Genomic DNA, 228275 nt, shown 5'->3' on the forward strand with positions numbered 1-228275 from the left:
CGAAGGTGGTGGCCGCGATGAAGGAGATCTTCGCGCCGACGGCCTCGTGCAGCCCGACCGGCCGTCCCCACTGCTCGCGTACGCCGGACCATTCGCGGGCGATCTTCAGGCACCACTTCCCCGCACCCACGCACATGGCGGGCAGCGACAGCCGGCCGGTGTTCAGCGTGGTCAGCGCGATCTTCAGGCCGGCGCCCTCGGCGCCGATGCGCTGGGCGGCGGGGACCCTGACCCGGTGGAAGCGGGTCACGCCGTTCTCCAGGCCGCGCAGGCCCATGAAGGCGTTGCGGTGCTCGACGGTGATGCCCGGCGAGTCGGCCTCGACGACGAAGGCGGTGATCCCGCCGCGGTGGTTCTCGCTCTTGGGGACCCGGGCCATGACGACGAGCAGGTCGGCGACGACCCCGTTGGTGGTCCAGAGCTTCACGCCGTCCAGGACGTACGCGTCCTCCCCGTCCGGGACCGCCGTGGTGGCCAGGCGCGCCGGGTCGGAGCCGACGTCCGGCTCGGTGAGGAGGAAGGCGCTGATGGCGGTGGTCGCGCAGCGCGGCAGGTAGGCGTCCTTCTGCTCCTGGGTGCCGAACATCTTCAGCGGCTGGGGTACGCCGATCGACTGGTGGGCTGAGAGCAGGGCTCCGATGGCCGGGCTGACGGAGCCGACGAGGGCGAGCGCCTTGTTGTAGTACACCTGGGTGAGGCCGAGGCCCCCGTACTTCGGGTCGATCTTCATGCCGAGCGCGCCGAGCTCCTTGAGCCCGCGCACGGTCTCGTCGGGGATCTTCGCCTCGCGCTCGATGCGCGCTCCGTCGATCGAGGTCTCGCAGAACTCCCGCATCCGGGCCAGGAAGGCCTCCCCGCGCCGGACGTCCTCCTCGGCGGGGAGCGGGTGCGGGTGGATCAGGTCCAGCCGGAACCGTCCGAGGAACAGCTCCTTGGCGAAGCTCGGCCGCTGCCAGTTCTGTTCCCGGGCCGCTTCCGCGACCTGCCGTGCCTCGCGCTCGGTCACCTTGGGCGGTACGGGCTGTGCGGGCGGAACGGGCTGTGCGGGCTGTGTTGCGGACATGAGGGGGCTCACCTCGCCGCCGAGAGAGGGGGTGCTTACCGGTGGGTGCTACCAGTGAGTCGTACCCGTTTCGGGCGGCGGGGAAGCGGCGGTAAAAGGGGGACGCGCGCTCAGGCGCCGTGGCCGGCCACGGCCAGCCGGGCGACCTGTTCCGCGTGGGGGACGAGGTAGAAGTGGTCGCCCTCGAAGACGTGGGCCGCGAAGGCGCCCGTGGTGACCGTCGACCATGCCCGCGCGGCCGGCGGGGTGACGCGGGGATCGCGGTCACCCGTGAGGGCCATGACGTCGGCGCGCAGCGGCGGAGCGTCCTCGCGGCGCCGGTAGCCGTCGATCAGGCGGAAGTCGTTGCGGATGACCGGCAGGAACAGCTCGCGCAGGTCCGGGTTGTTCCAGACCGCCACGTGGGGACCGCCCAGCGAGGTGACGGCCGCGATCAGGTCTTCGTCAGTGCGCGGGGAGACCACGGCGGCGGGCGCGGCGAGTCCGCGGCCCGAGACGCACAGCCGCGTGACGTGGTCCGCGCCCGCGGCTTCGAGGCGCAGGAGGCTCTCGTACGCCACGGCCGCGCCCATGCTGTGACCGAGGAGCACCGTGGGCACGCGCGTCTGCGCCAGGAGCTCCGCGGCGATCTGCGGCACCAGCGCGTCCATCGTCGGGATCAGCGCTTCGCCGATGCGGGTTTCGCGTCCCGGGTACCGCACCGCCACGACGTCGACCGAAGGGTCCAGGTGCCGGGGCCAGTCGCGGAAGAAGTTCGCGCCGCCTCCGGCGTGCGGGAAGCACACCAGGCGCAGGGCGGGGTCTGCGACGGGGCGGTGGCGGACCAGGTAGGACACGTGCGACTCGATTCGTCGGCCGGGAATCGTCTCGCCCGGCGACGCGGGACCGCACGGACGGGCGCTCACGACCCTGCCACACCGTGGCCGGGGCCCCGGAAGGGGCCGGGGTGACGGGCCCCGGCGGGACCGGGCCCCAAGGCAAAAGGAGACGGCCGGAGCCCCCGCACAGTAGGCTCCGGCCGTCGGCTTGGTGGCCGTACGAGTTCGGTCAGATGTCGAGGCCGCTGAGGACCAGGACCCGCTCGTAGGTGTAGTCGTCCATCGCGTAGCGCACGCCCTCGCGGCCCACACCGGACTGCTTGACGCCGCCGTACGGCATCTGGTCGGCGCGGTAGGACGGGACGTCGCCGACGATCACGCCGCCGACCTCCAGCTCGCGGTGGGCGCGGAACGCGGTCTGGATGTTCCGCGTGAAGACGCCGGCCTGCAGGCCGAACTTCGAGTCGTTGACGGCGGCGAAGGCCTCGTCGGTGTTCTCGACCCGGCGCAGGGTGAGGACCGGTCCGAAGACCTCCTCGGTGGCCAGCGTGACGCCCTCGGGCACCTCGGCGACGACGGTGGGCTCGTACGAGGCACCCTCGCGCTTGCCGCCCGTGAGCAGCTTGGCTCCGGCGGACACGGCCTCGTCGACCCAGGACTCGACCCGCTTGGCGGCGTCCTCGGAGACGAGGGGGCCGACGTCGGTGGCGGAGTCGTTCGGGTCGCCGGTGACCTGCTCGCGGACCTTGGCGACGACCTTCTCGACGAGGCGGTCGTAGACCGTCGCGTCGGCGATCACGCGCTGCACGCCGATGCAGGACTGGCCGGCCTGGTAGTTCGAGAAGGTCGCGATGCGGGTCGCGGCCCAGTCGAGGTCGGCCTCGGAGGACCAGTCCTCCAGGACCACGGCCGCGGCGTTGCCGCCGAGCTCCAGGGTGCAGTGCTTGTGGGGCACGGCCTGCTGGATGGCGTAGCCGACCTTGTCCGAACCGGTGAAGGAGATGACGGGCAGGCGCTCGTCCTTGACCAGCTCCGGCATCTTGTCGTTGGCGACGGGGAGCACGGACCAGGAACCGGCCGGCAGGTCGGTCTCGGCGAGCAGCTCGCCGAGGATCAGACCCGAGAGCGGGGTGGCCGGGGCCGGCTTCAGGATGATCGGCGCGCCGACGGCGATGGCGGGGGCCACCTTGTGGGCGCACAGGTTCAGCGGGAAGTTGAAGGGCGCGATGCCCAGGACCGGACCCTTGACGAAGCGGCGGGTCAGGGCCAGGCGGCCGACGCCGCCGGCGTCGGTGTCCAGGCGCTGGGCCTCTCCGCCGTTGAAGCGGCGGGCCTCTTCGGAGGCGAAGCGGAACACGGACACCGCACGGCCGACCTCACCGCGGGCCCACTTGATCGGCTTGCCGTTCTCGGCGGAGATCAGCAGCGCGATCTCCTCGGTGCGCTCGGCGAGCCGGCGGGCGACGTGGGCCAGGGCCTCGGCGCGTACGTGGGCCGGGGTCGCGGAGAACTCTGCCGTCACGGCGTAGGCGGCGGCTACGGCCTCTTCGACCTGGGCGTCGGTCGGGACGCTCACGGTACCGACGAGGCGGCCGTCCCACGGGGAGTGGACGTCGAAGCTGTCGTCGCCCGTGGCCTGGCGGCCGGCGAGCCAGAAGGCGTGGGTGGAAGTCATGCTGATCCCGGCCCTTCGGAGTGTGTGCGGTGGGTCCTTGTCCCCTCCACCGTAGGACTCCGGCGGGGTTTCGGCGTTTGTCCGGGGTGGAGTACGTGCGTGGCGCGGCGCGCCGCTTTGTCAGTGTCGGGGCGGTCGCCGCCCGTGCGGGGCCCCGCCGGGGGCTGTACGAGGGGCCGGGCTGCCCGGCTACGCGGGCGGCCGGCTCGGCTGCGCCGGAGGTGGGTGCGGGTGCGCCGGGGCTCCGCTGCGCGGGGCGCGGGCTGCCGCTGCGCGGGGCGGCTGTCCCCTACCCGCTACCCGCCCTTCGCCCGTTCCCCGGGCTCCGCCCGGACCCGGTCCTCGAACGCCGGACGGGCTGGATACACCCAGCCTCGCCGGCGTTTGAGGCGCGGCCTGACGGGTCAGGGCGGAGCCCGGGGAACGGTGGAAGGGCGGGTAGGGGACAGCCCCGCGCAGCGGCCCGCCCAGGCCCCGGTCGGGGCTACGTCGGGGCCGAGGTGGCCTTCAGGGCGAGCCACAGCTCCATGCGGACGTCCGGGTCGTCCAGGGAGCGGCCGAGGATCTCCTCGACCCGCCGCATCCGGTAGCGCAGGGTGTGCCGGTGGACCCCGAGGTCGGCCGCCGCCGCGTCCCACTGCCCGTGGCGGGAGAGCCAGGCCTGGAGGGAGGCCACCAGGTCGCCCCGGCCCTTCTCGTCGTGCTCGCGCAGCGCCCGCAGCGTGCCGTCCGCGAAGGCCCGTACCGCGTCGTCAGCGAGGAGGGGGAGGACCGAGCCCGCGGCGAGATCCTCGTGTTCGACCATGGGCCGGCCGCGCCGCCGGGCCACGGCCAGGGCCTGGTCGGCCTGTTTGAAGGCCGCCGCCACCCCGGAGGCCGCCGCGGGCGCCGACAGGCCGAGGACCAGCTCGTCCGGCTCCGGTTCGGCCGCTTCCCGGCCGCGCCGCGATTCCAGCGCCTCCGCGTGTTCCACGCAGGCCTGGACGGCCGAGCCCCCGTCGGTCGCCAGGACCACGAGCCGGCCGGGCTCCGGCACCACCAGCAGGGTCTCCCCCGTGCGCGCCGCCGCCGATTCCACGGCGTCGGCCAGCAGCGCCAGTCCCTCCGGCTGGGCCGTGCCCGCCAGTGCGGGTTCCGCCACGAGGATCCGGAAGGGTGCGTCGAGCAGGGCCCCGTACAGGTCCCCGGCCACGGCCTGGGCGTGCTCCGCCTGACCGGCGAGCAGCATGCGCAGCACGGCGGCGCCGAGCCGGGACTCGGCGTCGTGCAGGGAGCGGGAGCGTTCCGTGGTGAGGGTCAGCAGGGCCACCGCGGAGTGGACGGCGTACCGCTCCGCCGTGCCGAGCGGGGCCCCGGTGCCGACCGCGAGGGCTCCGCGCGCCCGCCGCCCCGTGCCCAGCGACTGGAGTTCCACCCGGTCCTCGGAGCCGCCGACCACGGCGCTGGCCGGCGCCGGCCGCTCCCGCAGCCGTTCCACGTCGGGGGTGAGCCGGGCGGCCCGGCGCGCGGCCCAGTCGGGCGCGGCCGCGACGACGGCGCCCGAGGTGTCGTACAGGGCGGCCCAGCCGTGCACGTGCGCGGCCAGCTTCGTCAGCAGTTCGGCGGGCCCGTCGGGGGACAGCGCGGCCCGGGTCAGCTCGCGCTGCGCCTCGAAGCCGGCGGTCACGGCCCGGTACTGGTCGGCGGCGAGGGCGGCGGAGACGGCCTTGCTGATGGCGAGGAACGGGGTGCGCCGGGGCACTTCCAGCAGCGGCAGGTCCTCGGCGGTGGCGGCTTCCACGAGCGCCTCGGGCACGGCGTCGTAGTTCACGCCGATGGCGAAGCCGATGCCGACGACCCCGGCCGCCGCGAGCCTGCGCACGTAGCGCCGCATCTCCTCGGGGTCCTCCGCGTCCAGCTTCATCGCGGTGATGAGGAGGAGCTCCCCGCCCTCCATGTACGGCACGGGGTCGGCGAGCTCACTGACGTGGGCCCAGCGCACGGGGGTGTCGAGGCGGCCCTCCCCGGCCCGGACGCTGAGCTTGAGCGCCGAGTGCTGGACGAGCGAGGCGAGGGTGAGCGGCATGGGTACCGGGGCGCCTTAGGGAGAGGAGGGGTTCGGCGGCGAGGTGCCGACGGAGGATTCTCGCCGTGGACCACCCCCGCGGTTTTCGCCGTGCCGTACGAACGGCTCCCCTCGATTCTGCCATCCCGTACGGTTTTGCTCCGCCCGACGCCCCTCCGGCCTCCCCGCCCCGCCCCTGGGCCCTCAGCCCTGTCCCCCAAGCCGCACGAGCAGCGGGGCGGCCCGCTCGCCGCGGACGGAGGTGAGGGAGAGCACGGCGTGGCCGGGGGGCACGGTGTTGGCGAGGGCGGAGGCCGACCAGCGCTCCCGCTCCACCTTCCGCACGGTGACCGCGTCCGTGGTGACCGCCTTGCCGGTGATCACCTTGCGCACCGCGTGCACGGCCCGGGTGAAGGGCTGGTCGGCGTAGACCGTGCGGCTCGTGACGTCCCGCGTCTCGACCAGCTCGGTCCCCCAGGCGTCGGCGAACCACTTGCCGTCCCACGTGGTGACCCCGGAGAAGGCCATCCGGCAGCCGACCGTGCCGAGGAGCGGGGTACGCAGCCCTTCGGGTACGTCGTCCAGCGTGCGCAGCGCGAGCAGAACGCCCGCATTGGCCGACCGGAGCCCCTGCATGCCGCGCACGGCCTCGGCGGTGAGGGTGTGCGCGGCGTCGTCGAGGGCCAGGAAGGCGAACAGGGAGCGGTCGCCGCGGGCGGCGGCCGCCGCGTTGAACTGGGCGAGGAGCAGCCGGGCCAGCAGCCGGGAGGCGTCCGGATGGCCGCGCTCGGGGAGGTCCACACGTACCCGGACCGGGTGTTCCAGGGCGCGGAGGGAGAAGGGCCGCCCGCCGCCGGTGGTGTCGAAGAAGCCGTGGAACGCCGGCCGGTCGAGCAGCGCCACCCTATCGGCGAGAGCCGGTCCCGGGTCGCCGTGGACGGCGTGCTGCCGCGCCCGGGCATCGAGCTCGCGCAGCATGCCCTGCCGCCCGGCCCCCTCCAGCTCGTGGCGCAGCGCCCCGAGCGCCGCGGGCAACTGTTCGAGCAGTGCGCGCAGCTCGGGCACGGTCGGGAAGCGGCCGTACGCGGCGTGGAACGGGCCGAGGATCTGGGCGAGCGCCGTTGCGGCCCGGCGTACGTCGACGCCCGGCAGGTCGCCCACGAAGGCCTCGGCGAGGAAGGAGGCCGCCTCGTCGGAGTCGCCGGTCCCGCCGTAGAGGTCGAGGTCGTGGACGGATGCCGGGTCGCCCGGGCGCACCACGATGTCGTAGGCGTCGTCGGGTCCGAGCCGGGTTCCCGCGGCACCGACGGCGATCACGGCGGCCTGCCCGGCGAGTGCCTGGAGGGCGAGCGACTCCACGACCGGCCTGACCAGTCCGTGGGTCTTGCCCGAGCCCGAGGGGCCGACGGCGAGGACCGACGTACCCAGCACGCCGGGATCGAGGGCCAGACCGGTCCCGCGGCGTTCGTGGGGGTTCGGCTCGGCGCCGGTGACCCGGCCGAGCCAGACCTGCCCGACGGTCAGGTCGTGGGAGGCGGTGCGGACGGGCAGATCACGGGCGCCCGACGGATGGCCGCAGGCGCCCGCGCCCTTGCCCCGTACGGCTTCCACGAAGGCGGGGCGCCGTGACGGGTGCGCCTTCACGGACTCCCAGGCCCGCCGGATCCGTGCGTGGTCGACGTCGTTCATCCGCCCCTGCCGGGCTTCCGCCGCGAGCCGGTCCGCGGTCTCCGCCAGCCCGGCGGCACGCAATTGCGGCCATCCGGCCGGGGAGTCCGGGCCGTCCGGGTTCACCGGCCGCGGGGCATCGGCGGGAAGGGCGGAGGACCGGAGGCCGGTCACCAAGGCGGCCCAGCCGCCGAGGCGGGCGAAGACGACGAAGACCGGCGCGTAGATCAGGACGTAGAGGACGTTGGTGACCACCGACCCGCCCGTTTCGCCGAGCTCCGCGTACGGCAGGTGCCCGAAGACCAGGGGATAGACCACCAGGGTCTGGCTCTGGATCAGCAGCACGACGGCGAAGGCTCCCGCCGCGGCGCCCAGCGCGCGGTACCAGGGGCCGCGGGCCGCGATCAGCCGGTCGAAGGAGGTCCGCCAGCCGCCCATCTTGGCGAAGCCGAGGAACAGGCCGACGGTGACCAGCAGTACGTAGACCTCGAGGGCCGCCTGGCCCCGGTGGTCGATCGGGCCGTTGGTCAGACCGCCCTCCCACCAGCTGTCGGGGGTGAAGTAGTAGAGCGGAGCTCCGAGGAAGGGGAGGTTCCCGTCGAGGAAGGCCTGCCAGCACACGAAGAAGACGAGGAAGGAGAGCACGACCCGCGTGATCAGCGACCGGCCGTTGACGTCGGGCTCCGGTGCGGCCGGGGTGTAGGCGTAGCGCCAGATGCCGGGCTTCGCCTCCGGTCGCGGGGCGCTCAGCCAGGCGGTGAAGGGGGTCGCCGCGGGGGCCGCGGTCACGCCTGGAGCAGTGCCGCCCGGGGCGTACGCGGGCGGTGGCGGGGCCGTGACCGGTCGCGGCGGCATGGGCGGCGGGCCGGCCGGCCGGGGGATGTGGGGACCGCCGGCCCCCACATCGGGCGAGCCGCCGTAGCTGCCGCGGTCCCCGCCGTGCGTGCCGTCGGTGTCCATGAAACCTCTGCCCCCTGCCCGTTGCCGCACTGCGCTGCGCGCTCAATCTAGTGGCCGTCGCCGCCCCGCGGCCCGTACCCGGTCATGATCCACAAGACAGGCGCGGATTCCTTCCTATGGCCGTCACGGACAAGGACACGCGGGCACCACTCCCGAACGGAGCATGCAGGACCCCGCCTCCCGGGCCTAGCCTGCGGACAAAGACACAAGTGCGTCCGAAAACACCCCCACCCCCCAGGAGCCCCCTATGACCGCTGTCCCGCAGGAGCGCCGCATCGTCACCGCGATCCCCGGCCCCAAGTCGCAGGAGCTGCAGGCCCGCCGTCTGTCGACGGTGGCCGGCGGCGTGGGCTCCGTGCTCCCCGTCTTCACGGCCCGCGCGGGCGGCGGCATCATCGAGGACGTCGACGGCAACCGCATGATCGACTTCGGTTCCGGCATCGCCGTGACCTCGGTCGGCGCCTCCGCCGAGGCCGTCGTGCGCCGTGCGGCCGCGCAGCTCGCCGACTTCACCCACACCTGTTTCATGGTGACCCCCTACGAGGGCTACGTGGAGGTCTGCGAGGCCCTCGCCGAGCTCACCCCGGGTGACCACGCGAAGAAGTCGGCGCTGTTCAACTCCGGCGCCGAGGCCGTCGAGAACGCCGTCAAGATCGCCCGTTCGTACACCAAGCGCCAGGCCGTCGTCGTCTTCGACCACGGCTACCACGGCCGTACGAACCTCACGATGGCCCTGACCTCGAAGAACATGCCGTACAAGCAGGGCTTCGGCCCGTTCGCCCCCGAGGTCTACCGCGTCCCGGTCGCCTACGGCTACCGCTGGCCGACCGGCGCCGAGAACTGCGGCCCCGAGGCCGCCGCCCAGGCGATCGACAACATCGTCAAGCAGATCGGCGCCGAGAACGTCGCCGCGATCATCATCGAGCCGGTCCTCGGCGAGGGCGGCTTCATCGAGCCGGCCAAGGGCTTCCTCCCGGCGATCGTGAAGTTCGCCAACGACAACGGCATCGTCTTCGTCGCCGACGAGATCCAGTCCGGCTTCTGCCGCACCGGCCAGTGGTTCGCGTGCGAGGACGAGGGCATCGTCCCCGACCTCATCACGACCGCCAAGGGCATCGCGGGCGGCCTGCCGCTCGCCGCCGTGACCGGCCGCGCCGAGATGATGGACTCCGTGCACGGCGGCGGCCTGGGCGGCACCTACGGCGGCAACCCGGTGGCCTGCGCCGGTGCGCTCGGCTCCATCGAGACCATGAAGGAGCTCGACCTCAACGCCGCGGCGAAGAAGATCGAGTCCATCATGAAGGCCCGCCTGACGGCCATCCAGGAGAAGTACGACATCGTCGGCGACATCCGCGGCCGCGGTGCCATGATCGCGATCGAGCTCGTCAAGGACCCCGCCTCCAAGACCCCGAACCCGGAGGCGGCCGCCGCGCTCGCCAAGGCCTGCCACGCCGAGGGCGTCCTCGTCCTCACCTGCGGCACCTACGGCAACGTGCTCCGCTTCCTGCCGCCGCTCGTCATCGGCGAGGACCTGCTGAACGAGGGCCTGGACGTCATCGAGGCCGCGTTCGGCACGCTCTGATCGAACGTCTGACACAGGCGCTAGAACGCGGGGACGCGATCCTCGATCACCGCGCGGTCACTACCGCGGGTAACGGTCGGGCACTGTGAAGAAGGTGTGGGGGGCCGATGGCGGGAGCGTTTTCCTGCTGTCGGTCCCCCTTTCGCTGCCGTACGGTTTCTGCAGATGAGTGAGACACCCCGCTCCCGGGAAACCGGAAGCGACACCAGTACCGGGCTTCCCCAGCGCCGCACTGGGCATGCGTTCGCGCACACTCCTCACCGATCGGACAGCCGCACGCCCCAAACCCCCCGGGGCGCCCGGCAACCCGATCCGGGCGGCCGCCCCGGAACCACCCCCCCTGTTCCGGGGCGGCCGGCCACTCTCCTCTCGGCGAGTTCCGCCGTCTCCGCGCTCTGCGTCGCGCTCTTCGCCCTGACCACCTGGCAGGTCCTCGTGTCCGGGCCCCTGCTGGTCCCGGACGCCGCCCTCAGCCGGGCGCTCGTGCGCACCGTGCCCGACGCGGTCACCCAGCGCCTCTCCGACTTCGGCAACGTCCCGGTCGCGGTCCCCGTCCTGCTCCTCGCGGTCGTCCACGCCGCCCGGCGCGGCAACCGGTGGGGCGCGGCGGCCGCGGCCCTGGCCATGGCCCTCGTGCCGGCCCTGGTCGTCCCGCTGAAGGAGTGGACCGGCCGGCCGGGCCCCCTGGAGCCCTGGGCCTCCGGCTACTACCCCTCGGGCCACACGGCCACCGCCTACGTGGCGTACGTGGGCGCGGCCCTGCTCGTGCGCCCGTACGTCCGCGGCCGCTGGCCCCTCCCCCTCGCGGCCGCCCTCACCGCCCTGACGGCCGCGGGCCTGATCCTGCGCGGCTACCACTGGCCCCTGGACGTCCTGGCCAGCTTCCTGATGTGCACCCCCCTGCTGCTCGGGGTGCGGTGGGCCGCGGGATACCGTCGCCCCGGATGAGGACCGAGGGGGCATCATGGCGCCGGAACGGCAGAAGTACTCCGTCACGCACGGTGGACGGGCGCACGAACTGACGCCGTCGGGGGGCGAGGTGCTCCTCCCGCGCAGCGGCGTCAAGATCCATCACAGCGCTTCGTGCCGTCACCTCACCGATTCCGGCGACCTCCCGAAACATCCCGATCCCGACGGGGTGCTGTGGCGCGAGCTCCTCGACGCCTCCGATCCCGCCGCGTTCTCCGCCTCCCGCAAGCTGGTCAACGGTGTGGGCAAGCCGCTCACCGGCGTGTGCTCCTGCGCGCTGCGGGCGGTCACCGACGACCACGCCGACAGCCTCCCCTACTGGCCGCTCGACGCCGCGTTCGCGGCCTTCGCCCCGGACGCGCACCGGGCCGCGGTGGCGGCCGCCGACCGCGAGGCCGCGGAGTTCCGCGAGCGGTTCCCGTGGGAAGAGTGGCCGGCCCTGTCCCTGGACCGGTACGCGCTGGGGCAACCCGGGCTCCCCGGGCCCTTCTACAGCCGGGACCTGGAGTACGGGAGCAAGCCGCTCGGCAGCATCACCGGCGGCTCGGCGTACAAGCACTTCGTCTTCCGCCGCAAGGACGGCAGCTGGTGGCACGACCCCAAGTACCCCGATGCCGCGGCGGCGTGGGAGGCGGTCCGGGCCGGCATCGTCCAGGCGGTCGAGGCGGCGCGGGCCGGCCGGGTCGCGGAGATCGACGACATCCCGGCCGTCGCCTCCGGCATCACCGTCGTCGCCAAAACGCTGCGGATCTACGCACCGGACGCCATCCTGCCGGTGTACGCGGACCACCTCACCCGGCACTACCTGTCGCTCGCGGGCGGCGACGCGTACGGCGGGCTCCGGCCGTTCGCCCGCAAGCAGGCCCTCCGTCGGCTGTTCCAGGACAAGGAGGGCTCCAAGGACTGGCCGCCGCAGCTGGTCTGGCGGTTCCTGTCCTGGTGGGCGCCGCCGCGCGTGGCCCCGCGCATCGTCCGCGTCGGGATCGAGGACAGCGCCCGGCTGTGGCCGCAGTGCCAGGAGGGCGGCTACCTGGCCGTCGGCCACGACGCGCTGGGTGACCTGCACGGCTTCGCCGGCCCGGAGGAGTTCACGGCGGCCTCCGCGGCCGAGGTCCCCGGCGGCTCCGGCGGGGACCTCGGCCTGTGGGACCTGATCGGGCTCCGCGCGGGCGACCGGGTCGTGGCGATGTCGGACCGCGACACGGTGCTCGGCGTCGGCCAGGTCACCGGCGAGGGCTACCGCTGGCGCCCCGACCTCGCCGGTCACCGGCACACCGTGGCCGTGGACTGGGCGGGCAGCTACGCCGGAGTGCTCGCTCATCCGGTCGGCGACTGGGGCCCGGGGCTCGTCGCGGACGTCCGCCCCAAGCTCTGGGGGCAGATCCAGGAGCTGCGCACCGGGAGCGCCCCGGAGGCGGTGGAGGCGGAGTCCGAGCTGCTCCCGCCCCTCGGTGCCGGGCTGCAGCGGATCTCCGACGCGCTGGAGCGGCGGGGCCAGGCCGTTCTCTACGGCCCGCCGGGCACCGGCAAGACCCGCCAGGCCCTGCGCTTCGCGGTCCGCCGGCTCGGCGAGCTGTCCGACGACCTGCCCGGCCTGCGCCCGTCCGCCGAACCCGGTGACGAGGACTTCGACCGGACGCTGCGGACCCTCACCGCCGCCGGCCGGCTGACCATGGCGACCTTCCACCCCGGCTACGGCTACGAGGACTTCATCGAGGGCCTGCGCCCGCGGCCGGGCGACACCGGCCTCTCGCTCGAAGTGACCGCCGGCCTGTTCAAAGAGGTGTGCGCCAGGGCGGCCGCCGACCCCGGCCACCCGTACCTGGTCGTCGTCGACGAGCTCAACCGGGCCGACCTCCCCAAGGTCCTCGGGGAGCTGATCACGGTGATGGAGAAGGACAAGCGCGGCATGGCCGTCACGCTCCCGCTGTCCAAGGAGTCCTTCTCCGTCCCGCGCAACGTCCAGCTGCTCGGCACCATGAACACCGCCGACCGCTCGATCCGGCAGCTCGACTCGGCCGTCCGGCGCCGCTTCGCCTTCCTGGAGCTGCTCCCCGACGCGGAACCGCTGCGCGGTTCCTCGGTGGACGACCTCGACCTCGGGGTGTTCCTGGATGCGCTCAACCACCGGATCCGGCAGTCGCTGGACCGGGAGAAGCAGATCGGCCAGGCCTTCTTCCTGCCCGGCGGCGAGCCCGTCGGTACCGCCGCGGAACTGGCCGCGGTGATCAGGGACGAGATCCTGCCCCTGCTCCAGGAGTACGCCTACGACGACTACGGGCTGCTCACGGGCTTCCTCGGCGAGGCCGTCATCGACCCCGCGTCGCACACGCTGCGGGCGCTGCCCGACGAGGAACTGGTCGCCGCGCTGTACGCGGAGTTCCAGGTCGGCGCCGATGCACCGGCTGCGTGAGTACGGCAGCGCCGTCCTGCGCGGCATCCGGCTGAGCGACGCCGACCGCCGACTGGTCGAGGAACGCACCCTGGACCCGGTGCTGCGGATCCGGGAGCTCACCGGCGACCGGCTGGAGGTCGAGGCGAAGGCGTACGTGGGAGTCGTACGGCTCGACGCGTGCGAGATCCGGATCCTGCCCAAACACCTCGGTGACGGCCTGGACGTGCTGCGGATGCTGGAGTACGCGGCGGGCGGCCGGGTCCGGGCACTGGCCTCCGACCAGGGGTTCGCGGCGGGCGACGCGAACCTGCGCGACCTCGTCGCGCTGATGGTCACCGAGCACTGCGAGCGGCTGCTGCGGTACGGGGTCCGACGGGACTACGTCACCCGCGAGGGCGATCTGGCAGCCGTCCGCGGCAGGCTGCTGGCCGACCGGCAGGTGCTGCGCCACCACGGCCGCCTGGACCGGCTGGCCTGCCGCTTCGACGAGCACGACGCGGACGTCGTCGACAACCGGCTGTGCGCCGCTGCCATGGAGCGGGCCGCGCGCACGGCCGGCTCTCCCGCGGTGCGGGCCCGGGCACGGCGGGCCGCCGCGCAGTTCGGACCGCTGGCCCCGACCCCCCTCGGCGATCTGCGCCAGGCCGTCTCCACGCTCTCCTACCACCGGCACAACGAGCACTACCGGTCCGCGCACCTGTGGGCGCGGCTGCTGCTCTCCGGCGGCGGGATCGACGGGCTGTTCACCACCGGCCCGCTGGCCTCCCGGGCCCTCCTCATCGACATGAACCGGCTGTTCGAGGACTTCGTGACGCAGCTGCTCGGGGACGGCGCGGCGGGCAGTGGGCTGACGGTGGCGGGCCAGGCGGCGCAGCGACGGGTGCTCGTGAACGAGGCTACGGAGCGGCACTACAGCGAGGTCCGGCCGGACCTCCTGGTCCGCGGGGTGCGCGGCGGGGTGCCGTTCCGGCTGCCGGTGGACGCGAAGTACAAGCTGTACGAGAAGAAGAAGCTCTCGACGCAGGACCTCTACCAGGCCTTCCTCTACGCCCACGCGCTGGGGAGCCCGGCCGAGTGCGTACTGGTCCACCCCGCCGGGCCGGGCGCCTCGGGGGCGCGGGTCGCCGTACGGGACCACGCGGGCGCCACCTCGGCGCGCGTGCGGTCCGTGCCGCTGGATCTGCGGACGGTACTGGGTGAGCTGGCCGGGCCGCGGCCCCGGGAGGCCGCGGCCCGGGTGTGGCGCGAGGTCGTCGGTCAGCCGCCGAAGTAGGTGTCGAAGTTCTTCGAGAACTCCCAGTTACCGAAGCGGTCCCAGTTGATCGACCAGGTCATCAGGCCGCGCAGGGCGGGCCAGGTGCCGTGGGTCTGGTAGGAGCCGCAGGTCGTACCCGTCTTCTTCGTCAGGCAGTCCAGCGCCTTGTTGACCTCCGCAGGGGAGGTGTGGCCGTTGCCCGCGTTGGTCGTGGCCGGCAGGCCGATGGCGACCTGGTCGGCGCGCAGCGGCGGGAAGACCCGGGCGGTGTTGCCGGCCACCGGGAAGCCCGTGAGGAGCATGTCCGTCATGGCGATGTGGAAGTCGGCTCCGCCCATGGAGTGGTACTGGTTGTCGAGGCCCATGATCGAGCCCGAGTTGTAGTCCTGGACGTGGAGCAGGGTGAGGTCGTCGCGCAGGGCGTGGATGACCGGGAGGTAGGCGCCGGCGCGCGGGTCCTGGCCGCCCCAGGGGCCGGATCCGTAGTACTGGTAGCCGAGCTGGACGAAGAAGGTCTCGGGGGCCATCGTCAGGATGAACTCGGGGCCGTACTTGGCCTTGAGGGTCTTGACGGCCGAGATCAGGTTGACGATCACCGGGGTGGTGGGGGCGCGGAAGTCGGTGTCGCCCGTGGCGAGGGAGAGGGAGTGGCCCTCGAAGTCGATGTCGAGGCCGTTGAGCCCGTACTCGTCGATGATCTTGCCGACGGAGGAGACGAAGGTGTCGCGGGCGGCCGTGGTGCCCAGCTGTACCTGGCCGTTCTGGCCGCCGATCGAGATCAGGACCTTCTTGCCCGCGGCCTGCTTGGCCTTGATGGCCGCCTTGAACTCCGCGGCGGATTCGACGGTCGGGCATTCGCTGACGGGGCAGAGCTGGAAGCGGATGTCGCCCGATGTCACCGAGGTGGGCTCGCCGAAGGCCAGGTTGATGACGTCCCACGAGGCGGGCACGTCGGCCATCCGGACGTAGCCGGAGCCGTTGGCGAAGCTGGCGTGCAGGTAGCCGACCAGGGCGTGGGCGGGCAGGCCGGGGTTGCCCGGGTTGCCGCCTCCGCTCGGGGTGGTCACGGGGACGGCCGCGCTCTTGGGGGATTCGCCGGCCGCGTTCACGGCGCTGACCTGGAAGGAGTACGTGGTGGAGGCGGTGAGGCCGGTGACCGTCGCCGATGTGGCGCTGACGGTGGTCGGGTTCGCGCCGTCCCGGTAGACCTTGTACGAGGTGGCCCCGGTCGCGGCAGCCCAGGAGAGGCCGACGGTGGTGGCGGAGGAGGCGGAGGCGGTGAGCCCGGTGGGGGCGGCCGGGACCTGGGGGCCGGGTCCGGAGCCGCCGGGGTCCGGGCCGACGAGGGTCACGTCGTCGGTGAACTGCGGCGGCTGGCCGTACCAGCCCTGCGTGTACACGGTGACCGAGGTGGTGGCCGCGCCGGTACGGAAGCTCGTGCTCAGCTGCTTCCAGGCGCCCGGGGTCTGGGTCCAGGTCTGCGGGTCCGTGGTCCCGGTGCCGGTCGCGCCGAGGTAGACGTACGCGCCCTGCACCCAGGCGCTCAGCGTGTACGCGGAGTCGGGCTTGACGGTGACGGTCTGGGAGCAGCGGGCGTTGTCCTGCCCGGCCGGGGTGCCCTTGAGGGCGGAAGTGCCGCCGTGCACGGGGGTGCTGACGGCGGCTCCGCTGCCGGCCGAGCAGCTCCAGCCGTCGAGGCCGGCTTCGAAGCCGCCGTTGCGGATGAGGTCGGCGTCGGCCGCGGCGGCCGGCTGACCGGTGGCGAGGAGGCCGGCCGCCGCGAGGGCGGCGGCGGTAAGGAGGGACAGGGCCGAGCGTATGACGGTGGGTCTGGCGGGGCGAGCAGAACGGGTGGGGCGCACAACTGCCTCCGGTACATGGGGGGATGGAGCCGGGCCGCGCGCGGGGAAGCGGTGGGGGAAGGCGCAGCGGCGCCCAAGATGGTCCAGACCAATGCCCTTGTCAAGACTTCCCGCCTCCCCGCCCCACGACGCGCGCCGCCGCCTCGTGCATCGCGAGCTCCAGCACCACCGGATCGGTGAGCGTGCCCCGCCCGTCCGGGACCACGAGCCAGCGGACCCCGCCCGTGGCCCGGCCGGGGTAGGGGACCACGATCCAGGTCCCGCGCCCGGCTCCCCGTACGCCCGTCCCGATCCAGCGGGAGGCCGTGCCCGGGGGCACGAAGAAGCCCAGCCTGGAGTCGCCGAAATCGGCGAGCACCGGGCCGGGCCGGTCGAGCAGTGCGTTCAGTACGTCGAGGGTGGTGTGCCCCAGCTCCCCCGGCAGGATCAGCACGTCCCACCGGCGGCCGGCGGGCAGCAGGGCGACCCCGAGGGGGTTGCGCTCCCACTCCCACCGGCAGGCGTCCGGGTCGGGCGCCACCGAGACCAGCCATTCCACTGCCGTCTTGTCCCCCGGGATCGTCATCGCCCGGCCTCCGCTCTCTGTGATGAGGTGAAGCGTTCTCACAGGAGAGAGCGGGGCCGGGCGCAGGTATGACGCGGGTTTCGTTACTCCATGGTAGTGAAGCAGGTCACACCGCCCGGGGTGATGTGCGCCCGGGGCGTGCGGAGGTCGCTTACCCGATCAGCGCACCGGAACGGCGCGGCGGTGCGGGGCCGTCGGGCCCCGGCCTCAGCTGTCGAAGCCGAGGCCGAAGCGGTCCAGCGTCTTCAGCCACAGGTTGCGGTGCCCGCCCAGCCGGTCCGCCCGGGCCAGCGACCACTTCGTCATCGTGATGCCGGTCCACGCGAAGGGCTCCGGCGGGAAGGGCATCGGCTTGGAGCGGACCATCTCCAGCTCGGTGCGCTCGGTCTTCTCCCCCGCCAGGAGGTCCAGCATCACGTCGGCGCCGAAGCGGGTGGCCCCGACGCCCAGTCCGGTGTAGCCGGCCGCGTAGGCCACCTTGCCCGCGTGCGCGGTGCCGAAGAAGGCGGAGAAGCGCGTGCAGGTGTCGATCGCCCCGCCCCAGGCGTGGCTGAATTTCACTCCTTCCAGCTGCGGGAAGCAGGTGAAGAAGTGCTCGGCGAGTTTGAGGTAGGTCTCGGGCCGGTGGTCGTGCTCGGCGTCGAGCTTGCCGCCGAACGGGTAGATCGCGTCGTAGCCGCCCCACAGGATCCGCCGGTCGGGGGTGATCCGGAAGTAGTGGAACTGGTTGGCGCTGTCGCCGAGTCCCTGCCGGTTCTTCCAGCCGATCGAGGCCAGCTGCTCCTCGGTGAGCTGCTCCGTCATCAGCGCGTAGTCGTAGACCGGGACGGTCAGCGGGCGCACCCGCTTGACCAGCGACGGGAAGATGTTGGTGCCCAGCGCGACCCGGCGGGCGAAGACCCGCCCGTACGGGGTGCGCACGGCCATGCCGGCTCCCGAGCCGGTCAGGTCCAGCCCGCGCGTGTTCTCGTAGATCCGCACGCCCAGCTCCAGGCAGGCGCGCTTCAGGCCCCAGGCGAGCTTCGCCGGGTTGAGCATGGCGACGCCGTCGCGGTCCCAGATCCCGCCGAGGAAGGTCGGGGAGTCGACTTCGGCGCGGATGGCGTCCGCATCCAGCCATTCGGAGCGGCCTGCGAGGCCGAGCCGCTCGGCCTCCGCGTGGAACTCACGGAGCTCCGCGACCTGGTGCGGCTCGGTGGCCACGTCGATCTCGCCGCTGCGCTCGAAGTCGCAGTCGATGCCGTAGCGGGCGACCGCCTCCTCGATGGCGTCGAGGTTGCGGGCGCCGAGGTCCTCCAGCTTGGCGAGCTCGTCCGGCCAGCGGGCCATCCCGTTCGCCAGGCCGTGGGTGAGGGAGGCGGCGCAGAAGCCGCCGTTGCGGCCCGAGGCGGCCCAGCCCGCCTCGTGGCCCTCGATGAGGACGACGTCCCGGGCGGGGTCGCGCTCCTTGGCGATCAGCGCGGTCCACAGGCCGCTGTAGCCGCCGCCGATGACGAGCAGGTCGCAGTGCTCGTCCCCGGTGAGGGCGGGCTCGGCGGCGGGCTTGCCGGGGTCGTCCAGCCAGTACGAGACCGGCTTCGCTTCGGAAAGAGATCGTGCAGCGGTGCGCATGGCGTCTGGGGCCATGTCTTCCAACTCCCTACAGGTGTTACTTGGGCTGTGCTTTCTTGCGGCGGTTGGCGACCATCTGGCCGCCCAGCACCACCAGGACCGCGATGACGAACATCGCGGTGCCGATGACGTTGATCTGTACAGGCGTACCGCGCTGGGCCGATCCCCACACGAACATGGGGAAGGTGACGGTGTTGCCCGAGTTGAAGTTGGTGATGATGAAGTCGTCGAAGGAGAGCGCGAAGGAGAGCAGCGCGCCCGCCGCGATACCGGGGGCCGCGATCGGCAGGGTGACGCGCAGGAAGGTCTGCACGGGTCCGGCGTAGAGATCGCGGGCCGCTTCCTCCAGGCGGGGGTCCATGGAGAGCACCCGGGCCTTGACGGCGGCGACGACGAAGCTGAGGCAGAACATGACGTGGGCGATCAGGATCGTCCAGAAGCCGAGCTGGATGCCCATGTTGAGGAAGAGGGCGAGCAGGGACGCCGCCATCACGATCTCGGGCATGGCCATCGGCAGGAAGATCAGCGAGTTGATCGCGCCGCGCCCCCGGAAGCGGTAGCGGACCATCGCGAAGGCGATCGCGGTGCCCAGCACCGTGGCGCCGATGGTGGCCCACAGGGCGATCTGGAGCGAGAGCGAGAGCGACTCGCACATGTCGGCGACCCCGCAGGGGTCCTTCCACGCGTCGAGGGAGAACTCCTGCCAGGCGTAGTTGAAGCGCCCGGTGGGGTTGTTGAAGGAGAAGACCGTGACGACGACGTTCGGCAGGATCAGGTACGCGAGCGTGCCGAGCCCCGCGATCACGACGAGATTGCGGCGCAGCCAGGTGGTGGCGCTCTTCATCAGACCAGGTCCTCCGTCCCCGCTCGGCGGATGTAGATGGTGACCATGACGAGCACGATGGCCATGAGGATGAAGGACAGCGCGGCCGCCGTCGGATAGTCGAGGATGCGCAGGTACTGCGACTGGATGACGTTGCCGATCATGCGGGTGTCCGTGGAGCCGAGCAGTTCGGCGTTGACGTAGTCGCCGCTCGCCGGGATGAAGGTGAGCAGGGTCCCGGAGACCACGCCCGGCATGGACAGCGGGAAGGTCACCTTGCGGAAGACCGTGGCGGGACGGGCGTACAGGTCCCCGGCCGCCTCGTGGAGGCGGGTGTCGATGCGCTCCAGCGAGGTGTAGAGCGGAAGGATCATGAAGGGGAGGAAGTTGTACGTCAGACCGCAGACGACCGCGAGCGGCGTGGCGAGGACGCGGTCGCCCTCGGTCATGCCGAGCCAGCTGGTGACGTCCAGGAAGCCGACCGTGTTGAGGACGCCGACCACGGGGCCGCCGTCGGCCAGGATCGTCTTCCAGGCGAGGGTGCGGATCAGGAAGCTGGTGAAGAACGGGGCGATGACCAGCACCAGCAGCAGATTGCGCCAGCGGCCCGCCTTGAAGGCGATCAGGTAGGCCAGCGGATAGCCCAGCAGCAGGCACAGCGCGGTCGCGGTGCCGGCGTAGAGCAGGGAGCGCAGGAACTGCGGGTAGTACTCGGTGAAGGCGTCCCAGTAGGTCTGGAAGTGCCAGGTGACCTTGAACCCCTCTTCGAGGGAGCCGGTCTGCACCGAGGTCGAGGCCTGGTAGATCATCGGCAGCACGAAGAAGACGAGCAGCCACAGGATGCCCGGGAGCAGCAGCCAGTACGGGACCAGGCGCTTCTTCAGGGACGGCTTGTGCACCGGTGGCTCGGCGGAAACGGCGACCTCGGGCAGGGTCGCGGGGGCGGTCACGCGCTCTCCTCGACCGTCTCGATGCCGGCGTCGATGTCCTGAGCGGCGTCGAGGCCGAAGGTGTGGTCGGGGTTCCAGTGCAGTATCACGTCGGCGCCGGGGACCAGGCGGGCGTCGCGCTCGATGTTCTGCACGTACACCTCCAGCTCCGGGCAGACCGGGCTGTCGATGACGAACTGCGTGGAGACCCCGATGAAGGAGGTGGCCGCGATCTTGCCGGCGATCTTGTTGCGGCCGGCCTCGACGGTGTCCTCGGCGTCCGCGTGGACCAGGGAGATCTTCTCCGGGCGCACCCCGACCAGCAGCTTGCCGCCGGCGCGGGGTGTGGTCGAACATCGCGCCGCCGGGACGCGCAGCTTCGTACCGGCCGAGGAGACGACGACGTCGGACGCGCCGGCTTCCAGGACCTCGGCCTCGATGAGGTTGGAGGTGCCGAGGAAGTTCGCCACGAAGGTCGTCTTCGGGTTCTCGTAGAGGTCGGCGGGGGCGCCGAGCTGCTCGACGCGGCCGCCGTTCATCACGGCGACCGTGTCGGCCATGGTCATGGCCTCTTCCTGGTCGTGCGTGACGTGCACGAAGGTGATGCCGACCTCGGTCTGGATCCGCTTCAGCTCCAGCTGCATCTGGCGGCGCAGCTTGAGGTCGAGGGCACCGAGGGGCTCGTCGAGGAGGAGGACCTGGGGGTGGTTGATGAGCGCGCGGGCCACGGCGACGCGCTGCTGCTGGCCGCCGGAGAGCTGGTGCGGCTTGCGCTGGGCGAACTGGCCGAGCTGGACCAGCTCCAGCATGTCGTCGACCTGCTTCTTGACCGACTTGATGCCGCGGCGGCGCAGCCCGAAGGCGATGTTCTCCGAGACGTCGAGGTGCGGGAAGAGGGCGTAGCTCTGGAAGACGGTGTTGACCGGGCGCTTGTACGGCGGCAGGTGCGTGACCTCGCGGTCTCCGAGGCTGACGGTGCCGGTGGAGGGCTCTTCCAGGCCGGCGATCATGCGCAGGGTGGTGGTCTTCCCGCAGCCCGAGGCGCCGAGCAGGGCGAAGAAGGAGCCCTGGGGGATGGTGAGATCCAGCGGGTGCACGGCGGTGAAGGATCCGTAGTGCTTGCTGATCCCGGCGAGGCGGACGTCGCCGCCTTCGGTCTTGTCAGTCATGGGCCTGGGCCTTCGGTGGTGTGTCGTGGAAGGGGCAGGTGCCGGTACGGGTGTCGCCGCCGGTGGGACGCGGCGGGACCCGTCAGGCTCCGATGAGCTTGGCGAACTTCTCCTCGTACGCCGTCTCTTCCTCGCCGGTGAGGGAGCGGAAGGCGTGCGACTTGGCGGCCATCGCCTTGTCGGGGACGATCAGGACGTTGTCCGCGAGCGCCGGGTCGATCTTGGCCAGCTCGTCCTTGACGCCCTCGACGGGGCAGACGTAGCTGATGTAGGCGGCCAGCTGCGCCGCCACCTCGGGCTCGTAGTAGTAGTCGATGAGCCGCTCCGCGTTGGCCTTGTGCCGGGCCTTCACGGGGACCAGCAGGTTGTCGCTGGAGGTGATGTAGCCGGGTGCCGGGATCGCGTACTGGATGTCCGGGTTGCCGGCCTGAAGCTGGATGACGTCGCCGGCCCAGGCCAGGCAGGCTGCGAGGTCGCCCTTGTCGAGGTCCGCGGTGTAGTCGTTGCCGGTGAAGCGGCGGATCTGCTTCTTGTCCACGCCCTTCTGGAGCCGGCCGATCGCCTCGTCGTAGTCGGCGTCGGTGAAGTTCGCCGGGTCCTTGCCCTGGTCGAGCAGGGTCATGCCGACGCTGTCGCGCATCTCGGTGAGGAAGCCGACGCGGCCCTTGAGGGTGGGGTCGTCGAGCATCTGCGTGACGGAGTCGACCTTCTTCCCGCCGGTCGCCTTGGTGTTGTAGGCGATCACGGTGTTGATGCCGGTCCAGGGGTAGCTGTACGCGCGGCCCGGGTCCCAGTCGGGGCTGCGGAACTGCGGGATCAGGTTGGCGTAGGCGTGCGGAAGGTGGGAGGGGTCCAGCTTCTGGGCCCAGCCGAGCCGGATGATCCGCGAAGCGAGCCAGTCGGTGACGACGATCAGGTCGCGGCCGGTGTCCTGGCCGGCCGCGAGCTGGGGCTTGATCTTGCCGAAGAACTCGACGTTGTCGTTGATGTCCTCGGTGTACTTGACCTTGATACCGGTCCGCTTGGTGAACTCCTCCAGCGTGGGACGGGACTTCTCGTCCTCGCTGGTGTCCATGTACTCGGTCCAGTTGGAGAAGTTGATCTCCTTCTCCTGCTCCGAGTGGTCGTCGGAGGCCGCGGCGGTGCCCTCCGCGCGCTTGGCCGGCGGAATGCCGCAGCCGGCCAGCGCGGACAGGCCGCCGAGGGTGAGCGCTCCGACTCCGGAGGCGCGCAGCACGGAGCGGCGGGTGAGGGCGCCGCGCCCGGTGGTGAGGCTGCGCCGCATGGCGGCGAGTTGCGCCGTCGAGAGGCGGTCGGGCTCGAACTGCTCCATGGGAGGTGCCCTTTCGGGATGGGTGCGGGCCGCTGGTCGGGCGGCTACTGGTTATCTGTCCCCGAAGATCGTGCGGTGCCAGTCCTTCGCCGCCACCGCGGTGTTGTCGTACATCACGTGCTTGACCTGCGTGTACTCCTCGAAGGAGTAGGTACTCATGTCCTTTCCGAAGCCACTGGCCTTGTAGCCCCCGTGCGGCATCTCGCTGATGATCGGGATGTGGTCGTTGACCCAGACGCAGCCCGCCTGGATCTCTCGGGTGGCGCGGTTCGCCCGGTACACGTCACGGCTCCAGGCGGAGGCGGCGAGACCGTACGGGGTGTCGTTGGCCAGCGCGATGCCCTCGTCGTCGGTGTCGAAGGGCAGGACCACGAGGACCGGACCGAAGATCTCGGACTGGACCACCTCGCTGTCCTGGGCAGCGCCGGAGATCAGCGTGGGCCGGTAGTACGCGCCGTCCGCGAGCTCTCCGCCCGGGATCTCGCCGCCGGTGACGACGGTGGCGTACGCGCGGGCGCGCTCGACGAAACCGGCGACCCGGTCGCGGTGCGCGTGCGAGACCAGCGGGCCGAGGTCGGTCGACGGGTCGAAGGGGTCGCCGACGCGGACGGTCTCCATCAGCTCGGCGACCCGGGCGACGAAGGCGTCGTGGAGGGGGCGCTGGACGTAGGCACGGGTGGCGGCCGTGCAGTCCTGGCCGGTGTTGATCAGGGAGGCGGCGACGGCGCCGTTGGCGGCGGCCTCCAGATCGGCGTCGTCGAAGACGAGGAAGGGGGCCTTGCCGCCCAGCTCCAGGTGGAGCCGCTTGACGGTGGCGGTGGCGATCTCGGCGACCCGCTTGCCGATGGCGGTGGACCCGGTGAAGGAGGTCATGACCACGTCCGGGTGGCCGACCAGGTGCTCGCCCGCGTCCCGGCCGGCGCCGGTGACGATGTTGACCACGCCGTCGGGCAGGCCCGCCTCCTTGGCCGCCTGGGCGAACATCAGGGAGGTCAGCGGGGTGAGCTCGGCGGGCTTGAGGACGATGGTGTTGCCCGCGGCGATGGCCGGAAGGATCTTCCAGGCGGCCATCTGCAGGGGATAGTTCCACGGCGCGATGGAGCCCACGACCCCGATCGCCTCGCGGCGCACGTACGAGGTGTGGTCCCCGGAGTACTCCCCGGCGGCCTGCCCCTGGAGGTGGCGCGCGGCGCCCGCGAAGAACGCGGTGTTGTCGATGGTCCCGGGAACGTCGAACTCCGTGGACAGCTTGACCGGCTTGCCGCACTGCAGGGACTCCGCGTACGCGAACTCCTCCGCCCGCTCGGCCAGCACCCCGGCCAGCCGGTGCAGCGCGTCGGAGCGCTCCCCCGGGGTGGCCCCGGACCAGCCCGGGAAGGCCCGCTTGGCGGCGGCGACGGCGGCGTCCACGTCGGCGGTGGAGGCCAGCTCGTAGGTGAGCACCTCCTCGCCCGTGGCGGGGTCGACCACGGTGTGTGACCGACCCGAGGTGCCGGGCCGCAGCTGCCCGTCGATGTACTGCGCGCCTTCGGCGAATCGGCCCTTGACCTGGACCTTGACCTGGAAGCGGTTGCCCATCACGCTCTCACGCTCTCCGTAGCTACAGTTCGAGCTACAGCTCGAATTGAGTGCCGATCCTGGCAGAGGTACACCCCTCGGCCAAGTGATTCCGTTGTTGCCTTTTGATTACGCGACGGAATCGGTCGACCATGTGTCGAGGCGCGCCCGAAATCCCGTACGAAGTGTCAGTGGCTCCTGCGAGACTCGCATGCATGGAGAACATCGAGGAACTGATCGGGCAGGTCAGCCGGGGTGAGCGGCTGAAGTTCCTACCGTTCTGGGGACACCGTCCGCGGCCGGACGGGACGCTCGGACCGAGCTGCCTCAGTCAGTGGTGGCCGTCCGAGTTCACCGTGGGTGACGTGCGGTACGCCACCGCCGAACACTGGATGATGGCCGGAAAGGCTCGTCTGTTCGAGGACGCCGAGGCGGAGCGCGCGGCCCTGGAGGCGAAGAGCCCGGCGGCCGCGAAGAAGGCCGGGCGGCTGGTGCGCGGCTTCGACGACGCGGTGTGGGAGCGGGAGCGGTTCGCGCTGGTGGTGGAGGGCAGCGTGCACAAGTTCGGCTCCGATCCGGCGCTGACCTCGTACCTGCTCTCGACCGGGAAGCGGGTCCTGGTGGAGGCCAGCCCGATGGACCGGATCTGGGGCATAGGCCTGGCCGCCGACGACGAGCGCGCGCTGGACCCGGCGCGCTGGCGCGGCCTGAACCTGCTGGGCTTCGCGCTGATGGAGGCGCGCGAGCGGCTGCGGGCGGAGCTTTAATCGCTCGCGGCCGCCAGGGGTGTGCGTCTAGCGTGATCCTTGTCCAGGTGCGCAGGTGAGACCTACTTCCACTGTTAATGGGGCGGCCGCGGGTTCGAGTCCCGTCACCGGCTTCGGGCCGGTGTAGCTCAGTTGGTAGAGCACCACGTGGTTTCACCGACCTCGAACTCTGGACACCCACGTTCGCACCTCCCGGTGCGCAGGCCACGGCTACTTCCTCCACGAAACAACGCCGCGGCCACTTCTTTCTCGGGAGGCACGCGTGCGGAACGCCCGGTGCGCAGGCAACGGTTACTTCTTCGGATCAGAAGGCGGCGGGTTCGAATCCCGCCCGGCTCCGGCCGGTAGCTCAGCGGATTGAGCATCTGACTAGTCCGTCGCCGACTCTTGATCTCGGGCGTTCCGCACGTCACGTCCTCCCCCAAGTCCGCTGAATTCGGGGGAATTCTCATGGCTCGTTTCAACCTGCGCCGGCCCAAGGCCGCGCCCGCGGCCGGCTCGACCGCCGCGGCCACCTCGCCCGTCCGCTCGACCGGCGCCCGGGCTCGCAACCACCACGGCAGCCTCGGCTACGTCCGCGATCAGCGGTCCGAGCTGTTCCTGCTCGCCGTCGCCAACTTCGTGACCCAGCAGACCTCTTACGAGGGCTCCGCGGCCCGCGACGACCGCTTCGCCGCGCTCGTGCGCACGCTCGCCGTCGAGGATCCGCAGTGGACCGCCGGTCTGCTCGGCTGGCTCCGCGGCGAGGGCAACATGCGGACCGCCTCGCTCATCGGCGCCGCCGAGTACGTCAAGGCGCGGCTCGACGCCGGAGCGACCGCGGGGCCGTCGAACCGGCAGGTCGTGGACTCCGTACTGCTGCGCGCGGACGAGCCCGGCGAGCTGCTCGCCTACTGGACGGCCGCGTACGGGCGGAACGTGCCCAAGCCCGTCAAGCGCGGGATCGCCGACGCCGTGCGCCGCCTCTACTCCGGCAGCTCGCTGCTGAAGTACGACACGGCCTCCCGGGGATTCCGCTTCGGCGACGTCCTCAACCTCGTGCACGCCTCCCCCGACCCCGCCAAGCCCTGGCAGGGCGAGCTGTTCCGGCACGCCCTCGACCGCCGGCACAACCCGGAGACCGCCGAGGTCCCGCCGGGCAACCGGACCCTGCTCGCGCACCGGGCCCTGATGGAGCTGCCCGTGGCGGAGCGCGGGGCCGTGGTCACCGCGGCGGACGGCCCCGAGCGGCTCGCCGCGGCGGGCATGACCTGGGAGGCGCTGGCCGGCTGGCTGCAGGGGCCGATGGACGCGGCCGCCTGGGAGGCGGTCATCCCGTCCATGGGCGCGATGGCGCTGCTGCGCAACCTGCGCAACTTCGACCAGGCCGGAGTCTCGGACGAGGTCGCCGCGCGGGTCGCGGCGAAGATCTCCGACCCGGAGACCGTCGCCCGGGCCCGGCAGTTCCCCTTCCGCTACCTCGCCGCGTACCAGCACGCGCCTTCGCTGCGCTGGGCGTACCCGCTGGAGCAGGCGCTGGGCCACTCCCTGGCCCACGTACCGGCGCTGCCCGGGCGGACCCTGGTCCTGGTGGACCGGTCCGGGTCGATGTGGTCGCCGCTGTCGGAGCGCTCGCAGCTCAACAGGGCGGACGCGGCGGCCGTCTTCGGGACGGCGCTGGCGCTGCGTGCCGAGGACGCGGACCTGGTGCAGTTCGGCTCCACCAGCAAGGCGGTCGACTACCGGCGCGGGGAATCGGTGCTGAAGGTCCTGGAGCGGTTCGAGGACCTCGGCGGCACGTACACGGCGGAGGCGGTGCGCGAGCACTACGCGGGGCACGACCGGGTCCTGATCGTCACCGACGAGCAGGCCACCTACGCCTACGGCGGCGATCCCACGGCCCTGGTGCCGGACACGGTCCCGGTGTACACGTGGAACCTCGCCGGGTACCGGGTGGGCCACGCGCCCTCCGGGTCGGCGCACCGGCACACCTTCGGCGGGCTCACCGACGCGGCCTTCCGCATGGTGTCCCTGATCGAGGACGGCCGGGACGCCAGGTGGCCCTGGGAGACCGGGCAGGCGGACACGAGCGTCTGACACGGCCTGCCGACGGCACGGCGAAGGGCCGGGCCGGGACGTACGCGTCCCCGCCCGGCCCTTCGCCGTGCCCGCCGGTCGCGGATCAACCCCGGTGGAAGACCTGCGTGTTCTCGTACGGGGACGAGAACTCCGAGTCGTAGTCGGAGCCGTCTTCGGACATGCCCGCGACGACGACGAAGAACACGATGAACGCGCAGCTGATCACGATGCCGACCGCGCCGGTGATGATGCCGGCCAGCGCCATGCCGTCGTTGTCTGCCTCGCCGCGCTTGGCCTTCCCGCGGCCCAGCACTCCGAAGATGACGGCCGGAACGCCGAACAGGAGGCCGAAGTAGCACGTGACCACCGAGAGGATCCCGAGCACGAGCGCGGTGACGCCGAAGCCGTTGCTCTTGGGCGCGTATCCCGGGTATCCGGGGTACCCCGGATACCCGGGATAGCCCGGCTGGCCGGGATAGCCCGGCTGGCCGCCGTACGACGGCTGCGGGGCGCCCTGGTGGCCGGGGTAGCCGCCGTACGGGGCCTGCGGTGCGCCCGGCTGGGCCGGGTATCCGTACCCGGCCGGATCCGGCTGCGCCGGGTAGCCGTAGGCGGGCGTCGCCCCGGGCGCCTGCCCGGGCTGGGGCGCGGGCACCGGCGCGCCCGGAGGTATGCCTCCGGCCCCCGGCATCCCCGCGACGGTCTGCTGGTCGTGCACCCCCGGCGCGCCCGGCGCACCCGTCCCACCCTGCTGTTTGCCCAGATCGACCGCGGGCTGCTCCAGCGGCGCCCAGGGGTCTCGCGACTCGGGGCTCTGATCGGTCATACGGCGCCCCCCTCTCGTACGGCCATGCTAAGCGCTCCCTCCGACAGGCCCCTTCGACGGTGCGGATCCTGCCTACGATGAAGGCCGTTCCATCCGCACGCGCCCTTCGGAGGCACCCTCATGCCCGACCTGCATCCCTTCATCGCGGGGCTGCCCAAGGCCGAACTGCACGTCCATCACGTCGGCTCGGCCTCCCCCCGCATCGTCGCCGAACTCGCCTCCCGGCACCCCGACTCCAAGGTCCCCACGGACCCGGAGGCCATCGCCGACTACTTCACCTTCACCGACTTCGCGCACTTCATCGAGGTCTACCTCTCCGTCGTCGACCTGGTCCGCACCCCCGACGACGTGCGCCACCTCACCTTCGAGATCGCCCGCGACATGGCCCGGCAGAACATCCGCTACGCCGAGCTCACGATCACCCCGTACTCCTCCACCCGCCGCGGGATCGACGAGAAGGCCTTCATGGAGGCCATCGAGGACGCCCGCAAGGCCGCCGAGACCGAGCTCGGCGTGATCCTTCGCTGGTGCTTCGACATCCCCGGCGAAGCCGGCGAGGAAGCCGCGGCGGAGACCGCACGCCTCGCCCTGGACCTGCGCCCCGAGGGCCTGGTCTCCTTCGGCCTGGGCGGCCCGGAGGTCGGGGTTCCGCGCCCGCAGTTCAAGCCGTACTTCGACGCCGCCCGCGCCGCCGGACTGCACAGCGTGCCGCACGCCGGCGAGACCACCGGCCCCGAGACCATCTGGGACGCGATCCGCGAGCTGGGCGCCGAGCGCATCGGCCACGGCACCAGCGCCACCCGGGACCCGGAGCTGCTCGCCTACCTCGCCGAGCACCGCATCGCGCTGGAGGTCTGCCCCACCTCCAACATCGCCACCCGCGCCGTCGCCGCCCTCGACGAGCACCCCGTCAAGGAGATGGTGGCGGCCGGCGTGCTCGTCACCATCAACAGCGACGACCCGCCTATGTTCGGCTCCGATCTCAACAACGAGTACGCGGTGGCCGCCCGCCTGTTGGACCTCGACGAGCGCGGCCTCGCCCAGCTCGCGAAGAACGCCGTCGAGGCCTCCTTCCTCGACCCGGCCGGCAAGGCGAAGATCACCGCCGAGATCGACACGTACACCTCCGCCTGGCTGGCTTCCTGACGGTTCCGCAGAATGGGGTGCATGCGCACCCTGACTGCCGTAGGCCACCGCGGGGACCCCTACCGCGTCCGCGAGAACACCCTGCCCTCGATCCGCTCCGCCTTCGAGCGGGGCGCGGACGCGGTGGAGATCGACGTACGGATGACCCGCGACGGGGTCCCCGTACTGCTCCACGACGAGGACCTCCAGCGGCTGTGGGGCCATGACGTACGGCTCGAAGACGTCACGGCCCCGCAGCTGAAGGAGCTGACGGACGGCGGGATCCCGACCCTGCGCGACGCCCTGCTGGCCGCCGGTGCGGGCCGGGTCATGGTCGACCTGCCGGGTGCGACCGCCGAGACCGTACGGACCGTCGTCGGTCAGGTCCGCGAGTGCGGGGCCCGTGACCGTACGTACTACTGCGCCGGTCCGGCCACCATGCTGGCGGTGCGCGCCGCCGACCCGGGCGCCGAGATCGCGCTGACGTGGACCACCCTGGCTCCCCCGCGCCGGGTGCTGATCGACGCGGTGGCCCCGACCTGGCTCAACTACCGCTTCGGGCTGGTCGGCCCGGAGCTGGTGGACGCCCTGCACCGGGACGGCCTGCTGGTGTCGGCCTGGACCCCGGACACCAAGCGTGCGATGCGCGCGCTGCTCAGGGCCGGGGTGGACTCGATCACGACGAACCGGGTGGACGCGCTGGGAGCCGTACGGGCCGAGTTCGGCCGGTGATACGGGCCTGGGGGGAGCTCGGAGCGTGGGTCCGGCGGGCCAGTCCGCGCCGGCAGGACCTGGGGCTGACGCTGCTGGTGCAACTGGCCGTCACGATGCCCTTCGTGGTGCCCCGGTCGGCCGACGCGCCGCCCGCGGACTGGGCCTCGTACGCGATGACCACGCTCGGCGTGCTGCCGCTGGTCTGGCGGCGCCGGGCTCCGGTGGTGGTGCTGACCGCGATCCTGCTGGCCGGCGGCGCGTACAAGCTGGCGGTCGACGGCCCCGGGCAGCCGCTTCCGTACGCGGGGCTGCTCGCCTTCTACACGGTCGCCCTGCAGTGCACGGCCCGGGTCCGGCTGGCGGTGGGCGGGCTCACGGTCCTCACGGTCGCCCTGTCGGTGGGCTGGAACACCGGGACCGCGCGGGAGCTGCTCTTCACGCTCTTCGTATCGGGCGCGGCGTACGCGCTGGGGCGGCTGCAGCACACCCGGCAGGCGTACACGGCCGCCCTGGTGGACCGGGCCGCCCAGCTGGAGCGGGCCAACCGGATCGAGGCGGAGCAGGCGGCGGCCCGCGAACGGGCCCGGATCGCACGGGAGATGCACGACATCCTCTCGCACGCGGTCAGCATCATGATCGTGCAGGCGGAGGCCGGTCCGGTGGCCGTACGCAGGGCCCCCGAGCGGGCCGAGGCCGCGTTCGAGGCCATCGCGGAGACGGGCCGCGACGCGATGGCCCAGCTGCGCACGATGCTGGGGGTGCTGCGCACGGACGAGGCGGCGCCGCGCTCCCCGCAGCCCGGAATCGGGGAGCTGGCGGGGCTGCTGGAGCGGGTCCGGGGCAGCGGGCCGGAGGTGCTCTACGAGCGCACCGGGTCGGTGCGCGCCCTGCCGGCGGCGCTGGAGGCGACGGTGCACCGGGTGGTGCAGGAGGCCCTGACCAATGTGGTCAAGCACGCCGGGGCTTCGGCGGTGGCCGTGCGCCTGGAGTACGGGGAGCGGGAGCTCACGGTGACGGTCACGGACGACGGGCGGGGTCCGGTCGCGACGGCGGATGCGGGTACGGGCTCCGCCTCCGTGCCGCGGGCGCGGCCGGGCGGGCACGGCCTGATCGGGATCCGGGAGCGGGCCGCCGCCCACGGGGGCACGGCCCGGACGGGGCCCGGGCCGGACGGCACCGGCTTCGAGCTGCGCGTCGTCCTTGTAACGTCGGGCGCGGAGGTGGGGAAGTGACGATCCGTGTGGTGGTGGCCGACGACCAGGAACTGGTGCGCAGCGGCTTCGCGATGATCCTGGACGCCCAGGAGGACATCGAGGTGGTGGCGGAGGTCGGGGACGGGGCCGCGGCGGTCGCGGCGGTACGGTCCCTCGCGCCCGACGTGGCGCTGCTGGACATCCGGATGCCGGTGCTGGACGGGATCGAGGCCTGCCGGGAGATCTCGGGTACGAGTTCCTGCCGGACGGTGATGCTGACGACCTTCGACTCGGACGAGTACGTGTACGAGGCGCTGCACGCGGGGGCCAGCGGGTTCCTGCTCAAGGACGTGCGGCGGGACGATCTGGTGCACGCCGTACGGGTGGTGGCGGCGGGCGAGTCCCTGCTGGCGCCTTCGGTGGCCCGGCGGCTGATCGCGGAGTACACGGCGGCGACGGCCCGGCCGGCGGCCGGGGAGACGGCCGGGGAGGCGCTGTCCGCGCAGCGGTTGGAGGTGCTGACGGCCCGGGAGCGGGAGACGCTGCTGCACCTGGGGCGGGGGCTGTCGAACGCGGAGCTCGCGGTGGAGCTGATGGTGAGCGAGCACACGGTCAAATCGCATGTGGGCAACGTGCTGTCGAAGCTGGGGCTGCGGGACCGGATCCAGGCGGTGATCTGCGCGTACGAGACGGGTCTGATCGCGGCTGGCTCTCCGGTATCTCCCTCTGGAGAGTGAGACGAGGAGCATCTCCTCGCTCTCGGTGGTGAGTTGTCGTACCGGCAAAGACCCCTCTCGGTGGTGATCCGCAACCACCCCCGCGACCAGCAGCATTGAGGTCATCGGGGCGGAAGTCGCCCGGAGCGCCGACAGGGGGATCCCACCGTGAACGCAATGACCCGCACGCTGATCGCCACCACTCTGGTCCTGGGCGTCGCGGCCGGACCGGCCGTCGCCGCCGGGGCCGGCCCGGCGCGGGCTTCGGCCGCCGCGGCCCCGGCCGCGCAGAGCCCGGCACCGCAGAGCCCGGCATCGCAGGTCTCGACCCCGCCGAACGCCACGGCGCTGGAGCAGGCGATCGCGGGACTCGGGGCGGACCACAAGGACGCCACGGCCGCGCTGGTACGGGTCGGCGGCACGAGCGGCGGCTGGCAGGGCAGTTCCGGTGTCGCGGACATCCGTACCGGGCGCGCGGCGATCGAGGAGGGCCGGTTCCGGGCCGGGTCGGTCACCAAGGTCTTCACTTCGGCGGTGGTCCTCCAGCTCGCCGCGGAGGGCAAGCTCGACCTCGACGGGCCGGTCCGCCGGTACCTGCCCGGGACCGTCCCCGAGGCGTACGGCACGGTCACCGTCCGGCAGTTGCTCAACTACACCAGCGGAATACCGGCGGCCGACGGTCCGGGCGACTCCTTCGAGGCGCAGTGGGAGCACCGGTTCGACGTGACCGATCCGCACGACCAGATCGCCAACGCGGTGGCCAAGGGCCCCGAGTTCGTCCCGGGCACGGCCCAGCACTACCTGAACATCAACTACACGGTGCTGGGCGTGCTGATCGAGAAGGTGACGGGCACGACGTACGAGAAGGCCGTCGCGGCGCGGGTGCTGAAGCCGCTGGGGCTGCGGGACACCTCCTTCCCGGGCCGTTTCCAGAACCGCATACCCGGTCGCCACAACCACGGGTACCAGGCGGTGGCCCGGGAGGACGGTTCCACCGAGCTGCGGGACGTGACGGAGTGGAACTCCTCGGACCGGTGGGCGGCGGGCGACATCATCTCCACCACGGCCGATCTGGAGCGGTTCACCGTCGCCCTGTTCAGCGGACGCCTCGTACCGGCGGCGCAGCTGGAGGAGATGTTCACGGTCCCCGCGGTGAAGGACTTCGGCACGGGCAAGGCCGCGACGCTGACGGCCGGGATGGCGCGGATGAAGCTGCCCGACGGCACGGTCGCCTGGGGCAAGACGGGCGGCCGGCACGGCTACAACACGGCGATAGGCGGGACCCGCGACCTGTCCCGCACCCTCGTGTACTCGGTCAACTCGACCGATGCCAAGGGCCAGGACATGAACCCGGTGGCCCTCGGCATCATCATGGCCGCCTTCGCCGAGTAGCGCGGACTCAGCCCCGCGCCCCGGCCAGGTCCGCGACCGGGGCCGCCGGGACCGGGGCCGGGACCAGGGCCGGGCCGGGGTCCGTCGGCATGGCCTCCAGCCGCTTGATCATGCGGCGCAGGATCAGCAGCGGGACCACCCCGAAGACGCCGAACGACATGTCGATCAGCGACCAGGTGAAGGGGATCCCCCGGATGGGCCCGCAGATCAGGGCCAGCGGAACGATGCCGACGCAGGCGATCATTCCGGCCTCGATGATCCAGATGTTGCGCACGGGGTCGCGGTGGACCCCGTAGAAGAACACCGCGATCACCAGGTGGGCGAAGGCCAGCCAGTCGGTTCCGTAGAGGAGGAAGGGGTACTCGGAGTCCGCCCGCTCCAGCCCGTCGCCGACCCGGCGCAGCCACGCGTTGTCCACCAGGGCATTGGCCCAGTGGAGCTCGCTCACCAGGGGGAAGGCGGTGAGTCCGCTCAGCACCAGGCAGACGAGGAACAGGGCAAGCCAGGCACGGATCCGCCGCAGAAGGGCGCTTCTCTCGCTCATGGAAGGAAGCCTACTCAGCTTTCTGAACATGTTCAGCACAATTGCTGAACATGTTCAGTTCCGTCGCCGGATCGAGATCAGACCCCGACTCTCACAGACCGACGATGCCGTTCCAGCGCTTGGCGAAGGACGAGCGCTCGGCGGAGGAGATGTCGCGGGCCACGACGAGCCGCTTGCGCATGTCCTCGTCGGGGAAGATCAGCGGGTTCTCGGCCAGTTCGGCGGTCTCCTGGTCGTCCGAGGCGGCCAGCACCTCCCGGGCGGCCGGGACCGGGCAGACGTAGTTGACGGAGGCGGCGAGCAGCGCGGCCACCTCCGGGTCGTAGTAGAAGTCGATCAGCGCCTCGGCATTGGCCTTGCGCGGAGCCAGGTTGGGGATGAGCAGGCTCTCCGCCCACAGTTCGCCCCCTTCCTCGGGGACCACGAACTCGATGTCGGGGTTGTCGGCCTGGAGCTGGATCGCGTCCCCGGAGTAGGCCTGGCAGGCCAGCACGTCACCCTTGCTCAGATCGGAGGTGTAGTCGTTGCCGGTGAAGCGGCGGATGTGCTTCTTCTTCACCATGTTCTCCACCTGGTCGCACATCCGGTGGAAGTCGGTTTCGGTCCACTTGGTCACGTCGGCCCCGTTGCCCTGCATCAGCAGGGAGAAGGACTCGTCGAGACCGGAGAAGAGCGTGACCTTGCCCGCCAGGTCCGGGTGCCACAGGTCCTTGACGGACTTGATCTCCCGGCCGAGCGCCTTGCGGTTGTAGGCGATGCCGGTGATCCCCGACTGCCAGGGCACGGTGTGCAGGCGGCCCTCGTCGAAGGCGGGCGAGCGCAGCTGCGGGTCCAGGTGCTTCGACACGTTCGCCTGCACCGAGCGGTCCATCTTCTGGGCCCAGCCCAGGTGGACGAAGCGGGCGGCCATCCAGTCGCTGACCACGACCACGTCGTGGCCGGTCTGCTGGCGGTTCATCAGGGCCGGGCTGATCTTGCCGAAGAACTCGTCGTTGTCGTTGATCTCCTCGGTGTACCGGACCTCGATGCCGGTCTTCTCCGTGAAGGCGTCCAGCGTCGGGCGCCTGCTCTCGTCCTCTTCGTCGGTGTCGATGTAGAGGGGCCAGTTGGAGAAGGAGACGCTCCGGTCGCCGGCGGAGCGGTCCTGGCCCTCCCGCCGGTTCTCTGGGACGTAAGCGGCCGGGACACCACAGCCGGTGAGGCCGGCCAGCAGGCCCGCGGCACCGAGGCCGCGCAGCGCCGCGCGGCGGGAAAAGGCGAGTTCAGGCATGGGAGGAGCCTGGTGGAACGCCAAAGGGCGGGCAATAGACATGTTGTCTACTACCCGCCCCTTCAGGGCTGTGACCTGGTCGATGCGGCGGCCGGCAGGCCGCCCGCCCGGCCTTCGGTCAGCCGTCGAGCGAGGTCATGACGTGCTTGATGCGCGTGTAGTCCTCGAAGCCGTAGGCGGAGAGGTCCTTGCCGTAGCCGGACTTCTTGTACCCGCCGTGGGGCATCTCGGCGACGAGCGGAATGTGGGTGTTGATCCACACGCAGCCGAAGTCGAGGTTCTTGGACATCCGCATCGCGCGGCCGTGGTCCTTGGTCCACACGGACGAGGCGAGGGCGAACTCGACGTCGTTCGCGTACGCCAGGGCCTGGTCCTCGTCCGTGAAGGACTGGACCGTGATGACGGGGCCGAAGACCTCGTTCTGGATGATCTCGTCGTCCTGCTTGAGGCCGGAGACCACGGTCGGGGCGTAGAAGTAGCCCTTCTCGCCGACCTGGTGGCCGCCCGCCTCGACCTTGGCGTGGGCGGGGAGGCGCTCGATGAAGCCCGCGACCTGCTTGAGCTGGTTCGGGTTGTTCAGCGGACCGTAGAGCACGTCCTCGTCGTCCGGCTGCCCGGTCTTGGTGTCGGCCGCGTTCTTGGCCAGCGCCGCGACGAACTCGTCGTGGATCGACTCGTGGACCAGTACGCGGCAGGCCGCGGTGCAGTCCTGGCCGGCGTTGAAGAAGCCCGCGACCGCGATGTCCTCGGCGGCCTTGGCGATGTCGGCGTCCTCGAAGACCACGACGGGGGCCTTGCCACCGAGCTCCAGGTGGACGCGCTTGACGTCCTTGGAGGCGCTCTCGGCGACCTGCATGCCCGCGCGCACCGAGCCGGTGATGGAGGCCATCGCCGGAGTGCGGTGCTCGACCATCGCCCGGCCGGTGTCGCGGTCGCCGCAGACGACGTTGAAGACGCCCTTGGGCAGGATCGAACCGATGATCTCCGCCATCAGGATGGTGGAGGCCGGGGTGGTGTCCGAGGGCTTGAGGACCACGGTGTTGCCCGCGGCCAGGGCCGGGGCGAACTTCCAGACGGCCATCATCATCGGGTAGTTCCACGGCGCGACCTGGGCGCAGACGCCGACCGGCTCACGGCGGACGATCGAGGTCATCCCCTCCATGTACTCGCCGGCCGAACGGCCCTCGAGCAGGCGCGCGGCACCGGCGAAGAAGCGGATCTGGTCCACCATCGGCGGCAGCTCCTCGCTGGCCGTGAGGCCGAGCGGCTTGCCGGTGTTCTCCGATTCGGTGGCGACCAGCTCGTCCGCGCGGGCCTCGAAGGCGTCCGCGATCTTCAGCAGGGCCTTCTGGCGCTCGGAGGGGGTCGCGTCGCGCCACGCCGGGAAGGCGGCCGCGGCCGCGGCCATGGCGTCGTCGACGTCCGCCTGGCCGGAGAGGGGAGCGGTCGCGTACGCCTCGCCCGTGGCGGGGTTGACCACCTCGGTGGTCCGCCCGTCGGCGGCGTCCTTGAACTCCCCGCCGATGTAGTTGCGCAGACGACGCAGTTCGGTGGTCACTACAGCCACACTCCTGTGATCACATGTCCAATGGTTGAGACAGCTACTCAGCCTAGCCCCTCAGACGCCGTTTTCGACAGGCCCACACATCACGAACTACGGAATCAGTGAGATCTGACTCCAGAAACAACGAATTACATCGTTCTCGCCTTGCGGAACAGACGACTCCTCGTGCACAGTGAGGTCGTGGTCAGTCGAAGCGCAGATTCCAGGAACAGACAACCGTCCCCTTCGGTCGATGCTGTGTCCCTGGCGATCATCGAGCAACTGCAAGAGGACGGTCGCCGTCCTTACGCGGCGATCGGCAAGGCCGTCGGCCTGTCCGAAGCAGCGGTGCGCCAGCGGGTACAGAAGCTGCTCGACCAGGGCGTCATGCAGATCGTCGCCGTCACCGACCCGCTCACCGTGGGGCTCCGGCGCCAGGCGATGGTCGGCATCAACGTCGAGGGAGACCTCGACCCGGTGGCCGACGCGCTGACCGCGATGGCCGAATGCGAGTACGTGGTGATGACCGCGGGCTCGTTCGACCTGATGGTGGAAATCGTCTGCGAGGACGACGACCACCTGCTGGAAACGATCAACAAGAAGATCCGCGCGCTCCCCGGCGTGCGATCAACCGAAAGCTTCGTTTACCTGAAGCTGAAGAAGCAGACCTACATGTGGGGAACGCGATAGCCGTGAGCCAGGACCTCTCCAAGACCGCCTACGACCACCTGTGGATGCACTTCACCCGCATGTCGTCGTACGAGAACTCGCCCGTACCCACCATCGTGCGCGGCGAGGGCACCTACATCTTCGACGACAAGGGCAAGCGCTACCTGGACGGTCTCGCCGGACTGTTCGTGGTCAACGCCGGTCACGGCCGCAAGGAACTGGCCGAGGTCGCGTACAAGCAGGCCCAGGAACTCGCGTTCTTCCCCATCTGGTCGTACGCGCACCCCAAGGCCGTCGAGCTCGCCGAGCGCCTCGCGCACTACGCCCCGGGCGACCTGAACAAGGTCTTCTTCACCACCGGTGGCGGCGAGGCCGTCGAGACCGCCTGGAAGCTCGCCAAGCAGTACTTCAAGCTTCAGGGCAAGCACACCAAGTACAAGGTCATCTCGCGTGCGGTCGCCTACCACGGCACCCCGCAGGGCGCCCTGTCCATCACCGGCCTGCCGGCCCTCAAGGCCCCCTTCGAGCCGCTGGTCCCCGGCGCGCACAAGGTGGTCAACACCAACATCTACCGCGCCCCGATCTACGGCGACGACCCCGAGGCCTACGGCCGCTGGTGCGCCGACCAGATCGAGCAGGAGATCCTGTTCGAGGGCGCCGACACCGTCGCCGCCGTCTTCCTGGAGCCGGTGCAGAACGCCGGTGGCTGCTTCCCGCCGCCGCCCGGCTACTTCCAGCGCGTCCGCGAGATCTGCGACGAGTACGACGTCCTGCTCGTCTCCGACGAGACGATCTGCGCGTTCGGCCGTCTCGGCACGATGTTCGCCTGTGACAAGTTCGACTACATCCCGGACATGATCACCTGTGCGAAGGGCATGACCTCGGGCTACTCCCCGATCGGTGCCTGCATCATCTCGGACCGCCTCGCCGAGCCGTTCTACAAGGGTGACAACACCTTCCTGCACGGCTACACCTTCGGCGGACACCCCGTGTCCTCCGCGGTGGCGCTCGCCAACCTCGACATCTTCGACAAGGAAGGCCTCAACCAGCACGTGCTGGACAACGAGGACGCCTTCCGCTCGACGCTGGAGAAGCTGCACGACCTGCCGATCGTCGGCGACGTCCGCGGCAACGGCTACTTCTACGGCATCGAGCTCGTCAAGGACAAGGTCACCAAGGAGTCCTTCACGGACGAGGAGACCGAGCGCGTGCTCTACGGCTTCCTCTCCAAGGCGCTCTTCGAGAACGGCCTGTACTGCCGCGCCGACGACCGTGGCGACCCGGTCATCCAGCTGGCCCCGCCGCTGACCGCCGACCAGGGCACCTTCGACGAGATCGAGGGCATCCTGCGCCGCGTGCTCACCGAGGCCTGGACCAAGCTCTAACCAGCCGCGTCCCTCCACCGTCCCGCAGGCGGCAAACTGCCGGACCACACGGCCCGGATCCTCCGTTCGAGTGAGAACGCGGGGGTCCGGGCCGTGTGCTGTCACCATCCAAGACGTTCATCTCTTTACATCTCATTGCGGCGCCAGTGACCAAGCGGGCTCCGCTTCGTTCCCCCGGACGGAGGTGTACGCCATGGTGGCTCCACGGGACAACGCTCCGCCGGACAGCGCTCGGCACGACGGTGCCCGGCCGGACAGCGCTCGGCAGGACAGTGCCCCGCCCCAGGACGATCTGCTCTGGGCACGGTCCCTTCACTACTCCCACAGCGGCTCGCCGGGCCTCATCGGGGTCTCGGTCGGTGTCCGCGCGGGAGAGATCCTCGCCGTGACCGGCCCCCGCGGCAGCGGCAAGAGCACGCTGCTGCGCTGCCTGTCCGGACGGCTGCGGCCCGAGCAGGGCGAGGTCTGGTTCAACAGCGTCCCCGTGCACACCATGGGGACCCTGGCCCGCGAGCGGCTGCGCCGCGACCGCTTCGGCTGGATCGGCTCCGAGCCGCGGCTCCTGCCCGAGCTGCGGGTCTGGGAGAACGCCGCCCTGCCACTGCTGATCGCGGGCGCCGGCCACCGCACCGCCAAACGGGTCGCCTGCGAATGGCTCGACCGCCTCGACATCGGGGCCTTCGCCCGCAAGCACCCCGACTCCCTCAACCGGGCCGAGTCCCAGCGCGTCGCCCTCGCCCGCGCCCTCGTGCACCTGCCCGCCGTGGTCTTCGCCGACGAGCCCACGGCCCCGCTGCACCGCGCCGAGCGCTCCCTGCTGCTGCGCACGCTCACCACGGCCGCCCGCTCCCACGGCATCACCGTGCTGCTGGCCACCCACGACGAGGAGACCGCGGCCGTCGCCGACCGGCGGTTCTCCCTGCTCGACGGCCGCCCGGCCGCCACGGCAGCCGCGGCCGGGCTCTCCCCGACCTCCTTCCCCCAGCCCCCGGAGGACCAGGCCGCGTGCTCGCTCTCCGCCTAGCCCGCGGCTCCCGGCCGCTGGTACAACTGCGCCGGCTGCTCGTCGCCGCGGCCTCGGCCGGCAGCGGCTTCCTGCTGCTGTACGTGCTCGCGCAGGCCACCGCCCGGCCCGCCGGATCGTTCCCTCAGCTGCTGTGGGCCCTGGTCCCCCTCGCCGTCACCGTCCAGTTCGCCGTCGCCGTGGCCCGGACCGACCCCGCGACCCGGCCCCCGGAAGGGCTGGACGCCGCCGGGCTGGGACCCGTACGGCTCACCCTGGTCGCGACGATCTCCACCGCCGTGGCCTGCACCCTCGGCAGCGCCGTCGCCCTGGCCGTCTTCCTCCACCTGCGCGGGGAGGTGACCGGGCTGCCCTTCGACGGCGCCGGAGCCGAGCTGCTCCACGCCGACCAGCCCCTGCCCGTGGCGGCCGCCCTCACCCTGTTGGCCCTGCTGCCGCTGGCCGCCTCGATCGCCACCGCCCTCGCCCTGCGCCCGCACCCCCGGCCCGCGCCGCAGACCGCACTGCCCTGGGGCATCGCCCTCACCGCCTGCGGACTCGCCGTGCTGGCCTACGCCCGCCCCGGCGGAGCCGGCATGCCCGCGGGCTGGGCGCTGACCGCCCTCGGGCTCGCCCTCGCCGGACCCGGCCTGGCCTACGCCTGCGGGGCGCTGGTCCAGTCCGTCCGCCCGGGCGCGCTCCGGCTGCTGGCCGGGCGGGCCCTTCAGGAGGAGGCCCCCCGCCTGGGCGCACCCCTCGGTGTCCTGTGCGCCGTCGGGGCGGGCGCCCTCAGCGCCGTGGCCCTGCGCGAGCACGGCGGGCTCCAGGTCCCGCTCGGCCCGCTGACCGTGCCCGCCGCCGCCCTGGTGGCCCTGTGCGCGGCCGCCACCCTGCTCGTCTCCGCGGTCGAGGTCCACCAGGCCCGGGCCGCCACCCGCGAGACTCTGACCGGGCTCGGCGCCCCGGGCAAGGTCCTCCGTACGGCCGCGACCGTACGGGCCACCGCGCTGGTGGCGGTGTGCCTGCCGCTCAGCTGGGGTGTGTCACAGCTGACGTCGCTGGCATTGACCCGCTGAGGCGGGCTGCCCTTAGGGTGGGCCGAATGGTCAACCCACACATCGAGTCCGATACCGAGATCGAGACGCTCGCCGAGTTCGACCGGGTCGTGGCCCGCGGCTCGCTGAGCGGGTACCGGATCCAGTCGGTCAACCTGCTGGAGCGGACCTTCGCCCTCCTGTCCGCCGACGCCTCGGCCGCCGTGTTCCTGGGCTGCGCCATGGAACCGGACGCCTCGGTCAAGGTGCGCGCGGACGGCGCCCTGGTCTTCCCGCCCGTCCCCGACCTCCCCTTCAACCCGTACCGGGGCCTGCTCTACACGCCCGAGGAGCTCTTCACCGGGCTGTCGAGCGGCTACGAGAACACCCCGGACGCGGAGGCGTACGCCTGGTTGCAGGAGACCACGGCGGACGGGGACATCTACTCCTCGATGCTGCGCTCCATCCACGACGACGCCATCTCCGACGCCCTCGACGAACACCTCGCCGGCGCCCGCGTGGTCGGTGTGATGGGCGGCCACGCCATGGCCCGCGGCGGCGACGCCTACCGGGGCGCGGCCGAACTGGGCCGGACGCTGACCCGTTCCGGGCTGACCGTGGCCACCGGCGGCGGCCCCGGCGCGATGGAGGCGGCCAACCTCGGCGCGTACCTCGCCCCGGCCCCCGACGAGGCGCTGCCCGAAGCCCTGCGGATGCTGGCCAAGGCCCCGTCCTTCACCCCGTCCGTCTCCGACTGGGCGCGCGCGGCCTTCGCCGTACGGGAACGCTGGCCGGCGGTCACGGGCGGCGACTCGGTGGGCATCCCCACCTGGTTCTACGGGCACGAGCCGCCGAACCCCTTCGCCGGGCACATCGCGAAGTACTTCGCGAACGCCACCCGGGAGGACGGGCTGCTCGCCCGGTCCAACGCGGGCGTGGTGTTCCTGCCGGGCGCGGCGGGCACGGTCCAGGAGATATTCGACAACGCGACGCCCAATTACTACGCGTCCCGGGGCGAGCCCACCCCGATGGTCCTCGTCGACCGCTCCCACTGGACCGAACGGCTGCCCGCCTGGCCGCTGCTCCAGGCGCTGGCCCGCGGCCGGGCGATGGAGTCCCGGATCGCACTGGTCGACTCCGTGTCCGAGGTCCCCGCGGCCCTCGCCGCGATGAGCTGACCTCCACAACCTGACCTACGCAGGCAACTCCCCGCCCCTTTTCCACGTCTGGAAGAGGTACGCACTACGTAAAACCTGCCAGACGTGAACGGAGCCCTCGGGTGCTCATAGGCCTGCTCACCGCCATCGCGGCGTCCATCTGCTACGGCACGGGATCCGTCCTGCAAGCCGTGGGCTCACGGCGGGCGGCCCGGATGTCGCCGGCCGCCGCGGGGGTCACCCAGCACGGCGGCCCGAACCTCACCTCCACGGCGAAGGCCGCGATGACCTGGGAGTTCATCGTCGGCACGATCCTGGACTTCGTGGGCTTCGGCCTGGGCGCGCTGGCCGCCCGGCTCCTGCCGCTCTTCCTCTCGCAGACGGTCATCAGCGCCAACCTGGTGATCACGGCCGTGCTGAGCGTGAAGATGCTCGGCATCCGGCTGACCCGCAAGGAATGGACCTCCATCGGGGTCGTCTGCGCGGCCCTGGTGCTGCTGGCGACGGCCGCGGGCCACGAGGGCGGCCACTACGCGCCGCCCGCCACGCACTGGTGGCTGCTGGCGGTGACCGTGCTGATCATCGTCGGCGGCACGGTGGCCGTACGCTTCCTCGGCGCCCGGGCCGCGATCCTGGCGGGCCTGCTGTCGGGTCTGGCGTTCGGCGCGCTGGGCGTCGGGGTCCGCATCCTGAACGGCGTGGAGCCGTTCTCGTTCCCCTCCCTCCTCACCGACCCGGCCCTGTACGCCATCGTCCTGGCGGGGGTCGGCGGCATGTACCTGCACACCGTGGCGCTCCAGATCGGCTCGGTGAACGGCGCCACCGCCGCCCTGGTGGTCGGCGAAACCGTGCTCCCCGGAGCGATCGGCGTCCTCTGGCTGGGCGACGCCTCCCGCCCCGGCATGGCCTGGCTCGCGGTCCTCGGCTTCGTCCTGGCGGTAACCGGCGCCGTCGCGGTCGCCTGGTACGGCAACCACGAAGGCGCGGACGGCGACGTCCCCACCCCGGAACCAACCCCAGCCCCGGTCGCCTGAAACCAACCCCCCGGCGGTACTTTCAGCCGTCCGGCGTTTGAGGACCGGGGTCTGGGGCGGAGCCCCAGAAGGGGTCCGGGCGCTGCCCGGCCCCCTTCCCCAGCCCGTCCGGCGCTTGAGGACCGGGTCAGGGCAGAGCCCTGGGAACGGAGGAAGGGCGGGTAGGGGACAGCCCCGCGGGGCGCCCCGCAGGGGCGCCCCGCACAGCGGCAAAGGTCGCAGCGGGGACTCCGCCCCGCGCAGCGGCCCCTACTCCCCCGGCAGCACGACCACCTCGGCCGGGGCGAAGGACACCGCGACCCGGTCCCCGACCGCCGGCGCCCCCTCCAGCCCGCACTCCGCCTCCAGCACCGGCCCCACCTCAGGCCGCAGCAGCAGCGCGACATGCGTCCCCCGGAAGGTCCGCGACACCACCTCGCACCCCAGCCCGCCCCCGGGCGACAGCACGACCCCCGCCGGCCGGATCAGCACCTGGCAGTCCCCCTCCACGGCCCCCGGAACGGCCCCCGCGGGAACCGCGACCTTCCCCCACGGAGTGGAGGCGACCCCACCCGACACCACCGCCGGGACGACGTTCTCGAAGCCCAGGAAGCGCGCCACGAACTCGGACGCCGGCCGCTGCCACACCTCCAGCGGTGTCCCCGCCTGCGCGATCCGCCCGTCCCGCATGACGACCACCCGGTCGGCCAGCGCGAACGCCTCACCCTGGTCGTGCGTGACGGCCAGCACGGTCGTGCCCAGCCGCGAGAACAGTCCCTGCAACTCCACCACGAGCCGCTCCCGCAGCCCGCGGTCCAGTTGCCCCAGCGGCTCGTCCAGCATCAGCAGCCGCGGCGAAGGCGCGAGTGCCCGCGCCAGCGCGACCCGCTGCTGCTCGCCGCCGGACAGCGAGGCCACCGCCCGGCCCTGCGCCCCGGGGAGCCCGACCAGCTCCAGGAGCTCGGTGACCCGGGTCTCGGAGGACTGCTTCGAAGCACCCCGCATCCGCAGGCCGAAGGCGACGTTCCCGCCCACGTCCCGGTGCGGGAACAGCTGGTGGTCCTGGAACATCAGGCCCACCCCCCGCCGGTGTACGGGCACTGCGGCCTGGTCCGCGCCGCCCAGCAGCACCCTCCCGCCGGCGACGGGCTGGAGCCCGGCCACCACCCGGAGCAGGGTGGACTTGCCGCTCCCGCTCGGCCCCAGCACGCACACGATCTCGTGCTCGGCGACCGCCAGGTCCACGGCGTCCACGACCGCGCGCTCACCGAAGCGGACCGACACCCCTTCCAGCTGAAGCAGGGTCATCAGAACTCTCCGGAGGTCTTGTCGGGTCGCAGTCGCTCCAGCGCCAGCAGGGACACCGCGCACACCAGCATCAGGATCGTGCTCAGGGCCATCGCCTGCCCGTAGTTCATCTCCCCGGCCCGCCCCAGCAGCCGCGCCACGGCGACCGGCAGCGTCGGATGGTCGGGCCTTGCGATGAAGACGGTCGCCCCGAACTCCCCGAGGGACACGGCGAAGGCGAAGCCCGCCGCGATCAGCAGGGCGCGCCGCACCATGGGCAGGTCCACCTCCCGCCAGGCCCGCAGCGGTGAGGCGCCGAGCACGGCGGCGGCCTCCCGCAGCCGTCCGTCCACCGCGCGCAGGACCGGCAGCATGGTCCGTACGACGAAGGGAACGCCCACCAGCGCCTGCGCCAGCGGCACCAGGATCCACGAGGTCCGCAGGTCCAGCGGCGGCTTGTCGAGGGTGATGAGGAATCCGAAGCCGACGGTCACGGCCGACACCCCCAGCGGAAGCATCAGCAGCGCGTCGAAGCCCCGTACGAAACGGCCCGCGCGCCGGGTCAGCGCAGCGGCCGCGAGCCCGCCGACGACCAGCGCGATGGCAGTGGCGGCGAGCGCGTACTGCAGGGAGTTCCAGATCGCCTCCAGCGGCGGCACCAGGAAGGTTCCGCCGCCGGCGCCCACCTCCTGGAGCGCCCGGTAGAAGCCGAAGCCGTAGCCGCCGGGGGCGTCGAGCGACCGCTCGACCAGCACCGCGAGCGGCGCCACGATCAGCAGCGCCACCGTCAGCAGCACCCCGCCGAGCAGGGTGCGCTGGGCCCAGCCGCGCGGCCGGTGCGTGGTCCGCCCCGGGTCGACGAGCCGCAGCGCGGTCTCCCGCTTGCGCACGGTCCAGGCGTGCACGCCGAGGATCGCTCCGATGGCCGCGAACTGCACCATCGTCAGCACGGCGGCCGTGGGCAGGTCCAGGAGCTGCGCGGTCTGCCGGTAGACCTCCACCTCCAGGGTGGAGTACGCGGGCCCGCCCAGGATCTGCACGACGCCGAAGGAGGAGAAGGTGAACAGGAACACCATCAGCGAAGCGGCCGCGACGGCCGGGCCCAGCGCGGGCAGCGTCACCCGCCGCCAGGCGGCGAACCGCCCGGCGCCCAGCACCCGGGCGGCCTCCTCCTGGCGCGGGTCCAGCTGCGCCCACAGCCCGCCCACCGTGCGGATGACGACGGCGTAGTTGAAGAAGACGTGCGCGAGCAGGATCGCCCAGACGGTCGTGTCGAGGCGGATCCCCCACACCTCGTCCAGCAGGCCGTTGCGCCCCACCAGCGCGAGGAAGGCAGTGCCGACCACGACGGTCGGCAGCACGAACGGCACCGTCACGAGCGCCCGCAGCAGTTGTTTGCCGGGGAACTCGAAGCGCGCGAAGACGTACGCGCCGGGGAGCGCGATCAGGAGCGTGAGCGCCGTGGACGCGAGCGCCTGCCAGGTGGTGAACCAGAGCACGTCGCCGATGTCGGGCCGGGCCAGCACCTCGCCGATCCGGCCGAACTGCCAGCCGTCGTCCGTCTTGAGCCCGCGCCCGACGATCGCGGCGACGGGATACGCGAAGAACAGCCCGAAGAAGACGAGCGGCACGGCCATCAGACCGAGCCTGACGGCCGTGGCCCGCCCGCTCTCCTTCGCAGCCTCGCTCACTCGTCCTACTTCACGACGAGGGCGGACCAGGCCTTGACCCACTGGTCACGGTTCTTGGCGATGGCCTCCGGGGCGACCGTCTCGGGCTTCTCGATGACCACGCCGTGCTTGGTGAAGAGCTCCGGCAGCGCCGCGTCCTTGGTCACCGGGTTCACGAACATCTGGAGCGGCATGTCCTCCTGGAACTTCTTGGAGATCAGGAAGTCCAGGAGCGCCTTGCCGCCCTCCTCGTTCTTCGCGCCCTTGAGCAGACCCGCGAACTCGGTCTGGCGGAAGCACGTGCCCGTGGAGACGCCCGTCGGGGCCTCGGCCGGCTGCGGCTCGCCGTAGAGGACCTCGACCGGCGGGCTGGAGGCGTAGGAGACGACCAGCGGCCGGTCGCCCTTGGCCTTCTTGCCGCCCGCCGAGCCGGAGAAGCGCTCGTTGTAGGCCTGCTCCCAGCCGTCGACGACCTCGACGCCGTTGGCCTTGAGCTTGCTCCAGTAGTCCTTCCAGCCCTCGTCGCCGTACTTGCCGACGGAGGCGAGGAGGAAGCCGAGGCCGGGCGAGGAGGTCGCGGCGTTCTCGGTGACCAGCAGGTTCTTGTACTCCGGCTTGATCAGGTCGTCCAGCGTCTGCGGCGGGGCGATCTTCTTGTCCGCGAAGTAGGCCTTGTCATAGTTCACGCAGATGTCGCCGGAGTCGACGGGGGTGACCCGGTGCTCCTTGTCGAGCACGAACTCGGGCTTCACGCCGGCCAGCCCCTTGGCCTCGTACGGCGTGAAGATGCCGTTGTCGAGGGCCCGGGAGAGCAGCGTGTTGTCCACGCCGAAGAAGACGTCGCCGCGCGGGGAGCCCTTGGTGAGGATCTCCTGGTTCAGGGCCGCACCCGCGTCGCCGGACTTCAGGACCTTGACGGTGTAGCCGCTCTGCTGCTCGAACTCCTTGAGGACCGTGTCGGTCACGTTGAAGGAGTCGTGCGAGACGAGGGTGATCGTCTTGGACTTCGGGGCGTCGCTCGCCCCGGCGGACTTGTCCTTGGCGTCGCCGCCACCGCAGGCGCTGAGCGTGGTGACGCCGAGCGCGGCCGCGAGCGCGACGCCCGCCATCTTCTTGGTGGTGCTCATTGGTGCATTCCTCCTGGGATGTCCAGGAGAAGACGCGGCCCCGCCCGGCGCTCTGTGGAGCGGACGCCGGGCAGGGCGCAACAGCTTGAGTGATGACCGAACTTCCTACCCCGAATGACCGGGGCGAGGTTCAGAGGGTCTGCGGTGACGGATACCGCACTCTCAGCGCTGTGGCGCTCCCCTGTCGGAATATGAAATTGGTTTCGGCCACAGGGTACCCCGCGGCCGAAAGCAAACCTCAACTGGCGGAAATCAGCGCTCCGAGGCGGCGAGCTGGCCGCACGCGCCGTCGATCTCCTGACCACGGGTGTCGCGTACGGTCACCGGCACACCGTGGCGGGCGATGGCGTCCACGAACGCCTTCTCGTCCTCGGGCCGCGAGGCGGTCCACTTCGAGCCCGGCGTCGGGTTCAGCGGGATCAGGTTGACGTGCACGCGCTTGCCCTTGAGCAGCTTGCCGAGCAGGTCACCACGCCAGGCCTGGTCGTTGATGTCACGGATCAGGGCGTACTCGATGGAGATCCGGCGGCCGGACTTCTCCGCGTACTCCCAGGCCGCGCCGAGCACCTCGCGGACGTTCCAGCGGGTGTTCACGGGGACCAGGGTGTCGCGCAGCTCGTCGTCCGGGGCGTGCAGGGAGACGGCGAGACGGCACTTGAAGCCCTCGTCGGCGAAGCGGAGCATCGCCGGGACCAGGCCCACGGTGGAGACGGTGATCCCGCGCTGGGACAGGCCCAGGCCGTCGGGCTCCGGGTCGGTGAGGCGGCGGATGGCACCGACGACGCGGTTGTAGTTGGCGAGCGGCTCGCCCATGCCCATGAAGACGATGTTCGACAGCCGGGCGGGCCCGCCGGGGACCTCGCCGTCGCGCAGGGCGCGCATGCCGTCGACGATCTGGTGCACGATCTCGGCGGTCGACAGGTTGCGGTCGAGACCGGCCTGGCCGGTGGCGCAGAACGGGCAGTTCATGCCGCAGCCGGCCTGCGAGGAGATGCACATGGTGACCCGGTCGGGGTAGCGCATCAGCACGGACTCGACGAGCGTGCCGTCGTGCAGCTTCCACAGGGTCTTGCGGGTGGTGTCGTCGTCGCACGAGATGTGCCGCAGGACGTTCATCAGGTCCGGCAGCAGCTCCTGCTGGAGCTTCTCGCGGGACGCGGCGGGGATGTCGGTCCACTCGGCCGGGTCGTGCGCGTACCGGGCGAAGTAGTGCTGGGAGAGCTGCTTGGCCCGGAACGGCTTCTCACCGATCGCGGCGACGGCCTCCCGGCGCTCCTCGGGCGTGAGGTCGGCGAGGTGCCGGGGCGGCTTCTTCGCTCCACGAGGGGCGACGAACGTGAGCTCTCCCGGGACAGGGCGGGCCATGGCAGGTACTCCTTGTAAGACGAAAGGCGCGCCGCAGAAGCAGCGCGCCTTCCAAGAGTAACCGCCCCGCCTGTACGGGCGCCTTTTCGCAGGTCAGCCGGTACCGACGAACAGCGCCAGCAGCAGCCAGACCACGGGGGCCGTCGGAAGCAGGGAATCCAGCCGGTCCATGATGCCGCCGTGACCCGGCAGCAGGGTGCCCATGTCCTTGATCCCGAGATCCCGCTTGATCATGGATTCCCCGAGGTCACCGAGCGTGGCGCTGACGGCGACGGCGAAGCCGAGCACCAGGCCCTGCCACCAGACGCCCCCGTCGATCAGGAACTCCATGCAGAGCGCGCCGGCCCCCATCGCGAAGGCCACCGCTCCGAAGAGCCCCTCGCGGGTCTTTCCGGGGCTGATGCGCGGGGCGAGCTTGGTCTTGCCGAAGCGCCAGCCGACGGCATAGGCCCCGGTGTCGCTGACCACGGTCAGGAGCAGGAAGGTGATCACCCGCTGCGGACCGTCGTCGGCGGTGAGCAGCATCGCGACGAAGGTGGCCAGGAAGGGCACGTAGAACGCCGCGAAGGCGCCCGCCGTGACGTCCTTGAGGTAGTCCTCGGGCGGCTCGGTCATCCGCCAGACGAGCAGGGCCAGCACCGTCAGCGCCATGGCCACCCAGGCACCCTCGGCCCCGCGGACGTATCCGGCGATGACCATGGCCGCGCCGCCGATGGCGAGCGGGACCAGCGGGGCCTTGATGCCCTTCTTCTCCTGCAGCCGGGAAGTGAGCTCCCACAGGCCGACGACGACCGCCACGACGACGACGCCGACGAAGACCGCCTTGACGATGAGCAGCGAGGCGAAGATCACCGCGCCGAGGCCCACTCCGACCCCTATGGCGGCACGCAGGTCCCGCCCGGCCCGCTTCTTCTGCGGCGGGGGCGAGGCGTCCTGCGGTGCCGGCGAAGGCGGGGTCGGCGGGGGGCTGGGCATGGGCTCCTGCGGCGGCGTCTCGGCGCGGAAGAGGGAGCCGCCGTCAGCGGCGGCCCCCCGATCGCGTGCTTCCCGGTCGTCGAAGTCACGGCCGGCGGCATCGGGCACGATGGGCATGGGCCGAGTGTGCGGGCCCACCAGCGCATCGTAGGCGGGACCCGCCGGAACCGGCTCCGGCTGCCAGGAAGTGTCGTTCATCAGACTTCGAGGAGCTCGGCTTCCTTGTGCTTGAGCAGCTCGTCCACCTGCGCGACGTACTTCGCGGTGGTGTCGTCGAGCTCCTTCTCGGCGCGGCGCACCTCGTCCTCGCCGGCTTCCTTGTCCTTGACGAGCTTGTCGAGCGCGTCCTTCGCCTTGCGGCGAATGGCGCGGATCGAGACCTTGGAGTCCTCGGCCTTGGTGCGCGCGACCTTGATGTACTCCTTGCGGCGGTCCTGCGTCAGCTCGGGGAAGGTCACCCGGATGATGCTGCCGTCGTTGCTGGGGTTGACGCCCAGGTCGGAGTCGCGGATGGCCGTTTCGATGTTGCGCAGGGCGCTCTTGTCGAACGGGGTCACGATCGCCATGCGCGGCTCGGGGACCGAGAAGGAGGCGAGCTGGTTGATGGGCGTGATGGCGCCGTAGTACTCCGCCACGATCTTGTTGAACATCGCCGGGTGCGCACGACCGGTGCGAATCGCGGCGAAGTCTTCCTTGGCGACGACGACGGCCTTTTCCATCTTCTCCTCGGCCTCGAGGAGGATCTCTTCGGTCACCACGTGCTCCTGCATGTCAGAAATGGATGGTTCAGGCGGACGGGGCCTGCTCAGGCCCGGGTGCCCTGGTCGCTCACGAGCGTGCCGATCTTCTCACCCTTGACGGCTCGCGCGATATTGCCCTCGGCGAGCAGCTCGAAGACCAGGATCGGCAGCTTGTTGTCGCGGCACAGCGTGATGGCGGTGGCATCGGCGACCTTGAGGTCGCGCGACAGCACCTCGCTGTACTCCAGCGCGTCGAACTTCACCGCGTCCGGGTTCTTCTTCGGGTCGGAGTCGTAGACCCCGTCGACACCGTTCTTGCCCATGAGCAGGGCCTCGGCGTCGATCTCCAGGGCGCGTTGGGCGGCCGTGGTGTCGGTGGAGAAGTAGGGCATGCCCATGCCGGCGCCGAAGATGACGACGCGGCCCTTCTCCAGGTGTCGCACGGCGCGGAGCGGGATGTACGGCTCGGCGACCTGGCCCATGGTGATGGCCGTCTGGACGCGGGAGTCGATGCCTTCCTTCTCCAGGAAGTCCTGGAGGGCGAGGCAGTTCATGACGGTGCCGAGCATGCCCATGTAGTCGGACCGGGCCCGGTCCATGCCGCGCTGCTGGAGTTCGGCGCCGCGGAAGAAGTTGCCACCGCCGATCACGATCGCGATCTCCGCGCCGTCGCGGACCACCGCGGCGACCTCGCGGGCGATGGCGTGGACTACGTCGGGGTCGACGCCGAGTCCTCCGCCACCGGAGAAGGCTTCGCCCGACAGCTTCAGCATGAAGCGGCGGCCCTTCTTGTCCTGGTCGCTCTTGTCGTCGGAAGCGGTGTGGGTGTCCACGCCCTGATTCATGGAGATCTCCTCGTGCACATACGAAGAAGGCCATTGCCGGTGGGTCCTCGCGGTTCCCTCTACGGCAATGGCCTCCTCGTCAGATCTGCGGTCGCCCTGCGCGAACGCGGGCGACTGCTTCAGACCCTACCGGGGTCCGGTGTCCGTCGCGTACGGACGGACTCAGATGCCGACCTTGATGCGCGAGAAGCGCACCAGGGTGACACCGGCCTCGTCCAGAACCTTCTGGACGGACTTCTTGGCGTCCAGGGCGTACGCCTGGCCAAGCAGGGTGTTGTCGCGGAAGAAGCCGTTGACACGACCCTCGACGATCTTCGGCAGCGCGGCCTCCGGCTTGCCCTCGGCGCGGGTGACCTCTTCGGCCACACGACGCTCGGACTCGACGACCTCGGCCGGAACGTCCTCGGCGGACAGCCACTTCGGCGCGAACGCGGCGATGTGCTGCGCGACGCCGCGGGCGACGTCGGCGTTCGCCTTGTCCAGCTCGACGAGGACGCCGATCTGGAACGGCAGGTCGGGCATCGTGCGGTGCATGTACGCCGAGACGTAACCGCCGGTGAACTGCGCGAAGCGGTCCAGGACGATCTTCTCGCCGAGGTTGGCGTTGGCCTCGTCCACGAACGCCTGCACGGTCTTGCCGGGCTCGATCTCGGACACCAGGAGCGCCTCGACGTCAGCCGGGGAAGTGGCAGCGATGTGCTTGGCCAGCTGCTCGGTGACCGCCTGGAACTTGTCGCCCTTGGCGACGAAGTCCGTCTCGCACTTCAGCTCGACGAGGACACCGGAGGTGTTGTCGTCGGAGATGACGGAGACGACGGCACCGTTCTCGGCAGAACGGCCTTCGCGCTTGGCGACGCCCTTCTGACCCTTGATACGGAGTGCCTCGACGGCCTTGTCGACGTCACCGTCGGCCTCGACCAGCGCGTTCTTGCAGTCCAGCATGCCGACGCCGGTGAGCTCGCGGAGCTTCTTGACGTCAGCGGCGGTGTAGTTCGCCATGAGTCTGTGATTCTCTCTCGAAGTCGTAGATCTACGGGTGAACGGCGGAGGAGGCGCGCTCGTGGCGCGGCTCCCCCGCCGTCATCGTCCGTGCTGTGAGTGCCCGGCGCATGAACGCCGGGCGCTCTCAGTGGGTCAGGCCTGCTCGGCGTCGGCGGCCGGAGCCTCGACGACGGCCTCGGCCTCGGCGGCCGGAGCGGCCTCGGCCTCGACGGCGGGGGCGTCGACAACAGCCTCGGCGGCCGGGGCGGCCTCAGCGTCGTCGGCCTTCTTCTCGCCCTCGAGCAGGTCGCGCTCCCACTCGGCGAGCGGCTCGGCAGCGGCCTTCTCGCCCGGCTTCGAGTCGCCAGTGGCGGCACCGGAACGGGCGATGAGGCCCTCGGCGACGGCGTCGGCGATCACGCGGGTGAGCAGGGTGACGGAGCGGATCGCGTCGTCGTTGCCCGGGATCTTGTAGTCGACCTCGTCGGGGTCGCAGTTGGTGTCGAGGATCGCGACGACCGGGATGTGGAGCTTGCGCGCCTCACCGACGGCGATGTGCTCCTTCTTGGTGTCGACGATCCAGACGGCGCTGGGAACCTTCGACATCTCGCGGATACCACCGAGGGTCTTCTCCAGCTTGATCTTCTCGCGAGAGAGGACCAGGAGCTCCTTCTTGGTGAGACCCGAGGCCGCGACGTCCTCGAAGTCGATCGCCTCAAGCTCCTTCAGACGCTGAAGGCGCTTGTAGACGGTGGAGAAGTTGGTGAGCATGCCACCCAGCCACCGCTGGTTGACGTAGGGCATACCAACGCGCGTCGCCTGCTCGGCGATGGCCTCCTGGGCCTGCTTCTTGGTACCGACGAACATGATGGAACCGCCGTGGGCGACGGTCTCCTTCACGAACTCGTAGGCGCGGTCGATGTACGACAGCGACTGCAGCAGGTCGATGATGTAGATGCCGTTGCGCTCCGTGAAGATGAAGCGCTTCATCTTCGGGTTCCAGCGGCGGGTCTGGTGACCGAAGTGGACGCCGCTTTCCAGCAGCTCCCGCATCGTTACGACGGCCATGGCCATCTCCTTGTTTTCTCGGTTTGGTTCCTGACGCCCCTGTCGCGCCCTGCCCCCGTAGAGGGGACCGAGAGACGCTGTCACCTGGCCCTGAGGGGCCGGTGCTGGGGCGTGCGAAGTCGACCCGGTGACCCGGATCGCCACAAGAAGTGTACGGGACCCGGCGGTATGCCGGATGACGCGGTTGTCCACAGCCGCCCGCCCGTCCACAGGCCCGGGCACGACCGGCCCCGGGACCGGAACCCTGACCCCCATGACAAAGCTCCTGCTCACCCTGCTCCTGACCCTGCCCCTCACCCTGGGCCCACCGCCGGCCACGCCGGGCCCCCCGGGGCCATCGGGGACCCCGGGGGCGTCTCCGGCGACATCGGCGCCACCGGGCCCACCGGGGACCCTGGGCCTACCGGGGACCCTGGGCCCGTCTCCGGCGGCATCGGGACCACCGGGCCCGACCGGGCGACCGGCGGAGCCCCAGCACGCTCCGAGCACCCCGGGCGGACGCCCGCTCCCCTCCCCCCTGACGGTGATCCGCTGGTGGGACCCGCCACCGACCCCGTACGCCGCGGGCCACCGCGGGGTGGACCTGGCGGCCCCGGTGGGCTCGGAGGTCCGCGCGGTCGGTCCGGGCCGGGTCCACTTCGCCGGCCCGGTCGCGGGCCGCGGGGTCCTCTCGCTGACGCTCCCGAACGGCCTGCGCACGACGTACGAGCCGGTCCGCCCCCTGGTGGCGGAGGGAGCCGAGGTCACGGCGGGCCAGGTGGTGGCCGTCCTCACGGACGGCCCGCACTGCCCCCGCCCCTGCCTCCACTGGGGCCTCCTCCACACGGAGACCTACCTCAACCCCCTCGCCCTCCTCCCCCGCCCGACCCCCCGCCTCCTGCCGTTGCACGACCACCCGGCGCCTGGGGCTCCCCAGCCGTCCGCCACTGGAGCACCGGGGTCCGGCGCGGAGCCCCAGGGGACCCGGCCCCAGCCCGCCCGGCACTTGAGGACCGAACACCGGACAGCACCCAGGGCATCCCCAGCCTCGCCGGCGCTTGAGGCACAGGCCCGGGCACCGCCCCGGGGCCCCCAGCCCCACCGCCGCTTGAGACGCAGGCCCGGACCGGCCCGGGGCATCCCCCAACCTCGCCAGCGTTTGAGACGCAGGCCCGGGCAGCGCCCCGGGTATCCCCAGCCTCAACGGCGTTTGAGGACCGGGTCCGGGCTGGCCCGGGGGCATCCCAGCCTCGCCGGCGCTTGAGGCGCAGGTCCGGGCTGGCCCGGGGAACGGTGGAAGGGCGGGTAGGGGACAGCCCCGCAGGGCAACGGGCGACCGCACCGGCACGGCGCGGCGCGGAACCTAGGCCGGGCCCGGGCCCTGGTCGGAACCGCGGCAGGGCCCGGGGCAGAGCCGGGGCGGGCCCGGGAGCCGGGTCGGGTCAGCCTCCGACGCCCCGCAGGGCCATGGCCACCGCCGCGTCCGTGACGACGACGGGGTCTTCCCCCGCACCCGCCTCGATCCGCCGGACGGCGGCGTCCACCACACCCTGGAGCAGCATCGCGGCCAGCCTCGGCTCCGCCTGCCCCAGCGCGGCCAACGCCTCCACGATCATCGCGATCAGCGAACCGTGCGCCGCCCGGATCTTCTCCCGCGCCCCGGCGTCCAGCTCGCTCGCCGAGATCGCCACGACCGCCCGGTGCCTCTTGTCCCCCACCAGCCCCAGCTGGCTGCGCACATACGCCTCGATCTTCGCCTCCGGCGCCTCCGCCTCGGACATCGCCGCCTCGATCTCGGCCGCCCACACGGGGAAGTCCACCGCGCACAGCTCTTCGACGACGGCCGCGCGGGACCGGAAGTACTCGTACACGGAGGACCGGGCGAGGCCGGTCCTCTCGGCGAGGGCGGGGAAGGTCAGCGCTTCCGTCCCCCCTTCGGACAGCAGGGAACGCGCGGCGTCCAACAGGGCGCCGCGCTGCATCGACCGGTGCTCGGCCACGGAGGCCGCTCGAATCCTGGGCACGCTTCCACTCTACGGACGTACCGCAAGGCCGTCGCACGCTCTCGGTCCCCGCCCCCGCACCCCGGTGGCCGGTTCAGCGCCCGACGTCCGCCAGCTTCGCCCGCAGCTGCAGGACCGACTTGGTGTGGATCTGGCTGACGCGGCTCTCGGTGACCCCGAGGACGTTGCCGATCTCGGCGAGCGTGAGGCCCTCGTAGTAGTAGAGGGTCACCACGGTCTTCTCCCGCTCGGGCAGCGTGTTGATGGCCCGCGCCAGCAGCCGCCGCAACTCCCGGTCCTCCGCGACCTCCACCGGGTTGTCCGCGGCGGTGTCCTCCAGGGTGTCCATCAGGGAGAGGCGGTCACCCTCCCCGCCCACGTGCAGCAGCTCTTCGAGGGCGACCACGTTGGCCAGCGACAACTGGCTGAAAACGGCGTGGAGATCCTCCACCCCGATGCCCATCTCCCCGGCGACCTCGTGCTCGGTCGGGGTGCGCCGCAGCTGGGCCTCCAGCGTGGCGTAGGCCCGTTCCACGGCGCGCGCCTTCTGCCGCACCGAGCGCGGGATCCAGTCCAGCGCCCGCAACTCGTCGATCATCGCGCCACGGATGCGGGTGATCGCGTACGTCTCGAACTTGATGGACCGTTCGATGTCGAACTTCTCGATGGCGTCGATCAGTCCGAAGACTCCGGAGGAGACGAAATCGGCCTGCTCCACATTGGGCGGCAGGCCGACGCTGACCCGGCCCGCCACGTACTTCACGAGGGGCGAGTAGTGCAGGATCAGCTGCTCCCGCAGCCGCTCGTCACCCGAGTCCTTGTACGAGCGCCACAGCACCTCCAGGGACGAGGGCGCGGTGGACCGCTCGCTGCCGCGCGCAGCGGGGGGCACCGCAGCGCGGTCGGACCCTGAGGTGTGCTGGGGCATGCTTCGCCTTTGCCGGAGCCGGATTCCTTGGGAGCGTAGCGTGACGGAAGTGTCGCGGTGCGCGAAGAGTACGGGATCGCGCGGGCCCGCAAGGGCGCCCCGACTCGCGCGGGCGACCCGGGACCGGCGCCTGGCGCACGGTCCCGGCGGGTGCCACCGGGAAGACCGCGTCTCTCATCGGCTTCACTCTTTCACCGGAACGCCCCAGGTCAACGACCGCCTCGCCGGGCGACCGCGCTTTATGCGCCTCCTCTTGGCCGGTTCGAGGTCAACTGCCAGCCGTCGCCCTGCCGTTCGACGAACCCCAGAGAGTGAAGTTCGTACAGTCTGCCGATGACTTCATCAGTGCCGGTGCCCGCGGCGAGGGCCAGTTCCCCCAAGTCGGCCGGGCGCCCCGCCGGCAGGGCTTCGAGCACCCGGACCGCGTCGGGCCCCAGCAGGTCCCGCGCGATCACGGGGCCGCGCCGCTCGGGGGCCAGCTCCCCCATCCCCCCGACCAGCTCGATGACCTCCGCCGCGTCCGTGACCAGCGCGGCCTCGCCGCGCAGCAGTTCGTGCACACCGGCCGAGAGCCCGCTGGTGGCCGGGCCCGGGATGCCCATGGTGATCCTGCCCAGGGCCTGGGCCCGCCGGGCGGTGACCAGGGATCCGCTGCGGTGGGCCGCCTCCACGACCACCGTGCCCCGGGTCAGCGCCGCGATGACGCGGTTGCGCAGGACGAAGCGGCTCGGCGTGGGGTGACTGCCGGGCGGCAGTTCTCCGAGGAGCAGCCCCTGGGAGGCGATCCGGCTGAGCAGTCCGGCGTGCCCGCGCGGGTAGGCCACGTCCACCCCGCAGGCCAGCACGGCGACCGTGGCTCCGCCGGCGGCGAGGGCGCCGCGGTGAGCGGCGCCGTCGATCCCGTAGGCGGCGCCCGAGACCACCACCCAGCCGCGCTCGGCGAGTTCACCGGCCAGGCTCTGGGCCATGTGTGCCCCGTACGGGGTGCACGCGCGGGCCCCGACCACCGCGACGGAGCGCAGGGCCCAGGCCCGCAGGCTCGCCCTGCCCCGCACCCACAGCCCGACGGGCCGGGCGTCGCCGAGGTCGTCCAGCTGACTCGGCCACTCCGCCGACCCGGGGCAGACGAACCGGCCCCCGGTCTCGGCGGCGAGCGCCAGGTCCCGCCGGGGATCGGCCGCCGCGGCCCGGCGGCGGTATCCGGCGAGCCGCTCGCCGCCGACCCCGCTCAGCACCCCGGGCTCCGGCTCGGGCCCGGTCAGCAGCCGTATCAGCCCGACGGCCCCGTACGCCCGCAGCCAGCGCCCGCCGTGCTCCTCCCCGGGCTCCAGGACCCGGGTGAGCGCGGCCCGCGCGAGCACCTCACCGCCGGGCTCCGCCTGCGGCTCCGCGCCGCCCACCGGGAGCGCCTGGCCGGGCCCCCACTCGGATTCCCGCCCGGGTTCCCTTCCCGGCTCCCGCCCGGGCGCCCGGCCGCGCCCCGGGGCCGGCACCGCGGCGGTCATGAGGCGGTGTCCAGGTGCGCCGCGGCTCCGCGGGCGATTCCGGTGCGCAGTTCGAGGGCGACCGCCACGTCCAGGGCGTCGGGGCGGTCCCGGCTCCTCAGGTCGGCCACCGTCCAGGCGACCCTGAGCACCCGGTCGAGCCCCCGCGCGGTCAGCAGGCCGCGCTCCAGGTCCCGTTCGGCCTGGGCCAGGGCTCCGGGGGCGGCCGGCCAGCGGGTCCGCAGCTCGTGGCCCGGGACCTCCGCGTTGAGCCGCCAGGGCGTGCCGTCGAGCCGGGCGGCCGCCCGGTCGCGGGCCTCCCGGACCCGGGCGGCGACCACCGCCGTGGCTTCGCCGCGGCCACCCCGTCCCAGCAGATCGGAGCGGGTGACCGGCTCGACCTCGACCCGCAGGTCCACCCGGTCCAGCAGCGGCCCCGACAGCCGGGCCCGGTAGCGGCGGACCACCGAGGCCGGGCAGTCACAGCCGGTCCCGTGCAGGGTGTGCCGCCCGCAGGGACAGGGGTTGGCGGCCAGCACCATCAGGAACCGGGCCGGCAGGCGTACCACCCCGGCGGCCCGGGCGATGACCACGTGTCCCGCTTCGAGGGGCTGCCTCAGGGCGTCCAGGGCCTTGGTGCTGAACTCCGCGGCTTCGTCGAGGAACAGCACCCCCCTGTGGGCCAGTGACACCGCCCCTGGCCTGGCCACACCGGCTCCGCCTCCGACGAGGGACTGCATGGTCGCCGAGTGGTGCGGGGCGCAGTACGGGGGCCGGGCGACGAGCGGTTCGCCCGGGGGCAGGATTCCCGCGACCGAGTGGACCGCCGTGACCTCCAGGGAGTCCTGCCGGGTGAGCGGGGGCAGGATCCAGGGGATCCGCTCGGCCAGCATCGTCTTGCCCGCGCCCGGCGGCCCGCTCAGGAAGAGGTGGTGTCCCCCGGCGGCGGCCACCTCCAGGGCCCGGCGCGCCTCGTGCTGTCCGGCGACGTCGGCGAGATCGGGGAAGTCCCGCCCGTCGCGGTCGCGGGCCACCCCCGTGCCGAGTCCGGCGCCCGGGACGACCAGCCCGGCGAGCATCGGGTCCGGGCGCCCGGACGGATCCGGCGGCTCCTCCTCGGGTACCTCCCCCTCGGTGAGCACCGCGATCAGTTGCCGCAGGCTGCGCACCCCGAGCACCGAGACGTCCGGGACGAGCATGGCCTCGGCCGCGCACTGCTGCGGGACCACGACCTGCCGGTATCCGGCCTCGGCGGCGGCGAGCACCGCCGGGAGGATCCCGCGGACGGGACGCACCCGGCCGTCCAGCCCCAGCTCCCCGATGAGGACGAGATCGGCGATCACCTTCGGGTCGACCACCTCGGCGGCGCCCAGCACCGCGGCCGCCACGGCCAGGTCGAAGCCCGCGCCGGACTTCGGGACCGACGCCGGGCTGAGGCCGACGGTGAGCTTCTTCTGCGGCCAGGCGGCGCCCGAGTTCACCACGGCCGCCCTGACCCGGTCCCGGCTCTCGACCAGGGTCTTGTCGGGCAGTCCCACCAGGGCGAAGGTGGCGACCCCGGGCTCCAGGTCGGCCTGGACCTCCACCACCACGCCGTCGACGCCCACGAGGGCGACCGAGCAGGCCCGTGCGAACCCCATCAGGCCGCCCCCCTGACGTGCTCGACCACGGGCCCGCCGCGACGCGGCAGCAGGACGCCGACGAGGTCGATGCGCACCCCGCCCGGGGGTGGCCCCCCGTGGTCCGCCAGCCAGCGCCCGGCGAGCCTGCGCAGGCGCTCGGCCTTGGCGGGCCGCAGCGCGGCCATGGGATGCTCGAACTCCCCCGCCCGCCGGGTCTTGACCTCGCACACGACGAGGGCGTCCCCGTCCCGGGCGACGATGTCGATCTCCCCGCCGCGGCACCGCCAGTTCCGCGCGATCACGGTCATCCCGGCCTCGGTGAGCCGCCGCGTCGCGAGGTCCTCGCCGTACCGCCCCAATGCCTGCTGTGCCACGCCCTTCGCCTTCATCCGGCACCACCTCCGCCGCCGACGATCCCGCGTCCCCGCCCACCTAGTGGATCTTGGTGGACAACCGGGGTCATGTGGACAACCCCGTCACCCCGGCGAGAACATCGGACGAGGGAATCGGACGGAGGAATCGGACGGGGCGGTCAGGCGACGGAACCCGGCGACGGAATCAGCTGCCCGGAAGTTCGAGATCGCTCTTGTTGAGCTCCTCGATGTTCACGTCCTTGAAGGTCAGCACCCGCACCTGCTTGACGAAGCGAGCCGGTCTGTACATGTCCCAGACCCACGCGTCGGCCATCGAGACCTCGAAAAAGACCTCCCCCTGTACCGAGTGCACCTGCATCTCGTAGTCGTTGGTGAGGTAGAAACGGCGTTCGGTCTCGATCACATACTTGAACAGCCCGACGACGTCGCGGTACTCGCGATAGAGCTTCAGCTCCATCTCGGTCTCGTACTTCTCGAGGTCCTCGGCACTCATGGCATGTTCCCCTTCAGCCGTGCGTCCCCCTATTGTGCGCCAGGCCCGTGCGCCCCTAAACGATTTCCGGGGCCAGGTTCACGGGCGCACCCGGGGGACCGTCGTCGAGCAGCCTGCGGAGCAGCTCTGCGAGTCTGGTCGGGTACACCGTCTCATGGGCCGCAAGCAGTTCCTCGGAGGTCCACCACCTGGTGCCCGAGACGCTGCGGCGCTCCAGCTCGGTGAGGCCGCCCAGCACCGTCGCCGTCTGGGTCGTGCGGGCCAGGAAGTACCACTCGTCCTGCTCCCAGCGGCGCCCGTCGAAGGGGAACGAGCAGTAGCGGTGCCACAGCACCGGCCCCAGCTCCACGTCGGTGATCCCGGTCTCCTCCGCGAGCTCGCGGAGCGCGGCCTGTTCCCGGGTCTCGGCCCCTTCCAGACCGCCGCCCGGGGTGAACCACCAGTCGTCCGCCGGGTCTCCCGGCTCGAAGCCGTGCAGCAGCAGGATCCTGTCCTGCGGGTCCAGCAGGACCACCCGGGCCACCTTGCGCGGCCCGCCCGGCCCGGAGCCCGCCGCCGGCCACGCCGTCGCGTCAGCGGACATCGGCCCGCTCCCGCCTCCGCCCGCGCCCGAGAACCCGTACGACCGGCCCGTACGCGGCTCCGAGGACCACCAGGGCGGCTCCGGCCACCACCGCGGTCACCTGGAGCAGCAGCGGCCCCGCCACCGAGGTGCCGCCGGGCAGGGCGGCGTAGGTCTCGGGCCGTTCCAGCATCGACATGGAGGGCCAGGCGAGGGCGTCCACGCGGGCCTTCACCGCCGAGCGGGCCACCGTCCCCTGTCCGGCCTCCTCCAGGTGCGCACGGGAATCCAGCGAGGCTCCGCGCCGGTCGCCGAGCAGGAAGAGATTGCCCTCCGGCACCGTCACCTCGAACGGCGTCCGGGAGGCCGGCCCGCCCGGAGCGTCCGCCACGTCGAGCTGCTCCGCCTCGATGTACGGCTCGTCCAGCTCCTTGCCGTTCACGGTGAGCCGGCCGCCCGCGCCACAGCACTTGACGGTGTCCCCGCCGATGCCCACGACCCGCTTCACCATCGGCGAATCGCTCCACCGCTCGTCCCTGAAGATCACGACGTCCCCGCGGCGGACCTCGCCTCCGGCGATGCGCTGCGCCAGCACCCGGTCTCCGGGCTGCACCGTCGGCACCATCGAGTCGGTCGGCACCGTGTACGGCTGGTACACGACGGCTCCCCACACGAAACCGCCCAGGAAGAGCACAAAGCCGATGGCCACGGCGATTCCCGACAGCGTGCTGCCGAGAGCACCGCGGCCATCGCCGTCACCTGCTCGTATTGCTCGTGTTCCGCCCATTGCAAGCGCCCCCACACTCGGAGATCGTCGACCTGGGCGGCACCCTACCTGCCGGTACGCCCCGCGGTCAGCCTCTGCCTGCGCCAGAGCACGACCGGCACCGCGCCGGCGAACCCGAGCGCGGCCGGGCCGAGCCCGACCGGCGCCAGCCCGGCGGCGTCCATGCCGAGCGCGGTGGCCTTGGTCTGCGTGCCGATGCCCGGCTGGTCGTAGGTGTCCGGAATCGGCAGGGTGGACCAGCGGGTGATCGGCCAGGCCACCACCACGGCACGGCCGACGACATCGCTGACGGGCACGAAGCCCTGCGTGGAGTCCTGCTGGTGGTAGCGGGAGTCCTGCGAGTTCTGCCGGTGGTCGCCCATCACCCAGATCTTGTCCTTGGGCACGGTGAGCGGACCGAAGGGGAAGTCGTCGCACGGGGTGTTGCCCGGGAAGATGTACGGCTCGTCGAGCTCCTTGCCGTTGACGATGACCGGTCCCCCCTTCTTGCACTCGACCGTGTCACCGCCGATGGCGATCGTCCGCTTGATCAGGTCCTTCTCCTCGGCGGACGGCATGAGGCCGATCCAGCTGAGGGCCTTCTGCGCGATGTTGGGCTCAGGGGTGGCCTCACCGCTCAGCCAGTTCGACGGGTCGTGGAAGACCACGACCTCACCGCGCTCGGGCTCCGATCCGAACCACGGCGTCAGCTTGTCCACGAGCACCCGGTCGCCGCGCTGCAGGGTGTTCTGCATCGAGTCGGACGGGATCGAGAACGCCTGCACCAGGAAGGTCTTGATCAGCAGAGCGAGCAGCAGGGCGATGCCGACAAGGAGCGGCAGCTCCTTCCAGAACGACCGGTGCGGGCGTGCCGCGGCGCCGTCCTTCGCGTCGCCGTCGTTCTCGACGGCATCGGGCCTTGAGGAGTCGTTCGGCTCCTCGCCGCCCTCGTCGCGTCCGGACCGTGCACCAACCGCCACGTCCCCCACATCCACTCCTCGTTCGGAAATCGACGCCCGGACCTGATGAGGCACGGGCCCTCCCCTCCCCTAACGAGCGGGAGTTCCCGAAGGCGCGGGAGACCAAGGACACACTATGCGAACGGGGAGCCGCCCCGGCGCCTACGGGGCGCGCGGCGACCGCCGCGCGCCTGGTCGGGAACCATGCGGAAGGTGGCGGGCTGTTCCAGCCGGTGCCAGTGCCCGAAGGGCCAGGCGATCACCACGGCCTGGCCGACCACGTCCTTCTCGTCGATCGTGCCGTGGAAGGCCTCGTCGAGGTGGTAGCGGGAGTCGGCGGAATTCGCCCGGTGGTCGCCCATGACGAAGATCCGCCCGGCGGGCACCTGCACCTCGAACCGGATCTCCGAGGGGGCGTTGCCCGGGTTCACGTACGGCTCGTCGAGCGGGGACCCGTTGACGCTGACCCGGCCCCGGGCGTCGCAGCACTTCACGCTGTCCCCGCCGACGCCGATGACCCGCTTGATCAGGTCCTGTTCGTTCGCCGAGGGCAGCAGGCCGATGAAGGTGAGGACCTGTTTGATCTGCTTGACGCCCACCGGGTCCTCGGCGGGCTGCACCCCGTCGCCGCCCAGCCAGCCTCCGGGGTCCTTGAACACGACCACGTCCCCGCGCTCGACCTCGGAGCCGAACCACGGGGTGAGCTTGTCCACCAGGACCCGGTCGCCGATGCGGATCGTCTGCTCCATGGAGCCCGACGGGATGAAGAAGGCCTGGACGAGGAAGGTCTTGAGGATCAGGGCGATGCACAGCGCGACCACCACGAGCAGGGGCAGCTCCCCCGCCCGGCGGGTACGCCGTCTGCGCCGGACCCGGCGGGCGAGGCGACGCCGTTCGGCCCGGCCGCCCGGCTCCGTGGGCTCCGCCACCGGCTCCGGTTCCCCGTAGGCATCGGCGTACTCGTCCTCGTCCCCGTACCGGCCGTCGCCCCTCGGGCGGCCGCGGCTACCCACGGCCCCCGCCCACGGATCCCGCGTCACCCCAGCGCGACACCGGCCAGCCGATCCAGTCGGCCCGCCCGATCACCTTCTCCACCGGCACCATCCCCCCGCCCGGCTCCCCGAGATGGTCCCGGGAGTCCCGGGACTGGGACCGATGATCACCCATGACCCACAGGCTCCCCAGGGGCACGACGATGCGGAACGGCACTTTCGATCCCGAGTCGCCCGGGAAGAGGTACGGCTCGTCCAGCAGCACCCCGTTGACCTTGATCCGGCCCTTCTCGTCGCACACCACGTCGTCTCCGCCGACGCCCACGACCCGCTTCACGAAATCGGTGTCCGAGGGCTCGGCCAGCCCGAGCGCCGAGGCCGCCCCGTGCAGGGCTTCGCCGACGGGATTCGGGTCCGGGTCCTCCCGTACGAAGGAGCCTGCGCCGTCGAAGACCACGACGTCCCCGCGCTCCGGCCGGCCGCCGAAACGGTACGCCAGCTTGTTGACCAGCACCCGGTCACCGACGGCGAGCGTGGGCTCCATCGAGCGGCTCGGGATCAGGAAGGGCTGGAGCACGAAATTGCTGAACAGCAGCAGGAAGACGGTGCAGACCACGCCGAGCAGCCCGGCGCGCCGCCAGGTCAGCCAGGCGGCCTTGCCGGAGTCCGGGGCCGGATCCGCGGCCGAGTCCGGGCCTGCGCCTGCGTCCGGGGCGTGACCCGCTCCGGAAACCGCTCCGGAAACCACGAAACGCGACCGCCCCTCCCCCTCGTCGGGGGAAGAGTGGCCGCGCTGCGTGTGAGGTGCTTCGGTGTCCATCGGGGGCGAGCCTATCCGGCCGACCCCTCAACCCCGAGAGCAGATCAGCGGTCGCGCTTCTCCTTGATCTTCGCGGCCTTGCCGCGGAGCTCACGGAGGAAGTACAGCTTGGCGCGACGCACGTCACCGCGGGTGACGAGCTCGATCTTCTCGAAGATCGGGGAGTGGACCGGGAAGGTACGCTCCACGCCGACGCTGAAGGAGACCTTGCGGACCGTGAAGGTCTCGGAGACGCCGGCGCCCTGGCGGCGGATGACGACACCCTTGAACTGCTGGATACGGGAGCGGTTGCCCTCGATCACGCGGACGTGCACGTTGACGGTGTCACCCGGGCGGAAGGCCGGGAGGTCCGAGCGCAGGGTGGCGGCGTTGACGCCATCGAGCAGGTGAGACATGAGATTCGTCTGCTTTCTTCGCATGACGCCACAGGTCGCCGATGCGGGGTTTCCGGAGAGAATTCGGGAGCCGCGGGACTCGGCGGGCGACGGTCCCCCTGTGGCAGGGGCGCACGCGAGCACACAGCAGCCGCCTATTCTTCCACGGTCTGGGGCCTGCGCCAAAATCGGCCGTCGGGGGACGGCTTCCAGCCGAGGATGCTCAGCAGCTCGCGGTCCTTCTTGTCGAAGGCGGAGGCCTCGCAGCGCTCGATCAGATCCGGGCGGTTGGCCGCCGTGCGGCGGAAGGCCTCGTCGCGGCGCCACCGGGCGATCTTGCCGTGGTGGCCGCTGACCAGCACGTCCGGGATCCCGTGGCCGCGCCACTCCGGGGGCTTGGTGTAGACGGGCCCCTCCAGCAGGTTGGCCATGTCCCCGGGCGCGAAGGAGTCGTCGCGGTGCGATTCGGCGTTGCCGAGCACCCCGGGCAGCAGCCGGGCCACGGCCTCGGTGACGACGAGGACGGCCGCCTCGCCGCCGGCCAGGACGTAGTCGCCGATGGACACCTCGTAGACCGGCAGGCGCGTGGCGTACTCGTCCATGACCCGGCGGTCGATGCCCTCGTACCGGGCCGGGGTGAAGATCAGCCAGGGGCGTTCGGAGAGCTCGACGGCCAGTTCCTGGGTGAACGGCCGGCCGCTGGGGGTGGGGACGACGATGACGGGCCCGTGCGCGCCCGCCTCGTAGCCGTCGGCCAGGGCCGCGTCCAGGGCCTCGCCCCACGGCTCGGTCTTCATGACCATGCCGGGACCGCCGCCGTACGGGGTGTCGTCCACCGTGTTGTGCCGGTCGTACGTCCAGTCCCGCAGGTCGTGGACGTGTACGTCGAGCTGGCCGCGCGCCCGCGCCTTGCCCACCAGGGAGACGTTGAGCGGTTCCAGGTACTCGGGGAAGATCGTGACGACGTCGAGACGCATCAGGCGTCTTCCCCGTCCCGGGCCCCGGCCTCGCCCGCTCCGTCGGCCTCGTCGGCTTCCTCGTCCCGGGTGGAGACGACGATCGCCTCGCGCTCGTCGATGAGACCGGGCGGCGGGGTGATCACGCAGCGCTGCTCTTCGAGGTCGATCTCGGCGACGATCTCCTCGACGAAGGGGATCATCACCTCGGTGCCGTCCGGCCGCTCGACGATGAACAGGTCCTGCGAGGGCAGGTGGGAGATCTCGGTGATCCGGCCGATCACGGTGCCGTCCTCGAGGACGACGTCGAGGTCCATCAGCTGGTGGTCGTAGTACTCGTCGTCCTCGGCCGGCAGCTCCGCCGGGTCCACGTCGGCGATGAGCAGGATGTTGCGCAGCGCCTCGGCGCCGGTGCGGTCCTTGACCCCGGCGAAGCGCAGCATCAGCCTGCCGCTGTGCACCCGGCCCGTTTCGACCGTCAGTGGTCCCGCCGACGCCGGGTCGGTCCGGAGTACGGCGCCGGGCCCGAGCCGCAGCTCGGGCTCGTCGGTCCGCACCTCGACGGTGACCTCACCCTTGATCCCGTGGGCGCGGCCGATCCGCGCGACTACCAGCTCCACTGCATTTTCTCCTGTTCAGACGACGACGGGCCGGGGCGGGCACGAATGCCCTCCCCGGCCCGTGCCGGTGATTCAACTTCTCAGCGGACCTGGTCCACGTCGACGAGGTCGACGCGGATCCCCCGGCCGCCGATGGCGCCCACGACGGTACGCAGAGCACGTGCGGTGCGGCCGTTGCGGCCGATCACCTTGCCGAGGTCGTCGGGGTGGACCCGAACCTCCAGCACCTGCCCGCGGCGCAGGTTGCGCGAGGCGACCTGCACTTCGTCGGGGTTGTCCACGATGCCCTTCACGAGGTGCTCAAGAGCCTCCTCGAGCATGCTCAGGCCTCGGTCGACTCGGCGGTCTCGGCCTCAGCCTCGTCCGCCTTCTTGTCGGCCTTCTTCGCCTTCTGGGTGATGGCTTCGCCCTTGCCCTCGCCGATGCCCTCGAGGGCCTTGGCGAACTCGTCGAAGGAGCGACGCTTGTTCTCCTTCGTCGCCGGCTGCAGCAGCGGCGCGGGGGCCGGGAGGCCCTTGTGCGCCTGCCAGTCACCGGTGAGCTTCAGGATGGCGAGCACAGCCTCGGTGGGCTGGGCGCCGACCGACAGCCAGTACTGCGCACGCTCGGCGTTGACCTCGATGCGCGACGGGTTGTACGTCGGGTGGTAGATACCGATCTCTTCGATCGCGCGACCGTCCCGACGGGTACGGGCGTCGGCGACGACGATGCGGTAGTGCGGCTGGCGAATCTTGCCGAGGCGCTTGAGCTTGATCTTGACTGCCACTGGAGTGGTGTCTCCTGAACTTGACGTGGTTGGGCACATGAGATGCCACGTGGGGTTGCGGTACTCGGGTGCCCGATGGACGCGTCAGCCGGAGGAGAGAGGGGTCCTATGCGACTGTCGAGTACAGCTGTCCATTGTGCCACACGCCCGCGGCGCGCTCGGCCGGGAGGTCGCGGAGTGCGCCCGCCGGGTCAGGAGGCCACCGCGATGGCCACTTCCGGGATCCGGAAGGGCTTCATGCAGCCTCCGCACACGATCGGGGCCTGGGCCAGCACCGACGGGACCACGCGCACGTTGCGCCCGCAGTCGCAGACCGCCTTGACGCGGACTCCGCCGCCGGAGGACCCGTGCCGGGCGGCCGGACCGCGGAAGCTGCGCTTGGTGTCGGCGGCCGTGGCGACCGTGTGGGCCTTCAGTGCGCGCTGAAGGCGCTCCATGGTGGGGCGGTAGCGCTTCTTCGCCTCGGGATTGAGCGAGACCAGGGAGAAGCCGCTGCTCGCGTGCGGCTCGTCGGTGTGGTCCAGCCCCATCTCCTCGGCGATCGCAAGGAACCTGCGGTTGTGGTAGCGGCCGGCGCGCGAAGTGTCACGCACTCCGCGGGCTGCGGCGATGCCGTGGACTGCCTCGTGCAGCAGTCGCTCGAAGGAGAGCTCGGCGCCGCAGGCGGACGAGGACTCTCCGATCAGGGACTCGGGCGCGGCAAGGTCAGGCAGCTCGGAGTGGTACCGCTGAATATCGGCCCACGCCTGCGCCAGCTCTGCGGCGAGAACAGGTGGTGTCGTGCTCACGTCGTGACAACGAGCCGGGGTGCCCCGGTGTTCCGATTCCGGGCCATTCCAAATTTTTTGCACGTACCAGTCAGTTCAGTCTCATGCGTCCTGACGAGGACGGGTGCGCATATCTCCGGATGAGTCGGTACGTAGTGAGGGCTACCGACTGACACAGCCCCGGCGCGCGGCGGGTGCCGCACGCCGGGGCGTGAGAGCCGTCAGCCGGACCGGCTAGTACGAGCGCGCGACGATCGCGAGGTTACCGGGGGCGTCGTCCGCCTGCGGAACCGACCCGTCCTCGGCGATCAGGCAGCGTACGGAGACGGCCTGCTCGGCGAGCTTCGCCTCGCCCTCGGGGCCGAGGTCGGCCCACGGGATGCGCGCCCAGCCACCGGCGATGGCGGCCTCGGCGGCCTCCTCGATGGTCGAGACGTCGGAGGTGCGGGAGATGCGGCGCTCGCGGGACTCGCGCAGCAGCTGCTCCTGGTCCTCCTCCAGCACCTTGGGCAGCAGGGCGGCGAGGTCGGAGATCTGCACGGCCTCCTTGCCGCCCGGGATCCGGCGGGCCAGCATCGCGGTGCCGGCCTCCAGGTCGCGGGGGCCGATCTCGACGCGGACCGGTACGCCCTTGAGCTCCCAGTCCACGGCGCGGCGGCCGAAGGGGGTGTCGACGCGGTCGTCGACGAACACCCGCAGGCCCGCGGCCTTGAGCTGGGCGCCCAGCTCGCGGACCTTCGCCACGGCCTCGTCGCCCTTGATCGCCATGACGACGACCTGGACGTGCGCGAGGCGCGGCGGGACCCGCAGGCCGTTGTCGTCGCCGTGCGACATGATCAGGCCGCCGACCATGCGGGTGGAAACGCCCCACGAGGTCTGCCAGACGAGCTCCTGCTTGCCTTCCTTCGACAGGTACTGCGTGTTGAAGGCCTTGGCGAAGTTGGTGCCGAGCTCGTGGCTGGTGCCGAGCTGCAGGGCCTTGCCGTCGCCCATCATGCCCTCGAGGGTGAGGGTGTTGATGGCGCCGGCGAAGCGCTCCTTGGCGGTCTTGCGGCCCAGCACGACGTCGATGCCGAGCACGTTGGTCATGAAGTCGCCGTACACGTCCGTGTGGATGCGGGCGGCGTAGTCGCGGGCGTCCTCGTACGAGAGGTGGGCCGTGTGGCCCTCCTGCCAGAGGAACTCGCTCGTACGGAGGAACACGCGCGGGCGCATCTCCCAGCGGACCACGTTCGCCCACTGGTTGATCAGCAGGGGCAGGTCGCGGTAGCTCTGGACCCACTTGGAGAAGTACTCGTTGATGATCGTCTCGGAGGTGGGCCGGACGACGACCGGCTCGTCGAGCTCCTTGCCGCCGCCGTGCGTGACGATCGCGAGCTCGGGGGCGAAGCCCTCGACGTGCTCCGCTTCCCGCGTCAGGTACGACTGCGGGATGAACAGCGGGAAGTACGCGTTCTGGGCGCCCGCGTCCTTGATGCGCGCGTCCATCTCCTGCTGCATCCGCTCCCACAGGCCGTAGCCGTACGGCCGGATGACCATCGTGCCGCGGACCGGACCATTGTCGGCCAGCTCGGCCTTGTTGATCAGATCCTGGTACCAGCGGGGAAAATCCTCCGCCTGGGGGGTGAGAACGGGTGCCTTTGCCATGGCGCGAATGGTACGGCGCCCGGAGTGCCGAACGTGAATCGGGTGTGAATCGGGTGGCGCGCTCCTCTGGACGCGGGGGCGAATCGGGAGTTCTCTGGCAACGGGGGCATGGGGGCGACACGGAATCAGGAGCGCTCTTTCGATGACACCGACGCCGACGGCGACGCTTGTCGCGCGGGACTGGGCGGAGATCCAGGAACGGATGCTGGTACCGCTGTACGAGGCGGTCTACGACCGACTGGAGGTCGGGCCGGGAGACCGGCTGCTGGGCCTCGACTGCGGGGCCGGACTGGCCCTTCTGCTGGCCTCGGGCCGGGGAGCCCTGGCCACGGGTGTGGAGAGGGATCCGGCGCGCCGGACGCTGGCCCGCGAGCGCCTCCTGGAGGTCCTCGCGGCCCCTCCGGCGCCCGCGGTGCCCTACGACGTCCTGCTGGCCTTCTCGCCCTCCCCGGGCGCCCTCGCCGCGGCCCTGCCGGCGCTGCGCCGGCCCGGCGGCGCGGTGGTGCTGGCCGACTGGGGTCCGGCGGAGCGGTGCACGGTGCCCTCGGTCCTGGGCGGCGGGCCGGCCGCGCGGGACCTGGACGCGATGGCCGCCGCGGCCGGGCTGGTGCCGGACGGATCGGGGCGGGTGTTCTGCCCGTTCGGGTACGCCGACGTGGACAGCGCGGTGCGCGGGCTGCTGTCGACCGGGCTGTACGAGTGCTCCGACCCGGTGCAGGTGGAGAAGGAACTGGCGGAGGCGCTTCACCCGTACGAACGGGGTGACGGGGCCGTCTGGCTGCCGAACATCTTCCGCTACGTCATCGCCCGTACGGCTTGACCCGCGCGACCGTCGCCGTGCGGGGCCGCGGACCGGCCCCGCACGGCGCTCACGTGTGCGGCGCCGACTTGTGGAGGCGGGGAATCCCCGCGGCGGCGTAGGCGGCCGCTTCGTCCAGGGTTTCGTTCGCCATCAGGGCGTCCGCGAGGGCGTCCAGCTTGTCGCGGTTCTCGCGCAGCAGGAGGCAGGCCTTCTCGTAGCACTCGTCGACGATCCTGCGCATCTCGTGGTCCACCGCGTCCAGGGTGGCGGGGGCCGCGGAGAGGCCGTAGGGGCTCTGTCCGTCCGAGGGGATGGCGGTGAGGCGGCCGATGCGCTCGCTCATGCCCCAGCGGCCGACCATGCCGCGGACGATGTTGGTGACCTGTTCGAGGTCGTTCTCCGCGCCGGTGGTGATGACCTCGTAGACCACCTGCTCGGCAGCCATGCCTCCCAGGGCCCCGATGATGCGGCCGCGCAGGTACTCCTCCGTGTAGGCGTACCGGTCCGACTCCGGGGTGGAGAGGGTGACGCCGAGGGCGCGCCCGCGCGGGACGATGGTGATCTTGCGGACGGGGTCGGCGCCGGGCTGGAGCATGCCCAGCAGGGCGTGTCCGCTCTCGTGGTACGCGGTGCGGCGGCGCTCCTCGTCGGGCATGACCAGCGGCCGTTCCGCGCCGAGCTGGACCTTCTCCAGCGCGTCGGAGAGGTCCGCCTGGGTGACCTCCTTCTGCTGGCGCTTCACGGCGAGCAGGGCGGCCTCGTTGGTGAGGTTGGCCAGTTCGGCTCCGGTCATGCCCGGGGTCGTACGGGCCATCTGTGCGAGGTCGACACCGGCGGCGAGCGGGATGTCCCGGGTGTGGATGCGCAGGATGGCTTCGCGGCCGGCCTTGTCGGGCGGGGAGACCATGACGGTGCGGTCGAAGCGGCCGGGCCGGGTCAGCGCCGGGTCCAGGACGTCGGCCCGGTTGGTCGCGGCCAGCACGACCACGCCTTCGGAGCCGGAGAAGCCGTCCATCTCGGTGAGGATCTGGTTCAGGGTCTGCTCGCGCTCGTCGTGGCCGCCCATGGCCGCGCCGCCGCCGCGGGCCCGCCCGATGGTGTCGATCTCGTCGATGAAGATGATGGCGGGGGCCACTTTGCGGGCCTCGGAGAAGAGTTCGCGCACCCGGGAGGCGCCGACACCGACGATCATCTCGATGAACTCGGAGGCGGAGGCGGAGAAGAAGGGCACGCCCGCCTCACCGGCCACCGCGCGGGCGAGCAGGGTCTTGCCGGTGCCGGGCGGACCGGCGAGCAGGACGCCGCCGGGCATGCGGGCGCCCATCTTGCGGTACTCGTCCGGGTTCTTGAGGAAGTCCACGACGTCGTTGAGTTCGCCCTCGACCTCGTCGATGCCGGCCACGTCCTCGAAGGTCGTGCGCTTGGCGCCCTCCAGCTCGACCGGCTTGGGCGGCGTCTTGCGCCCGAGCCCGCCCATGCCGCCGCCCATCGCCGATCCCATCCGGCGGGCGATGACCACCCACAGGAGGACCAGCAGCAGCATCGGGGCCAGGGAGATCAGCAGGTTGGCCAGGAAGCTGCGCTGTTCGACGACCGGGGAGGCGGTGACGACGACGTTCTGCTTGGTGAGGTTGGCCCACAGGTCGTCGTCGGCGAAGGCGGGCCGCTGGGAGACGAACTTCTTGTAGGTGCCCTTGTCCCCGTCCGGCTCGGGCTGTTCGGCCTTCAGCTCGCCCTGGATGGCGTCGCCCTTGGCGTAGATCTTGGAGACGTTGCCGTTGGCGACCTGCTTGCTGAACTCGGTGTACGAGATGGTCGGCTCGTCGCCCTCGTTGAAGAAGGAGAGCACCAGGTTGGTGATCAGGTAGACGATCAGGGCGGTGAGGATCAGGCCGCGCCATCCGCCGGGCATCCGCTTCTTCGGCGGCGGGGCGGGGGGTGCGCCTTCGGAGCGCCAGGGCGTATCGGCCCGGTCGCGGGGCGGTACGGGGGTGGGGCTGGGCACGTGGCCTCCTTCTGCCGTCCTCCCGGCCGACCATAAGCGACAAACCGGACCGTCGCCCCCGGCGGCGGGCCACACGGCGAAGCCCCGGCCGGAGTGATCCGGCCGGGGCTCGCGTGGCTCCGTACTGCTACGTCACCGCTGCCTCGCTGCTACTTCATGAACTTCTTGAACTCGTCCGGAAGGTCGAAATCCTGACCGGGCTGGGCCCCACCGGTGGGAAGACCGAACGGGTTCCCGCCGGCGGCGGGCTCGATCGCCTCGGGACCGGCCTCGCGGCGCGCGGCTGCCGCGGCCTCTTCTTCCTTGCGCTTCATCGGGTTGCCGCTCTTGCGCTTGCCCTTGGCCTGCTTGACCTGCTTCTTCTGCCGGCCGGGGCCGCCGCCCATCCCGGGCATGCCCGGCATCCCCGGCATGCCGCCGCCCTGGGCCATGCGGGACATCATCTTGCGGGCCTCGAAGAACCGCTCGACGAGCGACTTGACGGCACTGACCTCGGTGCCGGAGCCCTTGGCGATGCGGGCGCGGCGCGAGCCGTTGATGAGGTGCGGGTCCTGGCGCTCGGCCGGGGTCATCGACTTGATGATCGCGGCGGTGCGGTCCACGTCGCGCTCGTCGATGTTGTTGATCTGGTCCTTGATCTGCCCCATGCCCGGCAGCATGCCGAGCAGCTTGGAGATGGAGCCCATCTTGCGGACCTGCTCCATCTGGGACAGGAAGTCGTCGAGCGTGAACTCCTTCGGGCCCTTCTGGAGCTTGGCCGCCATCTTCTCGGCTTCGGCCTGGCTGAAGGTCTTCTCGGCCTGCTCGATCAGGGTGAGCATGTCACCCATGTCGAGGATCCGGCCCGCCATGCGGTCCGGGTGGAAGGCGTCGAACTCGTCGAGCTTCTCGCCGTTCGAGGCGAACATGATCTGCTTGCCGGTGACGTGGGCGATGGAGAGCGCCGCACCGCCCCGGGCGTCGCCGTCGAGCTTGGAGAGCACGACGCCGTCGAAGCCGACGCCGTCGCGGAAGGCCTCGGCGGTGTTGACCGCGTCCTGGCCGATCATGGCGTCGACGACGAAGAGGATCTCGTCCGGGCTGACGGCGTCGCGGATGTCCGCGGCCTGCTGCATCAGCTCCTGGTCGATGCCGAGGCGACCGGCGGTGTCGACGACGACGACGTCGTACTGCTTGGTGCGCGCGTACTCGATGGAGTCCTTGGCGACCTGGACCGGGTCGCCGACGCCGTTGCCGGGCGCGGGGGCGTAGACGGCCACGCCGGCCCGCTCGGCCACGACCGAGAGCTGGTTGACCGCGTTGGGGCGCTGGAGGTCACAGGCGACGAGGAGCGGGGTGTGGCCCTGCCCCTTCAGCCACAGGCCGAGCTTTCCGGCGAGGGTGGTCTTACCGGCACCCTGGAGGCCGGCGAGCATGATCACGGTGGGCGCGGTCTTGGCGAAGCGCAGCCGCCGGGTCTCGCCGCCGAGGATGGAGACCAGCTCGTCGTTGACGATCTTGAGGACCTGCTGGCCCGGGTTCAGGGCCTTGGAGACCTCTTCGCCGCGGGCGCGCTCCTTGACGTTCGCGATGAAGGAGCGGACGACCGGGAGGGCGACGTCGGCCTCGAGGAGGGCGATACGGATTTCCCGCGCCGCAGCGTCGATGTCCTGCTCGGAGAGGCGGCCTTTGCCCCGGAGGGACTTGAAGGTCGCGCTGAGGCGGTCGGAAAGCGTATCGAACACGGTGGTCGCGATTCCTCGGGTCGGGGGCGTGTGGTCGTCCCCCAGGGTATCGGGCCGCGCTACCCCTTCGGCCCTGCGGGCGGCTTTCCTCCACCCCGCGCACATTCAGCCCGTCCGGCGTTTGAGGACCGGGGTCCGGGGCGGAGCCCCGGGGAACGGTGGAAGGGTGGGTAGGGGACGGCCCCGCGCAGCGGCCGCCCCCCGCTACACCAGGGCCGCCTGCACGGCCAGTGCCAAGGCTGCCGCCGCCGGGACGGTGAGGGGTTTGCCGTCCGCGTCGACCACGTACACCGTGTCCACGGCGTTCGCGCCGAGCGTGGACACGTGCGCACTGCGGACCCGCACCCCGGAGGACTCCAGCGCCCGCCCGATCCGGTGCAGCAGCCCGACCGCGTCGGGTGCGCGCACCTCCAGGACCGTGGCCAGGGAGGAGACCTCGGGCACCACCGTGACCCGGGGCGGCGGCGGGACCACCCCGCGCCGGCGCGGGTACGCCGCTTCGCGGTCCGCCAGCTTCGCCGGGACGTCCAGCGAGCCGTCCAGGGCCCGCACCAGATCGGTGCGCAGCCGTGCGGCCTGCGGCAGGGCGCCGTACTGCGCCGCCACCCGCCAGCGCAGGACCAGTACCTCGCCCAGCCGGTCGGGGAGCTCCATCGAGCGCAGGTCGGCCGCGCGCACGGTGAGCCGGTGCAGGGCCAGTACGCCGGCCACCGCGGGCAGCACTCCCGGCTGGTCGGGGACGGCGACCACCAGTTCCACGCCGACCGCGTCCTCCTCCTGGCGGGCGTGCAGGGCCAGTACGGGCTCCCCGGTGCGCAGCGCCTCCACCGCGAGGCGCTCCTGCTCCGTGGTCGGGATCTCCAGCTCCGTCACCTCCGGGGCCGCCCCGCGCAGCACGGCGGCGACCCGGGCGACCAGGTCGGCCACGAGCGAGCCGCGCCACGCGCTCCACGCCGCCGGGCCGGTGGCCAGCGCGTCGGCCTCGGTCAGCGCGTGCAGGATCTCCAGCGTGCCGGGCGACCCGACCGCCTCGGCGACGGCCTTGACCGTCGCCGGGTCGTCCAGGTCCCGCCGCGTGGCGGTGTCGATCAGCAGCAGGTGGTGGCGTACGAGCACGCCCAGCACGGCGACGTCCTCCGCGTCGAAGCCCACCCGCAGCGCCATGTCGCGCGCGATCGTCTCGCCGGCCACCGAGTGGTCGCCGGGCCACCCCTTGCCGATGTCGTGCAGCAGCGCCGCCATCAGGAGGAGGTCGGGGCGGCCCACCCGGCGGGTCAGCTCCGAGGCCCGGACCGCCGTCTCGACGAGGTGCCGGTCCACGGTCCAGGTGTGCACCGGGTTGCGCTGCGGCCGGCACCGCACCCGCTCCCAGTCGGGCAGCAGCTTCGTGATGATCCCCTCGGCCTCCAGGGCCTCCCACACGGCCACCGTCGGCTCCCCCGCGCCCAGCAGGGTCAGCAGCTGCTCCCGGGCCTCGGCCGGCCACGGCACCGGCAGCGGCTTGGCCTGCGCCGCGAGCCTGCGTACGGCGTGCAGCGAGACGGGCAGTCCGGCCTGGGCGGCGGCCGCGCCGAAGCGCAGGGGCAGCACCGGGTCCCGGTCGGGCCGCGCGGCCAGGGCCAGTACGGCCTCGCCGTCGGACTCGACGACGCCTTCGGCGAGCGGCGCCCGCTCCGGTACGGAGCCGCGGGTGCCGAGCAGCCCGCGGAGCCGGGGGCGGGCGGACCGCGCCCGGAGCACGCGCCCGACCTCGCGCCAGGTCACGTCACCGGCGTACGAGACCACCCGCGCGGCCTCGTACACCTCCCGGAGCAGGGCGTCGGCGTCGAGCAGACCGAGCTGCGCCGCCACCGGTGTCTGTTCCTGGAGGGAGAGCCGCTCGGTGGCCCGGCCGGTCACCAGGTGCAGCGCGTCCCGGGCGTCGAGCAGCCGGCGCCGGGCTTCGGCGAGGCCCTCGCGCGGGGCGTCGGCCAGCCAGGACGCGGCGACGGCCCGCAGCGCGGTGACGTCGCGCAGTCCCCCGCGGGCCTCCTTGAGGTCGGGTTCCAGCAGGAAGCGGAGCTCCCCGGCACGCTCGGCCCGCTCGCGGCACAGGGAGTGCAGCTGGGGCAGCCGCTTGGCCGCAAGGTTCCGCCAGTCCGCCAGGACGGAGGTGCGCAGTCCCGCGAGGAGCCCGGCGTCGCCCGCGACGGGCCGGGCGTCGAGCAGTCCTAGGTGCACCTTGAGGTCTTCGGCGGCGGTCTTGCGGGCTTCGCCGGGGGTGCGCACCGAGTGGTCGAGGGCGAGGCCGAGGTCCCAGACGGGGTACCAGAGCCGGTCGGCCAGGGCGGCCAGGGCGCGCGGTTCGGCTTTTCCGTCGTGGAGCAGGACCAGGTCGAGGTCGCTGCGGGGGGAGAGTTCGGCGCGGCCGTAGCCGCCGACGGCGACGAGGGCGGCTCCCCGCACGCCCGTCTCCCGTACGGCGGTGGCGAACAGCGCCTTCAGCCAGTCGTCGGTCAGGGCCGCCAGGGCGGAACGCCGGGAAGGCCCGGACCGCGACTCCTCCTGGAGGAGTCGCAGCCGGGCCGCGGCGTACCCGCTGGGTCCCTGGCCGGCGGTGTTGCCGCCGTCAGTGGTCTCTTCGACACTCGTCACCCAGAGGTTCCCATCACCTAGAGCGCGTCAGCGCCACGTTCGCCGGTGCGGACCCGGATGACCGAGTCCACGGGGATGCTCCACACCTTGCCGTCGCCGATCTTGCCGGTCTGGGCGGCGTCCACGACGATCCGCATCACGTCTTCGGCGTCGCCGTCCTCGACGAGCACCTCTATGCGGATCTTCGGTACGAGGTCCACGGTGTACTCGGCGCCCCGGTAGACCTCGGTGTGTCCGCGCTGGCGGCCGTAGCCGCTGGCCTCGGAGACCGTGAGTCCCTGGACCCCGAAGCGGTGCAGGGCTTCCTTGATCTCGTCGAGCCGGTGCGGCTTCACGATCGCGGTGATGAGCTTCATGCGTCAACCTTCTTGCTCGCGGCGGCAACGGGGGCGGGGACGGCGGTGCTCCGGGAGGAGGAGCCGCCGCCGGCTCCGCTGAAGTCGTAGGCGGTCTCGGCGTGTTCGACCTGGTCGATGCCGGAGACCTCGTCGTCCTCGGTGACCCGCATCCCGATCGTCTTGTCGAGGAGGAAGGCGAGTACCGCGGACGCCACGAGAGAGTAGGCGAGGACGGCGAAGACTCCGATCGCCTGCTTGCCGAGCTGCTCCAGGCCGCCGCCGTAGAAGAGGCCCGCCACGTCGGACTGGACCCCGCCGGTGGCGAAGAGACCGACGAGGAGGGAGCCGAGGACTCCGCCGACGAGGTGGACGCCGATGACGTCGAGGGAGTCGTCGTAGCCGAACTTGTACTTCAGGCCGACGGCCATGGCGCACACGACACCGGCGATGACGCCGATGGCGATCGCGCCGAGCGGGGAGACGGCTCCGCCGGAGGGGGTGATGGCGACGAGGCCCGCGACCGCGCCGGAGGCGGCGCCGAGGGTGGTGAAGGAGCCGTGGCGCAGCTTCTCGTAGCCGAGCCAGGCGAGCATGGCGGCGGCGGTGGCGACCTGCGTGTTGACGAACATGACCGCGCCGACGCCGTCGTCGTTGCCGAGCCAGGAGCCCGCGTTGAAGCCGAACCAGCCGAACCACAGCAGGCCCGCGCCGAGCATGACGAGCGGGAGGCTGTGCGGGCGCATCGGGTCCTTCTTGAAGCCCACGCGCTTGCCGATGACCAGGATCACGCCGAGGGCCGCGGCGCCCGCGTTGATGTGGACGGCGGTGCCGCCGGCGAAGTCGATGACCCCGAGCTCGAAGAGCCAGCCGCCGGCGCCCCACACCCAGTGGGCGACGGGGAAGTAGACGATCGTGACCCAGAGGGTGATGAAGAGTGCCCACGCGCTGAACTTGACGCGGTCGGCCAGCGCGCCGCTTATCAGCGCCGGGGTGATGATCGCGAACATCAGCTGGAAGACGGCGAAGACGTAGACGGGGATGGTGTAGCCGTCCCACAGCTCGGTGATGCCGATGCCGCTGAGTCCGACGTAGTCGGAGGTCCAGCCGATCAGCGAGCCGGAGTCGGCGCCGAAGGCGAGGCTGAATCCGTAGAGGACCCAGAGGATCGTGACGATCCCGAGGCTGATGAAGCTCATCATCAGCATGTTGAGGCTGCTCTTGACGCGGACCATGCCTCCGTAGAAGAAGGCGAGTCCCGGGGTCATCAGCATGACCAGGGCGGAGCAGATGAGCATGAACCCGGTGTTCGCGGAAGACAGCGTGGGGGCGTCTGCCGCGAGGGTCGTGATGGCTGATGCCATCGGCGTCTCCTCGTCGTCGGTACGTTCGCGTGCGGGCGATCGTGAAAACCTGAGCGGCGCTGGTTCGTGAATCAGGCCTGAGGGTGTTCCGGCCCGGGGGCTGGCCGGTTATTGGCCCTGAGATTCGCGCAGGCCGGTTTCCGGCGGCGCCGCTGGGTGTTTCGCGTCGATGACGAAGAGGTCTGGGCTGTTACAGCACGATGAACACGGCAACCAACAATTGAGCAACCACGACGGCGAACAACCACCTCCGCGAGAGCGGCGCCGGTTTAGGCGCAAAGAGGGGAGGCGGCGGGTGCAGACCCGGCCGCGGCGATGACCCGGGGAACCTGGCTGGGGGAGCCTGATCGGGCTTCACGGGGTGACTGCCGCGGCCGGGGGCCTTGGGGCGGCCGGGTGGCCGTCAGACGGCCTCCGCCGCCTCGGGGAGGCGGGAGGCGAGGTGGTCGGTCATCCGCACCACGTCGGCGACGTCGCCGTACTCACGCGCGGCGGTGTCGACGGTCTTGCGCAGCCGGGTGTTCACCCGTTCGGACCGCACCTTTCCCGCCACGTCGAGGGCGCGGCCGACGAGGACGGTGGCCTGCTCGGGCTCGCGCTGGAGCAGGTGCACGGTGGCCATGCCGATGAGGTTGAGGGCGTAGGAGCGCTGGTGCTCCTCGTCCTTCCCGAAGAGCTCGACGGCGCGCGCCATGACCGGCTCGGCGAGGGAGGCGTACATGGGGCTGCGGCCCGCGACGTAGGCCAGGTCCCGGTAGGAGTGGGAGTTCTCGCCGTTGAGCTCGGCCTCGGAGAAGAAGCGGATCCAGTCGGGCTCGGGCTCGGCGTCGAAGCCGACGTCGGAGAAGGTGTCCTCGGCCATCCGCACGGCCCGCTTGCAGCGGCTGGGCTGGCCCATGTTGGCGTAGGCGCGGGCCTCCATCGCATACAGCATCGCCTGGGTACGGGGCCCCGCGCAGTCGCGGCTGCCGTACTGGGCCAGGTGGATGAGCTCCAGGGCGTCCTCGGGGCGGCCCAGGTGGATCATCTGGCGGCTCATGCTGGAGAGGATGTACGAGCCCAGGGGCTTGTCCCCGCCCTCCTTGGCGGCGTGCAGGGCGAGGACGAAGTACTTCTGCGCGGTGGGATGCAGGCCGATGTCGTAGCTCATCCAGCCGGCGAGTTCGGCGAGTTCGGCGGCGACCTTGAAGAGCCGCTTCATGACCGGGGCCGGGTGGTTCTCCTGGAGCAGGTCGGTGACCTCGTGGAGCTGGCCCACGACGGCCTTGCGGCGCAGTCCGCCGCCGCACTGGGCGTCCCACTGGCGGAACATCACGGTGGTGGCTTCGAGGAGATCCACCTCGGGTTCGGAGAGCCGGGGCGGCCGGTGGCCGCTCAGGGCGCCCGTCGGCCCCGCCTCCCGGGGTCCCGGGTCGGCGGCCGGAACCGGTACGAGCCAGCGCTGCATGGGCTCGATGAGGGCGGGGCCGGCGGACAGGGCGAGCGAGGTCCCGAGGAAGCCGCGGCGGGCCAGCATCAGGTCGCTGCGGGAGAACTCGCCGAGCAGCTCGATGGTCTGCGGGCCGGCCCAGGGCAGGTCGACGCCGGAGACGGAGGGGGTCTGGTGGGCGGTGCGCAGGCCGAGGTGCTCGATGGCGACGACGGAGCCGAAGCGTTCGGAGAAGAGCTCGGACAGGATGCGCGGGACGGGCTCGCGGGGCTGTTCGCCGTCGAGCCAGCGGCGGACCCGTGAGGTGTCGGTGCTGATGTGGTGGGCGCCCATCTGGCGGGCGCGGCGGTTGACCTGGCGGGCGAGCTCGCCCTTGGACCACCCGCTGCGGACGAACCAGGACGTCAGCTGTTCGTTGCGGACGGTGGCGTCCTGGGAGGAGCCCTGAGCGGAGTCCCCGTCGGGCAGCCCGGCGTACGACACGTCGGACTCCGCACCCGTTCCGCTTGCGCCGTTGCCGCTCACTGGAACGCCCCCATCCGTCAGCCTCTTCCACACGAAACCCTTGCAGGGAAACGGTCTTCACAGGTCCTTCACGCATGCCTCCGGCATACCCGCGAACCCGTCTCCTCATCGCGCTTCGTGCACCGAAAGTAATCCTACGATCACCCCTTCGGCGAGGTCGATCCCGGAAACGCCACCATTCGCCACCCCTTCGAATGAACTCGCCACCCGCCAGGCGCGATTCACTTGACACGAAGGCGAGACCGATCGGTTGGACAGGAGTGCGCCGGGGCGTGCACGGCGAGGAGTGCGCCGGTCACGCGGGCAGCCAACCGAACCGGCCGAGGTCGTAACCACCGGCACGTCCGACCCGTTGGAGGGGGCATGGGCATGGGCTTCACGATCGGCGGCAGCCGCGGCACCAAGGAGTTCCGTTCCGGCGCTCGGCGCCGCGGCCGGACGTCGGAGTGCACGGCGGTGGCGGAGTACACCGGACTGTGGGGCTGGGACGTGGTCCCCGGCGCCCGGGCCGCGGGGCCCGCCCGCGACTGCTCCTGCGGTCATACGAATTGTGGTGCGCCGGGGGCGCATCCGCTGGCCCTCGCTCCGACCGTCCCGGCCGGCGCCACCCTCGACGAGGTCACCGAGACCTGGAGCGGGTACCCGGGGGCCGCGGTCCTGCTCCCCGCCGGGCGCTCCTTCGACGTCATCGAGGTCTCCGAGGAGGCCGGACGGCGGGCGCTGGTCCGGCTGGAGCGGATGGGCCTGCCGCTCGGCCCGGTGACCGCGACCCCCGACGGCCGGGCCCAGTTCTTCGTCGCCCCCGGGGCGGCGGCCGGGCTGCCGCAGCTGCTGTACCGGATGGGCTGGGACGACGCCGGTCTCGATCTGCGCGCGCTGGGCCAGGGCTCCTACGTCACCGCCCCGCCCTCGGACTTCGCGGGCCTCGGCCCGGTGAGCTGGCTGCGCCCGCCGGCCCTGGACTCGGCCGGGGATCCCCCGCAGGCCCGCCTCCTGCTGGGCACCCTCGCCTACCTCTGCCACCGGCTGCGCCGCCCGTAGCAGGCGGGCGGCCCGGCAGCCGGGCCGCCCATGGCAGTGCCCCCGGGTCCTGGGGACCGCGGGGGCACTGGCCGGCGTAGGAGCGTCGGGTGCGTTCAGTCGCCGATCAGGGCGTCGACGAAGGCCTCCGGCTCGAAGGGCGCCAGGTCGTCCGCGCCCTCACCGAGGCCGATGAGCTTGACCGGGACACCGAGCTCGCGCTGGACGGCGATGACGATGCCGCCCTTGGCGGTGCCGTCGAGCTTGGTCAGCACGATGCCGGTGATGTCCACGACCTCGGCGAAGACGCGGGCCTGGGTCAGGCCGTTCTGCCCGGTGGTCGCGTCCAGGACCAGCAGGATCTCGTCGAGCGGGCCGTGCTTCTCCACGACGCGCTTGACCTTGCCGAGCTCGTCCATCAGGCCGGTCTTGGTGTGCAGCCGGCCCGCCGTGTCGATGAGCACCACGTCGGCGCCCTCGGCGATGCCCTCCTTGACCGCGTCGTAGGCGATCGAGGCCGGGTCGCCGCCCTCGGGTCCGCGTACGGTGCGCGCCCCGACCCGCTCGCCCCAGGTCTGGAGCTGGTCGGCGGCGGCGGCGCGGAAGGTGTCCGCCGCGCCGAGCACGACGCTGCGTCCGTCGGCGACGAGCACACGGGCGAGCTTGCCGGTGGTGGTGGTCTTGCCGGTGCCGTTCACGCCGACGACCATGATCACGGCGGGGGTGTCCACGCCGCTCTCGGTCTTCACCGCACGGTCGAAGTCGGTGCCGAGGAGCGCGACCAGCTCCTCCTTCAGCAGCGCGCGCAGATCGGCGGGGGTGCGGGTGCCGAGGACCTTGACCCGCTCGCGGAGCCGGTCCACCAGCTCCTGGGTCGGTGCGACACCGACGTCGGCGATGAGGAGGGTCTCCTCGATCTCCTCCCAGGTGTCCTCGTCGAGGTGCTCGCGGGAGAGCAGCGTGAGCAGCCCCTTGCCGAGCGTGTTCTGCGACCGGGCAAGGCGGGCGCGCAGCCGGACCAGGCGGCCGGCGGTGGGCTCGGGCACCTCGATCTCGGGGGCGGGCGGAGCCTCGACGACCGGGGCTTCGGGCTCCGCGACCGGGGCCTCGGCCTCGGCCTCGGGCAGCACGACCTCTTCGATCGTGCGGCGCGGCTCTTCCGCCGTCGGTGCGGCGTCCTCCCCCACCTGCGGTTCGGCGGGCGGGGCAGTGATGGTCGGCGTGCTGGGCGGGGCCGTGGGGGGCAGCTGCTTCTTCTTGCGGCTGCTGACCACGAGCCCGCTGATCGCACCGACCGCGACCAGGGCGATGACTACGGCAAGGATGAGGATTTCCATAACGCTCCCCAGTATCGGCCACGCACGCCCCGAGCCGGGGACCCTGGAGGTTCATACCAGGACGTAAGCCTCTGTTTGTACTTTTTGCGGCAAACCTACGATGATGAACAGTCCCCCACGCCCCGCCCCCTCCCCCACGGAGTACACCTATGCCTGCCGAGACCGCCGTCGAGTCGCGCGGCCTGGAGCCCGTCCCGGACGCCGAGCGCCGCGGCCGGGTCCGCGAGCTCGTCCCGACCTGGGTGGCCGCCAACATCAGCGTGCTACTGCTGACCATGGGCGCCGGTCTCGTCATCTTCAACAAGCTGAACATCTGGCAGGTGCTCGTCGTCGCGATCGCCGCCCCCGTCGTCTCCTACGGCATCGTCGGACTGATATCCATCGCGGGCAAGCGCGGCGGCTCCCCCGGCATGGCGCTCTCCCGGGCCGTCTTCGGCCAGCGCGGCAACCTGTTCCCCGGCGCCCTGATCTGGGTCGCCCGCTGGGGCTGGGAGACCATCAACGCGGTCAGCGGCGCCTACGCCGTCCTGACCGTCCTCGACCTGGTCTTCGGCATCAAGAAGAACACCGCGCTGATCGTCGTCACCCTGCTCTTCTTCGTCGGCTGCACCTTCCTCGTCTCCGGCCTCGGCATCAACGCACTGCGCGTCTGCTCCAAGTGGTCCACGTACCTCTTCGGCGCCTTCAGCGTGCTCGTGCTGGGCTACCTGATCGCCGAGACCGACTGGTCCGCCGTCTTCGCCAAGCCCGCCGGCTCCACCGCGATGATGATCGCGGGCATCGGCACCATCGCGGCCGGCGGCATCAGCTGGGTGCCGTCCGGCCCGGACTTCACCCGCTACCTGCCCCGCACCGCCTCCGCCCGGGGCATGGTCGGCGCGACCATCGGCGGCGCGGCCGTCGTCGTGATCCCGATGGTGCTCATGGGCGCGGTGATGGCCGTCGCCACCCCCGACCTGGCCACCGCGCAGGACCCGGTGTCCTTCATCGGCGAACTGCTGCCGACCTGGATCGCGGTCCCGTACCTGCTGATCGCCCTCGTCGGCATGCTGCTCATCAACTCGATGTCCATGTACTCGGCGGGCTTCACCGCCCAGACCCTCGGCATCAAGGTCCCGCGCGCGGCGGCGGTCAGCGTCAACGCCGTCATCAGCCTGGTCTTCGGGTTCCTGCTGATGGTGGTCGCGACCAGCTTCTTCGGTTCGTTCATCTCCTTCCTGACCCTGCTGGCCGTGGCCTTCTCCGCGTGGATCGGCGTCTTCGGCGTGGACATGCTGCGCCGCACCTCCTACGACGGGGCCGCGCTGCTGGACACCACGCGCAGCAGCGCCTACTGGTACCGGGGCGGATTCGCCTGGCAGGCCATGACCGCCTGGGGCCTGGCCCTGGTGGTGGGCGCACTGTTCACGAAGGTCGACTGGTTCGCCGGCCCGCTGGCCACCACCTGGATCGGGCAGAACGGCCTCGGCTGGGCGGCGGGCATCGTCACCTCGGCCGTCCTGTACGCGGTCCTGCCGCGCACCCCGGCGGCTCCGAAGGCCCCGGAAGCCCCGGAGGCCGTTCCGGTGAGCCCGCAGGCCCCGGCGGACGAGCGGGTCCCCGCCGGATCCCTGTCCAACTGACGTCACGTCAGCTAACGTCCCCCTTCGCCCGCCCACCCACCTCCGGCGAAGGGGGACTTCTCCATGCCCATCACCGTGGCCCGGTTCAACCTCATCGACCCGAACGGCACCCCGGAAACCCTCTCCGCCCGCTACAAGGCCGCGCTGGAGATGGCGAAGTACGCGGACGACCGCGGGATCGACACCATCCAGACCGAGGAGCACCACGGCACCGAGAACAACTGGCTGCCCTCCCCCTTCGCCTTCGCGGGCGCGGTCTTCGGCGCCACCCGCCGGATCGCCGTCACCGTCTCGGCGATCATCGGACCGCTGTACGACCCGCTGAAGGTGGCCGAGGACATCGCGGTACTGGACCTGCTCAGCGGCGGCCGCCTCGTCACGGTGGCCGGCATCGGCTACCGGCCCGAGGAGTACGAGCAGCACGGCGTGGAGTGGGGCAGGCGCGGCAAGCTCCAGGACGAGCTGCTGGAGACCCTGCTGAAGGCGTGGACCGGCGAGCCGTTCGAGTTCCGCGGCCGTACCGTACGGGTCACCCCGCGGCCCTTCACCCAGCCGCACCCGCTGCTCCTGGTCGGCGGCAGCTCCGAGGCGGCGGCCCGCCGGGCGGCCCGGCTGGGGCTGCCGTTCTTCCCGAGCGCGCACCTGCCCGAGCTGGAGGCGTACTACAACGCGAAGCTCGCGGAGTACGGCACGGAGGGCTTCTGCATGATGCCGGCGGCCGAGACCCCGCTGCTGCACATCGCCGAGGACCCCGACCGGGCGTGGGACCAGTACGGAGAGCGGTTCCTGCACGAGGCCGGGATGTACGCCTCCTGGCAGTCCAAGGACATCCGCAGCGCGGTGCGTTCGGGTGCGACCACGGTGGCGGAGCTGCGCGCCGAGGGCGTGTACCGGATCCTGACCCCGGACGAGGCGGTCGCGTACGCCCGCGGCGCCGGCGAGGCGGGGAACCTGGTGCTGCACCCGCTGTGCGGCGGGATGCCCGTGGACGAGGGATGGCGGAGCCTGCAGCTCCTGTGCGAACAGGTGCTGCCCCGCCTCAAGGACTGAGACGGGGCAGCGCCTGTTCCGGGGGGAGGGGAGAGGGGCTGTCGGCGGGGTGGTCAGCCCATCTCCTCCAGCGCCTTGCCCTTGGTCTCCGGCACCCACTTGAGGATGAACGGGATCGAGAGCACGGCGAAGACCGTGTAGATGACGTAGGCGCCGGAGAGGTTCCAGTCCGACAGGGTCGGGAACGACACCGTGATGACCCAGTTGGCGATCCACTGGGCGGCGGCGGCCACACCGAGCGCGGCCGCGCGGATCCGGCCGGGGAACATCTCCCCGAGCAGCACCCAGACGACCACGCCCCAGGACAGCGCGAAGAAGAGCACGAAGCAGTTGGCCGCGACCAGGGCCACGATGCCCTGGGCGTGCGGCAGCGCGATGTCGTCTCCGGCCCCGGACTTGTAGGAGAAGGCCCAGGCCGCCAGGCCCAGAGAGATCGCCATGCCGACGGAGCCGATGAGGGCGAGCGGCTTGCGGCCGATCCGGTCCACGAAGATCATCGCGATCACCGTGCCGATGATGTTCACGACCGAGGTCTCGAAGGAGTACAGGAACGAGGCGCTCGGGTCGATGCCGACCGACTGCCACAGCGAGGAGCTGTAGTAGAAGATCACGTTGATGCCGACGAGCTGCTGGAAGACGGACAGCCCGATGCCGATCCAGACGATGGGCAGGAATCCGCGCTTGCTGCCGAGCAGGTCCTTGAAGGTGGACTTGTGCTCGGAGCGCATGGCGTGCTCGATGTCGGCGACGCGCCCGTCGAGGTCGATGTGCTCGCCCTCGACCTCGGCGAGCACCTTGCGGGCCTCGGCGTTGCGGCCGACGGAGATCAGGAAGCGCGGGGATTCCGGGATCACGAAGGACATCAGCCCGTAGAGCACGGCCGGGATCACCATCACGCCGAGCATCCACTGCCAGGCTTCCAGGCCGCCGATCTTGCCGCGCTGGTCGCCGTCCGCGAGGTTGAGGATCCCCCAGTTGACGAGCTGGGAAATGGCGATGCCGATGACGATCGCCGCCTGCTGGAAGGAGGCGAGCCGGCCGCGGTACGCGGGCGGCGAGACCTCGGCGATGTAGGCCGGGCCGATGACCGAGGCCATGCCGATGCCGAAGCCGCCGATGACCCGCCACACCGCCAGGTCCCAGAGCGCGAAGGGCAGGGCCGAGCCGATGGCGCTGGCCGTGAAGAGGACGGCCGCGATCTGCATGCAGCGGATGCGGCCGATCCGGTCGGCGATGCGGCCGGCCGTGGCGGCGCCGAGGGCGCAGCCGATCAGAGCGGCGGCGATCACCTGGGCGAGGGTGGCGGGCCCGACGTCGAAGCGGTCCCGGATCGCGACCACCGCACCGTTGATGACGGAGCTGTCGTAGCCGAAGAGGAACCCGCCCATGGCGGCCGCCGCGGTGATGAAGATGACGTGCCCGAGGTGGTCGGGCTGCGATGCCGGGCCGCCGCCCGGGGCCTGGGGCCGCGTCGTGCTGCTGCTCAAGGTGCGCTCCTGCGTGCCGGCTGCGGTGACGGGCTGAGGGTGTGATCCCTCCCAGTGGCGCACGGCTCAAGATCGGGCACCACCCGGAAGGGCCATCAGGGGCGCGCCTGCTCCGGACGGGCCCGGCCACACCCCGACTGGCCCCGCCCGGGCTCGTCCGGCCGCCCGGTCACGCCGTCACAACCGGCCGCCCCGTCAGCGCAGGCGCTGGCTGATGACCTTCGACACCCCGTCGCCCTGCATCGAGACCCCGTAGAGCGCGTCGGCGACCTCCATGGTCCGCTTCTGGTGCGTGATCACGATCAGCTGGGAGCTCTCCTGCAGCTCCTCCATGATCCGGATCAGCCGCTGCAGGTTGGTGTCGTCGAGCGCGGCCTCGACCTCGTCCATCACGTAGAACGGGCTGGGCCGTGCCTTGAAGATGGAGACCAGCAGGGCCACGGCGGTCAGCGAGCGCTCGCCGCCCGAGAGCAGCGACAGCCGCTTGACCTTCTTGCCCGGCGGCCGGGCCTCGACGTCGACGCCCGTGGTGAGCATGTTGTCCGGGTCCGTCAGGATCAGCCGGCCCTCGCCGCCGGGGAACAGCCGCGAGAACACCCCCTCGAACTGGCGGGCCGTGTCCCGGTAGGCCTCCGTGAAGACCTGCTCGACCCGCTCGTCGACCTCCTTGACGACCTGAAGGAGGTCGGCCCTGGTCTTCCGCAGGTCCTCCAGCTGCTCGCTGAGGAACTTGTGCCGCTCCTCCAGCGCCGCGAACTCCTCCAGCGCCAGCGGATTGACCTTGCCGAGCTGCTGGTAGGCCCGCTCGGCCGCCTTCAGCCGCTTCTCCTGCCGGGCGCGCACGAAGGGCTCCGGCCCGGCCTCCGGATCCGGATCCTCCCCGTCCACGGACGGGCTCGGCGGCACCGGCTGGTCGGGCCCGTACTCGGCGACGAGCCCCTGCGCCGCCATGCCGAACTCCTCCAGCGCACGGCTCTCCACCTGCTCGATCCGCAGGCGCTTCTCGGCGCCGAGCACCTCGCCGCGGTGCACGGAGTCCGTGAGCTTGTCGAGCTCGCCCTTCAGGCCGCGGCCCAGACCCCGGGCCTCGTCGAGCTCGCGCTCCCGCACGCCCTTCGCGTGCTCGGCGGACGTCCGCTCCTCCACGGCGCGGGTCAGCGACACCTCGATGTGCGCCAGCAGCCCGCGGGCTCCGGCGGCGACGGCCGCGGCCACTTGCGCCTCGTACCGCAGCCGTTCCCGGCGGCGCTCGGCCCGGGCCCTGGCCTCCCGCTCGGCCCTGGCCCCGCGGTCCAGGGAATCGGCCCGGCCGGCGAGCCCCTTCACCCGCTCCTCATGAGTCCTGAGCTGCAGCCGGGCTTCCATCTCGGTCTGCCGCGCGTTCGCCCCGTCGGCCGCGAGCCGGTCCCGGCGGGAGGTGTCCGGCTCCTCCGCCGCATCCTCGACGAGGTCATTCTCCTCAGCGACGGCGAGCCGTTCCGCACACTCCTCTACGTCGGCCAGCGCCTGCTCCAGCGCGTCCTGCGCCGTGGCTGCGGCCGCGGCGGCGCGCTCGGCTTCGCCCAGCGCCCCCTTCGCCTGCCCGGCGAGCCGCCCGAGCTGCTGCGCGACCCCGGCCCGGGCCCGCTCGGCGGCCCGCCGGAGCTCCCCGAGCTCCTCGACCCGGGCCCCGGCCGCCACCCTGCGGGCGTCCGCGGCCTCCTTCTCCCCCGCCAGCACCAGACAGCGGCCGTCCAGCCGGGCCAGCTCCGCCGCGGCCTCGTCGACGGCGGCCCGCACCTCGATCAGGCTGGGCACCCCGGCGGACCCGCCGTGCGCGAGGTGCGCACCGAGCACGTCCCCCTCGGCGGTCACGGCCACCAGCTCGGGCCGCGCGGCGACGAGCGCCTCCGCCTCGTCGAGCCCCCCGACCACCACGAAGTCCCGCAACACCCACGCCACGGCCCGAACGACCTCGGCGTCCCCGCGCACCAGCCCTGCGGCAGCGACCGCTTCCACCAAGGACGGCAAGGCCACCCCCGCCGACGGCACACTCAGCCCCATCGGCACTTGAGGCCCGGAGCCCGGCCCATCCGGGCCCGGCGCATTCAGCCCCGCCGGCGTTTGAGGCGCGGAGCCCGGCCCACTCGGGCCCGGCGCATTCAGCCCCGCCGGCGCTTGAGGCGCGGGGTCTGGGGCGGAGCCCCAGTTTCGGGAAGGGGCGGGGTGGGGGAAAACCGCCCCCGGACCCGAGTCCCGAGACGCGACCCGAGCTGAATCCGAGTCCGGGGCCGTGCCCGAATCCGGCGCCGGGGCCTGGCCCGGAACTCCGGCTCCGGCTCCGGCTCCGGCTCCGGCTCCGGCTCCGGCTCCGGCTCCGGCTCCGGCTCCGGCTCCGGCTCCGGTCGGCGAACCGCCGGAGGCCACCGCCTGGCCCGGGACCCCGGCCCCCGCCACCGGCCCCGGGGTGATCAGGAACGCGGCCCTCCCCGCATCTCCCTCCCGCAGGTACCGGATCGCTCCGGCCGCCGCCGCCGTCGACGTGACGGCCACCGCGTCCGCCGCCGCACCCAGCGCCGCCGCCACCGCGACCTCGTACCCCGGGGTCACGGACAAGCGCTGCGCCGCAGGCCCCAACAGCCCCTCCAGCCGCGCCGCGAGCAGCTCCGCCGTACCGTCCTTGCGGCGCAGCCCCATCGCCAGGGCATCCCGTCGCGCCGACACCGCCGCCCGCGAACGCTCCGCCGCCGCCAGCGCGTCCCGGGTCTCCCCGAGTCCGGCTTCGGCCGCCGCCAGCTCGGCCCGCGCCTCCTCGTACTCCCCCTGCCCGGAACCGGAACCGGCACCCGCCGCCGGGGATTCCTCCCCGACCTCCTCCGCCAGCGCCTCGTACTCCTCGCGCGCTTCCTCCGCCCGCGCCCGCGCCCCGTCCCGGGCCACGACCAGCCGGTCGATCTCCGCCTGGGCCGCGCCCGCACGGGAGCGGGCCGCACCGAGCCGGCCCGTCAGCCGCGCCAGCGCCTCGCGCCGGTCGGCGATGGCCCGCGCCACGTCCCGTAGCCGCCGTTCCTCGTCGGCCAGCGAGCGCTCCAGCTCGGCCCGGTGGGCGACCGTGTCCTCCAGTGCCCGCGCGGACGCTTCCAGCGCGGCCGTCAGCTCCGCCTCCTGCTCGCGGATCCGCGCGGCCTCCTTCTCCATCTCCTCCGGGTCCCGGCCCCGGCGCTCCTCATCGGCCGGAGCCGAGGCCGAGGTGACCCGGGCGTCCGCCAGCGACACCGTCCCGCGCACCCGTTCGGCAAGCTGCGACAGCTCGTACCAGGTCTGCTGCGCCCGCTGGAGCCGGGGCGCGAGTTCGCGTACGGCCTCCTCCAGTTCGGATTCCCGCCGCACCGCCGCCGCGAGCTGCGCCTCGGCGGCCTCCTTGCGCTCCTTCAGGGCCGCCTCGTCCGCGATCTCCGCGTCGAGCGCGCCCTTCAGCGTGACGAGGTCGTCGGCGAGCAGCCGCAGCCGTGCGTCCCGCAGGTCGGCCTGGATCACGGCCGCCCGCCGGGCCACCGCCGCCTGCCGCCCCAGGGGCTTCAGCTGTCGCTGCAGCTCGTTGCCCAGGTCCTGCACGCGTGCGAGATTGGCCTGCATCGCGTCCAGTTTCCGCAGCGCCTTCTCCTTGCGCTTGCGGTGCTTGAGCACCCCGGCCGCCTCCTCGATGAAGGCGCGGCGGCCCATCGGATCGGCGTGCAGTACGGAGTCCAGCTGGCCCTGACCGACGATCACGTGCATCTCGCGGCCGATGCCGGAGTCGGAGAGCAGTTCCTGGATGTCGAGGAGGCGGCAGGTGTCGCCGTTGATCTGGTACTCGCTGCTGCCGCCGCGGAACATGATCCGCGTGATGGTGACCTCGGCGTACTCGATGGGCAGCGCGCCGTCGGAGTTGTCGATGGTGAGCGAGACCTCGGCGCGGCCGAGCGGCGGGCGGCCGGTCGTGCCGGCGAAGATGACGTCTTCCATCTTCCCGCCGCGCAGGGACTTGGCCCCTTGTTCGCCCATGACCCAGGAGAGCGCGTCCACCACATTGGACTTGCCGGAGCCGTTGGGGCCCACGACGCAGGTGATGCCCGGCTCGAAGCGCAGGGTGGTTGCGGAGGCGAATGATTTGAAGCCACGCAGGGTCAGGGACTTGAGGTGCACGCCGCCGGACTCTACCTTTCACGTTCGGTTTCGCCCATGAAGGTGCAGGGCAGATCAGACGTTAAAGGAATGGGCCCCCCACCTGGCGCAACGCCGCCCGGCGACCTTGTCCGAGGTGGGAAAGGCGGGAAAGAAAGAAGGGACGCCGAAGCGTCCCTTGCAGATCATGCGGTTCCGTTGATGGAGCGACGAGGGAGCGCGGATCAGGTGAGCGCAGGCTCCGCCTGGGGTACGTCGAGGTCGATGCTGTCAAGCAGCGAGTCTCCGTGCTGTGCGGCGGCCGCGTTCAGAGCGTCGTTTTCGGACTGGATTCGTCCGAGCTCGGACTCGAGGTCCTGGACGCGCTGCTGAAGCCGTCGCATCTCGGCGAGGAGTCGCGGGTCGGAACCGCCGACGTAACCGAGAAGCGCCTTTGCCATGATGGATGGTCCTCCACACTGAGTGACCGACCGAAGCGGTGTGGGTCGTGAGGGAATCGCACCCGCGGATGTCCGGCAGCGACTGTCAGTCACTGCATCGATCTTTGGCTGACACTGTGTACTGCCAGCACTGCCAAACAGCTCAGGTGCGCGGGGCTTCCAGCGTCTCACCAAAAAGTTTGACGGTCAACACGATCACGCCCCGTATCGGCGGGCATCCCGGCTCCCGCAAGGGGCGTGGAGATCATCCTCGCCTCCGAGCCTTCCACGGATCCTGCGCGTCGGCAACGCGTCGGCGATGAATGCGCAGTTCCGACCGCATGCGGACCATCCGGCGATGTGTTCAGTACATGATCAGTCGATCGCTCACCGGATCGCGAACCCGTCGTAACCGCCGCGCGGTGTGCTCCAGATCTCCGTCACACCGTCCACGCTCCCGGGCGTGTCGGCGCCGTGCAGCCACTCCAGGAGCCGGTGGCAATTCTCACGTTGACCTTCGGCCACCACCTGCACTCGCCCGTCGTCCAGGTTGAGCGCGAAGCCGATCAGTCCGCCGATCTCCATGGCGTTCGCCCTGGTGAACCAGCGGAAGCCCACTCCCTGTACACGGCCGCGCACCCAGGCGGTCATCCGCACATCTTCGTTCATGCCTGAACGCTAACCGGGCAAACAAATCCGGGTCACCTCGCCCCCTCTCGCCATGGCGTACAGTCGCGCAGCAATGAGCTCACCCATTTGGGTGAGTAAAGGTTGATCTTGAAGTGCTGTGAAGCGCTGCGAAGCGCCGTGAAGCGCTGATCCCGAACCCCCAGGAAGGTGAGCCGCGATGGGACGCCACCGACTCCACGCCGCGCCGCGCCCCGGCGGCAAGCGCCGCGCCGCCCTGCGAGGGGGCCTGCTCGGCGCATCCGTGGCCGTGGTCCTCGGCACGGCGGCCGTCACCACGGGCTTCGTCCCGGTCGGCTCCTCCTTCCCCTACGTAGGGGTCAAGACCGCCGGCTCCGACGCGAAGACCGCGGACGCCGGGGCCAAGGCCTCGCCGGACCCCGGGACCGTGCTGGAGCAGCAGGGCGGCCTCGCCAACCTGTCCGGCCGGGCCCCCTCGGGAGCGGGCGCCACCCCTTCCTCCCCCGCACCCTCGGCCTCGCCTTCCCCGTCGGCCTCCCCTTCCCCTTCCCCTTCCCCGTCCCCCTCCACGGAGCCGGCGAAGACCCCGGAGGCGAGCCCTACTCCGACCCCGGTGAAGCCGAAGCCCTCCGCGCCGAAGACCTCCGCCCCCGCGGCCCCGCCCGCACCGCCCGCGTCGGCCGGCCACTCCGCCGAGGAGACCGCCGTACTGACCCTGGTGAACCAGGAGCGCGCCCAGGCGGGCTGCGTTCCGGTCCGGGCGAACCCGCCGCTGGCGGCGCTGGCCGGAGCCTTCAGCAAGGACATGGCCGTCCGGGGCTTCTTCGACCACACCGACCCCGACGGCAACACCCCGTGGGACCGCGCCACCAAGGCCGGCATATCGGGGATGGGCGGCGAGAACATCGCCCGCGGCCAGGGCGACGCGGCGGCCGTGATGAAGGCCTGGATGAACAGTCCGGGCCACAAGGCCAACATCCTCAACTGCGAGTTCCGCACCCTGGGCGTCGGCGTGTACAACGCCGCCGGCGGCCCCTGGTGGACCCAGGACTTCGGCTTCTAGCGGCCCGAAAACGGGCGGGGGCACGGTCGCGCGCGGCGGATATCGCCGCGCCCGACCGTGCCCCCGCCCGTTTCTCCGTACCGCTCCCGTGCCGGGCGGGCAGCGCCCCGCACCCGGGCCGTACGTCAGCCCTTCAGACCGCCGGACCGTCAGACCGAAGCCAGGGCGGCGCGGCCCGCGAGCAGGACACGGGTCTGCTCGGTGACGCGGGCGCCGAGGTGCTCGGCGGTGGCGATGTCGGCCTTGTGGACGAACTCGGGACCCTGGTCACCGTTGGACTGCGCGGTGGCGCCGTCGAAGAAGCCGAGGCGGTTGAGGTCGTTCTCCGAACCGGTGCTGGAGTTCCAGCCCGGCTTCAGACCCAGGTTGACCCAGCTCATGCCGTGCTGCGAGGCCAGGGTCTGGAAGTAGTCGAGGGTGTTGCCCTTGTCGCCGGACTTGGAACCGGAGTTGGTGAAGCCCGCGGCGACCTTGTCCTGCCAGCCGGCCACGAACCAGATCTTCGAGCTGGCCTCGGCGAAGACGTGGAAGGCGCCGGAGGCGGTGCCCATGTAGGTCGGCGAGCCGAAGATGATCGCGTCGGACGCGGTCAGGAGCTCCCACTTCGCTTCGTCGATCTCGTCGACCTTGATCATGTGCACGGTCGCACCGGCATCGACGGCACCGGCCTTGACGGCCTCGGCGATCACGGCGGTGTGTCCGTAGCCGGAGTGGTAGGCGATCGAAACGACGGGGTTGTGCGTGATTCCGGACAAGACGGTCTCCCTCGGAAAACACCGTGGGGGTACACGGCGTTGTGCGGCTGTGCGGCGTGATGCAACGACACCGAGGTAACCACTAACTTTTCGAAAGCGCAACCTGCCTGGCTGGCGCTGCGCAGTAGTAGGCTGAAACCATGCAGACTCCAGGGTGTGGCGAGACCGAGGGCGACGGCGTGCCCGAACAGGCCTCCGAAGCTTTCGACGTATTCGCTCGCACGTGCCCGTCCCGCGAGACGCTGGAACACGTCACGGGTCGCTGGGGCAGCCTCACGGTCGGTGCCCTGTCCAAGGGGCCGTGCCGGTTCAACGAGCTGCGCCGCCGCGTGGACGGCATCAGCGAGAAGATGCTCTCCCAGACCCTGCACGCACTGGAGCGCGACGGCATCGTCAACCGGGAGGCCCAGCCGACGAACCCGCCGCGCGTCGACTACGAGCTGACCCCGTTCGGCGTGGTGGTCGCGGAGCGCGTCGACGCGCTCATAGGGCTGCTGGAAGGCAGCATGCCCTCGGTGCTCTCGTCCCGGTCCGCCTACGACGCCACGCGCGAAGGCCGCTGGCAGCGCGGGCAGAAGTAGCTCGACCGGTTCATCCAGGGACTGCGGCGCATCGGAGTGCCGCAGCGCCGACAGGGCTCGTCCTCGCGCCCGTAGGCGTCGAGCGAGCGGTCGAAGTAGCCGGACTCCCCGTTGACGTTGACGTAGAGGCTGTCGAAGCTGGTGCCGCCGACGGCGAGGGCTTCGTTCATGACGTCCCGGACGTGGCCGAGGAGCTCCGTGCTCCGGGGGCGCGTGAGGGTGGCCGTGGGGCGCTCGTAGTGCAGCTTGGCGCGCCAGAGCGATTCGTCCGCGTAGATGTTTCCGACCCCGCTGATCAGCGACTGGTCGAGCAGCGCCCGCTTCACGGTGGTGCGCTTGGCACGCAGCGCCAGATGGTAGGCCGTCTCGTCGAACAGCGGATCCAGGGGGTCCCGCGCGATGTGCGCGATGACGTCGGGCAGCCCTTCCGCGCTGTCGGGGACGCAGGGGTGCAGCGACAGCCCGCCGAAGGTCCGCTGGTCGACGAAGCGCAGCTCCGTCCCGGCCCCGTCCCCGAACCGCACCCGGATGCGCAGGTGCTTCTCGTCGGGCGCCCCCTCGGGCTGCACGAGCAGTTGCCCGCTCATTCCGAGGTGTCCGAGCACGGAGTGCTCCCGGTCCTCCAGCGGCAGCCACAGGTACTTGCCCCGCCGCCTCGGCACCCCGAAGGTCTCCCCCGTGAGCCGCGCCGCGAAATCGGCGCCGCCGCCCTCGTGCCGGCGTACGGCGCGCGGATGCAGGACCTCGACGGCCTGCACGGTCCGCCCGGCCACCCAGCGCTCCAGCCCGCGCCGCACCACTTCGACCTCGGGCAGCTCGGGCACGGTGTTCCTCCGGGGGTTCGGATCGGGCTCTCTCCCGCGAGCGTACCGACTTGCCCTGCGGGGCCCGGCCCCCACCCGCTCTTCCGGGGGCTGCCGGCGTCCGGAAACGGGTCCGCCCCGCCACCTGCCGGAGCAGGTGACGGGGCGGGGGGTTCCCGGAAGAACGGGTCAGGCGTCCGGCGCAGGGTCGGCGGGGGTCGTCGCCCCGCCGTCCTCGGCCGGAGCGGCATCGGTCCCGGCCGGAGCCGCGATCCCCTTGTCCGCCGCGGTACTGATACCGCGCCACGCGGACTCGGCCGCCTGCTGTTCCGCTTCCTTCTTGCTGCGCCCGACACCGGTGCCGTAAGAGGTCCCACCGACGCGCGCGGCGGCGGTGAAGGTCTTCTCGTGGTCCGGGCCGGTCTCGGTGACCAGGTATTCGGGCACCCCGAGACCTTCGGCGGCCGTGAGTTCCTGGAGACTGGTCTTCCAGTCCAGGCCGGCGCCGAGGTTCGAGGACCTGTCGATGAGCGGGTCGAAGAGCCGGTGAACCAGCTCCGAGGCCGCGTCGAGACCCTGGTCGAGGTAGACCGCGCCGATCACCGCTTCAAGGGTGTCGGCGAGGATGGAGGCCTTGTCCCGGCCACCCGTGCCCTCTTCGCCCCGGCCGAGCCGGATGAAGGAGCCGAGTTCGAGGCCGCGGCTGACCTCCGCCAGTGCACGCGAGTTGACTACCGCGGCCCGCAGTTTGGCCAGTTGGCCTTCCGGCAGGTCGGGGTGGGTCGTGTACAGCGTGTCCGTGACCACCAGGCCCAGCACGGAGTCCCCGAGGAACTCCAGGCGTTCGTTGGTGGGCAGACCGCCGTTCTCGTACGCGTACGAGCGGTGGGTCAGCGCACGCACCAGAAGGGCGGACTCGAGTCGATACCCGAGCCGCCCTTCCAGAAGCACGTGGGACGAGGCCGCGTTGTTACTGACTGCCTGCTTCTCAGCGTTGGACAGCTCAGACATTGCGCCTCTCACCAGCCGCTCAGACCTCGAGGACCTGGCGCTTATTGTAGGTGCCGCAGCTCGGGCACGCAATGTGCTGGAGCTTCGGCTCCTGGCAACGCTCACACGAAACCAGGGTGGGGACCGCAGCCTTCCACTGCGACCGGCGGTGGCGCGTGTTGCTGCGCGACATCTTCCGCTTCGGAACAGCCACGGCTACTTCTCCTGCTTCTCGGCGGCGCTCTGAACTCCGTCGGAGGCAGTGCCGCTCATATTGTCCTTCTCGACGCCCTGATCGGTGACGAGTCCCTGCAATGCCGCCCAACGGATGTCGACGGCGTCATGGTGGTGGTCCGGGTCGTCGTTCAGGCTGAGCCCGCAATCGGGGCACAGTCCGAGACAGTCCTCCCGGCACACCGGCTGCAGCGGCAGTGCGAGCACCACCACGTCGCGCAGCACGGATTCGAGGTCGAACAAACCGTCCTCGAGAAAGAGCGTGTCCTCGTCGTCCTCGGCGTCGTCGGCCGGCTCCGCCTTGGAGCGGATCCGGTCGTCGGCGTCAGGGTACGAGAACATCTCCTGGAACTCCGCCTTGAGCTCGCGCTCGACGGCCTCCAGACACCTTACGCACTCCCCGGTCGCCCAGCCACGGACGGTGCCTGTGACAAGCACCCCTTCCATGACCGACTCCAGGCGGAGCTTGAGGTTCAGCGGGTTGCCCTGGGGCACTCCGATGACACCGGCGAGACCGAGGTCCGCCGGTGCCGCGATCTCGCGGGACAGCCGCAGCATGGCACCAGGACGCCGACCCAGCTCGTGCGTGTCGAACACGAGGGGGTTGCGGTGGTCGAGGTGGGTGTTCAGGGCTGTTCCCGCTTTCACAAAATCACTGGAGACTGCTGAAAATCAAGGTTTCCGCCACTCAGGGGCAGCATGGATCGCGGTGCATACGCGCGACCGAAGAGCCAGGATACCCGCCGCTTCGCCCTGAGCCCAATCCAGGTCCCCGGCGAGCTCAGCGGCCCTGCTCGTACTGACGCAGCTGGTCCAGATTGATCATGCTCGTGTCGAAGAAGCTGGTCTCGTCGAGCGCCGCCTGCTGGTCCTGCACGGGCTGCTGCTGGTAGCCGCCGTAGGGGTCGGGCTGCTGCTGCTCGTACGAGACCGCGTAGGGGTCGGGCTGCTGCTGGACCTGCTGGTCGACATAGTGCGCGGCGTAAGCCGCTCCAGTGGAGCCGGTGCTCGCACCGGAGTACGGGTCCTGGTAGGCGTACGCGTCCTGCTGGACGGGCTGGTGCACCGGCTGCTGGTAGGCGTAGGCGTCGTACGAGGGCTGCGGCTCGGGCTGGGCCTGCGCGGGGATCAGCGGCGCCTGCGGTTCGGCCAGCCCCGCGAGGAAGTCCGCGTCGCTCGAGGAACGCGACTGCTGGTGCCCCGCGGCGTCCTGGGCGGCCATGTGCGCGCCGAGGTCGTCCGTGGCCACGCGGCCGAGGAGCTTCTGGCGGCCCCGGCCGACGGCCTCCAGGGTCTTGGAGAGCACCGCTTCGAAGGTGGCCAGCTTGGTGTCCACGTACGCGTCCGCCTGCTGCCGCTGCGTCTCGGGGTCGTGGCTGCGCTCGGGCGCCTCGGCGTCGGGGTAGCCCTGCTCGTCGAGCCCGGCCCCCCGGCCCAGCAGCTTCTCGCGGCCCCGGTCCACCGAGCCGATGGTCTTGGTGAGCACGACCTCGAAGTTCGCGAGCTTGCTGTCGACGTAGTCGTCGGCCTCGGCCTTGACCTCGTCCGCCTCCCGGCGGGCCTCCGCCAGGATCCGGTCCGCCTCGTCCTGGGAGCGCCGCGCCACCTCCGTGTCGGAGATCAGCGAACCGCGCTGGGCGTGCGCCGACTCGATGATCCGGTCGGCCTCGCGGCGGGCCTCCTCGACCATCTGCTCCCGGCCGCCGATGAGCTCCTGGGCCTGTGCGAGCGAGCCCGGCAGCGCCTTGCGGACCTCTTCGAGCTGGGCGAGCAGCTCGGCGCGGTTGATCACGCACGAAGCCGACATGGGCATGGACCGGGCGCTGCCGACGGCCGCGACGATCTCGTCGAGCTTCTTCTGCACGTCCATGGGTGCTCGCACTCTCTCGGCCCCGGGCGGTTCCCGAGACGGACGGGACGACTGTAAGGCCACCGGCCCGGGAGCCGACACCGGCTGACTCCCGGTCAGGGGCGGCGGCGACCGGGGTCAGCGCCGGGGCAGGCGCTCCAGCAGTGCGGCGTGCACGTGCGCGGGCAGCAGGTGGGCGACGTCGCCGCCCCAGGCCGCGACTTCCTTGACCAGGGAGGAGGACAGGAAGCTGTAGGTGGGGTTGGTCGGGACGAAGAGCGTCTCGACGCCCGACAGGCCCATGTTCATCTGGGCCATCTGCAGCTCGTAGTCGAAGTCGCTGACGGCGCGCAGGCCCTTGACGATGGCCGGGATCTCCCGCTGCTTGCAGAAGTCGACGAGGAGCCCGTGGAAGGACTCGACCACGATGTTGCCGTAGCCGGCGGTCGCCTCGCGGATCAGCTCGATCCGCTCCTCGACGGTGAAGAGTCCCTGCTTGGACTGGTTGATCATCACGGCGACGTGGACCACGTCGTAGAGCCGGGAGGCCCTGCCGATGATGTCGAGGTGTCCGTTGGTGATGGGGTCGAACGACCCCGGACAGACGGCGCGGCGCAACTGCATTCCCTCGTTCCCGGGTGCGGGCTTCATGAGTCTTCGCTGACGGAAGCGGCGCGACCGTACCAAAGGGTGCCCTCGCCGTACTTCCTGGAGCGCAGCGGCTCGAAGCCGTCCGGCCACGGGAAGGCCCCGCTGCGGGTCCTGCGCTCCACGGTGACGAGCGCGTCCTCGGTGAGCCAGCCATTGGACCGGAGTGTGAGGAGGATCTCGCAGAGGTCGGCGTGCTCCACCTCGTACGGCGGATCCAGGAAGACCATGTCGTACGGGGCTCCGTGCGCGGCGCCGGCCGCGATCTGCTCGGCCCTGCCGGAGCGGAATTCGGCGCCGGGCAGGCCGACCGACGCGATGTTGTCCTTGATCGCCTTGGCGGCCTTGGCGTCGGGCTCGACCAGCAGCGCGTGGTCCGCGCCCCGGGAGAGCGCCTCCAGGCCGACGGCGCCGGAACCGGCGTAGAGGTCGAGGACGCGGGCTCCCTCGACTCCGTGCAGCGACTCCCAGGTGGAGAAGAGGCCTTCGCGCATCCGGTCCGAGGTCGGGCGGGTGCCGGTGCCGGGCGGTACGGCGAGGCGTCGCCCGCCGGCGCTTCCGGCGATCACGCGGGTCATCTGGGGTCCTTCGGTGAGCGGGGCGGAGGATGGTGCAGGCCTCCAACGATAGGTCGTGCCCGTCACCCCTTCTCCAGGTACTGCTCCCGCTCGGTGTCCAGCAGGGCGTCCAGGGCGGTGCGCAGGCCCGGCAGGTCCGTGAGCTCGGGATCGGCGGCGACCACGCGGGTGGCCTCCTCCCGGGCCTGGGTGATGACCTCCTCGTCCTCGATCACCGCGAGCATCCGCAGCGAGGAGCGGACACCGGACTGGGCCTGGCCGAGGACATCGCCCTCGCGGCGCTGCTCCAGGTCGATGCGGGAGAGCTCGAAGCCGTCCAGGGTGGCGGCGACGGCCGCGAGCCGGGCGCGGGCGGGGCTGGCCTCGTGCATCTCGCTGACCAGCAGGCACAGTCCGGGGGCGGAGCCGCGGCCGACGCGGCCGCGGAGCTGGTGGAGCTGGGAGACGCCGAAGCGGTCCGCGTCCATGATGACCATGACGGTGGAGTTGGGGACGTTCACGCCGACCTCGATGACGGTGGTGGCGACCAGCACCTTGACCTCGCCCGCGGTGAAGCGGCGCATCACGTCGTCCTTGTCGGCGGGGTCCATCCGCCCGTGCAGCACCTCGACGGACAGTCCGGCGAGGGGGCCCCGGGTGAGCTGCTCGGCGATCTCCAGCACCGCGAGCGGGGGGCGCCGGTCGCCGTCCTCCTCGGCCGCCGCCTTCTTCTTGGCGGCGGCTCCCTTGGCTCCCTTGGCGCCCTTGCCGTTCTCGTCCTCGCCGTCGCCGATGCGCGGGCAGACCACGTACGCCTGGTGGCCGTTCTCCACTTCCTCGCGGACCCGCTCCCAGGCCCGGGCGAGGAAGTGCGGCTTGTCCTTGGCGGGCACCACGTGGGTGGCGATCGGGGAGCGGCCGGCGGGGAGCTGGTCCAGTACGGAGGTCTCCAGATCACCGAAGACGGTCATGGCGACGGTCCGCGGGATCGGGGTGGCGGTCATGACGAGCAGGTGCGGGGGCTGCTTTCCCTTGGAGCGCAGGGCGTCGCGCTGTTCCACGCCGAAGCGGTGCTGCTCGTCGACGACGACCAGGCCGAGGTCGTGGAACTGCACCTTGTCCTCGATCAGGGCGTGCGTGCCGATCACGAGCCCGGCCTCGCCGGTGATCAGGTCGAGCAGCGCCTGGCGGCGGGCGGGCATCCCCATCGAGCCGGTGAGCAGGACCACTTTGGTCCCCCGGTCGGAGCCGCCGAGCATGCCTCCCTCGGCGAGCTCGCCCATCATTTCGGTGATGGACCGGTGGTGCTGCTGCGCGAGCACCTCGGTGGGGGCGAGCATCGCGGCCTGCCCGCCGGAGTCGACGACGGCGAGCATGGCCCGCAGCGCGACCAGCGTCTTCCCGCTGCCCACTTCGCCCTGGAGGAGGCGGTGCATGGGGTGGTCGGTGGCGAGGTCGTCGAAGATCTCCTTCGAGACGGTCCGCTGGCCTTCGGTGAGGGTGAAGGGGAGCTTGGCGTCGAAGGATTCGAGGAGACCGCCGGGGGTGGGTCGGCGGGGTACCGCCGGGAGCTGGGAGTCGGCGTGCCGGCGGCGGGCCAGGGCGACCTGGAGGACGAAGGCCTCGTCCCACTTGAGGCGCCCGCGGGCGTCCTCGATGTCGGCCTTGGTGACCGGGCGGTGGATCTTCAGCAGGGCCTCGGTGAGCGGGACCAGCCCGCGGTCCTCGCGCAGGGCGGGCGGCAGCGGGTCGACGACCTCCTGGGCCGTGGGGAGCACCGCGTCCACGCACTTGGCGATCTTCCAGGACTCCAGCTTCGCGCAGGCCGGGTAGATCGGGATGAGCTGGCTCGCGAAGGCGGTGGCCGCGTCCCGGTCGGAGGCGTCCGCGCCGAGGGGCTCGTAGGCAGGGTGGGCGAGCTGGAGCTTGTGGTTGAACATCCCGACCTTGCCCGCGAACATCGCGCGGCTGCCGGGGAGCAGTTCCTTGTGCGGTTTGTGGACGCCGGAGCCGAAGAAGACGAGCTGGAGCCGTCCGCTGCCGTCGGTGATGGTGACTTCGAGGCGCTTTCCGCCGCCCCGGCTGCCCTGGTACGTCAGCAGGCGCGCGTCGGCGACCTGCGCGACCACCGTGACGTGTTCGTCGATCTGGTCGGCGAGTTCGGCCAGCGAGGTCAGCTCGCCGCGCTCCGCGTACCGCCGGGGGTAGTGGTGGAGCAGGTCCAGGGCCGTGTGCAGGCCGAGCTGCTCGGCCAGCACCTTCGCGGTGGCGGGGCCGAGGGTCTTCTTGAGGTCTTCGTCGAGCGCGGGCACGTGTTCCATTGCACACCATGGGGCCGACAACCCGGCTATTCCACCCCGATGAGCAGCGGCGCGGACCAGCGGCCGCCCTGATAGGTGACGGTGTCCACGGCGAGGTGGCCGTGCTGGACGTACGCCTCCAGGCGCTCGGCCAGCGCGTCCGGTGCCTCGGGGCCCATGACGAGGGTGACCAGTTCGCCGCCGGATCCGAGCATGCGGGCCAGGACGGCCTCGGCGGTCTCGGCCAGGCCCGTGCCGATGACGGCCACGTCGCCGTCGATGAGCCCGAGCACGTCGCCGGCCTGGCAGATGCCGGCCGAGGTGAAGGACTGCCGCTCGGCGACGGCGAGTTCGCCGTAGCGGGTGGCTCCGGCGGCCGCCGTCATGGCGACGACGTCCTCGTCGAAGGTGCCGTCCGGGTCGTGCACGGCGAGCGCGGCCAGGCCCTGGACCTCGGAGCGGGTGGGGATCACGGCGACGCGTACGCCTTCGGCGCGCGCCTGCTGGGCGGCGGCCGCCGCGACCGCGCGCAGTTCGGCGCCGTTCGGGAGCAGGACGACCTCGCGGGCGTGCGCCTCGCGGATGGCGTCGGCCAGTTCGGCGACGGCCGGGGGCTCCCCGGGCCGGGCGAGCACGGTGGTGGCGCCCGCCTCTCCGCAGAGGCCGGCCAGCCCCTCGCCCTGGACCACGGCGACGACCGCGCGCTGGGAGCGCTCGCCGCGGGCCCGGCGGCGTTCGTCGCCGAAGTGCGTGATGCGGATCCGGTACGGCCGCCCGGCGACCACCGCGGCCTCCACGGCCGCGCCGGGGTCGTCGACGTGGACGTGGACGTTCCACAGCCCGTCGCCGCCGACCACCACGAGGGAGTCTCCGAGGGCGTCGAGCCGGTCGCGCAGCCGGTCGACCTCCGTTTCGGCGGCCTCCAGCAGGTAGATCACCTCGTAGGCGGGTCCGCCGTGCTCCTCCTCGGCGCAGGGCTCCTGCGGCCTCGGTACGGGCACGGCCCGGCCGCGCACCGGCTCGGGCGCCGGCTCCCGTCCGGACAACGTCTGCCACAGGGCCCCGAGCACGGCGACGAGTCCGCAGCCCCCTGCGTCGACCACTCCGGCCCGGCCGAGCGCGGCCAGCTGCCCCGGGGTTTCGGCGAGGGCCGCGCGGGCCGCGTCGTAGGCGGCACCGGCCACGTCGGCGGCGTTCCCGGTGGGTCCGGCGGCGGCTTCGGCAGCCCTGGCGGCGGCGGTGGCGACGGTGAGCATGGTGCCCTCCACCGGGTGCGCGACGGCCCGGTAGGCCTCCTCGGCGGCCCGGGTCAGCGCCTGTGCGAGCAGCCGTGCGGGATCACGGTCGGCGGGTTCGTCGCCGAGTACGTCGGCCACTCCGCGCAGCAGCTGCGCGAGGATCGTCCCGGAGTTGCCCCGGGCGCCTATCAGGGCGCCGTGCGCGAAGGCCCGTACGGCCTCGGGGAGGGAGGCTCCGGCTGTGCCGTCCGTCACTCCGGCGAGGAGGTCCGCGAGCTCGCGGTCGGCCGATTCCGCGGTCAGGTAGAGGTTGGTGCCGGTGTCCGCGTCGGCGACGGGATAGACGTTGATCGCGTCGATGTCCTCGCGGGCCCGGCCCAGTGCGGCCAGGGTCAGCGAGCTCCAGGTGCGTACCGCTTCGGCGTTCAGGGGGTACGGCTGAGGCTGGTGCGCCACCGGGCGTTCCTCCTTGTGCGGGCCAGGGTTCACCGCAGGGTAACGAAGGACTGCCGGGCGGGCGGGACCCCGGGGCGGGGGCGGCCGTGGACATGGTAGTTTTCTTGGACCGAGGCAGTCGTTGTATGCTGCTCCGGTTGCCCGATGAGAGTCGGGCCATTCCCCCCGGCAAACCACTTCAGATCCCTGATACCGGTGCGCCGGGATTCACTGTAAGTGCATCTGAAGTCTTTGGAGTGACCTGTGGCTGCCAACTGCGACGTTTGCGCCAAGGGGCCGAGCTTCGGCAACAGCATTTCCCACTCGCACCGCCGCACCTCGCGTCGCTGGAACCCGAACATCCAGCGTGTCCGTGCCGTGGTCAATGGGACGCCGAAGCGCCTCAACGCCTGCACCTCGTGCATCAAGGCCGGCAAGGTCTCGCGCTGACGCCTTCCGTCGTAGCGCAGCCCTTTCCGGTTGCTGAGAAGGCCGGTCCACCTGGTGGACCGGCCTCTTGCTTTGCCTGATCGAACATGATCAAAAACTGTAGGGCCTGCTCCATCCCGTGAACCCACGGGACGGGGCAGGCCCTACAGGCATGTCAGCCCGGGCTTCAGCGCCACTGCCACGCGTGGTCCACCGGTCCGATGCCCGCGCCCAGGGCGAACCCGGCGGCGATGGCGCCGGTGACGTACTCCTTGGCCTCGGTGACGGCCTCCGGGACGGTCCTGCCCTTGGCCAGGCCCGCCGCGATCGCGCTGGCGAGCGTGCAGCCGGTGCCGTGGGTGTGCCGGTTGTCGTGGCGGGGGGCGCGCAGCCAGCGTTCTTCGGTGCCGTCCGTCAGGAGGTCGACGGCCTCGTCCCCGTGGGCGGCGAGGTGGCCGCCCTTGATCAGCGCCCACGCGGGCCCGTACGCGAGGACCGCGTCGGCGGCCCGGCGCATGTCGTCCTCGGTCTGCACGACGACTCCGGTGAGCTGGGTCACCTCGTCCAGGTTCGGCGTGGCGACGGTGGCCCGGGGCAGCAGTTCTCCCCGTACGGCGTCCAGCGCGGTGGCGGCGAGGAGCGCGTCCCCGTGCTTGGAGACGCCGACCGGGTCCACGACGGCCGGGGCGGCGGTGGAGGCGAGCAGCTCGGCCACGGTCTCCACGAGGGCGGCGGAGGACAGCATTCCCGTCTTCACGGCCTGGACGCCGATATCGTCCACCACGGCCCTGTACTGGCCCTTCACGGCCTCCGCGGGCAGTTCCCAGACGCCTTTGACGCCCAGCGAGTTCTGCGCGGTCACAGCGGTCACCACGCTCATCCCGTGGACCCCGAGCGCCAGCATGGTCTTGAGGTCGGCCTGGATGCCGGCGCCGCCGCCGGAGTCGGATCCGGCGACGGTCAGGCACAGTGGCGGGTGCGGGCGGGCCGTACGGGGTCCGCTCATCGCGGGGTGTCCTCCGCGGCGGTGTCGCCGCCGAAGTGGTCCCATCCGCCGGTGGAGGCCCAGGGGGCGCCGTCGACGGTCACCTGGGGCAGTGCGGAGCGGTTCTGGACCTCGCCGATGACCTTCCAGCGGGCCGGGAGCTTCACGTCCGGCGGGAAGGTGGCGACGATCGCGTGGTCCTCTCCCCCGGTGAGGACCCACTGGAGCGGGTCGACGCCGACGGCCTGGCCGATGTCGTGCATCTGCGTCGGGATGTCGACGGACGCCGAGCGCAGGTCGATCCGCACCTTGCTGGCCTCGGCGATGTGCCCGAGGTCCGCGATCAGGCCGTCGCTGACGTCGGTCATGGCGGTGGCGCCGAGTCCGGCGGCCGCGGGACCCGCGTGGTACGGCGGCTCGGGGCGCCGGTGGGCCTCGACGAAGGCCCGCGGCGAGCGGAAGCCGCGCGAGAGCACCGCGAAGCCGGCCGCGGACCAGCCGAGCCAGCCGGTCACGGCGACGACGTCGCCGGGCTGGGCGCCGGAGCGCAGCACGGGTTCGTGGTTGCGCAGGTCGCCGAGGGCCGTGATGGCCACGGTGATGATGTCGCCGCGGACCACGTCGCCGCCGACCACGGCCGCACCGGCGACCTGGCATTCGTCGCGGATGCCGTCCATCAGCTCGGTGGGCCAGGTGGCCGGCAGTTCCGCCGGGACGACGAGGCCGAGCAGCAGCGCCGTCGGCACCGCGCCCATGGCGGCGATGTCGGCGAGGTTCTGCGCGGCGGCCTTGCGGCCGACGTCGTAGGCCGTGGACCAGTCGCGCCGGAAGTGCCTGCCTTCCAGCAGGATGTCCGTGCTCGCCACGACCCGCCGGTCGGGGGCCGACACCACCGCGGCGTCGTCGCCCGGGCCGACCCGGACCGCCGGGGTGGTGGTGAGCCGTGAGGTGAGCTCTCGAATGAGCCCGAACTCCCCCAGCTCGCCCACAGTGCCCTTCATCGCTGTGCCCCTTCTTGCCCAGTCCGCTTGCGGTCGCGAGCCGTCACAGCTCTGGGTACCGTCAACAGATACGTCAACTTCTGCTCTCCGTACGCCCCGCCCTGCACGCCGCCTGACCCGCGGGTCTCCCCGCGGCGCTCGGCAACGCGGTACCGTGGCGTCCCTTCTTCCCCGGGCCCACCCGTCATCCCCGGGCCCACCCGAAGGGTAGGGGAAATGATCCTCGTGGCCGCCCTGGAGGTTCCGTGGTACAGGCGTACATCCTCATCCAGACCGAGGTGGGCAAGGCGTCGTTCGTCGCCGAGTCCATCGCGCAGATCGCGGGGGTGATCCAGGCCGAGGACGTGACCGGCCCGTACGACGTGATCGTGCGCGCCCAGGCCGACACCGTGGACGAGCTCGGCCGCATGGTCGTGGCCAAGGTCCAGCAGGTGGAGGGGATCACCCGCACCTTGACCTGCCCGGTCGTCCATCTGTAGCCCCCGTCTACTCTTGGCCGGTGATGTCACGACACCGCCGGCCCTTCTCTCTGCTCGCCGCACTGACCGCGCTGGCCGCCTCGGCGGCCCTCGTGGGCTGTTCCCCGGGTGATTCCGAGGCACGGGTGGATCCGCCGTCCGCTCCGCCCGCCGATGTCGCGGGTCTCTGTGCGGCGCTGCACAAAGAGCTCCCGGGAACGGTGGCCTCGCTGGCCCGGACCCCGGCGCTGCCGGAGTCGGACCTGACCGCCGCGTGGGGTGGCTCGGCGATCGTACTGCGGTGCGGTATCCCCAGGCCCGCCAAGATGCTGGACGACAAGGCGGAGGGCGTCGACGTGAACGGTGTCGGCTGGCTCCTGGAAAAGCTGGACGACGGCGGCTTCCGGTTCACCACCGGGAGTCGGCTGGCGTACACGGAGGTCCGGGTCGACAAGGAGCATGCCACGGATGCGGGCATGCTGGTGGGCCTGTCCGCATCGATCGCCAAGACCGTGCCGGTGGGCATCTCCTCGTACTGACCCCGTACCGACCCCCGTACCGACCCTCCCGGGCCCGCCCGCGCGGAAGAGGACCGCCCGCCGCCCTCCTCGTGCGAGGGGCGGCGGGCGGTCCTCTTCCGTGTACGGAGCTTCGTGCGGGCCCGGTACGGGGGTCAGCGCAGTCCGGTGGAGCGGCGCAGGGCGGCCTGGATCAGGCGGTCCACCAGCTCCGGGTACTCGATGCCCGACTCCTGCCACATGCGCGGGTACATGGAGATCGGGGTGAAGCCCGGCATCGTGTTGATCTCGTTGATGACGAAGGTGCCGTCCTCGGTGAGGAAGAAGTCGGCGCGCACCAGTCCCTCGCAGGACGCGGCGTCGAAGGCCTCGATCGCGAGCTTCTGGACTTCGGCGGTCTGCTCCGGGGTGAGCGGGGCGGGCACGAGTCCGGAGGCGGAGTCGATGTACTTGGCCTCGAAGTCGTAGAAGTCGTGGCTGGAGACCGGCGGGATCTCGGCGGGCACGCTCGCGCGCGGACCGTCCTCGAACTCCAGGACCCCGCACTCGATCTCGCGGCCGCGCAGCAGCGCCTCCACGATGATCTTCGGGTCGTGGCGGCGGGCCTCGCGGATCGCGGCGTCCAGTCCGGAGGGCTCGTCGACCTTGGTGATGCCGATCGAGGATCCGGCGCGGGCGGGCTTGATGAACAGCGGCCAGCCGTGCTCGCCGGCGAAGTCCGCGATGCGGGCGAGGGCGCCCTCGCGGTCGTTCTCCCACTCGCGGGGGCGGATGGTCACGTACGGGCCGACGCGCAGCCCGAAGGACGTGAAGACCCGCTTCATGTAGTCCTTGTCCTGGCCGACGGCCGAGGCGAGGACGCCCGAGCCGACGTACGGGATGCCGGAGAGTTCCAGGAGGCCCTGGAGGGTGCCGTCCTCGCCGTACGGGCCGTGCAGGACGGGGAAGACCACGTCGACCTCGCCCAGCGCCTTGGGGACGGCGCCCGGCTCGGTGTAGACGACCTCGCGGCTGGCCGGGTCGACGGAGAGCACGACGGCGCCGTCCTCGGATTCGGCGAGCTGCCCCACGTTGGGGAGCTCGCCGCCGGAGATGGCCATCCGCGCGGGCTCGTCGGCGGTCAGCGCCCACCGGCCGTCCGTGGTGATGCCGATGGGCAGCACCTCGTACTTGGAGCGGTCGATGGAGCGCAGGACGGCGCCCGCGGTGACGACCGAAATGGCGTGTTCCGAGCTGCGGCCGCCGAACACGACGGCCACGCGGGGCTTGCGGCCCTGCTGCTCAGGGGTCTGGGGGAGGTTCTCGCTGCTCATATCGCCACGAGGGTACCCGCTCAAGCGTCCGGAAAGCAGTCAGCGCCGTTCCGGTTTGGCGCTGCGTCCCATGAGTTCCTTGAGCGCGACCAGGGTGGGCTTGCCGTGGTGGACGATGTCGACGACCGTGTCGGTGATCGGCATGTCCACTCCGTGGCGGCGGGCCAGATCGGCCACGGACTGGCAGGACTTGACTCCCTCGGCGGTCTGCTTGGTGACCGCGATGGTCTCCTCCAGGGTCATCCCGCGGCCGAGGTTGGTGCCGAAGGTGTGGTTCCGGGAGAGCGGCGAGGAGCAGGTGGCGACGAGGTCGCCGAGGCCCGCGAGGCCGGAGAAGGTGAGCGGGTCGGCGCCCATCGCCAGGCCCAGGCGGGTGGCTTCGGCGAGGCCGCGGGTGATGAGCGAGCCCTTGGTGTTGTCGCCGAGGCCCATGCCGTCCGCGATGCCGACGGCGAGGCCGATGACGTTCTTGACGGCGCCGCCGAGCTCGCAGCCGATGACGTCGGTGCTCGTGTACGGGCGGAAGTACGGGGTGTGGCAGGCGGCCTGGAGGCGCTGGGCGACGGCTTCGTCGGTGCAGGCGACCACGGAGGCGGCGGGCTGCCGGGCGGCGATCTCACGGGCCAGGTTGGGGCCGGTGACGACGGCGACGCGGTCGGCGGGGACCTTGGCCACCTCTTCGATGACCTCGCTCATCCGCTTGGCGGTGCCGAGTTCGACGCCCTTCATCAGGGAGACGAGCACGGTCTCGGGGGCCAGCAGCGGGGCCCAGGCGGCGAGGTTGCCGCGCAGGGTCTGCGAGGGGACGGCGAGGACCGTGAAGTCGGCGCCGGCCGCGGCCTCGGCCGGGTCGCTCGTGGCGCGGATGTTCGCGGGGAGTTCGATGTCGGGGAAGTAGTCCGGGTTGGTCCGGGTGCCGTTGATGGCGTCGACGAGCTCGCGCCGGCGGCCCCACAGGACCACCTCGCAGCCCGCGTCGGCGAGGACCATGGCGAAGGCCGTGCCCCAGGAGCCGGTTCCGAATACGGCTGCCTTCACGGGACGTGTCACTTGTTGCCCTCCCCTGCGGCCTTGCGCCGCTGCTGAGCCCTGGCGTTGCGATGGTCGTACGGCTGCGGGGGCGCACTCTCGCCCCGCAGTTCCTCCAGCAGCCCGGTGATGGCCGCCATGATGACTTCCGTGACCTCCCTGAGCACGTCCGGGGTGGGTTCCCGGTCGTAGTACGCGGAGAGGTCCACGGGCGGCCCGGCGAGGACCTGGAGGGTTTTGCGCGGGAACAGGTTGACCTTGTTCTCCTTGGCGTAGGGCGGCATCGCGAGATTCGCGCCCCACTGGGCCACCGGAATGACGGGGGCCCTGGTCATCAGCGCCACGCGGGCGGCGCCGGTCTTGCCGGCCATCGGCCACATGTCGGGGTCCCGGGTGAGCGTGCCTTCCGGGTAAAAGGCCACGCATTCGCCGTGCTCGATCGCGTCCACGGCGGCCCGGAATGCGTCCAGGGCGTTGGTGGACTCCCGGTAGACGGGGATCTGGCCGGAGCCGCGCAGGATCGCTCCGACAATGGGGACCTCGAAGAGGGCCGCCTTGCCGAGCAATCGGGGCACCCTGCCGGTGTTGTACTGGAAGTGCGCGTAGGACAGCGGGTCCAGATACGAGTTGTGATTGACGGCGGTGATAAATCCGCCCTCGGTCGGAATGTGTTCCATTCCCCGCCAGTCCCGCCTGAAGAGCACTACCAGCGGCGGTTTCGCGATGGCCGCCGCAAGGCGGTACCAGAAGCCGATTCTGCGGCGGGACACTCGGACACCTTCCTCTAGGACCGGTGCGCGGCTTGGGCACCCCGGGGACGGACAAGTGTGGCCCCGGGTCCGGTCTCTGTCGAGAACACCGTACGCCCCGGACACCCGGACCAGGCCCCGGGTGGTCCGGCATGAGGTGACAATGGGGCTCCGCATGACCTGGCCATGACCCGCACATGGTCTGAGCGGCGCGCGAGCGTGCCGGAGGGAAGGGGTCCGTCACGAACGCCGTCTGGAGTCTGGTCGTCCCGCTGAAGCCCCTCGCGGTGGCCAAGAGCCGTCTCGCGCCGGCCGTCGGAGCGTCCCGGCCGGGGCTCGCCCTGGCGTTCGCGCTGGACACCGTCGCAGGGGCGCTGGCCTGCACGGCGGTCGCGGATGTGGTGGTCGTCACGGACGATCCGGCGGCCGGCGCGGAACTGGCGCGGCTGGGGGCCCGGATCGTGCCGGACTCCCCGGCGGCCGGGCTCAACGCCGCACTGGCCCACGGGGCGCGGGAGATACGGGCGGGCAGGCCGGGGGCGGCGGTGGCCGCGATGAACGCGGATCTGCCGGCGCTGCGGCCACCCGAATTGCTACGCGTGCTCGAAACCGCTTCGGCATTTCCCCGGGCATTTCTGGCGGATGCGGCGGGAATCGGGACGACCCTGCTTTCCGCTGCTCCGGACGTGGAATTGGCGCCCTCGTTCGGCGGTCCCTCACGGGCCCGGCATTCGGCCTCGGGCGCGGTGGAAATGGCCCTCGCCGGCGTCGAGAGCATCCGGCGGGACGTGGACACGGGGGCGGATCTGCGCACGGTCCTGGCCCTCGGTGTGGGGCGCCATACGGCCCGATACAGTGCCCGTATGCAGGCGACCGCGTACACGTACGACACCCAGACCCGCAGCGGCAGTGTGCTGCTGGACGACGGCACCCCGGTGCCCTTCGGGGCCCCGGCCTTCGACGCGGGCGGCCTGCGGCTGCTGCGTCCCGGTCAGCGGGTCCGGATCGAGACGGACGGCGAGGGCGCGGGCCTGCGGATCACCCTGGTCACGCTGCAGACCTTCTGACCCCGGGCACGAGGGCCGACGCACCGCGGGCCGGTTTCCCCACCGTGGGGAAACCGGCCCGGCGTGTGTGACTCGTTGCCCTACTTGGTCTTGCGGGCGGTGGTCTTCTTCGCGGTGGCCTTGCGCGTCGCCGTCTTCTTGGCGGGCGCCTTCGTCGCCGCGGTGGCCTTCTTGGCAGCCGGGGCGGTCTTCTTCGCGGTGGCGGTGGTCTTCTTCGCCGTCGCCGCAGCCTTCTTGACCGTGGCCTTCTTGGCCGCGGGGGCCGCCTTCTTCGCCACGGCGGTCTTGGCGACCGTCTTCTTGGCGGTGGCGGTGACCTTCTTGGCCGTGGTCTTCTTCGCGACCGTGGTCTTGGCGGCGGCAGCGGCCTTCTTGGCGGGGGCGGCCTTCTTCGCGGCAGCCTTCTTGACCGTCGCCGAAGCGCCACCGGTGAGGCTGCCCTTGGGCGCCTTCTTCACCGATACCTCGCCGCCCTTGGGCAGCTTCTTGGTGCCGCTGACCAGGTCCTTGAAGCCCTGACCCGCACGGAAGCGGGGAACAGAGGTCTTCTTGACCCGGACGCGCTCACCCGTCTGGGGGTTGCGGGCGTAGCGGGCCGGTCGGTCGACCTTCTCGAACGAGCCGAAGCCCGTGACCGAGACCCGGTCGCCCCCGACGGTCGCGCGGACGATGGCGTCCAGTACCGCGTCGACGGCGTCCGCGGCCTGCTGACGGCCGCCCAGCTTGTCGGCAATCGCTTCTACGAGCTGCGCCTTGTTCAACGTCTTCCCCTTCGGAGACTTCGCCAGAACGAATGTGTTCAAGCTTATTTCGCACGTTAGGCGGATATATACCGCAAATCAAACACGAACCGGGCTTATCACCCTAGTGCCGCAACGTTGTAGGCCGTTACGGAGTTCCTTCGCATCAGTCGCCTTCAGGGAATCGACCCTCGTCGAGGTCCTTCATCAACCTGTCCAGGCGCCTTGCCGCGTCGGCGAGATCATGCTTCGCCACGGCCGTGACGACCAACAGCTTCCGGGACAGCGCCATCCTTACGCCCTCCGGGACTTGCAGTGTGCGCACCCTTGTGTGTGCTTCTTTCAATCGGTCGGCGACAAGTCCGTAGAGCTCAAGTTGACTGTCGCGTTCCATGCACAGATTGTGCCATCTGGGGCGAGTTGTCGCCTCACGGGGCCTCAACACACGACTGTGCCCCCTGCCGGACGGCAGGGGGCACAGTGTTGCCTATGTGATCACCCTAAGGCGAATAAGCGCTGCTCAGGCCGGAATCACGCCTGAATCGTGCGCGGCTTGAAGGCCGGCCGAACGCTTTCGTACGTGGCGATGTCCGCTTCGTTCTGAAGGGTGAGAGAGATGTCGTCCAGCCCCTCCAGCAGCCGCCAGCGGGCGTTGTCGTCGAGTTCGAACTCCGCGACGACGCCTTCGGCTCGGACCTGGCGGTCGACCAGGTCGACCGTGATCTCGGCGGTGGGGTCGGCCTCGGTCAGCTTCCACAGCTGCTCGACGGTCTCCTGCGGCAGGACCACGGTCAGCAGACCGTTCTTCAGCGAGTTGCCGCGGAAGATGTCGGCGAAGCGGGAGGAGATGACCGTCTTGAAGCCGAAGTTCTGCAGGGCCCAGACGGCGTGCTCGCGCGAGGAACCGGTGCCGAAGTCGGGACCGGCGACCAGGACGGTCGCGCCGGCGCGCTCGGGGCGGTTGGTGATGAACTCCGGGTCCTTGCGCCAGGCCTCGAAGAGCCCGTCCTCGAAACCGTCGCGCGTGATCTTCTTCAGCCAGTGGGCCGGGATGATCTGGTCGGTGTCGACGTTGCTGCGGCGCAGCGGGACGGCCCGGCCGGTGTGGGTGGTGAAGGCTTCCATCGTTCTCAGACTCCTGCGGGCGTGGTGGCGGCGGACGACCCAGCCAGGTCGGCGGGCGAGGCCAGGTGGCCCAGCACCGCGGTGGCGGCGGCCACCTGCGGGGACACCAGGTGGGTGCGCCCGCCCTTGCCCTGCCGGCCCTCGAAGTTGCGGTTGGAGGTGGACGCGGAGCGCTCACCGGGGGCCAGTTGGTCGGGGTTCATGCCCAGACACATCGAGCAGCCCGCGTGCCTCCATTCGGCGCCGGCCTCCTTGAAGACCTTGTCCAGGCCCTCCGACACGGCCTGCAGGGCGACGCGGACCGAGCCCGGGACGACCAGCATCCGTACGCCTTCGGCGACTTTGCGGCCCTCGATGATCCCGGCGACGGCGCGCAGGTCCTCGATGCGGCCGTTGGTGCAGGAACCTACGAAGACGGTGTCGACCTTGATGTCGCGCAGCGGCTGCCCGGCGGTCAACCCCATGTACTCCAGGGCCTTTTCGGCGGCGTTGCGCTCCGAAGCGTCCTCGTACGAAGCCGGGTCGGGGACGTTCGCCGACAGGGGCGCGCCCTGGCCGGGGTTGGTGCCCCAGGTGACGAACGGAGACAGCGTGGCGCCGTCGATGACCACCTCGGCGTCGAAGACGGCGTCGTCGTCGGTGCGCAGGGTCTTCCAGTACGCGACCGCCGCGCCCCAGTCCTCGCCCACGGGGGCGTGGTCGCGGCCCTCGAGGTAGTCGAAGGTGGTCTGGTCGGGGGCGATCATGCCCGCGCGGGCGCCGGCCTCGATCGACATGTTGCAGATGGTCATGCGGGCTTCCATCGACAGGTTCTCGACGGCCTCGCCGCGGTACTCCAGGATGTAGCCCTGGCCGCCGCCGGTGCCGATCTTGGCGATGATCGCCAGGATCAGGTCCTTGGCGGTGACGCCCTCGGCCAGCGCGCCGGTGACGGTGATCGCCATCGTCTTGGGGCGGGCCAGCGGCAGCGTCTGGGTCGCCAGCACGTGCTCGACCTGGCTGGTACCGATGCCGAACGCCAGCGCGCCGAAGGCGCCGTGCGTGGAGGTGTGCGAGTCGCCACAGACCACCGTGGTGCCCGGCTGGGTCAGACCCAGCTGCGGTCCCACGACGTGGACGACGCCCTGCTCGACGTCGCCCAGCGAGTGCAGGCGCACGCCGAACTCGGCGCAGTTCGACCGCAGCGTCTCCAGCTGGGCCCGGGAGACCGGGTCCGCGATCGGCTTGTCGATGTCGATGGTGGGGGTGTTGTGGTCCTCGGTCGCGATGGTGAGGTCGAGGCGTCGGACCTTGCGGCCGGCCTGGCGCAGCCCCTCGAAGGCCTGCGGGCTGGTCACCTCGTGCAGCAGGTGCAGATCGATGAAGAGGAGATCGGGCTCGCCTTCGGCGCGCCGGACGACATGGTCGTCCCAGACCTTCTCCGCGAGTGTCCTACCCATCGCTTTCCCTCCGGCCGGCCGGTTGTGCCGGCGCTTGATAGAGATCTTGTGCGCCTGATCGTCCGTACCCCACGTCCCGGACGACGGCTCGGACCCAGTGGTTCGTGGACCCGCACATACAGACTCGCTGGTTCTTGGAAAAATTGAACTTGCGTTTCACAGTGTGAGACGCGAATATCGTTTCATGGACAACTCTAGCGGCGTCGGCGTTCTCGACAAGGCAGCTCTGGTATTGAGCGCACTGGAGTCCGGTCCGGCCACCCTCGCCGGGCTGGTCGCGGCGACAGGGCTCGCACGACCCACGGCACATCGCCTTGCCGTGGCACTGGAACACCACCGGATGGTGGCGAGGGACATGCAGGGCCGGTTCATCCTCGGACCGCGGCTGGCGGAGCTCGCCGCCGCGGCCGGCGAGGACCGCCTGCTGGCCACGGCCGGACCGGTGCTCACCCACCTCCGGGACGTGACGGGAGAGAGCGCGCAGCTCTACCGGCGTCAGGGCGACATGCGCATCTGCGTGGCGGCCGCCGAGCGGCTGTCGGGCCTGCGGGACACCGTCCCGGTGGGCTCCACGCTCCCGATGAAGGCCGGCTCGGCCGCGCAGATCCTGATGGCCTGGGAGGAGCCCGAGCGGCTCCACCGAGGCCTGCAGGGCGCGCGCTTCACGGCGACGGCGCTCTCGGGCGTACGGCGTCGCGGCTGGGCGCAGTCGATCGGCGAGCGGGAGCCCGGCGTGGCCTCCGTCTCGGCGCCGGTGCGCGGCCCCTCGAACCGCGTGGTGGCCTCCGTATCGGTCTCCGGGCCGATCGAGCGCCTGACCCGCCACCCGGGGCGCATGCACGCCCAGGCCGTCATCGACGCGGCCGCCCGGCTGACCGAGGCCCTGCGCCGCTCCAGCTGAACACCTTCAACCCACCACTCCCCCGGGCCCGGGGGCGCGTGAGACGCCGCACACGTCCACACACGCGCCGCCGGGCCCGTACTTCTTGGCCCCGGGCCTGCGCCTTCACCTGTCCGTCCGGAAACAGCGAAGAGGCCCTCCGCGATGAACGCGGAGGGCCTCTTCTGTGCGTACCCCCGACCGGATTCGAACCGGCGCTACCGCCTTGAGAGGGCGGCGTGCTAGGCCGCTACACAACGGGGGCTAGCTGTCACTGCGGTACTGCGCTGGGCTACCAGGACTCGAACCTAGAATAAGAGAACCAGAAACTCTCGTGTTGCCAATTACACTATAGCCCACAGGTCTAGACCAGCTAGACACCGTACCCCCGACCGGATTCGAACCGGCGCTACCGCCTTGAGAGGGCGGCGTGCTAGGCCGCTACACAACGGGGGCCCTAGCGATCCTGCATCAAAAAATCCGGGTGCGACCCTGGAAATCTCACGGGAAGGATCTGTACCCCCGACCGGATTCGAACCGGCGCTACCGCCTTGAGAGGGCGGCGTGCTAGGCCGCTACACAACGGGGGCAAGCACTGCGTTACTACTGAACTGCGCTGGGCTACCAGGACTCGAACCTAGAATAAGAGAACCAGAAACTCTCGTGTTGCCAATTACACTATAGCCCACCAAAACGCAAGACCCTGAGGGACTTTCGTTCGGTTAGCGTCTCCGGCCCGGCCTTTCGGCCCGAGCGGGCGGCGCAGAAAGAACATTACCGGATGGCTGACCGTGCTCCAAAACGGGTATCCCCGGCCAGCACCTGCGGGAGCCGGTCGAGTCCGGCGATCCGGTGCACGCCCTCGGGTCCGGGGCCGCGCGATCCGTCGCGGTCGAGCCACACGGCCGTCAGTCCGGCGTCACGGGCGCCCCGCGCGTCGATCTCGGGCTGGTCTCCCACGTAGACCACTTCCCCCGGCTCCAGCCCCATCTCGGCGCACGCGGCGAGGAAGGCGCCGGCCTCGGGCTTGCTGACGCCCAGCTCCACGGCGCACACCAGGACCTCGAAGCGGTCGCGCAGGCCCAGGTGGCGCAGCTTGGGGTCCTGGTTGGCCACGGAGGAGTTGGAGAGCACCCCGTGGCGGTAGCCGCCCGCCAGGGCGTCCAGGACGGGCACGACGTCGGGGAAGAGCTCCCAGGCGGCCCTGTAGTGCTCCACGTACCGCTCGAACCAGTCGTCGGCCTGCGCGTCGGTCAGGGCGGGCTGCCCGAGGAACTCCCGCACCCGGTCCCGGCGCTGCCCCTGGAAGGTGCCCTCCCCGGCCGCGAACCGCTCCCAGTGCCGGTCGGTGATCCGCCGCCACAGCGCGAGCGCCTCGGCCGGAGCCCCGTACCGCTCCGCGAGCCCCTCGGCGACCAGGTGCGCCGCGAGCCCGGCCCGGTCGGCCCCGGTGTAGTCGAAAAGGGTGTCGTCGATGTCCCAGAGCACCGCACGGATCGCCATACGGCCGACCCTACGCGGAACGCCTCAGGGGCGGCGGCCGTTCGCTGATGTAGCGGTCGGCCGCCGCCCCTGAGGGACGTACGGGGTGGTGCTTACGCGGCGTTGAGCTTCGCCAGGGTCGCGTCGATGCGGGCCAGGGAGCGGTCCTTGCCCAGGATCTCGAGGGACTCGAAGAGCGGGAGGCCGATCGTGCGTCCGGTGACGGCGACGCGGACCGGGGCCTGGGCCTTGCCGAGCTTGAGGCCGTGGGCCTCGCCCGCGGTGAGGACCGCCTGCTTGAGGGACTCGGGGTCCGACCAGTCGGCGGCGGCCAGGTTCTCGCGGGCCGTGGTGAGCAGGGCCGCGGGCTCGCCCTTCATCGCCTTGTCCCACGAGGCCTGGTCCGAGACCGGCTCCTTCAGGAACAGGAAGTCGACGTTGGCCGTGATGTCGGAGAGGACCGTGAGGCGGGTCTGGGCGTACGGCGCGATGCGCTCCCAGGCGGCGGTGTCGAAGTCCTCGGGCGCCCAGTTGGCGTGCGGGGCCTGGAGCCACGGGGCGCAGCGGTCCGCGAAGACCTTCGGGTCGAGCAGCCGGATGTGGTCGGCGTTGATCGACTCGGCCTTCTTGAGGTCGAAGCGCGCCGGGTTGGCGTTGACGTCCGGGATGTCGAACTTCTCCACCATCTCCTCGATCGAGAAGATGTCCTGGTCCTTGGAGAAGGACCAGCCGAGCAGCGAGAGGTAGTTCAGCAGGCCCTCGGGGAGGAAGCCGCGCTCGCGGTACAGGTTGAGCGAGGCCTCGGGGTCGCGCTTGGAGAGCTTCTTGTTGCCCTCGCCCATCACGTACGGCAGGTGGCCGAAGGCCGGCACCGCCTTGGCGATGCCGAGCTCGATCAGGGCCCCGTAGAGCGCGATCTGGCGCGGGGTGGAGGACAGCAGGTCCTCGCCGCGCAGGACGTGGGTGATCTCCATCAGCGCGTCGTCGACCGGGTTGACGAGCGTGTAGAGCGGGGCGCCGTTGGCCCGGACGATGCCGAAGTCCGGCACGTTGTCGGGGGTGAAGGTCAGCTCGCCGCGGACCAGGTCCGTGAAGGTGATCGGCTCGTCGGGCATCCGGAAGCGGACGATCGAGGTGCGGCCCTCGGCCTCGTACGCGGCCTTCTGCTCGTCCGAGAGCTCGCGGCACTGGCCGTCGTACCCGGAGGGCTTGCCGGCGGCGCGGGCCGCGTCGCGGCGGGCGTCCAGCTCCTCGGTGGTGCAGTAGCAGTGGTAGGCGTAGCCGCCGTCCTGGAGCTTGCGCGCGACGTCCTTGTAGATGTCCATGCGCTCGGACTGGCGGTACGGGGCGTGCGGGCCGCCGACCTCGGGACCCTCGTCCCAGGTGAAGCCGAGCCAGCGCAGCGAGTCGAGCAGCTGGCCGTAGGACTCCTCGGAGTCGCGGGCCGCGTCGGTGTCCTCGATGCGGAAGACGAACGTACCGCCGTGGTGGCGGGCGAACGCCCAGTTGAAGAGGGCCGTGCGGACCAGACCCACGTGGGGGTTGCCGGTCGGGGACGGACAGAAACGTACGCGGGGGGTCGCGTTAGCCACGCTTGATCACCTTGTTGGTGAGAGTGCCGATGCCTTCGATGGTGACGGCGACCTCGTCGCCGACGTTCAGGGGGCCGACTCCGGCCGGGGTCCCCGTGAGGATGACGTCGCCCGGGAGCAGCGTCATGGCCTCGGTGATGTGCACGATGAGGTCCTCGATGGAGCGGACCATCTCGCTGGTGCGGCCGAGCTGGCGCTGTTCGCCGTTGACGGTGCACTGGATGGTCAGGTCGCTCGGGTCCAGATCGGTCTCGATCCACGGGCCGAGGGGGCAGGAGCTGTCGAAGCCCTTGGCGCGGGCCCACTGCTTCTCGCGCTGCTGGACGTCGCGCGCGGTGACGTCGTTGGCGCAGGTGTAGCCGAGGATGACGTCCTTGACGCGCTCGCGCGGGACCTCGCGGCACATGCGGCCGATGACCACGGCGAGCTCCGCCTCGTGGTGGAGGTCCTGGGAGAAGGACGGGTACGCGATCGGGTCGCCGGAGCCGACCACCGAGGTGGAGGGCTTGAAGAAGGTGATGGGGGCGTCCGGGACCTCGTTGCCCAGCTCCGCCGCGTGCTCCGCGTAGTTGCGGCCGACGGCCACGATCTTGTTCGGGAGCACGGGCGGCAGCAGCCGGACCTTGTTCAGCGGGACCTTCGTGCCGGAGAGCTCGAAGTCCGCGAACGGGATGCCCTTGATGATGTCGAGGACGAGCTCACCTTCGGCGCCGAGGGCAGTGCTGCCCTCGACCGCGCCGAACGCGACATTGCCGTCGATGGAGAACCTGGCGATGCGCACGTGTTGCGTCTGCCCCTCTGTATTTCCGCTGGCTGGAGTCTGCGGACTCCAGGCTAACGCGGTGGGGGCCGACGCTTCGCGCGGCTTTCGCCGGACACTCCCGTCACTACGCGGTGGCGACCGGCGCGTCCATGAGGATGGTGCGGCGCGGGTTCGCGGTCTGGCCCGGCAGGTCGACGGTGTGCTCCGGGACCGGCGCGGTCTGCAGCTCCTCGGCGTCCTTGAGGTGCGCGAGGGTGGTGCGGCGCGGGTTGGCTATGTTGCGGAACATCATCGTCGTCTTCATCGGAGTGCGAAGCCCTCGGCTCACTAGGTCGGATGGTGGCGGCGGATGCCGCCGGGATGCCTTCGGAGTGCCGCTTGTCGCTCGCGGCAAGCCTGTAAAGCTCAAGGCTAAACATCTGAATCCCCCGCCGAACCGGGAAGTAATGGCCACGGCTATGTGAGTTTGCTCACCAGTGACCAGGCATTACGGGCATAACGGGCAGTCAATTCCACCCCACAAAGCGGACATTACGCCACTGAATGCGTCATTCCGCTCCCGATCATCGCGACTGGGACAGCTTGCCAGGGGCGAGGTTTGGGCGGCGTAAGTCCGATTCCATATGAATTGGCCCGCACGTCGGGTAGCGCATGCGTCACCGGACGTGACCAACTGTCCAGGCCGGGACTCGCACCTTGTTGGAGATCCGCCTCTGTGCTGGAATTCGCGGGACCGCCGCGGGAATCAGCCGGCGCGCAGGTGGCGCGACACAGCGCCGAGCGCGGCGGCAACGGAGAGGGAGACGCGCCGGTCACCGACGACCACCATGGGGCGCATTGCCCCACGACTCGACACCGTCCCACCGGTCGCCCGGAGGGACGCCTGGTCCAGAGGTTGCGACGCTAGTGCAGGGACGATTCAAGAGGGATGACAAGGGGTCTCCCCAGGCCCGTCAGGGCCGTGGGGACGCCGCGCCGGAGCAGGACCCGCGCGGCGGGACCGACCGTGGCTCCTCGCCCCAGCACGCCCAGAACCGCGGGCCGGCTGTCGAGAGCGCAGGCCCCGACGGCTCCGCCGCGGTGAAGCCGAAGGGCCGCGCCAAGCCCAAGGGCGGCTCCAAGGCCGACGACGAGTCGGGCAGCCGCGACGTCGCGATACCCCAGACCCCCCGTGGGTCCGGTTCCCGTCTGGCCATGCAGAACTGGCGCATCAGCACGCGCCTGGTGTCGCTGCTGACCCTGCCGGTCGTCGCCGCCACCACCCTCGGTGGCTTCCGCATCAACGACTCGCTCAACGACATCGCGCAGCTGGAGCACATGCAGCTGCTGACGACGATGACGCGTCAGGCCACCAACCTGGCCGCCATGCTCCAGGCCGAGCGCGACAACTCCGCCGGTCCGCTGTCCGTCGACAAGTCGGGCAAGCCCAGCACCCTGGTCCAGGGCGTCCGCGACTCGACCGACTCCGCCGTGCGGGCCTTCGCCGCAGCGACCGACAAGGTCGACGTCGCGGAGGGCAACGACGAGACGCTCCGGTCGATCCGCAACAACATCCTGCAGATCGCACACGGGCTCAACAACCTCGAAGAGATCCGCAAGAACGCGTACCAGAACGGCGCCCAGCAGACCGTCACCGAGTACAACGCGCTGGTCGTCTCGCTGCTCTCGCTCTCGCAGGACATGGCCCAGGCCACCTCGAACCCCGAGATGATCAAGCGCACCCGTGCGCTGGCCGCGTTCTCCTCCGCCAAGGAGTACGCCTCGATCCAGCGCGCGATCATCGCGGCCGCGCTCCCCGCGGACCCGGCGCTGGCCGGCACCCTCACCGAGAACGACCGGCTGTACGCCCGCTCCGCCCAGAGCAGCGAAGAGCAGGCGCGCAAGACCTTCGAGCTCGTCTACCAGGGCAAGCCCGAGGAGCTCCTCGCGGCGCTCGGCGACGGCAACCAGGAGATCGCCACCGCCGACCACTACGCCCGCCGCGTCCTGGGCAACAAGGACCAGTTCGCCAAGGAGAAGAACCGGTCCTGGATGGACTGGTACGACGCGGACGACACCAAGCTCCAGGCCATGAAGGTCATCGAGCTCACCCTGCTCGAGGACATGGAGCAGAAGGCCCGCGAGCTCAAGAACGAGTCGCAGCGCGACGCCCTCATCAACGGTGCGCTGATCCTCCTCGTCCTCGGTGTCTCCCTCGTCGGCGCCTTCGTCATGGCCCGCTCGATGATCCGCTCGCTGCGCCGCCTCCAGGACACCGCGACCCGCGTCGCCCAGGACCGGCTGCCCGAGCTCGTCAAGCAGCTGTCGGAGTCCGACCCGCAGGACGTGGACACGACGGTGGAGTCCGTCGGTCTGCACACCCGCGACGAGATCGGCCAGGTGGCCGCGGCCTTCGACGACGTGCACCGCGAGGCCGTCCGCCTCGCCGCCGAGCAGGCCCTCCTGCGAGGCAACGTCAACGCGATGTTCACCAACCTCTCGCGCCGTTCGCAGGGCCTCATCCAGCGCCAGCTCTCGCTCATCTCCGAGCTGGAGTCGCGCGAGGCCGACCCGGACCAGCTGTCCTCGCTCTTCAAGCTCGACCACCTCGCGACCCGCATGCGCCGTAACGGCGAAAACCTCCTCGTCCTCGCGGGCGAGGAGCCGGGCCGCCGGTGGACCCGCCCCGTCCCGCTCGTCGACGTGCTCCGCGCCGCCGCGTCCGAGGTGGAGCAGTACGAGCGCATCGAACTCTCGTCGGTGCCCGGCACCGACGTGGCCGGCCGCGTCGTCAACGACCTCGTGCACCTGCTCGCCGAGCTGCTGGAGAACGCCACCTCGTTCTCCTCCCCGCAGACCAAGGTCAAGGTCACCGGTCACGCGCTGCCCGACGGCCGCGTGCTCGTCGAGATCCACGACACCGGCATCGGCCTCTCCCCCGAGGACCTCGCCGCGATCAACGAGCGGCTCGCCTCGCCGCCCACCGTGGACGTCTCCGTCTCCCGCCGCATGGGTCTGTTCGTGGTCGGCCGCCTGTCCCTGCGACACGGCATCCGCATCCAGCTCCGCCCCTCCGACTCGGGCGGTACGACGGCCCTCGTCATGCTCCCGGTGGACGTCGCCCAGGGCGGCAAGAAGCCGGCCCCGATGCCCGGCCAGGGCGGTCCCGGCGGTCAGGGTTCTCCCGGCGCCCCCGGTCAGGGCGGTCCCGGCGCACAGGCGCAGGGCGCCATCCCCGCTCCCGGCGCGCGTCCCCCCGTGGGCGCCGCCCCGCAGCGCGGCCAGGTGTCCGCCGGCAACCAGCGCGCGGCCCTGCCGGGCCGTGACGGCGGCCCCGGCGGCCAGCCCCAGGGCCCCGGCCCGCAGGGCGGACGGCCTCAGCAGGGTCCCGGCGGCCAGACGCAGAGCGCCTTCGGTTCGGGTGCTCCGCTGCCGGGCCGCGGCCCGGTCTCGGGTCCCGGCGGCCCGGGCGGCTTCGGCGGTCCGCAGGCCCGTCCGGTCGGCGCCCCCGCGGCGTCCGGTCCCGGCGGCTTCCCGCAGGGCAACGGCTTCGAGCGCCCGCAGCAGCCCCAGCAGGCGCAGCCCCAGCAGCCGGCACCGCAGCAGGCCCCGCAGCAGCAGGGTCAGCAGCAGGCCGGCGGTCCGGCCGCGCGCGGCCCCCGGCCGCAGCTTCCGCCGCGCGGCGGCGCACCCCGTCCGGAGCTCCCGGGCGCGGGCGCCGGACCCGCCGCGATGCCCCAGACCACCACGTGGGGCGCCGGTCAGCGCGGGCACGACGTACCGCGCGGCCACGACGAACTGTCGGGCCCCGGTTCCACGTCCGAGTTCCCCCGCCCCGACTTCAACGCCCCGGCCCCGCAGGCCGGCGGCCGCGACAACGCCGCCACGGGCCAGTTCGCCCGGCCCGAGTTCGGTGACCCGGCCTCCACCGGCCAGTTCGCCCGCCAGGACTTCGCGGACCCGGCCTCCACGGGGCAGTTCGCCCGCCAGGACTTCCAGGCCCAGCGGCCCGGCGGCCCCGGTGTCGGCGGCTACGTCCAGCCCGGCCAGGCCCCGCAGCCCCAGGGCAACTACGCTCCCGTACCGACTCCGCGCGCCGAGGCTCCGCGGCTGCCGCAGGCGCCCCGTCCGGAGGCCCTGCCCCCGGCCGGTCCTGGCACCGGCGAGGGCCGCAGCCCGATCTTCGACACGCTCGAGTCGAACTGGTTCCGCCAGGAGGCCGGCCAGCCCCCGGCGCAGGCACCGGCGGTGCCCCAGCAGGCGCAGCAGTCCGCCCCGGCGGCTCCGGCTCCCGTCTCCCCGCAGCGCCCGCAGCAGCACCAGCTGCCGCAGCGCGGCCAGGAGCAGGCTCCGGCCGAGTCCGCACAGACGGCCACCGGCGCCGTGCCGACCGTGAGCTGGCGCTCCTCGCCGAACGACGAGCTGATGCGGCAGGCCGAGCGCGTGCGCCAGCCCGCCGCCGGCGGTATCACCACGTCGGGTCTGCCCCGCCGGGTCCCGCGGGCGAACCTCGTGGCCGGCACCGCGCAGCAGCAGGCCGAAGCACAGGCCGGCCCCCAGGTTTCGCGATCCCCGGACGACGTCCGCGGCCGTCTCACCAACCTCCGACGCGGTATCCAGCAGGGTCGGCAGGCCGGCACCACCGGCCCGGCCACCGGCAGCTACCACATCGACCCCACATACCAGCAGGAGCGATAGTTGAGTTCGATGAGCCAGGCGGCACAAAACCTGAACTGGTTGATCACGAACTTCGTGGACAACACCCCCGGGGTGTCCCACACCGTGGTGGTCTCCGCCGACGGCCTCCTTCTGGCAATGTCCGAAGGCTTCCCCCGCGACCGGGCCGACCAGCTCGCCGCGGTGGCCTCCGGGCTGACCTCCCTCACCGCGGGCGCGTCCCGCATCTTCGAGGGCGGCGCCGTCAACCAGACGGTGGTGGAGATGGACCGCGGATTCCTCTTCCTGATGTCCGTCTCCGACGGATCCTCGCTGGCCGTACTGGCGCACCCCGAGTGCGACATCGGCCTCGTGGGTTACGAGATGGCCCTCCTCGTGGACCGCGCCGGCAGTGTCCTCACCCCGGACCTGCGCGCGGAACTGCAGGGAAGCCTGCTCATCTGACTGCCGCTCTCCCGGCCGGACGGTACTGCCGGCCGGGGGACCGGGGCCGCGGCCCCGGAACCCAGTACCACCGCCAGGCCGTCATACCGTCCCCCCACCGGCCGCCCCGTCAGACGGCACGCTGACCATTGCTGTCCAGCCCGGAGGATCAATGACCCCGCCCCCCGCCTATTCCGATCAGTACGGAGACTCGTACTCGGAAGGCGACCAGCCGCTGGTTCGTCCGTACGCGATGACCGGCGGCCGGACCCGACCGCGCTACCAGCTCGCCATCGAGGCCCTGGTCAGCACCACGGCCGATCCGATGCACCTGTCCGGGCTGCTCCCGGAACACCAGCGCATCTGCACCCTCTGCCGTGAGGTCAAGTCGGTCGCGGAGGTCTCCGCGCTGCTGAACATGCCGCTCGGCGTCGCACGGATCCTCGTCGCCGACCTGGCGGAGGCCGGCATGGTGGCCATCCACCAGCCGGGCAATGGAGAGGCCGGCGGAACGCCGGATGTAACGCTGCTCGAGAGGGTTCTCAGTGGACTTCGCAAGCTCTAACGGCGGAGCGGCTCCTCGCTCCACCACCTCCGCGAAGATCGTGGTGGCGGGTGGCTTCGGCGTGGGCAAGACCACGTTCGTGGGCGCCGTCTCCGAGATCAACCCGCTGCGCACCGAGGCCGTGATGACGTCCGCGAGCGCGGGCATCGACGACCTGACCCACACCGGGGACAAGACGACCACCACGGTCGCCATGGACTTCGGCCGCATCACCCTGGACCAGGACCTGATCCTGTACCTCTTCGGTACCCCGGGTCAGGACCGCTTCTGGTTCATGTGGGACGACCTCGTGCGCGGTGCGATCGGGGCGATCGTCCTGGTCGACACGCGGCGCCTGGCCGACTGCTTCCCGGCCGTGGACTACTTCGAGAACAGCGGTCTGCCGTTCGTCGTGGCCCTCAACGGCTTCGAGGGGCACCAGCCGTACACCCCGGAGGAAGTCCGCGAGGCCCTGCAGATCGGCCCGGACGCCCCCATCATCACCACCGACGCCCGCCACCGCGCGGACGCCAAGAGCGCGCTCATCACGCTCGTCGAGCACGCCCTGATGGCGCGGCTCAAGTAGCGGCTCACGCAGGGGCTCCGCGCAACGAGGGCTTCACCGGCTGGTTTTGGGGGGCGGGCTGTGTCATGCGACACGGCCCGCCCCCTTCGTTCATAACGTTTCGACAGAGAATTGCCGGTAGTTGGCGACACGGTGCGTTCGCCCGGTGTCGCTGCGCTCACAACTAGCCCCGTTTTTGCCGCAGGACGCTCTTTATGTCCGATTTATGTGGGGCATAAGGCTCTAGGAATGGCCGATTTCAACTGTTTGGAACACGGCCGTTAACCGTGCTGGAATTCAACGAACTAGCTAGTAGCACCGCCGAGAGGTTGTTGGTCGAGTGAGGCGAAGCAACTCGAGCCCCGCGGATGAACCCGCGCGCGGCAACTTCACCCCGCCGCCGCGCGCGGCCACGTCATCCTTTGACGTACCCGTGGAACCATCCGTGAGCGGTGGAAGCACCAGCAGGTTCTCGCCCCGCAACTGGCGCGTGCCGACCCGTCTGAACGCCATCCTGCTCGTCCCGGTCCTCGTCGGACTGGTCATGGGCGGCTTCCAGGTGAAGGGCTCGATCGACACCTGGAACGAGGCCAAGGACGCCGAGAAGACCGCCGTCATCGTCCAGGCCGCCGCCGAGTACGGTCAGGCGCTCCTGAACGAGCGCGACCTGACGGCCGACGCCCTGCTCCGGGGCCAGCGCGAGTCCGAGCCCGTCCTGAAGGCGTACTCCGCCACCGACGCCGCCAAGGCCAAGTTCGCCGAGGCCGCGAAGGACCTGCCCGCGGGCCAGGGCCTGGAACGCCGTCTGGAGCTCTTCCGCCAGGAGGAGCCGAAGCTGGAGCAGGTCCGCAAGACGGCCTACCTGCCGCAGCTGGAGACGCCGAAGAAGGCCCTCCCGAAGGCACTGGGCCCGATCCCGACCGAAGAGGGGTACGTGCTGGTCCAGCACTACCTCATGCAGTTCTCCAACGAGCTGGGCCTCGGCACCGGCAACGTGACCTCGTACGGCCGCATGGTCTACGCGCTCGAACTGTCCAAGGCCGCGAACTCGCTGCAGCGCTCCGTGGGCACGCACCTGCTGGTCCGGCCGAGTGCGAACGAGGACATCCGCAAGGCCCAGCTCGTCGCCTTCTCCTCGTACGCGTACCTCGAAGAGATCGCCATCGGCGAGTACGTCGCCGCCGGCACCGACGAGGACGTCGCACGCCTGCGCGAGATCATGGGCAAGAAGTCCGAAGAGGGTGCCCAGAAGCTCGCCGCCGCCAAGCAGGCGGCCGAGCAGGCCGGCACCGTCTTCCACGCCCCGCCCGTGGTCAACGACTCCGCGCTCACCGGTATGACCGAGGCGATAGCCAGCGGCGAGAAGCCCGCCAAGCTCGCGACGGACGGCACCACCCCGCAGGCGTGGCAGGCCGCCGCCACCGCCAAGTTCGACGGCTACGCCGAGCTGGAGAAGGAACTCCTCGGCAAGGCCCTCAAGGACTCCGTGGCCGTCTCCGACGAGGCCCGGGGCGACGCCATCCTGACCGGCGCCATCGTGGTCGTGGCCCTGCTCGCCGCCTTCATCCTGGCCGGCATGATGGCCCGCCAGATGGGCAAGGCGATGCGCCGTCTGCGCGGCGCCGCCTTCGACATCGCCGAGCAGCGCCTGCCGATGCTCGTCGACCAGCTCTCGCGCACCGACCCGGGCAAGGTCGACACCCGCGTGGTGCCGATCCCGATCGACTCCCAGGACGAGATCGGCGAAGTCGCCCGCGCCTTCGACCAGGTCCACCGCGAGGCCGTCCGGCTCGCCGCCGAGCAGGCCCTCCTGCGGGGCAACGTCAACGCGATCTTCACGAACCTCTCCATGCGCAACCAGTCGCTGATCGAGGGCCAGCTGAGCCTGATCACCGAGCTGGAGAACAACGAGGCCGACCCGGACCAGCTGGAGAACCTCTTCCGCCTGGACCACCTGGCCACCCGCATGCGCCGCAACGGCGAGAACCTCCTCATCCTCGCCGGTGAGGAGCCGGGCCGCCGCTGGGACCAGCCGGTCCCCCTCGTCGACGTCCTGCGCGCCGCCTCCTCCGAGGTGGAGCAGTACGAGCGCGTCGAGCTGTCGGGCGTCTCCGAGGCCGAGATCCACGGCCAGGCCGTGACCGACCTCGTGCACCTGCTCGCCGAGCTGCTGGAGAACGCCACCACCTTCTCCTCCCCGCAGACCAAGGTCCGGGTCAACGCGACGCGTCTGCCCGACGGCCGGGTGATGGTCGAGATCCACGACAAGGGAATCGGCCTGACGGCCGAGGACTTCGCGGACATCAACCACAAGCTGGCCAACCCGCCGACCGTGGACGCCGCGATCTCGCAGCGCATGGGTCTGTTCGTGGTCGGCCGGCTGGCCGACCGGCACGGCATCCGCGTCCAGCTGCGCCCCTCGGGCGAAGCGGCCGGCACCACCTCGCTGGTCATGCTCCCCGACGCCATCACCCACGGTGGCGGTGGCGAAGAGATCCCGGCGGACGACTTCACGGTCTCCCAGATGATCCCGCGCCAGCAGGCCCAGCAGCCGGCCGCGCTGCGCACGGCGGCCGAGCTCGGCTTCGACGACTCCCGCTACGAGGTCCACCGGGCCGACCAGCCGGGCTTCGACGAGCCCGCCGCCGACCCGGTCGGCCGGTCCCTGGGCCGGGAGGAGCGCCGGGCCGCGCTGGAGGCTCAGGTCAGCTACCCGCAGGCCCAGCCGCAGGCGCAGTACGACGAGCCCGCGGCGGAGTATCCGGAACCGCAGCCGGAGCACGCGTACCAGCCGTACCAGGGCTACGAGCAGCAGCCCGCGCAGGGCTACGACCTCGGTTACGAATCCGCTCAGGCCGGGCAGGGATACGACGCGTACACCCAGCAGGATTACGCCTATCCGGAACCCGAGTACACGGATCAGCGACAGGAACTCCCGGCCTACGACGGCGGGTACGATTCCCGTTCCACCGCTGCGGAGTGGCCCCAGCAGAACACCTACTCGGGCTCCTACCAGCAGGATTACGGGACCGAATCGGAATCACCGGCCGCTCCCGAACCGGCCCCGGAGCGCGTAGGCTTCGACCGTCCGGGCGCCACTGCCGACGCCGGTCACCAGGTGACCGGGGCGGGCCTGCCGCGACGCGGCAGCCAGCCGCAGCAGCGGCCGGGACAGCAGGAAACGGAGTCCTCCGGATCCCTCTTCGAGCAGCGGCCGCAGCGTCAGCAGCAGCCCGCGGCGCCGGAGAAGGCCCCCGGGGAAACGGAAGGCCCTGCCGACTGGCGCTCGAACAACGACGAGCGCTGGCAGCAGGCCGCCAAGCTCCGTGAGCCGAAGGCCGGCGGGGTCACCCCCTCCGGTCTCCCCCGGCGCGTGCCCAAGGCCAACCTGGTCGAGGGCGCTGCGGAGACGACGCCGCAGGGAGGCCCCGAGGTCTCCCGGGCCCCGGAGGACATCCGTGGCAGGTTGAGCAACCTGCGACGCGGCGTCCAGCAGGGCCGCAACGCGGGATCCGAGCAGTCAAGTAACAGCTATGACCAGGAGCGTTAGTGTGAGCGCGATGAGCCAGGCGGCGCAGAACCTGAACTGGTTGATCACCAACTTCGTGGACAACACCCCAGGGGTGTCCCACACGGTGGTGGTATCCGCCGACGGCCTCCTTCTGGCTATGTCCGAGGGCTTCCCCCGCGACCGGGCCGACCAGCTCGCCGCGGTGGCCTCCGGGCTGACCTCCCTCACCGCGGGTGCCTCGCGCATCTTCGAGGGCGGCGCCGTCAACCAGACCGTGGTGGAGATGGACCGCGGATTCCTCTTCCTCATGTCCGTCTCCGACGGATCCTCGCTCGCGGTGCTCGCGCACCCCGAGTGCGACATCGGCCTCGTGGGTTACGAGATGGCCCTTCTGGTGGATCGCGCCGGCAGTGTCCTCACCCCGGACCTGCGCGCGGAACTGCAGGGCGGTCTTCTCAACTAGCAGACAGGCAGTGCGTTTCGCGTCACTGCACCATAGGGTGCGGTGGCGCGGTTCCACAGGGAGTACTGCGTACTTGGAGTCGGAGGAGGAAACGTGACAACACCCGGAGGACATCCCTATGGCGGCGCGCAGCAGCCGCAGGGTGGGCACGACCAGAACCGCTTCAACTTCCCTTCCGCTCCCAGCAACCGGCCCGCGCCGGAGCACGACCCCGCCTCCGGGCAGCCGTACCAGCGGCAGCCCTACCAGCAGCCGTACAGCCGGCCGCAGCAGCCCGGGCAGTCCTACCGGTCCCCGCAGCAGCCTCCGCGCGGCGGGCGCCCGCAGGCTCCGCAGGCGCACAACCCGCTGGTGCGCCCGTACGCGATGACCGGCGGCCGGACCCGGCCGCGCTACCAGCTCGCCATCGAGGCGCTGGTCAGCACCACGGCCGATCCCGCGCGTCTGCAAGGGCAGTTGCCCGAGCACCAGCGCATCTGCCTCCTGTGCCAGGAGATCAAATCCGTCGCGGAGATCTCGGCACTTCTTTCCATTCCTCTTGGCGTAGCCCGGATCCTCGTCGCCGACCTGGCGGAGGCCGGCCTCGTAGCCATCCACCAGCCCGGCGGCGACGAGTCCGCCGGCGGCCAGCCAGATGTGACACTGCTCGAAAGGGTGCTCAGTGGACTTCGCAAGCTCTAACGGCGGAGCGGCTCCTCGCTCCACCACCTCCGCGAAGATCGTGGTGGCGGGTGGCTTCGGCGTGGGCAAGACCACGTTCGTGGGCGCCGTCTCCGAGATCAACCCCCTGCGCACCGAGGCCGTCATGACGAGCGCCTCCGCCGGCATCGACGACCTGACCCACACCGGGGACAAGACGACCACCACGGTCGCCATGGACTTCGGCCGCATCACCCTGGACCAGGACCTGATCCTGTACCTCTTCGGTACCCCCGGTCAGGACCGCTTCTGGTTCATGTGGGACGACCTCGTGCGCGGCGCCATCGGCGCCGTGGTCCTCGTCGACACCCGCCGTCTCGCCGACTGCTTCCCCGCCGTCGACTACTTCGAGAACAGCGGCCTGCCCTTCGTCATCGCCCTCAACGGCTTCGACGGGCACCAGCCGTACACCCCGGAGGAAGTCCGCGAGGCCCTGCAGATCGGCCCGGACGCCCCCATCATCACCACCGATGCCCGCCACCGCGCGGACGCCAAGAGCGCGCTCATCACCCTGGTCGAGCACGCCCTCATGGCCCGCCTGCGGTAGCCGTCCCGGTCGTACGCGAAAGCCCCCCGCACTCCGAGGAGTACGGGGGGCTTTTCACGTGGTGCCCGCGGGGCTTCCTTCGCGTACTAGCCCTGCCAGCTGCGCGGGCCGCGGAAGCCGGGGGTGCGCTCCAGGCGGCGCCAGCCGGCCTGGGAGCGGGCGGCGGCGGTGGAGGTGTTCTCGGGGGCGGCCGCGGCGCGGGCGAGCAGGATCGCGGTGATCGCGGCCAGCTCCTCGGGCTCGGCGTTGCCCTTCTCGACCTTCAGCAGGGTTGCGGTGGCGTTGCTCATCGGTGGCGGTTCTCCTTCTGCGTCTACTGGGGCGGGTTGCCGTGCTTGCGGGACGGCAGGTCCGCGTGCTTGTTGCGGAGCATCGCGAGTGCGGCGACGAGGACTTCACGGGTTTCGGCGGGGTCGATGACGTCGTCGACGAGGCCTCGCTCGGCCGCGTAGTAAGGGTGCATCAGCTCGGCCTTGTACTCCTTGACCATGCGCGCACGCATGGCCTCGGGGTCTTCGGCGTCCGCGATCTGCTTGCGGAAGATGACGTTCGCGGCGCCTTCGGCGCCCATGACGGCGATCTCGTTGGTGGGCCAGGCGTAGGTGAGGTCGGCGCCGATGGACTGGGAGTCCATGACGATGTAGGCGCCGCCGTAGGCCTTGCGCAGGATCAGCGAGATCCGCGGCACGGTCGCGTTGCAGTACGCGTACAGCAGCTTCGCGCCGTGGCGGATGATGCCGCCGTGTTCCTGGTCGACGCCCGGCAGGAAGCCGGGGACGTCCAGGAGGGTGATGATCGGGATGTTGAAGGCGTCGCAGAGCTGGACGAAGCGTGCCGCCTTCTCGGAGGCGTGGATGTCCAGGACTCCGGCGAGGTGGCCGGGCTGGTTGGCGACGATGCCGACGACCTGGCCGTCCATCCGGGCCAGGGCGCAGATGATGTTGCGGGCCCAGCGCTCGTGGATCTCCAGGACGTCGCCTTCGTCGACGAGTTCCTCGATGACCTTGAGCATGTCGTAGGGGCGGTTGCCGTCGGCGGGCACCAGGTCCAGCAGGACCTCGGAGCGGCGGTCGGCGGGGTCGGTGGTCTCGTGGACCGGGGGGTTCTCGCGGTTGTTGGAGGGCAGCATCGTGATGAGGTAGCGGACCTCGGAGATGCAGGTCTCCTCGTCGTCGTACGCGAAGTGCGCCACGCCCGAGGTCTCGGCGTGCACGTCCGCGCCGCCGAGACCGTTCTGGGTGATCTCCTCGCCGGTCACCGCGCGGACCACGTCCGGGCCGGTGATGAACATCTGTGAGGTCTCCCGGACCATGAACACGAAGTCCGTGAGCGCCGGGGAGTACGCGGCGCCGCCGGCGCACGGCCCGAGCATCACCGAGATCTGCGGGATGACACCCGAGGCCTTGGTGTTGCGCTGGAAGATCCCGCCGTACCCGGCGAGCGCGGAAACGCCCTCCTGGATACGGGCGCCGGCACCGTCGTTGAGGGAGACCAGCGGGGCACCGGCCGCGATGGCCATGTCCATGATCTTGTGGATCTTCGTGGCGTGGGCCTCGCCCAGAGCACCGCCGAAGATCCGGAAATCGTGCGCGTACACGAAGACCGTACGGCCCTCGACCGTGCCCCAGCCGGTGATCACACCATCGGTGTAGGGCTTCTTGGCCTCCAGACCGAACCCCGTCGCCCGGTGCCGACGCAGCTGCTCGACCTCCTTGAAGGAACCCTCATCGAGCAGCAAAGCGATCCGCTCACGGGCGGTGAGCTTGCCCTTGGCGTGCTGCGCTTCGGTCGCCCGGTCACTCGGGCCACGCCGCGCCTGCTCACGCAGCTCGTGCAGCTCGGCCACGCGCCCACGGGCGTCCGTCGGCTCGCTCGGAATCTGGTCCACAACGGTCATGTAATGACCTTACGAAGCCGGACGGGAAAAACCCTCCGTCGAATCCGCACAGTGTCAGGTGTCTTCCGCTGTCCGGGCCGGACAGAACCATCGTGGGAGCAGCCTGTCCCACCAGGTAGGACGTTGGTCCTTTGTGGGGATCCAACAAAACTCCGACCGCGCGGCCTCCAAGCGACCTCCAAGTGGCCGCCAAGGTGCCACCAAGACATCCAAGCCACTCGCAAGGACTCCCAGAGGTTGAAATTTGAACGGAATGGGTCTAGCGTCGTTGTTGTTGAAAGTTCAACGAGTGCCGACATCGAGCGGCACCCCTACTTAGGAGAAGCAGCCATGGGTCTCTTCACCCGCCGCGCCCAGGACACCACCGCCACCGCCGTCGCCACCCTCGACGTGGACCCGGCCCTCGCCGCGCTCACCGGCGACTACGTCATCGACGCCTCCCACAGCAGCATCGGCTTCACCGTCCGCCACGCGATGGTCACCAACGTGCGCGGCACCTTCGCCGACCACGAGGGCTCCCTGCACCTGGACGGCTCCGACCCGTCCCGCTCCACCGCCTCCATCGACGTGAAGATCGCCTCCGTCGACACCGGCATCGCCGACCGGGACGGACACCTCCGCTCCGGGGACTTCTTCGACGCCGAGACCTTCCCGCTGATGACCTTCCGCTCCACCGAGGCGCAGCAGCTCGGCGGCGACAAGTACCGCATCACCGGCGAGCTGACCATCAAGGACGTCACGCGCCCGCTCTCCATCGACCTGGAGTTCGGCGGCTCGGCCACCGACGTCTACGGCAACGAGCGCGTCGGGTTCGAGGGCTCGGCCGAGATCCTGCGCTCCGACTGGGGCCTGACCTGGAACGCGGCCCTGGAGACCGGCGGCGTGATGGTCAGCGACAAGGTGAAGCTGACCTTCGACATCTCGGCGATCAAGCAGGCCTGAGCCCGGTTCGGCTCCGAGCTGCGGGGCAGGGGCGGCTAGAAGTCGCCCCCGCCGAACCCGCCGCCGTCGAAACCGCCTCCGCCGCCGAAGTCCCCGCCGCCGAAGTCGGACGGGTTGAAGTCGGCCCCGGAGACGTCACCGCCGTCGAAGCCGCCACCGCCCCCGTCGAAGCCGTTCCCGCCTCCGAAGTCGGAGGCGTAGGCCGGACTGGACATCATCGAACCGAGCATCGTGCCCATGAGCAGACCGGGCAGGATGCCTCCGCCGAAGTAGCCGCCGGCCCAGGGACCGTACGCCGGGCCGGCGTCGTAGTAGGGGCGCGGACCGTGCTCGGTGTCGACGGTGCGGACCGCCGGGTCCTGGCCGTCGCGCAGCCGGACGGCGTCCGCCGCGCAGACCGGGACCGTACGGGCGGCCCCGCCCGCCGGGGCCCAGGCGGCGTCCTCGGTGCTCGGCCCGTGGCGCGGGTCGAAGAAGCAGGGCGCGCGGCGCTCGGGCAGCGGCCGGCCCTGCCGGCGCGCGTCGAGGCGGGCCAGGGCGTACCGGCCGTCTTCGAGGGCCTGGGTGACCCCCTTGACCTCCTCCGGGTGCTGCACGGAGGCCATGATCTGCTTGGCCTTCTCGTACGAGTCGAGGCCCTGCTCGTAGTCCGTGCGCATGGCGTCGTCGGCGCCGGGCTCACCGGGGTGGAAGTCGAGCCGCTCCAGCTCCTCGCCGAAGGCCGTGATGTCCTCGTCGACGACCACGCTCAGCCGGGCGATGGACTCGCGCCGGAGCTCTTCCTTCTTCTTGCGGTTGCGCTTGACCAGCGCGTACGCCCCGCCGCCGCCGACGGCGGCCACCACGCCGAGCCCGATCAGGGCGCCCACCGGGGCGCCGCCGTCGGCGCCCGCGGCGCCGGCCGTGCCCCAGGAGGCCGGGGCCTTGCCCTTGGCCTGGGCGAGGGCCTGGTCCACGAAGTTGTTGAGCTCGGTGTTCGCGGTCGTGTCGGCGGATCCGCCCGCCTTGACGGCGTCGACCAGGTTGCGGACCGCATTGCCCGGCATGACGGCCCGGTCGGCGCCGGCGTTGAAGCCCTCCCCGAGCCGGATCGCGTAGAGCCCGGTGATGCCCGTCTCGGTGCGGACCGTCTTGAGCACGCTGTCGGCGGGGAACTCGGCGGTGGCCGGCAGTACGGCCACGAACACCGGCTTCCCGGCGTCCTTGATCTTCTTCGCGAGCGCTTCCGCCTGCGCGGGCGGCAGCTGCGCCTCGGCGCGGGGATCCACGTAGACCGGGCCCTTCTTGAGGGCCTCCGCCACGGTGGTGGTCCCGTCGGCCGCCGACGCGTGCGGGGCGACCAGCAGCGCGGTCGCGGACAGCGCCAGCAGCAGAGCGGCCAGCAGCGATCCCATACGTACGGATATAAGCCTGGTCCTCATAGTCACGACGCTACCCGAACGGGTGCAATCCTGTGTGAGCTGGACATAAGGCCTATCGCCCCCACCGGCCGTCCCATCGCCCTACACTCCCCGACCGGGGGGATGGGGCGATGCGCGGATTACGGATGGTTGGACTGCTGGTGCTCGGGATCGGGCTGCTCACCTCGTGCGGGAAGCCGCCCATGCTCGACCTGGCCGCGCTCTACCGGGACGACTCCGGCCGGATCATGGTGGAGCTCGGGCAGTGCGGCGGCAAGGGCGAAACCAGGGGGCCGATCCTGGCGGTCACACCGGAGCAGGGTGACACCACCTATTGGTACAGCGGCCGCCAACCCGGCCGCCCCGGAGCCTTCCCCCTGTTCGCCCCGCCCGGGGCCTGGGCCGTGGAGGGCAAACCGGGCGGCCCCCGGGCCCTGGAGCCGGGCCACGACTATTTCCTCCACTTCACGGTCCTGGAGGACGGACACCGGGTCCTGCACACCTCGGCCAGCGATTTCCGCCACGAGGACATCGCGTCCCTACGCCCGGGGCAGGTCTGGGCGAACGGCGAGGCCATGAGCCGCGAGCGCTTCCGCACGTACGTGAAATCGGAGTGCTGACGCGGAAGCACCCGCGGTCACCGACTACTCCGCCGGCTCCACGCCCGCGTGCAGGAGGCCGTAGGTGAAGGCGTCTTCCAGGGCCTGCCAGGAGGCGGCGATGACGTTCGGGGCCACGCCGACCGTGTTCCATTCGCGACTGCCGTCCGTCGTGGTGACCAGGACGCGGGTCGTGGACGCCGTGCCGTGCGCGCCCTCCAGGATGCGGACCTTGTAGTCGATCAGCTCGAACTTCGCGAGCTGCGGGTAGAAGCGTTCGAGGGCCACCCGCAGCGCGCGGTCCAGCGCGTTGACCGGGCCGTTGCCCTCCGCCGTCGCGACGATCCGCTCGCCCTTGGCCCACAGCTTCACCGTGGCCTCGTTGGCGTGCGTGCCGTCGGGGCGGTCCTCGACGATGGCCCGCCAGGACTCGATGCGGAAGTACTTGCGCGCCCGCCCCTCGGCCTCGGCGCGCAGCAGCAGCTCGAAGGAGGCGTCGGCGGCCTCGTACGTGTAGCCCTGGAGCTCGCGCTCCTTGACCCGCTCCACCACCCGGGAGACCAGCGCGCGGTCCCCGCCGAGGTCGACGCCGAGCTCCTTGCCCTTGAGCTCGATGGAAGCCCGGCCGGCCATGTCGGAGACGAGCATCCGCATGGTGTTGCCGACCCGCGCGGGGTCGATGTGCTGGTACAGGTCCGGGTCGACCTTGATGGCCGAGGCGTGCAGGCCCGCCTTGTGCGCGAAGGCGGAGACGCCGACGTAGGGCTGGTGCGTGGAGGGGGTGAGGTTGACGACCTCGGCGATGGCGTGCGAGATCCGGGTCATCTCGGCCAGGGCGCCCGCGGGCAGCACCGTACGGCCGTACTTGATCTCCAGCGCGGCGACGACCGGGAAGAGGTTGGCGTTGCCGACCCGCTCGCCGTAGCCGTTCGCGGTGCACTGCACGTGGGTGGCGCCGGCGTCCACGGCGGCCAGGGTGTTGGCGACGGCGCAGCCGGTGTCGTCCTGGGCGTGGATGCCCAGGCGGGCGCCGGTGTCGGCCAGCACGGTCGCCACGGTCGCGGTGATCTGCGCGGGCAGCATGCCGCCGTTGGTGTCGCAGAGGACCACGACGTCGGCGCCGGCCTCGTGGGCGGCGCGCACGACGGACTTCGCGTACTCGGCGTTGGCCCGGTAGCCGTCGAAGAAGTGCTCGCAGTCGACGAAGACCCGGCGGCCCTGGGAGACCAGGTGGGCGACGGTGTCGCGGACCATCTCCAGGTTCTCGTCGAGGGTGGTGCGCAGGGCGAGCTCGACGTGCCGGTCGTGGGACTTGGCGACCAGGGTGATCACCGGGGCGCCGGATTCCAGCAGGGCGCGGACCTGCGGGTCGGTGGCGGCCGAGCCGCCCGCCCGGCGGGTCGCGCCGAAGGCGACGAGCTGGGCGTGCTTGAAGTCGATCTCCGCACGGGCGCGGGAGAAGAACTCCGTGTCGCGCGGGTTGGCGCCGGGCCAGCCGCCCTCGATGAAGCCCACCCCGAAGTCGTCCAGGTGCCGGGCGATCGTCAGCTTGTCCGCGACCGTGAGGTTGATGCCCTCACGCTGGGCACCGTCGCGCAGGGTCGTGTCGAAGACGTGGAACCCGTCATCGGGGCCGGTGCCCGAAGCCGGCGCAGTCGGCTGGGTCGCCTCTGTCGTCGTCATGCTGATCTGACTCCTGTCGGATGGGTGGTTCCGGATGCCGCCCGCGGGGCAGGCCGACGCCACTGCCCCCATCATCGCGCGCTGCCCGGTCCCGGCACGTTCGGGCCGGAAAACGAAAAAACCTCTCGCGGGTGCGAGAGGTCTGCGCGCGGGTCTGGGGCACGGTGGCCGCCTCCGCGAAGTTCTTTCGCGGCTCAGCGGCCACTGGGGACCGGCGCGCTGCTGTCCATAATCATGAGCTGAGCAGGCACGTCGGCAGTCTGCCATACCGCATGCCGCGGATGGACGGGGATCTCAGCATGCGGTCACACCTGTCCGCGGGGCGGGCGGGGCCGCCGGCTGGGGCCGGTCAGCCTCCGGCTCCGGCCCTGGGGGTCAGCGCCTCGCTGAGGAACTCGCCGACGTGCTCCAGGATGTCGTCCCGCCCTATCCCGGGCAGGCCGACGGCGACCTGGATGCTGAACCCGTCGAGCAGGGCCCGCAGCCGGGCCGCGAAGCGGTCCGGGTCGACCGGGCGGAACTCTCCGCGCGAGATGCCCTCGGCGAGCAGGGCCACCAGGTCGCGGTGCCAGGCGCCCTCGATGGCCCCCTGGCGGTCCCGCTCCCCCGGTCCCGCGTTCTGCGAGCGGTTCCAGACCTCCAGCCACAGCGTCCAGTGCGGATCCCGGGCGCCCTCGGGCACGTACAGGTCCACGTACGCCCGGAGGCGCTCGAGCGCCGGGCCGCGGCGGGACAGCAGGGCGCGGCGGCGGGTGCCGAGCGCCGCCTCGCTCCACTCCAGGGTCTGCAGCAGGAGCTCGTCCTTGGTGCGGAAGTAGTAGAGGAGGTGGCCGCTGCTCATGCCGACCTGGCGGCCGAGGCCGGCCATGGTCAGACCGTCCAGGCCGCGTTCGGCGATGGTGGCCATGGCGGCGACCAGTACGTCCTCGCGCGGCGGCGCGTTCTTGCGCGCGGCACGTACCTCACCCGCCACCATGGCCCACTCCTCGTCCCGGCCGCCCTCTCGGGCTCAGACCTTCGGCTGCTGCTGGGTGATGCAGTGGATACCGCCACCCCCGGCGAAAATCGTACGTGCGTCGACGAGCGTCACGGTCCGCTCGGGGAAGAGACCGCGGAAGATCTCCGCCGCCTCCTCGTCGCGCGGGTCGTCGAAGGCGCACAGGACCACGCCGCCGTTGCACAGGTAGTGGTTGATGTAGGAGTAGTCCACCCACTCCCCGTCCTCTTCCAGCACGGTCGGTGCCGGGATCTCCACGACCTGGAGCCGGCGGCCCTGCGCGTCGGTGGACGCGCGCAGGATGGCGGCGATGGTCTTGCCGCGCTCGTGGTCCGGGTGGGCCGGGTCAGGCTGGCTGTGGACCATGACCACGCCCGGGCGGGCGAAGGCGGCGACGATGTCCACGTGGCCCTGGGTGCCGTAGGTGCCGTAGTCGCCGGCCAGGCCGTACGGGAGCCAGATCGCCTTGGTGGTGCCCAGGTGGGCGTGGATCTCGGCCTCGACCTGCTCGCGGGTCCAGTCGGGGTTGCGGCCCTTGCCGAGCTGCACGGTGTCGGTGAGGAGCACGGTGCCCTCGCCGTCCACGTGGATGGCGCCGCCCTCGTTGACCAGCGCGGTGCTGTAGGTGCGGGTCCCGACGAGGCCGGAGATCTCCCGGGCGATCTTCGAGTCATGGTCCCAGCGGGCCCAGTCCTGGGCGCCCCAGCCGTTGAAGGTCCAGTCGACGGCGGCCAGCTCGCCCGCCTCGTTGGTGACGAAGGTCGGGCCGATGTCGCGCATCCAGGCGTCGTCGAGCCGGCGCTCGACCAGCTCGATGTCATCGCCGACGACGGCGCGGGCGCTCTCGGCGTCACCGGGCGAGACCACCAGGGTCACCGGCTCGTACGAGCGCACCGCGCGGGCCACGGCGCCCCAGGCCTCGCGGGCCTCGGCGAGCTCCTGCTCGTTGGTGAAGGTGGGGTTGGGGCTGGGCCAGGCCATCCAGGTGCGCTCGTGGGGCGTCCACTCGGCGGGCATCCGGAATCCGGCGTTCACGGGCGTGGTGTCGGTCATGGCAGGGGGGGTCCTTACAGACTGTGCTGACTTAAAGGAAGTACAGGCGGTTGAGGGAGACCGATTCGGCGGCTTCGGAGCGCAGCGGTTCCCCGTCGAGGGAGACGAGTCCGCTGCGCGCGTCCACATCGACCGCGCCCACCCGGGAGTTGAGGAGCAGGTTCCCCGGGCCGATGCCCCGGGTGCCGCGGACGGCGACGCGGCGCCTGCGGGTCGGCATCTCGTCGCTGCCCAGCGCCGCCGCGGCGGCCGAGACGAAGGCGACGGAGATATCGGCCGCGGTGGCCCCGTACGAGCCGAACTGCGGGCCGAGGACCAGCGGTTCACAGGTGTCGGTGGCGGCGTTGGGGTCGCCGGTGACCCCGTAGGCCGGGAAGCCGGACTTGAGGACCAGCTGCGGCTTGGCGCCGAAGAACTGGGGGCGCCACAGCACGATGTCGGCGAGCTTGCCGACCTCGATGGAGCCGATCTCGTGGGCCAGGCCGTGGGCGATGGCCGGGTTGATGGTCAGCTTGGCCATGTAGCGCAGGACGCGGGCGTTGTCGTCGCCCTCGCCGTCGCCGGCCAGCGGGCCGAGCTCGCCCTTCATCTTGGCGGCCATGGCGAAGGTGCGGCGGATGGTCTCGCCCGCGCGGCCCATGCCCTGGGCGTCGGAGGAGGTGATGCCGATCGCGCCGAGGTCGTGCAGGACGTCCTCGGCCCCCATCGTGCCCGCGCGGATCCGGTCGCGGGCCATGGCGGCGTCGCCGGGGAGGTCCGGCTTGAGGTCGTGGACGGAGACGATCATGCCGTAGTGCTCGGCGACCGCGTCCCGGCCGAAGGGCAGGGTCGGGTTGGTGGAGGAGCCGATGACGTTCGGCACGCCCGCCATCTTCAGGACGTTGGGGACGTGGCCGCCGCCGCAGCCCTCGATGTGGAAGGCGTGGATGGTCCGGCCGTCCAGTACCCGCAGGGTGTCCTCGACGGAGAGGCATTCGTTGAGGCCGTCGCTGTGCAGGGCGACCTGGACGTCGTACTCCTCGGCCACGCGCAGGGCGGTGTCCAGGGCGCGGGTGTGCGCGCCCATGTCCTCGTGGACCTTGAAGCCGGACGCGCCGCCTTCGGCGAGGGCCTCGATCAGCGGGGCCGCGTCCGAGGAGGAACCCCGGGCCAGGAAGCCGATGTTGACGGGCCAGGCGTCGAAGGCGTTGAAGGCGTGCTTCAGCGCCCACGGCGAGTTGACGCCGACGCCCCAGACCGGGCCGAACTCCTGCCCGATGATCGTGGTGACGCCCGCGGCGAGCGAGGCCTCCATGATGCGCGGGGAGAGCAGGTGCACGTGGGTGTCGACGGCGCCGGCGGTGGCGATCATGCCCTCGCCGGAGACGATGCTCGTCCCCGTGCCGACCACGACGTCGACCCCGTCGAGGGTGTCGGGGTTGCCGGCCCGGCCGATCGCGTGGATGCGCCCTTCGCGGATGCCGATGGAGACCTTGCGGATGCCGAGGACGGCGTCGATGACCAGCACGTTGCTGATCACCACGTCGCAGGTGTCGCGGACGGCGGCGGCCTTCAGGTGCAGCCCGTCGCGGGCCGTCTTGCCGAAACCGGCCAGGAACTCGTCCCCGGGCTTCTGCGAATCGGACTCCACGCGGACGGTCAGCCCGGAGTCGCCGAGCCGGACCCGGTCGCCGGCGCGGGGGCCGAAGACGGAGGCGTACTCGTGCGGGTCGATGTGCCGGCTGCCGGGTGCGCAGTGGTCGCTGTGCCTGGTCTGCTTGCTCACGCCTGGTCTCCGTCCGTGGCGTCGGTTCCTTCGGTTCCGCCCGTGGCGTCGGTTCCACCGGCTCCACCGGTTCCTTCGGCCCCGCCGGTTCCGAGGTAGCCGCAGGCGGCCGCGCGGCGCAGGGCTTCGGCCTTGGCGCCCGGGGCGTCCAGCGGTCCGTCGACCAGCCCGGCGAAGCCGATCGCGACGCGGTCCCCGCCGATGGGGACGAGGCCGACCTCGCCCTCGCCGTGCGGGTCGAACCGTACGGACGAGCCCGCCGGTACGCACAGGCGCATGCCGTACGCCGCCGCGCGGTCGAAGTCGAGGCGCGGGTTGGCCTCGAAGAAGTGGAAGTGGGAGGTGACGCTCACCGGCACCGGGGCGGTGTTGCGCACGCGCAGCTGGACCGTGGGCTCCGGCTGGGGGGCTCCGGGGCCGGGTACGACCGCGCCCGGGGCGTCCTCGCCGAGGCCGACGGCGCCCCGGATGGGGGACGAGACCACCGCGAGGCGGGATCCGTCGTCGAAGACGGCCTCCACGTGCACCTCGGTGACCACGTCACTGACGCCGGGCAGGACATCGTCCGGGCCCAGCACGGAGCGGGCCTCCTCGATGGCCTCCGCCAGCCGCTTGCCGTCGCGCGCGGCCTCGCAGACCGTGTCCGCGATGAGCGCGGTGGCCTCCGGGACGTTGAGCTTCAATCCGCGGGCCCGCCGGGCCCTGGCCAGTTCCGCAGCGCTGCGGAGAAGCAGCCGGTCGCGCTCCGTAGGGGTCAGCCGCACGCCGATCCACCACCCTTTGAGTCGATGGGTTAGAGCATCACTCTAACTCTTCATTTCCCTGCAATGAAGCATTGACCTGAGACCAGGGCTTAGGTCACATTGAGTGTCGCTCAAACAATGCATGCCACCCCCCGCCCTGCCAAGGGAGTCCCCCCATGCCCATCGAACAGCGCGGAGTCGACACCATCCCGGAGGAGGAACGGACCAGCGGCCCCCGTGACCTGATCTCGATCCTCCTCGGCTCCAATCTCTGCCTCGGCGTGATCGTCTTCGGCTGGCTGCCCCCGTCCTTCGGACTGGGTCTGTGGCCGTCGGTCACCGCCATCGTGACCGGCACCCTCGTCGGGATCGCCTTCACCGCGCCGCTGGCGCTCGTCTCCCTGCGCACGGGGACCAACCTCTCCACCTCCAGCGGTGCCCAGTTCGGCGTCCGCGGCCGGCTCGTCGGCTCCGTGGTCGGCCTGCTGCTCTCCCTCGGCTACACCGCGCTGACCCTGTGGATAGGCGGCGACGTGATGGTCGGCGCCCTGTCCCGGCTCACCGGGCTGCCGGACACCGGCCTCTCCCGGGCCGTGATGTACGGCGTGCTCGCCGCGTGCACCGTCGTCGGAGCCGTCTTCGGCTACCGGCTGCTGCTGCGCATGAGCAAGGTGCTCTCCATCGGCATGGTGCTGCTGCTGGCCGTCGGCGTGTTCGCCTACGCACCCGACTTCACCACCGCCGCTCCGCCGGACACCGCGTACCTGCTCGGCTCCTTCTGGCCGACCTGGCTGCTCGCCGCCGTCGCCGCCGGGCTCAGCGGGCCCGTCGCCTTCATCACCCTGCTCGGCGACTACACCCGCTACATCTCCCCGCGCAGGCACAGCTCCCGCAAGGTGCTCTGGTCCACCGGGCTCGGCCTGCTCGTGGGGCTGCTGATCCCGCAGCTCTTCGGCACCTACACCGCGCTCGCCGCCCGGGCCGGCGCCGAGTACGCCGGTCCGCTGGTCGACGCCGCGCCGTTCTGGTACCTGGTGCCGCTGCTGGTCGCCGCGGCGGCCGGATCGGTCGGCAACGCCGGGCTGATGCTCTACTCCATGGGCCTCGACCTCGACGCCATCGTCCCCAGGGCCACCCGTACCGTCTCCACCGTGATCGCCGCGGCCGTGGCCACCGCCTTCGTGTTCGTCGGCTCCTTCTCGTGGGACGTCCAGGCCGCGATGACCTCGTTCGTCCTGCTGCTGACCGCGATCGGCACCCCGTGGGCCGTGATCACCCTCATCGGCTACGTCCGCTGCCGCGGCCACTACGACGCCGAAGCCCTCCAGGTCTTCAACCGCCGCGCCAAGGGCGGGATCTACTGGTTCCGCGGCGGCTGGAACATCCCGGCCACCCTCTCCTGGGCCGTCGGCGCGGGCGTCGGCCTGCTCGCCGTGACCACCCCGTTCTACGAGGGACCGCTGCTGGCCCTGACCGGCGGCGTGGACTGCTCCTTCGTCCTCTCCGGCCTGGCCGGCGGCCTGGTCTACGCGGCCCTGACCGCCCGCACGGCCCACGCCCCGGCCGCGGAGGCCGTCGAGGAGCCGGTGGCCGCCTGAGCCGGCGATCAACCGTTCGGCCCGCGATGGCGTCTACCGGTACAGCGGCGGCCGAACAGGACACGGCCGCCACCAACGACACGGGGAGGCGTCGTGGAAGAACTCGCATATGTGGCGGGAAAGATCGTCAAGGGAGTCGCGGGCCTGGCCTACGCCTTCGGTGACACCCTCGTGGGCCTCGGCCCGGAGGGGAAGGACCAGGAGCGCAAGAAGAAGCGCGAGGGCGAGGCGGACGAGGAGCGCTGACCACGCCCCTCCCGCCGCGGCTCACATCCGAAACACCCGAAGGCCCCCCGCGCGATGTGCGCGGGGGGCCTTCGGGCCGTTCGGGGCAGGGCGGACTAGGGGCAGGGCTGACTAGCCGAGCGGGTGCATCCAGCCGTGGGTGTCGGCGTTGTGGCCGGTCTGGAGGTCCAGGAGGGCCTTGCGGAGCTTCATGGTGACCTCGCCGGGCTCACCGGTGCCCTGGGTCCAGTTCGCGCGCTCCGACTTGACCGAGCCGACCGGGGTGATCACGGCGGCCGTACCGCAGGCGAAGACCTCGGTCAGGGTGCCGTTCTCGTTGTCGCGCTTCCAGTCCTCGGTGGTGATGCGGCCCTCTTCGGCGGTGTAGCCGAGGTCGCGGGCGATCGTGAGGAGGGAGTCGCGCGTGATGCCGGGGAGGAGCGAGCCGGTGAGCTCGGGCGTGACGATGCGGTCGCCGTACACGAAGTACAGGTTCATCCCGCCCATCTCCTCGATCCAGCGGTGCTCGACGGCGTCGAGCCAGACCACCTGGTCACAGCCGTGCTCGGCGGCCTGGGCCTGCGCGACGAGCGAAGCCGCGTAGTTGCCGCCGGTCTTGGCGGCGCCGGTGCCGCCCTTGGCGGCGCGGACGTACTCCTCGGAGAGCCAGACGGAGACGGGCTTCACGCCCCCGGGGAAGTAGGCGCCGGCGGGCGAGGCGATCACGATGAAGAGGAACTCGTTCGCCGGGCGGACACCGAGGCCGACCTCGGTGGCGAACATGAAGGGCCGCAGGTAGAGCGAGGCCTCGCCGGAGTCCGGCACCCAGGCGCGGTCCTGCTTGATCAGCGCGTCGCAGGCGGCGATGAACAGCTCGGTCGGCAGCTCCGGCATCGCCATGCGGCGGGCGGAGGACTGGAAGCGCTCGGCGTTGGCCTGCGGACGGAAGGTGGCGACGGTGCCGTCGGGCTGCTTGTAGGCCTTGAGCCCCTCGAAGATCGTCTGCGCGTAGTGCAGGGTCATGTTCGCCGGGTCCATCGACAGGGGCGCGTACGGGACCAGCTCCGCGTCGTGCCAGCCGCGGCCCTCGGTCCACTTGATCGTGACCATGTGATCGGTGAAGTGGCGGCCGAAGCCGGGGCTCACCAGGATCGCGTCGCGCTCCGCGGCGGACAGGGGGGTCGAGGAGGGCTTCAGCTCGATCGTGGGCGTCGTCATGAGTGCTTGTCCTTCACCGGTTTTGTAGGGCGGACCGCGCTCACGGCGTACTAGGACGTCCGAGCTTCCCCGTATTCCGCGGCCTCGCGTTCGATTATCGCGCGGGAGGACGCTTCGGTGAAACGGGGTGAATGCGGCCCAGGAGAGATGGTGACACCCGGGGCCGCACAGGAAAAGCCGCCGGGTGCGGTGGTCGCGACCCGGCGGCTTCCTGGAGGTGGGGCTACCGGGTCAGCCGGCTACTCGCGCGGCGAGGGCGTCGCCGATGGCGTCGGTGGAGCGGAAGGTGCCGTCGCGCTCGGCCAGGTCGGCGGAGACCGCGTCCTCGATGCGGGCGGCCTGGGCCTCGTAGCCGAGGTGGCGCAGCAGGAGGGCGACCGAGAGGATCGTCGCGGTCGGGTCGGCCTTGCCGGTGCCGGCGATGTCCGGGGCCGAGCCGTGGACGGGCTCGAACATCGACGGGAAGGCGCCGGTCGGGTTGATGTTGCCCGAGGCGGCCAGGCCGATCCCGCCGGTCACGGCGGCGGCCAGGTCGGTGAGGATGTCACCGAAGAGGTTGTCCGTGACGATGACGTCGAAGCGCTCCGGCTGGGTGACGAAGAAGATCGTCGCGGCGTCGACGTGCAGGTAGTCGGTGGTGACCTCGGGGTACTCCTGGCCGACCTTGTCGAAGATGTTCTTCCACAGGTGACCGGCGTACACGAGCACGTTGTTCTTGTGGACCAGCGTCAGCTTCTTGCGCGGGCGGCCGTTGGCGCGCTCGTACGCGTCACGGACCACGCGCTCGACGCCGTAGGCCGTGTTGAGGCTGACCTCGGTGGCCACCTCGGCCGGGGTGCCGGTGCGCAGGCTGCCGCCGTTGCCGGTGTACGGGCCTTCGGTGCCCTCGCGGACCACGACGAAGTCGATCTCCGGACGGCCGGCGAGCGGGGTGGCCGTGTTGGGGAAGAGCTTCGACGGGCGCAGGTTGATGAAGTGGTCGAAGGCGAAGCGGAGCTTCAGCAGCAGACCGCGCTCCAGGACGCCCGACGGGACCGAGGGGTCGCCGATGGCGCCCAGCAGGATCGCGTCGTGGTGCTTGAGGGCTTCGAGCTCCGCGTCCGGGAGGGTTTCACCGGTGCGGTGCCAGCGCTGGGCGCCGAGGTCGTATTCCTTGGTCTCCAGCTTCACATCCTGGGGCAGGACCGCGGTAAGGACCTTGAGGCCCTGAGCCACGACTTCCTGGCCGATGCCATCACCGGGGATCACTGCGAGATTGATGCTGGTCGACATGGTGGAACCGTACTCCTTGTCCCATCCCTCAGACATATTGCGTCCACCATGTGGACGCAATATGTCCCGGGCCGGGAGCGCTCAGCGGCAGGTCAGTGGCCGGTCAGTGGCCGGTCGAGCCGCCGTTGTCGCGGCGGTCCAGCGCGCGCTGGAGGGCGGCGGCGGCGTTCTTCCGGTCCGCGTCGGCGGAGGCGGAGCGGCGGACGCGGCGGGTGGTGGTGGAGGGGGTGTGCGTCATGGTGATCGACTCCTTGAGATCACGGCGTGGCGGGGCCACGGATGAGGGGTTCCTTCAAGGCGCCGGAAGAGGCGGGGAGCGGTGCGCGGCAGGGGTTGCCTGCCATGGGGCGCGCGCTCTCGACCGCCATTCGCCGGATCGGCGAGACGTTCGGCTTCTACAACGTAGGCCAGCTCCCGCTGTATGTCTCCGCAATTACTCGGACTTCCTACTATCTGAGACGCCGAACCGCCCGGAAGACCCTCTCGCAGGCTCCGTTTTTAGCCGCTTACGGCACGAAGTTCCCTGATCAGAGCCCGTACAGCGAGAGTCGCAGCGGATTCCGGTGTGGTGACGTACCCCACGCGCCTCACCGGCCCCTCCGGGCCCAAACCGGTGAAATCCACGGCTCCGGTCGCCTCCCGGAGGGACAGCTCGGGCATGATCGCCATGCCGAGCCCCCGCCCGACCTAGGTCCGCGCGGCCCGCGGCCACCTCCCCGGCCGCGCCGGCGCCGAGCTCGCGCACCACCCGGACCTCGGGGCGGACACCGGGGTGGCGGGCGGTGAGCCGCTCCAGGGCGGGGGGCAGCAGGTGCAGGGCCGCGCTGCGGAACGCGGCGATCCGCAGCACGCCCTCCGGTGCCGCCGGGCCCGCGGCCAGGCCCGCGCCGCGCGCCTCCGCGCCCATGACCTCGTAGAGCCGCAGGATCCGGCGGGCGTGCCCGACGGCCCGCTCCCCCGCCGGGGTGGGCGAGGCGCCGGTGCGGCCGCGCTCGAAGAGCACCGCGCCGAGCTTGGCCTCGCTGCCGCGCACCGAGTGCGAGGACTTCGCCTACGTCCGCACCCCCGCCCCCGAGCCCCGGCCCGGCACCGCCCTGGTGGAGAACCTGCTGCTCTCCGTGGACCCTCCCCCAGCTACCGCTGGGAGGTGCCCCCGCACCGCGGGCTGATGGACGGCGGCGAGGGCGGCTTCGAGCTCGGCACCCCGCTCGAAGGCCGCTCGGTGGGCCGGGTCACCGCCTCCCGCGACCCGGGCCTCGCGGAGGGCGAGGACCTCTTCGTCTCGGCCGCGGCGGGCGGAGTCGGAACGGCCACCGGCCACATCGCCCGGCTGCTCGGCGCCCGCCGGATCATCGGCAGCGCGGGTTCGGCGGCGAAGGTCCGCCACCTCACCGGGGTCCTGGGCTTCGACGCGGCCTTCGACTACCACGACGGGCCGGCGGGATCTCGATGTACAACGGCGACCGTTCCCCCGCCGCGCCCCGCAACCTCTTCGAAGTCGTACACAAGTCGCTGCGCCTGGAAGGGGTATTGGTTCGCAATCACACCAATCTGCAGGACGAACTGGAGGACTTCCTCGTCCCCCACCTGCGCAGCGGCCGGATCGGTACCGACACCACCGTTGTACAGGGGTTTGATCACACGGTGGATGCCTTCCGGGGCATGCTCCGAGGGGACAATCCGGGCAAGATGCTCGTACGGGTCGACGACTGAATCAGGCCACCCCGATGTTCACCGACTTCTTACCGCACGGATGTAGACCTTTGGCGCGGCTACCGCCACGCTTGCCGTCAATGTGCCAGCGGGGCACTTGAGTTGGAGGCGAGCAGCCAGTGACACCTATCAGCCGCAGAGGATTCGTGGGAATCGGCGCCGGGCTGATGGCAGGGGCGGCCCTGCCCGCGATCGCGCCGACCTCGGCGGCCGCGGCCGCCGCGTCCGGCACGATCACCGACGTGAAGCACGTGGTGATCCTGATGCAGGAGAACCGCAGCTTCGACCACTACTTCGGCAAGCTGAAGGGTGTCCGCGGCTTCGGCGACCGCGCCGCCGGCAACATCCCGGGTGGCTGGGGCATGTTCAACCAGCCCAACTGGGGCGGCCGCCAGTACCCGTGGAAGCTCAGCTCCACCCCGCCGGCGGGCGGCGTCGACGGCGAGACCCTCGCCCAGTGCAACGGCGACCTCCCGCACAGCTGGACCTCGCAGCACGCGGCCTGGAACAAGGGCCGCATGGACAACTTCGTCACCGGCGTCGGCAACACCCGCACCCTCGGGTACCTCGACCGCGGCGACATACCGTTCCACTACGGCCTCGCCGACAACTACACCATCTGCGACGCCTACTTCTGCTCCACCCTGAGCGCGACCGGCCCCAACCGCACCTTCCTGTGGAGCGGCAAGATCGACGCGGGCAGCAAGGACGGCGGCGACGAGTCCGGGCTGACCTGGGAGACGTACGCCGAGGCCCTCCAGCGCGCCGGGATGAGCTGGAAGGTCTACCAGAACGCCCAGGACAACTACGGGGACAACGGGCTCGCCTACTTCAAGAAGTTCACGGACGCCGCCCCCGGCAACCCCCTGTGGGACCGCGGCATGGGCTCCGTCCCCAAGGTCACCGGCTCCACCCCCGACGACATCGCCGCCGCCATCCGCGCGGACGTCGTCGCCGGCACCCTCCCCCAGGTCTCCTGGGTCGTGGCGAACGAGGCCTTCTCCGAGCACCCGTACGCCCCGCCCGGCGACGGCGCGCACTTCGTGGACCTGGTCTACCGCGCGCTCTCGGCCAACCCGGAGGTCTTCGACTCCACCGTCCTCTTCCTCAACTACGACGAGAACGACGGCTTCTTCGACCACGTCCCGCCGCCCGTCGCCCCGCCCGGCACCGCCGGCGAGTACATCGACGGCGTCCCGATCGGGCTCGGCTTCCGCGTCCCGATGATCGTGATGTCCCCGTGGACCCGCGGCGGCTGGGTGAGCTCCGAGGTCTTCGACCACACCTCCGTGCTGCGCTTCATGGAGAAGTGGACGGCCGCGCTCGGCACCCCGGCGAACTGTCCGAACATCAGCGCCTGGCGCCGCAAGGTCACCGGCGACCTGACGGGCGTCTTCGACTTCGCGCACCCGGTCTACGGGGTTCCCGCGGGCCTCCCCTCCACGGCGAAGGTCATCGGCCAGGCGACCTGCGGCCCGATGCCCAACCCGGTGCCGCAGGACAACGCGCAGCCGGCGCAGGAGGCCGGGACCCGGCCCGCGCGGGCCCTTCCGTACCAGGTCAACGGGAACCTGGACCGCTTCGAGTTCGGTTCGGGCGGCAAGATCCTGGCCTGGTTCTCCATGGCGAACGCGGGCACCGAGGCGAAGCGGGCGGCGCACTTCTCGATCCACCCGCACCAGTACCGGGACACGGCCGCCTGGCAGTACACGGTGGACGTGGGCGCCACGTCGACGGACTACTTCAACATCGGCACGGGCAGCGGCTCCGGCAAGTACGACATCTCGATGTACGGGCCGAACCGCTTCCTGCGGCGCTTCATCGGCGACGCGTCGAAGGCGGGGAAGTCGATCGAGGTCGCGTCCCGCTTCGCGGTGGAGCCGGGCACCGGCAAGACGGCGCTCTACCTCAAGCTGACCAACTCCTCCGCCTCCCCGGTCACCTTCACGATCCGCGCGAACGCCTACCGCACGGACGGCCCGTGGACGTACACCGTGCCGGCGAACTCCTCGCGCGAGGACTACTTCAACGCCGTCGCCTACCACAACGGCTGGTACGACTTCACGGTCCTCGCCGACTCCGACGGCACCTGGTCGCGCCGGTACACGGGCCACATCGAGACGGGCGCCCCGAGCATCAGCGGCAGCTAGCTAGAGCACGTCCCCGTCGCGCCAGTCGAACCACAGCGGCCCGGCGGTGGGATCGAGCAGCACCCCACCGCCGGGCGGCGTCCACACGTACGTCGACCCCTCCTCCTCGGGCAGCCGCTCGGGCCCGCCGGGCCCGAGCACCCCGATCTCCCCGCCCCACACCCGCCAGCCGCGGCCCGCGTACAGCCGGGCCCCGTCGGCGGAGGCACTGAGCGCCCCGAGCACGTAGCCCCGCTCGACGACCCCCTCGGCCGCCGCCATCACCGCGCCGCCGAGCCCGCTCCGGCGCCGGTCGGCCCGCACCGCCACGGCCTCGACGTACCCGGTGCGCAGCGCCCGCCCCCGGTGCAGCACCCGCCGCTGCACGACGCTCCCGTGCGCGACGAGCTCGCCGCCCTCGTGCACCAGCACGTGCATCCCGCCGAGCGCGTGCTCGAAGTCCTCACCCCCGAAGTCCCCCTCGAAGGCCCCACCGAGCAGTTCCCGCACCCGCCGCAACTCCCCCGCACCGAGCTGCGCGGTGTGCCGCAGCGAGACGTCCCGTCCGGTTTCCCTGCCCTCGTCACCCATCCCGGGACCGTACCAAGCGGGCTCCCCCACCATCCGTATCCGCTATGCGGACATGAAATATCGCCCACCGGCCGGATTGGGCCGACGCGGGTCTGGCGGTCTGGACCATTGGCTCGGCAGACTCGGCCCATGTCTCCCGATACCCAGCAGTGGACCCCGATCCACGGGCAGCCGTACCGTCCCGCCCCCTACCGCCCCGAGCGGATGCCGGCGCAGGAATCCCTCGCCCGCGCCGCCGAGTTGCGCGAGCGGATGGACGGGCGCAGGACCGTACGCCACTTCTCCCCCGACCCGGTGCCCGAGCAGGTGGTCCGGGACGCCATCGCGTGCGCCGCGACCGCGCCCTCCGGGGCGCACCAGCAGCCGTGGACCTTCGTACTGGTCAAGGACCCTGCCGTACGGGAGCAGATCCGCGCGGCCGCCGAGCAGGAGGAGCAGCTCTCCTACGACGGCCGCCTCGGCGACGAGTGGCTCGCGGCCCTGCGCCCCATCGGCACGGACGCCGTGAAGACCCACCTCACCGATGCCCCGGCCCTGATCGTGGTCTTCCAGCAGCGCTACTGGCTCGGCGAGGACGGTACGAAGCACAAGCACTACTACGTCGACGAGTCGGTCGGCATCGCGGTCGGCATGCTCCTGTCCGCCCTCCACCTCTCCGGCCTGGCCGCCCTGATCCACACGCCGAGCCCGATGCGCTTCCTCTCCCACGTCCTGAACCGCCCCGAGAACGAGAAGGCCTTCGCGGTCATCCCGGTCGGCTACCCCTCCCCCGACTGCGAGGTCCCGGACCTGGTCCGCAAGTCCCTGGACCAGGTCATCGTGGAGGTCTAGGCGGACCGGTGGACCGCCGGACATGAAACCGCCCCCGCTCCGGACTTGGGGGTACCGGAGCGGGGGCGGGGTTCGGTGGGGCCGGTGTCAGCCCATGTGGGGGTAGCCGTAGTCGGTCGGGGCGACCAGGGTTTCCTTGATGGAGCGGGTCGACGTCCAGCGCATCAGGTTCGACGCCGCGCCGGCCTTGTCGTTGGTGCCCGAGGCGCGGCCGCCGCCGAAGGGCTGCTGGCCGACGACGGCGCCGGTCGACTTGTCGTTGATGTAGAAGTTGCCCGCGGCGAAGCGGAGCTTCTCCATCGCGTCGGCCGCCGCGTAGCGGTCCTGGGCGATGACGGCGCCGGTCAGGGCGTACGCCGAGACGGACTCCATCTGCGCGAGCATCGCGTCGAACTCGGCGTCCTCGTAGACGTGGATCGCCAGGATCGGGCCGAAGTACTCGGTCGTGAAGACCTCGTTCTCCGGGTCGGTGCACGCGATCACCGTCGGGCGCACGAAGTAGCCCTCCGCGTCGTCGTACGTGCCGCCGGCGACGATCTCGCAGGTCGGGTCCGCGATGGCACGGTCGATCGCGGCCTTGTTCTTCGCGAAGGAACGCTCGTCGATGACGGCGCCGATGAAGTTCGTCAGGTCGCGGACGTCACCCATGGTGATGCCGTCGACCTCGGCCGCGAAGGCCTCCTTGAAGCCGTCGTTCCAGATCGAGGCCGGGACGTAGGCGCGCGAGGACGCCGAGCACTTCTGGCCCTGGTACTCGAAGGAGCCGCGGGTCAGGGCGGTCTTCAGGATCGCGCGGTCCGCGGACGGGTGCGCGACGACGAAGTCCTTGCCGCCGGTCTCGCCGACCAGCCGCGGGTAGGACTTGTACGTCTCGATGTTGGTGCCGACCGTCTTCCACAGGTACTGGAAGGTCTTGGTGGAACCGGTGAAGTGGATGCCCGCGAGCTCCGGGTGGGTCAGCGCCACGTCGGAGACGGCGATGCCGTCGCCCGTCACGAGGTTGATGACGCCCTTCGGCAGGCCGGCCGCCTCCAGCAGCTCCATGAGGAGGACCGCGGAGTGGGTCTGCGTCGGGGACGGCTTCCACACGACCACGTTGCCCATCAGGGCCGGGGCGGTCGGCAGGTTGCCCGCGATGGCCGTGAAGTTGAAGGGGGTGATCGCGTAGACGAAGCCCTCGAGCGGGCGGTGGTCGCTGCGGTTCCACACGCCGGCGGAGTTCGCGACCGGCTGCTCGGCCAGGATCTGGCGGGCGAAGTGGACGTTGAAGCGCCAGAAGTCGACGAGCTCGCACGGGGTGTCGATCTCGGCCTGCTGCGCGGTCTTCGACTGGCCCAGCATCGTGGACGCGGCCAGCTTCTCGCGCCACGGTCCGGACAGCAGCTCGGCGGCGCGCAGGATGATCGCGGCGCGGTCGTCGAAGGACATCGCGCGCCAGGCCGGGGCGGCGGCCAGGGCGGCGTCGACGGCCTCCTGGGCGTCGGCCCGCGTGGCGTTCGCGTAGGTGCCGATGACCGACTTGTGGTCGTGCGGCTGCACGACGTCGAAGCGCTCGCCGCCGCCCATCCGCTTGACGCCGTTGATCGTCATCGGGAGGTCGATCGGGTTCTCGGACAGCTGCTTCAGCTGCGTTTCGAGGCGCGCGCGCTCCGGGGTGCCGGGGGCGTACGAGTGGACCGGCTCGTTGACCGGCACGGGGACCTGGGTTACAGCGTCCATGATGCGGGGTGCTCCTTGAGCTAGTGGGAGGGCCTAGTTCTTGGTGATCATCGAGCGGAGGAAGAAGAGCAGGTTGGCCGGCTTCTCCGCGAGGCGCCGCATGAAGTAGCCGTACCAGTCGGTCCCGTACGCCGTGTAGACGCGCATGCGGTGGCCCTCGGCGGCCAGCCGCAGGTGCTCCTCGCCGCGGATGCCGTACAGCATCTGGAACTCGTACTCGTCCAGCTTGCGGCCCGCCTTGCGGGCGAGCTCCTGGCCGATGGCGATCAGGCGCGGGTCGTGGGACCCGATCATCGGGTAGCCCTCGCCGTCCATCAGGATCTTGAGGATGCGGACGTACGCCTTGTCGATCTCGGCCTTGTCCTGGTACGCGACCTCGGCGGGCTCCTTGTAGGCGCCCTTCACGATGCGTACGCGGCTGCCGGCGGCGGCCAGGCGGCGGGCGTCGGCCTCGGTGCGGAACAGGTACGCCTGGATCACGCAGCCGGTCTGCGGGTGCGTGCGGCGCAGCTCCTCGTGGATGGCGAACATCGAGTCGAGGGTGGTGTGGTCCTCGGCGTCCAGGGTCACGGTGGTGCCGATGGCGGCGGCGGCCTCGACGACCGGGCGGACGTTGGCGAGGGCCAGCTCGTGGCCGCCCTCCAGCGCCTGGCCGAACATGGACAGCTTGACCGACATCTCGACGGTCTCGCCGAGGCTCAGGTGCGCGAGCTGCTCGATGAGGTCGAGGTACGCGTCGCGCGCGGCGTGGGACTGCTCCACGGTGGTGATGTCCTCGCCGACGACGTCGAGGGTCACCTCCAGGCCCTTGCCCGTCAGGTCCTCGACGATCGGGATGACCTGGTCGACCGTCTCACCGGGGATGAACCGGTTCACCACGGGCTTGGTCACCGGGGCGGCAGAGACGATTCGGCGCATCTTGTCGCTGCGCGAGGCGGCGAGGATCGCGGGACCCAGCACGGGGTACCTCCAACGGGGGCGGGCAGAAGCAGACATTCGGCCCGCGCCGGGACGACGGAGGCCATAAGGAAAACGCAAGTAAAACCACCGTGAAACCTAGGGATCTCCCCGATCCTCTGCCATCGACAGCTGTCACGCATCCGTGGCCCGGATCTCATACATCTGTCTGAAGAGCGGGTGCGGGGGTGGGAGAATGTGCGGGTGAAAGGCGATTACCAGGACCTGGTGGACGAGATTTCGGCGCTGCTCGGCGCTCCGGCGACGCTGGAGAACCGGGACTTCCGCCTCATCGCCTTCGGCGCGCACGACAGCGACGACGATCTGGCCATGGACCCCGTACGGACCCGCTCGATCCTGACCCGCCAGTCGACGGCGGCCGTCCGGTCCTGGTTCGAGGGCTTCGGCATCGCCCGCGCCACCGGCCCGGTCAGGATCCCGGCCGCCCCCGACGCCGGCGTCTTCCGCGGGCGGATCTGCCTGCCGGTGCGCTACCGCGGGATCGTCCAGGGCTACGTATGGCTCCTCGACCAGGAGCCCGGCCCCGACGCGCAGTCGCTGGCCGCCGCCATGGAGGTGGCCCAGCGGATCGGGCTGCTCCTCGCGGAGGAGGCCCGGGCGGGGGCCGACCTGTCCCGGGAGTTCCTCGCGGTGCTCACGGCCGGCCGCGGCTGGCAGCAGGACATGGCGGTGGCCGCCCTACGGGTGGCACTCGGTCCGGGCGGCGAAGGACCGCACGCCGCGGTCTGCGTGAGCCCGTGGCCCGGCGAGGCCCCGGCTTCGGTCCCGGGGGCGGCCGCCGTGTGCGTGGTGCCCTGGCGGGGGGCCGGCGAGCAGGAACCCCACCCGGACGGCGGCGGCCCGCCGGGGCAGTCCCTCGCGGTCCTGATCCGCCTGCGCGGCGCGGACCCGCTGGCTCCGGCGCTCACGGCGATCTCCCGCCTGATGCCCCGCGCGGCCGACGGGACGGGCAGCACACCGACCGGCTCCAAGGCCACCGCACCCGCGGCCGCCACCGGAGTGACCGCCGGGGTGTCCGACCCCGTACGGGCGCTCACCGCACTGCCCGCCGCCTGGCAGCAGGCCACCGCCGCCGCCCGGGCCGCAGCCGCCGGGCCGCGGCTCGGCCCGGTCGCGCAGTGGTCCGCGATCGGGCCCTACCGCATGCTGGCCTCCGTCGCCGAGGAGGCCCTCGACGACCCGGTGGCCCGCGCCCTGCGCGGTCCGGCCAATCCCGAACTGGCGCGCACGGCCGAGGTGTTCCTGGACTGCGCCGGCCAGGCGGGCCGCGCGGCGGCGGCCCTGGGGATCCACCGCCAGACCCTGTACTACCGGCTGTCCCGGGTGGAGCAGCTGACCGGCCTCGACCTGGACGAGGGCGAGGACCGCCTGCTCCTCCACATGGCCCTCAAGGCCGCCCGCCTGCACGGGTGAGTCCAGGGTCCGCGATGCGGATCAGGCCGGGTTAGCTCAGTTCCACCGCCCAGGCCTCGGGGCCGTCGTAGCGGAACGCGAGCAGGCCCGTGATCGAGCGGTTCTCGTGGATGCCCCGGACCAGGTTGGCGCGGCGCGGTACGCAGAACGCGTGGATGCCCCGGCCGAAGTCGATGACACCAGAGGCCGGTCCGGTGATGCGGTCCACCCGGCCCTCCAGGCGGGTCAGGAACGAGGGCGGCGGCGCGTTCTCCCGGCGGTTCCAGTCCCGCAGGTCGTCGTGGGCCACCAGCCGGCCCAACTCGACTCCCTGGCCGAGCCATTCGTAGTTGAACCGCCGGTTGCCGAAGCCGGCCGTCCGTTCCCGGCACAGCTCCAGCTTGCGCTTGTACTCCGGCATCGCCGAGTCCTGGCCTTCGAGCACGCGCAGTCCGGTGAGCACGTAGTCGTAGAAGAGCGCCTCCCGGCTGAAGGGTTCGGCCCGCGCCCAGGTGGTCACGTAGTCCGCGGCCCTGTCCAGCGAGGCCGGCAGGAAGCGGGCCGCCTGCAGCCATTCGCGCAGGCTGGCGAAGTCCCGGGGGTTGTCCATCAGGTTGTCGTTGAGCAGCTCGACCGCCTGCTTTATGTCCCGCGGGTTCGCCTTCCGCCAGGATCCGTGGCGCTGCCGGTAGACGCGGGCCAGACGGCGGCGGACCGAGGGCTTGTAGACGTCGGTCCGCTCCAGCAGGTTGCGCCAGCCCTGCAGCAGGGCCTGGTAGTCGTCGTAGATCTTCAGCAGTTCGACCTCGGCCTCCTCGGCCACGCGCGAAATCCGGTCGGATCCCCGGATCTCCAGCGCCGCGTCCAGCGCGTCCTCCGCGTCGCCCAGCAGGTCCCGGTACGCCACCGCGGAGGGCCTGGCGAGGAAGCGGGCATAGGTGTCGGCGCCCGAGGTGGAGTAGCCGAACTCGATGACCTTGATGCACATCTGCGCGAGCGTGATGTGCCCGTACTCGCTGGAGCCGTCCAGCTTCGAGACCTCCTGGAACGAGAAGCGCGCGGATTCCACGAGTTCCAGGATCGCGCGTTCCTTCTCCCGCGGTTTGCCCTTGGCGTCCCCGCGGTCCTCGGTGAACGACCTGATCTCGTTCCGGAAGACGACGCCGCGCATGTGGTGCAGCAGCGGGTCGTTCGACGCGATGGAGATCGCCCGGTCCACCGCCTTCAGGGCGGAGGCGAAGTCGCGCGAGTCGTAGGACAGCAGTCGGCCGTAGTGACCCCAGTAGTGGGACTCCTCGGGGAACGTCTCGACCAGCGCGTGCAGCACCTCTTTGCGCCCGGGGGCCGACAGGTGCTGCAACAGCTCGGTGTAGGTGCTCGTGTTGGTGCGGAACTCCACCGGTTCGCGCGCGTCGCGGATGGTGAACAGCCGGTCCAGCAGGATCTTGAGGTCGTCCGGCAGCCGGTTGTCGAACACCTCCCCCGCGTGCGAGATCAGCCGCAGGCACCACAGGGGCAGGGCCGCCAACCAGTCCCCCCGGCCCCGGGAGGCGGCCGGCGGGACCAGCAACTGCCGCAGCACCTCCTCCGCGATCAGACTGTGGGACAGCCGCCACATGCCGCGGCTCTCCTCGACCAGCAGGCCGTGGAGCCGCTCGTCGACGTGCCGCCGCAGCTCCACCTGGTGGGACGACGGCACGCCGAGCAACCCGGCGAACAGGTCCTCGGGCACGGGGACCCCGCTGAACCGGTGGGCGAGCGCGAGCAGTACGAGCACCTCCCGGTCGGTGTCGTTGATGCCGGTGACGAACTGCTCCACGTACCCGGACAGCCCTTCGAAGCCCTCCACGAAGGCGGTGAGCGCGTAGAAGAACGGCACGCTGCTGTCGGAGTCCTCCCCGGCCAGGGCGAAGAGGTCGTCCGCCCGCTCGGGTGCCAGGTGGGTGAAGTGGCCGGCCATCTCCCTGCGGTCGGTCCCGCGGCGCATCGGCCCGACCCGCAGCCCCAACTGGGGCAGCGGCGTCCGGACCGCCTCGCCCCGGCCCTGCGGGGGCGCGTCATGGGCCCGGCCGAGCGTGGTGCGGCGGGCGGTGATGAGGAGCACCACGGGCACCCCGCTCGCGCGCAGCATGTCGTACAGCCGGTCCAGAGTGGCCTCGGCGACCAGTTCGAGGGTGAGGAGCACGGGTTTGCCGGTGGCCCTCGCCAGGTCGCTGACGAGGTCGGCGAGGACCACGTCGTCCTGGACGGCCCGGGCCACGACGGTCGGAAAATCGTCCTTGAGCGTCCAGGCCACCCGCCGGGCGATGGTGGTGCCCCCTGCGCCGGGTGAGTGCCCGAGCATGACCCGCAGGGTGTCCCGCTGCTCCAGCGCGGCGCGCACCTGCTGCACGAACTCGCCGGTCACGGCCCTGGGCAGGTCGAGGTGCGCGTCGAGTTCGAACCAGGAGATGGGGCGGCCCCGGTAGAAGGCGCCCACCTCGAACTCACCGCCCTCCGACTCCGCGCCCACCTCGGTGTGGAGCAGGGTGGCGGTGTCGTTGAACCGGGCGAGCAGGTCCTCCGGGACGTCGATGGGGCCGTCCTTGGCGGGGATCCTCGGTGTGCGGCCACGGATGCGGGACCCCGACTGGTCCGGCAGCGCGGCCAGCAGGGCGCTGGGGTCGGCGTGGATCAGCTGCGGGCCGTATTCCGCGAGGGCGCCCGGACCGGTCGCGGAGACCATGACGGTCTTCACCCGCTCCCCGAAGACGTCCTGGCACTCCTCGATCACGGCCCGTTCCGCGCTGCCGCCCTCGCCGAAGCACACCACGGTCACCGGCCGGGCGGAGTGGCGGCTGAGGACGTCGAAGGACTTCCTGACGAACGGCAGGTACGCCGAACGCCACTGGCGCAGCCCGTCCCGGGGAGGGACCGGGTTGGCGTTGCTGAGTCCGGCCGCGGCGATCCAGGTGGTGCTGTTCTCTCCGAAGAGGATGTCCTGGCCCGGCAGGCGCAGCCGCGGTACGCGGCCGCTCTCCGTGGAGGCGTGCAGCCAGCCGCCGTCCGTGTCGGTGGCGGGGTTCAGCTCCACGACCACGTTCCAGCCGAGCCGGGTGAACTTCTCGCACGCCGCCGCGGACAGCGAAGCCGAGTCCAGTACGGCGATGACCGTACGCCGTGCGCTCCAGCGCTCACAGGCGGCGGAGAGCTCTTCCAGCGCCTCCGAGATGTCCCAGTCGCCCACGGGTGCCGCCTTGAAGCCGCATCCCGGTGCCTGGTCCGCCGGCGGCCGCAGGCCGCGCTGCCCGAACAGGCGGCCGAGCGCGGTGCATGCCAGTTCGTAGCACCAGGCGCGCTCGCGCGCGGCGACGGTCTGCTCCCTCGTCGCGAAGAGCAGGGCATTGGCGACGAGGGACAGCGCGTACAGATCGCGCCAGTCGTCCAGCATCGCCAGGTCCGCGGCGTACTTCTCGCCGGCCTGCGCGATGTCGTTGGCCAGGTCGCACAGCCCGGCCACCTGGAGGGAGAACCCGCTCTCCGACTCCGGGTCCACCAGGAACTCGGCCAGTGCCGCACGCTGCACGTCGGTGAGTTCCGGGAGATCGCGGATGATCAGCGACAAGGTCAGATGGGCGAGATCGCGCGAGAGCGGGGCGTCCCCCTCGTAGGCCGACAGATCGATGAGACGGTAGGCCTCCCCGGGCGGCTTCGACCTGACCGGCAACAGGATGTTGTCACTGTGCAGGTCGCCGTGCGCACGGCCGAGGATCGACATCACGTGGTCGGGGTCGAGGCCGCGCCACTCGGTCTCCTCCAGCCAGGCGAGGACGTTCGGCGCCACCTCGCCGGCCGACAGGGTGATCCACAGCGGGACGGTGCCGTCGTCCGGCTCGTACGTCAGCTGCCCGGCCAGGGCCTTCAGGGGGCTCCCCTTGTCGGCCAGCGTGCCCAGATTGCTGCGGAGGTACTCGGCCACCGACTTCCGGGGCATGCCCGAAGGGCGGGGGTTCCAGTCTTCCAGTACGGAGCTCGCCACCGCCGCGGCCAGCTCGGGCAGCTGCCGGCTGTGCCACGCGGACAGCACCCGCATGTTCAGCAGGCCGCCGCCGGCCACTGCCTGGAACATCACCTTGGCACCGCTGGCGACCTCCACCGGTTCGATCGGCTGGTCGACCAGATGCGTCGCGGCGAAGAGTTCGGGCGCCTCCTGCAAAGCGTTGCGATGCCGTTTCGGCTCACGTGCCGTATGGCGGCCCGGCGGGCAGATCTTCATGATCAGCCGACCGTCGAACTCCGGCCCGGACAGCACCACCGAGGCCAGCTTCGCGCCGCTCAGGCCCTGGGTGAGCCACCTGTCGAAGGCGATGCTCGTTTCCGTGCGCTTCTGCCATGCGCCGAGGGCCTCGACGATATCCGGGTCGACACCTTCCCGCAGTAACTCGCCGTCCAGCGTTGATTCCTGGCCGCTCTTCGCCGATTCCGCCATCGAGCCCTCCCCTGTGCTCCCCATCCCTCGCGGGCAGGCTAGTGCACGGAAGCGGCCGCCGTCCCCCCGCTTCGACGGAGCGTCAGTTCACGCTCCGCGGGCTCCCGCGCCGGCCCGCGTTCCGGCTCCGTTCAGCCTTCGGCCGAGGTGTCCTCGGCGGCCGTCGCCGCCAGCGCCCGCGCCGCCCGGCGCATGCCCTCCGTCAGTTGGGCCGGGGTCGCGGCCGACTCGGGGTCGAAGAGCCACTGGAGCATGAAGCCGTTCAGCAGGGCCTGGTAGAAGGCGCCGGTGGTCCGCAGCTCCTCCTCCGTCAGGTCCTCCTCGGGCACGCCGGTGAACATCGAGACCAGCCCCCTGCGGCCCTCCCCCTGCGAGGCGGCGAGCATCGACCGCAGTTCCGGCATCCGGCCCCCGGCCAGGGCGATCTCCATGCTGGCCGACCAGATCGGGCCGGATTCCTCGTGGCCGGCGTGCACCCCGTCCCAGACCGAGCGGAAGCGTTCCAGCGAGCCGCCGTCGCCCTCCACCCCGGCCGCGAACTGGTCACCCCACTCCTGGACCACGGCGACGTAGGCCTGCGCCATGAGGGCGTCCTTGGAGCCGTAGTGGTAGCCGATCGAGGCCAGGTTCGTACCCGAGGCCTTGACGATGTCGCGGGCGGTCGTGCCCACGAAACCCTTCTCGACCAGGCACTTCTTGGCGCCTTCGAGCAGATCTTCGCGATGTCCCATGCCTTCACGGTAGCCAAGACATCCGTCCAAGACAAACGTCCTACACGGCCGTTCTATACATACGTACTAGACAGCCGTTTATGACGCTTGTACATTGCTGCTCATGACGAACCCCGCAGCACGTCTCGCCGGTCGCCGGGAGTGGATCGCACTCACCGTTCTCCTGCTCCCCCTGCTCCTGGTCTCGATGGACGTCTCCGTCCTCTACTTCGCCGTCCCGGCCATCACCCGGGAGCTGGACCCCACCGCGACCCAGCAGCTCTGGATCTTCGACAGCTACGCCTTCGCCCTCTCGGGCCTGCTCATCACGATGGGTTCGCTCGGCGACCGGATCGGCCGCCGCAAGCTGCTGCTGACCGGCGCGGCCGCCTTCGGACTCGCCTCCGTCGCCGCCGGCTACGCCTCCAGCGCCGAGATGCTCATCGCGGCCCGGGTGCTGCTCGGGATCGGCGGCGCGACCCTGATGCCGTCCACGCTCGCCCTCGTGCGCAACCTCTTCCAGGACGAGCGGCAGCGCGCCAAGGCCATCGCGATCTGGTCCGGCGCCATGACCGGCGGCATCGCCCTCGGTTCCGTGCTCAGCGGGGTGATGCTGAACCACTTCCGGTGGGGCTCCGTCTTCCTGATCAACGTCCCCGCGATGCTGCTCCTGCTGGTCCTGGTCCCCGTGCTGGTCCCCGAGTTCAAGGACCCGGCGCCCGGCCGCTTCGACCTGCTGAGCGTTCCGCTGTCGATGGCCGCCGTGCTGCCGGTGGTCTACGGGCTCAAGGAGATCGCCGCCGAGGGCCTCACCCCGCTCCACGCCGGCTGCCTCGCCGCCGGCCTGGCCTTCGGGGGGCTCTTCGTGCGCCGCCAGCGCACCCGCGGCGACGCCATGGTCTCCGGGGCCCTCTTCCGGGAGCGCGGCTTCGGCGCCGGCATCGGCCTGAACACCATCGCCGCCTTCGCCATGATGGGCTCGGCCTACTTCACCACCCAGTACCTGCAGTCGGTGCTCGGCATGGGCACCCTGGAGGCCGCCCTCTGGAGCCTCGCCCCCTCGGTCCTCATCGGCGCCGCCGCACCGGTCGGCGCGGTCCTCGCCCGGAAGACCGACCGGGCCTACGTCATCTCGGGCGGCTTCGTCCTCGCCGCCGCCGGGTTCGCCCTGATCGGCCTGGTCGGCACCGACTCGCTGTGGCTGCTGCTGACCGGTGCCGGGGTCCTCGCCAGCGGCATCGTCACCGTGATGTCCCTGGTCTCCGACATGGCCCTCGGCTCCGCCCCCGCCGAGAAGGCCGGCTCCGCCGCCTCCTTGCTGGAGACCGGCCAGGAGTTCGGCGGCGCCCTCGGGATGGCCCTCCTGGGCAGCCTGGGCACGGCCGTCTACCGCTCCGACCTGGCCGGGTCCGAGCCCGCCGCACGGGAGACCCTGGGCGGCGCCGTGGCCACCGCCCAGGGGCTCGGCGGGGCGGCCGGCGGCCAGGTCCTGACCGCGGCCCGGGAGGCCTTCGTCCACGGAATGCAGTACGCGGCCTGGGGCGGTACGGTCCTGCTCCTCGCGGCGGCGGTGCTCGCCGCGGCCCTGCTCCGGGGCCGCGGAGCCCGGGCCCAGGCCCAGGCCCAGGCGGAGCCGGCCCCGGCCAACGAAGCGCTCGCGCACTGAGCCCCGTAGCGGAGCGGGACACACGAAAGGGCCCGGGGTCTCCCCCGGGCCCTTCGCGTCGTTCCGCTGCCGCAGCGTCAGCCGAGGCTGACCGTACGGGCCGAGACGGCGCCGATCTCGGTGGCGATGTCCGCGAGGACGTTCACCGGGGCCTCGGCGTCGACGGTGAGGACCGCGAGGGCCTCGCCGCCCTCTTCGGCGCGGGCGACCTGCATGCCCGCGATGTTCAGGCCGGCCTCACCGAGGATGCGGCCGACGGCGCCGACCACGCCCGGGCGGTCGGCGTAGCGCAGGACGACCATGTGGTCGGCGAGCGCCAGGTCCACGTCGTACTCACCGATGCCGACGATCTTCTGCAGGTGCTTCGGGCCCACGAGCGTGCCGGAGACCGAGACCTCCTGGCCGTCCGACAGGGTGCCGCGGACGGTCACCACGTTGCGGTGGTCCGGGGACTCCGAGGAGGTGGTCAGGCGGACCTCGACCCCACGCTCCTGCGCGAACAGCGGGGCGTTGACGTAGGAGACCGTCTCGTCGACGACGTCCTCGAAGACACCCTTGAGCGCGGAGAGTTCGAGCACCTTGACGTCGTGCTGGGTGATCTCGCCGCAGACCTCGACGTCGAGGCGGACCGCGACCTCGCCCGCCAGCGCGGTGAAGATGCGGCCGAGCTTCTCGGCGAGCGGCAGGCCGGGACGCACGTCCTCGGCGATGACGCCGCCCTGGACGTTGACCGCGTCGGGCACGAGCTCGCCGGCGAGCGCGAGGCGCACCGACTTGGCGACCGAGACACCGGCCTTCTCCTGGGCCTCGTCCGTGGACGCGCCGAGGTGCGGGGTGCAGACGACCTGGTCGAGCTCGAACAGCGGGGAGTCCGTGCAGGGCTCCTTCGCGTACACGTCGAGGCCGGCGCCGGCGACGCGGCCCTCCTTGATGGCCGAGTACAGCGCGGCCTCGTCCACGATCCCGCCGCGGGCGGCGTTGACGATGCGGACCGACGGCTTGACCTTGTGCAGGGCCTCGTCCCCGATGAGACCGAGGGTCTCGGGGGTCTTGGGCAGGTGCACCGTGATGAAGTCGGCGACCTCGAGCAGCTCGTCGAGCGTCAGCATCTTGACGCCCATCTGGGCGGCGCGCGCGGGCTGCACGTAGGGGTCGTACGCGACGATCTTCATGCCGAAGGCCGACATGCGCTGGGCGACCAGGACGCCGATGCGGCCGAGGCCGACGACACCGAGGGTCTTCTCGCTGAGCTCGACACCCGTGTACTTGTTCCGCTTCCACTCGCCGTTCTTCAGGGCGGTGTTGGCCTGCGGAATGTTGCGGGCCGTCGCGACGAGCAGGCCACAGGCCAGCTCGGCGGCGGTGACGATGTTCGAGGTCGGAGCGTTCACGACCATCACGCCGGCCTTGGTGGCGGACGAGACGTCGACGTTGTCCAGACCGACGCCCGCACGGGCGACGACCCTCAGCTTCTTGGCCGCGGCGATGGCCTCGGCGTCGACCTTGGTCGCGGAGCGGACCAGGATCGCGTCGACGTCCACGATCGCGGGGAGCAGCTCCGCGCGGTCGGCACCGTTGCAGTGCCGGATCTCGAAGTCCGGGCCGAGCGCCTCGACAGTGGCGGGCGACAGCTCTTCGGCAATGAGTACGACAGGTTTCGAGCTCACGTGGGTCCTCACAAGTCCAGTGCGGACGGCCGTCCCGACGGCCGCAGGCGGTGGAGGGGGGTAGCCGCGTGGAAGACGCACGACACTGTGGGCCTGACGCGTTGTGTTGAGCAGTGTAGTGGCGGATCCGGAACGGAATTCCGCCTGTACGGAAGGATCACCCGCACGAGATTGGCCAGGGTGGACAAGCGGTCCCCCGGAAGGCCCGTCGCGCGGGGGTCCGGCCGATGTGCCGCGGGGCCGGGACGCACCGTCCCGGCCCCGCGACGCAGCGGATCAGCTCTCGTCGTTGTCGACCCAGCTCATCAGCTTGCGGAGCTTCTTGCCGGTGGTCTCGAGCAGGTGCGCCTCGTCGGCGCTCTTGTACTCGTTGTACTTCGGCAGACCGGCCTTGTACTCGGCCATCCAGGTGTTGGCGAACTCGCCGCTCTGGATCTCCGCGAGGACCTTCTTCATCTCGGCCTTGGTGGCGTCGGTGATGATGCGGGGACCGGTGATGTAGTCGCCCCACTCGGCGGTCTCGGAGACCGACCAGCGCATCTTCTCCAGGCCGCCCTCGTACATGAGGTCCACGATGAGCTTCAGCTCGTGCAGGCACTCGAAGTACGCGATCTCGGGCTGGTAACCGGCCTCGGTCAGCGTCTCGAAACCGGCCTTCACCAGCGCGGAGGCACCACCGCAGAGAACGGCCTGCTCACCGAACAGGTCGGTCTCGGTCTCCTCGGTGAACGTGGTCTTGATGACACCGGCGCGCGTGCCGCCGATGCCGGCCGCGTACGACAGCGCCAGCTGGAAGGCGGAACCGGTGAAGTCCTGCTCCACGGCGGCGATGCAGGGCACGCCGCGGCCTTCCTCGTACTGACGGCGAACCAGGTGACCCGGGCCCTTCGGGGCGACCAGGGCGACGTCCACGTTGGTGGGGGGCTTGATGAAGCCGTACCGGACGTTGAAGCCGTGGCCGAAGAAGAGCGCGTCGCCCTCTTCCAGGTGCGACTCGATGGACGCGGCGTAGATCTCGGCCTGGAGCGGGTCCGGGGTCAGGATCATGATGACGTTCGCCCAGGCCGCGGCCTCGGCGACGGGCAGGACCTTCAGGCCCTGCTCCTCGGCCTTGGCCTTGGACTTCGAGCCCTCGTGCAGGCCGACGACGACGTCGACGCCGGAGTCACGGAGCGACAGCGCGTGGGCGTGGCCCTGGCTGCCGTAACCGATGACCGCGACCTTGCGGCCCTGGATGATGGACAGGTCGGCGTCGTTCTCGTAGAACAGCTCGGCCACTGGGATATCTCCTTGGTGCGCTGGTGTTGCTCCCACCGTACGGCGGGGAACGGAATACGTGGTTCTCGGTCTCGCCATACGAGCGAGCGAGAAACGAACGGGCGGGGCACGACCGGGCCGGTGTCACCGGCCCGGCCGGGCTCAGGCGCTGCGGTCGAGCGCGCGCAGGCTGCGGTCCGTGATGGACCGGCCGCCGCGCCCTATGGCGATCGTCCCGGACTGGACGAGCTCCTTGATGCCGAAGGGCTCCAGCATCTTGAGCATCGCGCCCAGCTTGTCGGTGCCGCCGGTGGCCTCGATGGTGACGGCCTCCGGGGAGACGTCGACGGTCTTGGCGCGGAACAGCTGGACGATCTCGACGATCTGCGAGCGCGTTTCGTTGTCGGCGCGGACCTTCACCAGAACGAGTTCGCGCTCGATGGCGTTAACGTGCTCCAGCTCGACGATCTTGAGCACGTTGACCAGCTTGTTGAGCTGCTTGGTCACCTGCTCCAGCGGGAGGTCCTCGACGTTCACGACGATGGTGATGCGCGAGATGTCGGGGTGCTCGGTGACACCGACCGCGAGGGAGTCGATGTTGAACCCGCGTCGGGAGAACAGCGCGGCGATCCGGGCGAGGATGCCGGGCGTGTTCTCGACCAGGACGGAGAGCGTGTGCTTGGACATGTGAGTCGTTCTCTCTCTCGGCTCTCTCGGCTCAGTCGTCTTCGTTGTCGCCGAAGTCGGGGCGGACGCCCCGGGCGGCCATGACCTCGTCGTTCGAGGTGCCGGCGGCGACCATCGGCCACACCATGGCGTCCTCGTGGACGATGAAGTCGACGACGACCGGGCGGTCGTTGATCGCGTTGGCCTCGGCGATGACCTTGTCCAGGTCGGCCGGGTCCTCGCAGCGCAGCGCCACGCAGCCCATGGCCTCGGACAGCTTGACGAAGTCCGGGACGCGGGTGCCCATGCGGGGGGCGGCCGACTCTCCGAGCTGGGAGCCGACGGCCGTGTCGGTGCCCGTCTCGCCCGCGTGCAGGACGGTGTTGGAGTAGCGCTGGTTGTAGAACAGGGTCTGCCACTGGCGGACCATGCCCAGCGCACCGTTGTTGATGATCGCGACCTTGATCGGGATGTTGTTCAGGGCGCAGGTGGCCAGTTCCTGATTGGTCATCTGGAAACAGCCGTCGCCGTCGATCGCCCAGACGGTGCGCTCCGGCATGCCGACCTTGGCGCCCATCGCGGCGGGGACCGCGTAGCCCATGGTTCCGGCGCCGCCGGAGTTCAGCCAGGTGCGGGGCTCCTCGTAGTTCACGAAGTGCGAGGCCCACATCTGGTGCTGGCCGACGCCGGCCGCGTAGATGGTGCCCTGCGGTGCCAGCTGGCCGATCCGCTCGATGACCTGCTGGGGGGAGAGCGTGCCGTCCTCGGGCAGGTCGTAGCCCAGGGGGTAGGTGTCGCGCCAGCGGTTGAGGTCCGTCCACCAGGCGGTGTAGTCGCCGGCGTTGCCGTCGTTGACCTCGGCCTGGACGGCCTGGATCAGGTCGGCGATGACCTCGCGGGCGTCACCGACGATCGGGACGTCCACGGCGCGGTTCTTGCCGATCTCGGCCGGGTCGATGTCCGCGTGGATGACCTTGGCGAAGGGGGCGAAGCTGTCCAGCTTGCCGGTGACGCGGTCGTCGAAGCGGGTGCCGAGCGCGATCAGCAGGTCCGACTTCTGGAGCGCGGTCACGGCGGTGACGGCACCGTGCATGCCGGGCATGCCGACGTTCTGCGGGTGGCTGTCCGGGATGGAGCCCAGGGCCATCAGAGTGGTGACGACCGGGACGCCGGTGAGCTCGGCGAGGACCTTCAGCTCGGCGGTCGCGCCGGCCTTCATGACGCCGCCGCCGACGTAGAGGACCGGCCGCTTGGCAGCGGCGATCATCTTGGCGGCCTCGCGGATCTGCTTGGCGTGCGGCTTGGTGACCGGCCGGTAGCCGGGGAGGTCCTGGGTGGGCGGCCACGAGAACGTGGTCTTCGCCTGCAGGGCGTCCTTGGCGATGTCGACCAGGACCGGGCCGGGGCGGCCGGTGGAGGCGATGTGGAAGGCCTCGGCGATGGTCCGGGCGATGTCCTCGGCCTTGGTGACCAGGAAGTTGTGCTTGGTGATCGGCATCGTGATGCCGACGATGTCCGCTTCCTGGAAGGCGTCGGTGCCGATCGCCTTGGAGGAGACCTGACCGGTGATCGCGACCAGCGGCACGGAGTCCATGTGCGCGTCGGCGATCGGGGTGACCAGGTTGGTGGCGCCCGGCCCGGAGGTGGCCATGCACACGCCGACCTTGCCGGTGGCCTGCGCGTAGCCGGTCGCGGCGTGGCCGGCGCCCTGCTCGTGGCGGACCAGGATGTGGCGGACCTTCTTGGAGTCCATCAGCGGGTCGTACGCGGGGAGGATGCAGCCCCCCGGAATGCCGAAGACGGTGTCGCACCCCACCTCTTCGAGAGAGCGGATGAGGGACTGCGCACCCGTGACGTGCTCAACTGCGGCGGTCTGGTGTCCGCCGGTACGGGCCCGCGGCTGCGGATGGTGGGCCCCGGTGGCCTGCTCGGTCATCGGCATTCTCTTCTCGAAGCTGAGGGTTTTACGAGGAGGGTTTTACGAGATTCGACGTTGCCAGTGCAACAAAAAACCCCTCGTGCCGGGAGGCAAGCGAGGGGAGCGCGTCGGGTGCGTTGAGCGGGGACATGCTGGTCCCAGCTTCAGCCGACGCGCTTTCCAAGTACGAGAATTCGGGTGCGCATGGCATTGACCCTCCCTCCGGCGGGAGGGTGATGTCAAGCGGGTGGGACGGGCGTCTCATTATGTGAGCCTCTGTGGATAACCATCGAGCCCCCTGGGGAACCACCGGCCAACGCTGGTTGGGCTGCGCCGCCCGGTACTGGGAACGTACCGCGCACGAGCGCCCGCCGCAGCCTGTACTCGTCCAGCGGTCCGGAGAAGGCCATTCCCTGCCCGTGGGTGCAGCCCATCGCGCGCAGTGCCATGACCTGCTCGGGGAGGTCCACCCCCTCCGCCACCGACTGCATGCCGAGGTCGTTTGCGATCCGCAACAGACCTGCGGTGATCTTGTGGAGCCGGGGGGACTCCACGACCCCCTCGACCAGGCCGCGGTCGAGCTTGAGCATGTCCACGGGGAGCCTGCGCAGCGCGCTGATGGCCGCGTAACCGCTGCCGAAGCCGTCCAGGGCGATCAGGACCCCGAGCCGGCGCAACGCCGCCAGGCGGCGCTCCAGGTCGTCGAAGGGCACCCTGGGGTCGGAGACGGCGAGCTCCAGGACGAGCGCGCCCGACGGCAGCCCGTTGCGGGTCAGCAGGGCTTCCACGGAGCCCAGCGGCATCGACCGGTCGAGCAGCCGCTGCGCGGTCATCCGTACGGCCACGGGGACGTCGTGCCCGGCCCGGTGACGCTCGGCGGCCTGCCCTACGGCCTCCTCCAGCAGCCAGCGCCCCAGCTCGGCGGTGCGCGAGGCGTCCGGCACGGCCGTCCGGGGGGCGGACCCGCCCTCGCCGGCCGCTCCCCCGCTGTATTCGGCGACCCGCAGGAACTCGGCGGGGGTGAACAGGATCCCCTGGGCGGAGCGCCACCGGGCCTGGGCCACCACGGCCGAGATCTCGCCCGAGGCCAGGGAGACCACGGGCTGGTGCAGCAGGGCGAACTCCCCGTCGTGCAGCGCGGTGCGCAGGCGGCCCGCCAGCTCCGCCTTGCGGACGACCTCGGCCTGCATCTGGGGCGCGTACATCTCGACCCGGTCCTTGCCGCCCGCCTTGGCCCGGTACATCGCGAGATCCGCGTTGCGCATCAGGTCCGAAGGGGTGATGCCGGGATCCGCGAAGGCCACGCCGATGCTGGCGGCGACCCGGACCTCGCTCCCGGCGATCCGGTAGGGCTGGGAGAGGGTGGTGCGCAGCCGGTCGGCGATCTCGTGGACCTGGTACTCGCGGGCGCTGCGGTCGCGGCTGCCGTCGCCCAGGATCAGGGCGGCGAACTCGTCGCCGCCGAGGCGGGCCGCGGTGTCCCCGGCCCGGACGGAGTCCTGGAGCCGGCGGGCGGCCTCGATGAGCAGTTCGTCGCCGGCCTGGTGGCCGATGGTGTCGTTGACCGCTTTGAAGCCGTCGAGGTCGATGAAGAGCACGGCGCTGCTGTGGTCCCCGGCCCGCCGGCCGGTGAGGGCCTGGCGGACCCGGCGGGTGAACAGGGCCCGGTTGGGGAGGTCGGTGAGCGGGTCGTGCTCGGCGCTGTGCTGGAGCTGCGCCTGGAGCCGGACCCGCTCGGTGACGTCGCGGCTGTTCAGGATGAGCCCGCCCTGGTGGCGGTTGACGGTGGACTCCACATTGAGCCACTCGCCTGCGCCCGATCTGAACCGGCACTCGATGCGGGTGGTCGGCTCCTCGGCGGGCGGCGCGGCCAGGAAGCGGCGCACCTCGTGGACGACGCGGCCCAGGTCCTCCGGGTGGATCAGGGTGGCCAGCTCGGTGCCGACCAGCTCTTCCGCCTCGCGGCCGTAGACCCCGGCGGCGGCGGGGCTGACGTAGCGCAGGGTCCCGGTGGGCGCGGCGATCATGATGACGTCGCTGGAGCCCTGGACCAGGGAGCGGAAGTGGTTCTCCTTCTGGGCCAGTTCCTGGGTCAGCGCGATGTTGTCGAGGAGCATGATGCCCTGGCGGATGACCAGGGCGAGCACGACGGTGCAGCCCGTGAAGACGACGACCCGGTCGACCTTCCGGCCGTCCACCACGTTGTAGAGGATGCCGAGGGTGCAGACGGCCGCCGCGAGGTACGGGGTGAGGGCGGGCAGGGAACCGGTGATGGGGCGGCTGTGCGGCCGCTCGGCGCGCGCGTGGGTCGCTCCGTGCCCGGGCCCGGGAGCGGGCCCGGGGCCGGGGCCGGGGTGCAGGCGGCGGGCGCCCCAGGGGGCGTAGGCGAGGAGGAGCGAGCCGGCGAACCAGCCGGCGTCGAGGAGCTGGCCCGACTGGTACTCGGCGCTGAGCAGCGGCGAGGTGAACAGCGCGTCGCTCAGCACGGTCAGGGCGAGGGCCGCGATGGCGGTGTTCACGGCGGAGCGGTTGGTCTCGGAGCGGCGGAAGTGCAGCACCAGCACCATCGAGACGAGCGCGATGTCCAGGAGCGGGTAGGCCAGCGAGAGGGCCGCGCGCGGGACGCTGCCGGGGGCTCCGGACTGGGCGGTGCGCGCGGCGTGCGCGAGGGCCAGGCTCCAGGAGAGGGTGAGCAGGGAGCCGCCGATGAGCCAGGAGTCGAGGCCGAGGCAGACCCAGCCGGCTCGGGTGACCGGGCGCTTCGCGAGGACGAGCAGGCCCACGATGGCGGGCGGCGCGAAGCAGAGGAAGGCGAAGTCGGCGAGGGAGGGCTTCGGCACGGCCTCGCCGAGGACCACCTCGTACCAGCCCCAGACGGCGTTGCCGCAGCAGCCCATGAGCGAGGAGAACGCGAACAGCAGCCAGGCCGGGCGCTCCCGGCTGTCAATGGCCCGGGCGTACGTGAAACAGGAGACGGCGGCCAGCAGGCCGGCGGCGCTGAGCCCGAAGTCGCCCATGATCTCGGCGAGTTCCTCGGATCCCCAGCCGAGGGCGGCGCCCACGGCGTACCCGCTGCTGACCACCGCGAGGAGGAGCTGCATCGCCAGCGCCTTGGCGCTGTTGCCACCGCTGCCGGCGAGGGGCCGGCGGGTCAGCAGCGCCGCCCCCGGGGTGCTCACCGGTCCCCCTCGCTGGCTGGTTCCGGCGCAGTCCAGTCCCGGCACCGTCGCCTCCGGCGGCTTCGCCGCATCGGATCCTTCGTCCATTGGCCGTGCATCGCCCGTCGCCCCCCAAAGTGTCCGATCACTCCCCAGCGCCAGACGTTCGTGGCGCAGCCCCTTGTTCCGGACGATACACCACTTTCGTCACTCAGGGACATAGTTTCTCTACGCTCCGTCACCAACAGGGGAGTTGTGTCCACCGAGCGCATCCGGACGAACGCGGAGCGTGCGCGCCGCGCGTCATTCCGTGATCAACACCGTGTTCTCCACGGGCTCTCCGGCGGCGAACCGGCGGAGCTGACGGGCCACCAGACGCTTGGCCCGCGGCTCGAACGCGGAGCTGCTGCCGCCCACATGGGGCGTGATCAGGACACCCGGAGCATGCCAGAGCGGATGGCCTGAAGGCAGCGGTTCCGGATCGGTGACGTCCAGCGCGGCGCGCAGCCGGCCCGACTCCACCTCCGCCAGAAGGGACTTGGTGTCGACGACGGATCCGCGGGCCACGTTCACCAGCAGCGCGCCGTCCTTCATGCGGCCGAGGAACGCGGCGCCCGCGAGCCCCCTCGTCTCCTCGGTGAGCGGTGTGGAAAGAATCACCACGTCGGCCCCTGGCAGGAGTTGGGGCAGTTCGGCGAGGGCGTGCACCGGCCCGCGCGCCGTGGTGCGCGCCGTCCGCGCGACCCGGACGATCCGCTCGCACTCGAAGGGCGCGAGCCGGTCCTCGATGGCCGCGCCGACCGCTCCGTAGCCGATGATCAGTACGGACTTGTCCGCGAGGGCCTCGTAGAACCCGAAGCGCCACTCCTCGCGGTCCTGGCCGCGCACCATGCCGGGGATCCCGCGCAGGGAGGCCAGGATCAAGGTGAGGGCCAGCTCGGCGGTGCTCGCGTCGTGGACCCCCTTGGCGTTGCACAGCCGCACGCCGGGGGCCAGGTCGCCGAGGCCGCCCAGGACGTGATCGACCCCGGCGGTCAGGGTCTGGACGACCCGCAGGCGGGGCATCGCGGGCAGCGGGCGCAGGGTGACGGCCGGGGACTTCATGTACGGGGTGACGTAGAAGACGCAGGCGGCCGGATCGGCGGGGAAGGTCTCCTCGCCGTCCCAGTGGCGGTAGCGGAAGGAATCGGGCAGGCCCTCGATCTCCTCGGCGGGGAAGGGGAGCCATACGTCGAGGGTCTCGGGAGTCTCAGCAGTCATGATCAGGAGGCTATGCCAGGGGATCCGGATCGAGCCGTTAGTTTGTGTGCCGGAACCGGGAGGACCAGGCGGGACCAGGGGGGACACACGGTGGAGCGCAGGTCGATCGGGGCGGGGGCGCTGACGGTGGGTGCCATCGGCCTCGGCTGCATGCCGATGAGCGCGGCGTACGCGCCTTCGCGCAGGCGGCGCGAGGACTCGCTGCACGCCGTGCACACGGCCCTCGACCTGGGGGCGAACCTGCTCGACACCGCCGATCTGTACGGCCCTTACACCAATGAGCTGCTGCTGGGCCGGGTGCTGCGCGAGCGCCGGCCCGACGCCTTCGTGTCCGCGAAGGCGGGACTGCGGGCCGACGGGGTGCACGTGGTGGCCGACGGGCGCCCGGGGTACCTGCGGCGGGCCTGCGACGCCTCGCTGCGGCGGCTGCGCACCGACGTCATAGACCTGTACCAGCTGCACCGGGTGGACCCGGACGTGCCGGTCGAGGAGTCCTGGGGCGCGATGGCGGAGCTGGTGGGAGCGGGGAAGGTGCGGGCGCTCGGCTTCTGCGCGCTGGGGGCGGGCGCCGGGCCGGGCGCGGGGCCGCGCGGGGACCGGGCGTACGAGGCGACCGTACGGCACCTGGAACGGGCGCAGCAGGTGTTCCCGGTGAGCGCGGTGCAGGCGGAGCTGTCGGTGTGGTCGCCGCAGGCGGCATGGCGGCTGCTGCCGTGGTGCGCGGCGCGCGGGGTCGGGTTCCTTGCGGCGATGCCGCTGGGGAGCGGGTTCCTGACCGGGACGCTGGTCCCGGGCGAGGGGTTCGAGCCCGAGGACGTACGGGCCAGGCATCCGCGGTTCACGGCGTACGCGATGGCGGCGAACCAGGTGCTCGTGGCCGGGCTGCGGCGGGTCGCCCGGCGGCACGGGGCGGAGGTCACGGCGGCGCAGGTGGCGCTGGCGTGGGTGCTGGCGCAGGGCCCGCAGGTGGTTCCGGTGCCGGGAACCGGGCAGGCGCACCGGGCGGCGGAGAACGCGCGGGCCGCGGAGGTGCGGCTGACCGCCGAGGACCTGATGGAGCTGTCGGAGCTGCCGGTGCCGATGGGAGCCTGAACCACTCGATCGAGTGTACGAGTGGCGGAACTTGGGGCATGGTCTGCGCTGTTGAGTCGTGTGAGGGCACGATCGGAGGACCGGAGGGGAGTACGGCGATGCGATACGGACACGGACACGGACAGGGGCCCGGGCAGGGGCAGGCGCAGGGCCAGGGCCAGGGGCAGGGCCAGGGCCAGGGCCAGGGCCAGGGCCAGGGGCAGGGGCAGGGGCAGCCTTACGGGCTGGGTCGGGGGACGGACCCGGAGCGGGGTCGGGCGGGCGTGCCGGTGCGGTCCTGCGCCGGACCGCGCGCCCGGGCCCGTGGGGTGCTGGCGGCCTTCGCCCTGACCGGGAGCGCGGCGCTGCTCGCGGCGGGGTGCTCGCCGCCGGCAGGCACCGGAGCCCGGCCGAGCGAGGCGCCACCGGGCACCGCGGCCGGCTCCGCGCCGCCGGGGGCCTCGGGCACGCCGTCCGCCTCCGCTTCGGCCTCCGGGCCGCCCGCGAAGGGCCGGGTGACGGTGACCGGCGTGGCCGCCCAGGGACTGGAGTCCCCGTGGGGCGTGGCTCCGCTGCCCGACGGGAACCTGCTGGTCGCCTCGCGGGACAAGGGCACGATCAGCCGGATCGACGTGAGCACGGGCGCCGTGACCCCGGTCGGCCGGGTGCCCGGGGTGGCCCCGGGCGGCGAGGGCGGGCTGCTGGGCCTGGCCCTCTCCCCGTCCTTCGCCTCGGACCGCATGGTGTACGCCTACTTCACCACCGAGTCCGACAACCGCATCGCCCGGCTGCGCTATGACGAGAAGAGACAGGCGGGCAATCAACTGGGCGCGCCCGACACGGTGTTCAGGGGGATCCCCAAGGGGCTCATCCACAACGGCGGGCGGATCGCCTTCGGCCCGGACAAGATGCTCTACGCCGGGACGGGCGAGACCGGGGAGACCGGGCTGGCCCAGGACAAGAAGTCGCTGGGCGGGAAGATCCTGCGGATGACCCCGGACGGCGAGCCGGTGCACGGCAACCCGGAGGCCGACTCGGTCGTCTACTCCTACGGGCACCGCAATGTGCAGGGCCTCGCCTGGGACAAGGACAAGCGGCTGTGGGCGGCCGAGTTCGGCCAGAACACCTGGGACGAGCTGAATCTGATCGAGCCCGGCGCGAACTACGGCTGGCCCGAGGCCGAGGGCAAGGCCGGCAAGCCGGGGATGCGCGATCCGGTGGCGGTGTGGAAGACGGACGAGGCCTCGCCGAGCGGGATCGCCTGGGCGCAGGGATCCGTCTGGATGGCCGGGCTCAGGGGGCAGCGGCTCTGGCGGATTCCGCTGGCCGGGGCGGAGCCGGTGGCGGAGCCCGAGGCGTTCCTGGCGGGCGAGTACGGCCGGCTGCGCACCGTGGTGGCCCTCGGTGGGGACAGATTGCTGCTGGTCACGAGCGAGACGGACGGGCGCGGGTCGCCGGAAACCGGCGACGACAGGATCCTGACACTGACGGTGGAATGACCGGCGGGCCCCGGCGGGGGAACGAAAGGCACGGTGGACGCGGTGTTCAACATGATCGAGGAGCTGTTCGGTCCGGGGCGCAAACACACGGACGAGGAGAAGAAGCGGCTGGAGCTCTCCCGGATCGACGTGAATGACGGCGACCCGGGAAAGGGTCCGATAGATCTGGACTCCGGCAAGGTGCTCATACGCACCAAGGAGCACCCGGCGGCTTAGCCCCGGTCCTCCGCCTTCACCTTCGCCTTCACCGCGTCCCGGCCGGCTGCTGGGTCACGGGGCCGAAGAGCCGGAGCCGGTGGGCCAGGGCGGCGGCTTCGCCGCGGCTCGCGACGCCGAGCTTCGCCAGGATGTTCGAGACGTGCACGCTGGCCGTCTTCGGGGAGATGAAGAGCTCCTCGGCGATCTGGCGGTTGGTGTGGCCCACCGCGACCAGCCGCAGCACGTCCCGTTCGCGGCTGGTCAGGCCCAGCGCCTCGACCGGGTCCACGTCCGGAGCGAGCAGGGCCCCGGCCGCGTCCACGGCGGTGAGCGGGAGCCTGGCGCGCTGCGCGAGCAGGGCCAGGTCCTCGCGGAGCCTGCGGGCTCCCAGCTGCTCGGCGGTGGCGTAGGCCTCCTGGAACAGCCCGGCGGCGGCCTCGCGGTCCCCGCCGGCCGCCAGCAGGGCTTCCACGAGCCGGTACCGCGCCCTGGCGAGCAGGTAGGGCCGCTCCAGGGGGCGTACGGCCGCTTCCACGGCCGTCCAGTCCCCGACGGTGTCCCGGGCCTCGGCGCGCAGCAGCTCGGCCCTGAGGTACTCGGAGTGGGCGCTCCACACCGGGACCGGGGTGGCCAGGGTCCGGGCTGCGGCGCGCAGCACGGTCAGCGCCTCCTCGCGGCCGGCCTCCGCGGCCGGCAGACCGCGGGCTTCGGCCTCGGCCGAGGCGGCGGCGAGCAGCAGCGGCCAGGCGTAGCGGTGGTTGCCGAGCGGGAAGCCGTGCTCGATGACGGCGGCCACCTCGCTGCGGACGTCGGCTATCCGGCCCTCCCCCGCGGCCACCCCGATGGCGAGGCGGAAGAGCGGGATCCGGTGCTGGGGCTGGCCGTCGTGGGACCCGAAGTGGGTGCGGGCGGCGGTGAGCTGGGCGCCGGCCTCCGCGAGTTCGCCGCGGGCCAGGGCCAGGTAGGCCAGCCGTACGACGGCCGCGGCGCGCGGGGCCGCGCTGCTGACGAGGGTCAGGGTGCGCCGGGCCTGCACCGCCGCCTCCTCCCAGCGGCCGAGGCTGTACAGGCTCTCCGCCAGGTTCCCCCGGATGTAGGCCTCGGAGTCCATCAGATGGGAGTTCTTGACCAGCTCGGCGCCTTCTTCGGCCAGTTCCACGGCTTCGCGGGACCGGCCCAGGCTTTCCAGATGAGAGGTGAGGTTCACGTGCGCGCGTCCCACCAGCATGCCGAGTCCGAGCTCGGCGGCCCGGTCCTTGACCGCGTACATCTCGGCGAGGCCGCGCTCCGGCTCCCCCGCGTCGACGAGCAGGCTGCCGACGGTGATCCGGGCGTTGAGTTCGGTGTCCTCGGCGCCGACCATCCGCGCGTACTCCACGGCGCGTTCGGCGGCGACCAGGTTGTCGGGCCCCGGCTTGTGGAGCATGCCCCAGCTGGCGGCCCGGACGAGGACGTCGGCGTGCACCTGGGACGGGGGCAGCCCGCGGACGAGCTCCTGCGCCTTCGCGAGCTCCTCCCAGCCGTCGCCGCGGGCGAGGCTGGCGATCATCCGGGAGCGCTCGGTCCAGAACCAGGCGGCGCGCAGCGGGTCGTGGTCGTCCTCCAGCTGCCGCAGGGCCGTCTTGGTCAGCTTCAGCGCGCGTTCGCGTTCGCCGCCGAAGCGGGCCGCGACGGTGGCTTCGGCCAGCAGGTCGAGGCGTTGCAGCGGGGTGGTCGCCGGGTCGCAGCCGCAGGGCGGGTAGACCTCGGTGTAGTCCGCCGGGCGCAGTTCGGCGCGTACCTCCTCCGGTACGGCCTCCCACAGGTCCATGGCCCGCTCCAGCAGGCGCAGCTGCTCGGAGTAGGCGTGCCGGCGCCGGGCGGCCACCGAGGCCGCGAGCACGGCGGGCAGGGCCTTGACCGCGTCGTTGGCGTAGTACCAGTAGGTGGCCAGGCGGATCACCCGCTCCTCCGCGCGGATCAGGGTGTCGTCCTGTTCGAGCTCCTCGGCGTAGCGGCGGTTGACGCGGGCGCGCTCGCCGGGCAGCAGGTCGTCGGAGACGGCCTCGCGGACCAGGGAGTGGCGGAAGCGGTAGCCGTCGCCGTCGGAGGTGGCCAGGAGGATGTTGGCGCCGACCGCCGAGCGCAGGGCCTCGATCAGTTCGTCCTCGGTGAGCCGGGTCACGGCGCGCAGCAGGGCGTACTCCACCGTGGAGCCGCCCTCGGCGACGATGCGCACGACGCGCTGCGCGGCGTCCGGGAGGACTTCGACGCGGACGAGGAGCAGGTCGCGCAGGGATTCGGTGAGGCCGGTGGAGCAGCCGCTGGCGCGGGAGGCGACGAGTTCCTCGACGAAGAAGGCGTTGCCGTCGGAGCGGTCGAAGACCGATTCGACGAAGTCCTCGTCGGGCTGCGAGGCCAGGATCCCGGCGAGCTGGCGGCGCACTTCGGCCCGGTTGAAGCGGGACAGTTCGATGCGCTGGACGGTGCGCAGCCGGTCGAGTTCCGCGAGGAGCGGGCGCAGCGGGTGGCGGCGGTGGACGTCGTCGGCGCGGTAGGTGGCGACGACGACGAGCCGGCCGCTGCCGAGCGCGCGGAAGAGGTACGAGAGCAGGTGGCGGGTGGAGGTGTCCGCCCAGTGCAGGTCTTCCAGGACGAGGACGACGGTGCGGTCGGCGGCGAGGCGTTCCAGCATCCGGGCCGTCAGCTCGAAGAGCCGGGCGGTGCTCTCCTCGTCGTGGGGGCCGCGCGGGGTCTCGCCGAGTTCGGGGAGGATGCGTGCGAGTTCGTCCTCCTGGCCGACGGCGGCTGCGGCCAGTTCGGCGGGGAGCAGGCGGTGCAGGGTGCGCAGGGCCGTCGAAAACGGGGCGAAGGGAAGTCCCTCCGCCCCGATCTCCACACAGCCTCCGACGGCTACGACCGCGCCGCGGCGGTCGGCCTCGCAGAGGAACTCCTCGGTGAGGCGGGTCTTGCCGACCCCGGCCTCGCCGCCTATGAGCAGTGCCTGCGGCTCCTGGCCGGCGGCGCGCGTCAGGGCGTCGGTGAGTACGGCCAGTTCGTCGGCTCGGCCGACGAACACCGGGCTGACAGATCTGGTCTCCACGCCGCCGAGCATCGCACAGAGGCCCTGCTCGTCGGCACTGGATATCGGTGCGCTTCTCATCACGTACCGGTTCGCACGGTCTCGCGACGCGGGTTACGCGGCGCGGGTGAACCGGCCGCGCTGCCCTCTCACCGACCCCTCCGGTTCCTGGCTCCGGGAGGAGTGGCGGCGGGCCTTCTTCGCTTCCCGGACCAGACGGTAGGCGTCGGCCTCGCGGATGAGGTCGTCGCGGCGGGCGGTGGCGATCTCGTACTCGAACATCTCGTGCTCCCTGGTTTGCGTTTCCCGGACACCTCGTTCGGTGTGATCCAAGATTCGCGCCCCAGGGGGTGCCGGCACATCGGGAGCATGCCGCATCTGCACGGGCCGGGGGGCCTTAGGCCGGGACCCGAAGTCCCCGAGGTGGCCTAAGGCAGTACCTAGGCGGACCCGCCGGGCACCGGCGAACGGCCTAGGCGGACCCGCCGGGCACGGGCGAACGGCCCGGGCGGGCCACCGTGCGGCTGCGGACGGACTAGCCGGCGGCGGGGGCCACGGGGAGGGCGAGGAGGTACATGAACGCGAAGGCGATCACGCCGATGACGGCGACGACCACGGCGGCCCAGGACACGGAGCGGACCCATGCCGGGAGGGTGCGGCCGGGAGCGCCGAAGGCCGGGCGGGCCAGTACGAACACGGCGATGAGCAGCGCGATCGTCGACAGGACGCCGTTGACCAGGGCGGTCATGTGCCAGGCGTTGCCGTACAGCGCCTCGATCTTGTCCGCGGTGGTGGTGGCGTTGGCCGAGCTGATCTGGCCCTTGAGGGTCTCGCGCTCGCCTATGACGCGGGAGGTCCAGCTGCCGCTGAGGGCGATCAGGCCGAGACCGGCGGCGACGATCGCGGAGGCTCCGGAAGCGACACCACTGCTCTGCTCCTCGTCGGCCGCGGCCTCGAGCTCGTCGAGCTCGTCGAGGCCGTCGAGGTCGGTGGCGAGCTCGTCACCCGTGACCTCGTCGGTGGTGGCGGTGTCCGCGGCGGCCGGGGCGGTCGTCTCGTCGGTGGCGGCCTTCTTCAGGTCGGCCGGGGAGTCCGCCTCGGGAGCGGTCGGGGCGGGGGTCTTGGTGGTGTCCATGCGGGGCACCGTAGGCGGCTTTTCTGAGAGGTTCCTGAGAATCCGGCCGGGCAGCGCGCAGCGCACCGCCCCGGGCCCCCGGAGGACTCGGGGCGGGGCGGCGGCGGGCGGGTACGGGCGGGTGCCGCAGGGGTGCCGGGCGGGTGCCGGGTAGGGGCGGTTACGCGGGGCGGTCCGCGGACCACTCGTCGGCGAGGATCGCCCAGACCTCGGTGTCCTGGCGGACGCCCCGGTGCAGGTGGTTCTGGCGCATGACGCCTTCACGGGTCATGCCCAGGCGCTCGGCCACCGCGAGGCTCTTCTTGTTGCCGGAGGCGGCGTGCCATTCGACGCGGTGCATGCCGCGCTCGCCGAAGGCGTAGTCGATCAGGACCCGGCAGGCCTTCGTCACCAGGCCGCGGCCGGCCGCGGCGGGCTCCAGCCAGCAGCCGATCTCGCAGTTGCCCGTCCCCGCGTCGAACGCCGGGAAGAGCACCCCGCCCACGAGGGTGCCGTCGAGGCGGATCCCGAAGAACCGCGCGCCGTCCTCCCCCGCCGTGACCGCGTACTTGGCCAGCAGGGCCCGGGCGGACTCCAGGTCGGCGGACCGGTCCGGGAAGCCGACGTACTGGCCGATGAACTCGCGTCCGCGTTCGATGTGGGCGAAGAACTCCTCCGCGTGCCGGGCTTCCAGCGGGAACAGCTGGGCGTCGTCGGCGAGGTCTATCGAGAACATGCGCGTTCTTCCTTGGCTGTCGAGCGGCGGCTATCGAGCGGCGGGTGGCCGGATCACCGGGAGCTGGTCGCGGGCTCGGCCGCGTCCTCGCTCGTGGCGGGGTCCGCGCCGGGCCGCTGCAGGGGAAGTTTCGCATGCGGACGGCGTTCGGGGGGCTCGATGCTGATCTTCGGGAGCCGTCGGTCCAGCCAGGCCGGCAGCCACCAGTTGGCTCCGCCGAGCAGGTGCATCAGCGCCGGGACGAGGAGGGTCCGCAGGACGAAGGCGTCGAGGGCGACGGCCGCGGCGAGCGCGATGCCGAACATGGCGATGAGCCGGTCGCCGCTGAGCACGAAGGCCAGGAAGACGGAGATCATGATGACGGCCGCCGAGTTGATCACCCGGCTGGTCTCGGCGAGGCCGACGCGCACCGCCCGCTTGTTGTCCCCGGTCTCCAGCCACTCCTCGTACATCCGGCTGACCAGGAAGACCTGGTAGTCCATGGACAGCCCGAAGAGCACCGAGACCATGATCACGGGGAGGAAGGGCTCGATCGGCCCCGCACTGCCCAGCCCCAGCGGTTCGCTGCCCCAGCCCCACTGGAAGATCGCGACGACGACTCCGAAGGAGGAGGCGACGGCGGCGACGTTCATGGCGGCCGCCTTGACCGGGATGCCGATGGAGCGGAAGGCCAGCAGCAGGAGCACGCAGCCGAGCGCGATGACCACGCCGACGAAGAGCGGCAGTTTGCCGACGATGACCTCGGCGAAGTCGTCGTACCCGGCGGTCACGCCGCCGACGTGCACCTGCATGGAGTTGTCGTCGCCGGCGCGCGGGATGACGTCCGCGCGCAGCCTGTCGACCAGCTCGCTCGTGGCCCGGGACTGCGGAGAGGAGTCCGGTACGACGGTGACGACCGCCGTGTCGCCGCTGCGGTTGAAGACCGCCGGTCCGGCGGAGGCCACGCCCCTGGTCGTACGGATCGACTCGGCCAGCGCGTCCACGGCGACCCGGTCGCCGGCCCCGCCCAGGCGGGCGACCACGGTCAGCGGGCCGTTCATCCCCGGGCCGAAGCCCTCCGCGAGCAGGTCGTAGGCCTTGCGGGTGGTGGACCCGGCCGGGTTGTTGCCCTGGTCGGAGGTACCGAGGTGGAGGGAGAGCGTGGGCAGCGCCAGCACCACCATGAGCACCGTGGCGACCAGGCCGAGCAGCTTCGGGTGGCGCTCCACGAAGACCGACCAGCGGGCGGCGAAGCCGGTCACCGCCTCGGGCAGCGGCCCCTCGGCGGCCAGCTTGCGGCGCTCGCGGCGGGACAGCGCGCGCATGCCGATGTACGAGAGGAGCGCGGGCAGCAGGGTCACCGAGGCGGCGACGGTCAGGACCACGGTGAGGGAGGCGGCGATGGCGACGCCGTTGAGGAAGTTGAGCCGGAGCACCAGCATCCCGAGCAGCGCGATGCAGACGGTGGCCCCGGCGAAGACCACGGCCCGGCCGGTGGTGGCGACGGCGCTCTCGGCTGCTTCCGCGACCGGGAGTCCGCGCTTGAGGCCCTTGCGGTGGCGGGTGACGATGAACAGCGCGTAGTCGATGCCCACCCCGAGGCCCACGAGGGTGCCGAGCATCGGAGCGAAGTCGGCCACCGGCATCGCGTGGCCGAGCAGGGTGATGCCGAAGTAGGCGGTGCCCACGCTGACCAGGGCGGTCGCGATGGGCAGCAGACTGGCGGCCAGCGAGCCGAAGGCCAGGAACAGCACCAGCGCGGCGATGGCCACACCGATGACCTCGGCGAGGTGCGCGGAGGGGGCTTCGGTGAGGCCGATGGCGCGCCCGCCGAGCTCGACCTGGAGCCCGTCGGCCTGGGTCACCGGGTTCCGCGCGGCATCGACGACGGCCTTCGCCTCACCCTTCGGCACCGAGTCGGCCTGCCGGTCGAAGGTGACGACCGCGTAGGCGGTACGCCCGTCGGGGCTGATCCGGGCCCCGCTCTCGGGTCCGGGACCGTAGGGGCCGGCCACCGATCCGACACCGGGCAGCCCGGCTATGGAGTCGAGGGCCCGCGTCATCCGCTCCTGCACGGCCGGCGTCCGCACGCTCTGCCCGTCCGGAGCCCGCCACACGATGGTGTCGGTGTCCCCGCCCTGCCCGTGGAAGCCTTCCCGCAGCAGGGCGTGCGCCTTGGCGGACTCGGTTCCGGGGACCTCGTAGTCGTTGGAGAACGCCGCACCGGCCCCGACCGCGGCAGCGGCGGTCCCGCCGAAGGCGAGGAGCCAGATCAGGACGGCAACGAGTCGGTGCCGCATGCACCAGCGTGCGAGGGCTGACAACGGACGGGCTCCCTGGTGGTTCGGATCTTTACCGGGGAACGGCCCGTCGGAAAGAACGCGTGAACACTGAAAACTGAACGCTGGGCGTGGGTTTGGGCGGCGTCTGGAATTGTGGTGCGGGTGGTGGTCTACACCTCCTGCGCCTTCTCACCTTCTACGCCTTCACGATCGCAGCGTCCCGTGATCGTTGGCGGCCATCGTGGGCAGCGTCACAGGCGTTCGGGCAGGTGCGGGACCATGGTCACACGGGGTTCGGAGCGGAGGTCCGGGCGGACTGGTCGGTGGGGTGGTCCGCGGGACGGCCGATGGGGTGGTCGATGGGCTGCTCGTCGGCCCGGTAGCCCGGCAGCGAGGGCCAGCGCACGGTGAGCACCACCGCGTCCTCCTCCGCGTACCAGGAGTGGTCGACTCCGCGTCCCCACACGACGTAGTCCCCCTGTTCGGCCAGGACGACGCTCCGGCCGGGGAACTCCAGTCGGAACCGGCCGCTGATCAGCACCTGCAACGCGGTACGGGACTCCCCGCGGACCCAGCTCGCCCGCTCCTCCCCCTTGGGGTGGACGCCCCACTTGATCTCCACGTCCTCGCTGTGGCGGGGATCGCCGGGCTCCTTGAAGTGCCCCAGCAACCAGCCCCGGTCGACGGCGGCATCGGGGGTGGCCTTGCCGGTGTAGACGGAGGGGTGGGTGGGGTGCGTGGGGTGGGTGGGGTCGCTCACGGGGTGAGGTTAATGCAGTTGTCGGACCCGTCGGCGGCTGGTGAGCTGGCCGGATGACGATGGATACGGATGACCTGCTGAAGGTGCGCGCCGAGTTCGACTCCGTGATGCGACGGGAGGCCCTGCCCGACACCAGTGACGCGCGCGTGGAACGGGCGGGCGCGGTCGTACGGCAGATCGTGCCCGGATCCGGAGGGAACATGGTGCTCTGGTCGGACCTCGACGAGCACACGGCGGACGCGGTGATCGCGGAGCAGGTGGCGTTCTTCACGGAGCTGGCCGAGCGGGGCGAGGTCCCGTCGGCGGAGTTCGAGTGGAAGCTGTACGCCCACGACCGCCCCGCCGACCTCGGAGACCGGCTGCGCGCGGCCGGCTTCGTGGCGGAGCCCGCGGAAACGCTTCTGGTGGGGCGCGCGACAGACCTCGCCACCTTGTCGGTGGAGCCGCCGGAGGGCATCACGTTGCGGGTGGTGACCGACGAGGAGGGCGTGGACCTGATGATGGAGGCCCACCGCAACGCCTTCGGCGCGGATCGCCCCCGCATCAAGGACCTGATGCTGAACCTGCTGAGGGACGAGCCGGACACCATCGAAGCCGTCGTCGCGATGGCGGGCGACACCCCGGTGAGCGCGGCCCGGATGGAGATGCGCCCGGGGAGCCCCTTCGCAGGCCTGTGGGGCGGCGGCACGGTCCCGGAATGGCGGGGCCGCGGCATCTACCGCCTCCTGGTGGCCCACCGCGCCCGCGTGGCGGCGGACCGGGGCATCCGCTACCTCCAGGTCGACGCATCGGAGGACAGCCGCCCGATCCTGGAACGGCTGGGCTTCGGCGTGGTGGGGGTGACCGTGCCCTGGGTCTGGGAGGGATAGGGGAGCTCGGAGCTCCGCCGACCGACTCCCCCACCCCCTAAGCCGCCAGCTCGATCCCCCTCCGGGTCAGCTTCAGGGTGTACACCGTGTCCCTGCTGAGCAGGCGGCTCACTCCCGTGGCCAGGGCCACTGCCAGCATGAAGGGGGCGATCAGGGTGTACTCGCCCGTCAGTTCCACCATGACGACCACCGCCGTGATCGGGGCGCGGGCGCTGCCCGCGAAGACGGCGGCCATGCCGACCAGTGCGAAGGCGGGGGCGTTGGCCGGGGAGGTCAGGAGGCCGAAGGCCGCGCCGAGGGTGGCTCCGATGAAGAGGGACGGGGCGAAGACTCCGCCCGAGCCGCCGATGCCCATCGTGGTGCTCGTCGCCAGGATCTTGCCCAGCATCAGGAGGAGCAGCAGGCCCAGGGCGTACTTCCCGTGGACCGCGCCCTCCAGAACGGGGTAGCCGACTCCGTACATCTGGGGCAGCGCCAGGAGGATCAGGCCGAGCAGCAGTCCGCCCACCGCCGGGCGCAGCCATTCCGGGCCGCGCCACAGTCGGTCGCACAGGCCCTCGGCCGCGTAGAGGAAGCGCGTGAAGCCGATGCCGACGGTTCCCGCGAGGACTCCGAGGGCGGCGAAGAGGAGGTACTGCCCGGGGTGTCCTACATGCATCGCCTCCAGGACCAGGAACGGCCGGTCGCCGAAGACCGCGCGGGCGATGGCGCAGGCCGTGACGGAGGAGAGGGCGAGGTACCCGAAGGTGCGGGAGGACCAGCGGCGGAGGATGAGTTCCATCGCGAACACCACGCCGGCGAGCGGTGCGTTGAAGGTCGCGGCGATGCCGCCGGCCGCGCCGCAGGCGAGGAGCAGTTTGGTGTGCTCCTCGTTGGACTTCAGCAGCCGCCCGAGGGTGGAGCCGAGTGCCGCGCCGATCTGGACGATGGGGCCCTCGCGGCCGACGGAGCCGCCGCCGCCTATGCAGAGGGCGGAGGCGAGGGATTTGACGGCGGCGACGCGGCCCTTGATCCGTCCGCCGTTCCGGGCGACGGCCAGCATGACCTCGGGGACCCCGTGTCCCCGGGCCTCGCGGGCGTAGCGGTGGACGAGCGGGCCGTAGACGAGACCTGCGGCGACGGGGGCGAGCAGGACGAAGTACGGGCCGAGGAAGCGTGCGCCGGGGTGGGCTTCGTGGCCGGCGGCCGCGTAGTCGGCGTGGCCGGAGAGCAGCTCCGTCGCCCCGATCACCATCCACCGGAAGAGCACGGCTCCGACGCCCGCTCCGACGCCGATGAGCAGCACGGGACCGACGGCCTTGAGATGGGAGATGTGGGTGATACCGGCGAGGCGGGTAATACGGGTGGGACGGGTAATACGGGTGATGCGGGTGGGGCTTTGCGGCATATGTTCAGTTTAGGAACAAAGAACGGAACGCAGGTAGGGGCGAACGCCTTCCACCCCCCGGGACCAACGGGGCAAGATCTCAGCCATGGCCGCAACAGAATCCGCCCACCGCGTCGCCCCTCCCCTCGCCGGGGGCGAGCGCGAAACGCTCCGCGCGTACCTCGACTTCCACCGGGCCACCCTCGCCTGGAAGTGCGAGGGCCTCACCGACGAGGAGCTGCGCCGCCAGTCGTCCCCGCCCTCCACACTGTCCCTGCTCGGGCTGGTGCGGCACATGGCGGAGGTGGAGCGGCACTGGTTCCGGCGCACCTTCGGCGGGGCGGACGTCCCCCACCTGTGGTCGGACACCCACGACTTCCAGGCCGCCTACGACGCCTCCGGCTCGACCCGCGACGAGGCCTTCGCGGCCTGGCGGGCGGAGGTCGAGCACTCCCGCGCGGTGGAGGAGGCCGCCGAGTCCCTCGAGGTGACGGTGCGCGTCGAGAAGTGGGAGGAGGACGCTTCGCTGCGCCTGCTCATGCTGCACATGATCCACGAGTACGCCCGCCACAACGGCCACGCGGACTTCCTCCGCGAGGCCGTCGACGGCGCCACGGGCGCCTGAGCGGCTCCACGACGGACCCCGGCCGCCACGGCGCCCGCGCGGCGCGGACGCTCGCCGGCCCTCCGGGCAGAGCGGTCACGCCCTTCGCGCGGGCGTCGATGCCGCCGGTTCCCCGCCCGACACCCCGAGGTCGGCCCGCATCGCCGCCCGCATCACCCGGAGCGGTTCCCAGATCCCGTGTTGGGCGTCACCCGCGGTCTCCATCGACTCACCCGGGTCGGGGGCACCCCGCTCCAGGCGCTTCACCTGCCCGTAGACCGCCGTCAGGGCATGGTGGACCAGCGTCGCGGAGGCGAGGACGGGGTCGGGTGCGACCATCTGCGCCTCGGAGTAGCGGTCGCGGAAGGCGTCCTTCGCCGCGTCGAGCGCGACCCGGTCGGCGTCCTCGACCTGGCGTTCCCGCAGGGTGTGCAGATGCCGGTTGAGGGCCGTGGTGAACTGCCGGGCGTCCCGGTTGAGGTCCGCGTAGCAGGTGCGCCGCAGCTGCAGGTTCTCTCGCACCGCCTCGTGCCTGCGTACGAGTTCGATCTCGCGGGCTTTCCCGCGCGCCGCGCCGCGCTGGGTGAGCAGTGCCGCGCCCAACGTGCCCGCGACGCCCGCCACAGCTATCACCATCGCACCGATCTCCACCGGTCCCCCCGCCCCCAGTCCGTCTTCCCCGCGCCCAGTGTGCCCGACCCCCTGCCCGTTGATCCCCGAAAGGGGTGCGTGCGGGCCGATTCCCATTGACCTCGCCAACCACCTCACGCGAAGCTGATGCCCACTCAAACCACCGGCGCTGGGGGGAAATTGACCAGCCAGAATCTACACATCGGGCCGGACTCGGCAGCAGACCGCTACCGATTGCTCCGGTCCATCGGGCGCGGCGGGGAGGCCGTGCTCTACCTCGCGGAGATCGAGCTCGCGGGAGGGTCCGAGCCCGTCGTCGTGAAGGTGCTCGACTCCAAGACCACGATCACCCCGGACATCTTCGACCGGATCAGCCAGAAGTGGAACGAGCAGGCCGAACTGCTGCGCTTCGTCCACCGGCCCGGTGTCGTGGGCGTACGGGAGCACTTCGAGGGGCCGCCGATCCACCGGCCCGGGGAGTCCTCGACGCTGACCGGGCGGGCCCTGGTCCTGGTCATGAACCACGTCGACGGACTCGACCTGCGGGACTGGCGGGCCGAGCGGACCCTCGCGACGGCCGCCGAGCGGCGCGAAGTGATGCGCACCCTGGAGCAGTTGGCCGACGTACTGGACTGGCTGCACTCGGGGAAGGCCACCCCGTCCGGGCGCCAGGTGATCCACGGTGACCTGTCACCCGGCAACGTGATGGTCGACGCGCACGGGCAGGCCACGCTGGTGGACTTCGGCCTCAGCAAGCTGACCGCCGACCACCAGACGGCCGAGGTGTGGTTCACCCAGGGCTACGCGGCGCCGGAGGTCTTCGACGGGAAGCGGACCCCGGGCGCGGACCGGTACGCCTTCGGGGCCATCGCGTACTTCCTGCTGAGCGGGGAGTCCCCGCCCTCGACGCCCGAACTGCTCGCGCAGGCCCTCGTACGGTTGCCGCAGTTCGCGGTACTGGACGCGGAGCAGCGGGCGCGGATCACCTCCGTCTACGCCGCCGACCCGCTGAAGCGGCCGCTGAACCTGGCGGGCTGGATGAAGGACATCCGCCGCGCGGTGGTGTCCACCACCACGTCCACCTCCCAGCGGGCGGTCCAGGACGCGGCGCCGGTCCCGTTGCCGGCCGCGCCCCCGGTCCCGGCCGCTCCCCCGGCCCCGGCGGCGGCACCGCCGAAGCCGGTGGCCCCGCCGCAGCAGCCGGCGTCCGCGCCGCCGGCGGCGGCCCCGACGGCTGCACCGGCGGCGGCTCCGATGCCGGCCCCGCTGCCGGCTCCGACCGTCCCGGCGGACTCCCCGGCGGAGCCGGCGTACACCCCGCCGCCCGCCCAGCCCTTGTACGCCCAGCCGCCCGCCGAGCCGGTCTACACCCCGCCGCCGGTGCGGGCGAGCGTGCCGCCGGGGTACGGTCCGGCGCCCGCGACCGTCTCCGCCGCGGAACCGGTACCCGCGCCGCCCCCGCGCAAGAAGCGGCGGACGGGGCTCGTGCTCGGGGCGGCGCTCACGGTGATGGTGGTGGGCGCCGGCGCGGTGATCGGCGTAAAGCTGCTCGGGGACACGAAGGAGGAGCACGGCGGGAACAGGGCCGCCGCGTCCTCCTCGGCCCCCGTCGGCCCGACGCCGAGCACCACCCCGTCACCGTCCCCTTCCTCCTCCCCGTCCCCTTCCTCCTCCCCGACCCCGTCCTCCGAGCCGTCCGCGACGGGGAGCGAGGCGGCCCCGCAGCCCTCGGCCAGCGGTTCGCCGCCGCCGCCCGGCCCCAACAGCAAGCAGGCGAGCCTGCTCGCGCTCACCCCCGTGCAGGGCGGCCTGAAAACCGGGCCCGTGAAGCTCAACACCAAGCTCTACGGTGCCGCCTTCTTCGAAACCTGCGAGGCCAGCGTCGAGTACGACCTCAACCGGGAGTGGCTCACGCTGGACTTCACCGTGGGAGTGGACGACGCCTCGGACGAGCAGACCGGTCAGATCCGCATCACCACGGAGACCCAGGCCGAGCTCTACAACGGGACGGTGGAGTTCGGAAAGACGGAGACCAAGACGATCAGCGTCAAGGACGTCCTGCGGCTCCGCGTGGCCATCAACGACAGGCAGTGCGCCGCCAAGACCGTCATCGCCGCCCCCACCCTCAGACGCTGACCGGCCGAACGACGGCGGCCCCGCACCGGAGATCCGGTGCGGGGCCGCCGTGTACGTACGGTGGGGCTATTCGGAGACGCCCAGGCGCTCCAGGATGAGCTCCTTGACGCGTGCCGCGTCGGCCTGGCCGCGGGTGGTCTTCATGACCGCTCCGACCAGGGCGCCGACGGCGGCGATCTTGCCGCCGCGGATCTTGTCCGCGATGCCCGCGTTGCCCGCGATGGCCTCGTCCACGGCCGCGCCGAGCGCGCCCTCGTCCGAGACGACCTTCAGGCCGCGCTTCTCGACGACCTCGTCCGGGGTGCCCTCGCCGGCGAGCACGCCTTCGAGGACCTGGCGGGCCAGCTTGTCGTTGAGCTCGCCGCCCGCCACCAGCGCCGCGACGCGCGCGACCTGGACGGGGGTGATGGGCAGCTCGTCGACGACGACGCCCTGCTCGTTGGCGTTGCGCGCCAGCTCGCCCATCCACCACTTGCGGGCGGCGGTCGAGTCGGCGCCGGCCTCGATGGTGGCGACGATGGAGTCCACCGCACCCGCGTTGAGGATCGACTGCATGTCGTGCTCGGTGACGCCCCACTCCTGGAGGAGGCGGTTGCGGCGCACGCGCGGCATCTCCGGCAGGCCGGAGCGCAGCTCCTCGACCCAGGTGCGGGCCGGGGCGATCGGGACCAGGTCGGGCTCCGGGAAGTACCGGTAGTCCTCGGCGTTGTCCTTGATGCGGCCGGCCGTGGTGGAGCCGTCCTCCTCGTGGAAGTGCCGGGTCTCCTGCACGATCGAGCCGCCGGAGGAGAGCACCGCCGCGTGGCGCTGGATCTCGAAGCGGGCCGCGCGCTCGACGGAGCGCAGCGAGTTGACGTTCTTCGTCTCGCTGCGGGTGCCGAACTCGGACTCGGGGGTGGGGCGCAGCGACAGGTTGACGTCGCAGCGCATCTGGCCCTTGTCCATGCGGGCCTCGGAGACGCCGAGCGCCTTGATGACCTCGCGCAGCTCGGCGACGTACGCCTTGGCCACCTCGGGGGCGCGCTCGCCGGCGCCCTCGATCGGCTTGGTGACGATCTCGATGAGGGGGATGCCGGCGCGGTTGTAGTCCAGCAGGGAGTGGGACGCGCCGTGGATGCGGCCGGTGGCGCCGCCGACGTGCAGCGACTTGCCGGTGTCCTCCTCCATGTGGGCGCGCTCGATCTCCACGCGGAAGATCTCGCCGTCCTCCAGCTGTACGTCGAGGAAGCCGTTGAAGGCGATCGGCTCGTCGTACTGGGAGGTCTGGAAGTTCTTCGGCATGTCCGGGTAGAAGTAGTTCTTCCGGGCGAAGCGGCACCACTCGGCGATCTCGCAGTTCAGCGCGAGACCGATCTTGATGGCGGACTCGATGCCGATCTCGTTGACGACCGGCAGCGCGCCGGGCAGGCCGAGACAGACCGGGCAGGTCTGCGCGTTGGGATCGGCGCCCAGCTCGGTCGAGCAGCCGCAGAACATCTTGGTCTTCGTGCCGAGCTCGACATGGACCTCAAGGCCCATGACGGGGTCGTACGACGCGAGGGCGTCCTCGTACGACAGCAGTTCAATGGCAGTCACAGTGGAAATTTCCCTCTCAGCCCAGCAGGACGTCGTCGTCGCCGAGACGCTTCAGTTCGCGGTACAGGATCGCGAGGCCGGTGACGATGGCGGCGGCGGACACGACGGCGTCGATCAGCTTCAGCGTGTCGTGCTCGGTGCGGGCCTTCTTGGCCTGCTTGACCACGCTGAAGGCACCGAACGCGGTGGTGCCGATCGACAGGTACGTACCGGACTTGGACTTCTTGAAGCCCTTGGCCTTGGACAGCGCACTCGTACTCGAACTCACAGCGACGGAGCCTCCTCAAGCAGCGGGTGGCCCCAGCGCTCGACGAAGGCGGCCTCGACTGCGGCACCCACCTTGTACAGGCGGTCGTCCTTCATCGCCGGGGCGATGATCTGGAGCCCGACCGGCAGACCGTCCTCCGGGGCCAGGCCGCAGGGCAGCGACATGGCGGAGTTGCCGGCCAGGTTGGTCGGGATGGTGCACAGGTCCGCGAGGTACATGGCCAGCGGGTCGTCGGTGCGCTCGCCGATCGCGAAGGCGGTGGTGGGCGTGGTCGGGGAGACGATCACGTCGACCTGCTCGAAGGCCTTCTCGAAGTCCCGCGTGATGAGCGTGCGGACCTTCTGGGCGGAGCCGTAGTACGCGTCGTAGTAGCCGGAGCTGAGCGCGTACGTACCGAGGATGATGCGGCGCTTGACCTCGTCGCCGAAACCGGCTTCGCGGGTCAGGGCGGTGACGTCCTCGGCGGACTTGGTGCCGTCGTCGCCGACGCGCAGGCCGTAGCGCATGGCGTCGAAGCGGGCCAGGTTCGAGGAGCACTCGGACGGCGCGATGAGGTAGTACGCGGCCATCGCGAGGTCGAAGGACGGGCAGTCCAGCTCCACGATCTCGGCGCCGAGCTCCTTGAGGAGGGCGACGGACTCGTTGAAGCGCTGGACGACGCCGGCCTGGTAGCCCTCGCCGGCGAACTGCTTGACGACACCGACACGCATGCCGGCGACGGAGCCGTTGCGGGCCGCCTCGACGACCGGCGGGACCGGGGCGTCGATGGAGGTGGAGTCCATCGGGTCGTGACCGGCGATGACCTCGTGGAGGAGGGCCGCGTCCAGGACCGTACGGGCGCAGGGGCCGCCCTGGTCGAGGGAGGAGGAGAAGGCCACCATGCCGTAGCGGGAGACGCCGCCGTAGGTGGGCTTCACGCCGACGGTGCCGGTGAGGGCGGCGGGCTGGCGGATGGAGCCGCCGGTGTCCGTGCCGATGGCCAGCGGCGCCTGGAAGGCGGCCAGCGCGGCCGCGGAGCCGCCGCCGGAGCCGCCGGGGACGCGGGAGAGGTCCCAGGGGTTGCCGGTGGGTCCGTAGGCGCTGTTCTCGGTGGAGGACCCCATGGCGAACTCGTCCATGTTGGTCTTGCCGAGGATGACGACGTCGGCTTCCTTCAGCTTGCGCGTCAGGGTGGCGTCGTACGGCGGGATCCAGCCTTCGAGGATCTTCGAACCCACGGTGGTCGGGATCCCGACGGTGGTGAAGATGTCCTTGAGGGCGAGCGGTACGCCGGCCAGCGGGCCGAGCTTCTCGCCGCGCTCGCGCTTGGCGTCGACGGCGGCCGCCTGGGCGAGCGCGCCCTCGCGGTCGACGTGCAGGAAGGCGTTGACCTTCTCGTCGGTCGCCCCGATACGGGCCAGGTGGGCCTCGGTGACCTCGACGGCCGTGAGCTCGCCGGAGGCGATCTTCTCGGCGGTCTGGGCGGCCGTGAGCTTGATGATGTTGATGTCAGCCATGGTGATTAGTCCTCCCCCAGGATCTGCGGCACCTTGAAACGCTGCTGCTCCTGGGCGGGAGCGCCGGAAAGCGCCTGCTCGGGGGTGAGCGACGGACGGACCTCGTCCGCGCGCATGACGTTCGTCAGCGGCAGCGGGTGGGAGGTCGGCGGGACGTCTTGGTCGGCGACCTCGGAAACGCGGGCGACCGCGCCGATGATGTCGTCGAGCTGTCCAGCGAAGTGGTCGAGCTCTTCGCTCTTCAGCTCCAGACGTGCCAGCCGAGCGAGGTGGGCGACCTCCTCGCGCGTGATGCCAGGCATGCAGCGATCCTCTGGGGGTTCGAGTGTGTAGGTTTCGGCCCCAATCCTATGGGGCCCCGCCCCCGCCCGGCGCCCCGGTTTCCCGCCGGGGCGGTACGAAGCCCCCGTGCGGGGCGATTCCGCCGTGTGGCGGGGCCGCCTGCGGCGGCTTGCGCGGAGCCCGTCCCCGGCTGCGAGAGTGCCGCTGCGCGGGGCAGAGTTCCCCTACCCACCCTTCGCCCGTTCCCCGGGCTGCGCCCGGACCCCCTGGGGCTCCGCCCCGGACCCCGGGAGCGGCGCCGCACGTAGCGGGTCCGGGCGTAGCCCGGGGAACGGTGGAAGGGTGGGTAGGGGACCTCGCCCCGCAGGGCAGCCGTCAGGCCGGGGTGGTCAGCAGGGCGCGGGCGGCAGCCACCGTTTCGGGCAGGGTCCCGTGAACCGTGAGGTCCGGCCGGGACAGGCCCAGCTGCGTGACGACGTCCGCGCGCCGCGGGTAGCCGGGGTCGGCGCCGACGACCAGGCGGCGCCCCGGGGTGGCCGCGGCCGCGCCGAGTTCGTAGAGGGTGATCGGCTGGACCGTGAGGGACGCGTCGCATGCGGGGAACCAGAACAGCGTGAGGTCCGCGCGCAGCAGGTGCGCGTACTCCCAGGCGATCTGGACGTCCGTCTGCGCGGGGTCGGACACGTCGAAGTCCGCCCGGCACGGGTTGAGGACCACGAACCGCGCCAGCGCGGCCGCCGCCTCCGGCTGCCAGGACGGGCAGTGCGTGATCCCGCCCGCCAGGAAGACGGACGGCGGATCGCCCGGCTCGGGACGGTACCGGGCCGGTGCCTCCACGTACGTCACGGCGTCTGGGCCGCGGCCGCCGCGGCGGTCTCCGCCGCCAGTTCCGCCGTGATGTCCGCCGGCCGCCGCCAGCCGCGCTCGCCGCGGGCCAGCAGCCAGGCCGTCGCCTCCTGCGGAGGCATCGCGGCGGCGACCAGCCAGCCCTGGACGGCGTCGCAGCCCAGGTCCCGGAGCCGCTCCCACGTCTCGTCGTCCTCGACGCCCTCCGCGACGACCAGCAGGCCCAGCGAGTGGGCGAGGTCCACCGTGCAGCGGACGATCTCCGCGTCCTGGGCGTCCACCGCGAGCCGCGCCACGAACGACCGGTCGATCTTCAGTTCGCTGACCGGCAGCCGCCGCAGGTGGACGAGGGAGGAGTAGCCCGTGCCGAAGTCGTCCAGGGACATCTTGACGCCGTGGCCGGTGAGCCCGGCCATGGTGTCGGCGGCCCGCTGCGGGTCCTCCAGCAGGACGTGTTCCGTTATCTCCAGCTGGAGTCCGCTCGCCGGGACCCCGTGCCGGGCGAGGCGCGCGGCCACGGCGCCCGCGAAGCCGGGGGTGTGGACGTCGCGCGGCGACACGTTGACGGCGACCGGGACCTTGAGGCCCTGGGCCCGCCACCGGGCGACCTGCGCGAGCGCGGTCTCCAGTACGTACTCCGTCAGGTGCGGCATCAGCCCGGAGGTCTCCGCGATCGCGATGAACTCGTCCGGCGAGACCCGCCCGCGTTCCGGGTGCACCCAGCGCACCAGTGCTTCCAGCCCGGCGACCTTGCCGTCGAAGCGGACCTTCGGCTGGTAGTGCAGTTCCACCTCGCCCGCGTCCAGCGCCCTGCGCAGGTCGCCCAGCAGGCCGAGCCGGTCGGGGGTGTTGCTGTCGCGCTTGGACTCGTAGACCTCGACTCCGGTCCGGTCGCGCTTCGCCTGGTACATGGCGACGTCGGCGCGGCGCAGCAGTCCCTCCGCGTCCAGTGCGTGGTCGGGGAAGACGGCGAGGCCGGCGCTGGCCTCCAGGACCAGGGTCAGACCGTCCAGGTCGAGGGGGGAGCTCAGTTCGGCGACCAGGTTGCGGGCGACCCGCTGGGCGCTGGTGGTCGAGTCGGTGAGCGGGAGGAGGACGGCGAACTCGTCGCCGCCGAGGCGGGCCGCCTCGGCGTCCGGGGGCAGGGCCTGGCGCAGCCGGTCCGCTATCTGCAGGAGCAGCCGGTCGCCGGCGAGGTGGCCGAGGGTGTCGTTGACCGCGCGGAAGCGGTCCAGGTCGATCAGGACCAGCGCCGCGCGGGTGCCCGACCGTTCGGCCTGGTCGAGCGCGCTCCAGGCGCGCTCCAGCAGCCACTGCCGGTTCGGCAGCCCGGTGAGCGGGTCCCGCAGCTGCTCCTCGGCGCGGGCCCGGGCGATCCACAGGGTGGAGTCCAGGGCGATCAGCGGTACGGCGAACAGCGGGAGCAGCACCGGCTGCGATTCGGCGACCACGCAGATCAGCGGGGCGATGCCGAGGAGTGCGACGGCGACCAGGGCCTGGCGCAGCAGCGCGGTACGGGCGACCGTGGGCAGTCCCCCGCCGCTCGGGGCGAGGGCGAGCCACAGCAGGAGCCGGGTGACGAGCAGGTAGGCGAGGGCGACGAGGATGACCTCGGGGACCGCGTCGAGCTCCCAGCCGGTGGGCCGCCAGGGGTGTTCGACGCTGGGCGACTCCCCGAACGCGGCGAGGACGAGGGCTCCCGCGCCGATGCCGAGGATGTCGGTGGCTCCGTGCAGCAGGCCCTGGCGCCAGCGGTGCCTGCGGGCGGCGCCGACGAGGGAGACCACGGCGAGGGAGACCAGGCCGGCGGGGACCCATCCGTAGAGGATGAGGACGCCGAGGGTGAGGGCCGCGCCGGAGCCGGTGCCGCCCCACCAGCGGTCGCGGCCGAGGGCGACGAGGTGGCCGACGATGATGCCGGTGAGCAGGGCCAGCGCCCAGCCGACCGGGCCGCCGGGGAACAGGGCGTGACGGCTGGTCAGCGCCGTGATGACGCCGATGCCGAGCACGACGGCGGCGAGGCCCACGATGGCGAAGGGCAGCGCGGCGTGCCGGCCCGCCGGGCCCGTGCCCACTCCGGTGTCGAGCGCTCGCGATTGCGGTGCCCTGGTACCCAGGACACCGAGCCGGCCCGTCCGCATGGACGGGAACTCCCCGCCGAAATCTGGTGACGGGTCGGCGCTTTCGGTGGGTTTCATGCCCGTCCCTCTCACAGCCGGCGATGCCGATGCCACGCGATGGCCCCGATGTCATGCCATCACGGCTGGAAGCGCGTCAAGCAGCCGTGCACGACAGGCGCACCCCTCAACAGTAGGACGCGGGAGGCGCCCAGGGGCAGCGGTCGGCGGCGGTTGCCCGAATACGACCCAGCCATCCTCATCAGTACGGTATCCGCCGAACGGGTGAGTTTGGACCAGGACCCCCCGGCCGCCCGTCCGATGATCCGACAGGCCAGGGGCCCGCCACCAGCCTTGTACCGGCCTCGCATGGGCCCGGTACCGGCCGTGCGGCGCCGGGTGCCACCGCCGGCCGCGCCCGGCGCGCGCCCGCTCGTACGGCCGCACGCCACGCATCCGTTCGCCTTCGCTACTCCGCTTCGGCGTCGCCGTCCACCGGAAGGGCGGCCTCGCGCGCCGCGTCCGGGCCCTCCTCCAGCAGGACGGCGAATCCGGCGTCGTCGAGGATGGAGAGCTTCAACTGCACTGCCTTGTCGTACTTGGAGCCGGGGTTGTCGCCGACCACGACGAAGGAGGTCTTCTTCGAGACGGACCCGGTCACCTTGGCGCCGCGGCTCTGGAGGGCCTCCTTCGCGCCGTCCCGCGTGTGGCTCTGCAAAGTGCCGGTGACGACGACGGTCAGCCCCTCCAGCGGGCGCGGCCCCTCGTCCTCGCCGGAACCTTCCTCCTCCATCCGGACCCCGGCCGCCCGCCACTTGCGCAGGATCTCCTGGTGCCAGTCGACGGCGAACCATTCCTTGAGGGAGGCCGCGATGATCGCGCCGACCCCGTCGGTGGCGGCCAGTTCCTCTTCCGTCGCCTGCTCGATCCGCTCGATGGAGCGGAACTCCCGGGCCAGCGCCTCCGCGGCGACCGGGCCGACGTGGCGGATCGACAGGCCGTTGATGATGCGGGCCAGGGGGCGGTCCTTGGCGGCCGCGATGTTCTCCAGCATCGACAGGGCGTTCTTCTTCGGCTCGCCCTTCTGGTTCGCGAAGACCGTGACGATCTTCTCCTCGCCCGTCTTCGGGTCCCGCTTGGGCAGCCCGCTGTCCGGGTCGAGCACGTACGCCTTGATGGGCAGGAGCTGCTCGATGGTGAGGTCGAAGAGGTCGCCCTCGTCCCGCAGCGGCGGCTCGGCCGGCTCCAGCGGGTGGGTGAGGGCGGCCGCGGCGACCGCGCCGAAGTTCTCGATGTCCAGGCACTGGCGGCCGCCGAGGTAGAAGAGCCGCTCGCGCAACTGGGCGGGACAGGTCTGCCCGTTGGGGCAGCGCAGGTCGATGTCGCCCTCCTTCATCGGCCGCAGCGGCGTCCCGCACTCGGGGCACTCGGCGGGCATGACGAACTCCCGCTCGCTGCCGTCGCGCAGGTCGACCACCGGCCCGAGGATCTCGGGGATGACGTCGCCGGCCTTGCGCAGCACGACGGTGTCCCCGATGAGCACGCCCTTGGCCTTGACGACCTCCTGGTTGTGCAGGGTCGCGAACTCCACCTCGGAGCCCGCCACCGTCACCGGCTCCACCTGCGCGTACGGGGTCACGCGCCCGGTGCGGCCCACACCGACCTTGATGTCGATCAGCTTGGAGTTGACCTCCTCGGGGGCGTACTTCCAGGCGATGGCCCAGCGCGGGGCGCGCGCGGTGGAGCCGAGCCGGCCCTGGAGGGCGATCTCGTCGAGCTTGACGACGACGCCGTCGATCTCGTGCTCCACCGAGTGGCGGTTCTCGCCGAAGTACGCGATGAACTCCCGGACCTCGGCGAGCGTGGAGACCACCTTGTTGTGCTGGGCGGTGGGCAGGCCCCACTCGTGGAGCAGCTCGTAGGCCTGCGACTGGTTCTCGATCTCGAAGCCCTCGCGGGCGCCGATGCCGTGGACGACCATGTGCAGCGGGCGGCTCGCGGTGACCTTCGGGTCCTTCTGGCGCAGCGAACCGGCCGCCGCGTTGCGCGGGTTGGCGAAGGGCTTGCCCTCGGCTTCGACGAGCCGGGCGTTGAGCTCCTCGAACTTCTCCATCGGGAAGTAGACCTCGCCGCGGATCTCGACCAGGGCGGGGATCCGGTCGCCCTTGAGCCGGTCGGGGATGTCGGCGATGGTGCGGACGTTGGGCGTGATGTCCTCGCCCGTGCGGCCGTCGCCGCGGGTGGCGGCGCGGGTCAGGCGGCCGTTCTCGTAGGTGAGGTTGACGGCGAGGCCGTCCACCTTCAGCTCGCAGAGGTAGTGGTAGTCGGAGGTGTTGGCGTCCCGGGCCACGCGCTCGGCCCAGGCCGCCAGTTCCTCGTCGTCGAAGGCGTTGTCGAGGGAGAGCATGCGCTCGCGGTGCTCGACGGAGGCGAAGTCCGTCTCGTACGCCCCGGCCACCTTCTGGGTGGGCGAATCGGGCGTGCGCAGCTCCGGGTACTGCTCCTCCAGTGCTTCCAGCGAGCGCAGCAGCTTGTCGAACTCGGCGTCGCTGACGACCGGCTGGTCGTTCACGTAGTACCGGAAGCGGTGCTCCTCGACCTGCTCGGCGATCAGCGCGTGCTGCTCGCGCAGTTCCGCCGGTACGGCCGATTCGCTGCCCTGCTTCTGTTCGGCTGCCATGCCGTGTCCTCCCGTGACCCGTCTCGATCCATCACTCAGGGTTGTCGGCGAGCGACCTCGCCGCCCTGACGCAGTGCGCCTGAACCGCCCGTGCGTAGGCGGGCGAAGCGCCCGCCAGACCGCACGCCGGGGTGACCACGACGGACTCCGCCAGAGTCCCCGGGGTCAGCCCCAGCCTGCGCCAGAGCTTCCTGACACCCATGACGCTACCGCCCGGGTCCGACAACGGGCCGTCGGTCCCGGGCACCACTCCGGCGAAGAGTTTCGTACCGGCTTCGACGGCTTCCCCGATGGCGTCATCCTCGCGCTCGGTGAGCAAGGAGAAATCGAACGACACGCCCGAGACCCCGGCGCGCCGCAGCAGGGCGAAGGGCACCTCGGGGGCGCAGGAGTGGACGATGACCTCCCCGTCGTGGACGGCGAACAGCTCGCGCAGGGTCCCCTCGACGACCTGCCGGTCGACGGCGCGGTAGGTGCGGTAGCCGCTGGCGGAGCGCACCCGGCCGAGCAGGACCGCGGTGAGCGAGGGCTCGTCGTACTGGAGGACGATCTCGGCGCCGGGGATCCGCTTGCGCACGTCGGCCAGGTGCTCGCGCACACCCTCCGCGAGGGACCCGGCCAGGTCCCGGCAGGCCCCCGGGTCCTGGAGCACGGACTCGCCGCCGTGCAGCTCCAGGGAGGCGGCCAGCGTCCACGGCCCGACGGCCTGGACCTTGAGCCGGCCCTCGTACCCCTGGGTGAACTCCTCCAGGGCGTCCAGGTCTTCGCCGAGCCAGGAGCGGGCCCGCTTGCTGTCGCGGCCGGGGCGGTCGCTGATGCGCCAGCCGCTGGGCTCGACGTGCGCGTACATGTCCACGAGCAGCCCGAGGGAACGGCCGATCATGTCCGAGCCGGGGCCGCGGGCGGGCAGCTCGGCGAGGTACGGGAACTCCTCGAAGGAGCCGGTGACGGTCTTGGCGGCCTCGCGGGCGTCGCCGCCGGGGAGCGAGCCGACCCCGGTGGCTCCGCCGGTGCGGCTCGCGCTCATCGGCCGGGCCTGACGGTGAGGTCGCTGACCACGGCGTCGCGGGGCAGGTCGACGGCCATCACGATGGTGGTCGCGACGGACTCGGCGTCGATCCAGTCGGCGGCGTCGTAGGACTCGCCCTCCTGGGAGCGGACCTTCATCTGCATGGGGGTGGCGGTGCGGCCGGGGTAGACGGAGGTGACGCGGATGCCGTTCTCCTTCTCCTCGGCCCGGAGCGAGTCGGCCAGGGCCTTGAGCCCGTGCTTGGAGGCGGCGTACGCGCTCCAGTCGGCGTGGGCGGCGAGCCCGGCGCCGGAGTTCACGAAGACGATGGTGGAGTGGGAGGCGCGCAGGGTGGGCAGCAGGAGCCGGGTGACCTCGGCGGGGGCGATCAGGTTGACGTTGAGCTGCTGGTGCCAGGTCTTGGGGCGCAGCTCCCCCACCGGGCCGAGGTCCACGATGCCGGCGATGTGCAGGAGCGAGTCGATCCGCTCCGGGATCGCCTGCTTGGAGAAGGCCCACGACAGCCGGTCGGGGTCGGCGAGGTCCCCGACGAGCGCGCTGGAACCGGGGTACCGGTCGGTGAGCTGCCGGGCGCGGGCGGCGTCGCGGGCGAGCAGGACGAGGTCGTCGCCACGGGCGTGCAGCCGCGCCGCGACGGCGGCACCGATGCCGGAGCCGGCGCCGGTGATCAGATGAGTAGCCATGCCGCCATGCTCGCACCCCGGCCCGCCCCCGCGGCCCCGCCCGCCTCGAAGGGCGGCAGGGGTGGATCCGCTACAGCCCCGCGGCTTCGCGGAGTGCGGCCGCGGTCTTCGAGGCGTCGTAGGTCGTGGGGACGCCGTCGACCAGGATGATGTCGCCCGCGATGTGGTTGGCGCGGAGGGGGATGAGGGCCTGGTAGGGGGCGGAGGTGTACCAGGCTCGGGCCGTTTCCAGGTCGGGGAAGGCGATCATGACGATCGTGCCGGGCCAGGCGCCCTCCATGACCTCCACCTGGCGGCCGTGGACGAGGAAGCGGCCCTCGAAGGGGTCCATGGTGGACTGGATCTCCTCGATGTAGCGGAGGATGTCCTCGTTCATGGTCTCGGGGCGTATGTGGCCGATGGCGTAGGCGGTCATCTCGGGCCTCTTCTTCCGTGCGGGATCGGCTTGTTGCTCCGATCCTGCCCGCCGGTGGCCCCGGAGGCGATTACCTCCGGGGTCATCGGCGGGCGGACGGACCGGCGGGCGGACCGGCGCGGGGTCAGCCCGCCAGGTAGGCGCGCAGGACCGTCATCTGCGCGGTGTTGCCCGCGCGGTCCGTGACCGTGCCGCGCAGGGAGACCGTGCCGCCCTTCGCGGGGGTGCGGACGTCGACCCGGCCGTGGTGGATGTGGAGCGGGTGCCAGGTGCGGCCTTCGTCGTAGGAGGCTTCGGCCCGGAGGGAGGTGCGGGCGGTGGCCGCCGGGCCCTGGACGGTGACCGGGAAGTTCGCCGTGCGGCCCGCGGGCAGGGTGCCGTCCAGGGCCGGGCGGGCGTCGAAGCGGACCACCGAGACCGGGAGCGGGGTCGGTGCGGCCGTCTCCTTCGAGCGGAACCACCAGGTGGCCGTGGTCTCGGAGGAGGTGGCGGAGAGCTCCGGGCTCAGCCGGGTGGTCGTGGTGAGCTCGTAGGCGGCCTCGCCCGGTGGGACGGGGAAGGGGGCGCTCGCGTCCAGCGGGGCGTCGCTGCGGCCCGCTTCGACGCCGTCGCGGCGCAGGACGGTGCTGCCGGTGGCGTCGTGGAAGCCGCCCGTGTGGTTCGCTCCGTCGGCCAGGAGCGGTACGGAGCCGCTGATCGCGTTGCCGTCGCGCAGCACCCCGTGTTCGGCGTCGGTGCGGGGGGCGAAGACCGCCGTGTTGAACCGCTCCCGGTAGGTGCGGCCGCCGGTGAAGGTGCGCCCGGGCTCCGCCTCGTAGGCCGTCTCCTCGCGCGGGAAGCCGTTGTCGTCGCGGCCGGAGCTTTGGGTGAAGAGGAGGTCCCACGTCACCCTGTCGAAGGTGGACACGTGGAGCGTGGCCGTGGTCGGCAGTGGCCGCCGGAAGGACATCGAGCTCCCGGAGCGGCTGCCCGGGAGGGTGCCCATCGCGACGACCGAGCCCTCCTTGCCCGGGGCGGAGGCGCCCTGGCCGACCACGAGGGCCGCCAGGTCGCGGGGCTTGAGGTGGCGGGTGTAGCCGGTGGCGAGGTTCCGTACGGGGCCTCCCAGCGCCGCGTGGTACTCCGCCGAGGCGCCGTCCTGCCAGTGCACGTCCCACTGCTGGCGCAGGGTTGCGGCCGTGGGCTCCGGGCCGAGCTGACGGGTGCGGAAGCCGGTGAGCGAGTCGAGCCAGAAGCCGAAGTCGTACGAGCGCCCGCCCTCGCTGAGCGTGTACGTGGGCATCACGAAGTGGGCCTGCGCCGACTTCGAGGGGACCGTGATCTCCACGGGCCGGGTGGTGCGCGCGTCGAGGATGACCGTGGTGTCGGCGGTGACGTCGAGCTGGGGCTGGACGATCCAGTCGGCTCCCCGGGTGAGGTCGAGGGGGTCGACGACGAGGGCGGCGTCGAGGAGGTAGCCGCCCTTGGGGACGCGCAGGGTGACGGTGCCGGAGGCGTCGTGGGCCTCGAAGCGGCGGGCCGCCGCGCCGCCCCGGACGCCCTGGACGGTGGTGGAGTGGTCCTTGGCCGGTTGCCCGTCGCGCCCGATGTGGCGGAGCGTCAGATCGTAGGACTCGGCCTCGCGTTCGGCGACGGCGGCCGTACGCACCTGCTGGCCGCCGCCGGCCGCCGTGGCGGTGGTGTACGCGCTGTAGGTGCCGTCGGCCGTTCCGCCGAGGCGGGTGTCCACGGTCAGCGCGGTCTCGGCGGTGCCGCCCGCGGGGACGGTGAGCTGCCGGGCGCCGAGGGTGAAGAAGCCCTCGGGCGCGGGCGCGCCGCCGGGGCCGTGGCCGGTGACGGCGAGGTCGAGGGTGACGGGCGCGGCGCCGAGGTTGCGGTAGGTGATCGTGCGGGTCTGCGGGGTGTCGTCCGCGTGCGGCCAGGGCTGCATGTCGAAGGTCAGGGCCGCCTCCCGGGCGACCACGCTCTGGCCCAGCGCGCCGTCGGCGGCGATCCGGCCGGTGCCCTGCTGGTACGGGGTGTACGCGCCGCCCCGGGCGGAGCCGGTCAGTGCGCCCTTGAGCTCGGCGCCCTTCCAGTCCGGGTGCTGCTGCTTGAGCAGGGCGGCGGCCCCGGCGACGTGCGGGGTGGCCATGGAGGTGCCGGAGATGGTCAGGTAGCCGGCCGGGCCCTGGCCGGTCTCGCGGTCGATGACGCTGCCGGGGGCGGCTGCGGCGGTGATGTCGACGCCGGGCGCCGTGACGTCCGGCTTGACTCCGCCGTCGCCCAGGCGCGGGCCGGTACTGGAGAAGGGGGCGAGGACCTCCGCGTCGTCGACGGCGCCGACGGTGAGCGCGGCGCTCGCGCTGCCCGGGGACTGGATGGTGCCGGGGCCGCGGCGGCCGCTGTTGCCGGCGGCGACGGCGAACAGCACGCCCTTCTCGGCGCTGAGCCGGTTCACGGCGGCTTCGACGGGGTCGAGCTGCGGGGTGTCGGTCGCGCCGAGGCTCAGGTTGACGATGTCGGCGCCCTGGGCGACGGCCCATTCCATGCCGGCGATGATCCCGGAGTCGTTGCCGGAGCCGCGGTCGTCCAGGACCTTGCCGTTGAGCAGTTTCGCGCCGGGCGCGACGCCCTTGAAGGCGCCGGCCGAGCGGGCGCCCGTACCGGCGGCGATGGAGGCGACGTGCGTGCCGTGGCCGACGCGGTCCACGGCGTCCCCGGAGCGGGAGAAGTTCTGTTCGGCGACGACCTGGCCCGCGAGGTCGGCGTGGGTGGCGTCGACGCCGGTGTCGAGGACGGCGATCTTGACGCCGGCGCCGTCGTATCCGGCGGCCCAGGCCCGGTCGGCGCCGATCTGGCGGGTGCTCTTGTCCAGGGTGGCGGTGCGCACGCCGTCGAGCCACACCGTGGCGATGCCGGGGGCGGCGGCGCGGCCGCCGGCGTCCCGGCGGGCATCGGTGAGCGCCTCCCAGAGGGCCGCGGCGGCTCCGGGGGCCGCACTGACGGCCTCGGCGTCGAGGGTGGGGAAGGTCCGGGTGACTTCGAGTCCGCCGGTGACCCGCAGGGCGGACCGGGCGGCGGGGGCGGGGCCCTCGTAGCCGACGATCAGCTGGAGCCGGGCGGAGGGGTGGGTCCCCTGGCCGTGGGCGGCCGCTTCGGGGCGGCTCAGTTCGGTGATGTCGAACAGGCGCGGGTCGAGCTTCCCTGCGCGGATCAGCGGCTGGGCGTCGTACGGTACGACGCTGGTGTGGCCGTTCTCGGTGCGCACCGAGAACGGTATGTGCGCGCGGCCCTCGGCGCGTTCGAGGGAGACGGGCCTGCCGTCGGCGGCGAGGACGACGCGGTCGCCGGTGACGAGGGTGAGGCGGGTGGTCGGGGCCGGCCGGGCGGCGGATTTCGCGCCGGTTCCGGTGCCTAAGGAGCTGGTCCCGGTGCCTAAGGAGCTGGTCCCGGTGTCCGAGGAGCCGGCCCTGGTGCCTAAGGAGCCGGTCCCGGCGCCCAAGGAGCCGGTCGCGGTGCCTGACGGGCTTGTCGCCGCTGCCGCGGTGGCCGGGGTGGTCAGCCCCGCCGCGAGCGCGAGGGCGGCGGCCGCCGCGACCGCGGCCGCGGCTCCCGCCCTGGCGTGATGGTTGCGCACGTGGTTCCCCCTGAGAAGAAGAGTGCAGGGCCACGCAGTATGCCGACGTCCTGACGGAGCATCAATGGTGCGCCAGTACAGGGGAGTTGGGCTGATAGGTGCGCCGGTAGGCGATCGGGGAGACGCCGAGTGCGGAACGCATGTGCTGGCGCAGCGAGTTCGCGGAACCGAAGCCGGAGCGGTGGGCGACCAGGTCGACGGGGAGGTCGCTGGACTCCAGCAACTGGCGCGCGACTTCCAGGCGTTGGCTGGTGAGCCACTGCACCGGGGTCATGCCGACCTCGTCGCGGAAGCGGCGGGTGAAGGTGCGCAGGCTCATCCGGGCGTGGGCGGCCAGCTCCGCCAGGGCGATCGGCTCGGTGAGGCGTTCCAGGGCCCAGGCCCGGGTGGCGGTGGTGGTGGCGACGGTGGGTTCGGGGACGGGCCGGACGATGTACTGGGCCTGCCCGCCGTCGCGCCACGGCGGGACCACGCACAGCCGCGCGGCGCGGTTGGCTACGGCGGTGCCGTGGTCCTGGCGGATCATGTAGAGGCAGAGGTCCACGCCTGCGGCGACCCCGGCGGAGGTCAGGACGTCCCCGTCGTCGACGAAGAGCACGTCCTCGTCGACCTTGACGCGCGGGAAGGCCCGCTGGAAGGCGGGCGCCTTGATCCAGTGCGTGGTGGCGGGCCGGCCGTCGAGCAGGCCGGCGGCGGCGAGCACGTAGGTGCCGGTGCAGATCGACACCAGGCGGGTGCCGGGGCGGATCGCGGCGAGGGCGTCGGCGAGCGGCCGGGGCAGGGGTACGCCCTGCTCCAGCGCCATCATGGCATTGGTCGGCGGGATGATCACCGTGTCGGCAGCCGCGAGAGCCTCGGGCCCCGCCGAGACCCCGACCGTGAAGCCCGCGTCGCTGGTCACGGGCTGCCCGTCGACGGTGCAGACGGTCACCTCGTAGAGCGGCTTCCAGGAGTCGTCGACGGCGTTGCCGAACACCCGGGAGGGCATCCCGAGCTCGAACGGAGGGACGCCCTCGAGGGCGAGTACGGCGATCCGGTGCATGGCCAGATCCTGTCACAGGGTGGCCGAACGGCCAACACCGCGGCTTCGCTCCGCAGCCGAAGCTGGTCCGGCAGCAGCACCGGACACACCCGATACACCTGACACACCCGAGGAGAAACACATGCGCGCCATCGTCGTCAGCCAGTGGGGCGGACCCGAGGTACTGACCGAGACGGAGCTGGACCGGCCGGAGCCGGGCATGGGCGAGATCCTGGTACGGGTCCACGCGGCCGGGGTGAACCCCGTCGACTGGAAGACCCGGGCCTCTGGCGCCCTCATCCCTTGGGGGCCGGTCCCAGCTGTCGGCTGGGACGTGTCCGGCACGGTGGAGGCCGTCGGCCCCGGCGTGACGATGTTCCAGCCCGGCGACGAGGTCTTCGGCATGCCCCGCTTCCCGGTCCAGGCGGGCGGCTACGCCGAGTACGTCACGGCCACAGCCCGGCACTTCGTCCGCAAGCCCGCCGCGATCGACCACGTGCAGGCGGCGGCGCTCCCGCTGGCCGCGCTCACCGCCTGGCAGGCGCTGACCGACACCGCCGGCGTACGGCCGGGGCAGCGGGTCCTGGTACACGCGGCGGCGGGCGGCGTGGGGCACTTCGCCGTCCAGATCGCCAAGGCGCTCGGGGCGTACGTGATCGGCACCGCCAGCGCCGCCAAGCACGAGGTGCTCCGCTCGCTCGGTGCCGACGAGCTGGTCGACTACCGGACCACCGCCTTCGAAGACGTGGTCTCGGACGTGGACGTCGTGATCGACGCCATCGGCGGCGACTACGGGGCGCGGTCCCTGAAGGTGCTGCGCCCGGGCGGACACCTGATCACCCTGAACGGCCCGGACGACGTGCCGGCCGACGCCGAGGGCTTCCGCACCGGCTGGACCCTCGTCGAGCCGGACCGGGCGGGGCTGAAGGCCATCGCCGCGCTCGTGGCGGAGGGGAGGCTCCGCCCGGTCATCGACACCGTGCTGCCGCTGGCGGAGGCCGCGAAGGCCCACGAGATCGGCGAGCAGGGCCGGACCACCGGCAAGATCGTCCTGACGGTGGTCTGACCGGGCGTCCCGACTATGCGGACGCGGACGCCGTGGCCCGCGTGGTGGTGGCGATCGTGGCGGAGCCGACCACGCGGGTGCCGTCGTAGAGGACGATCGCCTGGCCGGGGGCCACGCCGCGGACGGGCTCGGTGAAGCGGACGCGCAGTTCGCCCTCCACCAGCTCCGCGAAGACCTCGGTCTCGCCGCCGTGGGCGCGCAGCTGCGCGGTGTACGTACCCGGGGCGGCGGCGGAGGAGCCGCACCAGCGGGGGCGGATCGCGGTGAGGGCGGTGACGTCCAGGGCCTCGACGGGGCCGACGGTGACGGTGTTGTTCACCGGGGAGATGTCGAGGACGTAGCGCGGCTTGCCGTCGGGGGCCGGGTGGCCGATCCGCAGGCCCTTGCGCTGGCCGATGGTGAACCCGAAGGCGCCCTCGTGGGTGCCGACCTTCTCGCCGGTGGCCTCGTCGACGATGTCGCCCTCGGCCTTGCCGAGGCGGTTCGCCAGGAAGCCCTGGGTGTCGCCGTCGGCGATGAAGCAGATGTCGTGGCTGTCGGGCTTCTTCGCGACGGCCAGGCCCCGCTCCTCGGCCTCGGCGCGGATCTCTTCCTTGGTGGTGAGGGTGTCACCGAGCGGGAACAGCGCGTGGGCGAGCTGCTTCTCGTCGAGGACGCCGAGGACGTACGACTGGTCCTTGGCCATGTCGGAGGCGCGGTGCAGCTCGCGCGTGCCGTCCTCGTTCAGGACGACGGTGGCGTAGTGGCCGGTGCAGACGGCGTCGAAGCCGAGGGCCAGGGCCTTGTCGAGCAGCGCGGCGAACTTGATCTTCTCGTTGCAGCGCAGGCAGGGGTTCGGGGTGCGCCCGGCCTCGTACTCGGCGATGAAGTCCTCGACGACGTCCTCGCGGAAGCGTTCGGCGAGGTCCCAGACGTAGAACGGGATGCCGATGACGTCGGCGGCGCGGCGGGCGTCGCGGGAGTCCTCGATCGTGCAGCAGCCGCGGGCTCCGGTCCGGAAGGACTGCGGGTTCGCGGAGAGGGCGAGGTGGACGCCGGTCACGTCGTGCCCGGCTTCGACGGCGCGGGCGGCGGCGACGGCGGAGTCCACACCGCCGGACATGGCGGCCAGGACGCGGAGGGGGCGGGGGACGCTCGGCAGGTTCTCAGTCATAGCACCGTCCAGGGTACGGGGGAACCGCGCGGGGTCACAGCGCGTTCTCGGTGGCAGGGGGTGGATCACCGATGGGGAGCAAGAGCGACAAGGGCGGTACGGGCAACAAGGGGCGGCCCGGACGGACCCGCAGGGCGGTGCTGTTCGGCGGGCTCGGGGTGGTCGCGGCCGCGGCGGTCGCCGGGCGCGACGAGCTCGGGCGGGCCTGGTGGCTGGTGCCCGGGGTGTCCAAACCGCGGAAGGACGGCGAGCTGGACCACGCGGGGGCTTCCTGGACTGCGGCCTCTCCGGCGAACTGGCGGCTGGCGGACCGGCCCGCGGACTACCGGGTGGACCGGATCGTGGTGCATGTCACGCAGGGCGGGTTCAAGTCCTCGGTGGACGCCTTCAAGAATCCGTTCCACCGGGCGTCGGCGCACTACATAGTCGGCCAGGACGGCCACATCGAGCAGATGGTGCGCGAGCTCGACGTCGCCTTCCACTCGGGCAACCGCTCGATGAACGAGCGCAGCGTCGGCATCGAGCACGTCGGCTTCGTGGACCGGCCGCAGGACTTCACGGACGCGATGTACGGGGCTTCGGCGCGGCTCGCCGCCGACGTCTGCAGGCGGTACGGGATACCCGCCGACCGCAAGCACTTCCTCGGCCACTCCGAGGTACCCGGAGCCGACCACACGGACCCGGGCCGCCACTGGGACTGGGGCCGCTACCTCCGCATGGTCAACGAGGCCGGCGCCGCGGGCGCCTAGCTCAGTCCCGCCGTGCGCGCGCGGGCCACGGCCGGGCCGATGGCGGCGGCGACCGCGTCCACGTCGGCCTGGGTGGAGGTGTGGCCGAGGGAGAAGCGCAGGGTGCCCCGGGCCAGGCGCGGGTCGGTGCCGGTGGCCAGCAGCACGTGGCTGGGCTGCGCCACGCCGGCGGTGCAGGCGGAGCCGGTGGAGCACTCGATGCCCTGGGCGTCGAGCAGGAGCAGCAGGGAGTCCCCCTCGCAGCCGGGGAAGCTGAAGTGGGCGTTGGCGGGGAGCCGGCCGGCCGGGTCGCCGCCCAGGACCGCGTCGGGGACCTCGCGGAGCACGGCGGCGACGAGCCGGTCGCGCAGGGCGCCGATCTCGGTGGCGAACCGTTCGCGCCGCTCGGCGGCGAGTACGGCGGCCACCGCGAAGGCGGCGATGGCCGGGACGTCGAGGGTGCCGGAGCGGACGTGCCGCTCCTGGCCTCCGCCGTGCAGGACGGGTACGGGGCTCTGGTCGCGGCCGAGCAGCAGCGCGCCGATCCCGTACGGTCCGCCGACCTTGTGGCCGCTCACGGTCATGGCGGCGAGGCCGCTGTCGCCGAAGCGGACGTCGAGCTGACCGAAGGCCTGGACGGCGTCGGAGTGCAGCGGGATGCCGGACTCGCCCGCGACGGCGGCCAGTTCGGCGATCGGCATGACGGTGCCGATCTCGTTGTTGGCCCACATGACGGTGGCCAGCGCGAGGTCCTCGGGGTTGCGCTCGATCGCCTCGCGGAAGGCCTCGGGGTGCACGCGCCCGTAGCGGTCCACGGGCAGGTACTCGACCTGCGCGCCTTCGTGTTCGGCCAGCCAGTGCACGGCGTCGAGGACGGCGTGGTGCTCCACGGGGCTGGCGAGGATGCGGGTCCGGGCGGGGTCGGCGTCGCGGCGGGCCCAGTAGAGCCCCTTGACGGCGAGGTTGTCGGCCTCCGTGCCGCCGGCGGTGAAGACCACCTCGCTCGGACGGGCCCCGAGCGCGTCGGCGAGGGCCTCGCGGGCCTCCTCGACGGTGCGGCGGGCGCGGCGGCCGGCGGCGTGCAGGGAGGACGCGTTGCCCGTGACGCCGAACTGCGCGGTCATCGCCGCGGCGGCCTCCGGCAGCATCGGGGTGGTGGCGGCGTGGTCGAGGTAGGCCATGATCCCCCGATTCTACGAGTCCCCCGCACCCCCGCTTCCCCGCCGGGGGCTTACAGCTCCCTGACGGAGCCCCGCCCCGGCGACGACCCCCCGGCCCGACCGGGCCCGGCCCGCGCCGGGGCGCCGTGTGCCGGGCCGGGCCCTTGCCGGGGTGTCGGGCGCGGGCCGGCCGTGCCGGGCGCCGTATGCGGGGCTGGGGCCGCCGGTGTGCCGCTGCGCGGGGGGAGTCCCCTACCCGCCCTTCCACCGTTCCCAGGGCTGCGCCCTGACCCGTCAGGACCCGGGCTGCGCCCGGGCCCCCGGGGCTCCGCCCCAGACCCCGCGCCTCAAACGCCGGCGGGGCTGGATGTGCCGCGCAGCGGCACATCCAGCCCCGCCCCAGCGGTACATCCAGCCCGTCCGGCGTTTGAGGACCGGGTCCGGGCGGAGCCCGGGGAACGGGCGAAGGGCGGGTAGGGGAACTCCGCCCCGCAGGGCCGAACCAGCCGCACCCGCCCACCGGCTCGCACGCCAGACGGCAGTGGCCGCGCCGCCGCCCGGCCACCGCCGGACGGAGTCCGGCGCAGCGGAGCGAAGCCCGCCTAGCGGTGCGGGCTTCGCGTTAGGAAGGGACGGCTACGCGGGGGGCGCTCGCCAGTTGGCGGGACTGGGCGACCAGGCGGTCCGCCGAGTCCCAGACCTCCGCGTCCTCCTCCAGGAAGCCGCCCGCCAGGTTCCGCGTGGTGATCGACACCCGGAGCGGACCGGGCGCCGGACGGTGGCGGATGTGGGTGGTGAGTTCCACCGTCGGGGTCCAGCCGAGCAGGCCGAGGTCGAAGGAGGTCGGCGGGAGCGCGTCCACCGCCAGGAGGAGGGAGAAGGGGTCGGCGTCGCGGCCGTCCGCGAGCTCGAACCAGGACCGCATCTCGCCCTTGCCCGAGGGCTGTCCGACGGCCCAGCCGGCCGTCGCCGGGTCCAGGCGCAGCCGGAGCCGGTCCACGATGGCGGAGCTGCCGGGGATCGGGGCCGGGCCGGCCTCGGGGCCGAGGCAGTCCTCGTAGGCGGGGATGGCGGGCGGGAGGGCGGTGGTGTGGACGGAGTCCGGGAGCGCGGCGAGGTCCCCGTAGGAGGCCAGGACGCGGATCCGCTCGATCTCGGCGCCGCTCTCGTCGAACTGGAACAGGGAGGCCTGTCCGGTGGAGAGCGTGCGGCCGACCCGTACGACCTCGGTGCGGATCACGGCGGGGCCGGGGACCGAGGAGGTCAGGTAGTGCGCGGAGACCGTGAAGGGGTCCGGGTGCGGCAGGGTCGCCGACAGGGCGCGGCCGACGAGGGCCAGGAGGTAGCCGCCGTTGACGGCGGTGATGATCGTCCACCCGGCGGAGAGGTCCGCGTCGTACACACCGGGCTCGCCCGCACGGGCGGTGACGGTGGTGTCGCGGTCGAACTCGCTGTCGCCGATGGTGGCCTTGGCAGCTGCGTGTGACATGGAACGACCGTACACCCGCTTCCTACTAAGCGGTAGCTTTGCCTGGCTACGGCTCCTCCGCCACCGACGAGCGGCGGTTCCACGCGAGCGGCGCCCGCCAGTGGTAGCGGATGGCCAGCAGCCGCAGCACGAAGGTGGTGACGATCGCCAGGCCCGTCGTGAGGGCGTTCAGGTTGTCGAAGCTGATGAAGAGCGCCACCATCGAGGCGCCGATGACGGCCGGCACGGCGTACATCTCGCGGTCGCGCAGCAGCGAGGGGACCTCGTTGACGAGCACGTCGCGCAGCACGCCCCCGCCGACCGCGGTCGCCAGGCCCAGCGCGGCGGACGCGGTGAGGCCGAGGCCGTACTCGTACGCCTTGGTCGTGCCCGTCACGCAGAACAGTCCGAGGCCGGCCGCGTCGAAGACGTTGATGGCGCGGTTGATGCGCTGGACCTCGGGGTGCAGGAAGAAGACGAACGCGGCGGCGACCAGCGGCGTGACGAAGAACCCGAGATCGCTGAAGGCGGCGGCGGGGGTGGCGCCGATGACGATGTCGCGGAACAGGCCGCCGCCGAGGGCGGTGACGAGCGCGAGGACGACGATGCCGAAGACGTCGAAGTTCTTGCGTACGGCGAGCAGGGCGCCGGCCGTGGCGAAGACGAAGATGCCCATGAGGTCCAGGGTGTGCTGGACTCCGGGCGGGAAGAGATCGTGGATCACGGGAACATTCTGCCGGTCGCCTGCGGCGTGCCGGGACGGGTGCGGCGCGGCCCCGGCCCCGGCCCCGATCGGCGTGCCCTGCCAGGGCGGGACACGGCACCCCCGTGGGGCTGCGGGCCATGGCCGGCTGCGGCGGCGCCGTCAGGGGCTCCGCCCCCGAACCCCCGCGCCTCAAACGCCGGCGGGGCTGATTTTCGCCCGGCGGAGCCGTTCACGGCCCCGCCGGGTCGGCCGTCAGTCCGTCGGGGTCGCCGTCGCGTCCGCCGCGCCCGGCAGGGCCGGGTCGCCCGGGGCCTGGTCGGGGGCGTTCTCCGGGTGGTGGCAGGCCACCTGGTGGCCGGTCTTCAGTGCGATGAGCGGGGGCTCCTGCGTGGTGCAGACCTGGGTCGCCTTCCAGCACCGGGTGTGGAAGCGGCAGCCGGACGGAGGGGAGATCGGCGAAGGGACGTCGCCCTTGAGCAGGATGCGGCCGCTCTTGACTCCGCGCCGGCGCGGGTCCGGCACCGGGACGGCCGACATCAGGGCCGTGGTGTACGGGTGCATGGGCGCCGTGTACAGGGACTTGTTGTCCGCGAGCTCGACGATCTTGCCGAGGTACATGACCGCGATCCGGTCCGAGACGTGCCGGATGACCGACAGGTCGTGGGCGATGATCACGTACGTGAGGCCGAGCTCCTCCTGGAGGTCGTCCAGCAGGTTGACCACCTGGGCCTGGATGGAGACGTCCAGGGCCGAGACCGGCTCGTCGGCCACGACGAGCTTCGGCTTCAGGGCCAGGGCGCGGGCGATGCCGATGCGCTGGCGCTGACCGCCGGAGAACTCGTGCGGGTAGCGGTTGTAGTGCTCCGGGTTGAGGCCCACCAGGGAGAGGAGGCGCTGGACCTCCGCCTTCAGGCCGCCCTCGGGCTCGACGCCCTGGAGCTTGAACGGGGCGCTGACGATGGTGCCCACCGTGTGGCGCGGGTTCAGCGAGCCGTAGGGGTCCTGGAAGATCATCTGCACGTCGCGGCGCATCGGGCGCATGCCGGCCACGCTCAGGTGCGTGATGTCCTTGCCCTCGAACTCGACCTTTCCACCGGTCGGTTCGAGCAGCCGGGTGATCAGCCGGCCCATGGTGGACTTGCCGCAGCCGGACTCGCCGACGATGCCGAGGGTCTCACCGGGGTAGACGTCGAAGTCGATGCCGTCGACGGCCTTCACGGCCCCGACCTGGCGGCGCAGCAGCCCCTTGGAGATGGGGAAGTGCTTGACCAGTCCGGTCACCCTGAGCAGCGGCTCCGGGGAGGCCACAGCCTGGGCCGGGACGGTGACCGTGGCGGCCTTCTCGTTCGCGCTTTCGTTGGGCACAGTCATGTCGGTCACAGCTTCGGCGCAATCTCTTCGGTCCAGATCCGGTCCCGCTGCTCCGGGGAGAGGTGACAGGCGGCCCAGTGCCGGCCGGCGCCCTCCGCGGCGGTGTCGACCAGGGACAGCTCGGGCCGTACGGTCCGCGTGACCTCGCCCTTGGGCAGGTCGGCGTACGGGCACCGGGGGTTGAAGGCGCAGCCGCTCGGGATGTTGATCAGGCTGGGCGGCGAGCCCTTGACCGGGATGAGCCGCTCGGTCTGCTCCCGGTCGATGCGCGGCATCGAGCCGAGCAGGCCCCAGGTGTAGGGGTGACGGGGCTCGTAGAACACCTTCTCCGCGCTGCCGCGCTCCACGCACCGGCCGCCGTACATCACGAGGAGGTCGTCGGCCATCTCGGCGACCACGCCGAGGTCGTGCGTGATCATGATGACCGCGGAGCCGAACTCCTTCTGCAGGTCCCGGATCAGGTCGAGGATCTGCGCCTGGACGGTGACGTCGAGGGCGGTGGTGGGCTCGTCCGCGATGAGCAGTTCGGGGTTGTTGACCAGCGCCATCGCGATCATCGCGCGCTGGCGCATGCCGCCGGAGAACTCGTGCGGGTAGCTGTCGACCCGCTTGTGCGGCTCGGGGATGCCCACGCGGTCGAGGAGCTCGACGGCCCGCTTGCGGGCGGTCTTCTTGTCGACCTTGTTGTGGACCCGGTAGGCCTCCGCGATCTGCTTGCCCACGGTGAAGTAGGGGTGCATCGCCGACAGCGGGTCCTGGAAGATCATCGCGATCTCCCGGCCGCGCAGCTTGCGGACCTCTTCCTCGGGGCTGGACAGCAGTTCCTTGCCGTCGAGCCAGATCTCGCCGGAGATCCGGGCCCGCTGGCGGCCGTACTGACCGACCCGGTGCAGGCCCATGATGCCCAGCGAGGTCACCGATTTGCCGGAGCCGGACTCGCCGACGATGCCGAGGGTCTTGCCCTTCTCCAGCGTGAAGGAGAGTCCGTCCACGGACTTGACCAGGCCGTCTTCCGTGGGGAAGTGCACCTTGAGGTCGCGTACGTCGAGGAACGCGGTGCCGGGCGCGCCGGAGGCGACGGGCTCGTGCGGTGCGCCCGTCACGGCGGGCGTCGTCGAATCGGTCATGACAGCCTCACTCGGGGGTCGATCACCGCGTACAAGAGGTCGACGACGAGGTTGGCCGCGACGACGAAGAAGGCGGAGATCAAGGTGATGCCGAGAATGACCGGCAGGTCGTGCTCGCTGATGGCGCGGACGGCGCTGTAGCCGAGGCCGTGCAGCGAGAAGGTGTATTCGGTGAGGACCGCGCCGCCCATCAGCGCGCCCAGGTCGAGGCCCAGGACGGTCAGGATCGGCGTCATGGTCGAGCGCATCGCGTGCTTGCCGATGACGACGGGTTCCGTCAGCCCCTTGGCGCGTGCGGTGCGGATGTAGTCCTCGTTGAGCACTTCCAGCATGGTCGCGCGGGTGAGTCGCGCGTACATGGCCGCGTAGAGGAAGGCGAGCGAGACCCACGGCAGGACCATGCCGTTGAACCAGGCTCCCGGATCCTCGGCGAAGGTCTTCTCCGGCCGCCCGAACCAGCCGAGCTGGTCGGAGAAGAGGGCGATGGCGAGCATGCCCGTGAAGTAGATCGGGAGGGAGACGCCGGCGAGGGCGAGGCCCATCGCCGAACGGTCCAGGACCGTACCGCGCTTGAGGGCGGAGATGACGCCGGCGGCGACACCGCCGATCACCCAGAGCACGACGGCACCGGCGGCGAGCGAGAGGGTGACGGGCAGCCAGTCGGTCAGCAGCGGCCACACCTCCTGCTCGCTCTTGAAGGAGTATCCGAAGCAGGGCGCGGCGCAGTGCGTGACGTCGTTGCCGTTGGCGTACGTACGACCCGCCACCAGCCCGACGACGAACTTGCCGAACTGGACGAGGATCGGGTCGGCGAGACCCATCTTCTGCCGGATGCCTTCGATGGCGGCGGGGTCGGACTGCTTGCCGACGAAGTACAGGGCCGGGTCCGTCCCGATCATCTTCGGGAAGAGGAAGAAGATTCCGAAGGTCACCAGCGAGATGACCAACAGCATGACGATGACGGCGAAGATCCGCCGGATGAGATATGCAAGCACTGCGCTCGGCCTGGCCGCGGCCCGGGGACGCCCTCTTCTGGAGAGCGCCCCCGAGCCGCCGCCGCGGCCATCACCTGCCCTTCGTGCCTAGCGGGTGTGGCACTGGAACTGAATCGGACGGTCGGTCTACTGGACGCCGAGCGAGGCGTAGTCGTAGCGGCCGTTGTACGCGTCGGAGGTGTAGACGTTGGTCAGACGGCTGCTGCGCCAGTTGATCGTCTTGTCGTAGACGAAGGGCAGGTAGACCGCGGCCTCGGAGACCTTCTGGTTCATCTGCTTGTAGATGTCGCCGGCCTTGTTGGGGTCGGTCTCCGCGATGGCGTCGTCGAACAGCTTGTTGATCGCCGGGTCGTTGAGCTCGGAGAAGTTGTTGTTGCCGCTCTGCAGGATGAAGCGGCCGTCGACCAGCGGCTGGGAGAAGCCCTGTCCGGTCGGGAAGTCGGCGCCCCAGCCCATGATGATGATGCCGTAGCCCTTCTCCTTGACCACCTTCGGCGAACCGATGATGCCGGAGGTCTGGGCGCCGTCGAACTGGTCGACGTCGGCCTCGATGCCGACCTGCTTCAGGGCGTTCTGCAGGGAGACGGCCGTGGCGACCTCGACCGGCTTGTTGTTGCGGACCGCGATGGTCGTCTTGAAGCCGGTCTCCTTGCCACAGGCCTTCAGGGCGGCCTTGGCCTTCTCGACGTCGGGCTTGCCGTCGTTCGTCAGGACACCGTACGGGTCGTACTTGCCGTCGGCGCCCTTGATGCCGAGCGGGAGCATGTTGGGGGCGATGTCGCCACCGGCCTGCGGGCCGCCGCGGGCGGTCTGCAGGGACTTGTGGTCGGCCGCGTAGATGACGGCCTTGCGGCACTCGATGTTGTCGAACGGCGCGACGGTCTGCGGCATCACGGCGTACCGGATGAAGCCGGTCTGGCCGTTGTCCAGGTTGTCCTTGTGGTCCTTCAGCGCGGTGGCGCGGGCCGCCTGGCCGATGCCGGTCGCGTTGATGTCCAGGTCGAACTCACCGTTCATCAGGCGCTTGTCCATGTCGTCCGCGTTCGCCATGAACGTGACCGAGATGGAGTCCGGGAGCGCCTTGCGGATGGTGTCCGACTCGGCCTTCCAGGCGGTGTTGCGCGAGAGCTTCATGCTCTTGTTGGGCTCGTACGAGTCGATCTTGTACGGGCCGTTGGAGAAGGGCTTGAGGCCGTACTTGGCCGCGGTGTCCTTCTCCTGCTTGACCGGGCTGGCGGCCGGCATGGCCAGCATCTGCTCGAAGTCGCCGTTGGGCGCGGGGAGCTTGAAGATGACGGTCTTGGCGTCCGGGGTCTCGATCGCCTTGAGGCCGAGCTTGTCCGGGCTGGGGTCCTTGTACGGGCCCGGGTACTCGGTCTTCGGGTCGAGGACCTGCATCAGGTAGACCGGGCCGCCGGAGATGACGTCCTGGGCCCAGGTGCGCTCGATGCCGTACTTCACGTCCTGGGCGGTGACGGGGGTGCCGTCCTCCCAGGTCACGTTGTCCTTGAGGGTGTACTTGTAGGTCTTGCCGCCGTCGCTGATCTCCGCGTTGGCGGTGGCCAGGTCGGGGACGAGCTCGGTGCTCTTGGAGCCCGGCTCCGCCTTGAAGCTGACGAGCTGGCGGGCGTAGTAGCGGGAGAAGTCCCACATGAAGCCGTAGTAACCGCGCTGCGGGTCCCACGAGTCGGCTTCCTGCGTACCGACGAACTTCAGCTCGCCGCCCGTCTTGGTGGAGGCGTTGGCAACCTTGCCGATGGCGGCGTTGAAGCCGCCCGCGGCGGCCGGCTTCTCGTCCTTCGGCTTGCCGTCGTCGCCGCCACAGGCGGTCGCGGCCAGCATCGTCGCGAGCACGACGGCCGTGCCGGCTACAAGCCTGCGCTTGGACATGCGATGGGTAGTCACGATGCTCGCAACCCTCCGTTGTGATTCCGGTTCGAAGCCGGGTTCCGGTGTGCCCTGCGGTTCTGACCTACGGGTGCCCTGCGGGATGACCTGCGGGGACGGCTAACGGGAGCCCTTCGGGTCGAGGGCGTCGCGGACGCCGTCGCCGAAGAGGTTGAAGGCCAGCACGGTGATGAAGATCGCCATGCCGGGGAAGATCATGAAGAGCGGATCGTCCTCATAGGTCCGCACGGCCGTCGAGAGGGTCTCGCCCCAGGACGGTGTGGGCGGCTTGACGCCGACGCCCAGGAAGCTGAGCGCGGCCTCGGTCAGCACGTTGGTGGGGATCATCAGCGTCGCGTAGACGGTGATCGGCGCGACCAGGTTCGGCAGCAGCTCCCGGAAGAGGATGTACATCCGGCCCGCGCCCAGGCTCCGCGCGGCTTCGACGTACTCCCGTTCGCGCAGCGACAGGGTCTGTCCGCGGACGATGCGGCCGATGTAGGGCCAGCCGAAGAAGCCGATCACCAGGACCAGTACGGCGATCCGCAGGCCCGACCCCTCGAAGCCCCAGAGCTTGCCGGGGACGACCGAGATCAGCGCGATGATGAAGAGCAGCTGCGGGAAGGCGAGCAGCAGGTCCATGACCCGGCTGATCGCCGCGTCGACCCAGCCGCCGAAGTAGCCGGCGACGATGCCGAAGAAGGTGCCCATCGAGACCGCCACGAAGGCGGACAGGAAGGCGACCAGCAGCGAGATGCGGGCGCCGTAGACGATGCGGCTGAACACGTCGCGGCCGTTGACCGGCTCGACGCCCAGCAGGAAGTCGCTGCTCATGCCGCCGTTGGGACCGGCGGGCAGGCCCAGCAACGGGTCCAGCAGGTCTTCGTGCAGCTCCTCCGGGGGGTGGCCGAACGCGCTGACGATCAGCGGCGCGAACAGTGCGACGAGGATCAGCAGGAGCACGACGAAACCGCCGGCCAGCGCGACCTTGTCGCGCTTGAGCCGCATCCAGGCGATGCGGCCGGGCGAGCGGCCTTCGATGGCCTTGGCGGGGACGTCGGCTACGGACACGGGTGCGGGTGTCTCCGCGCTCATGTCGTGCAGTGGTGCCGTCATCGTGGTGGGGACCCCTCTCGGCCGACGGGTGGGCCGGCCCATGCCCGCCGCTGTGGCGGCGTTGGTGCGGAGTGGCGCTCGGAGTGCGAGGTACTGGTGCGCGGATTTCCTGCGGCGGGACAGCCTTTGGAGGACTGACCCGCTCTTGGGTGGGGAGTCTTCATCGGGCGCTCGATCAGCCGCCAGACCCGCAGGTGAATGGATGCGCAACCGTGATCTGAGGGTCGAGTTCCCGTTATCCGGACTTCGCTGTCACCTGAGCGGAGCAAGACATCCTGTTCGGTACGGAATCGGACATGGCGCCCAACTCGGCGTACTAGCGCGCCTATTGGGCGTACATCAACGTCGAAATCAGGACAACGCAAAGGCCGCACGGAACGACTGTTCCGTGCGGCCTCGGGTGGCTAAATGCCGATGTCTCAGTAGGCGGGCGCCTGTCCCTCGCGGTCGTAGAAGGGCCTGGTCTGGGCCCGCAGCCACATCGCCACGGGATCGTGTTCGTCCGCGAGCGCGACCGTGCACACGGGCACTCCCTCGGGGACCGCGCCGACCGACTGGCGCATCATCTCCCGTACGGATTCCAGCGCGTGCGCGGAGGCGTCGTACAGGTCGAGCCCGACGGCGAGGTACGGGGACCCCAGCGCGGGCTGCACCCAGGCGCGGCGCAGCGAGCGCACGGCGGGCGTGCGGTGCGCGTGCTGCGTGAGCAGCCCGTAGAACTGCGGCAGCTCGATGGCGGGCTCGGACAGCCGCAGCGGGCCGGCCGGCATCCGGTCCAGCCCGGTGGCGATCCGGCGCAGGTCGGCCCAGGGCAGGCCGACGCCGCCGCCCTGGGCGTGCGGGTTGAGCCACAGCCCCCAGCGGTCGGGGTACAGGGCGCGGGCGATGTCCCGGCCGGTGACCACCTCGTACCCGCGGTTCCAGCCGCTGGCGGCCAGCTCCTGCGGGGAGGTCACGCAGGGCGCGTACCCGAGGCCATCGACCTCCATGCCGCCGTACTGGGCCTCCGGGGAGCCGGGCTGCCCCTGCCAGAGGAGCATCCAGAGCCGTCCCTCGGCCAGGGCGTGCAGGAGAGACTCGTAGCTCTCGTAGCGCCCCGGAGTCACCTGGCGCAGCATGTGCTCGACCTGCCCGACCGCGGCCGTGCCTGACGCACTCACCCGGTACCCCTCTTCGTCTGTTCGTCCGCCCGTCGTCCACGCGTGTCGGCCACCAGCTTAAGCGTCACTACGGCAGGTAGAAGGGGCGTACGCGCTCACGTATGTAGTCGACGACCGGGTCTTCGGCCGCGTCGAGCAGGATCAACTGCACCGGCCAGGGCGGTGGTACGCGGGTCAGGGCGCGGCCCAGCGCGTCCATCGGGGCGTTTCGCATGCCGGGCTCCCATCCCACCAGGTGGACGCCGATGTACAGCTCCGGCGAGCCGCCCTCGACGCTGGCGAGGCAGCGGTGCGCGGCCGCGACGACTCCGGTGGCCCGGAACTCCTCCGCGGCGGCGGCCAGGAACTCGACCGGGTCCTCCTGCCAGTCGGGCTCGTAGAGCCGGACCCGGCCGCCGGTGGCGGGGCCGTCGAGCGGGCTGCGGCCGGTGCGGCAGAGCTCCGCGACGGCCGGCGGGGGCAGGGGCACGCCGACGGATCCCTCGGGGTTGACCGCGAGGCCGAGTTGCGGGGGCAGGCCCCGGGCGAAGTCCACGGCGGGGGCGACGGCGAAGTCCATGGCGGGTCCGGCGCAGGCGCGGAACTGCTCCTCGGAGCTGTAGACGGGCACGTACGCGGCGCCGTCGATCTCCATGGTGGGCAGGCTCAGGCTGTTCACCCCGCCGGGCAGCGGGATCCACAGGTGGCTCCGCCCGAGGACCTCGAGGATCCGCCCCCCGGCGTCCGCCTGTCCGAGCGCCGCCCCGAGCACCTGCTCCAGCTCGTTACCCGGCCACATGTACGTCTCCGCTCGCTTGCCCTTGGTCTCGACCCGAGATTAACGGGCGCCCGCGACACCCGGGCCGGGGGCCGCCCGCCCGCCGCTAGAGGAAGCCGATCGACGTCAGCCGGGACGCCGCCGGGCGGTCCAGCAGGGTCACCGACGCGCAGCCGGCCGGCGGCCGGCCCGCCTCGGCCTCGCGCAGCAGCCGGGCCACCGCGCCCCGGTGCCGGGCGAAGGCGTACGCCGAGACGCCCCGGCCCCGCGCGGCCTGCCCGGCCCGGGCCTCCTCGGGGGTGGTGTCCAGCAGCACCAGGTGCAGCGCGCGGCCGCGCCGCCGGGCCGCCGAGGCCAGCAGCGCCCGGACCCAGCTCTGCGTACCGCAGTCGTGCACGACGGCCGGGGCCCCGGAGCGGAGCACCCGCCACAGGCCCCAGTAGTGCGCGATGCGGACCGCCGGCCGGTACACCGCGTAGGGCAGGGCGGCCGGCATCCGGCGCTCCCACCGCTCGCGGGCGTCCTGGGAGTCGATGCCGCCGCCCTCCGCGGCCCGCTTGATCAGGGTGCTCTTGCCGCCGCCGGGCAGTCCGGAGACCACCACGACGTCCCCGGCGGCGAAGCGCAGCCGTCGCGGGCCCTCGGCCCCGCGCAGGTCCCGTACCGCTCCGGGCTCCCCCGTCGCCCCGGCCGCCGCCGGATCCCGTACGACGCCGCGCTGCGACGGCACGCCGTCCACCGCACCGTCGACAGCCGCGGTGTTCGTCGCCGCCAGTACTCCGAATCTCCGCACCGTGTTCGCCTCCCCCGCGCCGGGTCACCTGGACCCGTTCCCCCTGAGTGTAAAGAGACGGTAATCCGGGGCATCCGGTTCCGCTCCGCTTACGGACCCCCTCCCCCATTCGGCCGCACCTCGTGCAATGATGTGCGCCATCTGGACACCTAACTGCATACCGGCCGCTTGAATCCGCGCGGGAGAGTCCCGGCACGCCGCAAGGCGGTGCCCGGGCGCCGAAGGAGCAAGTACCTCCCTTGAATCTCTCAGGCCCCGTACCGCGTGGATGAGGCAGATCTGAAAAGCGAGCCGCGCCACCGCCCGTAAGGGCTCCGGCGACGGCTCCACCCAAGGTGCAAGTCGAAGGCCTTCCCCTGGAAGCGGGGAACTCTCGGCGAACCTCTCAGGTTCCGATGACAGATGGGGAGGAACTCCTCCTCGTCATGTCATGCCCTGGGACCCGGGAGCCACACCCATGAGCACTGCCCCCCGCCTGACCGCCCTCGATGCGCTGCACCGCTCGCTCGGTGCGACCATGACCGATTTCGCGGGCTGGGACATGCCCCTGCGGTACGCCAGCGAGCGCGACGAGCACAACGCCGTCCGCACCAAGGCCGGTCTGTTCGACCTCTCCCACATGGGCGAGATCACCCTGACCGGCCCGGAGGCCGTCAAGGTCCTGGACTACGCGCTGGTCGGCAACATCTCCACCGTCGGCGTCGGCCGCGCCCGCTACACGCACATCTGTCAGGAAGACGGCGGCATCGTCGACGACCTGATCGTCTACCGCCTCGGCGAGACCGAGTACATGGTCGTCGCGAACGCCTCCAACGCCCAGGTCGTCCTGGACGCGATCACCGAGCGCGCCGCCGGCTTCGACGCCGAGGTCCGCGACGACCGCGACGCGTACGCGCTGCTCGCGGTGCAGGGTCCGGAGTCCCCCGGGATCCTCGCTTCCCTCACCGACGCCGACCTGGACGGGCTGAAGTACTACGCCGGCCTGCCCGGCACGGTCGCCGGGGTGCCCGCGCTCATCGCGCGCACCGGCTACACCGGTGAGGACGGCTTCGAGCTGTTCGTCGCCCCCGAGCACGCCGTGGAGCTGTGGCAGGCGCTGACCAAGGCGGGCGAGGGCGTCGGCCTGGTCCCGGCCGGCCTGTCCTGCCGCGACACCCTGCGCCTGGAAGCGGGCATGCCGCTGTACGGGCACGAGCTGACCACCTCCCTCACCCCGTTCGACGCGGGTCTGGGCCGGGTCGTGAAGTTCGAGAAGGAGGGCGACTTCGTCGGCCGCGCCGCCCTGGAGGCCGCCGCCGAGCGCGCCGCCTCCAACCCGCCGCGCAAGCTGGTCGGCCTGATCGCCGAGGGCCGCCGCGTTCCGCGCGCGGGCTTCTCCGTGACCTTCGACGGCCAGGTCGTCGGCGAGGTCACCTCGGGCGCCCCGTCCCCGACGCTGGGCAAGCCGATCGCGATGGCGTACGTCGACGCGGCGCACGCCGCGCCCGGCACCTCCGGCGTCGGCGTGGACATTCGCGGTACGCATGAGGCGTACGAGGTCGTGGCCCTGCCGTTCTACAAGCGGCAGAAGTAGCCCCGCACCGCACCGCGTCGCACCACCGGTCGGCGCGTCGCGCCGGTCCGCAGGACCACCGTTCGTATCCACTCCCCCGCATCCAGGAGAATCAGGTCATGAGCAACCCCCAGCAGCTGCGTTTCAGCAAGGAGCACGAGTGGCTGTCGGACGCCGTCGACGGCGTCTCGACGGTCGGCATCACGGAGTTCGCGGCCAACGCGCTCGGTGACGTCGTCTACGCCCAGCTTCCCGAGGTGGGTGACACGGTGACCGCGGGCGAGACCTGCGGCGAGCTGGAGTCGACCAAGTCGGTCAGCGACCTGTACTCCCCCGTCACCGGCGAGATCGTCGAGTCCAACCAGGACGTCATCGACGACCCGGCGCTGGTGAACTCGGCTCCGTTCGAGGGTGGCTGGCTCTTCAAGGTGCGCGTCACGGAGGAGCCGGCCGACCTGCTCTCCGTCGACGAGTACGCCAAGCTCACCGCCGGCAACTGACCCAGGGAACCCTGATGTCTGTACTGAACACTCCCCTCCACGAGCTCGACCCGGACGTCGCCGCCGCCGTCGACGCCGAACTCGTGCGCCAGCAGTCCACCCTGGAAATGATCGCGTCGGAGAACTTCGCTCCGGTCGCCGTCATGGAGGCCCAGGGCTCGGTCCTGACCAACAAGTACGCCGAGGGCTACCCCGGCCGCCGCTACTACGGCGGCTGTGAGCACGTCGACGTGGTCGAGCAGATCGCGATCGACCGCATCAAGGCGCTCTTCGGCGCCGAGGCCGCGAACGTGCAGCCCCACTCGGGCGCGCAGGCCAACGCGGCCGCGATGTTCGCGCTGATCAAGCCGGGCGACACGATCATGGGCCTGAACCTGGCCCACGGCGGTCACCTGACCCACGGCATGAAGATCAACTTCTCCGGCAAGCTCTACAACGTGGTCCCGTACCACGTCGACGAGACCGGCGAGGTCGACATGGCCGAGGTCGAGCGCCTCGCCAAGGAGTCCAAGCCGCAGCTGATCGTCGCGGGCTGGTCCGCCTACCCGCGCCAGCTGGACTTCGCCGCCTTCCGCCGCATCGCGGACGAGGTCGGCGCGTACCTGATGGTCGACATGGCGCACTTCGCCGGTCTGGTCGCCGCGGGCCTGCACCCGAACCCGGTGCCGCACGCCCACGTCGTGACCACCACCACGCACAAGACCCTCGGCGGTCCGCGCGGCGGTGTCATCCTGTCGACGCAGGAGCTGGCCAAGAAGATCAACTCCGCGGTCTTCCCGGGTCAGCAGGGCGGCCCGCTGGAGCACGTGATCGCGGCCAAGGCCGTCTCCTTCCTCGTGGCGGCCTCGCCCGAGTTCAAGGAGCGCCAGGAGCGCACCCTGGAGGGTGCGAAGATCCTCGCCGCCCGCCTGGTCCAGGACGACGTCAAGGCCGTGGGCGTGGACGTCCTCACCGGCGGCACCGACGTGCACCTGGTCCTGGTCGACCTGCGCAACTCCGAGCTGGACGGCCAGCAGGCCGAGGACCGCCTCCACGAGGTCGGCATCACGGTCAACCGCAACGCCATCCCGAACGACCCGCGGCCGCCGATGGTCACCTCGGGTCTGCGGATCGGTACGCCGGCGCTGGCCACCCGCGGTTTCGACGCCGAGGCCTTCACCGAGGTCGCCGAGATCATCGCGCAGGCGCTGAAGCCCGCCTACGACGCCGAGGACCTGAAGGCGCGCGTCTCCGCGCTCGCCGCGAAGTTCCCGCTGTACCCGTCGCTCTAGGCACCGGCTTGGGAGGGCCCGGTCTTGTTGTGCACAGGGCCGGGCCCCTTTCATGACCAAAGCCCCAGGCGGATGCGACCTATTGCCGCTGAATCATCCAATAAATGGCAAATAGGCTCCGAATAAGGAACGACCGCACCCCTGGCAGGACGGACAGCACACCCCATGGACATGAGCGCAGCGAACAAGAAGGGACTCAGTCTCTTCGCCCTGATCATGATCGGGCTCGGCTCGATCTTCGGATCGGGCTGGCTCTTCGGGGCGGGCCAGGCGGCCGCCGTCGCGGGACCCGCGGCGATCGTCGCCTGGGTCATCGGTGCCGTCTTCATCGGCATGATCGCCATGTCCTACGCGGAGGTGGGCGCCGCCTACCCGCTGCCCGGCTCGATGGCCCGCTTCGGCACCATCTCGCACGGGCCGGTGCTGGGCTTCATCACCGGCTGGGCGGTCTGGATCGCCATCGCCGCGCTGATCCCGATCGAGTCCATCGCGGGCACGCAGTACATGTCCTCCTGGAACTTCGGCTGGGCCAAGGGCCTGGTCGAGAACGGCGGCCTGACCACCTCCGGCATGGCGATGGCGCTGTTCCTGACCGTGGCGCTGTGGCTGGCCTGCTACTGGTCGGTCGCGCTGCTCGCCAAGGCGAACAACCTGCTCACCCTGGTCAAGTTCGCCATCCCGGTGCTCGCCGTGATCGCCCTGATCGCCTCCGGCTTCCACACGGGCAACTTCACCGACCACGGCGGCTTCGCGCCCAACGGCTGGTCCGCGGTCATGACGGCCGTCACCACCTCCGGCGTGGTCTTCGCCTTCAACGGCTTCCAGGCCGTCGTCAACCTCGGCGGCGCCGCCAAGAACCCCGGCCGCGCCATTCCGCTGGCCCTGGTGGGCGCGCTCTCCCTCGGCCTGGTCATCTACCTGGCCCTGCAGATCGCCTTCATCGGCGGCGTCCCGCCGGAGAAGCTGGCCGAGGCCGGCGGCTGGAGCGGCATCAACTTCTCCTCGCCGTTCGCCGACCTCGCCAAGATGCTGATGCTGCACTGGGTCGTCACGATGCTCCAGTTCGGCGCCTTCATCTCCCCGTCCGGCGCCAACATCGGCAACGTGGCCTCGGCCTCGTACATGGCGCAGAACCTCGCGGACACCGGCTTCTTCCCGAAGAAGATCCGCGAGGTCCACCCGAAGTACGGCACCGCGCGTCCCGCGATGTGGCTGAACCTCGGCTTCTCGATCCTGCTGCTGGTCACCGTCGGCCACAGCTGGGAGGCCCTGGCCAGCGTGGTCTCGGCCGCGATGGTGGTCTCGTACCTGATCGGCCCGATCGCGGTCGGCGTCTTCCGCAAGACCAAGCCCGAGCTGCCGCGCCCCTTCCGGCTCCCGGCGGCCCGGATCCTCTGCCCGATCACCTTCGCCTTCGCCGCCTGCGCCCTGTACTGGTCCAAGTGGCCGGACACCGGCAAGGTGGTGCTGCTCACCCTGGTCGCCGCCCCGATCGCGGCCGTCGTGCTCAAGCGCAAGGGCGAGAAGAACCTGGCCAAGCAGTTCGCACCGGCCTGGTGGATGATCGTCTTCCTGCTGTGGCTGGGCACCCTGTCCGCGCTCGGCAGCAAGGAATTCGGCGGCCACGGGATCATCCCCGGCGGCGTGGACATCGCCCTGGTGGGCCTCTCGGCCCTGGGCTTCTACTTCTGGGCCGTACGGTCCGGGGTCAAGGCCCACTACGCGGGCCTGCCGGGCCCCGACCCGGTCCTGGACGCCCCCGCCGGGGACGCCGACCCGGCAGACGCACCGGAGCGCGAACTGACCCACGCCTGAGCGCCCCCCTCCCGACCCGTCCGGCGGCCGAGCCGTTCACCTCACCGCGTTAAGCTCGGCTGCCGGACAAAATCCGCAGATCGCCCCGATCGACCCGATCAGCCTTGATCGAACCGATCACCCCTCCTGCCCACGCTTCCCACCCACGAGCAGACATAGGAGTCCGCAACCGTGGCCATCTCCGTCTTCGATCTCTTCTCCATCGGCATCGGTCCCTCTTCCTCCCACACCGTCGGACCGATGCGCGCCGCGCGCATGTTCGTGACCCGGCTCAAGAAGGACGGCGTCCTCGCCCAGACCGCCTCGGTCCGCGCCGAGCTCTTCGGCTCCCTCGGAGCCACCGGGCACGGCCACGGCACCCCCAAGGCGGTGCTGCTGGGCCTGGAGGGCCACTCGCCCCGCACCGTGAACGTGGAGACCGCCGACGCCGAGGTCGAGCGCATCCGCCAGACGGGCCGCCTGCGCCTGCTGGGCACGGAAATAGGTGACGGCCACGAGATCGACTTCGACGAGCCGAACCAGCTGATCCTGCACCGCCGGCGCTCGCTCCCGTACCACGCGAACGGCATGACGCTCTTCGCGTACGACGAGGCGGGCACCCCGCTGCTGGAGAAGACGTACTACTCGGTCGGCGGCGGCTTCGTCGTGGACGAGGACGCGGTCGGCGAGGACCGGATCAAGCTCGACGACACCCCGCTGAAGTACCCCTTCCGCAGCGGTGACGAAATGCTGCGCCTCGCGAACGAGACCGGCCTGTCGATCTCCTCGATGATGCTGGAGAACGAGAAGGCCTGGCGCACCGAGGACGAGATCCGCGAGGGCCTCCTGGAGATCTGGCGCGTCATGCAGTCCTGCGTCGCCCGCGGCATGTCCCGCGAGGGCATCCTCCCCGGCGGCCTGCGGGTCAAGCGCCGGGCCGCCTCCACGGCGCGCCAGCTGCGCACCGAGGGCGACCCGATGATGCACCGCAGCGAGTGGGCGACCATCTACGCGATGGCGGTCAACGAGGAGAACGCGGCCGGCGGCCGGGTCGTCACCGCCCCGACGAACGGCGCGGCGGGCGTCCTCCCGGCGGTCCTGCACTACTACATGAACTTCGTGCCGGGCGCCGACGAGGACGGCGTGGTCCGCTTCCTCCTCGCCGCGGGCGCGATCGGCATGCTCTTCAAGGAGAACGCCTCGATCTCCGGCGCCGAGGTCGGCTGCCAGGGCGAGGTCGGTTCGGCCTGCTCGATGGCGGCCGGCGCGCTGGCCGAGGTCCTGGGCGGCACCCCGGAGCAGGTCGAGAACGCGGCCGAGATCGGCATGGAGCACAACCTCGGCCTGACCTGCGACCCGGTCGGCGGCCTCGTCCAGATCCCCTGCATCGAGCGCAACGGCATGGCGGCGGTCAAGGCCGTCACCGCGGCCAAGATGGCGATGCGCGGCGACGGCAGCCACAAGGTCTCCCTCGACAAGGTCATCAAGACCATGAAGGAGACGGGCGCCGACATGAAGGTCAAGTACAAGGAGACCGCCCGCGGCGGCCTCGCGGTGAACGTCATCGAGTGCTGACCCGCACCGTCTGACCGACGAAGGCCCCGACGCGTCACGTCGGGGCCTTCGTCGTTCGCCGGTCCGTTTCCCCTGCCGCTTCCCGTGCCGGGCAGGTGGGTTACGCCAGTAACTTCGTTCGAGATTGGGGGGTATATGAGGTTTGGCGGGAAGTTGATCACGCTTGAGGGGGAACAAGGCAGTCTGGGCTGGTTTCTTGATGATCACGTGCGCCAGGGTGGGGGCACGACGTCGCGTCCACACCCCCGGCGGTTCGGCCAACCGTCTTGGACCACAGCCGTTTTGCTCATCTGGAGGACTTGAACCATGGCAAGCACCCGCAGCATCCGCGTGATGGCGGCCGCCGCATCGCTCCCCCTCGCCTTCGCGCTCCTCTCCGGCGTCGCCCAGGCCGACAACGGGGCAGGTGCGGCCGGGACCGCGTCGAACGCGGCCCTCGCCGGCGTCCTCGGCAGCGGGGTCGGCGGCAGCAACACCGGCAACTCCTCCACCGCCCAGCAGGTCGCCTCGGGCTTCGGCGCCTCCAACCAGAACAACGGCGCCCAGGCCAACGGTTCGGGCTTCACCGCGATCGGCCAGTCCAACGCGCACGAGTCCTTCATCTACAACCCGCTCCCGTAGTTCCGGCCGGGGCCCCGCCCCGGTCACGCCCTTCCACCGAGCCCCGCCCTCCCCCCGGAGGGCGGGGCTCGGCGCGTCGGGCGGAGCCGGGCGAAGTCGGGTCGAGCGGCCCGCCCAGACGGGACCTTTGGCCGCGGGAAGGGGGCCCGGAGGTGGGCTAGCTTGCCCGGGTGGGCATGTCGCGCGTGCGCCGGCGAGACCCCACCCCGAGAGAGAGGCGCCCGCATGACCGGCACCGAACACCGCGTCCTCCCGCTCCGCCTGGAGGCCGCGCCCGCGCCGGTCCCGGTGCGGGGCGTCTTCGTGTACCGCACCGAGCGGCCCTACGAGATCGCCCTCGACTTCGAGGGCGCCGGCATGCACCTCGCCCGCTGGGTCTTCTCCCGGGACCTGCTGCTCGACGGCCAGGTCTGCGCCACCGGCGAGGGCGACATACAGGTGTGGCCGCGCTGGAAGGGCACCGAGCCGCGGGTCTTCCTCGCCTTCAGCAACGGCGAGCAGTCGTGCGTGATGTCCGCCCGGGCCAAGGACGTACAGGCGCTGTGCCGCCGGCTGACCGAGCTGGTGCCGCGCGGCCAGGAGCACCGGCACTACGACCTCGACGCCGAGCTGAGCGCCCTCCTGCCGAGCTGACGCGAATCCGGAGAACCCGGTGCAACCGCGGCCGTACCGGGCGCGTCTTCCCGGGTGACACCGTTCCCCGTCTCTCGGAATCGAGGGGACGCAATGAACCGTCCACGCCGCCGGCAGGCCACCGCACTGGGGTTGGGCGCACTGCTCGCCGCCACCCTGGCCTTCGCCGCCCCGGCCGCCGCCGCAGCCACGACCGCCACCGCAACCACCACCGCCACCCCGCTCGTCGTCAATGCCCGCTGGGGCGGGCACTGCACGTACGACCGGATCGTCGTCGACCTGCAGGGGTACGTACCCGAGGTCACCGTCACCCCCGTCCCGAAGCTGGTCTACGACGGCTCCGGCAAGCCCGTCCCGCTGGCCGGGCGGTACTTCCTGGAGATCCGCCTGCATCCCGCCGCCGGGCACGACGAAGCGGGCCGCAACGTCTACCTCGGGCCCAAGCTCCTCAAGATCTACCTGCCCAAGCTGAAGGGCATCGCCCTGACCGGCGACTACGAGGGGTACGTCACCTTCGGGGCCGCCTTCGACACCAAGCCCGCCTACTCCTCCTTCAAGCTGCACGCCCCGGAGCGCTTCGTCCTGGACGTCGCGCACCCGAACGTCTGCTGAGCACGCGCCGGCGGGAGGCGGGGCCCGGCTACCGGTGCTCGGGGTTCGGGAAGTCGAAGCGGCGGCCCGCGTCCCACAGGGAGCGCCGGTTGCCGTGCGCCGGCATCCCGCCGGACCGCTTGAGCAGGGCGGCCAGGTGCGTCCACACGAAGGCTCGCCGGCCGAACTGCCCTTGGAGGATCGGGTGTTGCCAGTAGATTGGCTGCTCCATTGAGCCTGTACGACCTGGAGGTCCGTATGGCCGATCAGCCCGTCAAGGCGCACTTCACCGAAGACGTCACACTTCCCGACGGCCGAAGGATTCGCGTCAGCGCCTACCCCGACGGAAGCATCCGCTTCCGTGTGGATGGCCTGCCGTACGTCCTGACCGAGGCGTACCTGACCGGGAACCCGGAGAAGAACCAGGCGATCATGAAAATCTCGCCGGGGAAGCAGGGCAACAATACCTCGCACAACTATGTGGAGTGGCTGGAGTCCAAGAAGCAGAGCTAGACCGTTTCAGCGGAGGACCATCGATACGGCGGGATCGGCTCTGCCGTCCGGGGA

At 71.5% G+C, this 228275-nt stretch carries 193 protein-coding genes, 6 tRNA genes, 4 pseudogenes and 1 riboswitch (1 of these 204 running past the window's edge); of the genes and pseudogenes, 64 read left to right on the forward strand and 139 right to left on the reverse strand.

The genetic code is table 11. The features are described 5' to 3' along the window. The 5 genes from AC3IX6_RS09495 to AC3IX6_RS09515 all read right to left on the reverse strand — a co-directional run. Positions 1-1063, reverse strand: partial view of an acyl-CoA dehydrogenase family protein gene (locus AC3IX6_RS09495; protein WP_489369770.1) — the 5' portion only. Its footprint begins 908 nt before the window's first position; the window shows 1063 of its 1971 coding nt (coding positions 1-1063); it begins with the start codon at positions 1061-1063; its stop codon lies beyond the left edge, outside the window. A gap of 110 nt (positions 1064-1173) precedes the next feature. Next, entirely contained in the window at positions 1174-1968 is a 795-nt protein-coding gene (locus AC3IX6_RS09500; RefSeq protein ID WP_489369771.1) for a thioesterase II family protein, read from the reverse strand. A gap of 142 nt (positions 1969-2110) precedes the next feature. Further along, a complete protein-coding gene (locus tag AC3IX6_RS09505) occupies positions 2111-3556 on the reverse strand; it encodes an aldehyde dehydrogenase family protein (protein WP_266904043.1) in 1446 nt (481 codons plus the stop codon). A gap of 484 nt (positions 3557-4040) precedes the next feature. Continuing rightward, positions 4041-5621 carry a PucR family transcriptional regulator gene (locus AC3IX6_RS09510; protein ID WP_489369772.1) on the reverse strand — a complete coding sequence of 527 codons (1581 nt, stop codon included), beginning with the start codon at positions 5619-5621 and terminating at the stop codon, positions 4041-4043. Between the two features lie 183 nt (positions 5622-5804). Then, positions 5805-8228, reverse strand: coding sequence for an ATP/GTP-binding protein (locus AC3IX6_RS09515; protein ID WP_489369773.1), 2424 nt, complete (start codon positions 8226-8228; stop codon positions 5805-5807). Positions 8229-8475: 247 nt separating this feature from the next. On the opposite strand from AC3IX6_RS09515, the gene gabT reads away from it, so the two are divergent. From gabT to AC3IX6_RS09535, 4 genes are all read left to right on the forward strand, one after another. After that, positions 8476-9810, forward strand: a complete 1335-nt coding sequence (gene gabT / locus AC3IX6_RS09520) for a 4-aminobutyrate--2-oxoglutarate transaminase (protein ID WP_489369774.1) — start codon at positions 8476-8478, stop codon at positions 9808-9810. A gap of 435 nt (positions 9811-10245) precedes the next feature. After that, positions 10246-10758: a phosphatase PAP2 family protein gene (locus AC3IX6_RS09525; protein ID WP_489369775.1), complete on the forward strand. Its 513-nt coding sequence runs from the start codon at positions 10246-10248 to the stop codon at positions 10756-10758. A gap of 16 nt (positions 10759-10774) precedes the next feature. Next, on the forward strand, positions 10775-13192 hold the full coding sequence (locus tag AC3IX6_RS09530) for an McrB family protein (RefSeq protein ID WP_489369776.1): 2418 nt from the start codon (positions 10775-10777) through the stop codon (positions 13190-13192). Beyond that, positions 13176-14447: an McrC family protein gene (locus AC3IX6_RS09535; protein ID WP_489369777.1), complete on the forward strand. Its 1272-nt coding sequence runs from the start codon at positions 13176-13178 to the stop codon at positions 14445-14447. Before AC3IX6_RS09530 ends, AC3IX6_RS09535 begins: the two co-directional genes overlap by 17 nt. On the opposite strand, the gene AC3IX6_RS09540 is transcribed toward AC3IX6_RS09535, so the two are convergent. The 8 genes from AC3IX6_RS09540 to AC3IX6_RS09575 form a co-directional block, all read right to left on the reverse strand. Next, on the reverse strand, positions 14432-16291 hold the full coding sequence (locus AC3IX6_RS09540; RefSeq protein WP_489369778.1) for a chitinase: 1860 nt from the start codon (positions 16289-16291) through the stop codon (positions 14432-14434). The two genes, AC3IX6_RS09535 and AC3IX6_RS09540, sit on opposite strands and share 16 nt — an antisense overlap. Positions 16292-16391: 100 nt before the next feature. Continuing rightward, complete coding sequence (locus AC3IX6_RS09545; RefSeq protein WP_489369779.1) at positions 16392-16856, reverse strand: hypothetical protein; 465 nt, start codon at positions 16854-16856, stop codon at positions 16392-16394. A gap of 207 nt (positions 16857-17063) precedes the next feature. Further along, entirely contained in the window at positions 17064-18482 is a 1419-nt protein-coding gene (locus AC3IX6_RS09550) for an NAD(P)/FAD-dependent oxidoreductase (protein WP_489369780.1), read from the reverse strand. 22 nt (positions 18483-18504) lie between these two features. Further along, the gene (locus AC3IX6_RS09555; RefSeq protein ID WP_489369781.1) at positions 18505-19311 is read right to left on the reverse strand and encodes an ABC transporter permease; all 807 of its coding nucleotides are present in this window, start codon (positions 19309-19311) and stop codon (positions 18505-18507) included. Beyond that, on the reverse strand, positions 19311-20240 hold the full coding sequence (locus AC3IX6_RS09560; protein ID WP_489369782.1) for an ABC transporter permease: 930 nt from the start codon (positions 20238-20240) through the stop codon (positions 19311-19313). Before AC3IX6_RS09560 ends, AC3IX6_RS09555 begins: the two co-directional genes overlap by 1 nt. Further along, complete coding sequence (locus AC3IX6_RS09565; protein ID WP_489369783.1) at positions 20237-21388, reverse strand: ABC transporter ATP-binding protein; 1152 nt, start codon at positions 21386-21388, stop codon at positions 20237-20239. Before AC3IX6_RS09565 ends, AC3IX6_RS09560 begins: the two co-directional genes overlap by 4 nt. Positions 21389-21470: 82 nt before the next feature. Continuing rightward, the gene (locus AC3IX6_RS09570; RefSeq protein ID WP_489369784.1) at positions 21471-22721 is read right to left on the reverse strand and encodes a polyamine ABC transporter substrate-binding protein; all 1251 of its coding nucleotides are present in this window, start codon (positions 22719-22721) and stop codon (positions 21471-21473) included. A gap of 51 nt (positions 22722-22772) precedes the next feature. After that, positions 22773-24299, reverse strand: coding sequence for a gamma-aminobutyraldehyde dehydrogenase (locus tag AC3IX6_RS09575; RefSeq protein ID WP_489371386.1), 1527 nt, complete (start codon positions 24297-24299; stop codon positions 22773-22775). A 194-nt stretch (positions 24300-24493) separates the two neighbouring features. On the opposite strand from AC3IX6_RS09575, the gene ybiA reads away from it, so the two are divergent. The 3 genes from ybiA (at position 24494) to AC3IX6_RS09590 (ending at position 27121) form a co-directional block, all read left to right on the forward strand. After that, the gene (gene ybiA / locus AC3IX6_RS09580) at positions 24494-25045 is read left to right on the forward strand and encodes a riboflavin biosynthesis intermediates N-glycosidase (protein WP_489369785.1); all 552 of its coding nucleotides are present in this window, start codon (positions 24494-24496) and stop codon (positions 25043-25045) included. A 51-nt stretch (positions 25046-25096) separates the two neighbouring features. Then, positions 25097-25158 (forward strand) — tRNA-Ser (locus AC3IX6_RS09585). Positions 25159-25495: 337 nt separating this feature from the next. Beyond that, complete coding sequence (locus AC3IX6_RS09590; protein WP_489369786.1) at positions 25496-27121, forward strand: TROVE domain-containing protein; 1626 nt, start codon at positions 25496-25498, stop codon at positions 27119-27121. An 85-nt stretch (positions 27122-27206) separates the two neighbouring features. On the opposite strand, the gene AC3IX6_RS09595 is transcribed toward AC3IX6_RS09590, so the two are convergent. After that, positions 27207-27929 (reverse strand): DUF4190 domain-containing protein, encoded by a 723-nt coding sequence (locus tag AC3IX6_RS09595; RefSeq protein WP_489369787.1) that lies wholly within the window; start codon positions 27927-27929, stop codon positions 27207-27209. Positions 27930-28049: 120 nt separating this feature from the next. Here AC3IX6_RS09595 and AC3IX6_RS09600 point away from each other — a divergent pair, with 120 nt between their 5' ends. From AC3IX6_RS09600 to AC3IX6_RS09620, 5 genes are all read left to right on the forward strand, one after another. Continuing rightward, a complete protein-coding gene (locus AC3IX6_RS09600; RefSeq protein ID WP_489369788.1) occupies positions 28050-29075 on the forward strand; it encodes an adenosine deaminase in 1026 nt (341 codons plus the stop codon). 21 nt (positions 29076-29096) lie between these two features. Continuing rightward, positions 29097-29786 carry a glycerophosphodiester phosphodiesterase gene (locus AC3IX6_RS09605; protein ID WP_489369789.1) on the forward strand — a complete coding sequence of 230 codons (690 nt, stop codon included), beginning with the start codon at positions 29097-29099 and terminating at the stop codon, positions 29784-29786. Continuing rightward, a complete protein-coding gene (locus AC3IX6_RS09610) occupies positions 29783-31000 on the forward strand; it encodes a sensor histidine kinase (protein WP_489369790.1) in 1218 nt (405 codons plus the stop codon). The genes AC3IX6_RS09605 and AC3IX6_RS09610 overlap by 4 nt, the downstream gene beginning before the upstream one ends. Then, positions 30997-31698 carry a response regulator transcription factor gene (locus tag AC3IX6_RS09615; protein WP_489369791.1) on the forward strand — a complete coding sequence of 234 codons (702 nt, stop codon included), beginning with the start codon at positions 30997-30999 and terminating at the stop codon, positions 31696-31698. Before AC3IX6_RS09610 ends, AC3IX6_RS09615 begins: the two co-directional genes overlap by 4 nt. 156 nt (positions 31699-31854) lie before the next feature. Further along, on the forward strand, positions 31855-33069 hold the full coding sequence (locus AC3IX6_RS09620) for a serine hydrolase domain-containing protein (protein ID WP_489371387.1): 1215 nt from the start codon (positions 31855-31857) through the stop codon (positions 33067-33069). A gap of 7 nt (positions 33070-33076) precedes the next feature. Here AC3IX6_RS09620 and AC3IX6_RS09625 read toward each other — a convergent pair whose 3' ends face one another. From AC3IX6_RS09625 to AC3IX6_RS09635, 3 genes are all read right to left on the reverse strand, one after another. Beyond that, on the reverse strand, positions 33077-33613 hold the full coding sequence (locus AC3IX6_RS09625) for a hypothetical protein (protein WP_489369792.1): 537 nt from the start codon (positions 33611-33613) through the stop codon (positions 33077-33079). Positions 33614-33704: 91 nt separating this feature from the next. Further along, positions 33705-34883, reverse strand: coding sequence for a polyamine ABC transporter substrate-binding protein (locus AC3IX6_RS09630; RefSeq protein WP_489369793.1), 1179 nt, complete (start codon positions 34881-34883; stop codon positions 33705-33707). A 118-nt stretch (positions 34884-35001) separates the two neighbouring features. Next, on the reverse strand, positions 35002-36441 hold the full coding sequence (locus AC3IX6_RS09635; RefSeq protein ID WP_489369794.1) for a gamma-aminobutyraldehyde dehydrogenase: 1440 nt from the start codon (positions 36439-36441) through the stop codon (positions 35002-35004). A gap of 171 nt (positions 36442-36612) precedes the next feature. On the opposite strand from AC3IX6_RS09635, the gene AC3IX6_RS09640 reads away from it, so the two are divergent. From AC3IX6_RS09640 to AC3IX6_RS09665, 6 genes are all read left to right on the forward strand, one after another. Beyond that, the gene (locus AC3IX6_RS09640; RefSeq protein WP_073910973.1) at positions 36613-37116 is read left to right on the forward strand and encodes an Lrp/AsnC family transcriptional regulator; all 504 of its coding nucleotides are present in this window, start codon (positions 36613-36615) and stop codon (positions 37114-37116) included. Further along, a complete protein-coding gene (locus AC3IX6_RS09645) occupies positions 37101-38480 on the forward strand; it encodes an aspartate aminotransferase family protein (RefSeq protein WP_250743863.1) in 1380 nt (459 codons plus the stop codon). The genes AC3IX6_RS09640 and AC3IX6_RS09645 overlap by 16 nt, the downstream gene beginning before the upstream one ends. A 193-nt stretch (positions 38481-38673) precedes the next feature. Continuing rightward, positions 38674-39504 (forward strand): ABC transporter ATP-binding protein, encoded by an 831-nt coding sequence (locus AC3IX6_RS09650; RefSeq protein ID WP_489369795.1) that lies wholly within the window; start codon positions 38674-38676, stop codon positions 39502-39504. Next, positions 39486-40559, forward strand: coding sequence for a hypothetical protein (locus AC3IX6_RS09655; protein ID WP_489369796.1), 1074 nt, complete (start codon positions 39486-39488; stop codon positions 40557-40559). Before AC3IX6_RS09650 ends, AC3IX6_RS09655 begins: the two co-directional genes overlap by 19 nt. A 26-nt stretch (positions 40560-40585) precedes the next feature. Then, positions 40586-41695, forward strand: a complete 1110-nt coding sequence (locus AC3IX6_RS09660; protein ID WP_489369797.1) for an LOG family protein — start codon at positions 40586-40588, stop codon at positions 41693-41695. Between the two features lie 101 nt (positions 41696-41796). Further along, the gene (locus tag AC3IX6_RS09665) at positions 41797-42708 is read left to right on the forward strand and encodes a DMT family protein (RefSeq protein WP_489369798.1); all 912 of its coding nucleotides are present in this window, start codon (positions 41797-41799) and stop codon (positions 42706-42708) included. A 249-nt stretch (positions 42709-42957) separates the two neighbouring features. Here AC3IX6_RS09665 and AC3IX6_RS09670 read toward each other — a convergent pair whose 3' ends face one another. From AC3IX6_RS09670 to rpsB, 9 genes are all read right to left on the reverse strand, one after another. Continuing rightward, entirely contained in the window at positions 42958-43995 is a 1038-nt protein-coding gene (locus AC3IX6_RS09670; protein WP_489369799.1) for an ABC transporter ATP-binding protein, read from the reverse strand. Then, positions 43995-45611, reverse strand: a complete 1617-nt coding sequence (locus AC3IX6_RS09675; RefSeq protein ID WP_489371388.1) for an ABC transporter permease — start codon at positions 45609-45611, stop codon at positions 43995-43997. The genes AC3IX6_RS09670 and AC3IX6_RS09675 overlap by 1 nt, the downstream gene beginning before the upstream one ends. A gap of 59 nt (positions 45612-45670) precedes the next feature. Then, on the reverse strand, positions 45671-46771 hold the full coding sequence (locus AC3IX6_RS09680; protein ID WP_489369800.1) for a thiamine ABC transporter substrate-binding protein: 1101 nt from the start codon (positions 46769-46771) through the stop codon (positions 45671-45673). A gap of 252 nt (positions 46772-47023) precedes the next feature. After that, entirely contained in the window at positions 47024-48136 is a 1113-nt protein-coding gene (gene rlmN / locus AC3IX6_RS09685) for a dual-specificity RNA methyltransferase RlmN (protein ID WP_266904070.1), read from the reverse strand. A gap of 93 nt (positions 48137-48229) precedes the next feature. Next, the gene (locus tag AC3IX6_RS09690; RefSeq protein ID WP_489369801.1) at positions 48230-49309 is read right to left on the reverse strand and encodes a phosphatidate cytidylyltransferase; all 1080 of its coding nucleotides are present in this window, start codon (positions 49307-49309) and stop codon (positions 48230-48232) included. Next, positions 49309-49866, reverse strand: coding sequence for a ribosome recycling factor (gene frr / locus AC3IX6_RS09695; protein WP_112453867.1), 558 nt, complete (start codon positions 49864-49866; stop codon positions 49309-49311). The genes AC3IX6_RS09690 and frr overlap by 1 nt, the downstream gene beginning before the upstream one ends. A 50-nt stretch (positions 49867-49916) precedes the next feature. Next, entirely contained in the window at positions 49917-50696 is a 780-nt protein-coding gene (gene pyrH / locus AC3IX6_RS09700; RefSeq protein WP_327304313.1) for a UMP kinase, read from the reverse strand. Positions 50697-50858: 162 nt separating this feature from the next. After that, on the reverse strand, positions 50859-51695 hold the full coding sequence (gene tsf / locus AC3IX6_RS09705; RefSeq protein ID WP_489369802.1) for a translation elongation factor Ts: 837 nt from the start codon (positions 51693-51695) through the stop codon (positions 50859-50861). A gap of 135 nt (positions 51696-51830) precedes the next feature. Continuing rightward, on the reverse strand, positions 51831-52745 hold the full coding sequence (rpsB, locus tag AC3IX6_RS09710) for a 30S ribosomal protein S2 (protein WP_489369803.1): 915 nt from the start codon (positions 52743-52745) through the stop codon (positions 51831-51833). A gap of 253 nt (positions 52746-52998) precedes the next feature. Between rpsB and AC3IX6_RS09715 the strand changes: the two genes are divergently transcribed. After that, positions 52999-53988, forward strand: a complete 990-nt coding sequence (locus AC3IX6_RS09715) for a M23 family metallopeptidase (protein WP_489369804.1) — start codon at positions 52999-53001, stop codon at positions 53986-53988. A 178-nt stretch (positions 53989-54166) separates the two neighbouring features. On the opposite strand, the gene AC3IX6_RS09720 is transcribed toward AC3IX6_RS09715, so the two are convergent. The 18 genes from AC3IX6_RS09720 to proS all read right to left on the reverse strand — a co-directional run bounded on the left by AC3IX6_RS09720 (position 54167) and on the right by proS (position 68857). Continuing rightward, positions 54167-54724 (reverse strand): TetR/AcrR family transcriptional regulator, encoded by a 558-nt coding sequence (locus tag AC3IX6_RS09720; protein ID WP_489371389.1) that lies wholly within the window; start codon positions 54722-54724, stop codon positions 54167-54169. A gap of 97 nt (positions 54725-54821) precedes the next feature. Further along, on the reverse strand, positions 54822-55655 hold the full coding sequence (whiG, locus tag AC3IX6_RS09725) for an RNA polymerase sigma factor WhiG (protein WP_250743879.1): 834 nt from the start codon (positions 55653-55655) through the stop codon (positions 54822-54824). Positions 55656-55894: 239 nt separating this feature from the next. Further along, the gene (dprA, locus tag AC3IX6_RS09730) at positions 55895-57160 is read right to left on the reverse strand and encodes a DNA-processing protein DprA (RefSeq protein WP_489369805.1); all 1266 of its coding nucleotides are present in this window, start codon (positions 57158-57160) and stop codon (positions 55895-55897) included. Further along, on the reverse strand, positions 57157-58779 hold the full coding sequence (locus AC3IX6_RS09735) for a YifB family Mg chelatase-like AAA ATPase (protein WP_489369806.1): 1623 nt from the start codon (positions 58777-58779) through the stop codon (positions 57157-57159). The genes dprA and AC3IX6_RS09735 overlap by 4 nt, the downstream gene beginning before the upstream one ends. Beyond that, the gene (locus tag AC3IX6_RS09740; RefSeq protein WP_489369807.1) at positions 58779-59150 is read right to left on the reverse strand and encodes a YraN family protein; all 372 of its coding nucleotides are present in this window, start codon (positions 59148-59150) and stop codon (positions 58779-58781) included. The genes AC3IX6_RS09735 and AC3IX6_RS09740 overlap by 1 nt, the downstream gene beginning before the upstream one ends. A 169-nt stretch (positions 59151-59319) precedes the next feature. Further along, complete coding sequence (locus AC3IX6_RS09745) at positions 59320-59628, reverse strand: DUF2469 domain-containing protein (protein ID WP_005311352.1); 309 nt, start codon at positions 59626-59628, stop codon at positions 59320-59322. 55 nt (positions 59629-59683) lie between these two features. Further along, entirely contained in the window at positions 59684-60211 is a 528-nt protein-coding gene (locus AC3IX6_RS09750; protein WP_489369808.1) for an NUDIX hydrolase, read from the reverse strand. After that, positions 60201-60977 (reverse strand): signal peptidase I, encoded by a 777-nt coding sequence (gene lepB / locus AC3IX6_RS09755; protein WP_489369809.1) that lies wholly within the window; start codon positions 60975-60977, stop codon positions 60201-60203. The genes AC3IX6_RS09750 and lepB (AC3IX6_RS09755) overlap by 11 nt, the downstream gene beginning before the upstream one ends. A gap of 44 nt (positions 60978-61021) precedes the next feature. Then, a complete protein-coding gene (lepB, locus tag AC3IX6_RS09760) occupies positions 61022-61936 on the reverse strand; it encodes a signal peptidase I (RefSeq protein ID WP_489369810.1) in 915 nt (304 codons plus the stop codon). Positions 61937-62049: 113 nt separating this feature from the next. Continuing rightward, a complete protein-coding gene (gene lepB, locus AC3IX6_RS09765; protein ID WP_489369811.1) occupies positions 62050-62928 on the reverse strand; it encodes a signal peptidase I in 879 nt (292 codons plus the stop codon). Further along, positions 62921-63727, reverse strand: a complete 807-nt coding sequence (gene lepB, locus AC3IX6_RS09770; RefSeq protein WP_489369812.1) for a signal peptidase I — start codon at positions 63725-63727, stop codon at positions 62921-62923. Before lepB (AC3IX6_RS09770) ends, lepB (AC3IX6_RS09765) begins: the two co-directional genes overlap by 8 nt. 44 nt (positions 63728-63771) lie before the next feature. Further along, entirely contained in the window at positions 63772-64122 is a 351-nt protein-coding gene (gene rplS, locus AC3IX6_RS09775; RefSeq protein ID WP_112450506.1) for a 50S ribosomal protein L19, read from the reverse strand. Positions 64123-64256: 134 nt separating this feature from the next. Continuing rightward, positions 64257-65078, reverse strand: coding sequence for a tRNA (guanosine(37)-N1)-methyltransferase TrmD (gene trmD, locus AC3IX6_RS09780; RefSeq protein ID WP_250743888.1), 822 nt, complete (start codon positions 65076-65078; stop codon positions 64257-64259). After that, positions 65078-65677: a ribosome maturation factor RimM gene (gene rimM / locus AC3IX6_RS09785; protein ID WP_489369813.1), complete on the reverse strand. Its 600-nt coding sequence runs from the start codon at positions 65675-65677 to the stop codon at positions 65078-65080. The genes trmD and rimM overlap by 1 nt, the downstream gene beginning before the upstream one ends. Before the next feature lie 80 nt (positions 65678-65757). Further along, the gene (locus tag AC3IX6_RS09790; RefSeq protein WP_030011889.1) at positions 65758-65997 is read right to left on the reverse strand and encodes an RNA-binding protein; all 240 of its coding nucleotides are present in this window, start codon (positions 65995-65997) and stop codon (positions 65758-65760) included. A 2-nt stretch (positions 65998-65999) separates the two neighbouring features. After that, positions 66000-66443: a 30S ribosomal protein S16 gene (rpsP, locus tag AC3IX6_RS09795; RefSeq protein WP_243337676.1), complete on the reverse strand. Its 444-nt coding sequence runs from the start codon at positions 66441-66443 to the stop codon at positions 66000-66002. 191 nt (positions 66444-66634) lie between these two features. Beyond that, the gene (locus AC3IX6_RS09800) at positions 66635-67231 is read right to left on the reverse strand and encodes a hypothetical protein (RefSeq protein ID WP_489369814.1); all 597 of its coding nucleotides are present in this window, start codon (positions 67229-67231) and stop codon (positions 66635-66637) included. 213 nt (positions 67232-67444) lie between these two features. After that, complete coding sequence (gene proS / locus AC3IX6_RS09805; RefSeq protein ID WP_489369815.1) at positions 67445-68857, reverse strand: proline--tRNA ligase; 1413 nt, start codon at positions 68855-68857, stop codon at positions 67445-67447. A gap of 142 nt (positions 68858-68999) precedes the next feature. On the opposite strand from proS, the gene AC3IX6_RS09810 reads away from it, so the two are divergent. Beyond that, positions 69000-69677, forward strand: a complete 678-nt coding sequence (locus AC3IX6_RS09810; protein WP_489369816.1) for a class I SAM-dependent methyltransferase — start codon at positions 69000-69002, stop codon at positions 69675-69677. A gap of 49 nt (positions 69678-69726) precedes the next feature. Here the strand turns inward: AC3IX6_RS09810 and ftsH are convergent, their stop codons facing one another. The 6 genes from ftsH to nsdA all read right to left on the reverse strand — a co-directional run bounded on the left by ftsH (position 69727) and on the right by nsdA (position 79618). Beyond that, positions 69727-71571 carry an ATP-dependent zinc metalloprotease FtsH gene (gene ftsH / locus AC3IX6_RS09815; RefSeq protein ID WP_489371390.1) on the reverse strand — a complete coding sequence of 615 codons (1845 nt, stop codon included), beginning with the start codon at positions 71569-71571 and terminating at the stop codon, positions 69727-69729. A 242-nt stretch (positions 71572-71813) separates the two neighbouring features. Then, entirely contained in the window at positions 71814-73388 is a 1575-nt protein-coding gene (gene ffh / locus AC3IX6_RS09820) for a signal recognition particle protein (protein WP_489369817.1), read from the reverse strand. 204 nt (positions 73389-73592) lie between these two features. Beyond that, positions 73593-76022, reverse strand: coding sequence for a [protein-PII] uridylyltransferase (locus tag AC3IX6_RS09825; RefSeq protein ID WP_489369818.1), 2430 nt, complete (start codon positions 76020-76022; stop codon positions 73593-73595). A gap of 17 nt (positions 76023-76039) precedes the next feature. Beyond that, positions 76040-76378, reverse strand: coding sequence for a P-II family nitrogen regulator (locus AC3IX6_RS09830; protein WP_112451060.1), 339 nt, complete (start codon positions 76376-76378; stop codon positions 76040-76042). Beyond that, positions 76375-77721: an ammonium transporter gene (locus AC3IX6_RS09835; RefSeq protein ID WP_385370393.1), complete on the reverse strand. Its 1347-nt coding sequence runs from the start codon at positions 77719-77721 to the stop codon at positions 76375-76377. The genes AC3IX6_RS09830 and AC3IX6_RS09835 overlap by 4 nt, the downstream gene beginning before the upstream one ends. Before the next feature lie 403 nt (positions 77722-78124). Next, positions 78125-79618 (reverse strand): transcriptional repressor NsdA, encoded by a 1494-nt coding sequence (nsdA, locus tag AC3IX6_RS09840; RefSeq protein WP_489371391.1) that lies wholly within the window; start codon positions 79616-79618, stop codon positions 78125-78127. Positions 79619-80044: 426 nt separating this feature from the next. Here nsdA and AC3IX6_RS09845 point away from each other — a divergent pair, with 426 nt between their 5' ends. Further along, complete coding sequence (locus AC3IX6_RS09845; RefSeq protein ID WP_382980485.1) at positions 80045-80716, forward strand: bifunctional DNA primase/polymerase; 672 nt, start codon at positions 80045-80047, stop codon at positions 80714-80716. A gap of 95 nt (positions 80717-80811) precedes the next feature. Here AC3IX6_RS09845 and ftsY read toward each other — a convergent pair whose 3' ends face one another. Further along, positions 80812-82032, reverse strand: a complete 1221-nt coding sequence (ftsY, locus tag AC3IX6_RS09850) for a signal recognition particle-docking protein FtsY (protein WP_489369819.1) — start codon at positions 82030-82032, stop codon at positions 80812-80814. Positions 82033-82181: 149 nt separating this feature from the next. On the opposite strand from ftsY, the gene AC3IX6_RS09855 reads away from it, so the two are divergent. Next, positions 82182-83654 carry a cytosine permease gene (locus tag AC3IX6_RS09855; protein WP_489369820.1) on the forward strand — a complete coding sequence of 491 codons (1473 nt, stop codon included), beginning with the start codon at positions 82182-82184 and terminating at the stop codon, positions 83652-83654. A 63-nt stretch (positions 83655-83717) separates the two neighbouring features. Continuing rightward, positions 83718-84704: an LLM class flavin-dependent oxidoreductase gene (locus AC3IX6_RS09860; protein WP_489369821.1), complete on the forward strand. Its 987-nt coding sequence runs from the start codon at positions 83718-83720 to the stop codon at positions 84702-84704. Positions 84705-84757: 53 nt separating this feature from the next. Here AC3IX6_RS09860 and AC3IX6_RS09865 read toward each other — a convergent pair whose 3' ends face one another. The 4 genes from AC3IX6_RS09865 to AC3IX6_RS09880 form a co-directional block, all read right to left on the reverse strand. After that, positions 84758-86191, reverse strand: a complete 1434-nt coding sequence (locus AC3IX6_RS09865; protein WP_489369822.1) for a sugar porter family MFS transporter — start codon at positions 86189-86191, stop codon at positions 84758-84760. Between the two features lie 195 nt (positions 86192-86386). Then, positions 86387-90355 carry an AAA family ATPase gene (locus AC3IX6_RS09870; RefSeq protein ID WP_489369823.1) on the reverse strand — a complete coding sequence of 1323 codons (3969 nt, stop codon included), beginning with the start codon at positions 90353-90355 and terminating at the stop codon, positions 86387-86389. Positions 90356-90558: 203 nt separating this feature from the next. Continuing rightward, positions 90559-90774: a hypothetical protein gene (locus AC3IX6_RS09875; protein ID WP_030227372.1), complete on the reverse strand. Its 216-nt coding sequence runs from the start codon at positions 90772-90774 to the stop codon at positions 90559-90561. Between the two features lie 366 nt (positions 90775-91140). After that, entirely contained in the window at positions 91141-91422 is a 282-nt protein-coding gene (locus AC3IX6_RS09880; RefSeq protein ID WP_489369824.1) for an acylphosphatase, read from the reverse strand. Positions 91423-91600: 178 nt separating this feature from the next. Here AC3IX6_RS09880 and AC3IX6_RS09885 point away from each other — a divergent pair, with 178 nt between their 5' ends. Beyond that, on the forward strand, positions 91601-92464 hold the full coding sequence (locus AC3IX6_RS09885; RefSeq protein WP_489369825.1) for a CAP domain-containing protein: 864 nt from the start codon (positions 91601-91603) through the stop codon (positions 92462-92464). 149 nt (positions 92465-92613) lie between these two features. Here the strand turns inward: AC3IX6_RS09885 and AC3IX6_RS09890 are convergent, their stop codons facing one another. Next, positions 92614-93210, reverse strand: a complete 597-nt coding sequence (locus AC3IX6_RS09890; RefSeq protein ID WP_489371392.1) for a flavodoxin family protein — start codon at positions 93208-93210, stop codon at positions 92614-92616. 149 nt (positions 93211-93359) lie between these two features. On the opposite strand from AC3IX6_RS09890, the gene AC3IX6_RS09895 reads away from it, so the two are divergent. Next, positions 93360-93800 (forward strand): winged helix-turn-helix transcriptional regulator, encoded by a 441-nt coding sequence (locus AC3IX6_RS09895; RefSeq protein WP_489369826.1) that lies wholly within the window; start codon positions 93360-93362, stop codon positions 93798-93800. Here the strand turns inward: AC3IX6_RS09895 and mutM are convergent. The 9 genes from mutM to AC3IX6_RS09940 all read right to left on the reverse strand — a co-directional run bounded on the left by mutM (position 93755) and on the right by AC3IX6_RS09940 (position 102875). Then, positions 93755-94624: a bifunctional DNA-formamidopyrimidine glycosylase/DNA-(apurinic or apyrimidinic site) lyase gene (mutM, locus tag AC3IX6_RS09900; protein WP_489369827.1), complete on the reverse strand. Its 870-nt coding sequence runs from the start codon at positions 94622-94624 to the stop codon at positions 93755-93757. The genes AC3IX6_RS09895 and mutM overlap by 46 nt on opposite strands. Before the next feature lie 168 nt (positions 94625-94792). After that, on the reverse strand, positions 94793-95614 hold the full coding sequence (gene rnc, locus AC3IX6_RS09905) for a ribonuclease III (protein WP_489369828.1): 822 nt from the start codon (positions 95612-95614) through the stop codon (positions 94793-94795). A gap of 19 nt (positions 95615-95633) precedes the next feature. After that, a complete protein-coding gene (gene rpmF / locus AC3IX6_RS09910; RefSeq protein ID WP_003965982.1) occupies positions 95634-95807 on the reverse strand; it encodes a 50S ribosomal protein L32 in 174 nt (57 codons plus the stop codon). 2 nt (positions 95808-95809) lie between these two features. Continuing rightward, positions 95810-96475: a YceD family protein gene (locus AC3IX6_RS09915; RefSeq protein ID WP_267038267.1), complete on the reverse strand. Its 666-nt coding sequence runs from the start codon at positions 96473-96475 to the stop codon at positions 95810-95812. Positions 96476-96608: 133 nt separating this feature from the next. After that, positions 96609-97697: a DivIVA domain-containing protein gene (locus AC3IX6_RS09920; RefSeq protein WP_489369829.1), complete on the reverse strand. Its 1089-nt coding sequence runs from the start codon at positions 97695-97697 to the stop codon at positions 96609-96611. Positions 97698-97814: 117 nt separating this feature from the next. Further along, entirely contained in the window at positions 97815-98294 is a 480-nt protein-coding gene (coaD, locus tag AC3IX6_RS09925) for a pantetheine-phosphate adenylyltransferase (RefSeq protein ID WP_243337845.1), read from the reverse strand. A gap of 29 nt (positions 98295-98323) precedes the next feature. Further along, positions 98324-98902: a 16S rRNA (guanine(966)-N(2))-methyltransferase RsmD gene (rsmD, locus tag AC3IX6_RS09930; protein WP_489369830.1), complete on the reverse strand. Its 579-nt coding sequence runs from the start codon at positions 98900-98902 to the stop codon at positions 98324-98326. Positions 98903-98964: 62 nt separating this feature from the next. Further along, positions 98965-101202 carry an ATP-dependent DNA helicase RecG gene (gene recG / locus AC3IX6_RS09935; RefSeq protein WP_489369831.1) on the reverse strand — a complete coding sequence of 746 codons (2238 nt, stop codon included), beginning with the start codon at positions 101200-101202 and terminating at the stop codon, positions 98965-98967. Positions 101203-101228: 26 nt separating this feature from the next. Further along, positions 101229-102875 carry a DAK2 domain-containing protein gene (locus tag AC3IX6_RS09940; RefSeq protein WP_489369832.1) on the reverse strand — a complete coding sequence of 549 codons (1647 nt, stop codon included), beginning with the start codon at positions 102873-102875 and terminating at the stop codon, positions 101229-101231. A gap of 243 nt (positions 102876-103118) precedes the next feature. On the opposite strand from AC3IX6_RS09940, the gene rpmB reads away from it, so the two are divergent. Continuing rightward, on the forward strand, positions 103119-103304 hold the full coding sequence (gene rpmB, locus AC3IX6_RS09945; protein ID WP_073911113.1) for a 50S ribosomal protein L28: 186 nt from the start codon (positions 103119-103121) through the stop codon (positions 103302-103304). 166 nt (positions 103305-103470) lie between these two features. On the opposite strand, the gene thiD is transcribed toward rpmB, so the two are convergent. Together thiD and AC3IX6_RS09955 are read right to left on the reverse strand one after the other, a co-directional pair. Further along, positions 103471-104289, reverse strand: coding sequence for a bifunctional hydroxymethylpyrimidine kinase/phosphomethylpyrimidine kinase (thiD, locus tag AC3IX6_RS09950; protein ID WP_489369833.1), 819 nt, complete (start codon positions 104287-104289; stop codon positions 103471-103473). After that, the gene (locus tag AC3IX6_RS09955) at positions 104286-105269 is read right to left on the reverse strand and encodes a thiamine-phosphate kinase (RefSeq protein ID WP_489369834.1); all 984 of its coding nucleotides are present in this window, start codon (positions 105267-105269) and stop codon (positions 104286-104288) included. Before AC3IX6_RS09955 ends, thiD begins: the two co-directional genes overlap by 4 nt. Positions 105270-105514: 245 nt before the next feature. On the opposite strand from AC3IX6_RS09955, the gene AC3IX6_RS09960 reads away from it, so the two are divergent. Continuing rightward, a complete protein-coding gene (locus AC3IX6_RS09960) occupies positions 105515-105748 on the forward strand; it encodes an Lrp/AsnC ligand binding domain-containing protein (protein ID WP_214947835.1) in 234 nt (77 codons plus the stop codon). A 23-nt stretch (positions 105749-105771) separates the two neighbouring features. After that, positions 105772-106266, forward strand: a complete 495-nt coding sequence (locus tag AC3IX6_RS09965) for a DUF3515 domain-containing protein (protein ID WP_489369835.1) — start codon at positions 105772-105774, stop codon at positions 106264-106266. A 134-nt stretch (positions 106267-106400) separates the two neighbouring features. On the opposite strand, the gene AC3IX6_RS09970 is transcribed toward AC3IX6_RS09965, so the two are convergent. From AC3IX6_RS09970 to AC3IX6_RS09980, 3 genes are read right to left on the reverse strand one after another with little or no spacing between them, the layout of a single operon-like run. Then, positions 106401-107558 (reverse strand): D-alanine--D-alanine ligase family protein, encoded by a 1158-nt coding sequence (locus AC3IX6_RS09970; RefSeq protein ID WP_327255131.1) that lies wholly within the window; start codon positions 107556-107558, stop codon positions 106401-106403. Positions 107559-107597: 39 nt separating this feature from the next. Then, entirely contained in the window at positions 107598-108608 is a 1011-nt protein-coding gene (locus AC3IX6_RS09975; RefSeq protein ID WP_489369836.1) for an NAD(P)H-dependent glycerol-3-phosphate dehydrogenase, read from the reverse strand. Further along, positions 108605-109357 carry a lysophospholipid acyltransferase family protein gene (locus AC3IX6_RS09980; protein ID WP_489369837.1) on the reverse strand — a complete coding sequence of 251 codons (753 nt, stop codon included), beginning with the start codon at positions 109355-109357 and terminating at the stop codon, positions 108605-108607. Before AC3IX6_RS09980 ends, AC3IX6_RS09975 begins: the two co-directional genes overlap by 4 nt. 239 nt (positions 109358-109596) lie before the next feature. Here AC3IX6_RS09980 and cofC point away from each other — a divergent pair. Then, positions 109597-110202: pseudogene (gene cofC / locus AC3IX6_RS09985) on the forward strand (2-phospho-L-lactate guanylyltransferase); the annotation flags it as partial. Positions 110203-110483: 281 nt separating this feature from the next. On the opposite strand, the gene AC3IX6_RS09990 reads toward cofC, so the two are convergent. The 4 genes from AC3IX6_RS09990 to leuC form a co-directional block, all read right to left on the reverse strand. Then, positions 110484-111164 (reverse strand): HU family DNA-binding protein, encoded by a 681-nt coding sequence (locus tag AC3IX6_RS09990; protein WP_266881319.1) that lies wholly within the window; start codon positions 111162-111164, stop codon positions 110484-110486. Positions 111165-111309: 145 nt separating this feature from the next. After that, positions 111310-111537, reverse strand: a complete 228-nt coding sequence (locus AC3IX6_RS09995) for an SCO5555 family protein (protein ID WP_243337737.1) — start codon at positions 111535-111537, stop codon at positions 111310-111312. Positions 111538-111674: 137 nt separating this feature from the next. Continuing rightward, positions 111675-112268, reverse strand: a complete 594-nt coding sequence (leuD, locus tag AC3IX6_RS10000; protein WP_243337738.1) for a 3-isopropylmalate dehydratase small subunit — start codon at positions 112266-112268, stop codon at positions 111675-111677. A 5-nt stretch (positions 112269-112273) separates the two neighbouring features. Continuing rightward, positions 112274-113707 (reverse strand): 3-isopropylmalate dehydratase large subunit, encoded by a 1434-nt coding sequence (leuC, locus tag AC3IX6_RS10005; RefSeq protein ID WP_489369838.1) that lies wholly within the window; start codon positions 113705-113707, stop codon positions 112274-112276. A gap of 184 nt (positions 113708-113891) precedes the next feature. On the opposite strand from leuC, the gene ndgR reads away from it, so the two are divergent. Further along, positions 113892-114608, forward strand: a complete 717-nt coding sequence (ndgR, locus tag AC3IX6_RS10010) for an IclR family transcriptional regulator NdgR (protein WP_112450208.1) — start codon at positions 113892-113894, stop codon at positions 114606-114608. A gap of 171 nt (positions 114609-114779) precedes the next feature. Here the strand turns inward: ndgR and AC3IX6_RS10015 are convergent. The 9 genes from AC3IX6_RS10015 to AC3IX6_RS10055 all read right to left on the reverse strand — a co-directional run bounded on the left by AC3IX6_RS10015 (position 114780) and on the right by AC3IX6_RS10055 (position 118728). Further along, positions 114780-114852 (reverse strand) — tRNA-Glu (locus AC3IX6_RS10015). 22 nt (positions 114853-114874) lie between these two features. Then, positions 114875-114946 (reverse strand) — tRNA-Gln (locus tag AC3IX6_RS10020). Positions 114947-114970: 24 nt separating this feature from the next. Next, a tRNA-Glu gene (locus AC3IX6_RS10025) sits at positions 114971-115043 on the reverse strand. Positions 115044-115104: 61 nt separating this feature from the next. Next, positions 115105-115177, reverse strand: a tRNA-Glu gene (locus AC3IX6_RS10030). 26 nt (positions 115178-115203) lie between these two features. Further along, positions 115204-115275, reverse strand: a tRNA-Gln gene (locus tag AC3IX6_RS10035). 86 nt (positions 115276-115361) lie between these two features. Further along, positions 115362-116090 carry an HAD family hydrolase gene (locus AC3IX6_RS10040; protein WP_489369839.1) on the reverse strand — a complete coding sequence of 243 codons (729 nt, stop codon included), beginning with the start codon at positions 116088-116090 and terminating at the stop codon, positions 115362-115364. Between the two features lie 92 nt (positions 116091-116182). After that, positions 116183-117661, reverse strand: coding sequence for a glutamate--tRNA ligase (gene gltX, locus AC3IX6_RS10045; RefSeq protein WP_489369840.1), 1479 nt, complete (start codon positions 117659-117661; stop codon positions 116183-116185). Next, positions 117654-118442, reverse strand: a complete 789-nt coding sequence (locus AC3IX6_RS10050; protein ID WP_489369841.1) for a fumarylacetoacetate hydrolase family protein — start codon at positions 118440-118442, stop codon at positions 117654-117656. Before AC3IX6_RS10050 ends, gltX begins: the two co-directional genes overlap by 8 nt. Before the next feature lie 106 nt (positions 118443-118548). Beyond that, on the reverse strand, positions 118549-118728 hold the full coding sequence (locus AC3IX6_RS10055; RefSeq protein ID WP_489369842.1) for a hypothetical protein: 180 nt from the start codon (positions 118726-118728) through the stop codon (positions 118549-118551). Between the two features lie 602 nt (positions 118729-119330). Between AC3IX6_RS10055 and AC3IX6_RS10060 the strand changes: the two genes are divergently transcribed. From AC3IX6_RS10060 to AC3IX6_RS10095, 8 genes are all read left to right on the forward strand, one after another. Then, positions 119331-123101 carry a sensor histidine kinase gene (locus AC3IX6_RS10060; protein WP_489369843.1) on the forward strand — a complete coding sequence of 1257 codons (3771 nt, stop codon included), beginning with the start codon at positions 119331-119333 and terminating at the stop codon, positions 123099-123101. A gap of 9 nt (positions 123102-123110) precedes the next feature. Further along, positions 123111-123524: a roadblock/LC7 domain-containing protein gene (locus AC3IX6_RS10065; protein ID WP_008739864.1), complete on the forward strand. Its 414-nt coding sequence runs from the start codon at positions 123111-123113 to the stop codon at positions 123522-123524. A 151-nt stretch (positions 123525-123675) separates the two neighbouring features. After that, positions 123676-124068 carry a DUF742 domain-containing protein gene (locus AC3IX6_RS10070; protein WP_243337752.1) on the forward strand — a complete coding sequence of 131 codons (393 nt, stop codon included), beginning with the start codon at positions 123676-123678 and terminating at the stop codon, positions 124066-124068. Further along, complete coding sequence (locus AC3IX6_RS10075) at positions 124049-124633, forward strand: GTP-binding protein (protein ID WP_243337754.1); 585 nt, start codon at positions 124049-124051, stop codon at positions 124631-124633. The genes AC3IX6_RS10070 and AC3IX6_RS10075 overlap by 20 nt, the downstream gene beginning before the upstream one ends. Before the next feature lie 319 nt (positions 124634-124952). Next, entirely contained in the window at positions 124953-128162 is a 3210-nt protein-coding gene (locus tag AC3IX6_RS10080; protein WP_489369844.1) for a sensor histidine kinase, read from the forward strand. A 10-nt stretch (positions 128163-128172) separates the two neighbouring features. Beyond that, entirely contained in the window at positions 128173-128586 is a 414-nt protein-coding gene (locus AC3IX6_RS10085; RefSeq protein ID WP_243337850.1) for a roadblock/LC7 domain-containing protein, read from the forward strand. A gap of 93 nt (positions 128587-128679) precedes the next feature. Then, positions 128680-129267: a DUF742 domain-containing protein gene (locus AC3IX6_RS10090; RefSeq protein ID WP_489369845.1), complete on the forward strand. Its 588-nt coding sequence runs from the start codon at positions 128680-128682 to the stop codon at positions 129265-129267. Next, entirely contained in the window at positions 129248-129832 is a 585-nt protein-coding gene (locus AC3IX6_RS10095; RefSeq protein ID WP_007266770.1) for a GTP-binding protein, read from the forward strand. The genes AC3IX6_RS10090 and AC3IX6_RS10095 overlap by 20 nt, the downstream gene beginning before the upstream one ends. A gap of 86 nt (positions 129833-129918) precedes the next feature. Here the strand turns inward: AC3IX6_RS10095 and AC3IX6_RS10100 are convergent, their stop codons facing one another. After that, positions 129919-130122 carry an acyl-CoA carboxylase subunit epsilon gene (locus AC3IX6_RS10100; RefSeq protein ID WP_489369846.1) on the reverse strand — a complete coding sequence of 68 codons (204 nt, stop codon included), beginning with the start codon at positions 130120-130122 and terminating at the stop codon, positions 129919-129921. A 23-nt stretch (positions 130123-130145) separates the two neighbouring features. After that, positions 130146-131729 (reverse strand): acyl-CoA carboxylase subunit beta, encoded by a 1584-nt coding sequence (locus AC3IX6_RS10105; RefSeq protein WP_489369847.1) that lies wholly within the window; start codon positions 131727-131729, stop codon positions 130146-130148. Positions 131730-132059: 330 nt separating this feature from the next. Between AC3IX6_RS10105 and AC3IX6_RS10110 the strand changes: the two genes are divergently transcribed. Beyond that, positions 132060-132671 carry a YceI family protein gene (locus AC3IX6_RS10110; RefSeq protein WP_489369848.1) on the forward strand — a complete coding sequence of 204 codons (612 nt, stop codon included), beginning with the start codon at positions 132060-132062 and terminating at the stop codon, positions 132669-132671. Between the two features lie 35 nt (positions 132672-132706). Here the strand turns inward: AC3IX6_RS10110 and AC3IX6_RS10115 are convergent, their stop codons facing one another. Further along, positions 132707-134092 carry a hypothetical protein gene (locus AC3IX6_RS10115; RefSeq protein ID WP_489369849.1) on the reverse strand — a complete coding sequence of 462 codons (1386 nt, stop codon included), beginning with the start codon at positions 134090-134092 and terminating at the stop codon, positions 132707-132709. A gap of 125 nt (positions 134093-134217) precedes the next feature. Here AC3IX6_RS10115 and AC3IX6_RS10120 point away from each other — a divergent pair, with 125 nt between their 5' ends. After that, entirely contained in the window at positions 134218-134691 is a 474-nt protein-coding gene (locus AC3IX6_RS10120; protein WP_489369850.1) for a hypothetical protein, read from the forward strand. A 24-nt stretch (positions 134692-134715) separates the two neighbouring features. Here AC3IX6_RS10120 and cimA read toward each other — a convergent pair whose 3' ends face one another. The 5 genes from cimA to ureA form a co-directional block, all read right to left on the reverse strand. After that, positions 134716-136353 (reverse strand): citramalate synthase, encoded by a 1638-nt coding sequence (gene cimA / locus AC3IX6_RS10125; RefSeq protein ID WP_489369851.1) that lies wholly within the window; start codon positions 136351-136353, stop codon positions 134716-134718. A 349-nt stretch (positions 136354-136702) separates the two neighbouring features. Further along, the gene (locus AC3IX6_RS10130) at positions 136703-137329 is read right to left on the reverse strand and encodes a TetR/AcrR family transcriptional regulator (RefSeq protein ID WP_489369852.1); all 627 of its coding nucleotides are present in this window, start codon (positions 137327-137329) and stop codon (positions 136703-136705) included. A gap of 33 nt (positions 137330-137362) precedes the next feature. Beyond that, the gene (locus tag AC3IX6_RS10135; protein WP_489369853.1) at positions 137363-138403 is read right to left on the reverse strand and encodes an agmatine deiminase family protein; all 1041 of its coding nucleotides are present in this window, start codon (positions 138401-138403) and stop codon (positions 137363-137365) included. Positions 138404-138434: 31 nt separating this feature from the next. Then, positions 138435-140117, reverse strand: coding sequence for an urease subunit alpha (locus AC3IX6_RS10140; protein WP_489371393.1), 1683 nt, complete (start codon positions 140115-140117; stop codon positions 138435-138437). A gap of 47 nt (positions 140118-140164) precedes the next feature. Beyond that, positions 140165-140932, reverse strand: coding sequence for an urease subunit gamma (gene ureA / locus AC3IX6_RS10145; protein ID WP_489369854.1), 768 nt, complete (start codon positions 140930-140932; stop codon positions 140165-140167). 155 nt (positions 140933-141087) lie between these two features. Between ureA and AC3IX6_RS10150 the strand changes: the two genes are divergently transcribed. Together AC3IX6_RS10150 and AC3IX6_RS10155 are read left to right on the forward strand one after the other, a co-directional pair. Next, on the forward strand, positions 141088-142509 hold the full coding sequence (locus AC3IX6_RS10150; RefSeq protein ID WP_489369855.1) for a cytosine permease: 1422 nt from the start codon (positions 141088-141090) through the stop codon (positions 142507-142509). A 93-nt stretch (positions 142510-142602) separates the two neighbouring features. Beyond that, positions 142603-142755: a hypothetical protein gene (locus tag AC3IX6_RS10155; protein WP_489369856.1), complete on the forward strand. Its 153-nt coding sequence runs from the start codon at positions 142603-142605 to the stop codon at positions 142753-142755. 111 nt (positions 142756-142866) lie between these two features. On the opposite strand, the gene AC3IX6_RS10160 is transcribed toward AC3IX6_RS10155, so the two are convergent. From AC3IX6_RS10160 to AC3IX6_RS10175, 4 genes and pseudogenes are all read right to left on the reverse strand, one after another. After that, positions 142867-143952 (reverse strand): branched-chain amino acid aminotransferase, encoded by a 1086-nt coding sequence (locus AC3IX6_RS10160; protein WP_489369857.1) that lies wholly within the window; start codon positions 143950-143952, stop codon positions 142867-142869. A 231-nt stretch (positions 143953-144183) separates the two neighbouring features. After that, positions 144184-145224, reverse strand: coding sequence for a 3-isopropylmalate dehydrogenase (locus tag AC3IX6_RS10165; RefSeq protein WP_250742445.1), 1041 nt, complete (start codon positions 145222-145224; stop codon positions 144184-144186). Positions 145225-145327: 103 nt separating this feature from the next. Beyond that, positions 145328-145462 carry a hypothetical protein gene (locus AC3IX6_RS10170; RefSeq protein ID WP_489369858.1) on the reverse strand — a complete coding sequence of 45 codons (135 nt, stop codon included), beginning with the start codon at positions 145460-145462 and terminating at the stop codon, positions 145328-145330. Positions 145463-145722: 260 nt separating this feature from the next. After that, positions 145723-146266, reverse strand: a pseudogene (locus tag AC3IX6_RS10175) (LysR substrate-binding domain-containing protein); the annotation flags it as partial. Between AC3IX6_RS10175 and AC3IX6_RS10180 the strand changes: the two are divergent. Both AC3IX6_RS10180 and AC3IX6_RS10185 read left to right on the forward strand, forming a co-directional pair. Next, positions 146238-146937 (forward strand): annotated as a pseudogene (locus tag AC3IX6_RS10180) (hypothetical protein). The pseudogenes AC3IX6_RS10175 and AC3IX6_RS10180 overlap by 29 nt on opposite strands. A gap of 119 nt (positions 146938-147056) precedes the next feature. Next, positions 147057-149087, forward strand: a complete 2031-nt coding sequence (locus tag AC3IX6_RS10185; RefSeq protein ID WP_489369859.1) for a phosphocholine-specific phospholipase C — start codon at positions 147057-147059, stop codon at positions 149085-149087. Here the strand turns inward: AC3IX6_RS10185 and AC3IX6_RS10190 are convergent, their stop codons facing one another. Further along, positions 149088-149657 (reverse strand): GNAT family N-acetyltransferase, encoded by a 570-nt coding sequence (locus AC3IX6_RS10190; RefSeq protein WP_489369860.1) that lies wholly within the window; start codon positions 149655-149657, stop codon positions 149088-149090. Positions 149658-149786: 129 nt separating this feature from the next. Here AC3IX6_RS10190 and AC3IX6_RS10195 point away from each other — a divergent pair, with 129 nt between their 5' ends. Beyond that, entirely contained in the window at positions 149787-150488 is a 702-nt protein-coding gene (locus tag AC3IX6_RS10195) for a nitroreductase family protein (protein ID WP_274549713.1), read from the forward strand. 87 nt (positions 150489-150575) lie between these two features. Here the strand turns inward: AC3IX6_RS10195 and pruA are convergent, their stop codons facing one another. Together pruA and AC3IX6_RS10205 are read right to left on the reverse strand one after the other, a co-directional pair. Next, positions 150576-152207: an L-glutamate gamma-semialdehyde dehydrogenase gene (gene pruA, locus AC3IX6_RS10200; protein ID WP_489369861.1), complete on the reverse strand. Its 1632-nt coding sequence runs from the start codon at positions 152205-152207 to the stop codon at positions 150576-150578. Positions 152208-152240: 33 nt separating this feature from the next. Next, positions 152241-153167 carry a proline dehydrogenase family protein gene (locus tag AC3IX6_RS10205; RefSeq protein WP_489369862.1) on the reverse strand — a complete coding sequence of 309 codons (927 nt, stop codon included), beginning with the start codon at positions 153165-153167 and terminating at the stop codon, positions 152241-152243. Positions 153168-153368: 201 nt separating this feature from the next. On the opposite strand from AC3IX6_RS10205, the gene AC3IX6_RS10210 reads away from it, so the two are divergent. After that, positions 153369-154598 carry a PucR family transcriptional regulator gene (locus AC3IX6_RS10210; RefSeq protein WP_489369863.1) on the forward strand — a complete coding sequence of 410 codons (1230 nt, stop codon included), beginning with the start codon at positions 153369-153371 and terminating at the stop codon, positions 154596-154598. A 31-nt stretch (positions 154599-154629) separates the two neighbouring features. Here AC3IX6_RS10210 and AC3IX6_RS10215 read toward each other — a convergent pair whose 3' ends face one another. Continuing rightward, entirely contained in the window at positions 154630-159045 is a 4416-nt protein-coding gene (locus AC3IX6_RS10215; RefSeq protein WP_489369864.1) for a hypothetical protein, read from the reverse strand. A gap of 131 nt (positions 159046-159176) precedes the next feature. Then, on the reverse strand, positions 159177-159776 hold the full coding sequence (locus AC3IX6_RS10220; RefSeq protein ID WP_489369865.1) for a TetR/AcrR family transcriptional regulator: 600 nt from the start codon (positions 159774-159776) through the stop codon (positions 159177-159179). Positions 159777-159879: 103 nt separating this feature from the next. Here AC3IX6_RS10220 and AC3IX6_RS10225 point away from each other — a divergent pair, with 103 nt between their 5' ends. Then, a complete protein-coding gene (locus AC3IX6_RS10225; protein ID WP_489369866.1) occupies positions 159880-161421 on the forward strand; it encodes an MFS transporter in 1542 nt (513 codons plus the stop codon). Positions 161422-161498: 77 nt separating this feature from the next. Here the strand turns inward: AC3IX6_RS10225 and serA are convergent, their stop codons facing one another. The 6 genes from serA to AC3IX6_RS10255 form a co-directional block, all read right to left on the reverse strand. Next, positions 161499-163088, reverse strand: a complete 1590-nt coding sequence (serA, locus tag AC3IX6_RS10230; protein ID WP_383954778.1) for a phosphoglycerate dehydrogenase — start codon at positions 163086-163088, stop codon at positions 161499-161501. A gap of 276 nt (positions 163089-163364) precedes the next feature. Next, a complete protein-coding gene (ilvC, locus tag AC3IX6_RS10235) occupies positions 163365-164366 on the reverse strand; it encodes a ketol-acid reductoisomerase (RefSeq protein ID WP_243337812.1) in 1002 nt (333 codons plus the stop codon). A 141-nt stretch (positions 164367-164507) separates the two neighbouring features. After that, positions 164508-165032 carry an acetolactate synthase small subunit gene (ilvN, locus tag AC3IX6_RS10240; protein ID WP_266904165.1) on the reverse strand — a complete coding sequence of 175 codons (525 nt, stop codon included), beginning with the start codon at positions 165030-165032 and terminating at the stop codon, positions 164508-164510. 31 nt (positions 165033-165063) lie between these two features. Beyond that, positions 165064-166953, reverse strand: a complete 1890-nt coding sequence (locus AC3IX6_RS10245; protein WP_489369867.1) for an acetolactate synthase large subunit — start codon at positions 166951-166953, stop codon at positions 165064-165066. A gap of 215 nt (positions 166954-167168) precedes the next feature. Further along, a complete protein-coding gene (locus AC3IX6_RS10250; RefSeq protein WP_489371394.1) occupies positions 167169-170030 on the reverse strand; it encodes a putative bifunctional diguanylate cyclase/phosphodiesterase in 2862 nt (953 codons plus the stop codon). Positions 170031-170390: 360 nt separating this feature from the next. Beyond that, on the reverse strand, positions 170391-171347 hold the full coding sequence (locus tag AC3IX6_RS10255) for a 2-hydroxyacid dehydrogenase (protein ID WP_489369868.1): 957 nt from the start codon (positions 171345-171347) through the stop codon (positions 170391-170393). 90 nt (positions 171348-171437) lie between these two features. Between AC3IX6_RS10255 and AC3IX6_RS10260 the strand changes: the two genes are divergently transcribed. The 3 genes from AC3IX6_RS10260 (at position 171438) to AC3IX6_RS10270 (ending at position 174133) form a co-directional block, all read left to right on the forward strand. After that, on the forward strand, positions 171438-172439 hold the full coding sequence (locus AC3IX6_RS10260) for an aldo/keto reductase (RefSeq protein ID WP_489369869.1): 1002 nt from the start codon (positions 171438-171440) through the stop codon (positions 172437-172439). Positions 172440-172537: 98 nt separating this feature from the next. Further along, positions 172538-173917, forward strand: a complete 1380-nt coding sequence (locus AC3IX6_RS10265; protein ID WP_489369870.1) for a PQQ-dependent sugar dehydrogenase — start codon at positions 172538-172540, stop codon at positions 173915-173917. A 51-nt stretch (positions 173918-173968) separates the two neighbouring features. Continuing rightward, positions 173969-174133, forward strand: coding sequence for a DUF6191 domain-containing protein (locus AC3IX6_RS10270; RefSeq protein ID WP_407841542.1), 165 nt, complete (start codon positions 173969-173971; stop codon positions 174131-174133). Between the two features lie 28 nt (positions 174134-174161). On the opposite strand, the gene AC3IX6_RS10275 is transcribed toward AC3IX6_RS10270, so the two are convergent. From AC3IX6_RS10275 to AC3IX6_RS10300, 6 genes are all read right to left on the reverse strand, one after another. Then, positions 174162-177209, reverse strand: coding sequence for a helix-turn-helix transcriptional regulator (locus AC3IX6_RS10275; RefSeq protein WP_489371395.1), 3048 nt, complete (start codon positions 177207-177209; stop codon positions 174162-174164). Positions 177210-177290: 81 nt separating this feature from the next. Next, positions 177291-177458 carry a hypothetical protein gene (locus AC3IX6_RS10280; RefSeq protein WP_489369871.1) on the reverse strand — a complete coding sequence of 56 codons (168 nt, stop codon included), beginning with the start codon at positions 177456-177458 and terminating at the stop codon, positions 177291-177293. 253 nt (positions 177459-177711) lie between these two features. After that, entirely contained in the window at positions 177712-178311 is a 600-nt protein-coding gene (locus tag AC3IX6_RS10285; RefSeq protein WP_489369872.1) for a hypothetical protein, read from the reverse strand. A gap of 160 nt (positions 178312-178471) precedes the next feature. Beyond that, positions 178472-179026 (reverse strand): GNAT family N-acetyltransferase, encoded by a 555-nt coding sequence (locus tag AC3IX6_RS10290; protein WP_489369873.1) that lies wholly within the window; start codon positions 179024-179026, stop codon positions 178472-178474. A gap of 53 nt (positions 179027-179079) precedes the next feature. Beyond that, a complete protein-coding gene (locus AC3IX6_RS10295; protein ID WP_489369874.1) occupies positions 179080-181329 on the reverse strand; it encodes an MMPL family transporter in 2250 nt (749 codons plus the stop codon). Between the two features lie 241 nt (positions 181330-181570). Continuing rightward, complete coding sequence (locus tag AC3IX6_RS10300) at positions 181571-182047, reverse strand: cupin domain-containing protein (protein WP_489369875.1); 477 nt, start codon at positions 182045-182047, stop codon at positions 181571-181573. Positions 182048-182106: 59 nt separating this feature from the next. On the opposite strand from AC3IX6_RS10300, the gene AC3IX6_RS10305 reads away from it, so the two are divergent. Continuing rightward, positions 182107-182916, forward strand: coding sequence for a GNAT family N-acetyltransferase (locus tag AC3IX6_RS10305; RefSeq protein ID WP_489371396.1), 810 nt, complete (start codon positions 182107-182109; stop codon positions 182914-182916). Between the two features lie 46 nt (positions 182917-182962). On the opposite strand, the pseudogene AC3IX6_RS10310 reads toward AC3IX6_RS10305, so the two are convergent. Continuing rightward, positions 182963-184150 (reverse strand): annotated as a pseudogene (locus AC3IX6_RS10310) (chloride channel protein); the annotation flags it as partial. Between the two features lie 238 nt (positions 184151-184388). Between AC3IX6_RS10310 and AC3IX6_RS10315 the strand changes: the two are divergent. Further along, on the forward strand, positions 184389-184907 hold the full coding sequence (locus AC3IX6_RS10315) for a DinB family protein (protein ID WP_489369876.1): 519 nt from the start codon (positions 184389-184391) through the stop codon (positions 184905-184907). A 75-nt stretch (positions 184908-184982) separates the two neighbouring features. On the opposite strand, the gene AC3IX6_RS10320 is transcribed toward AC3IX6_RS10315, so the two are convergent. Next, positions 184983-185522, reverse strand: a complete 540-nt coding sequence (locus AC3IX6_RS10320) for a hypothetical protein (protein ID WP_489369877.1) — start codon at positions 185520-185522, stop codon at positions 184983-184985. 228 nt (positions 185523-185750) lie between these two features. Between AC3IX6_RS10320 and AC3IX6_RS10325 the strand changes: the two genes are divergently transcribed. Further along, positions 185751-187652, forward strand: coding sequence for a protein kinase domain-containing protein (locus AC3IX6_RS10325; protein ID WP_489369878.1), 1902 nt, complete (start codon positions 185751-185753; stop codon positions 187650-187652). Between the two features lie 66 nt (positions 187653-187718). Here AC3IX6_RS10325 and gatB read toward each other — a convergent pair whose 3' ends face one another. The 12 genes from gatB to AC3IX6_RS10385 form a co-directional block, all read right to left on the reverse strand. Further along, positions 187719-189227, reverse strand: coding sequence for an Asp-tRNA(Asn)/Glu-tRNA(Gln) amidotransferase subunit GatB (gene gatB, locus AC3IX6_RS10330; protein WP_489369879.1), 1509 nt, complete (start codon positions 189225-189227; stop codon positions 187719-187721). Positions 189228-189243: 16 nt separating this feature from the next. Continuing rightward, complete coding sequence (locus AC3IX6_RS10335) at positions 189244-189495, reverse strand: hypothetical protein (RefSeq protein ID WP_243336352.1); 252 nt, start codon at positions 189493-189495, stop codon at positions 189244-189246. Then, a complete protein-coding gene (gatA, locus tag AC3IX6_RS10340; RefSeq protein ID WP_489369880.1) occupies positions 189492-190991 on the reverse strand; it encodes an Asp-tRNA(Asn)/Glu-tRNA(Gln) amidotransferase subunit GatA in 1500 nt (499 codons plus the stop codon). Before gatA ends, AC3IX6_RS10335 begins: the two co-directional genes overlap by 4 nt. A 5-nt stretch (positions 190992-190996) precedes the next feature. Then, positions 190997-191293, reverse strand: coding sequence for an Asp-tRNA(Asn)/Glu-tRNA(Gln) amidotransferase subunit GatC (gene gatC / locus AC3IX6_RS10345; protein ID WP_007266718.1), 297 nt, complete (start codon positions 191291-191293; stop codon positions 190997-190999). Between the two features lie 355 nt (positions 191294-191648). After that, positions 191649-192119, reverse strand: coding sequence for a nucleoside 2-deoxyribosyltransferase domain-containing protein (locus AC3IX6_RS10350; RefSeq protein WP_489369881.1), 471 nt, complete (start codon positions 192117-192119; stop codon positions 191649-191651). Continuing rightward, positions 192116-194317 (reverse strand): putative bifunctional diguanylate cyclase/phosphodiesterase, encoded by a 2202-nt coding sequence (locus AC3IX6_RS10355; protein WP_489369882.1) that lies wholly within the window; start codon positions 194315-194317, stop codon positions 192116-192118. The genes AC3IX6_RS10350 and AC3IX6_RS10355 overlap by 4 nt, the downstream gene beginning before the upstream one ends. Positions 194318-194705: 388 nt before the next feature. Further along, a complete protein-coding gene (gene ligA, locus AC3IX6_RS10360; RefSeq protein WP_489369883.1) occupies positions 194706-196916 on the reverse strand; it encodes an NAD-dependent DNA ligase LigA in 2211 nt (736 codons plus the stop codon). A gap of 31 nt (positions 196917-196947) precedes the next feature. Beyond that, positions 196948-197943, reverse strand: coding sequence for a methionine synthase (locus AC3IX6_RS10365; RefSeq protein WP_489369884.1), 996 nt, complete (start codon positions 197941-197943; stop codon positions 196948-196950). Further along, a complete protein-coding gene (locus AC3IX6_RS10370; RefSeq protein ID WP_489369885.1) occupies positions 197940-198629 on the reverse strand; it encodes an SDR family oxidoreductase in 690 nt (229 codons plus the stop codon). The genes AC3IX6_RS10365 and AC3IX6_RS10370 overlap by 4 nt, the downstream gene beginning before the upstream one ends. Positions 198630-198699: 70 nt before the next feature. Then, positions 198700-199044, reverse strand: a complete 345-nt coding sequence (locus tag AC3IX6_RS10375) for a DUF1330 domain-containing protein (RefSeq protein ID WP_489369886.1) — start codon at positions 199042-199044, stop codon at positions 198700-198702. 124 nt (positions 199045-199168) lie between these two features. Next, a complete protein-coding gene (locus tag AC3IX6_RS10380; protein ID WP_489369887.1) occupies positions 199169-202663 on the reverse strand; it encodes a S8 family peptidase in 3495 nt (1164 codons plus the stop codon). Between the two features lie 61 nt (positions 202664-202724). After that, positions 202725-203705 (reverse strand): GlxA family transcriptional regulator, encoded by a 981-nt coding sequence (locus AC3IX6_RS10385; protein WP_489369888.1) that lies wholly within the window; start codon positions 203703-203705, stop codon positions 202725-202727. 121 nt (positions 203706-203826) lie between these two features. On the opposite strand from AC3IX6_RS10385, the gene AC3IX6_RS10390 reads away from it, so the two are divergent. Then, on the forward strand, positions 203827-204750 hold the full coding sequence (locus tag AC3IX6_RS10390) for an NADP-dependent oxidoreductase (protein ID WP_489369889.1): 924 nt from the start codon (positions 203827-203829) through the stop codon (positions 204748-204750). Positions 204751-204763: 13 nt separating this feature from the next. Here the strand turns inward: AC3IX6_RS10390 and mnmA are convergent, their stop codons facing one another. Further along, a complete protein-coding gene (gene mnmA, locus AC3IX6_RS10395; protein WP_489369890.1) occupies positions 204764-205903 on the reverse strand; it encodes a tRNA 2-thiouridine(34) synthase MnmA in 1140 nt (379 codons plus the stop codon). Between the two features lie 71 nt (positions 205904-205974). Here mnmA and AC3IX6_RS10400 point away from each other — a divergent pair, with 71 nt between their 5' ends. After that, positions 205975-206652: an N-acetylmuramoyl-L-alanine amidase gene (locus tag AC3IX6_RS10400; RefSeq protein WP_489369891.1), complete on the forward strand. Its 678-nt coding sequence runs from the start codon at positions 205975-205977 to the stop codon at positions 206650-206652. On the opposite strand, the gene AC3IX6_RS10405 is transcribed toward AC3IX6_RS10400, so the two are convergent. From AC3IX6_RS10405 to AC3IX6_RS10455, 11 genes are all read right to left on the reverse strand, one after another. Next, positions 206649-207812: a cysteine desulfurase family protein gene (locus AC3IX6_RS10405; protein ID WP_489369892.1), complete on the reverse strand. Its 1164-nt coding sequence runs from the start codon at positions 207810-207812 to the stop codon at positions 206649-206651. The two genes, AC3IX6_RS10400 and AC3IX6_RS10405, sit on opposite strands and share 4 nt — an antisense overlap. A gap of 601 nt (positions 207813-208413) precedes the next feature. Beyond that, positions 208414-209280, reverse strand: a complete 867-nt coding sequence (locus AC3IX6_RS10410) for a thioesterase family protein (RefSeq protein WP_489369893.1) — start codon at positions 209278-209280, stop codon at positions 208414-208416. A gap of 46 nt (positions 209281-209326) precedes the next feature. Beyond that, entirely contained in the window at positions 209327-209935 is a 609-nt protein-coding gene (locus AC3IX6_RS10415; RefSeq protein ID WP_442815191.1) for a trimeric intracellular cation channel family protein, read from the reverse strand. Between the two features lie 282 nt (positions 209936-210217). Beyond that, a complete protein-coding gene (locus AC3IX6_RS10420) occupies positions 210218-211336 on the reverse strand; it encodes an ABC transporter ATP-binding protein (protein ID WP_489369894.1) in 1119 nt (372 codons plus the stop codon). Between the two features lie 5 nt (positions 211337-211341). Next, on the reverse strand, positions 211342-212463 hold the full coding sequence (locus tag AC3IX6_RS10425; RefSeq protein ID WP_489369895.1) for an ABC transporter ATP-binding protein: 1122 nt from the start codon (positions 212461-212463) through the stop codon (positions 211342-211344). Beyond that, entirely contained in the window at positions 212460-213458 is a 999-nt protein-coding gene (locus AC3IX6_RS10430) for an ABC transporter permease (protein ID WP_327255059.1), read from the reverse strand. The genes AC3IX6_RS10425 and AC3IX6_RS10430 overlap by 4 nt, the downstream gene beginning before the upstream one ends. Positions 213459-213584: 126 nt before the next feature. Continuing rightward, a complete protein-coding gene (locus AC3IX6_RS10435) occupies positions 213585-215363 on the reverse strand; it encodes an ABC transporter substrate-binding protein (RefSeq protein WP_489369896.1) in 1779 nt (592 codons plus the stop codon). A gap of 102 nt (positions 215364-215465) precedes the next feature. Continuing rightward, complete coding sequence (locus AC3IX6_RS10440) at positions 215466-216461, reverse strand: ABC transporter permease (RefSeq protein ID WP_250746296.1); 996 nt, start codon at positions 216459-216461, stop codon at positions 215466-215468. Positions 216462-216880: 419 nt separating this feature from the next. Then, positions 216881-217621: an enhanced serine sensitivity protein SseB C-terminal domain-containing protein gene (locus tag AC3IX6_RS10445; RefSeq protein ID WP_383953039.1), complete on the reverse strand. Its 741-nt coding sequence runs from the start codon at positions 217619-217621 to the stop codon at positions 216881-216883. 67 nt (positions 217622-217688) lie between these two features. Then, positions 217689-218399: an enhanced serine sensitivity protein SseB gene (locus tag AC3IX6_RS10450; protein WP_489369897.1), complete on the reverse strand. Its 711-nt coding sequence runs from the start codon at positions 218397-218399 to the stop codon at positions 217689-217691. Between the two features lie 85 nt (positions 218400-218484). Then, positions 218485-219171, reverse strand: a complete 687-nt coding sequence (locus tag AC3IX6_RS10455) for an AAA family ATPase (protein ID WP_489369898.1) — start codon at positions 219169-219171, stop codon at positions 218485-218487. Between the two features lie 169 nt (positions 219172-219340). After that, positions 219341-219444, forward strand: a riboswitch (glycine riboswitch). Between the two features lie 184 nt (positions 219445-219628). Between AC3IX6_RS10455 and gcvT the strand changes: the two genes are divergently transcribed. The 8 genes from gcvT to AC3IX6_RS10495 all read left to right on the forward strand — a co-directional run bounded on the left by gcvT (position 219629) and on the right by AC3IX6_RS10495 (position 227729). Next, entirely contained in the window at positions 219629-220744 is a 1116-nt protein-coding gene (gcvT, locus tag AC3IX6_RS10460; RefSeq protein ID WP_266904235.1) for a glycine cleavage system aminomethyltransferase GcvT, read from the forward strand. A 98-nt stretch (positions 220745-220842) separates the two neighbouring features. Continuing rightward, a complete protein-coding gene (gene gcvH / locus AC3IX6_RS10465) occupies positions 220843-221223 on the forward strand; it encodes a glycine cleavage system protein GcvH (protein ID WP_254384336.1) in 381 nt (126 codons plus the stop codon). Between the two features lie 14 nt (positions 221224-221237). Continuing rightward, positions 221238-222494: a serine hydroxymethyltransferase gene (gene glyA, locus AC3IX6_RS10470; protein ID WP_389694133.1), complete on the forward strand. Its 1257-nt coding sequence runs from the start codon at positions 221238-221240 to the stop codon at positions 222492-222494. 165 nt (positions 222495-222659) lie between these two features. Beyond that, positions 222660-224309, forward strand: coding sequence for an APC family permease (locus AC3IX6_RS10475; protein WP_489369899.1), 1650 nt, complete (start codon positions 222660-222662; stop codon positions 224307-224309). A gap of 171 nt (positions 224310-224480) precedes the next feature. After that, positions 224481-225863, forward strand: coding sequence for an L-serine ammonia-lyase (locus AC3IX6_RS10480; protein ID WP_266904244.1), 1383 nt, complete (start codon positions 224481-224483; stop codon positions 225861-225863). A gap of 306 nt (positions 225864-226169) precedes the next feature. Next, positions 226170-226484 (forward strand): hypothetical protein, encoded by a 315-nt coding sequence (locus AC3IX6_RS10485; protein WP_250746332.1) that lies wholly within the window; start codon positions 226170-226172, stop codon positions 226482-226484. A 225-nt stretch (positions 226485-226709) separates the two neighbouring features. Beyond that, positions 226710-227117: an SsgA family sporulation/cell division regulator gene (locus tag AC3IX6_RS10490; RefSeq protein WP_489369900.1), complete on the forward strand. Its 408-nt coding sequence runs from the start codon at positions 226710-226712 to the stop codon at positions 227115-227117. Positions 227118-227210: 93 nt separating this feature from the next. Further along, complete coding sequence (locus AC3IX6_RS10495) at positions 227211-227729, forward strand: AMIN-like domain-containing (lipo)protein (RefSeq protein WP_489369901.1); 519 nt, start codon at positions 227211-227213, stop codon at positions 227727-227729. Between the two features lie 28 nt (positions 227730-227757). Here AC3IX6_RS10495 and AC3IX6_RS10500 read toward each other — a convergent pair whose 3' ends face one another. Then, complete coding sequence (locus AC3IX6_RS10500) at positions 227758-227940, reverse strand: hypothetical protein (protein ID WP_489369902.1); 183 nt, start codon at positions 227938-227940, stop codon at positions 227758-227760. Between the two features lie 26 nt (positions 227941-227966). Here AC3IX6_RS10500 and AC3IX6_RS10505 point away from each other — a divergent pair, with 26 nt between their 5' ends. After that, the gene (locus tag AC3IX6_RS10505; protein WP_489369903.1) at positions 227967-228221 is read left to right on the forward strand and encodes a hypothetical protein; all 255 of its coding nucleotides are present in this window, start codon (positions 227967-227969) and stop codon (positions 228219-228221) included. Positions 228222-228275 lie beyond the last annotated feature (54 nt).

This window comes from Streptomyces sp. GL_141, from assembly GCF_057834385.1.

What these genes read in the sequence shown, in the direction of transcription:
- AC3IX6_RS09875 (WP_030227372.1), bottom strand. Translation starts at nt 90,774, where the DNA reads ATGGCAAAGGCGCTTCTCGGTTACGTCGGCGGTTCCGACCCGCGACTC.
- AC3IX6_RS10440 (WP_250746296.1), bottom strand. Translation starts at nt 216,461, where the DNA reads ATGACGGCACCACTGCACGACATGAGCGCGGAGACACCCGCACCCGTG.
- leuD (WP_243337738.1), bottom strand. Translation starts at nt 112,268, where the DNA reads ATGGAAGCCTTCACCACCCACACCGGCCGGGCCGTCCCGCTGCGCCGC.
- AC3IX6_RS09920 (WP_489369829.1), bottom strand. Translation starts at nt 97,697, where the DNA reads ATGGACGTGCAGAAGAAGCTCGACGAGATCGTCGCGGCCGTCGGCAGC.
- AC3IX6_RS09530 (WP_489369776.1), top strand. Translation starts at nt 10,775, where the DNA reads ATGGCGCCGGAACGGCAGAAGTACTCCGTCACGCACGGTGGACGGGCG.
- AC3IX6_RS09740 (WP_489369807.1), bottom strand. Translation starts at nt 59,150, where the DNA reads ATGAAGGCGAAGGGCGTGGCACAGCAGGCATTGGGGCGGTACGGCGAG.
- AC3IX6_RS09745 (WP_005311352.1), bottom strand. Translation starts at nt 59,628, where the DNA reads ATGAGTGCCGAGGACCTCGAGAAGTACGAGACCGAGATGGAGCTGAAG.
- AC3IX6_RS10400 (WP_489369891.1), top strand. Translation starts at nt 205,975, where the DNA reads ATGGGGAGCAAGAGCGACAAGGGCGGTACGGGCAACAAGGGGCGGCCC.
- AC3IX6_RS09715 (WP_489369804.1), top strand. Translation starts at nt 52,999, where the DNA reads ATGACAAAGCTCCTGCTCACCCTGCTCCTGACCCTGCCCCTCACCCTG.
- AC3IX6_RS09575 (WP_489371386.1), bottom strand. Translation starts at nt 24,299, where the DNA reads ATGGGCAACCGCTTCCAGGTCAAGGTCCAGGTCAAGGGCCGATTCGCC.
- pruA (WP_489369861.1), bottom strand. Translation starts at nt 152,207, where the DNA reads ATGGACGCTGTAACCCAGGTCCCCGTGCCGGTCAACGAGCCGGTCCAC.
- AC3IX6_RS10275 (WP_489371395.1), bottom strand. Translation starts at nt 177,209, where the DNA reads ATGCTCGGCGGCGTGGAGACCAGATCTGTCAGCCCGGTGTTCGTCGGC.
- ftsH (WP_489371390.1), bottom strand. Translation starts at nt 71,571, where the DNA reads ATGCCCGGCGGATGGCGCGGCCTGATCCTCACCGCCCTGATCGTCTAC.
- AC3IX6_RS09595 (WP_489369787.1), bottom strand. Translation starts at nt 27,929, where the DNA reads ATGACCGATCAGAGCCCCGAGTCGCGAGACCCCTGGGCGCCGCTGGAG.
- AC3IX6_RS10370 (WP_489369885.1), bottom strand. Translation starts at nt 198,629, where the DNA reads ATGGCTACTCATCTGATCACCGGCGCCGGCTCCGGCATCGGTGCCGCC.
- ilvN (WP_266904165.1), bottom strand. Translation starts at nt 165,032, where the DNA reads ATGTCCAAGCACACGCTCTCCGTCCTGGTCGAGAACACGCCCGGCATC.
- AC3IX6_RS09860 (WP_489369821.1), top strand. Translation starts at nt 83,718, where the DNA reads ATGCCCATCACCGTGGCCCGGTTCAACCTCATCGACCCGAACGGCACC.
- gcvH (WP_254384336.1), top strand. Translation starts at nt 220,843, where the DNA reads ATGAGCAACCCCCAGCAGCTGCGTTTCAGCAAGGAGCACGAGTGGCTG.
- rsmD (WP_489369830.1), bottom strand. Translation starts at nt 98,902, where the DNA reads ATGACCCGCGTGATCGCCGGAAGCGCCGGCGGGCGACGCCTCGCCGTA.
- AC3IX6_RS09625 (WP_489369792.1), bottom strand. Translation starts at nt 33,613, where the DNA reads ATGAGCGAGAGAAGCGCCCTTCTGCGGCGGATCCGTGCCTGGCTTGCC.
- AC3IX6_RS09855 (WP_489369820.1), top strand. Translation starts at nt 82,182, where the DNA reads ATGCCTGCCGAGACCGCCGTCGAGTCGCGCGGCCTGGAGCCCGTCCCG.
- AC3IX6_RS10290 (WP_489369873.1), bottom strand. Translation starts at nt 179,026, where the DNA reads ATGTTCTCGATAGACCTCGCCGACGACGCCCAGCTGTTCCCGCTGGAA.
- AC3IX6_RS10220 (WP_489369865.1), bottom strand. Translation starts at nt 159,776, where the DNA reads ATGGGACATCGCGAAGATCTGCTCGAAGGCGCCAAGAAGTGCCTGGTC.
- gabT (WP_489369774.1), top strand. Translation starts at nt 8,476, where the DNA reads ATGACCGCTGTCCCGCAGGAGCGCCGCATCGTCACCGCGATCCCCGGC.
- ndgR (WP_112450208.1), top strand. Translation starts at nt 113,892, where the DNA reads ATGGACAACTCTAGCGGCGTCGGCGTTCTCGACAAGGCAGCTCTGGTA.
- cimA (WP_489369851.1), bottom strand. Translation starts at nt 136,353, where the DNA reads ATGACGACGACAGAGGCGACCCAGCCGACTGCGCCGGCTTCGGGCACC.
- AC3IX6_RS09620 (WP_489371387.1), top strand. Translation starts at nt 31,855, where the DNA reads ATGACCCGCACGCTGATCGCCACCACTCTGGTCCTGGGCGTCGCGGCC.
- AC3IX6_RS10100 (WP_489369846.1), bottom strand. Translation starts at nt 130,122, where the DNA reads ATGAGCAACGCCACCGCAACCCTGCTGAAGGTCGAGAAGGGCAACGCC.
- gatA (WP_489369880.1), bottom strand. Translation starts at nt 190,991, where the DNA reads ATGGCTGACATCAACATCATCAAGCTCACGGCCGCCCAGACCGCCGAG.
- AC3IX6_RS09845 (WP_382980485.1), top strand. Translation starts at nt 80,045, where the DNA reads ATGGGCTTCACGATCGGCGGCAGCCGCGGCACCAAGGAGTTCCGTTCC.
- AC3IX6_RS10165 (WP_250742445.1), bottom strand. Translation starts at nt 145,224, where the DNA reads ATGTCGACCAGCATCAATCTCGCAGTGATCCCCGGTGATGGCATCGGC.
- AC3IX6_RS09630 (WP_489369793.1), bottom strand. Translation starts at nt 34,883, where the DNA reads ATGCCTGAACTCGCCTTTTCCCGCCGCGCGGCGCTGCGCGGCCTCGGT.
- AC3IX6_RS09605 (WP_489369789.1), top strand. Translation starts at nt 29,097, where the DNA reads ATGCGCACCCTGACTGCCGTAGGCCACCGCGGGGACCCCTACCGCGTC.
- AC3IX6_RS10120 (WP_489369850.1), top strand. Translation starts at nt 134,218, where the DNA reads ATGGTTGGACTGCTGGTGCTCGGGATCGGGCTGCTCACCTCGTGCGGG.
- AC3IX6_RS10190 (WP_489369860.1), bottom strand. Translation starts at nt 149,657, where the DNA reads ATGGGTGACGAGGGCAGGGAAACCGGACGGGACGTCTCGCTGCGGCAC.
- AC3IX6_RS10320 (WP_489369877.1), bottom strand. Translation starts at nt 185,522, where the DNA reads ATGGTGATAGCTGTGGCGGGCGTCGCGGGCACGTTGGGCGCGGCACTG.
- AC3IX6_RS10070 (WP_243337752.1), top strand. Translation starts at nt 123,676, where the DNA reads ATGACCCCGCCCCCCGCCTATTCCGATCAGTACGGAGACTCGTACTCG.
- AC3IX6_RS10225 (WP_489369866.1), top strand. Translation starts at nt 159,880, where the DNA reads ATGACGAACCCCGCAGCACGTCTCGCCGGTCGCCGGGAGTGGATCGCA.
- AC3IX6_RS10040 (WP_489369839.1), bottom strand. Translation starts at nt 116,090, where the DNA reads ATGGCGATCCGTGCGGTGCTCTGGGACATCGACGACACCCTTTTCGAC.
- rpsB (WP_489369803.1), bottom strand. Translation starts at nt 52,745, where the DNA reads ATGGCCGTCGTAACGATGCGGGAGCTGCTGGAAAGCGGCGTCCACTTC.
- trmD (WP_250743888.1), bottom strand. Translation starts at nt 65,078, where the DNA reads ATGCGTCTCGACGTCGTCACGATCTTCCCCGAGTACCTGGAACCGCTC.
- AC3IX6_RS09885 (WP_489369825.1), top strand. Translation starts at nt 91,601, where the DNA reads ATGGGACGCCACCGACTCCACGCCGCGCCGCGCCCCGGCGGCAAGCGC.
- whiG (WP_250743879.1), bottom strand. Translation starts at nt 55,655, where the DNA reads ATGCCCCAGCACACCTCAGGGTCCGACCGCGCTGCGGTGCCCCCCGCT.
- AC3IX6_RS09690 (WP_489369801.1), bottom strand. Translation starts at nt 49,309, where the DNA reads ATGAACGACACTTCCTGGCAGCCGGAGCCGGTTCCGGCGGGTCCCGCC.
- rnc (WP_489369828.1), bottom strand. Translation starts at nt 95,614, where the DNA reads ATGTCTGAGCTGTCCAACGCTGAGAAGCAGGCAGTCAGTAACAACGCG.
- AC3IX6_RS09735 (WP_489369806.1), bottom strand. Translation starts at nt 58,779, where the DNA reads ATGGGGTTCGCACGGGCCTGCTCGGTCGCCCTCGTGGGCGTCGACGGC.
- proS (WP_489369815.1), bottom strand. Translation starts at nt 68,857, where the DNA reads ATGGCAAAGGCACCCGTTCTCACCCCCCAGGCGGAGGATTTTCCCCGC.
- AC3IX6_RS10385 (WP_489369888.1), bottom strand. Translation starts at nt 203,705, where the DNA reads ATGCACCGGATCGCCGTACTCGCCCTCGAGGGCGTCCCTCCGTTCGAG.
- AC3IX6_RS09995 (WP_243337737.1), bottom strand. Translation starts at nt 111,537, where the DNA reads ATGGAACGCGACAGTCAACTTGAGCTCTACGGACTTGTCGCCGACCGA.
- AC3IX6_RS09835 (WP_385370393.1), bottom strand. Translation starts at nt 77,721, where the DNA reads ATGGCATCAGCCATCACGACCCTCGCGGCAGACGCCCCCACGCTGTCT.
- AC3IX6_RS10115 (WP_489369849.1), bottom strand. Translation starts at nt 134,092, where the DNA reads ATGAGGACCAGGCTTATATCCGTACGTATGGGATCGCTGCTGGCCGCT.
- AC3IX6_RS09670 (WP_489369799.1), bottom strand. Translation starts at nt 43,995, where the DNA reads ATGACCCTGCTTCAGCTGGAAGGGGTGTCGGTCCGCTTCGGTGAGCGC.
- AC3IX6_RS10280 (WP_489369871.1), bottom strand. Translation starts at nt 177,458, where the DNA reads ATGTTCGAGTACGAGATCGCCACCGCCCGCCGCGACGACCTCATCCGC.
- AC3IX6_RS09895 (WP_489369826.1), top strand. Translation starts at nt 93,360, where the DNA reads ATGCAGACTCCAGGGTGTGGCGAGACCGAGGGCGACGGCGTGCCCGAA.
- rlmN (WP_266904070.1), bottom strand. Translation starts at nt 48,136, where the DNA reads ATGGCCCGCCCTGTCCCGGGAGAGCTCACGTTCGTCGCCCCTCGTGGA.
- AC3IX6_RS09505 (WP_266904043.1), bottom strand. Translation starts at nt 3,556, where the DNA reads ATGACTTCCACCCACGCCTTCTGGCTCGCCGGCCGCCAGGCCACGGGC.
- AC3IX6_RS09790 (WP_030011889.1), bottom strand. Translation starts at nt 65,997, where the DNA reads ATGCTCGAGGAGGCTCTTGAGCACCTCGTGAAGGGCATCGTGGACAAC.
- AC3IX6_RS09810 (WP_489369816.1), top strand. Translation starts at nt 69,000, where the DNA reads ATGACACCGACGCCGACGGCGACGCTTGTCGCGCGGGACTGGGCGGAG.
- AC3IX6_RS10420 (WP_489369894.1), bottom strand. Translation starts at nt 211,336, where the DNA reads ATGACTGTGCCCAACGAAAGCGCGAACGAGAAGGCCGCCACGGTCACC.
- dprA (WP_489369805.1), bottom strand. Translation starts at nt 57,160, where the DNA reads ATGACCGCCGCGGTGCCGGCCCCGGGGCGCGGCCGGGCGCCCGGGCGG.
- AC3IX6_RS10135 (WP_489369853.1), bottom strand. Translation starts at nt 138,403, where the DNA reads ATGACCGACACCACGCCCGTGAACGCCGGATTCCGGATGCCCGCCGAG.
- AC3IX6_RS10315 (WP_489369876.1), top strand. Translation starts at nt 184,389, where the DNA reads ATGGCCGCAACAGAATCCGCCCACCGCGTCGCCCCTCCCCTCGCCGGG.
- AC3IX6_RS10110 (WP_489369848.1), top strand. Translation starts at nt 132,060, where the DNA reads ATGGGTCTCTTCACCCGCCGCGCCCAGGACACCACCGCCACCGCCGTC.
- AC3IX6_RS09830 (WP_112451060.1), bottom strand. Translation starts at nt 76,378, where the DNA reads ATGAAGCTCATCACCGCGATCGTGAAGCCGCACCGGCTCGACGAGATC.
- AC3IX6_RS10375 (WP_489369886.1), bottom strand. Translation starts at nt 199,044, where the DNA reads ATGACCGCCTACGCCATCGGCCACATACGCCCCGAGACCATGAACGAG.
- recG (WP_489369831.1), bottom strand. Translation starts at nt 101,202, where the DNA reads ATGGAACACGTGCCCGCGCTCGACGAAGACCTCAAGAAGACCCTCGGC.
- leuC (WP_489369838.1), bottom strand. Translation starts at nt 113,707, where the DNA reads ATGGGTAGGACACTCGCGGAGAAGGTCTGGGACGACCATGTCGTCCGG.
- AC3IX6_RS09570 (WP_489369784.1), bottom strand. Translation starts at nt 22,721, where the DNA reads ATGGAGCAGTTCGAGCCCGACCGCCTCTCGACGGCGCAACTCGCCGCC.
- AC3IX6_RS09965 (WP_489369835.1), top strand. Translation starts at nt 105,772, where the DNA reads ATGTCACGACACCGCCGGCCCTTCTCTCTGCTCGCCGCACTGACCGCG.
- AC3IX6_RS09880 (WP_489369824.1), bottom strand. Translation starts at nt 91,422, where the DNA reads ATGAACGAAGATGTGCGGATGACCGCCTGGGTGCGCGGCCGTGTACAG.
- AC3IX6_RS10410 (WP_489369893.1), bottom strand. Translation starts at nt 209,280, where the DNA reads ATGTCACACGCAGCTGCCAAGGCCACCATCGGCGACAGCGAGTTCGAC.
- AC3IX6_RS10150 (WP_489369855.1), top strand. Translation starts at nt 141,088, where the DNA reads ATGCCCATCGAACAGCGCGGAGTCGACACCATCCCGGAGGAGGAACGG.
- AC3IX6_RS10065 (WP_008739864.1), top strand. Translation starts at nt 123,111, where the DNA reads ATGAGCCAGGCGGCACAAAACCTGAACTGGTTGATCACGAACTTCGTG.
- AC3IX6_RS09680 (WP_489369800.1), bottom strand. Translation starts at nt 46,771, where the DNA reads ATGAGCACCACCAAGAAGATGGCGGGCGTCGCGCTCGCGGCCGCGCTC.
- AC3IX6_RS10160 (WP_489369857.1), bottom strand. Translation starts at nt 143,952, where the DNA reads ATGACGACGCCCACGATCGAGCTGAAGCCCTCCTCGACCCCCCTGTCC.
- AC3IX6_RS10390 (WP_489369889.1), top strand. Translation starts at nt 203,827, where the DNA reads ATGCGCGCCATCGTCGTCAGCCAGTGGGGCGGACCCGAGGTACTGACC.
- AC3IX6_RS09535 (WP_489369777.1), top strand. Translation starts at nt 13,176, where the DNA reads ATGCACCGGCTGCGTGAGTACGGCAGCGCCGTCCTGCGCGGCATCCGG.
- lepB (WP_489369809.1), bottom strand. Translation starts at nt 60,977, where the DNA reads ATGGGCGGAACACGAGCAATACGAGCAGGTGACGGCGATGGCCGCGGT.
- AC3IX6_RS09545 (WP_489369779.1), bottom strand. Translation starts at nt 16,856, where the DNA reads ATGACGATCCCGGGGGACAAGACGGCAGTGGAATGGCTGGTCTCGGTG.
- AC3IX6_RS09510 (WP_489369772.1), bottom strand. Translation starts at nt 5,621, where the DNA reads ATGCCGCTCACCCTCGCCTCGCTCGTCCAGCACTCGGCGCTCAAGCTC.
- AC3IX6_RS09515 (WP_489369773.1), bottom strand. Translation starts at nt 8,228, where the DNA reads ATGGACACCGACGGCACGCACGGCGGGGACCGCGGCAGCTACGGCGGC.
- lepB (WP_489369812.1), bottom strand. Translation starts at nt 63,727, where the DNA reads ATGGACACCGAAGCACCTCACACGCAGCGCGGCCACTCTTCCCCCGAC.
- AC3IX6_RS09675 (WP_489371388.1), bottom strand. Translation starts at nt 45,611, where the DNA reads ATGGCCGTGCCGCTCGTCTTCTTCGGGCTGTTCTTCGCGTATCCCGTC.
- AC3IX6_RS09650 (WP_489369795.1), top strand. Translation starts at nt 38,674, where the DNA reads ATGGTGGCTCCACGGGACAACGCTCCGCCGGACAGCGCTCGGCACGAC.
- AC3IX6_RS09565 (WP_489369783.1), bottom strand. Translation starts at nt 21,388, where the DNA reads ATGACTGACAAGACCGAAGGCGGCGACGTCCGCCTCGCCGGGATCAGC.
- AC3IX6_RS10500 (WP_489369902.1), bottom strand. Translation starts at nt 227,940, where the DNA reads ATGGAGCAGCCAATCTACTGGCAACACCCGATCCTCCAAGGGCAGTTC.
- AC3IX6_RS10085 (WP_243337850.1), top strand. Translation starts at nt 128,173, where the DNA reads ATGAGCCAGGCGGCGCAGAACCTGAACTGGTTGATCACCAACTTCGTG.
- AC3IX6_RS10415 (WP_442815191.1), bottom strand. Translation starts at nt 209,935, where the DNA reads ATGGGCATCTTCGTCTTCGCCACGGCCGGCGCCCTGCTCGCCGTACGC.
- AC3IX6_RS10425 (WP_489369895.1), bottom strand. Translation starts at nt 212,463, where the DNA reads ATGACCGATTCGACGACGCCCGCCGTGACGGGCGCACCGCACGAGCCC.
- AC3IX6_RS10195 (WP_274549713.1), top strand. Translation starts at nt 149,787, where the DNA reads ATGTCTCCCGATACCCAGCAGTGGACCCCGATCCACGGGCAGCCGTAC.
- AC3IX6_RS10255 (WP_489369868.1), bottom strand. Translation starts at nt 171,347, where the DNA reads ATGACTGCTGAGACTCCCGAGACCCTCGACGTATGGCTCCCCTTCCCC.
- ftsY (WP_489369819.1), bottom strand. Translation starts at nt 82,032, where the DNA reads ATGGAAATCCTCATCCTTGCCGTAGTCATCGCCCTGGTCGCGGTCGGT.
- AC3IX6_RS10485 (WP_250746332.1), top strand. Translation starts at nt 226,170, where the DNA reads ATGGCAAGCACCCGCAGCATCCGCGTGATGGCGGCCGCCGCATCGCTC.
- AC3IX6_RS10495 (WP_489369901.1), top strand. Translation starts at nt 227,211, where the DNA reads ATGAACCGTCCACGCCGCCGGCAGGCCACCGCACTGGGGTTGGGCGCA.
- gcvT (WP_266904235.1), top strand. Translation starts at nt 219,629, where the DNA reads ATGAGCACTGCCCCCCGCCTGACCGCCCTCGATGCGCTGCACCGCTCG.
- tsf (WP_489369802.1), bottom strand. Translation starts at nt 51,695, where the DNA reads ATGGCGAACTACACCGCCGCTGACGTCAAGAAGCTCCGCGAGCTCACC.
- AC3IX6_RS10285 (WP_489369872.1), bottom strand. Translation starts at nt 178,311, where the DNA reads ATGGACACCACCAAGACCCCCGCCCCGACCGCTCCCGAGGCGGACTCC.
- thiD (WP_489369833.1), bottom strand. Translation starts at nt 104,289, where the DNA reads ATGAGCGGACCCCGTACGGCCCGCCCGCACCCGCCACTGTGCCTGACC.
- AC3IX6_RS09955 (WP_489369834.1), bottom strand. Translation starts at nt 105,269, where the DNA reads ATGAAGGGCACTGTGGGCGAGCTGGGGGAGTTCGGGCTCATTCGAGAG.
- gatC (WP_007266718.1), bottom strand. Translation starts at nt 191,293, where the DNA reads ATGCCTGGCATCACGCGCGAGGAGGTCGCCCACCTCGCTCGGCTGGCA.
- AC3IX6_RS09660 (WP_489369797.1), top strand. Translation starts at nt 40,586, where the DNA reads ATGGTCAACCCACACATCGAGTCCGATACCGAGATCGAGACGCTCGCC.
- AC3IX6_RS10475 (WP_489369899.1), top strand. Translation starts at nt 222,660, where the DNA reads ATGGACATGAGCGCAGCGAACAAGAAGGGACTCAGTCTCTTCGCCCTG.
- AC3IX6_RS10270 (WP_407841542.1), top strand. Translation starts at nt 173,969, where the DNA reads ATGATCGAGGAGCTGTTCGGTCCGGGGCGCAAACACACGGACGAGGAG.
- AC3IX6_RS10245 (WP_489369867.1), bottom strand. Translation starts at nt 166,953, where the DNA reads ATGCCGATGACCGAGCAGGCCACCGGGGCCCACCATCCGCAGCCGCGG.
- AC3IX6_RS10215 (WP_489369864.1), bottom strand. Translation starts at nt 159,045, where the DNA reads ATGGCGGAATCGGCGAAGAGCGGCCAGGAATCAACGCTGGACGGCGAG.
- AC3IX6_RS10355 (WP_489369882.1), bottom strand. Translation starts at nt 194,317, where the DNA reads ATGAAACCCACCGAAAGCGCCGACCCGTCACCAGATTTCGGCGGGGAG.
- AC3IX6_RS10130 (WP_489369852.1), bottom strand. Translation starts at nt 137,329, where the DNA reads ATGGTGGCGGGTGAGGTACGTGCCGCGCGCAAGAACGCGCCGCCGCGC.
- AC3IX6_RS10365 (WP_489369884.1), bottom strand. Translation starts at nt 197,943, where the DNA reads ATGAGCGCGAGCCGCACCGGCGGAGCCACCGGGGTCGGCTCGCTCCCC.
- AC3IX6_RS10250 (WP_489371394.1), bottom strand. Translation starts at nt 170,030, where the DNA reads ATGCAGCTCCTCCTCGCGGTGGTCAGCAGCGGGTACGCCGTGGGCGCC.
- rplS (WP_112450506.1), bottom strand. Translation starts at nt 64,122, where the DNA reads ATGTCTCACCTGCTCGATGGCGTCAACGCCGCCACCCTGCGCTCGGAC.
- AC3IX6_RS10055 (WP_489369842.1), bottom strand. Translation starts at nt 118,728, where the DNA reads ATGAAGACGACGATGATGTTCCGCAACATAGCCAACCCGCGCCGCACC.
- AC3IX6_RS10405 (WP_489369892.1), bottom strand. Translation starts at nt 207,812, where the DNA reads ATGGCCTACCTCGACCACGCCGCCACCACCCCGATGCTGCCGGAGGCC.
- AC3IX6_RS10170 (WP_489369858.1), bottom strand. Translation starts at nt 145,462, where the DNA reads ATGACGCACACCCCCTCCACCACCACCCGCCGCGTCCGCCGCTCCGCC.
- pyrH (WP_327304313.1), bottom strand. Translation starts at nt 50,696, where the DNA reads ATGAATCAGGGCGTGGACACCCACACCGCTTCCGACGACAAGAGCGAC.
- AC3IX6_RS09750 (WP_489369808.1), bottom strand. Translation starts at nt 60,211, where the DNA reads ATGTCCGCTGACGCGACGGCGTGGCCGGCGGCGGGCTCCGGGCCGGGC.
- AC3IX6_RS09600 (WP_489369788.1), top strand. Translation starts at nt 28,050, where the DNA reads ATGCCCGACCTGCATCCCTTCATCGCGGGGCTGCCCAAGGCCGAACTG.
- ybiA (WP_489369785.1), top strand. Translation starts at nt 24,494, where the DNA reads ATGGAGAACATCGAGGAACTGATCGGGCAGGTCAGCCGGGGTGAGCGG.
- AC3IX6_RS10505 (WP_489369903.1), top strand. Translation starts at nt 227,967, where the DNA reads ATGGCCGATCAGCCCGTCAAGGCGCACTTCACCGAAGACGTCACACTT.
- AC3IX6_RS09970 (WP_327255131.1), bottom strand. Translation starts at nt 107,558, where the DNA reads ATGAGCAGCGAGAACCTCCCCCAGACCCCTGAGCAGCAGGGCCGCAAG.
- AC3IX6_RS10105 (WP_489369847.1), bottom strand. Translation starts at nt 131,729, where the DNA reads ATGACCGTTGTGGACCAGATTCCGAGCGAGCCGACGGACGCCCGTGGG.
- AC3IX6_RS10450 (WP_489369897.1), bottom strand. Translation starts at nt 218,399, where the DNA reads ATGTGGCCGGGTAACGAGCTGGAGCAGGTGCTCGGGGCGGCGCTCGGA.
- mnmA (WP_489369890.1), bottom strand. Translation starts at nt 205,903, where the DNA reads ATGACTGAGAACCTGCCGAGCGTCCCCCGCCCCCTCCGCGTCCTGGCC.
- glyA (WP_389694133.1), top strand. Translation starts at nt 221,238, where the DNA reads ATGTCTGTACTGAACACTCCCCTCCACGAGCTCGACCCGGACGTCGCC.
- AC3IX6_RS10490 (WP_489369900.1), top strand. Translation starts at nt 226,710, where the DNA reads ATGACCGGCACCGAACACCGCGTCCTCCCGCTCCGCCTGGAGGCCGCG.
- AC3IX6_RS09590 (WP_489369786.1), top strand. Translation starts at nt 25,496, where the DNA reads ATGGCTCGTTTCAACCTGCGCCGGCCCAAGGCCGCGCCCGCGGCCGGC.
- AC3IX6_RS09550 (WP_489369780.1), bottom strand. Translation starts at nt 18,482, where the DNA reads ATGGCCCCAGACGCCATGCGCACCGCTGCACGATCTCTTTCCGAAGCG.
- ligA (WP_489369883.1), bottom strand. Translation starts at nt 196,916, where the DNA reads ATGGCAGCCGAACAGAAGCAGGGCAGCGAATCGGCCGTACCGGCGGAA.
- AC3IX6_RS10265 (WP_489369870.1), top strand. Translation starts at nt 172,538, where the DNA reads ATGCGATACGGACACGGACACGGACAGGGGCCCGGGCAGGGGCAGGCG.
- AC3IX6_RS10305 (WP_489371396.1), top strand. Translation starts at nt 182,107, where the DNA reads ATGGATACGGATGACCTGCTGAAGGTGCGCGCCGAGTTCGACTCCGTG.
- AC3IX6_RS09555 (WP_489369781.1), bottom strand. Translation starts at nt 19,311, where the DNA reads ATGAAGAGCGCCACCACCTGGCTGCGCCGCAATCTCGTCGTGATCGCG.